Genomic DNA, 230686 nt, shown 5'->3' with positions numbered 1-230686 from the left:
ACGACTTCTTCCGCAACGAGCCGTTCACGCCGGAAGACTTCGCCGCGATCGAAAAGCGGATGCGCGAAATCATCGCGCGCGACAAGCCCTTCACCAAGGAGGTGTGGGATCGCGAGAAGACCAAGCAGGTGTTCCGCGACAAGGGCGAGGCCTTCAAGGTCGAGCTGGTCGACGCCATTCCCGGCGACGAGCCGATCAAGATCTATTTCCAGGGCGACTGGTTCGATCTCTGCCGCGGCCCGCATATGAGTTCGACCGGCAAGGTCGGCAACGCCTTCAAGCTGATGAAGGTGGCGGGCGCCTATTGGCGTGGCGACTCGAACAACCCGATGCTGACGCGCATCTACGGCACGGCGTTTGCCAAGCAGGAAGAGCTCGACGCTTACCTCAAGCAGATCGAGGAAGCCGAGAAGCGCGACCACCGCAGGCTCGGCCGCGAGCTCGACCTGTTCCACTTCCAGGAGGAAGGCCCCGGCGTGGTGTTCTGGCACCCGAAGGGCTGGACAATTTTCCAGGCGCTGATCGCCTATATGCGCCGCCGCCTGACCGGCGATTACAGCGAGGTCAACGCGCCGCAGATCCTCGACAAGGCGCTGTGGGAAACCTCGGGCCATTGGGACTGGTACCGCGAGAACATGTTCGCGGCGCAGTCCGCCGGCGACGAGGCCGAGGACAAGCGCTGGTTCGCGCTGAAGCCGATGAACTGTCCGGGCCACGTGCAGATCTTCAAGCATGGCTTGAAGAGCTACCGCGACCTGCCCTTGCGCCTTGCCGAATTCGGCGTGGTGCACCGCTACGAGCCGTCGGGCGCCATGCACGGCCTGATGCGCGTGCGCGGCTTTACGCAAGACGACGCGCACGTCTTCTGCACCGAAGCCCAGCTTGCCGACGAGTGTCTCAAGATCAACGAGCTGATCCTGTCGACCTACGCCGATTTCGGCTTCGAGGGCGAGCTCACGATAAAACTCTCGACCAAGCCGGACAAGCGCGTCGGCACCGACGAGATGTGGGACCATGCCGAGCGTGTGATGGCCACTGTGCTGGCGGAAATTCAGGCCAGCGGCAGCAATCGCATCAAGACCGCCATCAACCCCGGCGAAGGCGCGTTCTACGGGCCGAAGTTTGAATACGTGCTGCGCGACGCCATCGGCCGCGACTGGCAATGCGGCACCACGCAGGTCGACTTCAACCTGCCGGAACGTTTTGGTGCGTTCTATATCGATGCCGACGGCTCGAAGAAGGCGCCTGTGATGGTGCACCGCGCGATCTGCGGCTCGATGGAACGCTTCATCGGCATCCTGATCGAGCATTTCGCCGGCAACTTCCCCCTCTGGCTTGCACCGATCCAGGCCGTGGTGACGACCATCACCTCCGAGGGAGACGAATACGCCAAGGTGGTCGCGGCCGCAGCGCGACGCGCCGGCCTGCGCGTCGAAATCGACCTGCGCAACGAGAAGATCAACTACAAGGTCCGCGAGCACTCGCTGGCGAAGATCCCGGCCCTTCTCGTCGTCGGCAAGAAGGAAGCCGAGACCCATTCGGTCTCGATCCGCCGGCTCGGCAGCGAGGGCCAGAAGGTGATGCCGACCGACGAGGCGCTGGCCGCGCTGGTGGAGGAAGCGACACCGCCGGATGTGAAGCGGATGCGGTCGGCGGTCTGATCATAATCGGTCTAAATCCGCTTCCGCTGGAGCGGCTGTGCCACTATCTCTGGCACAGCCACTTCCTACGAAAGCGCCCTATTGTGCCCGATGCCATTGAGCTCCTGAAGATCCGCCGCTCGGTCAAGCCTCGCGAGATGAGCGGGCCCGGCCCCACGGCTGCCGAACTCGAGACCATCCTGACCATCGGCGCGCGGGTGCCGGACCACGGCAAGCTGACGCCGTGGCGCTTCATCGTGTTCGAAGGCGACGCCCGGGCGCGGGCCGGCGATGTCATTGCTCGGGTGTTTGCTAAAAAGAACCCGTCAGCCCCGGCCGCCGACATCGAGATCGAAAAGCGCCGGCTGATGGACGCACCGCTGGTGATCGCCGTGGTGAGCTTTACCCGGCCGCATCCGAAGGTGCCGGCCTGGGAGCAGGAATTGTCTGCGGGCGCCAGCGCGATGAATATCCTCACCGCCGCCACCGCACTCGGCTATGGCGCCAACTGGCTCACCGGCTGGTTCGCTTTCGACCGCGATGTGCTCGACGGACTTGGATTGAAGGCGGACGAAAAACTCGCCGGCTTCATCCATATCGGCACGCCGGCAAAGCCTGTCGAAGACCGTCCGCGGCCGGCGCTGTCGGATATCGTGACGCGGTTCTAGATTCAGCAAGAGGATGCATGCCCCGGACTACGCCGGGCATGAATGGTGTGCGCGGCATGAAATTAGGTTGGGCCGTGACGACGGACCATCTCATGCCCCCGGACGCAGGCGGCCTGAGTGCTTATATCCGGGGCCCATTCTACTTTGCATGGGGTTGTTTTCGGGATTTTGTGTCTAGGCCTGCGGTGTACCGCCGAAGGGTATCTGCACTGCGTCCGGCACACGAGATCGCTAGTGCCTCGCGCTAACGTGGCTACCTCGCCACGACCTCGACCTCGGCGTCGACGCCGTTGACGACGTTGAAGGGACGCTCGAACACCTTGCCTTCGTTCTTGGCAATCGCCCGGTATTCGCCTTCGGACAACACGACGCGCGGAAATGCGCCGATCGATTCCTTGATGACGTCGCCGCCCGGCGTGATCACAGACCACGCGGTGTTGGCGAGTGCCTCGCCGCCCCGGTCGCTGACGAGTTTTAGCGTGATCACCGCCGCGCGGTGGCTGACCGTCACGTCCGTCAGCTTGCCGGCCTGGACGCGGATGTCGGAGCGCACGACGGAGTTGGCGTCGCCATAGTTGGAAATGATGTAGTAGGTCCCCTCCGGCAGCAGCGCGACATCGCCTGCGGCCACGTTAGGCACCAGCGACTGGCGTTCGGCGCCGGCGCCACCTTCGAACTGGCTGCCCTTGTAGAGCGCAAACGAAATCTGGTTCGGTGGAATCTTGCTAGAGCCGACGCGGCCTTCGATGCGCAGTCCGCCGGCCGGAAGCACGAAGGCCACGCGATCGGTCTCGGCTTTCAGGCTCACCGCCCGCACCGCGCTGACCAGGCCGAGGGCGACGTGGACGACGTAACTGCCGGGCGGCAGCACAATGTTCGGGGTCGCACCGCGCTCCTCGCGGATCAGCTTGAACGTGCCGGTGTCGTCGGGCTTGTCGGCGAACACCCGCCATACCAGCCCGCCGTTGATAACCGGCAGATCCTTGCCGTAGCGCGCCGTCAGCGACAGCACCCCCTGATTTGGAGCTGCGGCCCCCGGTGAAGGCGCTGCCGGCGAGATCGTTGCGATCGACGGGGGCACAATGGTGGGCTGGTTCAGCGGCGCCGGAAGCGGCGGGATCGTTCCCGTCCCCGACGGTGGGGCCAGATTCATGGCGGGCGCGGTCTGGACATCCGGAACCGCGGCCGGCGGCACCGGTGGCGGGCGGTCCGAGAACATCTGGGCCGAGGCCGGGGCCGGAAGCAGTGCAACCAGCGCCAAGGCAATCGTCAAGGTAATCGTCAAGGCACGCATCAAGGCAAGCGCCAGCGCCGGAAAAGGCCATCCGCCCCGCCCGTTTCCAACGATACCGTGACCGCCCGAAATCATGGCCATGCTTTTCACTGAAAACGCGGCAAATTCAAGCCTCCGTCGCGCAAGTTCGGCCGGCGGCGCTGGCGGAACCGGCTCCGGCACCCAATGTTAATGCTGCGGTCGCGGTCCAGTCACATTCCCCGCCTAGGCCCGCTCTTGCAGGACATAAACCACGCAGGCGGATCGGGATGGACTGTTCTGGCGCGGCCGCGCCGCGGCGAATATCGTTGAAGCCGCAGGAGAGTTTACGTGTTGGATAGCTGGATGGGCCGCGGCCAAAAGGGCTCCGATGCCCAAGAAAAGGCCCAAGACAAGGTGGGGCTCGGCAGTATCCGCCGGCCGGTAATCGGGCTCGCGCTGGGCGGCGGCGCCGCTCGCGGCTTTGCTCATATCGGCATCGTCCGGACGCTGGTGGCCCACGGAATCATTCCCAACGTCGTGGTGGGTACGTCGATCGGCGCAGTGGTCGGCGGCGCCTATGCCGCCGGACATCTCGACACGCTGGAAGAATGGGCGCGCAGCCTGCAGCCGCGGACTGTCTTCTCCTATCTCGATATCCGCCTGAATGGCTCGGGCCTGATCGGCGGCGCCAAGCTTGCGGCCGAACTGCAGAACGCGCTGGGCCAGAGCCTGATCGAGAATCTGCCGGTGAAATTTGCCACCGTGGCGACCGAAGTGCGCACCGGCCACGAGATCTGGCTGACCCACGGCCCGATGGTGGATGCGATGCGCGCCTCCTATGCGCTGCCGGGAATATTCTCGCCGGTATTGGTCGGCGACCGCTGGCTGGTCGACGGTGCCCTGGTCAATCCGGTGCCGGTGTCGGCGGCACGCGCGCTCGGCGCGGAGATCGTCATTGCCGCCAATCTTTCCAGCGACGTCTTCACACACTCCACGACGATCTATTCCCACGGCCCGACGGCCGGCGTTTCGGTATCGGTGATGCCGGAAGCGCTGCCCGAACCCGAGCCGCGCAAACGCGGTATCGGAAAATTCTTCTCCGCCGAGCGCACCATGAAGCGTGAGTTCTTCGGCGGCGGCGGGCGGCCGGGCATCTCCTCGGTCATGGTCGATGCCTTCAACATTATGCAGGACCGCATCACCCGCGCACGGCTGGCCGGCGATCCGCCCGACCTCCTGATCTCGCCCCGCGTCGGCAAGATCGGCTGGTTCGATTTTCACCGCGCCGACGACCTGATCGCGCACGGCGTGCGCGCCGCCGAGCGCGCGATCGAATCGATCCAGGAAGCGATCCACATTCTGGCGCCGCCACAGGCAGGCGACGCCGCGCCGGCGGTGGAAAAGGCCGAGAAGGAATGACGTGGCGTTTTCAAGCGAAGTGGTTACCGGTTCGCGCTAAGAAAACGCGTCAAAACAGGCTCAGGCCGTTTTGATATAGTCGCGTAGCGCTTCCTGCTCGGTCTCGAATTCATGGACCCGGCGCTTGACGATGTCGCCGATCGAAATCAGGCCCACCACCTTGCCGTCCTCGATCACGGGCAAATGGCGGAACTTGCCGAGCGTCATCATTTCCATGATGCCGGCAACGGTGTCGGACTCGCGGCAGCTCACGACCTTGCGCGTCATGACGGCACTGACCGGTTCCTCGAGCACCCTGGCGCCGCGCTCGCCCAGCACCCGGACGATATCGCGCTCCGAAAGGATGCCCTCAAGGTGCCCCTGGTTCATCACCAGCACGGCGCCAATCTTGCGTTCGCCAAGCACCTTGATCGCGGCCGAAAGCTTGACGTCCGGCTCGACGCTCAGGATCTGATGGCCCTTGGTATCGAGAATTGAACGTACCGTCATTGGCGCCTCCCTGAATCCGTTCGCGCCCCTGGGGGCCCGACTTGTTCGCGAGTCTTCAATCAACAGTTCCGCGCCGGTTTCATTTCGGGGCGCGGTTTACAAGCGCGGCTGTCGTGCACGGCAGCGGCATAGGCTTGCGTTACAACTTTATGTGGATGATGAATGAAATCGTCCTTCGCCGCAAGCGACGATCAGACGCGGCCGGGCTCGTCCGGCGATGAGGCCTCGGCGGCATGATGCATCGCACGCGGCACCGGGTCGAACAGCGAAAACAACATCAGGCCGGCGAGAAATCCGCCGATATGCGCCTGCCAGGCGACACTGGCGCCCTCAGAGCCGATCGAAATCGACCCGAGGCCGAAGATGATGTTGACGCCGAACCACACCGCCAGAAATCCGAGCACGCGCGGGTTGCGCAACGCCCGGGCAAGCGACAGCGCTGGAACCTTCGCCGCGGCATCCGCATCCCCCCGGTGGAACGAAAGAAAACTTCCCCGCACGAAGGCGAAGCGGATGGCGGCGGCCATCGCGCCGGATACCGAGGCCGAGGCGCCGATCATCGGCGCGATCGCGTGCTCATGGGTGACGAGATGCGCCAGTGCGCCCGCCGCGGCCGTCACCGCCATGAAAACGAAGAACCTGGCAGGACCGAACCGGCGGGCCAGCGCGCTGCCGAACGGCAACAGCCAAAGCACGTTGAAGCCGATATGGCTGAGATTGGCATGCAGCAGGGAATAAGTGACGAAGGTCCAGACCTTGGCGCCGGCCCCGCCGGGGAAAGTGATGTTGAGCAGCGTGGAATCGTAGCGCTTCGGAATGAAGCCGAACACGTCGATGGTCCAGTTCTCCAGTTCCACCGGCAGCAGCACGCGCAAATGAATCGCTGCGATCAGCGCGACATAGGCCGTCAGCGCGCCCGGCAGCGTCAGGATCGGCTCGTGCGGGGCGTCCGGCGGCTCGAGCTGGGATGAGTAAGACTGGGAATCCAAAGGCCAGGACCTTGCAAGGCGGCTTCGAGGGGTATTGGTCCAGATAGGCGGCTTTGCCCGCCCTGTGCAAGTGCACAATCGACAATTCGGGGCCAGGGCGAATTCTGCAGGTACATGGACCCCGGCGCTGCGCCGGCGTCCGGGACATGATGTCGCCGCCAAAAGAACGAAAAGAAAAAGGGAGGATGCTGAGAACATCCTCCCTTGTCTTGCTGATCTTCTCGCGCCCCTGGAGCCGGGATTACATCCCCACCCCTCCCCGCGCGATGACCAAACTGTTTGACGCTGCCTGTGTACCAACTGCGCCGAGAACCCAGAGATAAGCCGGCGCCGTCTGATGCGTTCCACACTACGCACGCCGCCCCGCCTTCGCCAACCTCATAGTTAATTTAACGTTAACAACGCAAAGCCGTGACTCGCGCGGCCAAATCGCCTTCCCGGCATGGACGCTGCAAAGCCTGTCCTGCACAACACAGAAGGGAAGGCGTGTTGCGCAAAAGCGGGACAGAAGTGTCTCGCTTAAGGCAACCCGGGGCGAGGATTAGTTATGAAACACCCATCGAGCCGCGAATTCTTCGCCTATTGGGATGCGAAGCGCGGCGATGCGCGGGCGCCGGACCGCAGCGAGATCGAACCCGGCGCGGTGCGCGAACTGCTCGGCGACATCTTCGTGCTGAACTACGACAACGATGCCGGCTACCCGTTTCGCGTCGCCGGAACCCGGGTCTGCGCCCTGCTCGGCCGCGATCTGAAGGACACCAGCTTCTCCGCGCTGTTTACCCCGGACAGCCGCCGCGAGATCGAGGACATCGTCAGCTACGTCGCGGAAGAAATGCTGGCGGCGATTGCCGGCATCACCGCGACTTCGGACGATGGCACGACGGCGCATCTGGAGTTGCTGCTGCTGCCGTTCAACAACCGTGCGCATGCGCCGATCAGCCTGACCGGAGTGCTGGCGCCGTTCGAAGGCGACCTCGGCACGATCAGGGATTTCAAGGTGACGTCGTGGCGCTATCTGCACCGGCCGCAAAAGCTCGTTCCGCGCGCCTTGCGCAAGCTCGCCATCGCGCGCGGCTTCATGGTGTATGAAGGCCTGCGGTAATCACGAACCGACGGGTTCAACGAACGCCGCAGCACAACGCATGGTCGCGCGACCATGCTCGAAAACGACCCACAAAAAGCCTCCAAAAAATGCAACGCGAAGCATTGCCTAAATGCGAGGCGTCAGGCAGGGTCGAATTGCGACGTGGAGCCGGGCCACATCAGCCGAATACGCACCGAGAGGAATCTCGGAGGCGGTGAATTGGCGTAACCTCGGAGATATTAGAATGCCCTTCAAGAAACTGTTGCTTGCCGCTGCACTTGTCACTGCCGCGGTGGCGACGCAGGCCCATGCCGACGCGCTCGACTCCATCATGAAGTCGAAGGTGATCAAGATCGCGGTGCCGCAGGATTTTGCGCCGTTCGGCTCAGCCGGCCTCGATCTCAAGCCGCAGGGCTACGACATCGATATGGCCAATCTGATCGGCAAGGAACTCGGGGTGAAGACCGAGATCATCCCCGTGACCAGCGCCAACCGCATTCCCTATTTGCAGACCAACAAGGCCGACCTCGTGATCTCAAGCCTCGGCAAGAACGAGGAGCGCGAAAAGGTCATCGACTTCTCGATCGCCTATGCGCCGTTCTTCTCCGGCGTGTTCGGCACCAAGGCGATTACGGTTGCGAGCGCAGCCGATCTCAAGGGCAAGACCATCGGCGCCACGCGCGGTGCGATCGAAGAACAGGCGTTGACCGCCTCGGCGCCACCGGACGCGACCGTCAAGCGTTTCGAGGACAACAACGCCACCATCGCCGCCTTTGTGTCCGGCCAGGTCGACCTGATCGCTACCGGCAACACGGTGGCGGCCGCGATCGCCGAAAAGGTTCCGGCGCGCGCGCCGGCGCTGAAATTCGTGATCAAGGACAGCCCCTGCTATGTTGGACTCAACAAGAACGAGCCCGCGCTGCTCGCCAAGGTCAACGAGATCATCACCAAGGCAAAGGCTTCGGGTGATATCGCAAAACTGTCGGAGAAGTGGCTGAAAGCCCCCTTGCCGCCCGGCTTCTAAACGCCAACGCCGGGGCACCCGCGTGTCTTACAAACTGCAATTCGCCGAACTGCTGCCCTATTGGAGCGTGCTGCTGCAGGGGCTGATCTTCACGATCGTGCTGACGGTCGTGTCGACGGTGGCCGGCATCGCGGTCGGCACCGCCGGCGCCTCGGCGCGCACCTTCGGACCCGTTTGGCTCGGCCGCGTCGTTGCGGTCTACGTCGAACTGATCCGCAACACGCCGTTCATCGTGCAGCTGTTCTTCATCTTCTTCGGCCTGCCGGCGATGGGGCTCAAGCTCAGCGAGACTACGGCCGCCTTCCTCGCCATGGTGATCAATCTCGGCGCCTACTCGACCGAGATCATCCGCGCCGGCATCGAGGCCGTGCCCAAAGGCCATATCGAAGCCGGCCTCAGCCTCGCCATGACCAAATGGGAGGTGCTGCGCCGTATCGTGCTCAACCAGGCATTCCGCAAGATCTATCCGGCGCTGTCGTCGCAGATCATCATCGTGATGCTGGGTTCGGCGGTGGTATCGCAGATCTCCGCGGAGGACCTCACCTATGCCGCGAACTTCGTGGCGTCGAGGAACTTCCGAAACTTCGAAGTCTATTTGCTGGCGGCGCTGGCCTATCTCGTGCTGGCGATGCTGACGCGTTCGCTGCTGCGGGCGCTCGGCCGCGTCATCTTCAAGGCGAGGTGAACCATGCTGCAGTTCAGCTTCTGGGACATCCTCTCCAACCTGCTGATCGCCACGCAATGGACGATCGTGCTGTCGCTGATCGCGTTTGTCTGCGGCGGCATCGTAGGCCTGGTCCTGTTGTTCATGCGCACCTCAGGGATCGCGCCGCTGGAATGGTTCACCAAGACCTACATCGAGTTCTTCCAGGGCACGCCGCTCCTGATGCAGCTCTTTCTGTTTTTCTTCGGCATCGCGCTGTTCGGCGTCGAGGTGTCGCCATGGACAGCGGCGACGCTGGCGCTGACGTTCTGGACCAGCGCGTTCCTGACCGAGATCTGGCGCGGCTGCGTCGAGTCGATACCGAAGGGCCAGTGGGAGGCGTCCTCCAGCCTCGCGCTGAGCTACATCGAGCAGATGCGCTACGTGATCCTGCCGCAGGCCTCGCGCATCGCGGTCGCGCCGACCGTTGGCTTCTCCGTGCAGGTCATCAAGGGCACCGCGCTCGCTTCCATTATCGGCTTCGTCGAGCTGACCAAGGCCGGCACCATGCTCAACAACGCCACCTTCCGGCCGTTCCTGGTCTACTCGCTGGTCGCGCTGATCTATTTCTGCCTGTGTTTCCCGCTGTCCTGGTGGGCAAAAAAAATCGAAGGCCGCCTCAATGTCGCTCGTTAGCATTCGTGACGTCAGGAAGAGCTTTGGTGCGAACGAGGTGCTGAAAGGCGTCTCTCTCGACATCGCGAAGGGCGACGTGGTCGCCATCATCGGCCGCTCCGGCTCCGGCAAGAGCACCCTGCTGCGCTGTATCAACGGGCTGGAGACCTATCAATCCGGCAGCATCACTGCCGATGGGATCGAGGTCGCCGGCGCCAACACCAATCTGCGCGAACTGCGCCGCCATGTCGGCATGGTGTTCCAGCAGTTCAACCTGTTTCCGCATCTGACGGCGGCCGAGAACGTCATGCTGGCGCCCACCGTCGTCAACAAGGTGTCGAAGGCGGAAGCGCGCGCCACCGCCGCCGAAGTGCTGGCGAAGGTAGGGCTGTCGGAAAAGATGGATGCTTATCCGAGCGAGCTCTCCGGCGGCCAGCAGCAGCGCGTCGCCATTGCCCGTTCGCTGGCGATGCGGCCGAAGGTATTGCTATGCGACGAAATCACCTCGGCGCTCGACCCGGAACTGGTGAATGAAGTGCTGCGCGTGGTCGAGCAGTTGGCCCGCGAGGGCATGACGCTCATTCTGGTAACGCACGAAATGCGCTTCGCGCGCGACGTCGGCACCAAGCTCGTCTTCATGCACCACGGCAAAGTGCATGAGGAAGGTGTTCCGAAGGAGGTGTTCGCCGCGCCGCGAACGCCGGAATTGCAGCAGTTCGTGGGTCAGGTCGGCTGACCCAGGTCTTGAACCCATAAATCTACCGAGCGGACGGCTTGTCAGGTCCACTATGCGACGATCCTGGACGAAATTCCGCATCCATCGCCCCGAAACGACGCTATGTGCCAAAGGACTAAACCGCTCGCCCGGTAGGGCACTGCGGCGGGCGGCACAGCCAAGACGATAGCGCAACGGGGCGTCCTGTCTTGAGATCGAGGGGTTTCGACAACCTCACTCAAGACCCGCGTTACGGATCGATGAGCACTCCCGGGTTGAGCATGCCTTGTGGATCGAGTTCTCTTTTTGCCGCCCGAAGCGCGGCCGCGAAAATATCCGGGCGTTGGCGATCGTACCAAGGCCGATGATCACGGCCAACAGCGTGATGATGCGTGATCGTGCCGCCCGCCTCAATCAGCGCGTCGCTGGCCGAATTCTTGATCGCCTGCCATTGCTCCAGAAGCGCACCGTGGCGACCGAGTGCGTGGAAAGAAAAATAGGGCGCGGGCCCGTCCGGATAAACATGGGTGAAGCGGCATGTGACCTCGCCTTTCAGGCCGGTCGCTTCGACGATCGCACGCTCCGTCGCCGCCTTCACTTTGTCGTGGAAACTTTCGAACCGATCCCAGGTGATAGCGGTCTCAAACGTGTCGTTGATGAGACCGGCGGGTGTCAAAAACTCGCGCGCATATGGCATGCGAATAAAAGCGTTCCGCCAGATTCCTGCTGCGCCTTCGAGATGTGCATCGCTGCCTTTTGCGGCTTCCGGCGTCCCGCCATGGTCGGCGCAGCATTCGAGCGCTCGTGCCATCCAGGCATCCGGCGAATGGTCGCCGGATTCAAAGCCGAGCACCATGATCGCGACACTGCCGTCGGCCGCACCGGTGTTGAACGCCTCTTGCGCGTCAACGATGCGACAGTTCGATGGATAGAGGCCGGCCTGTGCGATGGCACGCAATGCGCGTGCCGCACCGAAGAACGAATGAAAACGAATCGATGTGCCGGCGCGGAATTTCGGACGTGGCTGCAATCGCATCCAGGCGCGCGAAATCACGCCGAGCGTGCCTTCCGAGCCTATGAACATGCGGTCGGGGCTCGGTCCAGCACCCGATCCCGGCAATCGACGCGTTTCGAGTATGCCGCGCGGCGTCACGACGCGCAGGCTTTCGACGAAATCATCTATATGCGTGTAGAGACTGGCGAAATGGCCACCCGATCGCGTCGCGATCCAGCCGCCAAGGGTTGAATATTCGAAACTCTGCGGAAAATGCCGCAACGTCACGCCGTGCGGTTTAAGCTGGTTCTCCAGCGATGGACCAAAGGCACCGCCTTCGATCAGTGCGGCGCGCGATATCTGATCTACCTCGACAACCTTGCCGAGATTGCGCAGGTCAAGTGTGACGGCCGCCTTGTAGCGAAGCCCATCTATTCGCGGCTCGACGCCACCGCAGACGCTCGACCCGCCCCCGAACGGCGTTAGCGAGGCGCTGACACCACCGGCCCAGTCCATCACAGCGGAAATTTCTGCTTCGTTTCGCGGATATGCGACCACATCGGGCGCGCTATCGTAGTCGCCGAGCATGGCTCGCACGTAGTCTGGATAGGATTTTCCGTAGGTATGCGCGACCCGGTCGTAGCGTTCGCTCGTACAGAAAGCGGCAAGTGAACTCGGCAATGCAACGCGCGGCGCGCGCAGTGCCAGGTCCTCGACACGCGGCACGGCTTTTGTCTCAAACGCATCGTGCGCGAATTTCGCGTGGTAACGGCCGAGCACGAAAGCCTGCTCCTCGGCAGTCATGCCTTCGTCTTCGCGGCCCCAGCCGTAATGTTTTAGCCTTGCACCGCTCATGGCATCCTCCCTGCTTTTTTCAGTTTGTGATTTCCGAGATCGCCGCGATATCCAGCGCGCCGCTGCAGTTCTGAGTGTTACCTCAACGCGCGCTGAAGGTGAGGCCGGCGCGCTCCTTCAGACGCTTGCGCAACGCCGGACCCATCAGGGCGCCCGGCGTCCAGATGCCGCCATCGCCCTGCACGTCGCGCACAAGGCAGAGAGCGCTCTCGGCGATCATCTTGCTGGCCGAGCCGTAGCCCGGATCGCGGTCGCCCGTGACTACCGCCTCGACCCGTCCGCCATCCGGCAGCTCGCCCAGGAAGAGGATGTCGTAGAAGCCCTTCTCGCGCTCTTCCCTGGAAGGGCCTGCGCCGCGCTTGAGACCGCCGGTCCCGAGCAAGGAAACCATCGTGGCGAACGTCTCCGTCGCCACACCAGCGATTTCCCCAAATCCCGGCGCGACCATCATCTCGTCGTAAACGAAGTCCGTGCCGTAGGGATGACCCAACAGGAAATTCGTGCGGTGCACATTCTTGGTGTTGATAGGCGCCATTGGGAACGGGACAAGCAACACGTTCAGGCTCGGGTCGTATTCGGGAATAAGGCCCGACGGCTGAGACGGCCCGGTGAACCCCGGCGTCAACGCGAAGGGATCGGTCAGCAGCCGGATCAGGGCCGGATCGCGCGCGGCGGCGGCCAATGTCGCCTGAGCGCTCGCCGCGGTGCCGCCAGACATGCCGCCTTTCACCTTGCGCAGGCGGGCCTTGACCCGTCGCGCCGGGCGTCCGAATTTCTCGCGCGCCTTCTCCTGCAACGTAAGCACGCCGAGATCGAACGGGATGGAATCGAAGCCGCAGGAGAAGACGATGCGCGCGCCGGTCAGTTTCGCCTCTTCGTGATGGGTGTCGATCATGCGCCGCATCCAGGCCGGTTCGCCGCACAGATCGACATAGGCCGTGCCCGTGGCCGCGCAGGCCGCCACAAGCTCGGGGCCGTGGAACTGATAAGGCCCGACCGCCGTGATGATCACGGCCGCACGCTCGCACATCGAACGCAGGCTGGCCGGTTCGGCGGCATCCGCGATAACCAAAGGCAAATCGTCTGGTGCGCCGATGTCGGCACGCACCTTCTGGAGCTTGTCGGTCGAGCGCCCCGCGATCGCCCAGGACGGAGCATCGTCGCCGCGATAGGACGTCGCCAGATACTCGGCGATGAGACGACCAGTGTAACCCGTTGCGCCATAGACGATGAGGTCGAAGTCCCGCTTCACGACTTGGTCCTCCTCGATATCCGGGAGAGCTAGCTTCAGATCCGTGTGCAATCGAATCGCAGGGCACGAGGACGCTCAGCACGAGCCATTTGAGGGGCCGCCGCTTCACTGAACCGTCCCATCGCATTTGACGGAGGATACCACAGTTCCTGCCTTGGGCGCGGACTCATTACGCACGCAGCACGGCGGCCCAAGTTTGGTTGAACCAGCGCGGAAAACTCAGGACAGCGTCACGTTATCGAGGAACGGCTTCCAGGAGAGCGCCTCACTGTTGGCCCTGTCAAATTGTCCCTCCTCTAAAAGCTTGCCGACACAGCTGAAGTACTCACAAAGGAATGATGCATCCGGCAATCGGTACACGTGCCCATCCGGGACCCACAGATGAAATTTCCTGGCGGAGGCAAATGCAGACATCATTGCAGGTTTGAGATCGCGCACATTGTCCGGCCATCCTGACGACGCGCTCCGAATTTTGATGCTATCTGAAAGACTGCGAAATTTAGAGCCAAGGCTCCGGAGCTCGGAAGCTTTCTTTTCATCCGTCTTCCGGTTCAACCATTCCAATGAGACGCCAAGTACGACCCCGGTCAAAAAGACCAACGCAAATTTAAACCAGCGCTGTTGGCCCAGTGCGAGAAGGTTATCAAAAGCGGGCGTAGCCACAGCGTTACGAAAAACCGTCGTAGCTACATCGTTAGGATCGGAGAAGACGTTTTCCTCCAACCATTTTTTTAGGATAGGCGCGATCAGTGGGATCAGCAGAAGACCCCAAATTCCAAACAGAAACTGTTTAAGCCATTTGGACATGGAGCCTTATTGTCTATCACACTGAACAGCCATCCAGCCGAATCAAAGGTTGCACCCGATCACACCGCCTAGCGCGACAGCAAATTGGTCTTGGCCACGTCGATCACCTCGTCGCCGCGGCCGCTTATCACGGCGCGAAGCACCCAGAGGCTGAAACCCTTGATCTGCTCTGCTGTGATCGTCGGCGGCATCGACAATTCCTGCGTCGCGGTGACGACATCGAGGACGGCCGGACCGTCATAGGCCAGCACGTCGCGGATCGCGTTTGAGAGTTCGCCGGGATCCTCCACCCGCACCGCGTGAATTCCCATGGCGCGGGCCATCGCCGCGAAATCGGGATTCTTGAGATCGACGCCGGTCTCGATGAAGCCGGAGGCCTTCATCTCCATCGCCACGAAACCCAGCACGCCATTGTTGAAGATCACGACCTTCACCGGCAGCTTCATCTGCGTCAGCGTGATCAGGTCGCCCATCAACATGGCAAACCCGCCATCGCCCGACATCGAGATCACCTGCCGCCCCTTCTGCGAAGCCTGGGCGCCGATGGCGTGCGCCATGGCGTTGGCCATCGAGCCGTGAATCCAGGAACCGATGAGGCGCCGGCGGCCGTTCATGGCGAGATAGCGCGCCGCCCAGATTGTCGGCGTGCCGACATCGGCTGTGAACACCGCATCCCCTGACGCCTGTTCGCTCAACAGGCGCGCCAGATACTGCGGATGGATCGGCTTCTGGCCGGGCGTACCCTGCGCGAGTTCGTCGAGCCCGGCGCGTGCCTTCTTGTAGTGGGCCAGGCTGTCGTCGAGATGCTTGCGATCGGTCTTCGCCTTCAGTTTCGGCAAGAGCGTACCGATCGTGGTGCCGACGTCGCCGACAAGGCCGAGGTCGAGTTTGCAGCGGCGGCCGAGATTCTCGGGGCGGATATCGACTTGCGCGATCTTCGCGTCCGTCGGCAGGAACTGCTTGTAGGGGAAATCGGTGCCGAGCATCAGCAGCACGTCGCACGCATGCATCGCCGCATAGCCGGACGAGAAGCCGATGAAGCCGGTCATGCCGACGTCGTAGGGATTATCGTATTCGACATGCTCTTTGCCACCGAGCGCATGCACGATCGGGCTCTTGAGCGTCTCGGCAAGCCGCATGAGAGCGTCGTGCGCGCCGGCACAACCGCGGCCACAGAACAGCGTGACGCGCTTGGCGCCGTTGAGGAGTTTGGCGAGCGCCTCCAGTTCGGGGGCGGCCGGCTGGACCATGGGCAGAGCCGGCAGCAACCCGGCATTCGGCGAGATGCCGCGCTTCGGCGCCGATCGCAACGCGACGTCGCCGGGAATGACGATGACGGCAACGCCGCGTTTCCCCACGGCCGCACGGATGGCGTTTTCCAGGACGTAAGGCAATTGCGCCGGATCGGAAACCAGTTCGCAATAATGGCTGCATTCCCGGAACAGGTCCTGCGGGTGCGTCTCCTGAAAATAGCCACCGCCGATTTCGGCGGACGGAATCTGCGCGGCGATGGCGAGTACCGGCGTGCGGCTGCGGTGCGCATCGAACAGGCCGTTGATGAGATGCAGATTGCCCGGCCCGCACGAGCCGGCGCAGACCGCAAGCTCACCCGTGATCTGCGCTTCGCCCGCGGCGGCAAAGGCTGCGACCTCTTCATGCCGGACGTGAATCCAGTCGATCGCCTTTCGCTTGCGCAACGCGTCGGTGAGGCCGTTCAGGCTGTCGCCGACTACGCCGAAGATACGCTTGACGCCTGCCTGGGCCAGGGTCTCTGCGATGAGGTCGGCAACATTCTCGCTTCCCATGATGGTCTGGTCCTTTCTCAGCGTCCGGTGAACACCGCCGCACGTTTCTCGAGGAACGCGTTGCGCCCTTCCACCGCATCGGCACTCAGGCGGATCTGCGCCTGCGTTTCGATCTCGCGGCGGAACTGGTCGGCATAGCTGGCGTGTTCGCTCTCGTCGATCAGGCGGCGCGTCGCGACGAGAGCGCGCGTCGGCCCGCTTGCCAGTTTACGCGCCAGCGAAAGCGCGCCGTCACGAAGCGCGGCATCGTCGAAGACTTCGCGGACCAGTCCCCACTCCCTGGCCTGATCGGCCGAGAGCGGCTCGTTGGTCATCATCAGTTCGAGCGCGCGCTGCCGGCCGACGAGACGCGGCAACAGCCAGGTCGAACCGAGATCGGGGACCAGCGCGATGCGGCTGAACACCTGAATGAAGCGCGCCGAACGCGCGGCAACGATCATGTCGCCCGCCATCGCAAGGCTGAACCCGCCGCCCGCCGCCACGCCGTTGACCGCCACCACGACCGGCACGCGGCATTCGCGCAACGCCTTGAACGCCGGCCAGTAATACTTCATCACGCCAGCGGCGATGTCCTCGCCGAGGATTTGCGCCGCCTTGAGGTTCTGGCCCGAGCAAAAACCGCGGCCGGCGCCGGTCAGCACCAGCGCCCTCACCTGCGGATCGTCGGTCATCTCGGCAATGGCTGCCGCGAGATCGCCCAACAGATCGGGCGTCATCGCGTTGAGGGTCTCAGGCTCGTCCAGTGTCAGCACGCCGACGCTGTCGTCGCGTTCCCGCTTAACTCCCGGCATTCGGTTCCTCCGTCCGCTGGCATTTTCGGCCGGGCCCGGCCGGACGCGAGAGTAACCCTAATGCCACCGCGCGCAACAATCGCCTTGTGACGTCGCACATCCGTTCATTCGGCCGAACGCGGCCCGCCGCGAGTGACCGGCTTCCGCATTACCATCCCCACGATTTGACACACAGGCCAGGTAAGCTCAGCCTGCGACGGCAACTTCGACGGGAGCGAATCGAGTCGCATGAAGCTGATGCCCGGCTCGGAGCGCATTTTCGCGGATGACGAAACCGACCCGCTCGACGGGAAGGTGCGCTGGTGCCCATCGAAATCGCTGTGGATCGGCGCGATGACCGCCTTCGCCGTCGTCCTTGGGCCGATGTTTCTGACCTGGAGTGCCCTCCTCCTCTTCGTCACCACCAGCGGCGTGACCCTTTGCTTCGGACACTCTGTCGGCATGCATCGGCGCTTGATCCATTCGAGCTTCGACTGCCCGCTATGGCTCGAACATCTCTGCGTCTATCTCGGCACGCTGGTGGGAATGGCCGGTCCGTACGGGATGGTGCGATTGCACGATTTTCGAGATTGGGCGCAGCGCCAGCCGCAGTGCCACGATTATTCCTGCCACCGCGCCGGCTTTTGGCGCGATGCATGGTGGCAACTGCATTGCAATCTTGTGTTAAAGCACCCGCCGGAATTCCGGCTCGAACCGAGGCTGGCGAACGACCGCTTTTACGCCTTCGTCGAACGAACGTGGATGTGGCAACAATTGCCCTGGGCGATCTTGTTCTTCATCATCGGCGGCTGGAGCTGGCTGGTCTGGGGCATTTTCGTTCGGATCAGCCTCTGCGTGACCGGCCACTGGCTGATCGGCCATTTCTCCCACCGAAGGGGCGGCCAGACCTGGGTGATCGATGGCGTCGCCGCACAGGGATACAATGTCGGACTTGCGGGGCTGATCAGCATGGGCGAGAGCTGGCACAACAACCACCACGCTTTCCCGCAATCCGCAAAGCTGGGGCTGTTGCCGGGACAGATCGATCTCGGCTGGTGGCTGATCAAGAGCTTCGAGGCTGTTGGCCTCGCAACCAACGTCAAGACGCCGGCCGACCTGCCACGGCGGCCGGGGTTGCGCCGCCTGGGAAGTCCCGGGAGCGCCGAGGCGGTCGGCGGCGCCTCGCGCGCAACGCCGTGAGGCCGGAGAACGTCGGACCCGCCGCAGCCAACCCCGATCCGCGTGAATGCCAACACTTGATGCAACCGCCGCTAACACATCGTTAACCCTGTCGGCCTTAGGGTCTTTCTGACGCCGAAGGACCGGCTGTCGGGTAGCGAAATGTCGTTTGCGCAAAAGAAAACAACCACCGTACCGTCCGCCGAGGAGCGACGGCGCTTTCAGCGCGTCAAAGTCCACCTGCTTGGCCGCTACATGCTGCCGGACCGCCGCGAATTTCCTTGCCAGATTATTAACATGTCGCCGGGCGGACTGGCCCTGCTGGCGCCCGGCATCGGCAATGTCGGCGACCGCGTGATCGCCTATCTCGACCATATCGGCCGGGTCGAGGGCAAAATCACCCGCATCATCGACAACGGCTTTGCCATGACGGTCGGCGCCACCGCGCGCAAGCGCGACAAGCTCGCCGCCCAGCTCACCTGGCTTGCCAACCGCGATATCCTCAATCTGCCGGAAGACCGCCGCCACGACCGTATCATTCCGCGCAACCCGATCGCGCTGCTCACGCTCGAGGACGGCAGCAAGATGACCTGCCGCATCATCGACCTCTCGCTGTCGGGCGCCGCCATCGCCGCGGAGAACCGCCCGCCGCTGAAATCGCTGGTCATGCTGGGCAAGGTGCAGTCCCGTGTGGTGCGAAATCTCGAGGAAGGCTTCGCGCTCGAGTTCGTCCACGAGCAAGTCGGCGAGGCGCTCGAAGAAGCGGTTACCGCGCGGTAAAGCGCGGGCCGACAAAAATCCCTGATTTTTCAGTCTCAAAGGCGGTATCTGCGTTACCGGATGCCGCCTTTTCCTGTCCGGGCACCGGCCAAAGTCGGTTAACGGAGGGCGCTTTTGAGGGCGCATCTGCTGCTATCGCAGCGTACAGCCCTTAATGCATCCAATTTGAATCAATTGCAGTTGTTTCAAATTTTACTCGAATTCGATTCAAGTATAGATCGAATTAGCCGCAGCTTTTACTTGTATTCACGTCAAATGTACTTGCCTGACTTAGCAGCGGCGCAAATCCTTTGTGCAAAACATGGTCCCAACAAGAAACGGGGGCCACAATGTTGTTCAGGGGACAGGGGAAGGGACTGGCGGTCATCGCCGTCCTGTTGGGGTTAAACGCTTCAATGGGCGTCTCGGCGAAAGCCGGCGAAGCTCTCTATGCCAGCCTGGGCGAGACCGCGCGTTCGCCGATCGGCTGGGTCGAATTCTGCGCCGAGAATCCCGGCGATTGCCGTGGCGGCGCATCACAGCCGCGCGACATCGTGATGTCGCAGACGGCGTGGCGGGATTTGCTGCGGGTCAACAAGTGGGTCAACGAGACCGTCAAGCCGATCACCGACATGGATCATTGGGGTGTGATCGAGAAATGGTCGTTGCCGACGGACGGTTACGGTGACTGCGAGGACTATGTGCTTCTGAAGCGCAAGATGCTGATCGACGCCGGATGGCCGCGCGAAGCGCTGCTGATCACAGTGGTGCGCGACAAGAAGGGCGAAGGCCACGCGGTGCTAACCGTGAAGACCGACAAGGGCGAGTTCGTTCTCGACAACCAGAACGAAACCGTCCTGGCCTGGACCGACACCGGCTACCGCTTCGTCAAGCGTCAGTCGCAGAGCGATCCCAATGTGTGGGTCTCGCTCGGTGACAGCCGCCCGGCGGTCGCTACCGCCTCGTCACGCGATCGATAACGACAGAAGGATTTTACGAACCCGCGACCCGGTCACATCCCCACCCCTCCCCGTCCCAGACCGGTTCGCGCGCGGCCAGCCTTCCCCCAAAGGCTGGCCGCACCTTTTTTGGGACAAGGATAGCTCGAAGCCTACGCCGCCAGCCCAACGCGCGACGTCGATTTTTGCCGCATGGGCTTGCCGCCGGGCGGTCCCGACGGTTTGTGGTCGAGCATCGAAAGCGCTTCGAGAACCTCGTCGATCGTCACGATGCGTCTCGCGCCCGCCAACTCGCGCAACGCGGGATTCGAAGTCACCGCCGCCGCGTCCGAGGCCCAGGACGCCAGGATCGCGCGCTTTTCGCTCAGTGAAAGTGTCGCGTCGGCAACCACATCGCGCGGGTGATCGAACACGGTCGCCGGATGCAGCACCGCATTAAGATCAAACACATTGTCTGCTTGGTCGATCATCGGTTTATCCTCCCAAAGGTAGAAAACGCTTCCGCCCGCAATGTTCGGGCGGGAGCCTTTTGGTTCCTTCGCGAGCCGCGACGGGCTTAAGCCGCCTTCGCCTCGATCTGCTGAACGTTGCCTGGCGCCGTGCCGTTGATCGCGATGCGGCGCGGCTTCATCGCCTCCGGGACTTCCCGGAACAGTTCGATGCGCAGCAGGCCGTCCTCGAACGAGGCGCTCTTCACCTGCACATGGTCGGCAAGGCTGAACTGGCGCTTGAAGGGGCGCGCGGAAATACCCTGATAGAGATATTCGCGCTGTCCCTGCTCGGCCTTGCGGCCTTCGATCGTCACCGTGTTCTGCTCGGCGGTAACGGCAATCTCGTCGGCCGAGAAGCCGGCGACCGCGAGCGAAATCTGATAGCGGTCTTCGCCCAGCCGCTCGATATTGTAGGGTGGGTAGTTATCCTCGCCAGCGCGTTGCGCGGTTTCGACGAGATCGAAAAGGCGGTCGAAGCCGATAGTCGAACGCCAGAGGGGTGAGAAGTCGTATGTGCGCATAGCCAAATCCTCCATAGAGCAAGTTGGATACGAGCGGCACCGGACACGACCGGTGCCCGTCTCAAGACCGGGCCCATCAGGCGCCCGGACCGCCGAACGGCGGCAGCAAAAAAAATTAGAAAACCGCCATTTGGTTTCAAGGGCCCCATAAAAATTTTTTGGCTTCCTCCCGGTTCGTCTCCGTTACGATTTTTGCGCTGCACGAACGATGTGCCATGATGGACGGCCTCACTGGGAGAACACACCGTGGCGCACAGCGAAATCGACGCCATCCGTGCATTGCTGGGTTCGAAGCCGCGGCCGGTCGGCTGGTCGGAGCGGCGGCAACGCATCAATGAGGTCGGGTCGACCTGGCCGGTGGCGTCCGATGTGACATGCGAGGCCGTCGATTGCGACGGCGTCGCCGGCGAGTGGTCGATCGTTCCGGGCAGCGAGCCTTCGCGCGTGCTGCTGTATTTCCACGGTGGCGGATACTGCTCCGGTTCGATTGTCAGTCACCGCCGCCTGGTCACGGAAGCCGGGCGCGCGGCAGGCACACGTACGCTTGCGATCGACTATCGGCTGGCCCCCGAACATCCCTACCCCGCCGCCCATGAGGACGCGCTCACCGCGTGGCACTTTCTGCGCCGGCAAGGCATTGCGGCCAAGAGTATCGCCGTCGGCGGCGACAGCGCCGGCGGCAACCTGACGCTCGGGCTGATCAGCCGTTTGCGCGCGGCGGGGGAGCCGCTGCCCGCCTGCACCTGGCTGGTCTCGCCCTGGACCGACCTCACGATGTCAGGCAGCACGCTCGCGACCAAGGACGCCGTCGATCCGCTGATTCACAAGGCCTATCTCGACGAACTCGCGGATGCTTACGCACCGCCCTCCATCGGTCGGAGGGATCCTCTGATCTCGCCGCTGTTCGCCGACCTCAAGGCCTTTCCGCCGATCCTGATTCAGGTCGGATCGGCCGAGACCTTGCTGGCGGACGCGGCGCGGCTTGCCGAGGCCGCCGGCGCAGCCGATGTCGATGTGACGCTGCAAATCTGGCCGCACATGATCCATGCATGGCCGGTCTGGAATGCTGGCCTCCAGGACGGTCGGCGCGCGCTGGCGTACGCCGGTCAGTTCATCCAGGCGCATCTCCGTTAGCCCAAGGGCCATTCCTGCCGCCCCAGACCCTGATCTTGCGGGGTTTTGCCCGGAATCCCGCGGCCTCACGGCAAATCCCGGGTTTTAGCGCCGTCTAGCCTGTGCTATTTTGGAACTTTAGAATCACGTCCGGATTTGGAGTCGCATGATCGAACTCGCGCCCCGGAGTGCCAGCCCCATCGCGCGTTTCGGTGGACAGCCGATTGCGATCGCCGCTGCGGCCCTCGTCATTGTTGTGGTTGGCGCAACCTCTATCACCCTCTGGCGTGCCTATACCGGCAGCGCCCCCGAGACCGAACGCGTGGCTGCGACCCGGCAGTTGCAGGCGCGCGCCGCACAGGCGTCCGAACAACTGGTCGAGAAGACCAAGGGTCTGGAAGCGACGCAGCAGGAATCGATCGATCAGTTGCAGGTGGTGCAGGATCAGTTGCTGACCGTGCGCCGCCTGCTCGCCGCGCAGCAGACCGACACCAGGAAGCTTTCCGAGCAGGTCGGAACGCTCACCGAAGCAATCGATGGCCTGCGGCAATCTTTTGCCAGCGCGCAAGCCGCCGAACCCGCCGCGGCTCCGGCGCCACGCACGCGGTCAGCCAAGGCAAAGCCCCGCTCAAACCGGAGCGCGAACCGCAGCCGCGCCAAGGCGCGCGGCTGACCCTATAGCCGCCTCACAACAACCGTCATTGCAGCTACCTTGGGAGGCGGTCCGATTCGGGCCACTGCACCAGGCCGCGGACGACGGGATATTTTCCACCGCTACGGCACGCCTTGTCGCAACTTTTTTCCGCCTTTGTGAACTGGTTCACATATCCACGTGAGAATCCCGGGCATCCTGAAATTCACCGGATGGCGTGAGCCGATTTCAATATCCGGGGCTGGCAAGGTCGTTGACGGTATACTGCGTCGACGGCCTTGTTTTTTTGTGCCCGATTTTTGGGCCGTTGCGCCGTGCGCCTCCTACTAACCGGCTGGTTGAGCTAGACCAGCGCAGCGCCTCTTCGGCGGCACGCAGAGCCTGGACACAAAATCGCGAAAACAACCCCATGCAAAGTAGAAGGGGCCGGCTCGCCGCACTCGTGCTGCTTGCGTCCGGGCAGGAGAAAGAAAAATGGTCCGTTGTCACGGCCCAACCGAATCTCATCCCGCTTTAGCCCGAAATCTGTGAGCTGAAACAGGGGCGCTCAATAGCTTGCTGACGCCTGCAGCGACACGCGCCAGGTGCCGACCGGGGTGTGCAGCCCGTCGGTCATTGCCCTCGCCGCCAGCAGTTTGGAATTGAAGTTCGACCCGGCCGCAAAGTCTAGTCCGCCCCCGACCGACGACAGCGTGGAGCCGCGCCGGAAATACAGGTCCCGCCCCCACCCGACGTCGGCCAACAGGAACGGCGCCAGCGTGCCCGGCATCCAGGCGGGCATGCTGGGCATCGCGACGTAGAGCGAGTTGCGCAAGATCAGGGCCTGGTCGACCGCACCGTCTTCGGTCACATAACCGCGCACGGCGTGGATCCCGCCGAGCCCGATGCGTTCGGTGTCCGGAAGCGGCTTGGAGGATGCCAGCGCGGATACTTCCGATTTCAGCGACAGGCCCTTCGGCAGCGGCGTGACGCGGCCAAACTCGAGGGTGACGAGATTGGTCTGCACGTCGGTGACACGTCCGTTGGTGAAGGCGCTCCAGGCACCCGAATTGTTGCCGGACAGGATGCCGCCGGGATTGGACTTGAAACGGACGTCGAGCGTGTTGGCGCCCAGATTGTCCGACCAGCGCCCGTTCCACCCGACCACCAACTGGGCAACATCGGCGCTGCCCTCCGCGACAGGCGTACCATCGAAGATGGTCGTGCGTAGCTGGTGCTTGAGTTCGACGCCACCGAGGAGATCGCCGGCCGCAGGCGGCAGCAGACCGGACAGCGCGGTCCGAACGATTGCCAATGCCTGGCCGGTTTGAGTCTTGATCCGGAACAGATCGTTGGGCCGCTCATTGGTCAGCACATGATCGCCCACGACTTCAAGACTCGTGCGTAATCCGAGCGGCGTGAGCAGCCGCCCCGCCTGACTGACATATTTGGCGTCGTCGGGCCGGCTGAACAGTCCGTCGTCCATCCAGAAATTGCTGCTGCCGGTGAGTTGATAGGACGCGAAGATATCGGCGGACGGCGCCCCGCTGGCGCCGACATAATAGCGATTGCGGTCGGTCAGGAGCGTGCCGCTGTTGGCATAGCCGGCGTACACCTGCCACGGCTTGCGGTCCGTCACCTGGATGTTGACGTCGGTCAGGCCGAGATCCTTGCCAGGGCCGAACACCGCTTCGACTTGCCGAAACGGATTGCGGTTGGCCCAATCGAGATCGGTCTCGAGTTTGCGGGCATCGATTTCCTGTCCGGAGACCAGGCGGATGCGGCTTTGCGGATAGCTCTCGGCCGCGGCTCCCGTCACCTTGACGCCGGCAACCTTGAAGACGATCACGCGCAACTGGAGCACGCCGGACGATACTTCCTGCGGCGGCAGCGTAACCGATACGAACGGTCGCCCGGCCTCGCGGTAAGCCGCGGCCACCGCCGCCTGCACTTCGGCAATCAGCTTGCGGCTGAGCGGCCGATCGACGAATGGCGTGAGTTGCTCGCGAAGCGCGGCGCCGTCGATTCCGCTGACCTGACTTACATCGACACCCTTCACACCGCTGACCGGTGTCGCGCCGGCGTTTGCTCCAATCAGAACGATGGCTTGAACATTTACGCCAAGCGGCGTTGCGTCATCGCTCTTGAGCAGATCGTTGGTATCGATCTTGATCGCCGACGCGCGACGCGGCGGCTCCGGCGGCAGATTGCGCTCCACCACTTGCGCCTGCGCAATGCCATCAGGCGCGATCGCAACCGTGCAGGTCATGATCAGCGCGCAACAGGTGCCGATTCCGCTTCCATGATGCGCGGATGTTCGCACCCGTTGCGTCATGCGCGATCCGAAATGTCCTGAAAGCGACGCCATCATGACAACCGGAGCCTGCCGGGGCTTCGGGATATCGACGCGTGAGTCTGCATGTGCTGCACGTTTCCGACGTTCTGTCGCACACGGCGAACAATGAATAAATCAACCAATATGGTTTATGGATTAAGAACGGTTTAAGGTTGAGTTCCACCTGTGACAAAATTACAGCGCGAATGGTTGAAACCTATCCGCTTACACCAACTTATGCGTGTATCGACAGATTCGAAATGTGTGTGGCCGCTTGCGCTGGCCTCACGCACGCACTCAACATCAATTGTCGACAAAGGCTGGCAGCCGATTGCGATCGATCATCGTATCGACGAATCTGGCGCGTTCGCCAATCCGCCGATTGTGCGGATGAGGAAGCTCAAGGCATTGCCTGGATTTGCAGATGATTGCGGGAGTCGATTGCTCGATGCTCACGGGCTCGCGCATCTGCTCGGGCGGTTGCGGCGCGGGCAAAGCCATCCGCGACTTCACGTAAGCTCCAAGTTCTGCGGTCGGTACGCGAGGGGCCGCCACAGGCGTAACCGTGAGGTACACTCCAACGAAGGCGAAGGCGTAGTTCGATGAGGCCGCCAGCGTTCCCTGCGTGATGCCGTAGACGCCGGCAGCGCTGGAAGTCGTCGCCGATGTCGCGAGCGCTCCTGATAGCATGTCGCCATTGACGAGGCCCGAGCCACCGACCTGATAGGTCAGCGCAGGATTGGCTTCGCCATAGGCGCGGCTCTTCGCATCGGCAGTCACCGTGATCGCGCGCGGCGTGATCGTCAGGCTGGCACCGGTAAAAGACGATATCGTATAGTTCGGCGAGCCGAGCGTGCCCTGCGTGATGCCGTAGATGCCGACATTGCTGGTTGTCGTCGCTGACGTCGCCAGCGCGCCCGACAGCGTGTCAGCATTGAAGAGGCCTGAGCCGCCGACCTGATAGGTGAACGCCGGATTGGTGTCGCCATAGACACGGCTCTGGGCGTCGGCCGTCACGGTGATCGAACGCGGCGTGACGGCCAATGTGCCGGGTGCATCGATGAAGCGATAGGCTTGGCCGGAGGCACTAACGGCACCGGCGGCCGTGGCGGTGATCGCGTAGCTGCCGACATTCGATACCGTCGTTGCCGCCGTAGATACCGAGACGCCGGTGATGATCCCGGCCGTATCGCCGGCATGCAGGCCGTAGATCGAATAGGTGAACGCGGGGTTGGCGTCGCCATAGACACGCGATGCATTGTCCGGCGCGACCCGCAGCACGTAATTGACGCCGTAGAGCTGCGGATAGTAGCCGGCGCTCGGCGCGGACCAGACATTGGCGAAATCCCAACCCGCATAGGTCGACGCATAGTTTGCGGGATCCTGCATCTGGCTGGTGGTGAGGCCCGTGATGCCGGTGCTGGCGCCGCTGCCGACGGCATTCGCCCTGCCGGACGTATCGGTGTCCCAGTAGGACGACGTAACGGCCCCCGTGCCGGTGGCCGATCCGATCAGGCCGCCGGCCATTGCGGTGCCGGAAGGCGAGATGGCGCTGACCGCACCCGTCGCATAGGTCTGTGTGACCGTGCCCGTGCTGCTGTGGCTGCCGATCAGTCCGCCCGCCATTGCTGTCCCGGCCGCGGCGGTGGCGGTGGCCGCACCGACCGCGTAGGACTGCATCACGGCGGCTCCGCCGACGTTCCTGCCGATCAATCCACCCGCTGTTGACGTGCCGGAAACCGAGACCACGCTGACCGCGGCGCCGGTTGCGTAGGACTGCGTGACTGTGCCCGTGCTGGAGTTGATGCCGATCAACCCGCCGGCCGCTACCGTTGTAGCCGCGAGAGCGGACGTGGCGTTGACGGCCCCTGTCGCATAGGACTGAGTGACGGCTCCGGAGTTGCTGCCGATCAGTCCCCCGGCTGTCGATGCGGTGGCGGCTGCCGTGGCTGTGACCGCTCCAGTCGCGTAGGACTTGCTGACCGAAGCTCCCACGGTGTTGATGCCGACCAGTCCGCCCGCGAAAGCTGTCGCGGTCACTGCTCCGGTTGCATAGGACTCAACAATGGTTGCCGGCGGCGTGCCGCTGTTGAAGCCGACCAGGCCGCCGACTCCCTGGCTGCCACCACTGACTGCCCCAGTGGCATAGCTCCTGAGGATGCTGCCATTGTTGTTACCGGCGAGGCCGCCGGCGCGCGTGCCCGCGGTACCCGCCGTCACGTTGCCGATCGCGTAGCTATCCTGGATGGTGCCGTCCACGTTGTTCCATCCGATGAGGCCGCCCATGGACGAACTGGTGGTGGTTGTGCCGGCGACCGCGACGGCCGCCCAGCTACTGGCGACGCTACCTGAGGATTCGCCTGCCAGCCCTCCGCCATAACCACCGGCCGTGACCGTGCCGGTCGCGGAGGCATTGCTGATGGTCCCCCTCGACATGCCGGCCAGGATGCCGACGCGCGCCGCCCCAGCGACAGTTGCGGCTTGCAAGCTGACATTGCTCAGCGCAGCTCCGGCTCCGGCATATCCGAAAAGTCCGACATAGTTAGTCGACGGCAGATCGATCGCCAGGTTCGAGATCACACGGCCTTGGCCGTCAAAGCCCCCCGCGAACTGGTTGGAATAATCGCCGATCGGCGAGAACCCGCTCGCCGACCACATGCCGGGATACTTGCCGCCCACGGCAAGGCCGCTCGAAAAATCAATGTTGGATGCGAGCGTGTAGCTCACATCAAGATTCATCGCCATCAACTGAAGCTGATGTGCGTTCGCGATATTGGTCGAATATTCCCACTGGCCGAATGGGCGGGTCCGGCCATCGACCAAGAACCAGCCGGTAGAGGTATTGCCGGGGACAAAATCGAAATCGCTATAGGCGATCTGCTTGAAGGCGTAGTTGGCCGCGGCGGATTGCGCGGGGTCGCTGGTCACGGCCGTCGCGCCGGCCGAACCGCCGGAGCCGACGCCGGACGCCCGGCCCGTCGTGTAGCTATCCCAGTAGGATTGCGTGATCGAGTTGCCGTTGAAGCCGACCAAGCCGCCGATAGCGCTCGGACTGCCGCCCGTGCCGGTAACGGCACCCGTCGCATAGACCTGGGAAATCGCGCCAGCGCTGACGTTGCCGCCGCCGAGACTGGCGATATTGTTCAGCCCGACGGCGCCCCCGACGTAGAGCGGTCCGCTCACGGTGCTGCTCGAATATCCATTCGACACGGTCTGAAAATTGTAGCCGACAAGACCGCCGGCGCCGGCATTGGTGGCGGTGACCGATCCGCTCGAATAGACATTCGTGACCGCCCCGTAGTTCGAGCCGACGATCGCGCCGACAGCAGTCCCGCCGGTTACGGTCGCACCGATGACGCCGATGTTGCTCACCGCGGCGCCGGTGCCGAGGTAGCTGATCAGCCCGACATTTTGGCTACCCGGCCGATTGATGAAGAGGCCGGAGATCGTGTGGCCCTGGCCGTTCAAGTTTCCGGTGAAGCTGATCCCGGCTCCGATCGGCTCGAACCCGGTGCCGCTGTTCCAGCCGGACGTGATTGCAGCATCGATGTCGCGGCCGAGCGCATAGGTGCCGGCCAGGCTGTTCTTCATGTTCTGCAGGTCATAGACGGTGTTGACCAGCATGTTGGTCTTGAGCGTGGCGCCGCCGGTGACGTTGCCGCTGAAGTTCGTCTGCGTCGGCGCCGTGTACTTGGTGGCATTGACGGTCGAACTGCTGCCGGTCGGGTTGTAGAAGATCGAGACGGTCCCCGCCGTCGATATCTGCCCGCCGCCGAACGTCACGGTGCCTGTCCCCGTGCCGGAATTGTCGGCGCTCAGCACGACACCACCGCCGCCGGTGCTGGCGATGTTGGCGTTGATCGCGATGTTGCGATAGGCGCTGAGTGTCAGCGTTGCATCGCTCGACCAGTTGATGCCGCTTGCCACCGTGATGTCGCCGTTGCCGCCGCTGCCGGACGCGCTCGTCAGCTGGGTGACATCGCTGCCCGCGTCGAGCGCGGTCGCGATGGTGCCGGCGAGCGTCGCGTCGATCGTCAGATCCACGGGATCGAGCAGCCATGCACCGCCCCTGCCGGCATTGACGCTGCCACCGGTGAAGTTGAACACATGCCCCGAGGTCTCGATGAAGCCGCCGCGCAGACCCCGGGTGCTGATGGCGCCGGCAAACGACGTCGTGCCATCCGACCACACCACCACATTGCCGCCGGTGCCCGACGTGCCGTCGGCCGTGATCGTCGCACCCGCCTCAACCGTCGTGCTCTGTGCATTGGCGATGGTCTGCGGCAGAAACTTGAGCGCGGCGTCCGATCCACCGGCCCGGTCGCCGCCAATCAGCACGGTGCCGCCCGATGTCCCGCTGGCATCGAGCGCAGCGCCCGACGTCAGGGTGATGTCCGTGCCCGTCACCACGACGGTGCCGCCGGCGCCGCCGTCGCCCTTCGCCTTGATCGTGCCGCCGACCACGACCTTGTTGCCGCTGACGACGACGTCGCCGCCGCTGAACGAGCCCCGCGCCGCGTTAGCTTGCAGGCGCCGCGCCACAACTTTCTGCGTCACATTGACCGAACCGCCCTCGGCCGTGAGAAAAATTCGTCCGCCCTTGCTGGCGACGCCTGTTGCCGTGATGGCCCGCCCGGTGTTGCCGGCGAGCGCATAAATGTTGCCGCCATTGGCGCGCAATTCTACTTCGGCGGCGCGGATCGCGCCGCTGTTACGGATCTCGCCGTCCTGCGCCGGACGCCGCACCAGCACCTTGCCGTTGCCGAGCGAGCCGTCGCTCAACACCACCTCGCTGCCGGACGCCATCGCGGCGGTGCCGTTGCGCGCGCTCAGCGAGCCGTCGTTACGAACCTGTCGCGCGATCAGGACGACGTCGCCCTTCGACGCGCCGATCTTGCCGAGATTCACCACCGAGGCGTTGCTGTTGCCGCTGAAGGTCAGCGATCCTCCGGCGCGGAACTCCGCATCCTTCACATCGAGCGTCGAGGCCACGAAGCTGCCGCCGGTATTGATCACGCCGCTCGGTCCGACGACGATGCCCGACGGATTGACGAGGTAGACCGAGCCGGTCGCCGACAGGACGCCGTTGATCGACGACGGCACATTGCCGGTCACGCGGTTGAGCGTCGCGCCGCTGCCGTTATCGAACTGGACCTGGTGGCCCTGCCCGATCGAAAAGCTCGACCAGTTGACGATGCCGGTGCGGCTCGACTGGGTGACCGTGAGACTGCTCGGCGAAGTCGAACCGATCGCAACGTTCCCGCTCGCCACCGTTCCGCCGGTCGGCAGCGATTGCGCCATCGCCGGCTGCGCGCAACACAAGCCCCACAACAGCGCGATCAAGCTGACGGAAGCTCGAAACTCTCGTGTGCACGATTTGAGGGCCGACGAGAGATCTGACGTGGATGAGACGATCAATCAAGCCACCATCCGCGACAGGTCGCGGCACTACAAGTTTCCCGCCTCCACAAATTCTTTGCCAGACATGCGAAGGTTCCATGTACGCGCGGCAAAGTTCCATGCGACCATCTAAGGATGCATCAACTAATAGTCGCAATTTTTCGGAAAATTGCGAATGATGGCTGGTGACGGCAGACGCCAAAGCATCGCGCGCAGTACGCGATAGCGCACGACGCTGTCGAGATCGCCTATCCGACGTGATCGCTCTTGCGGTATGGCTTGGGTATCCGATGCGGCCTGGACGTCCTCTGCTCGATTTCCCAGAACATCCAGACGAAGGCCGCACCCAGACAAATCACGATAATCAGAAATAGCAACGTCAATGCCGGGGCTGTGAGCATGTTCAACATCCCTGATCAGATGCAAACGGCGCATCAGCAAACGGAATAAAAACCACGGCCTCGGTGATGAAAACACCGAGGTCGCGCTATTCATGCCGCTGTGATCTCGCCCTCGAAGTGCTCGACGCTTTCGGCGTCGGATCCTCGCAGATCCCGGGTTAAGTCTAGAACGAGTTCTCGGAGTTGACTTGGCCTATTTTGCTCCTTGTCGTGCGACCGGACGTCCCAGGTCAGCCGCATACCTGAACGGGCCGAATGCGCCAGCCATATGGAGTAAGCACACTCCGGCGAACGATGTAGCAGCCGCTATCGCCGTAATAATAGGAATCGTCATAGCCGTAATAGCCGTAATCATAGTCGTTGTAATAGCCGTAGGGTCCGTAGAGCCCGTAGCCCAGGCCAAGGCCAAGGCCGACCGCTACCACCGGAAATCTGCGATGCCGGAATCCGGGATGGAAGCCGCCGCGGAAGCGGTTGACGGCGAAGGTGCCGCCGCGAAATCCGGCTGCTGGCAAAGCGGCCGAACGGAAACCGCCGCCGATCGCGGCAGCACGGAAGCCAGGTCCTCCGATCGCGGCAGTGCGGAAGCCAGGTCCGCCCACTCCAATCCCGCCACCGCGTAAGCCCGCACCACCTATTCCGATCCCGCCACTGCGGAAGCCGCCGCCACCGATTCCGACCGCGCCGCCGCGGAAACCGCCGCCACCCATTCCCATCCCGCCGCCGCGGAAGCCGCCGCCACCCATTCCCATCCCGCCGCCGCGGAAACCGCCACCGCCACCGCCGCCAAAACGGGCCGAAGCTGTATCCGGGGCCAGCATGGCGACTGAGGCGGTCACGAAAAAGGCGACCATCATTTTGCGTAACATGACACATCCTCCGTGATCTTGAGTTCGAAGGCTCGACGCTCTCGGCGTCGGATCCTCACAGATCCCGCACCAACCTTAGGACGGGTTCTCCGAGACGGCTGGGCAATTTTGCTCACATCTGCGCGACCTGCGCTCCGGGAGATCAGCAGCCGCGACAAATGCTCTTCACCTTGCGATCGATCATCTTGTTCTCTTCGGAGATTGCGGTGTCGACGTCCTTTTCCGATCTTCCCGACCCCGTGGTTACGCCGCTGCCAGTGTTGACGCCGCCGCCAGACGACTGCGCAGTGCCGGCGGTGTTGGTCCCAGGCGCAGGTGGAGACGCGCGCCTGGACGCGTTCGCCGCGCCGCTTGGATCTTCGCCGGCATTGTTAAGTCCTCCGGGAGCGGCAGGCCCGGGAGGAACGCCGCTGATGCCTTGCGAACCGGCGCCGGCAGAGCCTGCGCTCGGCGAGCCGGCGGCGCTACCGCTGCTGCTGCCGGCAGACGACCCGCCCGCGGATCCGCCTGCGCTCTGGGCAAACGAAGCGACCGGGGATATCAGGATTGTGATTGCCGCAACTGCGGCGGCTGCAGATACCAGCTTCATGGGAAATCTCCTTTTCGGAGCAACGACGGCGGCCCGGCCGTTGTTCCTGCCGGAACGATTCCGCCGCCCGATCATTCACTCACATCCGCTCGATGCCCGGAGTGGTCACGCTTGCGCAAATTGATCGCCTTCGACGACGACACGCTCGACAAGCTCACCCAGCTTGCACGCGATCGAATGGGGACGTTTCAGGAACTGGCCGACGAAGCCTTTGCCGACCTGCTCAAGAAGCACGGCATTCCCATTGATCTGAAGGATGCGCTGCGAAAGAGTGCGAGGCTTTCCAAGGACGCGACGCCGAAGACGACAAGATCGAAAACCGGAAAGGCGCCATCATGAATTCCGACCCGGATCCTTTCGAGCAGGGCCAGCGCGCCGCACGCCAGAACATGCCGGCGGAAGCCAATCCGTATCAGGATGGCAGCGACGAGCATGCGCTCTGGGCCGCCGGCCATGAAAAAGTCGCCGGCGCCCGCGCGGCAAGGGAAGGCGAAGGCACCTGAGCCCGAAAGCAGGCCGGCGTCGTCAGCCGATTTTCTTCAATCCGTTTTTGAAGCGCGGACCGTTGAGCGCGTAGAATTTCGCAGCACTTCCCATCGCCGTCACCTGCTCCGGCGTCAACGTGCGGACCACGCGCGCGGGCGAGCCGATGATCAGGGAATATTCGGGATATTCCTTGCCTTCGGTGATGACCGATCCCGCGCCGACAATGCTGCCGCGACGGATGCGAGCGCCGTTCATCACGATCGAGCCCATCCCGACCAGCGCGTCGTCCTCGAGCGTGCAGCCGTGCAGGATGACATTGTGGCCGACGGTGCAGTTCTTGCCGATCGTCAGCGGAAAGCCGCGGTCGGTGTGGCAGGTGGAATTGTCCTGCACGTTGGAGCCTTCGCCGATCTCGATCCACTCATTGTCGCCGCGCAGCACCGCGCCGAACCACACGCTGGCCGAATTCAGAAGGCGCACCTTGCCGATCACGACGGCGGTATCTGCGATGAAATAGTTTCCGTCTCCAGGGAGTTCAGGTCCCTGTCCGTCGAGTTCGTAGATCGCCATAGCAAAAAGGTCTCCGTCAGAGCGTTTTCGAGCGAAGTGGCTCCCGGTTCGCGGGAAGAAAACGCGTCAAAACAAAAGGCTAGAGCTCCGTTCTGATTCAATCAGAACGGAAATGGCTCTAGCGGAGACCTTGGCACAGCCGCTGGCGCGGGATCAAGCGAGCAGGCCTGAAGCCTCAGGCCAGCACGCCGGTGGCACGCAGCGTCATCAGGAAAAACGTGCCGGACATCAAGCTCCAGAAGCCTGAAAGCACGGTCGCCATCATCACGAATTCGAAGCGGCGGCGCTCGATCTTCGCGCCGCGCAACGTGTTGCGCATGATGATGAAGGGTGCGGCGAAAACCAGAAACGGCACGGCCGCAAACGTCTTCGGCGCCACGCCTTCGCCAAGCAGCCCGAACCCCGCCGGCCGCGCCGCCATCGCCTGATAACCGCTGGTGAGCGCGCCCGCGAGCGCGAAGCCGATGAAAAGGGAGAACAGGGAATTCAACGCATCGGGCGACATGGTGGCAACTTCCCCTACTCGAAAACCGCGCCCTGCTTTCGCAAAATTGGGCGGCGGCCGCCACAGCATCCTTAAGGAAAGGTTAACAACGGACCGCAGGGACCTCGTTTGCGCATGGCTGTCGGGGGCCGGACTCCCGCGAAATCATGAGGAAATCACTCGCCCCGTGGCATATTCGCGGGATGATTCGCCTGGCTCTTCCTCGACCGATGCTTCGTTCATGACCTTGCTTTCGACGGCCCAGCACATTGCCCGCGACACCCGCAGGGACCCGCGCTCGCACATGATCCTGATCATGGTCGCGGTAACCATTGCTGCGAGCGCCGTTGCGCTGGTCGCCTATTTGCTGTGGCCGACCTGGGTGGCGCGCCCTGCCAGCGCCCCCGGTCGGTTGCCGGTCAGCGTCGGCGCCACGCTCTTCAACGTGCCGACAGCGGCGATCCGCCGGAAGATCCAGCGCCACTCCGGGCCGCAGGAGCGGGTCGATCTCAATTTCGTCTTCCCGTCGCTGGAACCGCCGGATGCGCCGAAGCACGTCAGCGCCGATACGATCGAAGAAAAGGTACAGCCGATCGACAGGATCTTCCTGTCGATATCGGCCCACCACGATACGCTGGCGCCGGACGCGCGGGTCCGCACGATCTATCCGCGCTATCTCGAGCAGGCTTCCACGCTGGTGGAAGATGGATTGACGATGCGCACTTTTCGCGACGGCTCGCCTTACGCCAATGAGGACCTGTTCTCCGCCGCTACGCCGAGCCTCAATGCGCGCTGCTCGCGCGACGGCCAGACGCCCGGCATGTGCCTGAGCGAGCGCCGCGTCGACGGCGCCGATCTGACGTTCCGCTTTCCGCGCAGCTGGCTGCCGCAATGGCGCGACGTTGCAAATGCGATGGAGCGGCTGACGGCGCAGATGCAGGGACCGAAGAGCTAGGCCACCCCGTAGAGTGGGCAAAGGCGCGAAAGCGCCGTGCCCACCATCGCAATTCACGATTACGAAAGTAAGCTGGTGGGCACGCTTCCGCCTTCGCTCTTCGAGCTACGGCGGACAAGTCACTTTGCCCGCCCTACGACATCGCGGCACGCGCCTCACCCGACGTCGGCCAGATCTTCCTCGAGGATCGCCATCTGAAACTGGAACGAGCGATCATCGTCCTCGTCATCGACGAACAGCACGCCGATGAACTCCTCGCCGATATAGACTTCGGCAGAGTCGTCCTTTTTCGGCCGCGGCACTACGCGGATCTTGGGATTGCCGAATACGCGCTTGAGATAGGCGTCGAGCTTCCTGACTTCCTGAACGTCCACGGCGGTCTCCAATCGGATTCTTTGAATTTCCGGGAGGTTTTTAGGACGAGACGGCGCAGACTACCAGCCGTAACTTCACAAATACGGCTGCGAGAAAGTGTGGAAAATCAAAGCCCGATCGCGCCGAGCATCTGATCCATGGTGCGCGAAGGCTCTGCACAGCCGGCCTCGCCGACGATCTTGGCGGGGACACCGGCCACCGTGACGTTGTGTGGCACCGGCTTGACCACCACCGAGCCCGCGGCGATGCGCGCGCAATGACCGATCTCGATATTTCCGAGAATCTTCGCGCCCGCCCCGATCAGCACGCCGCGCCTGATCTTCGGATGACGGTCCTCGTTCTCCTTGCCGGTACCGCCGAGCGTGACGCCGTGCAGGATCGAAACGTCGTCGTCGATCACGGCGGTCTCGCCGCAGACGAAGCCGGTCGCGTGATCGAGGAAAATACCGCGGCCGATTCTGGCGGCGGGGTTGATGTCGGTCTGAAACACCGCCGACGAGCGGCTCTGCAGATAGTAGGCGAAATCCTTGCGGCCCTTTTGATAGAGCCAGTGCGCCAGCCTGTGTGTCTGCAGCGCGTGAAAACCCTTGAAGTAGAGCAACGGATCGATGAAGCGCGAGGTTGCGGGATCGCGGTCGTAGACTGCGACCAGGTCGGCGCGGAACGCGTTGCCGATATCGGGTTCGTCGCGCAGCGCCTCGTCAAAGGTCTGGCGGATCAAGTCGCCCGACAGCGCCGAATGATCGAGCCGCTCGGCGAGGCGATGCACCACCGAATCTTCCAAGCGCTCGTGATGCAGCACGGTCGAATAGATGAAGGACGCCAGTTCGGGCTCGCGGCGGACGATGTCCTCCGCCTCGCCCCGGACGCGATCCCAGATCGGATCGAGCGCGGCGAGCTTCGATGCTTGCGGATTGACCTGATGCACTGCCATGATTGCTCTCGCAAATTCACTGGTTTGGTTGCTATTATAGCACGGCGGGCGGACTTCTGTCCCCGGCAGGCTTCGGCAAATAAACCCCCGCCGGATGCCCCCTGGGGTCAGTTCAAGGTGGTCAGCGATTTCCGGAAATCAAGCCGGCCGGCGTCCGACTATTGGTGAATTTCGGCGGACCCGTCATTCGGCAGATGCTGCCCTGATGGGGGAAAGCCACACCAGCACCCAGATATTGCGGGCGCGGACCGCTGCGGATTCGCGGTCGACCTGGATCGCGGCCATCGCCATCCCGTTGATGTTGCTGGCCCCCGCCCTGTGGAATGGCTATCCCCTGCTCCAGTGGGATACCGGCGGCTACCTGGCGCGGTGGTATGAAGGCTATCTGGTGCCCAGCCGCTCCACGACGTTCGGCCTCTATCTCCATTTCGGCGAGGATTCGAGCTTCTGGATCAACCTCGGGTTCAACGCACTGGCGACGTTGTGGATCCTGCAGTTGACGCTGCGCGTGCTCGGCCAGTCCCAGCCGTTGCGGCTCCTGGCCATGAGCCTCGTGCTGGTCCTGACCACCTCGCTGCCGTGGCTCGCCAGCACGCTGCTGACCGACATTTTCGCCGGCCTGTCCGTGCTGGCACTCTTCATCCTGGTCGCGCATGGCGAGCGGACATCGATCCCGGAAAAATGCCTGCTGTTCGGTCTCACCGCTTTCGCCGCCGCGACGCACAGTGCAACGCTCGCGGTGCTACTGGGCCTGTGCTGCATGGGGTGGATCGCGCGTCCCTTTCTGCGCGGGCGGATTTCCGTTGCCGGACTGACACAAGGTAGCCTCACCATCGTCGCCGGCGCTGCGCTGCTGCTGTCGACCAATTTCGCATTGTCCGGAAAACTGGCATGGACGCCCGGCGGTTATGGCGTCGCCTTCGGGCGGATGCTGCAGGACGGCATCGTCGCGCAGTATTTGCGCGATCAGTGTCCAAAGCAGAGCTTCAAGCTCTGCCCCTATCGCAATCAGCTTCCCGCCACCGCCGACCAGTTCCTGTGGGGCAACAGCATGTTCAACACGCTCGGCCGCTTTCAGGGATTGAGCGATGAGATGGGCTTTATCGTGCTGCATTCGCTGGCCGAATATCCGACCTGGCAAGCCAAGGCGGCGCTGACGGGGACTGCGCAGCAACTGGTTCAGGTCGCCACCGGTGAAGGCATCGGTGTCTGGCTCGGCCATACCTACGGCATCGTCGAGCGCTTTCTTCCCGCGCAGGTGAAGCCGATGCGCGCGGCGCAGCAGCAGCGCTGGCATTTCGATTTCACCGCAATCAACCGGATTCACGTTCCCGTCGCGCTGGCCTCGATGCTGCTGGCCGCGATCCTGTTCGGCCACGGCGTGCTGCGCCGGCCGCTCGACGATCTCACTTTACTCGCCGGTACGGTTTCGTTCGCCGTGCTCGGCAACGCGTTCATCTGTGCGGTGATATCAGGCCCGCACGATCGTTACGGCGCGCGCATGGCGTGGCTTGCGACTACGGTGTTGCTGATCGCGGCGATCCGGCATTTCACCGGTGAAGCGCGCAAGCGCTCATTGCCGCCGCGACAGGAAGTCGGTGACGCCGACCTTGTAGACCTTGTCGCCGACGGCGCGCATGTGATCGCGGTTCGGAATGTCGAGCACCTCGGCGCCCGGAATGATTTTCCCGAGCGCCGCGGCTGAGCCCGCGATCTCGTCTTTGGTGCCGACCGCGATCAGGACCGGGACGCCGATCCCGGCGGCCTCCTCCGATGTCATCAGCTGCCGCGAACCGCGCAGGCAGGCAGCAAGCGCGCGGCGGTCGGAGCGGGTCTGGTCGGCGAAAGCGCGAAACGTCCGACCGACCGGGTCGGCGACGTCCTCCAGCGACGGCGCCTCCAGCGCGATGGCCACGTTCTCGCCGGGGCCGCCGCCCTCGATCAGCCCGATCCCGATGCCGCCGAGGATCGCCGAGCGCAGCCGCTGCGGCTGCTCGCGGGCCAGGATCGCCGTCATTCGCGATCCCAGCGAATAGCCCATGATGTCGGCGCGTTCGATTCCCAGATGATCCAGCAGCGCGATGACGTCGCTTGCCATGATCGCAATTTCGTAATCAGCGGAATCGTACAGCTTTTCGGAATCGCCGTGGCCGCGATTGTCGAGCGCGATCACGCGGCGGCCGTCTTTCCTCAGATCGGAAACCCAGGTCGGATAGACCCAGTTGACGTTCTTGCTGGAGGCGAAGCCGTGCACGAGAACGATCGGATCGCCCTCGCCTTCGTCGAGATAGGCAATTTCGACAGCGCCGTTGTGAAAACTCGGCATCATCAGTTCCATGTTTTGGGGATCGGAATGGGCGAACTTGCAATGACTGCAAGTCTAGCCTTCGAAGTCTAGCCTTGCGCGACAGCGCCCGCCAGAGCAGGGCCGGACGGCAAGCCTGCCGCCGCCTGCCGTCTCAATCGCCGCGCCTTCTTGCGACGCAGCCACGCTTCGGTGGCCCGCTCGGTGGTCGCCTTGATCGACGACAGAAAACCGAACAGCGCCAACAGCGCACCGAACAGCCACATCGTCAGATTGAAGGCGCCGGTCGCCAGCAGCAGCGCGCCGCGGCCGAGCACTTTCAGAATCGCGCGAGTCTGGCCGCCCTTGGATTCGGCAAGCCGTGCGGCGCGCGCGACGTCCTTTGGCCCTTGCGCGATGCGCAACGTATCAAGCGCCCCGCGCGTGCCGGCCTTTTCGCCGACGCGTCCGACGTCTTTCGCCAGCCGCACCAGCGCGCCGGCCTTCTCGGCACGGAACGCCGCCTTGATCGCGGTAATGGTTTCTCCCGGCCGCAGCACCGAGCCCTTCGCGACCGCCTGCTGCAGGACGGGCGCATCGACGACCTCGCGCACCGAACGCCCGGCCCATTGCGTCAGCCCCTCGCCCAGCCGTCCGACCTTGCGGGCTCCCTTGACCATGCTGAGGCCGGCGCGCACCGGGCCGACGCCGCCGACAGACACATAGGTCGCGGCGGTCACCGCGAGCCCTACCGTCGCCAGGCCCAGCACCAGCCGGTCCACGTCCTCGCCCGTCGCCAGATGCTTGCCCTCGCGCACGACGTCCCTGATATCGCCGTACACGAAGAGATCGCCGGCGACCGTACCCGACAGGCTCGCGACGTCGTCGGTCCTACCGGTCACCAGACCGGTGGCAAAGCGCTTGGCAAAATGCGAAGCCGAACCCGCGTCGGTAACGGCATCGCTGACGCGCTTCGACAGTTTGTCGCTGACGAGAATGCCCTTGTCGCGGGCGAGTTCGACAAAGCTGTTGGCGAGATCGGAATCACCCTCCGCGAGGGCCGCCTCGATATGGTCGGCGACCAACGACTGATTGCTCCGCAGGGCCGAATTGATGTGGATATCGGACAGCACCGCAGGGTCGTCCTGCGCCGCCAGAATGGCTGTGGCCTCTCGGGCGTGCGGCCACAGCGCCGCGCACACCGCCACGCTGAGCGCCATGCACCCTAACGCCCCTGCCAGCGTCGAACCGACCCGCAACCGCCTCATCCCAAAAAGCCCAATGTTTTCGTCTTTCTCAAGATGGTATGCCGTTTTTAAGACACAACTGCCCCGACGAAAGAAGGGCTTTTCTCCCACGACAAGATTGTGTCGAATTTGCATGAGCAGATGTGCGGCGGGACCTCCCGAATCGGCTCCAAGAATCGGCTCTAGGAATCATCGGCACCCGCCATTATGGATGGTGCGCGGCATTTCGAAATTGCCGCGTCGCGTTGATTGCGTGCGCCCGTCGTTGCTATCCAAGGTGAACCTGATGTCCGACCATGTCGTTCCGCATTTCCATAACGACGCCGGAGTCTCGGTGATCGAGATCGGCTCGCAGGAATTCATGTGCGTGGGCGCCAACCCGCCGTTCGACCATCCGCACGTGTTCCTCGACCTCGGCAACGATAACGAGATCATCTGTCCCTATTGCTCGACGCTGTACCGCTTTGCCGCCGACCTCGCCGCGGGTGAGGCCCGCCCGCCGGAATGCGTCCTGAAGGACAAGGTCGCCTGACCTTTCGGTGGCTGCCGCGCGCACCATCATCGTTGCTGGTGCCGGGATCGGGGGACTGACGGCAGCGCTTTCGCTCGCCGCGAAAGGCTTCCGCGTCATCATTCTGGAGAAGGCCGAACGGCTGGAGGAAGCCGGTGCTGGGCTGCAGCTTTCGCCCAACGCCAGCCGCATCCTGGTCGACCTCGGCCTGCGGTCGCGGCTTGCGCCGCGTGCCGTGACGCCCGAGGCCATCAACATCATGAGTGCGCGGGCGGGTGGCGAGATCGCCCGCCTGCCGCTCGGCGAAGCCGCCAGCCTTCGCGCCGGCGCGCCCTATTGGGTGATGCACCGCGCCGATCTGCAGGGCGCCCTTCAGGCGGAGGTCAACGACCATCCGGACATCGATCTGCGGCTCGGCTGCCAGTTCGAGGACGTGACCTCGCACGCCAAGGGGCTGACCGTGGTCCAGCGCCGCGGCAATGCACGCCAACAGGAGCTGGCCGTGGCGCTGATCGGAGCCGACGGCATCTGGTCGGCGGTACGGAACCACTTGTTCCCGGCGGTGCAACCGCAGTTTTCCGGCCTGATCGCCTGGCGCGGAACCCTCGATGCGACGACGCTGCCGCGCGAATATACCGCGCCGCGGGTGCAGCTCTGGATGGGGCCGGACGCGCATCTGGTTGCCTACCCGATCTCGGCGGCGCGCCAGATCAACGTGGTGGCGATCGTGCCGGGAACCTGGAACAGGCCGGGCTGGAGCGCACCCGGCGATGCCAACGAACTCAAGAGCGCGTTCGCCTCGCAGCGCTGGCCCGCGACCGCGCGGATGCTGATCGGCGCCGTCGACGGGTGGCGGCGATGGGCGCTGTTCACCCTGCCCGACATTGGCGAATGGACGGACGGTGCGATCGCACTGCTTGGCGACGCCGCGCATGCAATGCTGCCGTTTGCCGCGCAGGGCGCGGGAATGGCGATCGAGGACGCCGCCGTGCTCGCCAAATCCTTAAGCGAAAGCCCGGGCGGCAATATCGCGGGCATCCCGGCAACCCTGAAGCATTATGCCCGGCTGCGGCGCGGCCGCGTGCTGCGCGTGCAGCGCGCCGCGCGGCAACAGGGGCGCATCTATCATCTCACCGGACCACTGGCGCTGGCGCGCGACGTCGCCATCAAGGCGATGGGCCCGCAGCGCATGCTGGCGCGGCAGGACTGGATCTATGACTGGCGAGTGTGAATCCGCGGGCTCTACGGCCCCCGGATTACGCTTCGCTCCATCCGAGCAACGACACCTTAATTCGCGCTACGGCTAGCCTTCGAACGGCTGCCCTTGGCAGCGGGAGCCGTGATCGATGGCGGGACCGGCGCAGGTCTGGCTTCCGGTTTCGATTCCTGGCACCTGTTCTTCTGCCAGGCTTCATCAGCCAGCTTCGACTGTCCGCGCAGCGCAATATAGTCATTGCGATAGGCCATCTCCGCCACCACGGAGCCGGCGACGCCGGTTTCGGCCTTCGTCATCAGCCCCTGCACCTCCGCGGTGCGGGCGGCAAGGCTCTTGCGCTCGGGCTCGAGCTGCTTGCAATCGTAGAGATCGTACTTGGCGGGGTCGGCGAAGGCCGGGGAAATGGTGTCACTCATCCCGGCGCAGCCGGACAGGCCGGCTCCGAGCGCAACCAGCGCCAGCGTGGCAAGGCTGTGCGAGAATAACCGGCGATGGGACAGCGAGTTGGGCATCGGACCTTCGTTAAGTGGATTATGTTGAGATTGCCTAAAGCTCGCCGCAGGTAAACACCCCAAGTGTCCGCATTGAGGCTTTGCTTTGGCGGCGCGCTCACTTAAAGGTGGGGGGCGTTTTGGCCAGAGACTATCCCAATTCCACTTCTCCGGAAAACGCGCTAAGTATCTGATCTTCTGAGACTAAGCGGACGTGGCGGAATTGGTAGACGCAAGGGACTTAAAATCCCTCGATGGCAACGTCGTGTGGGTTCGAGTCCCACCGCCCGCACCAGCCTTCGCTCGCGAAGCGAGTGAAGGCTGCCGCGCCGAAGCCGACAGGCGAAGGCGGGCTTTGCCTCCGCGAGCTACGGCTTGGCAAGCCACGCCCTGACGGGCTACGCGTGGCGCAGCCACGCGACGACCGTAAGGGCGGAGCGTGTCCGGCATAGCCTGAGTGAAGCGAAGGCGACGACGGACTGGTGACGTACGGGGGCATATGCCACAAATCGCTCTTTTCGAAATGCGCCGGCTGGAAATGCTGAGCAACACCATCTTTGGCGTTGCCATGACGCTGCTCGCCTATGATTTGCCGAAGGCCTCCAGCTTCAAGCAGGCGCCTGACTGGCACGACCTGATGCGTGTTTATGCGCAACCGATCATCGCACTGATGATCAGCTTTATCGTCGCCGGCATGTTCTGGTTCAGCCATCACCGCCGGCTCGCGGTTGCGCCGGAAGGCGGCCGAGGCGTGGTGTTTCTCAATCTGTTTTTTCTGCTCGCGATCATCATCCTGCCGGTGACCAACGGACTCTATGGCGCCTATCGGCTCGATGGCGTGCTGGCTGTCCTCTACGGGTTTCACCTCACCATCATCGCCGTGCTGAACGCGGTGCTATGGGTTCTTGCGCTCAGGGGCCGCAGCGATCCGCATTTAATGGCGACAGCGCTGTTTCCGGTGTTCGTGTTCGTCCTCGGGACGGCCATGGCGTTGGTAGCCCCGCGAATTGCGCAGTTCGTCTGGTGCCTGGCTTTCCTGGCACCGCTGGCGGGCTGGATCGCCGGACGTCGAGCTGGCTAAGCGATGTGGTCTCATCGCGTCGGGGGCCGACGCGAAACCTTCGCCTCGCTCACCGTCAGCAACCGGCCCGCCTCCTCGGCAATCATCCGCTCCATCTTTTCCTGAAATTCCTTGCGCGGCAGGCCGGGCGCGATCGGCGGCAGAAACGACAGTGTGATGATGCCTGAGTGCATCGTCAGCTTCTTCTTGTCCCAAAACAGGCCGGAATTGCACGCCGCCGGCACGACTGACACGTCGAGGTTCGTGTACAGGGCGGAAATGCCGGCCGACTGGAACTTCATAGGCTCGTCGATCGCCTGACGCGTGCCTTGCGGAAACAACAGCACCTTGCGCCCCTCGCCAACCGCGCGCCTTGCTTCATCGACCATCTGGCGCAGCGCCTGGCGGCCTGCCGAGCGATCGACCAGGATCATCGGATAGCGCTCCAGAAACCAACCAACGAGCGGGAGCTTCCTCAACTCCTTCTTGGCGACGATGCTGGCGTCCGGAAAGATCACGCAGAGCGCGGCTGTTTCCCACAGCGATTGATGATTGCAGGCGATGATGCAGGGTCCATCAGGAACGTGCTCCCGCCCCTCGACGCGATAATCCAGCCCCACCACGTACTTCATCAGGAACAGGATGCCGTTCGCCCACACCTGGGAGACCGCGCGCACTGTCGCGCTGCTCGCATTGAACAGCGCCATGAACGGCACCGATAGCGAAACGACGACCGTCAGGATCACTACGGCGGCATCGAATAGAATCGACCTCAGATAATGCAAACGTCCGTCCCTCGGGCCTCTATGCGGCTTCCAATACAGCACTTTTCCCGGGTTGCACAATTCCGGCCACCCCACTGAAATATGTCTCACCACGGATCGGCCCGATTGCCCGTCCAGGATCGCCTCATGCCGGCATCAGAACAAATCGCCATCGCGCCGCATCTCGTCTTCGATGCCGTCACCGCCGGCACATCAGGGGCGCCGCTGGTGCTGCTGCTGCACGGCTTTGCGGAATCGATGCATTGCTGGCGCGCCCAGGTCACGGCGCTCGGCGACATGGGCTATCGCGCCATTGCGCCGAGCCAGCGCGGCTATTCACCGGGCGCCCGGCCGGATCCGCGCGAGTTTTCGCACTATTTGATCGACCGCCTGATGGACGACGCGATGGCGATCGTGGCGGCCGCGGGCTATGGCGAGGCCCGCTTCCATCTCGTGGGCCACGACTGGGGCGGCAGCATCGCCTGGGGCATTGCCGACCGCCACCACGCGCGGCTGGCCTCGCTCACCATTCTCTCGCGGCCGCATCCGAACGCATTCAATCGCGCGCTGATGGCTGACAGCGAGCAGGCCCAGCGCTCAAGGCACCACAAGGCGTTTCTGGAACCGGATGCCGCCGATGTCGTGCTGGCCGACGACGCCAAATGGCTGCGCGATCGTCTGACCGCCAATGGCGTCCCTGCCGACGCGATCGAGATGCATCTCGCCGTGCTCGGCAACAAGGATGCGATGGAAGCGGCGCTCGCGTGGTATCGCGCTCGCGGCGCGATCCGCGGGCCACTCGGCCCGATCCGCGTTCCGACGCTTTATATCTGGGGCGACGCCGACGACACCGTCGGCCGCAACGCCGCCAAAGGCACGGTCGATTTCATCGCCGCCCCCTATCGTTTCGAGGTGCTTCCGGGCGTCGGGCATTTTGCGGCGGATCAGGCGCCGGAACGTGTATGCGAATTAATGCTGGAACATCTCGCCGCGCATCCGGCGTAAGCGGAACGCAACACCCGCAAAAATGTTGTCATGCACAAAAAAGGAGTATGACGACATGGCCAGCGAACAACCCTCAGACAAGCCTGCCGCAACCGGGCGCAAATCGCCCCCGGATCGGCGGCCCTCCCAGCCACAGCAACCGCCAATCCCCCCGCCGCTGGCGAATGATGGCCCGGAACTGGTGCGGGATAGCCACTGCTAGCTTCACCGTCATTGCCTGCGACAAACGCGAAGCGTTTGCGCAAGGGAGCGTTAGCGACGACTGCGTCCGCCGAAGCTCAAAGAGCGAAGGCGGACAAGTCGCTTCACAAAACGGGTCGATGACGCCATCAGGCGCTAGCGGCGAATTCCTGATTCCGGCCCGGAGCGGCGTCGAACAGCGCCTTGGTGTATTCGTGCTGGGGCGCGGCAAAAACGTCTGCCGTGGCGCCCTGCTCGACAATCACCCCGCGCTGCATGACCGCGATCCGGTCACAGACCTGGGCGGCCACGCGTAGATCATGCGTGATGAACAGCACCGCCAGATCGAACTTGCGGCGCACTTCATCCAGAAGCTTCAGCACCTGATCCTGCACGGAGACGTCGAGCGCCGATACCGGCTCGTCGCCGATCAGCAATTCAGGCTCCATCGCCAAAGCCCGCGCGATGCAGATCCGCTGGCGCTGGCCGCCGGAGAACTGATGCGGGAAGCGATCGATCGCGGCCGGCGGCAGATGCACCACCGCCATCAGGTCTCGTGCCCGCTGCAGCGCCTCCTTGCGGCTGAGGCCAAAATTCATCGGCCCCTCAATGATCGCCTCGCCGACCGTGCGGCGCGGATTGAGCGATCGATACGGGTCTTGGAAGATGAACTGAATGCGCCGGCGCATCGGACGGAATTTTGCTTCCCGCATCGCTGCGATATTGACGCCGTCGATCTTGATGCCGCCGGCTGACGTATCGACCAGCCGCGCGACGCAGCGCGCCACCGTCGATTTGCCGGAGCCGGACTCACCGACAATGCCCAGCGTTTCGCCGCGCCGGATCGTCAGCGAGACGTCCTTGACCGCGGCGACCACGCGCGCCTTCGGCTGGAACAGCGAGCGCTTGCCATAGGTCTTGAAAAGATTTTCGGTCTCCAGAACCACCGGTCCGGTCACCGGCGATCGCTTTGGCGGCGTCATGCTCGGCACCGCGCCCAATAGCATCTTGGTATAATCCTCGCGCGGATTCCGCAGCAGCTCCTCGCAGGGGCCCTGCTCCACGATCCGGCCCATCTGCATCACCACGACACGGTCGGCGATCTCGGAGACGACGCCGAAATCATGAGTGATGAACAGCACGCCGGTTTTCTTGCGGCCCTGCATTTCCCGCACGAGCTTGAGGATCTGCGCCTGCGTGGTGACGTCGAGCGCGGTGGTCGGCTCGTCGGCAATCAGCAGCGCGGGGTCGAGCACCAGCGCCGCCGCGATCATGATCCGCTGGCGCTGACCGCCGGAGAGCTGATGCGGATAGGCGTCGATCATCTGTTCGGGATCGGGCAGATGCACCGCGCGCATGATCTCGAGCACACGCGCGCGCTGCTCTTTCTGGTCGAGGCTGGTGTGGATCTCCAGCACTTCGCGGATCTGGTCGCCAACCCGCTCGACCGGATTGAGCGCGGTCATCGGCTCCTGAAATACCATGGCCATGCGGGTGCCGCGGATCGCGCGCAGCTCGGCGTCGGACTTGGTGAGCAGTTGATCGCCCTGCAGCCGGACCGAGCCGCTCTCGACCTGCATCGCGCCTTTCGGCAGCAGGCCCATCACGGCCTGCGCCGTCACTGATTTGCCCGAGCCGGATTCGCCGACCACGCAGACGATCTCGTCAGCACCGACAGTCAGGTTGATGCCCTGCACGGCATGCGTCCTGTCGCCTCCGTTGATGGCGACGGAAAGATTCGAGACTTCGAGGACAGCGTTGCTCACATCACACCCGCTTCGCCATTTTGGGATCGAGCGTATCGCGCAAGCCGTCGCCGAGAACGTTGACGGCAAGGATCGTGAACGCAAGGCACACGCCGGGATAGATGATGTTGTGCGGATACAGGCTGAAGACCTGCCGGCCCTCGGCCATGATGTTGCCCCAGGTCGGCACCTCCGGCGGCACGCCGATGCCGAGGAACGACAGGATGGCCTCGATGAGAATGGCCGAGGCGCAGATGAAGGTGCCCTGCACGATCATGGGCGCGATCGTGTTGGGCAGCACATGCCGCCACAACAATTTCGGCGTCGAAGTGCCGAGCGTCACCGCCGCCTCGACATAGGGCTCCTCGCGCACGCTGAGCACGATCGAGCGCACCAGCCGGACCACGCCGGGAATCTGCGGAACGGTGATCGCGATAATCACCGTCCACACACTGGAGCGGAACAGCGACACCATGGCGATCGCCAGCAGGATCGCCGGGATCGCCATCAGGCCGTCCATGATCCGCATGATGACGGCGTCGAGAATGCGGAAGAAGCCGGCGAGCAGACCGATGAACAGGCCACAGGCGACGCTGATCAGCGCCACCGTAATGCCGACGAAGAGCGAGACGCGCGCGCCATAGACCACGCGGCTGTAGACGTCACGTCCCAGGCTGTCCGTGCCGAACTTGGCGATCATCTTGATGCGTTCGCCGGTATCCGTCCGCATCGTGATTTCCGCGCCGGGAACCTTGTTTCGTGCGATCGGGCTGATCGCCGTCGGATCGATGGTTCCGATCCAGGGCGCCAATAGTCCCATCAGCAAAACGATCGCAATGACGGCGGCGCCGAAAACCACGCTCGGGTTACGCAGTAGTTTACGATACGCAGCCGGCTTGCCTGGGCTCGCCGGCAGTACGGGTTCGAGGATCGTCGCGTCGGCCATCAGTAGCGGATCCTGGGATCGAGAACGGTATAGATCATATCAACCGCCAGGTTGATCATGACGTAGACGAATGAAAACAGCAGAATGACGGCCTGGATCGTCGGGTAGTCGCGCGCCAGCACCGCGTCCACCGTCAGCCTGCCAAGGCCGGGGATCGTGAACACGCTTTCGGTAACGACGACGCCGCCGATCAGGAGTGCCACGCCGAGGCCGATCACCGTGACGATCGGTACTGCCGCGTTGCGTAGCGCATGGCGGAACAGCACCTTTCGCTCGATCTGTCCCTTGGCTCTCGCGGTGCGGATGTAATCTTCCGACAGCACTTCCAGCACGCTGGTGCGCGTCATACGCGCGATCAGCGCGATATAAATCACCGACAAGGTCACCGACGGCAGGATCAACCGTTGCACCCAGCCGCCAACCCCCTCCGAGATTCGCTGATAGCCCTGCACCGGCAGCCAGTTCAAATAGACCGCGAACAGATAGATCAGGAGATAGCCGACCACGAACACGGGCACGGAAAATCCGAGCACCGAAAAGCCCATCACCATGCGATCAATCCACGAACCGTGCCGGTGCGCCGCCAGCACGCCGAGCGGAACGGCGACAACCACCGCGATCAGGATCGTGAACAAGGCGAGCGACAGGGTTGGCTCGATGCGTTCGCCGATCAGCGCGGCTACGGTCTTCTTGAAGAAGAAGCTCTCGCCGAAATCGCCGGTCAGCACCCTGGCGGACCAGATGAAGAATTGCTCGATCATCGGCCGGTCGAGGCCGAGCTGGCTGCGGATCTGCGCCACCTGTTCGGTGGTGGCATTGTCGCCGGCGATGACTGCCGCCGGGTCGGACGGGGTCAGCCGCAGCATCAGGAAGATGAAGACCGCGACCACCAGTATCACGGGGACCGTGCCGAGCAATCGCCGGAAGAAGTAGCCATACATAGGTCGATCCCCGAGACGAAACGGGCGGCTGGAAGCCGCCCGCTTCCTTCACATCACTTCGTGACTTCGATGTTCCAATGCACCGGGACCGGCGCCATCAAGAGCCCCTTGACGTTCTTGCGAACAGCAATCGGTGTAATGTACTCGCCGACCGGGATCATGGCCGTGATCTCGATGTTGCGCTTCTGGACCGCTTCCGCGATCTCCTTCTGCTTCGCCAGATCGGTTGAGCGCGCAAATTCGTCGCGCAGCTTCTCCATCTCCGGGTCGCAGGGCCATCCGAACGATGCCTTGTCGCACCCTGAATTCACATAGGCGGCGGAAACCGGGTTCATCACGTCGGCCGTGATCCAGGCCGTCAGGAAGGCATTCCAGCCACCGGCGCTCGGCGGATCCTTCTTGGCGCGGCGCGCAACCAGGGTCTGCCAGTCCATGGACTGCATGTCGACCTTGAAGCCGGCTTTTTCCATCAGTGATTTCGCCACCGGCGCGAGGTTGGTCAGAACCTTCAGGTCGGTGGAGTGCATCAGCAACACGGGCGTGCCGTCATAGCCCGCTTCCTTCAGGAGTTCCTGCGCTTTCTTGGCGTTCGAGGTAAGAATGGCGTCCGTTCCCTTGGTCGTCCCGAACGCGGTGTCGCAGACAAACAGCGCCTTGCACGACTTGATGTAGTTCTCGTCACCGATGGTCGCCATCAGGAAGTCTTCCTGATTGAAGGCGTACCACAAGGCCTGACGGACCTTCGGATTGTCGAACGGCTTGTGCAGGTGGTTCGGACGGAAGACGTACTGCGCCTTGATCTGCGGCACCTCGACGATTGCGATGTTGGTATCTTTCTTCAAGCCGCCCAGGAGATCGTGGCTGGGCTGCTCGATATAGTCGATCTCGCCCTTTTGCAGCGCGTTCACGGCTTGCTGCGCGTCGGAAATGGCGCGCCACTCGACGCGATCCACCTTGACAACCTTGCCGCCGGCAAGACCGGAGGCCGGCTCGGCGCGCGGCTTGTACTTGTCGAACTTGACGTAGACGGTCTTGTCGCCGGGTTTCCACTCATCCTTGACGAAGACGAAGGGTCCCGATCCCGTAAAATCCTCGATCTGTTTGTTGGGGTCCGTTTCGGCGACACGCTTGGGCATCATGAACGGCACGTTCGACGAGGGCTTCGAGAGGCCCAGCAGCACGAGACCTGTCGATTCCTTGAGCTTGATGGTGAAAGTCTTGGCATCGACAGCGGTCATCGAGTCGACGAACGTCATCATCTTCTGGCCGAGGGAGTCCTTCGCGGCCCAGCGTTTGATCGAGGCAATGCAATCTTCCGACGTTACCGGTTGCCCGTCATGCCATAGCAGTCCCTCGCGCAGCGTGAAGGTGTAGCCCTTGCCGTCCGCCGCGGCTTCGTACTTCTCCACCATCTGCGGCTTGATCTCGCCCTTTTCATCCTGCGCGAGCAGCGTGTCGTAGATCATGTAACCGTGGTTGCGGACGATATAGGCCGTGGTCCAGATTGGATCCAGGATCTTCAGATCCGAGTGCATGACGGCGCGCAACGTGGTCTGGGCAAGCGCGGGTGCTGCCACAGTCACCAGGCTGCCGACACAAGTCGCAGCAAGAATTGCTTTTCTGAACGCGTTCATTCCTTCACCTCCGTTGTCGTCTCGACGCCCGAACGCCTAATGTTCGGGCCCCTGCCCGGTTTCTAAGCGGACTATAGGGTCGATATTCAGCTTCACAACACCCTTTTGACCCGACGACACTGGTGACGCCGGCGCTCAGGCAGAAATCAGGACAGCCCTCCGGACAGGTCCATTCGCGGCCGGCTTACGCCCGTCGCCGAAATGGATTGCAGTCCCGGTTCAGCTCCGCCAACACGCCTTCTCAAAAACCTACAATCAAGAATGATGCCAGAATTACCGTTGCCCCTGCCTCGCACCGGGAAGGTCCGAAGGTGCCATGTTTTCCCTTTACAAATTCGCCGCCGATCCCTCTCGTAAAGGGCCCACACCGAAACCAAACATTCCGGCCTAACCGGGAGGACCCATCATGAATCCTGCCAACCTTCCCTTCGATTCCGAGACCATGCTGCAGGGTTTGCGGGCCTGGGTGGAATGCGAAAGCCCCACCTGGGATTCGCGTGCGGTCGATCGCATGCTCGATCTTGCGGCGCGCGAAATGGCCATCATGGGTGCGACCATCGAACGCATCGCCGGACGGCAGGGTTTTGCCGGCTGCGTCCGCGCGCGCTTCCCTCACCCGAAGCAGGGCGAGCCCGGCATTCTGATCGCGGGTCATCTCGATACCGTCCATCCCGTCGGCACGCTGGAAAAGCTGGCGTGGCGGCGCGAAGGCAACAAATGCTACGGCCCGGGCATCTTCGACATGAAGGGCGGCAACTACCTCACCCTCGAAGCCATCCGGCAACTGGCCCGCGCCGCGTTCACGACGCCGCTGCCGATCACCGTGCTGTTCACGCCGGACGAAGAGGTCGGCACGCCGTCGACCCGCGACATCATCGAGGCCGAAGCCGCCCGCAACAAATATGTGCTGGTGCCGGAGCCCGGCCGCACGAACAACGGCGTGGTGACCGGGCGATATGCCATTGCCCGCTTCAATCTCGAAGCGGTCGGCAAGCCGAGCCATGCCGGCGCCACGCTCTCTGCCGGCCGTTCCGCGATCCGCGAAATGGCACGCCAGATTATCACTATCGACGGCATGACGACCGAAGATTGCACCTTCTCGGTCGGCATCGTGCATGGCGGCCAATGGGTCAATTGCGTCGCCACCACCTGCACCGGCGAGGCGCTCAGCATGGCCAAGCGACAGGCCGACCTCGATCGCGGCGTCGAACGGATGCTCGCGCTTTCCGGGAGCAGCAATGATGTCACGTTCAAGGTCACCCGCGGTGTGACCCGGCCGGTGTGGGAACCGGATGCCGGCACGATGGCGCTCTACGAGCAGGCCCGCAACGTGGCCCGGCAAATGGGCGTCGAACTCCCGCATGGCAGCGCCGGTGGCGGCTCCGACGGTAATTTTACGGGCGCGATGGGCATCCCCACCCTCGACGGCTTGGGTGTTCGCGGCGCCGACGCTCACACGCTTAACGAACATATCGAGGTCGACAGCCTCGCCGAGCGTGGCCGTTTGATGGCCGGATTGCTGGCGACGCTGACGTGATCTAACGCACCGCAAGACGCAGCATGGATTGCTTCCGCCTTCGCTCATCGAGCTACGGCGGACGAGTCGCTTCCTTGCGCAAACGCTTCGCGTTTGTCGCAGGCAATGACGGTGGGGCGGCATGCAAAACGGAATTGCTTCGCAGCTTGCGCTTGCCACGATGTCACGCTTAACGTCCTCCCAACGAAAAGCATTGACCGAGAGACTTAATGACCCGCATCGCCGTTGGCGCCTTTCTGCACGAGACCAACACCTTCGCGCCAACCAAGGCGACCTATGAGGATTTCGTCCATGGCGGGGGCTGGCCGGCGATGGCGCACGGCGCCGACGTGCTCAAGGTCATGCGCAACATCAATGTCGGCCTTGCCGGCTTCGTCGAGGCGGCCGAAGCCAATGGCTGGGAGCTGGTCCCGACGATCTCGGCGGCTGCGGTCCCATCGGCGCATGTCACCAACGATGCCTTCGAACGCATCATGAAGGAGATGGTCGACGGCATCGCTGCGGCAGGATCCATCGATGCCGTCTATCTCGATCTGCACGGCGCCATGGTAACCGAACATTACGACGACGGCGAAGGCGAAACGCTTGCCCGCGTGCGCAAGGTGATCGGCAAGGACCTGCCGCTGGTCGTGAGCCTCGACCTCCATGCCAACGTCTCGCCCGAGATGATGGAGCATGCCGATGCACTCATTGCCTACCGCACCTATCCCCACATCGACATGGCCGACACCGGCCGCGCCTGTGCAAGACACCTGGCGCTGATGCTGAAGACGAAAGCACGTTTTGCAAAAGCGTTCCGGCAATTGCCGTTCCTGATCCCGATCTCCTGGCAATGCACCAACGACCAGCCGACCAAGGGCATCTATCAGAATCTTGCGGCCCTGGAGAGTGACGCAGTGCCGACCCTGTCGTTCGCGCCGGGTTTCCCGGCGGCGGACTTCAGGGATTGCGGGCCGAGCGTGTTTGCCTACGGCCGGACGCAGGCCGATGCGGATGCCGCAGCCGACAAACTGGTGGCGCTGGTCGAGAGCCACGAGGACGATTTCGACGGCCGCATCTATTCGCCCGACGACGGCGTGCGCCTCGCGATGGAACTGGCGAAATCGGCAAGCAAGCCGATCGTCATCGCCGACACCCAGGACAATCCCGGCGCCGGCGGCGATTCCGACACCACGGGCATGCTGCGCGCGCTGGTGCGCAACAAGGCCTCCGGTGCCACCGGCGTGATCAACGATCCGGAGTCGGCTAGCGCTGCGCATGCGGCCGGCGTCGGCGCCACGGTTACGCTTTCGCTTGGCGGCAAGTCGGGCATATCAGGCGACGCGCCATACAGGGAAACTTTCGTCGTCGAAAAACTGTCCGACGGCAAATTCGTGGCGGCCGGCCCCTATTATCGCGGACGCGACATGGATATGGGGCCGTCGGCCTGCCTGCGCATCGGCGACGTCCGCGTGGTCGTCGGCTCCCACAAGGCGCAACTCGCGGACCAGTCGATGTACCGCTATGTCGGCATCGAGCCGACCGAACAGAAAATCCTGGTCAACAAGAGCTCGGTGCATTTCCGCGCCGATTTCGAACCGATCGCTGAAAAGCTTTTAATCTGCGCCGCGCCCGGCGCGATGCCGGCCGATACGGCGACATTACCCTGGACGCGGCTGCGTCCGGGCATCCGCATCAAGCCGAACGGCCCCGCCTTCACCCCATCCGTTCAATCTCGCTCAACATCTCCAGTCACGGGATAACAGACATGCCCACCATCGACCGCATCGACGGCTATGCCGAAGAACTCACCGCCATCAGACGCGATCTGCACGCCCATCCCGAGGTCGGCTTCGAGGAAGTGCGCACGTCCGGCATCGTCGCGGAGAAGCTGAAGGGATGGGGCATCGAGGTGCATCGCGGCCTCGGCGGCACCGGCGTGATCGGCGTGCTCAAGGGCAATGGCAATGGCGGCAAGCGCATCGGCTTGCGCGCCGACATGGACGCACTGCCGATGGAAGAGAACACCAACCTGAAATGGCGCTCGACGATTCCCGGCCGCTTCCACGGCTGCGGCCATGACGGCCACACCACGATGCTGCTCGGCACCGCGCGCTATCTGGCCGAGACCAAGAATTTCGACGGCACCGTGCATTTCATCTTCCAGCCCGCCGAGGAAGGCCTTGGCGGCGCCCGCGCCATGATCAAGGACGGCCTGTTCCAGAAATTTCCCTGCGACGAGGTCTACGGCCTGCACAACGCGCCGGACCTGAACCACGGCGAGATCGCGATCCTGCCGGGACCGGCGATGGCCGGCGCCGATTTCTTCGACATCACCATCCAGGGCTACGGAGCGCATGGCGCGATGCCGGAACGCTCCAAGGACGCGGTGGTGATCGCGACCACGCTGGCTCAGGCGCTGCAGACCATCGTCAGCCGCAACGTCGATCCCTTGAAGGCGGCGGTGCTGTCGATCACCCAGATTCACGCGGGCTCCGCCTACAATGTAATCCCCGGCGACGCCAAACTGTGCGGCACGGTGCGCGCGTTCGACGACGGCGTGCGCGCGCTGATCCGTGAGCGCATGCGCGCGATCAGCGCCGGCATTGCCGCGACCTTCCAGTGCGAAATATCCGTCGATATCCGCGATGGTTTCAGCGTCCTCGTCAACGAGGAAGAACAGTCCAGGGTGGTCGAGGCCGTGGCGAAGACCGTGGTCGATCCGGCCAATGTGTTGACGCGCGCGACGCCCAAGATGGGCAGCGAGGATTTCGCCGACATGATGCAGGTGGTGCCCGGCGCCTATTTCTGGATCGGCCATGACGGCTCGGTGCCGGTGCACAATCCCGGCTACGTGCTCGACGACAAGATCCTGCCGATCGGCGCCAGCATGTTCGCCCGCATCATCGAAACCCGTTTGCCGGTAGGTTCGCATGCATAAACCAGCCGCCGAAGAAGAGATCACCTCGCTGCATGACCTTTCCGCCGTCGACCTGACCGCCGGCTATCGCGCCAAGCAGTTCTCGCCATCGGAAGTGCTGGAGGAAGTGATTGAGCATGTCGCGGCGTGGGAGCCGCATATCAGGGCGCTCTATTTGTTCGATCCCGACGGCGCGCGCGCTGCCGCGAAGGCTTCGACCGATCGCTGGCAGAGGGGTGAACCGACCGGCACGCTCGACGGCATTCCGGTCACCATCAAGGACAATATAGCCACCAAAGGCCAGCCGATCCCGCTCGGCGCTGCCAGCGTCAAGCTAATACCGGCGGAGAAAGATGCGCCGCCCGCCGCGCGGTTGCGTGAATCCGGCGCGATCATCTTCTCCAAGACCACGATGCCTGATTACGGCATGCTGTCGTCGGGCCTCTCCAGTTTCCATCCGCTCACCCGCAATCCCTGGGACCTGGCCAAGAATCCCGGCGGCTCCTCCTCCGGCGCCGGCGCGGCAGGCGCTGCCGGCTACGGCCCGCTGCATCTCGGTACCGACATCGGCGGCTCGGTGCGGCTGCCGGCCTGCTGGTGCGGCCTCGTCGCACTGAAGCCGAGTTTTGGGCGCGTTCCGGTCGATCCGCCCTATGTCGGACGTGTCGCCGGGCCGATGACCCGTACCGTCGACGACGCAGCGCTGATGATGTGCGTGTTGGCGAAACCGGATCGCCGCGACGGCATGAGCCTGCCGGCGGACAGCAGCATTCACTGGAAGACACTCGATAAATCACCGCGCAAGCTGCGCATCGGCCTGATGCTCGATGCCGGTACCGGCCAGCCGCTGGAAAGCGAAGTGCGAAGCGTTGCCGTCAACGCCGCCAAGGCGCTCGAATCCGCAGGCGCTGTCGTGACCGAGATCGACGGCATCCTGACGCGCGAGATGCTCGATGGGCTCGACAATTTCTTTCGGGCGCGGATGTGGGACGATCTCTCAAAACTTTCGCCCGAGGAACGCGGCAAGGCGCTGCCTTACATCCACACGTGGGCGGAAGCCGGCGCAAGACTTTCCGGCGTCGATGTCATCAGGGGATTCAATGCGACGATGGCAATCCGCGCCGCTGCCGCAAAGCTGTTCCACGACCTCGACTATGTGATTTCGCCGGTGTCGCCGGTGGTGAACTTCCCGGCCGAGTTCGCCGCGCCGATCAACGATCCGGACAAGCCGTTCGAGCACATTGCCTATACCGTGCCTTGGAATATGTCTGAAAATCCCGCGATCTCGATCAACGGCGGTTACGACGCCAAGGGTTTCCCGATCGGCGTGCAGATCGTCGGCCGCCGCTTCGACGATCTCGGCGTGCTCGGCATGGCCAAGGCGTTCGAAGGCCTGCGCGGCCCGCAGCGGCCGTGGCCGTCGCCGCCGAAGAAGTGATTCTCGTCGTCATTCCGGGGCGTCGCGCAGCGACGAACTATGGTGCGCAATTGCGCACCTGAGAATCTCCTGCGACAAACCGATCGAGATTCCGGGTTCGCGCCAAGAGTGGCGCGCCCCGGAATGACGAGATAAAAATAATCAACAAAAGATCGCAGGAAGGAAAGCACCCCCATGGCGTATGAGACCATCAAGTACGAGGTCGACGATCAGATTCTCACCATCACGCTGAACCGGCCCGACAAGCTCAACGCCTTCAACGGCACGATGCAGCAGGAACTGATCGACGCGTTCGACGCGGCCGACAAGGACGACAATGTCCGCGCCATCATCGTTACCGGCGCGGGGCGCGGCTTCTGCGCCGGCGCCGACCTCTCGTCCGGCGCCAACACTTTTGACCGCGACGCGCGGCGCGGGCCGGTGAAGCGGCTGGCCAGCGGCGCGGTCGACTACAGCGATCCCATGGTGCGCGACGGCGGCGGCCAGGTGACGCTGCGCATCTTCAAATGCCTGAAGCCGGTGATCGCCGCGGTGAACGGCCCCGCCGTCGGCATCGGCGTCACCATGCAGCTCGCGATGGACATCCGCATCGCCTCGGAAGCCGCCCGCTTCGGCTTCGTGTTTTCCCAGCGCGGCATCGTGCCCGAGGCCGCTTCGAGCTGGTTCCTGCCGCGCATCGTCGGTATCTCGCAGGCGCTGGAATGGTGTTATTCGGGCCGTGTCTTCCCGGCGCAGGAGGCGCTGGCCGGCCGCCTCGTCAGCAAGGTGGTGCCGCCGGACGATCTGCTGCCGACCGCGCGTGCATTGGCAAAAGAATTTGCCGCCAAGACCGCGCCGGTGTCGGTGGCGCTGATCCGGCAGATGATGTGGCGCATGATGGGCGCCGACGATCCGATGGAAGCCCACAAGGTCGACAGCCGCGGCATCTACGCGCGCGGGCGTTCGGACGACGTCAAGGAAGGCGTGGTGTCGTTCCTGGAAAAGCGCCCGGCCGAATTCAAGAACAAGGTTTCGAGCGACATGCCCGACTATTTCCCGTGGTGGCAGGAGCGCGAGTATAAGTGAGCGACCGGCCCGCATCGGCCAACGCGACGCAAGACGGCGTCGTCCTGCTGCACGGCATCAGCAGGACGGCGCGATCATTCAGCAAGATGCAGGCGGCGCTGGAAGGCTGTGGCTTCGCCACCCTCAACCAGGATTACGCGAGCCGCCGCAAGGCGCTCGAAGCGCTGGCGGAGGACATCCATCCCTCCATCCAGCGCTTTGCCGATGGCATCGATGGCTCCCTCCATTTTGTCGGCCATTCCATGGGCGGATTATTGGCGCGGGTCTACATTGCCAGATATCGGCCAAAGCGCCTGGGCCGCGTCGTCATGCTCGGCACGCCGAATAGCGGCAGCGAAATCGCCGACCGCTTGAAGAATATTGGAGCCTACCGCGCCTTCTTCGGACCGGCGGGACAGCAGCTCGGCACGCAGCGCGGTGCCGCGATCGAAGCGCTGTTTCCGCCGGTCGATTATTGCGTCGGCATCATCGCCGGAGACCGGTCGATCTATCCGATCACATCGGCATTCCTGCCGAAGCCGCATGATGGGCGGGTGTCGGTGGAGAACACCAGGCTCGACAGGATGGTGGATCACGTCGTCGTTCACACATCGCATCCATGGCTGGTGCGGAATAGCGTCGCGATCGAGCAGACGATTGCGTTCTTGAGGGAGGGGCGTTTCAAACCCTCCGCTGTCATCACCCGCGAAAGCGGGTGATCCAGTATTCCAGAGGCATCTGTGCTTGAACCGAAAAGCCGCGGCGTACTGGATGCCCCGCCTTCGCGGGGCATGACGGGAGACTATCCCATCGTCAACGCCACGCGGCCGATCGCCTTTCGATCGATGAGAAGCCGCATCGCCTTGGCGTAATCCTCAAGCGGCAACCGGTGCGAGATATTCGGACGCACCTTTCCCGCTTCGGCCCATTCCGTCAGCGCCTTGATCCTGACCTCGCCGAGCGCGGGATTTCTCCGCACCGCTTCGCCGGCGCGGACGCCGAGCACGCTGGCGCCCTTGATCATCAGCAGATTGGTCTTCGCAAGCCCGATGCCGCCGGTGAATCCGATGACCAGCAGCCGTGCACCCCAGTTGATGCAGCGCATCGAGTTCTCGAACACCTCGCCGCCGACGGGATCGAAAACCACGTCCGCGCCCTGCCCGTCGGTGATGCGCTTCACGGCATCGCGGAACGGCTCCTGGTCGTAGCGCATGAGATGATCGGCGCCCCTCGCTTTCGCAATCGCAAGTTTTTCGTCGCTCGAAGCGGTCGCGATCACGGTGGCGCCTAGCATCTTACCGATTTCGACGGCGGCGAGCCCGACACCGCCGCCCGCGCCATGCACCAGCAACACCTCGCCCGGCTGAAGCCGGCCGCGGTCGATCAGCGCGTGATAGGCCGTGCCGTGGCCGGCCAGGAACGTCGCGCCCTCGGCATAATCGAAGTTCGACGGCAGGCGCACGAGCTGCGACGGCGTGGCGACGGCTTCATCGGAGTAGGCGCCGTGCCGCATCTTGACGATCACGCGATCACCCACGGCGACGCCTTCGGCCGCGTTGATCTCGACCACATCGCCGGCCGCTTCCATGCCCGGCGTAAACGGCAGCGGCGGCTTGAGCTGATACTGGCCGGCCGCCATCAGAACGTCCGGGAAATTCAACCCGGCGGCGCGGATAGCGACACGCACTTGCCCTGGCGCCAGCGGCACAGCGTCAAACGTTTCCAGGCGCAGGCTCTCGGGCGGACCAAGCTCGCGGCAGACGACGGCTTTCGGCATCAGGCGGCCCGCGCTTTCAGGCGCTGCAGCGCTTCGCGGATCAGCGGCATGCGGTCGTTGCCGAAATACATATCCGTCTTGTCGACAAAGATCGTCGGCGAACCAAAACCGCCGCGCGCCATCACCTCGTCGGTATTGGCCTTGAGCTGATCCTTGACCGCCTGCTGGCCGATGCCCTCGAAAAATTTGACGTGATCGACGCCGGCCTTCTTGCAGACTTCCGTCAGCACCGAGTCCTGTGAGATGTCCTTGTCGCCACCCCAATAGGTCTCGAACACCGCGGTGGCAAACGGTACCATGCGCTCGCCAGATTCTTGGCCCAGCCAGATGCAGCCGCGCATCGCCTTGACGCTGTTTACGGGAAACACCGTCGGCGGCATCTTGATCGCAAGCCCCGCGGAGCGCGCCCAGTCGGCGAGATCCTTCTTCATGTAGCGCGCCTTCAACGGCACCGGCGTCTCGCGCTGGGCATAGACGCTTGGGTTGACGGTGTTGAAGATGCCGCCGACCAGGATCGGCCGCCAACTGATCTCGACGCCGAGCTCATTCGCCAGCGGCTGGATGTTGTGGAAGGCGAGATAGGTCCAGGGACTGGAACAGTCGAAGAAGAATTCGAGCATGGGGTTTCCTTTGTTGTTTGTGATCCGTGTTGTTTCCACCGTCATTGCGAGCGAAGCGAAGCAATCCATAGCGCCGCCCGGGGAAAGAATGGATTGCTTCGTCGCTTCGCTCCTCGCAATGACGGCGTGGCGGGCGGCCTACCTTTTGCCCGCCATCTCCTTCGCGCGCGCACCGAACATATTCCGCCGCGCCTCCTCGTCGAACGGCTCTTTCACGAACTTGCCGATCGCCAGCCCCGTCTGCACCTTAGGCCGCGCGCGGACTTCCGCGTACCAGCGCTTGACGTTCGGGTAATCGTCGAGCGTAAAGCCCTGCGCCTTGTGGGTCATGGTCCAGGGAAAGCAGGCGATGTCGGCGATCGAGTAGTCGCCGGCAACATAGGCGCCGGTCTTGCCGAGCTGCCGGTCGAGCACACCATAAAGTCGCGCCGCCTCGTCGCGATAGCGCTCGATCGCGTAGGGAAACTTCTCCGCCGCATAGAGCGCGAAGTGGCCGTGCTGGCCGAGCATGGGCCCCAGCCCACTCATCTGCCACATCAGCCATTGCATCACCTGGGACCGCGCCCGCATCTCCGTGGGCAGAAAACGTCCGGTCTTGTCGGCGAGATAGATCAGGATCGCGCCGGTCTCGAACACCGAAAACGGCCCCTGCCCATCTGCGGGCTCATGGTCCACGATGGCCGGAATGCGGTTATTCGGGCTGATCGCCAGAAATTCCGGCCTGAACTGCTCGCCGGCGCGGATGTTGACCGGAATGACCTGGTAGGGAAGCCCGAGTTCCTCCAGCATGATCGAGACTTTCCAGCCATTCGGCGTTGGCGCGTAATGCAGGTCGATCATGGCTCCCCTGGCTGTCGATGCGGAAATATTCCCCGCGATGGCGACTTTTGTTGTTCTGTACCTCGATCTTAAGACATGGCAGACAGGCGCTCAATCAGAACTGACGGGAGGCCCCCATGCTGTTTCCAACCACAATCGCAGGCTCTTTGCCGAAGCCGGAATGGCTGGCCGAGCCCAATACACTATGGGCCCCCTGGCGCTCGAAAGGCGACGAGCTCGCCCGCGCCAAGCGCGACGCCACCATGCTGGCGGTGAAGCTGCAGGAGGATGCCGGCGTCGATATCGTCACCGAGGGCGAGCAGGCGCGCCAGCATTTCGTCCACGGCTTCCTGGAGAAGGTCGAGGGCATCGATTTCGCTCACAAGGTCGAAATGGGCATCCGCAAAGACCGCTACAAGGCGATGGTGCCGCAGGTGGTCGCGCCGCTGACGCTGAGGGGGCGCGTCCATGCCGACGAAGCCCGCGTCGCCCGCACCCACACCACCCGCAAACTGAAATTCACCCTGCCCGGCCCGATGACCATAGCCGACACTGTCGCTGACAAATATTACGGCGACAAGGTCAAGATGGCGTTCGCCTTCGCCGAACTGCTCAACAACGAGGCCAAGGCGTTGCAGGCCGATGGGGTCGACGTGATCCAGTTCGACGAGCCCGCCTTCAACGTGTTCATGGATGAGGTCTCCGACTGGGGCATCAAGGCGCTCGAGCGCGCCGCCGAAGGCCTGACCTGCACCACCGCCGTCCACATCTGCTACGGCTACGGCATCAAGGCCAATACCGACTGGAAGGAAACGCTGGGCAGCGAGTGGCGCCAGTACGAGGATATTTTCCCGGCGATCGAAAAAAGCCCGATCCAGCAGGTCGCGATCGAGTGTCGCAATTCGAAGGTGCCGCTGGATTTGCTGGCGCTGCTCCCCGGCAAGGTGGTCCAGGCCGGCGTGATCGACGTCGCCAGCGACACGGTGGAGACCGCCGAGGATGTCGTGAAGGTGATCGAGCAGGTCGCGAAATTCGTGCCGCTCAGCAACATCGTCGCGACAACGAATTGCGGCATGGCGCCGATGCGCCGGGATATCGCGGAAGCAAAGCTGGCGGCGCTGGGTGCTGGCGCGAAGCTGGCGCGGGAGCGATTGGGATAGCTCCGTCATGCCAACGGGTCGCGCGAATGCGCGCCCGATGACAGGCTCCGCGAAGCAATCCATCTCGCCAGGAAGAAAGTATGGATTGCTTCGTCGCTTCGCTCCCTTGCGCAAACGCTTCGCGTTTGTCGCAGGCAATGACGGCGTGAGAGTCTACTCCGTAGCGCTCGGATGCAGCACCGGGCGATATCCCGCCCTCAGCGCGCGCAGCGTTGGAGGCGGCGTCAGCAGCATCGCGTCATCGATCCTGCCATCAGCCTTGCGATAACCACCCATCGACCACTGCAGCGTCTTGCCCTGCAGTATCAGAAAACTCTCCGCCCCCGCCTGCACCATCGCGCCATCAGGCAACTGCGCCACCGGCATCGGCAACGGATGCAGCCGCTTCTTCCCGCGCTCCAGCCGTTCGCGATGCAACACGCTATCCATCTCCCGCGCGCGAATGTCCGCAACGCCATTGCCCGCTTCCCACGCCGCCCGAAACCGGTTGGCGTCGTCGCGGCGACAGAAGAAACAGGGACGATGGCCGGCCGCGAACGCGGTCGCCTCATCGAGGAAGAACAGCTCGGTCCAGCTCCGCCCGCCCATCACCTTGCGCCGCCAGCCCCGGAATTCACAGACGCAGGTGATCCACGTCGGGCTCGACCAGCGCTTTTTCAGCAAGGTTTTTGTCGCGGGATCGTGGATGATGCCGCGATTGCCGGTGAACATCCCGCGATGCGGGGTGGCGATGATGTCGCCCGTGGGTGTGACGCGGTTTTGGAGGGGCATACGCTTAACCTGCTCCCTCGCCCCGCTCTTGCGGGGAGAGGGTCGGGGTGAGGGGCTGCCGCCACGAACACCGACCGCGCGGAGAGTCCCCCTCACCCAGATTGCTTCGCAATCCGACCTCTCCCCGCAAGCGGGGCGAGGCAAGAAAGATCACCCCGCCGTCACGGACGGATCGGCGGCTGGAACGACAGCGCAGTATCCCAGGGAAAGTGGATCCAGGTGTCCTGCGACACTTCGGTAATGAACGTATCGACCAGCGGCTTGCCCTGCGGCTTGGCATAGACGGCCGCGAAATGCGCGTCCGGCATCATCGAACGCACCAGCCGCCCGGTCTTGCCGGTGTCGACGAGGTCGTCGACGATCAACAGCCCCTTGCCGCTGCCGCCACCGAGTTTTGCCACCTCAGTCGAAACGCCCTTGAGCACGTTCAGGTCACCCTGCCGGGTGTGGTCGTAGCTAGCAATGCAGACGGTATCGATGATGCGAATGCCGAGTTCGCGCGCCACGATGGCCGCCGGCACCAGCCCACCGCGGGTAATCGCGATGATGGCATGAAACGGCCCGACCTCGTTGAGCCGCCAGGTCAACGCCCGGCAATCCCGGTGAAACTGGTCCCAAGAGACCGGAAAGGCTTTCTCCGGCGGCGCTGTCATGAGCCCGCTCCAGAACGATCTGTCACTTTGTTCTCCGTATTGCGAAACTTCAAAATTGGAGCACCCGCCGCCGCTACCGGGCGGCGATGTTCAGGTTCGCCAGCATCTCCTTCACCGCGGCCATCGCGGCGCTGAGCTTTTCGGGATCGCGGGAGCGGACGACGAGGTTGGTGTTCGGCTTCTTGTCCTCATCCTGGAACGGATAGCTGCCGATGATGGTGTCGGGATGGGCGTTGGCGATCTCGCGCAGCGGCCCGCCGATGTCGCCTTCCCGGGCATTGGCGCGGACCGAGTCCGAGAGCATCCGCACGCCCGATTTCAGCTTGGGCGCGACGATGTCCATCATCGCCTGCATGATCGAGGGGATGCCGGCCATCACGATGACATTGCCGAGCTTGAAGCCGGGCGCCAGGATGGTCGCGCTCTGGATCAGTTCGGCGCCGTCGGGAACGCGCGCCATGCGCAGCCGCGCCTCGTTCAAATCCTGCTCGCTCCAGCGCTCGCGGAACCGCGCCACCACCTCCGGGTGATGGTCGATGCCGACACCAAATGCCTTGGCGACGCTGTCGGCGGTAATGTCGTCATGGGTCGGCCCGATGCCGCCGGTGGTAAAGACGTAGGTATATCGATTCCGCAGTGCATTAAGGGCATCGACGATGTCCGCCTCCTCGTCGGCGACGACGCGGACCTCCTTGAGGTCGATCCCGATATTGGTCAGGTATTCGGCGATGAAGCCGATGTTCTTGTCCTTGGTCCGGCCGGACAGGATCTCGTCGCCAATGACCAGAATACCCGCCGTGACGATCTCGCTCATGACCTCTCCCCACCTGTCCCCGTACTTTTGCGCAAGCAACGCCTTGAAGTCACTGGGGTTTGCTGCCGAAATAAGCACCCGGCAGCCTTTTTTTAGGGCAGCGCGGCTGGGCCACCCATACCAAATGCCGCAAGCCAATGCATATCGCGCTGGCCCGAGCCTTGCTACCATCCCTTCAGGTCATGCACTGTGTCGAATGACTTGGGGGATAGTCAGGATTTATGGCAGTAGCGTTCGATGAAATGAATGGCCCCGGCGGCGACCTCCGCCCGGCCTATCGGGAGCTCTCCCGCTGGCTGAAGGAGACGCCTCCCGACGCCCTCGAATATCGCCGCCAGGAGGCGGAACTGCTGTTCCGCCGGATCGGCATCACCTTCGCCGTCTATGGCGACGCCGAAGCCCAGGAGCGGCTGATCCCCTTCGACGTGATCCCGCGGATCATATCGTCCAAGGAATGGACGCTGCTGGAAAAGGGCCTGAAGCAGCGGGTCCGCGCGCTCAACATGTTCCTGCGCGACATCTATCATGGCCGCGACATCCTGCGCGCCAACATCATTCCCGATGACCTGATCTTCCAGAACCCGGTGTTCCGACCCGAGATGAACGGCCAGAGCGTGCCGCACGACGTCTACGTGCACATCGCCGGAATCGACATCGTCCGGGTCGACGCCGACAATTTCATCGTGCTGGAAGACAACGCGCGGACGCCCTCGGGCGTGTCCTACATGCTGGAAAACCGCGAAATTATGATGCGGCTGTTTCCGGACCTGTTCGCCCGCCATCGCGTCGCACCGGTGGAACGATATCCCGACGAACTGCTGTCGGCGCTGCGCTCGGTGGCGCCGCTCTCGGCCTCGGCGGAGCCGACGGTCGCGCTGATGACGCCCGGCGTCTACAATTCCGCCTATTACGAACACTCCTTCCTCGCAGACAAATTGGGGATCGAGCTGGTCGAGGGCCGCGACCTCGTCGTCAAGAACGACGAGGTGTTCATGCGCACCACCGAGGGGCTCAAACGCGTCGACGTAATCTACCGCCGCGTCGATGACGATTTCCTCGACCCCCTCACCTTCCGCCCGGATTCGGCGCTCGGCGTACCCGGCTTGATGTCGGCCTATGCGGCCGGCAACATCACGCTGGCCAACGCGGTCGGCACCGGCATCGCCGACGACAAGGCGATCTATTCCTACATGCCCGAGGTCGTAAAATTCTATCTCGGCGAAGAGCCGATCCTGAAGAATGTGCAGACCTGGCGCTGCCGCGAGCCGAAGGATCTGGCGTACGTGCTCGACAATCTCGGTGACCTCGTAGTGAAGGAAGTCCACGGCTCCGGCGGCTACGGCATGCTGATCGGCCCCGCCGCGACAAAGGCGACGATCGAGGCGTTCCGTGACAAGCTCAAGCGCGAGCCCGAAGGCTTTATCGCCCAGCCGACGCTGGCGCTGTCGACCTGCCCAACCTGCACGGCGTCGGGCCTCGCGCCGCGCCATGTCGATCTCAGGCCGTTCGTGCTGACGGGGAGCCAGCACGTCACCATCGTGCCGGGCGGCCTGACGCGGGTGGCGCTGAAGGAGGGCTCGCTGGTGGTCAATTCGAGCCAGGGCGGCGGCACCAAGGACACCTGGATACTGGACGAATAGAGAGCGAAATTTTCGTATGCTGTCGCGCACTGCCGAAAACCTGTACTGGCTGGCCCGCTACGTCGAGCGGGCCGAATATATCGCGCGCACCATCGATGCGACCTTGCGCGTCACAGCCCTGCCCGCCGCCTATATCGGCAAAACCAATGAGTGGGAATCGGCGCTCCTGACCGCCGGCGTCAGCGCGAGTTTCTACGAGACCTATCAGGAAGCCACCGAGCAGAACGTCGTCGAATATCTGGCGTTCTCGCCGGCCAATCCCTCCTCGATCAAGAACTGCATCGAGGCGGCGCGGCTAAATTCGCGCTCGGTGCGAACCGCGCTGACATCGGAGATGTGGGACACCATCAACTCGGCCTGGATCGAATTGCAGGAGGTCTGGGGCAAGGGCACGTCGAGCCGTGAGGAGCTGGCACGGTTCCTCCGTTTCGTGCAAGAGACTTCATTGCGGTTCGATGGTTCGGCCTACCGGACCATGCTGCGCAACGACGCCTACTGGTTCTCGCGCCTCGGCCTGCATCTGGAGCGCGCCGACAACACCGCGCGCATTCTCGATGTGAAATATCACGTGCTGCTGCCGGAGGAGGAACATGTCGGCGGTCCTCTGGATTACTACCAGTGGACCTCGATCCTGCGCTCGGTGTCGGCGCTCACCGCCTATCACTGGGTCTACCGCGAGACGCTGAAACCCTGGCTGATCGCCGACCTCCTGATCCTCAACGACACGCTGCCGCGCTCGCTGGCAAGCTGCTACAGCAATCTGGTGCGCAACCTCGACCAGATCGGCGTCGCCTATGGCCGCCAGGGCGCCTCCCAGCGCCACGCCCGCGGCGTCCGCAACCGACTTGAACATAGCCATATGGACGATATCTTCCAGCACGGCGTCCATGAGTTCATCCAGGAATTCATTTCGGATAATGCGCGGCTCGGTGAAATCATCACCAGGCAGTATTTGATTTAGAGATTTTGGATGCGCGCAGCAAAACACCGTCATGGCCGGGCTTGTCCCGGCCATCCACGTCTTGCTATGCCAACTGAAGGACGTGGATGCCCGGCGCAAGGCCGGGCATGACGATCCGAACCTGGTTCCGCCATGCGCCTGCGAATTGCCCATTCCACCAGCTATCGCTACGAGCCACCCGCTTCGGGCGTGATCCAGATCTTGCGCATGACGCCCGGCAGCCATGACGGACAGTATGTCGCCGAGTGGCAGATCGACGTTTCCACCGATTCCCGGCTCGACATGCATCAGGACGCGTTCGGCAACGTCACGCATGTCTTGACGCACGGGCCGATCGCCGACCTCACCATCCGCGTCGAAGGCCTGATCGAAACCCACGACACCGGCGGCGTGCTGCGCGGCACCGATGAGCGCTTTCCTCCTGGCCTGTTCCTGCGCCAGACCGCGCTCACCGAAGTCAATCCGGCGATGGCGACTTTCGCCCGCGAGATGCGCTCGGAGTCCGACGGCGACGTGCTCGGCTTCCTGCATGCGCTGATGGTGCAGATCAACGAGCACATGACGTTCGACGAGGACCCCACCAATTCAGGCACCTCGGCGGCGGAAGCTTTCGCGCTCAAGCGCGGCGTCTGCCAGGACTACGCCCACATCTTTATCGCCTGCGCGCGCTCCGGCGGCGTTCCGGCGCGCTTCGTCTCCGGTCACTTCCTGCGCTCCGACGGCACGGTGCACCAGCAGGCCGGCCACGCCTGGGCGGAAGCCTACGTGCCTGACCTCGGCTGGGTCGGCTTCGATGCCGCCAACGGCCTCTGCACCACCGACGCCCATGCCCGTGTCGCCATCGGGCTGGACTACCTCGGCGCCGCACCGGTGCGCGGCACCCGCTATGGCGGCGGCGCGGAGACGCTGACGGTGGCGGTCAAGGTCGAACAGGCCGGGCGGCCGGGCCAGTGGCAGAGCCAGTCGTAACTGCAGCTCGTTATGCAGATTCGGCGGCGGCGACCTTTTCAGCTGCTGCCTGCTCGTTTTTAGTTTCGAGCGCGCCGATCAACTCAACAAGCCAAGCCCTGAAATCGGCCGCCCAGATTCCATTGTGACCATCGATGACCGCCTTCGTCGTCCGGGCCACCACGAATGGATTTTGCGCCTGCACAACTCGCCGAACGCTGCCATTCGCGAGCCGCGTCAGACGTAGACCGGCGGCACAAAACTCCTCCGTCATCGCCAGATTGTTGGTTGACACGTTTCCTTTCTTTGTCGGAGACAAATCGTGGGTAAAAAACGGCTGGTAATTCCCGAGAGTTGTTAGCTCGCGCTCCGACCTAGAAAGTCCGAGCCATTGACCAATCGGAAATGCCATTTTGGTTGCCCAATCATTGTCAGTCGATACCGTAATTAACAACGGGGGTTGCGTTCTCTTAAAATGCTCGTCGTAGCGCGTGATGTCATCAATTGCGGTATACCTGGATGCTTCGAATGCGGGGTTAAGAAGTATGACTGCGTCTGCTGATCCTTCCACAATCCTATATTCGCCGGTGGGAAAGCCCGGATGCGCACGCTCGCACTCATAAACCAGTGATTGAGCTGTCGCCGAGAATAGAACACGCGATCCAAAGCTATGACCGATGGCGATAAACTGGTCGAGCCGATTTGGTTCGCCCTTCGTCACGGCCCCGATAGCACCGACGATCTTGGTCACGATCGAACTCTGCGCGATACGGTCGGCATTGTTCTTCTTCACCCAGAATGAGATATTCTCAAGAAAACCCGGCAATCTAGCCGTAGCGTTCCATCCGACATAAACGCCAACAACGTATTTCTGGTTCTCGTGCCGCTTTCGTAGATCATTGATCAAACGCGTGAAATTCTGGAGATCAGTGTCCTTCGGATCAGCATCGTGCTTCCATCCATGAACATACAAAATGGTGATTCTCGGCAGCTTCCGTGCGCTGGGCTTAACCGCAACACCGAACGCCTCACTTGGCCGCTCTCTATCCCAATTGAGTTCATAAAGAACATCGGTGAGTTCGCACCGATCGACGAACTCTCCCGAATTCGTAAGCCGAATGATCTTGATGGCATCGTCCGGCCGAGGCTTGTTCCGCGGATCATTTTTTGGATCGGTAATGTGTTTTATGCACTTGTTCTGATTTTCTCCCGGCGGAAGATCATTTCGATTCAACCAGAGCGGCCCAAGCAAGATGCTTATCAAAACTACCAAGCCCACGAGGAGCACTATCGCAAGACCGAAAGACATCCGCGCCTCGCATAAGTTCGATGATCGGAAACGCAGGACCTGCCAGCCGCCAAGGCCAGATCCAAACCCGGAGAAAACGACAGCCTATCCGACCTTTCACGGGAGGCAAGCGTAGACGGACAGCCGCTCGATCATGTGCTGAAGAAGCTCAACGCCATTTTTATCTTTTCAACCAGCAATTGAAGCTATAGTATTGAAGTTTGTCTAAATGTCATCGATTTTAAATTCGCGCAGGGTACGCGGCACGGGGTAGAGCTTGGAATTGGAATCCTGCTCGTCGTCCGAGCACCAAATATTCTTTCAGCAGATTTGATGTACAAGCCAGTATTGGAGGTCCGCGATGTTTGATTTGAGCGTCTTACTCAGGATAGTTCGACTGAATCTATTGCTTCTGTTCGCGGCGATTAGCGTTGCAGCCGCGGGACCAAGAGTATCCATAAAGGGCGACGAAGATCTTGGCTTTGTCTACGCTGGGCAACACGGCTACGCAAAGCAACAGCCGCTCCTTTATGCGGCAAGCGGCGCGCAGCGAGTCTTCAGTTACGCTATAGTATCCCATGTTGGAGGCGTCATTCTGCAAGGGATTGCTGAGCCGGAGACTGCGGTCGCCAAATTGGCCGTTTCATACGATCGTGCGGCCGGCGATGGACAGAGGTTCAAAGTCATACTCGGCACCGAGACGGGCGACATTCGAGCGCCCGACTGGCAGATAATTCCACTCATCAAATTCGTCGACTCCAAGCAGACTGCTGCCGTTTCTTTGTTAGGAGAGCCCAAGAACGAAGCAGAAAAGCGCGAGGTAAACGATTCAATGTTCGTTGAAATCCATCCCGCTTTCCGCGACACGGTACTTGGAAACAATTTCGTATTTACTGACGCGATGTTAGTGGGCAGCAATCCAAACCAGCTGAGAGCGGTTACCGAGCGTTTTTCGGAACCAATAAGCGGATACTCCGACCTGGCTCCCTTCGAGGAGGCGAGGAGCGCCGCGGCCGCGAGACGCTTGCAACTAGCACTTCAGAATGGAGGATGGAATTCATATATATTTACCGATGTGGATGTACGATTCACTTTTGGCATACGCGATAAGAAACTGGAGATAAGTGGGGAGCCTTACTATGCATTCGTCCAAGCTGACGAGCTGAAGGAGACGAGCAAAGTAAACGCAGAACTTACAAACACTTTTCGAAACGACCCGGTATTTCAAGACTTGAACCCAAAGATATATGCGTTGAACCGAAGCACATTTCGGATCACAGCTTTCCTGCGAAGTGTGAGGGCAAGCAATGCAGAAGGATGGAAAGCTCTTGTGAAGGAGGTTTCCGGAAAAACTCCCGAGCCGACGATGGAAACTCCGCGCGCTTGGATTCCCGATTAAATGTCAGGCGAAAGCTTTTTCCACTCTTTTCCGCGATCGAGAGTCCTTAGAAGCCAAGACACTTGCCTCAAGATCCTGCGATCGTCGCTCCAATGCGGGCTCCTGCTGGTCCCTGAAATTGTAGCATATCCAGCTGAGTTGCGTGAGGAAGACGACGATCGCGACAAACTCGTAAATGTACAGCGAAGGCTGAGCTTGACGATGCTGCCAACGCATCAACTGGCAAATCACTCAAGCCATTTCGGCCCCGTTTCTCTCGAATTCTCGGCGCTGTCAGCACGAAAACTCGGCGCAGTGCCTCTAATATATCTGCCGCAAGCCGCCTCAGACCAGTCGCAGGCGACACTTGATAAGGTGGGATACTTCTTTGTGTACCGAATCGCCGAGCTTCAACAACTTTGTGAACGCGTTTTCGGCCTGCAGCAGTCCATCACACAACATGCAGGCTCCGATCTGATAACTTTCAAAGAGGCCGAGAGCGGGCAATCATTGAGAATCAACAACAGGCAACTTCAAGCATTACTCAAGATCATTATTGGACAAAATGACCTAAGAGAATTCGTCGGGGTTCTAACGGCACTTTCGTCGCTATTTTACCCCACAGACGCGTTCCGTCACTCCGTGGATTTGACAGAAGATCCGCTGTATTACTATTTTCAGCGCGAATGGCGTCTACTCTCAGGCCTTACGGTTGACGGCGACAGAATTGATGGGCCCCTCACATCCGATGAAAGAAAGATGGTCCTTGATAGCAATCCTGATTTCTTTGGTAAGAACATTACGTTGCGCCATAGACAACTCCAGAGGATCGACGCCTGTACGATTATTAGAACTGTTGAAGGCCGACCGGTAAGAGAACTTGTCTCGTCCGTTTCCGTTCCCACGGAATGGGAAGATAAAACAAGGAATCTCCTAAATGAGTTCGACATGGGTTCGCTCTTGCGAACAATTGACAATGGATAAAGGCCCGCATCGACACGCCTCGCTCCCCAATTTCAGTTTGTTGCGGCTTACCTGAAGTAGATTTGATAGGTACACTTTCCTTCCGACGCTTAGCTGTTTGCCACAACTACTTATCCAGCCACACCTCCTCGAACCGCAGATTATTGTACTGGCTGTTGTCGTGCGGCCGGAAATTCTTCACGTAAGGCTGCCAGCAATTGCCGGCCGAACTGTGCAGGATGATCGGCCGCGCGGCGTCCTCGACCAGCAGCCGCTCGACATCCCAGACCATCTTTCTGCGCTTTTCGCGGTCGAGCTCGCTCGATTGCGCAGCCAGCAGCCGGTCGACCTCGGCATTGCAATACTGGGTGTAGTTGCGCTCCGACTTGCAGGAATAGTTTTCGACGATGTTGCCGTCGGGATCGTCGACGCTGACGCCGGTCAAGTTCAATCCGATCGTGTAATCCTTCTTCGCCAGCCGCGCGTACCACCGCGGCGTATCGAGAATGTCGAGTTCGCTCGTGATGTAGATCTTCTTGAGCTGGTCGGTCAGGATCACGGCGGGATCGCGATAGGTCGGCAGGTTCCGGGTCTGGATCTTGATCTGCAGCGGTTTCGCATCGCTGTAGCCGAGCTTCCGCATGATCGCCTGCGCCTCGGCGATGTTCTTCTCGGTCTCCGGGCCATACCCCGTCAGCGATGAAACCATTTCCGGCGGCATGCCCCACTCGCCTTCGGGCTTCGCCAGCATCGCCCCGCCCATCCGGGCCAACCCCTCCATCAGGATGGTGTTGAAGGGCTTGCGGTCCAGCGCCAGCGACATCGCTTTCCTTATATCCGGATTGTCGAACGGCGGGTTGACGCGATTGACCATCAGATTGATCTGCACTCCCGTCGCCGTCATCTCACAGATCGCATGCGGAGCGCGCGCCTTCATGTCCGTCATCAGGGGAACGCTGACGTCGGAGGGAAAGGTGATGTCGTATTCGCCGGTAGCGAACGCCAGCATGCGCGTGGCGCGGCTGTCGATCATCCGGAACGTGATCTCGTCAAGATACGGACGATCCTTCTTCCAGTAATCGGGATTGCGCACTAGGCGAACCGACTCGCCGCGCTTGAATTCGACGAATTTGAACGGCCCCGTGCCGACAGGCTTGGTGCGCATCACCTGCTGCGGCACATGGCAGGGATAGACCGGCGAAAACGCGCTCGCGAGCAACACCGGCAGGCTCGGCTGCGGCTCGCTCAGTTCAAAGGTCGCCTCGTAATCGCCGTTGACGCTGACGTCCTGCAGCTTCGTGTACCAGACTTTTCGCGGATTGCGCTTGAAGTCCTGGGTCTCGGTCTTGCCGATCAGCATCCGCCAGGTGCACTGCACGTCCTTGGCCGTGAGCGGCTGGCCGTCGTGCCATTTCACCCCCTGCCGAAGCTTGAAGGTCAACTTTGTATTGGTGGAATCCCACGACCAGCTTTCGGCGAGATCGGGAATGACGGTATCGATGCTTTCGTGGACTTTTGCGGGATCGAACACGACGAGATTGTTGAAGATCGCGGCAAACGGCGTCACCGAGGCAATCGTCGCTTCCTCGTGCAGCGACGTCGAAGGCGGATTGTCGTTGTGATAGAGGCGGAGCGTGCCGCCTTTTTTCTGCGCGGCAGCGGGGAACGTGGCGACCATTGCAACGCAAAGGAGCGCGATGGACGCGGCTGGTTTGAATGACGACCGCATGGCGCGCATGGTGGCCTCCCAATCTTTTTGTTCTTGTCGAGCAGCCAGACTGCCGGAGGCCGCCAGCTTAATCAATACTCGCAGTATCGGTAGTTCGAAGCCTCGCAGGCCAGCGCCATCTGCCGGGCCTGCGACATTTCGGCGGGCGTCATTTTCCTGGAGACGTCACGGAGACCAGCCTTCGCCTTGGCATCTCCGCGCTTGGCGGCGACACTGAACCACATGAAGGCGCGGGTCGAGCTGGACGTCACGCCCTCGCCCCTGCGGTACATCGTTCCAATTTGGGTTTGCGCCTTCGGATTGCCCGCTTCCGCCAGCGGACGGAACAGGCGGATCGCCGGCACATAGTCGCCGCGGTTATAGGCCACCATGCCGTCTTCCCAGGGGCCTGCCACCGCAGTGGCGCTGCCCAGGAACAACGCGGCCACGATCGTGCCGATCAGAGCGGACTTCTGCATGCCCTTCCCCCACCCTAACTGCGGTTTTACCCGCCCGGCGCATGCCGCGCCACGGGAATTGGGGTTGGATGCCCCATCGAAATTGGCTACTAGAGCCTCGTCGGTTCTGATTGCATCAGAACCGGGCTCTAGTGTCTTGTTTGACGCGTTTTCTTCATGCGAACCGGTGCCCACTTCGCTCGAAAACGCTATGGTTTGGGCCGAAAAATCAGTCGCGTTCGAGGACTTGGAATGACCTATTGTTGCGGAATTCTGGTGCGGGACGGTCTCGTGATGATCGCGGATACCCGCACCAATGCCGGCCTCGACAACGTCTCGACCTTTCGCAAACTGCATATTTTCTCCAAACCCGGCGAGCGCATCATGGCGATCGCCAGCGCCGGCAATCTGGCGATCAGCCAGTCGGTGCTGTCGACATTGACCGAGGGCATCGAGGACCCCGACACCGGTGAGGTCGAGACGCTGATGAACGCGCCGACCATGTTCCAGGCGGCGCAGCGCATCGGGCGGGCGATCCGCCTGGTCCATGCCACCGAAGGCCCGGCGCTGCGATCCGAAGACGTCAGCTTCGACGTCTCCTTCCTGTTCGGCGGACAGATCAAGGGCTCGCGGATGCGGCTGTTCATGGTCTACACCGCCGGCAATTTCATCGAATGCACCACCGATACGCCCTATTTGCAGATCGGCGAGCACAAATACGGCAAGCCGGTGCTGGACCGCGCGATGCACTATGACGTCGAACTGTATGAGGCGCTGAAGACCGGCCTGATCTCGATGGATTCGACCATGCGGTCCAATCTCGGCGTCGGCCTGCCGATCGACGTGCTGGTGGTGCGCACGGATGCCTGCGTGGCCGATCTCAACCACCGCATCGAGGCGGGCGAGCCCTATTTCCACGATCTGCGCTCGCGCTGGTCGGCGGCCCTGCGCGCGGCGCACCAGAATATTCCGAGACCACCCTACAAATCCGAAACAGAAAAAAACTGAAGGCGAGGAAACAATGGCCGACGCAACAAACAAGATCGCAATCGTCACCGGTGCCGGCACTGGCGTCGGGCGCGCCGCATCGCTGGCGCTGATGAATGCCGGCTTCACCGTGGTGCTCGCCGGACGCCGCATGGAGATGCTGGAAGAAACCAAAAAGCTCGGCGACAATGTCGGCAAGAGCCTGTGCGTGTCGGCCGACATGACCAACCCCGGCTCGATCGCAGCGCTGTTCGCCAAGGTGATGGACACCTATGGCCGGCTCGACGTTCTCTTCAACAATGCCGGCATGGGCGCGCCGCCCGTGAACTTCGAAGACCTCACGCTCGAACAGTGGCAGGCCGTGGTGAACACCAACCTCACCGGGCCGTTTCTGTGCACGCAGCACGCCTTCCGGATCATGAAGGACCAGAACCCGCGCGGTGGTCGCATCATCAACAACGGCTCGATCTCGGCGCACGCGCCGCGGCCGTTCTCTGCCGCCTATACCTCAACCAAGCACGCGATTACCGGCCTGACCAAGGCTTCCAATCTCGACGGCCGCATGTACGATATCGCGGTCGGCCAGGTCGACATCGGCAACGCGGCGACGCCGATGACGGATCGCATGGTCGCCGGCCCCGGCGTGATGCAGCCCGATGGCACGATGAAACACGAGCCGCGCATGGACGCGAAGGCCGTCGGCGATGCGGTCGCCTACATGGCCGGCCTCCCGCTCGACGCCAACGTGCTGTTCATGACGGTGATGGCGACCAAGATGCCGTTCGTCGGACGGGGGTAGTTAGCGCCTCACGTAGTCCGGATGGAGCGAAGCAATCCGGGATGGCCGATTTCCTTGCCGACACCTCCCCGGATTGCGCTTCGCTCCATCCTGGCTACGCCGGCTTGCTTCGCTCGCAATGCCGGCCCCCTACTCCAGCCGCTCCACCTTCCGCAGTGAGGGGAACAGCTTCATCCACAGCAGCGCGATCGCGATCGTGCCGACGCCGCCGAGTACGGCGGCCGGCACCGTGCCGAACAACGCCGCCGTGACGCCGCTCTCGAACTGGCCGAGCTGGTTGGAGGCATTGATGAACAGGAAATTGACCGCGCCGACCCGGCCGCGCATCTCGTCGGGCGTCGAAAGCTGCACCAGCGAAAAACGTATCACCACGCTGATCGTATCGGCCGCGCCCAGCATCGCCAGCGCCAGCACCGACAGCCACATCCACTGCGAGAGGGCGAATATCACCGTCGCCGCGCCAAACACGATCACGGCCTGAAACATCCGCAATCCGATATGTCGGTTGATAACGTAGCGCGCCAGCACGATCGTCATCAGCAGCGCCCCGACCGCGGGCGCGGCGCGCAGGATGCCCAGCCCGAGCGGGCCGGCCTGCAGGATGTCACGCGCATAGATCGGCAGCAGCGCCGTGACGCCGCCGAGCAGCACGGCGAACAGGTCGAGCGAGATGGTGCCGAGAATGGCCGGGTTGTTGCGGATGAAGCGGACGCCGGCAAAGATGTCACCCGCAACCGCATCCTCCGCTTTCGAAGGCTCCTGCTTCGCGATGTGGATGAAGCCGGTCAGGACCGCGCCCACCAGCCAGAATACGACAATGACGAAATACGGCAGGCTCGGCGCGAACACATAGGCCAAACCGCCGAGCGCAGGTCCCGTGATGGTCGCGACCTGGGCGGCGCCGGAGGAGATCGCGGTCGCGCGCTGCAGCGAGCCCTTTGGCGTTATCAGCGGTAGCAGCGCGGCCGTGGCGGGGCTTTCGAAGGCGCCGGCGATGCCGATCACGAAGGTGGCGATGAATATCTGCGTCACGGTGAGCCAGCCGGCAAAGGTGCTGACGGCCAGAAACAGCGCCGTCGCCGCTTCCGCGAGCTGGCAAAGCTGCACCACGCGCTTGCGCTCAAACCGGTCGGCGGCGTGGCCGGCCACGAACACCAGCAGCGCCGTGGGCAGGAATTGCACCAGCCCGACCATGCCGAGATCGAAGGCGCTGCCGGTGATGTCGTAGATCTGCCAGCCGATCGCGACCGCCGCGATCTGGCTGGAAAAGCGCGACAGGCTGCGCGACAGCAGGAAGAACAGGAACGGGGCGTGCCTGAGCAGATCGCGGGCGCCTACCGGCATCGTCGAGGACATGGGCAAGAGCGGTGGCCGAGCGCGGTGCCGATGTCAACGGGCGGGCCCGCAACACGGCATTGCGCGGCCGCGCAGCGCTGGCATAATCGTTGCCCGGGGTTGGCGGGGGATTCATGCTGCAACTGCAATCGGCGTTTGGCGTGCTGGCGTTGCTGGCGATCGCATGGGCGCTTGGCGAGAACCGCCGCGCGGTTTCGTTACGGCAAATCGTGGTTGGCCTTGCCGTCACCATCGTCACGGCGCTGGTGCTGCTCAAGCTGCCGCCGGTGGCAAAGGCGTTCGGCGCCATCAACGACGCCGTCAACACAATCGCGGCGGCGACGCGCGCCGGCACGTCCTTCGTGTTCGGCTATCTCGGTGGCGGCGCACTTCCGTTCGAGCTCAAGGCGCCGGGCGCGGATTTCATTTTGGCATTTCAGGCGCTGCCGATTGTGCTGGTCATGAGCGTTCTGACGACACTCTTGTTCTACTGGCGCATCCTGCCGCCGATCGTGCGCGGCATGGCGTGGCTCCTGGAGCGCACGCTCGGCGTCGGCGGCGCGGTGGGACTGTCGGCCGCAGCCAATATCTTCCTCGGCATGGTTGAGGCGCCGCTGTTCATCCGCCCCTATCTGGCGCAGCTCACGCGCAGCGAATTGTTCCTGGTCATGACCGGCGGCATGGCCGGCATCGCCGGCACCGTGCTGGTGCTCTACGCCACCTTCCTCGCACCACTGATCCCGGATGCGGCGGCGCATTTTGTCATTGCCTCCGTATTGGGCGCGCCAGCGGCGATCCTGGTCAGCCTGATCATGGTGCCGGAGACTTCGGACAAGCGCACCGGCGGATCTTTGGAAGATCCCGATATGCACGCGTCCTCGACCATGGACGCCATCGCCAAGGGTACCGCGGCCGGGCTCGAATTGCTGCTCAACATCATCGCGATGCTCTTGGTGCTGGTTGCGCTGGTCTATCTCGTCAACGCGATCCTCGGGCTGTTGCCCGAGATCGGCAGCGCCAAAATTTCGCTGCAGCGCCTGCTCGGCTACCTGATGGCGCCGGTGTGCTGGCTGATGGGCCTGCCCTGGCCGCAGGCGATCACGGCCGGCAGCCTGATGGGCACCAAGACCGTGCTCAACGAATTGATCGCCTATGTCGACCTGTCAAAACTCGGCACGGATGCGCTCGATCCGCGCTCGCGCCTGATCATGCTCTATGCGATGTGCGGTTTTGCTAACTTCGCCAGCCTCGGCATCATGATCGGCGGCCTCGGCACCATGGCGCCTGAACGGCGCGAGGAGATCAATGCGCTGGGATTGAAGTCGATTGTGTCAGGCACGCTGACGACGTGTTTGATGGGGGCGGTGGTGGGGGTGATGACGTAACGCTCTCTCCGTCGTTCCGGGGCGACGCGTCAGCGTCGAACTCCGATGTGCAATTGCACATCGGAGAACCTCGAGATTCTCAGGTGCGCAATTGCGCACCATAGTTCGCTTCGCGCCCGGAATGACGGCAAGAATTACGACGCCAATTCCACCGTCTTGAACTCCGCCGGCAAAATCACTTCCAGCAGTTCAACGTCGTCGGAATAATCCATGATCAGATGCTTGATGCGCGGCGGCTGGGTCCAGGCGCTGCCTTCCTTCATCAGCGTCTCGCCCTGGCCTTCCATGTAGGTCTTCACCCAGCCCTTGAGCACGTAGACCATCTGGAATTCGACGTCGTGGTAGTGCAGCTTTGAAACTTCCGCCGGATTGCACGGACCGATCAGCCGGATCACATGCGCCTGCGCCAGGCCATGGGTCGCGTCGGCAATGCCGAGGTCGCGGTAATGCGCGTAAGCGCGCAGGCCGTCGGCCTTGAAATCCTCCTCGCGGTGATGGCTAATGGCGATGCGCTGCTTCGGCCGCGCCTTGGACTTGACCGCTTTGGGCTTCGCGGCGGACACGCCCCTCGCCTTCTTGATGGTCTTGCGGGCTGAGGATTTGGCTGCCGTCTTGTGACCCGACCATTTCTTCTTTACGGCGGGCTGGGCCGCGGCGCGCGACGCGACTTTCTTCTTGGCCATGGGTGCCTCCCTTTTTGTTTGTGGCGGGAGGCTAACACAAAATTTTTTTGTAGGATGGGCAAAGCGCAAGCGTGCCCACCATCGCGAGCGGAGTGTTAGATGGTGGGCACGGCGCAAGCGCCTTTGCCCACCCTACGGCATCTCATCAATGCAGCCTGAACACGCCGTCGACCGCGCGCAGCTCGGCCGGCTTGATCAGCCTGGAATGCGCGACCGTCACCGAAAACAGCGGGCCATCAAGCTTTTCCTGCCAGAAGGCGAGGAAATCCTTCAGCGCTGGGAATTTCGGAAACAGATCGTAATTCTGCCAGACATAGGTCTGCAGCAATGCGGGATGATCCGGCATCCGATACAGGATTTGCGCCGTCGTCAGCCCGTAACCCAGCACCTGCTTCCGAAAATCGTCGGAAGCAACTCCAACCCGCGAGACCATGCCAAACCTCCATTGCTGGAAGCGCATTTCACGTGGTGGCCACACACCGAGCCACCCCGGCGGAGATGCGCTCACATGAGAGAAATGTGACGCACGCGACCCTCCCATCACAAGCCTAAATGTTTAATGAATTGTTGAAAATTCACGCGTTAGCAGCAGCTTACCGCACATGCTAATACAGGGTCCCGGGTCCGGCCGACCCGGTTAATCATGATTAATGAAATTGGCAGGTGTCATATTTGAGTGCCAATTTTTCTGCTAGAAGCCCTTGTCCCCCGAACAAGTCTGGCCTAAATCAGCCGCAGCCGAGTTGGCACTCGCTGGCTCGGACTGCCAAAATTCCAGAATCTGATAACATCTTCAGAAACTTAGGAGGACTGCATGAAATTCCGTCCGCTTCACGACCGCGTCGTGGTCAAGCGCATCGACGCCGAAGAGAAGACCGCTGGCGGCATTATCATTCCGGACAGTGCCAAGGAAAAGCCCTCGCAGGGCGAAATCGTCGCCGTGGGCCCGGGTGGCCGCGACGAAGCCGGCAAGCTGATCCCGATCGACCTCAAGGTCGGCGACCGCGTGTTGTTCGGCAAATGGTCGGGCACCGAGGTCAAGATCGACGGTGAAGATCTCCTGATCATGAAGGAGTCCGACGTCATGGGCGTGCTCGACGTCCCCGCCACCAAGAAGAAGGCTGCCTAAGCGCTTCGCCTGCAACGCTCACCCTGAGGAGCGCCCGCAAGGCGCCTCCCCGACAGGGTGAGAAACAAAGATCAACTCAGGGAAACCAAATATGTCAGCTAAAGAAGTCAAATTCGGCGTCGATGCCCGCGACCGCATGCTGCGCGGCGTGGACATTCTCGCCAACGCCGTCAAGGTGACGCTCGGCCCCAAGGGCCGCAACGTCGTGCTCGACAAGTCGTTCGGCGCTCCCCGCATCACCAAGGACGGCGTCACCGTCGCCAAGGAGATCGAGCTCGACGACAAGTTCGAGAACATGGGCGCGCAGATGGTGCGCGAAGTCGCCTCCAAGTCGGCCGACGCGGCCGGCGACGGCACCACCACCGCGACCGTTCTGGCGGCTGCGATCGTCCGTGAAGGCGCCAAGTCGGTTGCCGCCGGCATGAACCCGATGGACCTGAAGCGCGGTATCGATCTCGCGGTGGAAGCCGTGGTCGCCGACCTCGTCAAGAACTCCAAGAAGGTCACCTCGAACGAGGAAATCGCCCAGGTCGGCACCATCTCCGCCAACGGCGACGCCGAAATCGGCAAGTTCCTTGCCGACGCCATGAAGAAGGTCGGCAACGAAGGCGTCATCACGGTTGAGGAAGCCAAGTCGCTCGAGACCGAACTCGACGTCGTCGAGGGCATGCAGTTCGACCGCGGCTACATCTCGCCCTACTTCGTCACCAACGCCGACAAGATGCGCGTTGAAATGGACGATGCCTACATCCTGATCAACGAGAAGAAGCTCTCCTCGCTGAACGAGCTGCTGCCGCTGCTCGAAGCCGTGGTGCAGACCGGCAAGCCGCTGGTCATCGTCGCGGAAGACGTCGAAGGCGAGGCCTTGGCCACGCTTGTCGTGAACCGTCTGCGTGGTGGCCTCAAGGTCGCGGCCGTCAAGGCTCCGGGCTTCGGCGATCGCCGCAAGGCCATGCTGCAGGACATCGCCGTTCTGACCGGTGGTCAGGCGATCTCGGAAGATCTCGGCATCAAGCTCGAGAACGTCACCCTGCAGATGCTCGGCCGCGCCAAGAAGGTGATGATCGACAAGGAAAACACCACCATCGTCAACGGTGCCGGCAAGAAGGCCGACATCGAAGCGCGCGTCCAGCAGATCAAGGCGCAGATCGAGGAAACCACCTCGGACTACGACCGCGAGAAGCTGCAGGAGCGTCTGGCCAAGCTCGCGGGCGGCGTCGCGGTGATCCGCGTCGGCGGCGCGACCGAAGTCGAGGTGAAGGAGCGCAAGGATCGCGTGGATGACGCGATGCATGCGACCCGTGCGGCGGTTGAAGAAGGCATCGTGCCGGGCGGCGGCGTCGCCCTGCTCCGCGCCTCCGAGCAGCTCAAGCGCATCAGGACCGCCAACGACGACCAGAAGACCGGTGTCGAGATCGTGCGCAAGGCGCTCTCCGCGCCCGCCCGCCAGATCGCGATCAACGCCGGTGAAGACGGTTCCGTCATCGTCGGCAAGATCCTCGAGAAGGAGCAGTACAATTACGGCTTCGACTCGCAGACCGGCGAGTACGGCAACCTGGTCTCCAAGGGCATCATCGACCCGACCAAGGTGGTTCGTGCGGCGATCCAGAACGCGGCCTCCGTCGCGGCTCTCCTGATCACCACCGAAGCCATGATCGCCGAACTGCCGAAGAAGAACCAGGGCGCCGGCGCCGGCATGCCTCCGGGCGGCGGCATGGGCGGCATGGACTTCTAAGTCCAGCCACTCAGGCGACCCAGGAAATGCAAAACCCCGGCAGCGATGCCGGGGTTTTTGTTTGGACGGACGACGGAAATGCCCGCCGCGACGAACGCCGGCGTTCCCCTTGCAACGCTACGCTGAAGAAAAAGCTTCCTGCTCCCTGAGATATCCCTCTTATGCACAGGGCTCCGTGGATATACGATCGTATGCGTTGACAATCTCAAAAAAAATTTTTGCGAGAGTCGCAATTCGAACCGACGCTCCGCTTCTCTTGACGCAAAGTCGTATCGGGTCGGGGCTAAATCAAAGCTCATCCAAAATCTGATCGAACACGGAGCGTGAGCTCTCGTGACGCAAGCGAGCGTTGCGGAGAATGCTTTCGCTTGAGAGGAGTAATGCTGCGTGAGTGAAAGCGAAATGAAAGTAACAGCCAACGGAACCAATGTCTTCGGGATGCCGCTACCGGACTTCTCGAAATTCGCCTTGCCCGGCATCGGCGGCAACGAGCAGGCCCTCGCCCGCACCCGGGAAGGCTTCGAGAAGATCAAGGCCGCGTCGGAGGAGATGACGGAAGCGCTGCGCGAGACCTATTCGGGCAACGCCAGAAGCGCGACCGACTATGGGCTGAAGGTGCTTGAAATCTCAAACGCCAATGCCGCCTCGGCGCTCGATTTCTTGATCCATCTCTGTGGCAGCAAGTCAGCGACCGAGGTCTTCACCTTGTCGGCGGCGCAAACGCGCAAGGCGTTCGACACCGCTTCCGACCAGAACAGGGAATTGTGGGCGCTTGCCCAGAAGCTTGCGACCGAAACGGGTGAGCCGATCAGGAAGCACTTCACCAAGGTTATCCACCAAGCAGGCTAAAAAAGCCCGCTCAGTTCACGTCTAGGAATTTGTTCTGAGGAGGGATCCGGCCGGTTGGAACAAGCCAAGCAGCGAGCATGCAGCCCCCACTGGCCGACGCTCGCGCTGAACAAGGTGCGCGATGCCCCCCAAGTAACCCGCACCGACAACAGGCGCATTCCAACCGGCCGGTGCTTTCTTTCGAAATACACACACAAACCAATCGCAAGGGAGGGCGACATGGGTATGGTCATGGTCAAATGTCCGCAAACCGGACTGGCGATTCCCACCGGCATCAAGACTGATCGCGAAAGCTTTGGGCGCAGCGCGGTGTTTTTCTCGCGCACGCGTTGCGTGATCTGCCACACCGATCACGCGTGGTTTGCACGCGAAGCCTGGGTCGACGAGCCGAGCATCCGGGTGCGGCGTCGCAGGGCGGCCTCCCCGGCCTAATCGTCGACACAGATTGAACGACGATCGCGATGGAGGACACCATGGCGCGGATGCAAATCTCATCTGAAACTTCAACCTGGCTGCTGCAGGCCAAGGCCTTTCTCGACGAAGCGCGACGGCGGAAGCCGGGCCCTGAACGCAACGAGCTGCGCGAGACGGCAAAGGTACTGCGCGAGCTTGCGAAACTCGAGGCGGCGTCCGAGCAAGCCCTCGAACGTGATTGGCGGCAGAGAACCTGACCGAGCGCAGGATCCGCTCGTTGATGGGCTTTTCCCGGAACGCCGCAGCAGCACGTCGCGACGTGGAAAGTTCAAGCGGTCGCGCGAAACGCGCTTACCTGACACCGCCCGATTTGATTTCGGGGGTGCGCCCGGCTTCGAGCAGACCTCTCGCGCGGGATTGGTCCGAATTCGCTAAGAGAATCTCCTCAACTTCGAGGCGCATGACCCGATGGCATTCGCACGCGGCCGCCGCGAGCCGCGCCCGGTCGATCTCGATCAGACCTCGTCGATCGGACCTGATCGCTCCGCGCGCGCGCAGATTACGCATCAGGAGCGTCACCGTCGTGCGTCGCACACCGAGCATTTGCGACAGCGCGTGCTGGGTGAGCGGGAGCGCATCATGGTCGACGCGGTCGCGCAACTGAAGCAGCCAGCGGGCCATGCGGGCTTCGACCGGGTGCAGCGCGTTGCAGGCCAAGCCGAGCTGGAACTGCATCAACATCGCCTTGACGTGATTCTGAACCATGCGTCGGATCGCGGGACTGCGGTTAAAGAGGCCAAGGAATCGCGATGCAGGGATTCGAGACGCGGTGCCGGCCGCGCGAACGACGGCTGTCGTGGCCGAAGGTGATGGCCCGAGCACCGAAAGAATGCCGACGGCTCCCTCACGCCCGATTGCCGCGGTGGCAACCGTGTGTCCGTCCGCCATGTCGATCATCAAGGTGATCGCGCCGCTGTGGGGAAAGACGACGTAATCGATGTCGTCACCCGCCCGCGAAAGGACCGCGTCCTGATCGAGCGCGATCATTTCAAGTTCAGGTTCCAGCAAATCGAAGTCCGGTGCAGGCAATGCTGCAAGAAGGCGATTGCCCATTCCGCCGCGAGGCTTCACTGCGGAGAACCCGCTGTGACGTGTCTGCGGCGTTCTCCATTGGGAGTGTCGCGAAACGGCCGATTCAACATTGATTAAATTTGCTCTCTCTAAGCGTACTCACACAAACACGCTCTCACCCTAACAACAAACTCCAAACGCTCGGCCGCGAGGCGGACCTTCTGCTCGCAGGGCCTTAGGAAGTTAGATGCAAATGGGCCGACGAACGCAACCGCAAAATACGCATGGGTAACACCGTAAGCTTACGGGACCGTGCGGTTCCAATTCCGGCGCATGGCATGCCGACAGGCGTTTGCGGCCTTTGCTTCTCAATGGCGGCCGTAGCCACGACGAGAGCCGCGTCGCGCGTTGCGGTAATACAGCCACTAGTGTCACGCTATTGCACTACCGTCTCGATCCGCTCGTAACGAATAGCAGGCGGCGTGCCATTGCCGCCGGCATCGAGCGAAAAGAAAATCATGCCCACGCGACCGACGACATTCTCCAGTGGAATGTATCCTACCGCCGATCGGCGGGCATGAAAATGAAGGGCCGCCCGTGGGCGACCCTTCCTGTCACGCATTCTCCGCGGGCTTGAAGCGGACCAGCTTTGTGAGCAGCGCGTCGAAGCCCTGCCCGTCACCCGCATGAAGGTCGATCCGGCCGACCTTCTCCACCAGCCGCTCCAGCGACTCCAGCTCCTTGAGCCGGAGCAGCAGAGGGTTCTCCTCCATCAGCTTGGCGGTGTTCAGGAGCGAGCGCGTCGCCGCGGTCTCTTCCTGCCGGCGGATCAGGTTCGCCTTTGCGACCCGCTCCGCCTCCACCACCTTGTTGACGAGCTCGCGGATCTCGCCAGGAAGGATCACGTCCTTCACGCCGAGTTCGGAGACCTCGACACCGCTATCGGCGATGCGCTCGCGCACGTAGTCGCGCAGCTCCGCATCCAGCGCAGCCTTCGCCGAGAGCACCTCGTCGAGCGTGCGGCCGGCAACCGCCTCACGGATCGCGAACTGCACCAGCCGGTACAGCCACGCATCCACGTCGGGCACAGCCGCGACCACGCGCTCGGGGTCGACGATCCGGCGGAATGCTGTCAGGGTCACCCGCAGTGCGATGCGATCCCTGGTCAGCATTTCCTGCGCGGTGATCTCGACCGCCTGGGGACGCAGATCGAGGCGCTTCACCTCGATCTTGCGGCCGGCGATCCAGAAGGCGTGCCGACCGGGCGCGAGCCGCTCCACCAGCCGGCCCTCGACGTAGAGCAGACCGGCCTCGTGGTTCTCGACCACCGCTTCCGTCACGATGGTAGGACGGTTGCGCTCGATCATCGCCAGGTGACGCGCGGTCACGCGGGGATCGCTGGCCACATCGATGCGCTCGACATCGACCGAGGTTGCGACCTTCCAGTAGACGCGCGCCTGCCAGGCCGTCATCAGGTGCACGGGACGACCGTCAAGGCTGACGATGGCGATCTCGTTCGCCTTGGTCTCGACAGCCTCGAACAGCTCGGCGGCCAGATCAGGCCGCGCGGCCTTCAGCACCGCGTAACGCTCCGCGGGGAATTCCGCGCGAACGACGCTGAAGATCTCCGCCGTCAACTGACGCCGCAGATCGAACAGCCGGTGACGACCGGGTTCGAGCACGCCCTCGAGCCTGCCGTTACGCGTCAGCAACGCGCGCTCGCCATCCTTCACCGTCAGCGTCTTCATCAGCAAATGCCAGGTCATGGCACGCCTCCATGGTTTGCCGTCCGGCCCTCGCGGGGTCGGAAAGCGGGTTTCGTTTTGCAAAGGACGTGAGGACGCGGACGACGCTTCCTGAAAGCTCGGCGGGCCGGGTTTGAGCTTGCGCAGATAGCGGGCGCACGCGCTCAATCGCTCGACGTGCGTCGAGCGGTCAAACGTTGCCACCCGGCATCAACGCAAGCGGTATCCACCGCGGCGCAAAGCCGGTCTCACAGTGTCTAGGTTCGGACGAAAAACCTTGCGGCAATACGGCCGGACTGCGACTGAAGCGCGCGTCCGGTCCCCTTCAATGGGAATCAGCGTATTAGGCTGAACCGGAGCGGAGCGGGATTCGAACCCGCGACCCGATGATTATGATTCATCTGCTCTACCCAACTGAGCTATCCTTTGTGGTGCCATAGACCGGAATCGAACCGGCGACCTTCGGGTCACCCCGACGCTCTACCGCTGAGCTACTATCGCGTCTTCACCTGGCGGAACACGAAACCGGAAACCGGCCCGCGCCAGTCGGGATCACAACGAGCCCGAACCCATGGCCAAAGCGAAGGAGCGGGTCAATAAACGAAACATCTTTCAGTTGCAAGAGCGTTTTCAAAAATTCCGCACCCGTTGTGACTTCTCCGTCACAATGCGATCAGTCGATGCCGCGGCCATAGTAAGCCGTCGCCGCGCGAAGATCGCGATCAATGCACAAGCATGCCTATGCGTTCGGTCCGCACGATCGAAGGGGCTCCGCCGGCACGGGGCGCCCGTGAAAAATAGATGAGACCTGCGCGGCCGACGATATTCTCCAGCGGTATATAGCCGACCGCCGAAAGCACCCGGCTGTCGGTAGAATTGTCGCGGTTATCGCCCAGCACGAAGATGTGGCCATCCGGGACCTTGTAAACATTCGTGTTGTCGTAGAAGCCGTTGTCGACGCAATCGAGCGTCTCATAGCTCACGCCGTTCATCAGTGTTTCGCGCCAGCGCTTGGTTCGGTTGCCATCACCTATCCCGCACGGCTCGTCGACGGCGATATCGGACAACCTCTGCCGCACGACTGGTACGCCGTTGATGAAGAGCAGTCCTTGCCGCATTTGAATAGTGTCGCCGGGCAATCCCACGACGCGCTTGATGTAATCGACCGAGTCGTCTTTTGGAATCCGAAACACAACGACGTCGCCGCGTTCCGGCACCGAGCCGAATATGCGTCCTGGAAACAGACGCGGTGAAAACGGCAGGGAATAGCGGCTGTAGCCGTAGGCATATTTCGAGACGAACAAATTATCGCCTACCAGCAACGTCGGCATCATCGAGCTAGCCGGAATATAGAACGGATGGAACAGGAACGTGCGGAGGACGATCGGCGAGAATAGCGGGATCGCCAAAATAACGGCTACGACAATAAGAGCGATCTTGCCCCATCGCAGTGGGGATCGGCCTGTGTCCCGAACCAATGTCATATTTGCCCAGCCCTGATCGCTCGCGACCAAAATAGCCGAGATGACGTCAAGTGCAACCATACATTGCTTCCAGGCCGCCGCCGTCGAAACAGTTTCGTCGCCCGGATGAGCGACATCCGGGACGCTCTAACACTGCCACCGTCATTGCGAGCGAAGCGAAGCAATCCATTGCCACCTCGTGCGCGGAAAGATGGATTGCTTCGCTTCGCTCGCAATGACGTGGGTGAGCCGCGGCGTGCGGGATCGTCCGGCCAGGCCGGACAAAAACCTCGGCGAGCTGCTTGAAATTCGAATCTGGTTTGAGGCGGCGGCGCCGCCTACTGGATCTTCGCCAGCACCGCGAGGCGGCGGATGCCCTTGTTCTTGTAGGCGTCGAGGAACGCGTAGTAGTCCTTGAACGAGACGCAGCCGTTGGACTGGCCGCTCGGCCCGAGCATGTAGGTGTGCGCGAGCAACCCGTCGCGGCCGTGGATTTTTTCCTCGCCGCCGATCGGCGTCAGCCGCAGCGCCGGCACGCCGTGAAACAGCGCCTCGCGCGGCTTCAGTTCGTAAATGTGCGGCGGCGTCACGCCCTGCATCCGCACATGCGAATAGCGCACGTCATCCATCTTGGAGCCGAGCCCCGAATGCGCTTCAAGCCTGGTGCCGTCGGGCAGATACACTGTCTTGGCGGCGATATCGTAGACCGCGGTCTGGCGGTCATAGGGCGGCGCGCCGCCCATCATCGGATTCTGGCTTCGTGTATCGATGATACTGCCGGTCACGCTGGCGTCGGCGGATGCATAGGCCAGGAACCCTCCAACTGCCGGCTGCTTGCCCCACAGCTTTTCGACCATGGTCTGTTTGTCGTTGGAAGCAATCGACATCACGGCCGCCTTGGCGCGCTGCGCCATGTCGCGAACGGTGGAGCCGGATGCCTTCGCGGTCTTATCCTCCGCAGCCTTGGCTTCGGAAGTCTTGGCTTCGGTCTCTTTCGGCGCCGTGGCCGGAACGTTCAAGGCGAGCTTGGTAGCCGGCGTGGAAACTTTCGGCTTCGGCGTCTCCGCAGGCTTCGACGCCTGAACGGCCTTCGGCGCTTCGGCCGGCGGCGAAGCTTCCGCCAGCCTGGTCGTTTCGACGGGTTGGGGATCGACAGCTCTGGATGGCTGGCCTTGCGCAGCCGCTGCGGCGAACCGTTCGGTGAACATCAGCGAAGACGCGACGTTCTCCGGCGCGGGGATCACCAGCGATTGTTGCGGCAGCGACGCGAATATTTCGTTGAAAGCCGGTCGCACCGGAGGGGCAGCGACCACGGTCGGGTTCTTGACGGCGGGCGCCTCGAAGGCGGCGCTGTTCACGGATGGATAGACGCTGGCGCCGAACACGTTGGTGTAAACGGTCCAGGCGCAGCCCAGCACCAGGCCCGCGACCGCGACACTGCCGAGGAAATATTGGGGAATGCCTTTACGGGAAGGTTTCCTGCGGTTGTGCACCGCAGGGCCGAACGCACGCATACGCTTACTCATTCACACAACGCCCAGAACAACAATTCCACCAAGTCCCCCATTTGATGCCGCGTCCGGATAGGTCCCCGACAGCATCTCGCAGAGGCACAGAGCGTCATTAAGGCGACTTTTAGTTAAATCCGGATTAAACCCGGGCGGATCTAAGGCATGGCTCAACTGCATGGAACTATTAGAGAAATTATCCCCGTAGCGATGCAGGGATTCCGCCACAATCAGGGACATCCGGCGTTTCTGCCCACCGGATGTCCCATATCGGGCCAAGTTAAGGCATTAGTCCTTGAACGGGTCGAACTCGTTCTCGCCCGCCATGGCGACTGCGAACGGGCGCAGCGTGTGCTGCACCTTGATCGAGCGAGCGTGTTCGGCCAGCACCTCCGGCAGCCGGCGATAGGCCATCGGGCTTTCATCGAGGTCAGCGCCTACCAGCGTTACGCCACGTGATTGCAGCCAGGCGTCCATCTCGGCCCGCGTGAACCGCCGCTTGGCCTCCTTGCGGCCAAACAGTCGGCCCGCGCCGTGCACCGTCGAGTAGAGCGAAGCCTTCGCCTCCTCGCTGTCGACGCCCTCGACGATGACCGCATCGTCGCCCATCGATCCGCCGATGAAGCCACGCTGGCCGGGAAATGCCGGGGTTGCACCCTTGCGAACCACCCACAAATCCTTGCCGCCATGGTTCTCCCGCCACGCATAATTGTGGTGGTTGTGAACCATGTCGGTGACCTCGCCGCCGATGATCCTGCGCACGCGCTCGATCACCCATTCGCGGCCGGCATAGGAGTAGCGCCCGGCGAGTTGCATCGCCGCGATGTAGCGCCGCCCGATCTCGCTGTCCTCGTCGATCACAGCGGGCGGCACGTTCATGCCGTCCTCGCCGCCCGCGGCCTTGAGGTAGCGGGTCGCGCTGGTGTGGCCGAGGCCGCGGCTGCCGAAGTGCACGCCGATCCAGACAAAGCCCGCCTCGTCGCGCAACAGGTCGACATAGTGGTTACCCGATCCGACGGTGCCGAGTTGGGTGACCGCCTTCTGCCGGTAGGCGCCCATGTCGGACTCACGCCACGCATCGGCGTCGTCGAACAGTTCATGTTCGACACGCTCGTCATTGGTGCGTCCGACGCCGAACGAAATCACGTTGTGCACGTCCTTGATGATCGTGCCGACGTTGCCTTCGATCTGGCTGAACGGCGTGTCGAGGCGCACGGCCATGTTGCCGCAGCCGATGTCGAAGCCGACACCGGAGATGCTGATCTGCTTCTCATAGGCGATCACGCCGCCGACCGGCTGCGCATAGCCGAGATGGCCGTCAGCGCAGATCACACCGGCTACGGCGTTGCCGACCGACATGCAATTGCGCATCTGCGCGATGGTTGCCTCGTCATGCTTGCCGAAGACCTTGAGCGGGCTGTTCTGGTATTGCGCCGCCTGCGGCTTGAGCGCGATATCGGCGGCCACGGCCTCGGCGTCGCGCGCAAGCTTCTCCTTGCGCGCGGCGTCACGAAACAGGCACCACGTCGGCATCGGGCGCTGGCCGGGCCGGTCGATCTTCGCATCGGGGTCGAGCCCGGCCTCAACGGCCAAGGCCCGGGCGCGCTCCTGGTAGGGATCGGATCGCATTTGATCCTCCTTCACTGCAATATACCTCGTTCCGAAGGCCCTTCGGGACTCCGGTAGAATCCCATGTCAGTCGCGACACGGGCCGGTTCGGTTTGCAGGCAGGGAGTCAGGGGGTGCATTTAGCCGCGAGGGGCATCGTGCGGATCATTTCTCTCTGCCTGGACGGCAGAGGGATGACCCGCTGCCGCTACGCTGCTAGTTCGCTTGGCGAAATCGGTGCATTCGCTGGATACACACCAACCGCACACGCCAAAGCGCGACCACGCCGGACGACCGGCTGGCCTGCATAACGTGAAGCATTGGTATCTATACGAAGCATCGTCTTTCCAAGAGATCGGCGAGAAGCGCGCGATCAGATACAGCAATTCCAGGATTTGTAAATAGGGCCGGCAACGTCCACTTGTGCCGGCGCTAGTAACTCAGGCGCGGATACCAATCCTTGCCGCGCCCTTCGGGCGTGGTGTCGAGGATGGTCCACAGCGGATCGATGTCGGGCGCGCCGCGCGGGTCCTGTCCGGGGTCGGCCGTCGACGGTCCCATTTCGCCGGACCAGAAATGGCGGATGCTGCCGTCGCGGCGTGTGAACACGTTGTAGCCGGGTGCGTCCGCATCGGCTGCGCTGACATAGTCGCGCGTGTAATCGCCCGATGCATCCGAGTAGATCCGGTGCCGCGTCCAGCCGCGCGCCTTCTTGGCCTCGATCAGCCGCGCGATCGGCGAGCGCGCCACGAATACAAATGCCACGCGCTGCTCGACATCGGGCAGCTTTGCTTCCCAGGTGCTCATGAAGGACGTGCACATCGGACACGGCAGCTCGCGCTGCGGTCCGAACATATAGCTGTAGATCACGAGCGTCTGCTTGTTGCCGAACAGATCCGACAAGGTTGCCTTGCCGCCCTCGCCTTCGAATTCATAGTTCTTCGTCACTGCGCCGCCCGGCGGCAGCGCGCGGCGCAATTCGGCGACGCGCTCGATGTGACGGCGCAGCTCGATCTCCTCCGCCAGCAATTGCGCGCGGGCGCGGCGATACTCGACGCTCTCGTTGGGAAAGTGCACGCCGTTGCTGCGTGCGAGTTCTGTTGCGGGTTTCAGGGCGGAACCGGACATGGCAAAATCTCCGTTTGGTTGACCTGTTACAAGACGTTTCGGGCCCCTCCGGTCCGACACGTCAGCGAAAAAGGTGCACCCTCGAAATCTCCCTTTTGGCGCTCACGCGACAAGCTGCATACAGGCCTTGCGTTCCCGCGGGGGGCGTGGGGTGGCCGCAACCGGAACGGGTCCATTCAACTCCTTCTAATTTCTGCCATTTCAGCACTGTAAACCGCCGTTTACGACGCCTTTTGGGGTCGCGTTGCACGATCGCAGTTTTTGCCGAACCTTATGGCTCGCCGGCAGACACATTATCTGCGCACCTCTTTCGCTTTGCACGCGGAGGCGCCATCATGATACGGTACCGTATCAATCCAATTTTCTCCCGTGCCCGGAAGGGGAAGCTGCCATGAGAATGCTGGCACGCGCCGGATGGATCGCTTTTTCAAGCTTGCTGCTGCTCGCCGGTGACGCGGCAGCCCAGCCGGCGAAATTCGGCTGCAATGCCCAACAGACGGCGCAAGCGACGCAGACACTCCAGTGCCCGACGGCGATCACGATCGTGGCCGAAAGCGGCGCGAAGTTCGAGCTCAGGGATCGCAATCGCGACGGCCATGTCGATTCCGTCGAACTCAGCAACAGGGCCCTGCTGCTCGAAGTGCCGAAGAAGCCGGGCCGCGCCAGGTTCGACGTGGTGACGCCGCAGGCGATTGCGGCGGTGCGCGGCACCAAATGGGCCGTGGACGCCGAAGGTGCAAAGACATCGGTCTTCGTCGTCGACGGCCGCATCAGCGTGGCGCGCCCCGCCGGCCGCGGCAGCGTCGTACTCGGCGCCGGTGACGGCGTCGATGTCGAGCCGTCGGGCGACCTGATCGTCAAGCGCTGGCCGCCTGCGCGCGTTACGGCCCTGATGGCAAGATTGGGACAATAGAAGACACGCAAATGAGCCGTCGACGTCCTCATATTCTGATTGCGTTGCTCTGCACGGGATTGTGGGCAGGCGCGATATGGCTCGGCCATAGCAGCGGCCATCTGCGGTTTCTTGACCGGCTCGAGTCGGCATTGACCGATGTGCGAACGCTTGCGCGCGGCGTAAAGGCGCCGCCGGACCTCGTCACGATCGTCGCGATCGACGACACCATCGTCAAACTCGGCGGCACCTATCCGCTACCGCGCGCAGAGATAGCCAGGATCGTCAAGGCGATCGCGCGGCTGGAGCCGAAGGTCATCGCGATCGATCTTCTCCTGGTCGACAAGGGCCCCGCCGATGGCGATGCGGCGCTCGCAAAATCGCTCGCGGCGAGTCCGAGCGTGCTGGCGGCGGCGGCGGTATTTTCGAACATCCTTCAACCTTCCGCGGAGGACGACGGGCCGCTGGCCCGCTTGCCGAAGGCCGACCGCTTCCTGCTGCCGCTCCCGGCATTGGCCGACCACGCGGAAGTCGGCATCGCCAATGTGACGACGGGCCAGACCGGCACGCCGCTGTCGGTGCCGATGCTGTTCCGGACACATGACAGAATCGAATTGTCGTTTCCGCTGCGTGTCGCGTCGATCGCGATCGGCCAGAAGCTGACGATCGAGCCCGACCGCCTGCTGTTCGGCGACCGGCCGATCGCGACCGCTTCCGATTATGCGCTACCGATATCCTACTACGGCCCGCGTCGCACCATCCGCACCGTCAGCGCCGCAAATCTGATCGAAGGTCAGGTCGACAAGGAGGCCATTCAAGGCCGGATCGTCGTCCTCGGCGCGACCGCAACCGGCGCCGGCGACTTCTTTCCGACGCCGTTCGATTCACTGATGCCGGGGGTGGAAATCATTTCCACCGCGATCACGCATCTGGTCGCGGGCGACGGCGTCGTGCGCGACCGGCCGGTTCGCATCGTCGAGGCCGTCACGACGATCCTGCTCCCGATACTGCTGGTCGGTTTGCTGGCGTGGCGGCGAAACGCAGTTGGTCTGCTCACGGTCAGCGCGGTGATGCTGGCATGGGCGACTGCCAATTCGGTTGCTTTCGCGCACGGCATATGGCTCGACGCCGCGACGACAATGGCCGCGGCAGTGCCGCCGGTCGTGCTGTTCGGTACGTTACAACTATGGTCGGACCGGCGCAGCGCAGAGCATCTCGCCGTCCAAAACAAGCTGCTCGAACAATTCCAGACGCCGGGCCTGCAGGAATGGCTGACGCGCGATCCCGACTTCCTGCTGGCGCCGGTCAGACAGAATGCCGCCGTCGTGTTCGTCGATCTGTCCGGATTTACCTCGCTCAGCGAAACGCTCGATCCGGATGCCACGCGGGGGCTGTTGAAGGAGTTTCACGCCCTGGTCGACAAGGAAGTGACGCGGTACGGCGGCATGATCACGAGCTTCCTCGGCGATGGCGCCATGATCCTGTTCGGCCTGCCGGAGGCGGCTCCGGATGACGCGACGCGCGCGGCGCAATGTTCGATCGCGCTGTGCGTCAAGACCGAACGCTGGATCGGGGCCTTGCCGTCGCCGATCGGGTTGCGCATCGGCTTCAAGATCGGCGCGCATTTCGGACCGATTGTCGCCTCCAGGCTCGGCGGCCGCAACCATCAGCACATCACCGCAACCGGCGACACTGTGAACGTGGCGAGCCGCCTGATGGAAGTGGCGGCCCGCCACGATGTCAGGCTGGCGCTGAGCGATACGCTGCGGGTCGCGGCGGAGCGCACCGGCGCGCGGCTGAAAACCGGCAGCCTCGCCGGCCCCGTCGAGACGCAGATTCGCGGCCGATCAGGCTCGCTCACGGTCTGGCTGTGGCGGAGCGAACAACCCACGGTGGATCAACGCACGCACCCCGACGCCGCGGAGTGACCGGCCGCACCCTATTGCAGTTCCGGCGGCGGCGTGCGGTCGAATACCTCGCCCTTCGGCCCTTCCAGCAGATGCAGCGCATAGGTCTCGATCACGAGCGGTCCGCGCCTGCGCTCGACCTCGCCGACCTTCTCGACGCGGGCGAACATGTCCTTCAAGGGAGCTTCGCCGGGCCAGACCTCGCGGACGTAGAGCAACGGCCCGGCTAGCTGCGCCGCATCGGGCTCGGGCATGTTGACCCAGCGGATACGCTGGTTCCGCTGCGCAACGCAGGTCCCCTTCGGCAGATGGAAGGCAAGCCAGCCGGTGGTGCCGTAATCCGAGGCCAGTACGCATGTGGCTCCCGTTCGCGCCCTCGCCGCTTCGATCGCGCCGGCCGTTTCGCGCCAGCCGATACCGACGCTGCGCACAGTGGCATCGCGGCGATAGCCCGACAGCACGCCGGTGTCGGCCTGCACGACCAATAGCACGAACATCAGGACACCGCCCGGCGCCGCCCAGCGCCGGCAGAAATCGACCAGCCGTTGCCGGCGCGGCTCCCAATCGACCAGATGCGCGGCGACGGCGGCGGCGATTACGAATGCCGGGTAGACCGGCGCAAACCAGTTAGCCTCGACGCGGGCATGCAGCGAATGCCAGACGAAATAGGCGACGATGACCCAGAACATCGTATTGACGAGCGTGCGCGCCGGCAGCGTTCCAGCGCGGCGCCGGTAGATCGCGTACAGCCCCATCGCGCCGAGCATCCACACCAGAGGCGTCGCGAACGCGATCTGCGTCGGGATCAGTTCGGCGATGAAGACCGGGCGGAAATCCTCGATCCTCGCCCGCCCCATCTGCTTGACGAAGGACACCCAGTGGTGCCCGGCGTTCCAGAGAATGACCGGCGCAAACAGAACCAGCGCGACGAGCCCGCCGAGATAAAGCCAGGGCGAGATCAGCCAGTGCCGCAGTTTGGGAACGGCGACCAGCCAGAGCAGGATCGCCGGCCCGAAGAACAGCGCAGTGTATTTCGACAGCAGCGCGCAACCGGCGGCAGCACCCACCGCCAGCCACCACACGCCGCGGCCGGTATGCAGCACCTTGGCGAGGGCAAACAGCAGGAGACTGGAAGCCACCAGGAGCGGCGCGTCCGGCGTGACGATCATGGTGCCGACCGCGGCCATCAGCGTGATGTTCAGAAGGATCGCCGACGACGCGGCCACGCGCCGGCTGCCGAACAGCATGGCCGCGGCCTGATAGATCGCCCAGCTCATCGGCAGCGCCAGCAGGATCGAGACCAGCCGCACGCCGAACTCGGTATCGCCTGCGATCATCGTGCCGAGCCGGATCACCACCGCGACCATCGGCGGATGATCGTAATAGCCGCCGGCGAGATGCGTCGACCACATCCAGTAATAGGCTTCGTCGAAGGTGATCGGCGTGACCGCCGCGGCAATCAGGCGCAAGCCAACCAGCGCCAGGATTGCCAGACCGGTGTTGAGGGCAACCCGCGCTTCGCTCGGATTCATCTTGGAGCCCTTTTGGTTCTGATTAAATCAGAACCAGGCTCCATTTTATCGTTTTGACGCGTTTTCTTCACACGAACCGGCATCCACCCCCGGATCAAGTCCGGGGGCATGCTTCGCTCGAAAACGCTATCGGTCATCGCTTGCGCCAGACGAACAGTCCCGACATCGCGTAGTTCCAGACCACGCCCATCAGCGCGCCGGCGGCGCCTGCCAGCCACCAGATCGGTTCCTGGTCGAAGACCGCGAACGCGACGCCGACATTGGCGAGCAGTCCGACGCCGCAGACGAGATAAAACAGCAGCAGGCCGCGCAGGATCGCAAATCCCTTCAGCCGCTGGTCGCGATAGGTGAGAAAATTGTTGAGGATGAAGTTGCTGGTCATCGCAATCAGCGCGCCGGTGGCCTGCGCCTCCGCAAACGGCATCTGGAAGATTTCATGCGCGATGAACAGCGCCGTGAGGTGCACGACAAGGCCGGTGCCCCCGACCATCGCGAACAGCAGGAAGCGCAGCGAGACCACGTCGTTGGTCAGTTTGGCCAGCACCAAGCCGAGGAAGTCCAGCGCCACCATGGAATCGAGCTTGCTCTCGCCGTGCTGGCGCGAACCGAAAGTGTAGGGAATTTCGATGGCGCGCAGCTTGCCCTGCGCGGTGGCGATGACATCGAGCAGGATCTTGAAGCCCTGGATGGAGAGCTGCGGCGCCAGTTGCTCGAAGCGGTCGCGGCGGATCATGAAGAAGCCGCTCATGGGATCGGCGACCTCGACCTTCAGCACGCGCCTGGCGACCTCGGTTGCAAGCTGGCTGGCCCCTGCCCGCTGCTTGTTGAAACTGTCGGCGCTACCGCCCTCGATATAGCGGCTGCCGACCACGAGTTCCGCCTCGCCGCTCCGCAGCAGCGCGACCATCTTCGGCAGTTGCGTTTCGTCATGCTGCAGATCGGCGTCGATGACAGCCGCATAGGGGCCGCTCGAGGCCAAAATACCCTCGATGCATGCACCCGACAGTCCGCGGCGCCCGATCCGGCGGACACAGCGGACGCGGGAGTCCTTCCGCGCCAGCCCCCGCACCACTTCCCAGGTCCCGTCAGGGGAATTGTCATCGACAAAGATCACTTCCCAGGAAATGCCTGATAGCGTGGCCTCCAGCCGCCGGTACAGCACGGTGACGTTGTCGCGCTCGTTGAAGGTCGGCACAACGACCGAAAGCTCAGGCAAACCGGCCTGCGACGGGGTTTCGGGGCCCGGTTTGATGGCGTCATTCATGATCGCCAGCGTATATCCGCCGCCGCCCGACATGCCAAGGCGAGCTTGGGGAACGAGGTGACTGGACGGTGAAAACGGGGTTGAAATCGACCCGGTGTCTGCCCGGCGCGGGCAAATCGACAGCCGCCACCGGATCGGGTCCGGGGCCAGCTTCGCTTGAAAATGCTCTGAAAATGCCAACGACCACGAACAGAGGGCGCGCGTACATCCGGCGCAGCCAAACTATTCATGGTCGTTCCAGCGCCGGAGCTTTTGAAGCGTCAACGTCGCCGTTAAAGGCTAGATAGGAACGCCCAGGGCATTCCGCTAGGTGCGACTCCTACCCTAATTCGGCACTTCCCGAATCACCGGCCCGCGCGGGGCTGGCGCCGCAGGAACCGGCTGAAGCCCTGGCGCGGGTTGCTGGATGCTCGCCGGCTTGGCGGGCTTTCCGAACTGGCCGATCGGCCCGTAGGCGATTGCAACCACCATCACGATCGATGCGACGATGGCTCCCAAAAGACCGGCGAATGACTGCGAATTCATGCTCAACGATCTCCTACGCCTGATGGGGAACTGATATCACGGAAAAAGCTTGTGGAGGAATAGTCCCGGCCTCAGCCATCGACAAATCGGGCGGCCTGCGCCGCCCTCCAAAATCTCACCACGCGAGCGCCGCGTAACGGACAAGCAAGAACCGCGATTCCATCGCAAACAAGGCAGAGTCTCGACCTTTGGGTTGACAGGGATTAGGGGAAGAAGATGTCGAATACAGATCAGGGCAAACCGGCCGGGAAATCCGGACGGCGCAACCGGAAGGGCGAGCGGGGCAAAAAAGCCGCTCCCCAGGAAAGCCCGGCCGTGAGCCCGGCGCCGGTTGAATTGCAAAGCCCGGATCAGGATCAGCCACCGCGACCGGAACCGGTTCACGCGGAGAGCCCGAAGGTGGATCAGCCGGCCGTTGAGGAGCCCGTCGTTGCTGTCACCGCGTCGCCCGAGGTGCAGCCGACCGCGGCGCCCTCGCCGACCGAGCCCGCACCAGTCGAGGCGGCGCCCGCCGAGGCTGCGTCGATCCAGCCCGCACCGGTCGAGTCCGCGGCGGAGCCTGCGCCGGTGAGCCTGCAGACCATCGCGAATGCGTATCGCGATTACACGCGGAAATCGATCGAGGAGTTCGGATCGTTTGTCGAGCAGCTCAGCGGCGTTCGTTCGCTCGACAAGGCGATGACGGTTCAGAGCGAATTCGTGAAGCGGGCTTATGAAACCTCGGTCGCCGAATCCCAGAAGATCTGCGAACTCCACAACCGCCTTGCCAAGCAAACCCTCGACCCATTCAAGGGGTTGACGGGCAAGACGCCGGCGACGCACGGCAAGCCCTGAGGTTCATTCGGGACCGGTTCGACGCAAATTGATGGAATCAAGAGGCTCCGATTTTCCGGAGCCTTTTTTGTCGAGCTTTGACCCGGCGCCTAGCAAACTGGCCAATCAGTGCCGACTTGGGTAACATGCACTAGCTGCCTCCCCCATTTTTCCGACGAGCCCTCCCGTGAGCAAGCCTTCGAAATCGACCGCGAAAAACAGCGGCAACATCTATATCGGCATCGGCGGCTGGACCTTCGAACCGTGGCGCGGGGTGTTCTATCCCGAGAAGCTGACGCAGGCGAAGGAGCTGTCCTACGCCGCCTCGAAACTGACCTCGATCGAAATCAACGGTACATATTACGGCTCGCAGAAGCCGGAGAGTTTTCGTAAATGGGCGCGCGAGGTGCCGGACGGATTCGTGTTCTCGTTGAAGGGACCGCGCTTCGCGACCAACCGTCGTGTGCTGGCGGAAGCCGGCGATTCCGTAAAACGCTTCTACGATTCCGGCGTGCTGGAACTCGGCGACCGGCTCGGTCCCGTGCTGTGGCAGTTCGCACCGACCAAGAAATTCGACGAGGCCGATTTCGGCAAGTTCCTCGAACTGCTGCCGCGCAAACTCGAAGGGCGCGCGCTACGCCACGTCGTCGAGGTGCGGCATGACAGTTTCTGCGTGCCCGACTTCATCGCGTTGCTGCGCAAGTTCGAGACGCCTGTCGTATTCGCCGAGCACGGCAAATATCCGGCGATTGCCGACGTCGTCAGCGACTTCGTCTATGCGCGGCTGCAGAAGGGCAATGACGAGCTCAAGACCTGCTATCCGCCGAAGCAGCTCGACGCCTGGGCCAAGCGCTTTCAGGCCTGGGCCGGCGGCGGCGAGCCCGACGATCTGCCGCGCGTCGACAAGGCCAAGCCCGCCAAGACGCCGCGCGACGTGTTCGCTTACGTCATCCACGAGGGCAAGGTGCGCGCGCCGGCGGGCGCGATGGAATTAATCGAGCGCGTGAAGTAACTCCTAATCCAGCTTGATGCCGGCCTCGCGGATCAGCTTTGTCCAGTTGTCGTATTCGGAGGCGACGAAGGCGTCGAGCTTGTCATCCGGCAGATCCCACACCTCTCCGCCGCTCTTCTCGAAACGTTCCTTGAGTTCGGGCAGTGACGCGCGGATTTCCTTCCGCAGTTTTGCGATCGCATCCGGCGGCGTCTTTGCGGGTGCGAATATCCCGAGCCAGGAATCGACATCGAAGCCGGGCACGCCGGCTTCCGACATCGTCGGCACGTCGGGCGCCAGCGGGCTGCGCTTCGATGACAATACCGCAATGCCCTTCGCCTGCCCCGACTGAACATAAGGCAGACCGGCAGCGTTCGAATCGAAGAACAGGTCGATGCGGCCCGCGAGCAGGTCGGTGAAGGCCGGCGGCGAGCCCTTGTAGGGTATCTCCTGAAATTTTACGCCGGCCGCTTTCATGAACGCAGCCGCCACCAGATGCTGGCCGGTGCCGACGCCGGCGGTCGCCACCGAAATCGAGCCCGGGTTGGCCTTTGCGGCGGCGACGATGTCCGCCAGCTTGCCATGCGGCAAATCCTTGCGGCCGACCATCACGTAACCGAACTTGTAGATCAGCGCGACCGGTACGAAATCCTTGCGCGGATCGTAAGCGAGCTTCGAATACAGCGCCGAATTGAACGCCATGTTGGAGAGCCCGCCGACCACCAGCGTGTAGCCGTCCGGCTCGCTCTGGCTTGCCGCCTGCGTGCCGACGACGGTTCCGGCGCCCGCCTTGTTCTCGACGACGAAGGCCTGCCCCATCCGCTTCGACAGCGCATCCGCAAGCTGCCGCCCGACCAAATCGTAACTGCCGCCGGGACCGATCGGGACGATGATTTTCACCGGACGGTCGGGATAGCCGGTCTGGGCGTGCGCTGCGGCAACGCCGCAAACGAGAAGCGCGAGTGTCCACAATGAGCGGCTAATTCGGTTCATCTTGTTTCCCCCAGCGAGAATGGCCATCGACCGGCTCTTTCTCGGGACTATGCGACACGCCACCTCCGGCCACAACGCGGATGTAGCAATCGATCGACCATTACCGTAGCCTTGCGCCAGCGACATAATGTCTGGATCGACATGGCCCGCAAGATCAAACGCCTCCTCTTCACGATCGGTTACGAGCAGACGCCTTCGAAGGCGGTGCTCGACGAATTGGAGGGCGCCGGCGTGAAGCTTTTGGTTGACGTGCGTGCGGTCGCGTCCTCGCGGCGGCCCGGCTTTTCGAAGAATCAACTCGCCGCAGGTCTCGACGAGCGCGGCATTTCCTATCTGCATCTCAAGGGCCTCGGAACGCCGAAGAGCGGCCGCGAGGCGGCGCGTAGCGGAAAGTTCGGCCTGCTGCACAAGATCTATTCGGCGCATCTGAAGACGGCCCAGGCGAAGGAGGAGCTCGATGAGCTGTCGGCGCTGGTGAAGCAATCGGGTCCGGTGTGCATTCTCTGTTATGAGCGCGACCACACCCATTGTCACCGGCAATGGATCGCGGAGATCATCGAGGAGCGCGACGGCGTGAAGGTGGAGAATCTGGTCGCGCCACAGGTGTAAAACGCGGCCGGTAGCCCGGATGGAGCGCAGCGCAATCCGGGAACGGTGCCGCAGGCGGATCGACCTGCCCCGGATTACGCGGAGCCTGTCATCGGGCGCGCATTCGCGCGACCCGTTGGCTCCATCCGGGCTACAAGATACCCTCAAGCCGGAACGTTCCCTCCATGATCTTCACGCTTCCGCCGCCGACGTGAATGGAAGCAACCGCGCCATCTTTCTTGCGGACGCGCGTCAGCAGCAGGCTGGGCCGGCCCATGTCGACGCCCTGCCCGATCTTCAATCGCAATTCGCCGTCCTTGACGTCATCGAGATCGGCAAGCAGCGCCGCGCAGGCCGCTGTCGCGCTGCCGGTCGCGGGATCTTCGGACAGTCCGCTGGCGGCGGGGTGAAACATCCGCGCCTGCAGCTCGCATGGCTTTTCGCCGGCCGGTACGTCGCGCGTATAAAAGTAGACGGCGTCGCTGCCGTCGCACGGGAAGGTTTTTGCGAACGCCGCAGCATCGGGCCTCGCCCGTCGCAGCGCCTCGCGGGAGGCGACCTCGACGGCCAGGAACGCCAGCCCGACCGAGATGATCTGCGGCGGATGCCGGTCGGTCCTGACGTCGCCAACCGACAGCGAGAGGCAGGCAGCGGCCTGTTCGACGGGAAGATGCGACATCCGCTTCAACGGCTGCGGCGCCGTGAATTCGGTGCTGACGACCCTGCCCTGCTCGGTCACGATCTCGACCGGCACGAGGCCTGCGCCCTCCTCGAACAGCAGCCGCGCCGGCGGCTTCGCCGCCAGCGTCGCCAGCACGAAGGCGGTGCCGACATTCGGATGGCCCGCAAACGGCAGCTCCCGGTTCACCGTGAAGATGCGCACCTGTGCGTCGTGGGCGGGATCGGCCGGCGGCAGCACAAACGTCGTCTCCGAATAATTGAACTCGGTGGCGATCGCCTGCATCTGTTCGGTCGACATCCCGCCGGCATCGAGCACGACAGCAAGCGGATTGCCGCCGAAGGCGCGGTCGGTGAAAACGTCCACAGTGATGTAACGCCGCTGCATTTCGATACTCCCTTATCCCAACCGCCACACGGCCATCGGCTGCTCATAGCCTCTGACCTCGACCTCGCCGAGCGAGACGGCGTCGCCGCAGGCTTCGCCGAGCGCATCGCGAACCGCTTCCGAGATCAGGAACTGCGAATTGAAATCCTTGTTGAGCGCTTCGAGCCGTGAGGCAAAATTCACGGTGTCGCCGATCACGGTGTATTCCTTGCGCCGCGGCGAGCCGATATTGCCGGCGACGACTTCGCCGATGTGGATGCCGATGCCGATGCGCAGCGGCCAGCTCGTCTCCTCATTGATCCTTGAATTGGCTTCCAGCATCTCGCGCGCCGCGGCAACGGCCCTGTGCGCGGGGTCCGGCGCATGGAGGGGTGCGCCGAACAACGCCAGAAATCCGTCGCCCAGGAATTTGTTCACGATGCCGCCGTGGCGGTCGAGAATTTCGACCAGCACGGCGAAGGCACCATCGAGCCGGTCGACCACTTCCTGCGGCGTGCGCGTGCGCGCGCCGGCGGTGAAGCTGCGGAAATCGACGAACATGACAGCGACGCGGCGGATGTCGCTGTTGGTTTTGGTGCCCTCGGCCATCAGGCGTTCGACCACCTGCGGCGAGACGTGCTGGCCGAACAAATTGGTGATGCGGTCGCGCGCGGTCGCCGCCTTGATGCTCGACTCGAACTGCCGCCGCAATTGATGTCCGACCGCGCCAGCGAGCACGCCGCAGATCAGAATGATCAGGCTGCGCGCGGCGTGATAATAAAGGGGTTCGGCCTGGTCGCCGACCGCGGGATGATAGAACATCGCCATGCAAAACAATTGAACGGCGGCGACCGCGCCGGTGAAGGTCGAGAGCCAGAAATCCAGCCGAAGCGTAGAGAGGATGATGAAGATGAAGTAGATCATCGGCGTCACGAAGCCGAGCGCGGCCACCGACCCCATGCTGTTGATGTGCAGCGCCAGCGCGACCGTCGGCATCGAGGTCTCGATCAGCGCGCCGATATAGCGCCGGATCACCGGCAGGTCGCGGCCCTGCTGCATGTGGCGGGTGATCTGGCCATGCACCCACAATTCGAACAGGATGAACGGCACGATGATCGAATAGAGATATTCCGGCCTCAGGTTGCCATGCCAGACGCGGCTCACCGCCTCGGACGCGAAGAAGTAGACGGTCCCGAGGATGACGGCGAGCAGCGCGGTGGTTGCGATCAGCGCCTTGATCCGCAACAGCTCGGTCGTCATCACTTCCTGCATCAGCGCGCGCTGGAAGTCGGCCGACACGCCGGTGTCTTGGTCGTTTTTCTTTTTGCCCCGGAATCCCAGCATTATTGCCCCTTGTCATTCCGGGGCACGCGAAAGCGTGAACCCGGAATCTCGAGATACTCAGATGTGCAATAGCACATCATAGTTCGCCTCTTCGAGGCGCCCCGGAATGACTGCGAAGTATATGCCTCAATCGAGCGTGCGACGGAAGCGTGTTACGGCGATCGTCATCGCGATCAGCATCAGTGCAATGAGTGCAATCGTATCGTATTGCAGGTTGGAAGGCGCGGCGCCCTTCAGCATGATGGCGCGGACGATGCGGATGTAGTGGGTCAGCGGCAGAGCCTCGCCGAGATACTGCGCCCAGACCGGCATGCCTGCGAACGGAAACATGAACCCGGACAACAGAATGCTGGGCAGGAAGAACATCATCGACATCTGCATCGCCTGCAACTGGTTCTGCACGATGGTGGAGAAGGTGTAGCCGATCGACAAATTGGTTGTGATGAACAGCGTCGTCAGCGCCGCGAGTAGTGTAACACTGCCGAGGATCGGCACCCCGAACAGCAGGACGCCGATGCTGACGATCAGTGTTGCCTGGATGAAGCCAACGATCACGTAGGGAATGATCTTGCCGAACATCACCTCCACCGGCTTGATCGGCATCGACAGCAGGCTTTCCATGGTGCCGCGTTCGATTTCGCGCGTCACCGACAGCGCCGTGAAGATCAGCATGGTCATGGTCAGGATGGTGCCGACGAGGCCCGGCACGATGTTGAGCCGCGACTCGGCCGCCGGGTTGTAGCGGGCATGCGCCCTGATCTCGAACGGCATCGCGGGCGGATCGCCGATGTGGAGGTCGTGCGCGAGCGCGGTCTGCACGACGACGCCGAGCGTTCCGAGCGCCGTGCCGGATGCGACCGGATCGGTCGCATCCGCCGCAACCAGCAGCGCCGGCTTGTCGCCGCGCCGCACCGCACGCTCGAAGCCGCGCGGGATCTCCACGCCGAACAGCACCTTGCCGGACTGCAGCAGATCGTCGAATTCGGCGACGCTGTGCACTTCGCGGGTGAAGCGGAAGTAGCTGGTATTCTCCATCGCCTTCAGCACCGAACGCGCCAGATCGCTGTCCTCCTGGATCAATACCGCCGTCGGCAGATGGCGCGGCGTGGTGTTGATGGCATAGCCGAACAGCAATAGCTGCATCACCGGGATCATCACGATCATCGCGAACGAGACGCGGTCGCGGCGGAGCTGGATGAACTCCTTGACCAGCATCGCATAGCTGCGGCGCCAGAAGCCGAAGGCCGGCTCCCTCGCCTCGTTCACGGGATGAACAGCTTCGGTCGCACTCATTGGAAATTGTCCTTTGAGCGGGTCATGAGATCGATGAACACGTCTTCCAGCGACGGCTCGCTATCCTGCCACTGCCATCCCCTCGTATTGCGATAGGGAGCAATGGTCGCCTCGAGCGCCGACTTGTCGCGCCCCGAGACGTGCAGGCTGGTGCCGAACGGCGCCACCATGTCGATACCGGGCTTGCCTGCGAGTTCGGCCGCAAGCCCGTTGAGGTCGTCGCCGGAGACCGTCCAGGTCGACAACGCCGATTTCGCGATCACCTCGTCCACCGTGCCGTGCGCCAGCAAATGGCCATAGGCGATATAGGCGATCTCGTGACAGCGCTCGGCCTCGTCCATGTAATGGGTCGAGACCAAAACCGTCAGCCCGTCGGCGGCGAGCGCGTGGATCTCGTTCCAGAAATCGCGCCGCGCCTTGGGGTCGACGCCGGCGGTCGGCTCGTCCAGCAGCAGCAATCGCGGATTGGGCAGCGTGCAGGCGCCGAGCGCCAGCCGTTGCTTCCAGCCGCCGGAAAGCTCGCCGGCGAGTTGCTCCTCACGGCCGTTCAGTCCGATCCGCCGGATCATGTCGCGTGCGGCCCCCCGCGCGTCGCGCATGCCGTAGAGCCGCGCGACGAATTCGAGGTTCTCGCGCACCGAGAGATCCTGATACAGGCTGAAGCGCTGCGTCATATAGCCGACCTGGCGCTTGATCTTGTCGGCGTCGCGGCGGATGTCGTAGCCGAGGCAGGTGCCCTCGCCCGCATCCGGCGTCAGCAGGCCGCACAGCATGCGGATGGTGGTGGTCTTGCCGGACCCGTTGGGCCCAAGGAAGCCATAGATCGAGCCGCGCTTCACCTGCATCGAAAGGTCATGCACGACCTCGCGGCCGCCGAATGATTTTGACAGGCCCTCGACGTTGATGGCGATGTCGGGGCCTGATGCGGGAGCCGGACTCATCGCTTGTCCGCCATTGGCGTTCGAGGGTTGAGAAACACGCTGATCGGCTGGCCGACGCGCAGGACGTCAGGCCGGCTCGGCCGCGCCTGGATCAGGTAGACCAGCTTGTTGCGCTCATCGAGGCTGTAGATGACCGGCGGGGTGTACTCGGCGGTCGTCGCGATGAAATAGATCTTTGCCGTGAGGTCGGCCGCGCAATTGTCGCAGGTCACCTTCACTTCGTCGCCGATCGACAGCTTTGGCAATTCCGCTTCCGGCACGAAGAAGCGCAGCTTCATGTTGCCGGGCGGCATGATCGACAAGACCGGCCGCCGCTCGGGCACCATTTCGCCTTCGCGGAAATAGATCTGCTGGATGGTGCCGCCGACCGGCGCAAAGCCGCTGCGCCGCGCCAGCCGGGTCTGCGAGGTGTTGACGCGGGCTTCCGCCACCCGCAACGCCGAGGTCGCCGAATCCAGATTGGCCTGCGTGCCGGAGCCGGTCTTGCTCAGCGACGCCGCGCGATCGAAGGTCTGCTGCGCATTGGCGAGCGTGGCCTTGTTCTGATTGAGGTCGGCCTGCTGCAGGTCGTCGTCGACCGTATATAGCAGCATTCCGGGCTTCACCTCGTCGCCCTCGCGCACGTTGAGCCTGGTCACGCGGCCGCTTTCATCCGGGCTGACGAAGATCATGTCGGCCTCGACCCAGCCCTGGAAGCCCGGGTCTTTGCGCTCCGTGCAGCCCGCAAGCACGGCGGCGAGGGCCAGCGCAGCCAGAATTGCCGTCATTCGCGACGAAGTCATGTCGTCCTCCGTTCGCCAAAAATCAGATCGAGATGCACCCGAAACATTTCGAGGGCGTCCAGTGGCGCATGTCTGCTGAAAAGGCTCTGCCAGATCACGGCGATCAGCGCGGGCGCCACCATGATTTGCGGAAACCGCGCCAGGTTTTTCTGTTTGATCTCGCCGCGCGCGATGCCGAGTTCGATCAGCGCGCGCATGCCGCCGAGGCCTCGCGACACCACTTCGCGGTAATAGAAGTCGGCCACTTCAGGAAATCGCGGGCCTTCGGCCACGATCAAGCGCACGAGGTCGCCGCGGCGCGTGGTCGCCACCTCCTCGATGAAGGTTTTGGCAAAGCCCTCCACCATGTCGCGTACCGACGCCCCGGGCTGCGGTGGCGTGCTCCAGAGGCGGTTGATCATCGGCACGATGGCGGTGCGGATCAGCTCCTCGAACATCGATTCCTTGTCCTTGAAGTGCAGATAGATCGTGCCCTTGGCGACACCGGCCCGCTTGGCGACGTCGTCCAGCCGCGTCGCGGCAAACCCGCGCGCGATGAATTCGTCCATCGCCGCCTCGATAATGGCCCCGCGCCGCTCGGCCGCGCGTTCGGCGCGGTTGGAGGTGGGCTTGGGCGACGCCGGAACGGCCGATGCCGCCTTCCCGGCCCGGCGATTGGCGGGTTTCGGGGCTGCTTTCAGGCCGGTTTTCCTGGAGGTCTTATTGCTCGTTTCCGCCATGGTCACAATATGACTGACTAGTCAGTCATTGTCAATTCGAGATGAAAAAGCAGGTTTCACATGGGCGTGACCGACGCCGGTGAAACTTGGTCGCGCTGCCGGTTCGGAGGATCTTGCGCCTCGCCAAAGGCGCGCCATACCCCACACATGCGGGGGTCCCGGCACACCGCGGCCCATCCACGTCATTGCGAGCGCAGCGAAGCAATCCACGCCTCCGCACGCTGCTCTATGGATTGCTTCGCTGCGCTCGCAATGACGTTGATACAGCCACGTAGCCCGGATGGAGCGGAGCGCAATCCGGGATTCCTTGACCGCGTCGTTCGAGGCCTCGCCCCAAAGCGTGGTCCGCGCCAGGATGACGTGATTGACTGAGTTATGAAGCGTTAGCCTGCCGAAATAGCGGTGTGTTGAAGTCGAGCGAGGCGCAGATGGATATTCGAGCCAAGCTAATAGAGATATGTGATGCGTTTAACGCGCACGATCTGGATCGGATCATGAGTTTCTTTGCTGATGATTGCGTTCTGGAGATGCCAAGGGGGAATAAGCCGTATGGCTCCCGTTTTGAGGGCAAGCAGAATGTGCGGCAAGGGCTGGCTGCGCGTTTTGAAGGACTGCCCGACGTCCATTACGGGAACGCCGAGCATTTCGTGGATTCGGAATCTCAAACCGGCATTTCGAAATGGTGCCTCACCGGCACCGGTCGGGATGGCAAGAAGCTGGAAGTCCAAGGTTGCGACTTCTACACCTTCCGCGACGGCAAAGTGCTTCGAAAAGACTCATATTGGAAACTCGTCGAGTGAAGCCGGGATGGCCGGTTGATTCAACGTCCCGGCAAATGTCGGCTGGCGCGATCGTCGGCAGACCATGCCGGAAGCAGCCAACGACGTACGTCTGGCGCTGGCGTCAATTTGTCGCTCGACACGGCGCATAAACCCTGCGAAAATTTCCGGCGATACAACCGTCTATCGGTGCATCACCCGATATCTGACATGTGAATGTAGGGAACCAGCGAGGGGACCTGCCATGGCTAGTATCGAAGAAGCTCCGCGCAAGCTCGTCTTGAAAGCAGGCTCAACGACGCTTACGCTCGACAAGGATTCCGGCAAGGCCACGCTGCAGCAAAAAATACTGCTGTGGAACAGAAAGCCTGTCGAATTCCCGCTCTCCAATATCGACGACATCGCGGTGAAGTCGAACGTCGACGGCCTTTCAGGCGCGGCCATCCATCACAGCGTCTTGCACGAGCGTACCGGCGAAATCATCGTCCTGACGACCGAGGAAGCCGAGGACGCCGCTGAAACGGTCAAAAAGCTGCGTGGATTTATTGGAATGTAGGGTTCATCGCCGGCTGCTCCGAATTTATCGGTCCACGCGCCGGCTGTGAAACTTCAGCAGGTAGCCGGATGAGCCAACGGGTCGCGCATTCGTGCGACCCGTCGGCTCATCCGGCCTACACTTGCTGGACATTTGAAAGGCCGCCGAGCCAGCAGGAAAATGCTTGAAAGTTTTCATGCATTCAGAAACTCGGCGGACCAACGCGAATACGCTCAAACTTCTCAAGGTTGATTTTTTTCGAGCCGTTCAGCGGAAATTCATAGTGAAAGCCGAGGCGGTCGGAGCCGGTCACATGGAGATTAAGTTCCTTTGGGCAGTCTTTTGGCGAATCGATACTTAGCGCGAACGGAATGGGAAACGTCGTCTTGGCATTTAGGAAGCTAAACGACTGAAAGCTCTTCTCCACGGTGTAGCCGTTCTCTTGCACGATTTCACCGAGCCAAAAGGATAGCCATTTCTGGGGAACGACGGGAAAGCGTTGCTTTGGATCGTCATACGCCACGAGTTCTCCGTGCAGCGTCGTCTTGCAAGCCCCAAGCGCGGCCGTCGATATCAACGTCACGACACATGCCGCCACCAGAGCGAATATGGCGGCCACCGAAACGCGCGGCATGTTGTTCACGGTGGCCCCCGGCGATCGAACATCGATGACGCGCGCTTCAGCCCTTGCGCATTTTGCTGAGCAGGAAGTTGTCGTAGTAGTTTTCCGCGATCTGCGTGTAGAACAGCACTTCCTTCATATACGCGTCGTGGCTCTCCTTGGTCTTCTTGAACAGCGCGCTCTTCTCGGCAATTTCGTTCAGATGGTCCTGGGTTGCCTTGTAGCAGGCCTCCAAGACCGGCTGCGGGAACGCGCGCAGCTCCGCCCCGCCGGCGACAAGCCGCTTCAGGGCGGCAGGGTTTACGCTGTCGTATTTTTCGATCATCCACGCGCCCGCGGCCGAACCGGCCTGGTTGAGGACCGCCTGGTATTGCTTGGGAAGCGCATTCCACTTCTCTTCGTTGACGATCATGTGCAACATGGCGCCGCCTTCCCACCAGCCGGGGAAGTAGTAGTACTTCGCCACCTTGTAGAAGCCGAGCTTCTCGTCGTCATAGGGACCGACGAACTCCGCGGCATCGATCGATCCCTTCTCGAGCGCCGAATAGACCTCACCGCCCGCGATCTGCTGCGGCACGATCCCCAATTTGGCGAGCACATGCCCGCCCATGCCCGCGATGCGGAACTTAAGGCCCTGGAGATCCTCGGGTGTCTTGATCTCCTTGCGAAACCAGCCGCCCATCTGCGTGCCGGAGTTGCCGCACAGGATCGCATGCGTCTTGAAGGGTTTCAGCGCCTCGTTGCAGAGTTCGGCGCCGCCGCCGAACGACCACCAGGAATGCTGATGGCGATGGTTCATGCCGAACGGCGCGCCGGTCGCATAGGTGAGCGCCGGCTCCTTGCCGATGTAGAAATAGAGCGGCGTTTGCGCCATCTCGACGGTCGCCGAGCTCACGGCATCGAGCGCCTGCAGGCCGGGCACGATCTCGCCTGCCGCAAACGTCTGGATCTGAAACTTGTTGTCGGTGGCGTCAGCCACGTATTTCGCAAAGGTCTGCGCCGTGCCGAAGATGGTATCGAGCGATTTTGGAAAGCTCGAGGTCAGACGCCACTTGATCTCGGGCGCACCTTGCGCGATCGCAGGCGCCGCAACCAGCGCCGTCGCGCCGGCCAGGGCGCTGCCTTTGAGGAACGTACGGCGTTTCATGATGTGCTCACTCCCTTGAATTGCGAATCCATTGGCGCGGGGGCAAGGCGCCTTCCGGGACCATTCGACCCCCATCATAACGAACTTCGAGACGTGCGTGGAAGCGCGAAACCGAGCAAATTTGGTGTGCTGTCGCCTTACACCAAAACCTCGCCGCACCGCCGCAACTGCCGGTGGCACGTCGTCCCAGGCACCTTGTCGGACTTGAAACCGCCCCGATGGCATCAGCATTATTTGTCCCAGGGCGCCGTCTCCAGAGCGCCCTCTCTTGGGAGGACTGCAGATGAAAGCATTCACATTGGGTGCGACGATCGCGCTTGCGTTTTCCACCGCCGCTTACGCGCAGGCACCAAGCTGGACCGTTCCGGCAGAAAGCCAGCGCTGTCCGTCGAAATGGGGCGCGGCCGACGAGCGCGGCTCGGGTAATCATCAGAAGCCCGCGGCCGTGATGAACGCCGCGAAGCTGATCAAGACCGGCGAGGTGATCGAACTCGCGCACGTGCTCGGCCCCAGCATGGCGTTCTTCGGAACGCGGCGCTTCGACATGCACACCAAGCGCACCTTCATGAACCAGTTCTCCAACATGCGCGGCTCGAACGAGGAGATCATCATCACCGAGCTCGGCCAGGTCGGCACCCAGTTCGACGGCTTTGCGCACCAGACCCATCTCAACAGCTGGTACAATTGCCAGAAGGTCGACGAGAACTCAGATCGCACCGGCTTCAAGAAGTTCGGTATCCATAATGTGGGCACGCTGTTCACGCGCGGCGTCCTGATCGACGTTGCGGGCTTCAAGGGCGTCGAGATGCTGGGCGACAATTACGAAATCACGGTGGAAGATCTCGAGGGCGCCCTGAAGAAGCAGAACCTGACGCTGCAGCCCGGCGACGCCGTCATCATCCACACCGGCTGGGGCAAGCTCTACGGCAAGGACAATCCTCGCTACGTGAAATCCTGCCCGGGCATCGGCGTGCCGGCCGCGCTCTGGCTTGCCGCAAAGGACCCGATGCTGCTCGGCGCCGACAACTGGCCGGTCGAGGTCGCGCCCAACCCCGACAAGCAATTGTCGCTTCCGGTGCACCAGGTCGCGCTCGTGGTGAACGGCATCCATCTGCTGGAGAACCTCAAGCTCGACGAGCTCGCGCAAAAGGGCGTCGGCGAGTTCGCCTTCGTGATGCAGCCGCTCAAGATTCAGGGCGGCTCGGGCTCGACGGTGTCGCCGATCGCGGTGCGGTAGCGGCGGTTCTTCGATTTCGGCAAGGCTTGGCGCTGTCTGATATCGCAGACCACGATCACGCCCGGGCGCAGCGTGACTTCCGCTCTGGAAACGAGCGGACGTCGCGTGACCGTTGCGCGTGTCCATTCCAGAGCCGAAGTGGACTTCACATCATGTGGCCCTCGCCCATCATAACTAAGTCGTCGGAACTCGGATGAGGGCATGGAGTTGGCTCACAGTCGGATCAAACGCCACAGCGGAGGCGGTGAACCCAGATTGCCCCGCTGACATTCCAACGGAGCTTCGCCATGCCAAACACCGAAATGAAGGATCACGTTTACAAGATCCTGGACCTCGTCGGATCCTCCGAGAAAAGCATCGAAGATGCCATTCAGAACGCCATAACCCGCGCATCAAAGACCGTTCGCTCCATGAAATGGTTCGAAGTGGTGCAAACGAGAGGCCACATCGAAGATGGATCCGTGCGCCATTACCAGGTAACCTTGCGGGTTGGATTTACCCTGGAGGGGTAATTCCTGGCAACTCAGCAGGACGAACAGAGTGAGGACGAGCAGAGTGCGTCAAGAAGCCGACGCACGTTTCGGTACGGACCTGCGTGCCCGCGCATCAAATAGCTGACATTGGGCGCTGAAAAATAGATGTCTGCTATAGCGTCGTCAGCGACCTGTCGGGGCCCGCGGCGCCGACCCGGTCTCTCAACTGATCGAACTCGCCGGGCTGATAGGTGGCCCCATCGGGCGTTACGATTTCGACGTTCCAGCAGCCGTCCGATATCAGTTCCGCGGCTTTCTTCAACGCAGCCGGAACCGACCCCCGGTTGAGGGTCACGTTTCCCGCCGTATCCTGCGCAGTAATCAAAAACCTCATATCACCGCCTCCCGGCGCAAGCCGCCGGCTATTCTGGCCGGGCGCGCGGCTGCGTCAAGAGCATAGCCAGATATCCGGGCATTCACTTCGCAAATGGGTTCACCCAGCCTCCCCGGCCCGCCGGCGCGCGCGGCGGATAGGCCGTCTCGAGATAGGTCAGCACCCTTTCGCGGTCCTTGTCGTCGAGCGGCGGCATGTTGTGGCGGCGGATCATCAGGTTGATCGAATCCTCCCACTGCGCGCGCGTCATGCCCTGCTGCGCCACCAGCCTAAAACCGTGGCAGGCGGTGCAGGCGTAGAAGGTCTCGTCGCGACCGGCGCCCGCGGCGAACTCCTCCGGGCTTTCGTCGCGCGGCGTGAAGCCCGTTTGCGCCATGGCCGGCGCTATCAAGAGCATGCCGGCCAAAGCGAGCCACGCAAAACGCCGCATCATCCGACCAGCACGGCGATGCGGTGCATGGCGTTGCCGCCATAGCCTTGCGGATTCCAGAAGCCGGCCTGATGCGGCTGCATCGCGCCCCTGGAATCGGTGGCGCGGGCCCAGACCTCGAAATAGCCGTCGCTCGGCAGCTTGATGGTCGCGGTCCAGCGCTGCCAGTCATATTTGTTCTTCGGCTTTTCCAGCGTGGTGCGCTGCCAGCTCGCGCCGAAATCGGTCGAGACATCCACCTGCTTGACAGTGAGATCGCCGGCCCAGGAGGCGCCGCGCAGTTTCAGCTCCTTGGTGCCGGCGGCGAACTTGGCGCCGTTCGCGGGATTGGTGATGATGGAGCGCACCGGCATCGACTCCAGAATGCGGAAATTCGCCGGATCGGCCTTGCCGCCGGGCACCATCGGCTTGATCGCGAGCCGATAGGAAAACTCCGTCATGCCGGGGCCGTCATGCTCGCGGTCGCGGATGGTGATGCGCGTCAGCCATTTTTGCGAGGCCGAACCCGCCCAGCCCGGCACAACCAAACGCACCGGCCCGCCATGAATGTTCGGCAGCGGCTTGCCATTCATGGCCCATACGATCAACGTGTTCGGGTCCATCGCCTTCTCCAGCCGCACGCCGCGCGAGATGGTCGGCTTGCCGGCATCGCCCGACAGATGCAGGTCGGCCGCATAATGCGCGGTGTATTTCGCTGATGGCTTGAGGCCGGCCTTCTTGAGCAGGTCGGCGAGCGGCACGCCGGTCCATTCCGCGCACCCTGCCCCGCCGTTGGTCCACTGGTTGCCGCGCGCCGGCGGCGAGAACGCCGCCCGGCCATTGCCGCCGCACTCCAGCACCATGCGGCGCGTCACCGCCTTGTACTTCGATTTCAACTCGCCGAGCGTGACCTCGATCTTGTTGTTGACCTCGCCGTCGATGGTGATCTTCCAGGCGTCGGGATCCTTGGTCTCCTCGGGGATCTGCCCGTTGTTGCGGATATAGAATTTTTCGATCGGCGTGGTGTCGTCGTCGAGCAGGCTTTCCGGCGTCTCGGCAACCAGCGGCTTTTCGCCAAGCACGACGAGGCCTTCGTTCTTGCCGGGGAATTTCAGATATTGCGGGCCCTTGGCCGCGGCCGGCGCGGCGACCTGCGCGTGGGCCTCCGGAATGCCTATGCCGTTGCGCGACAGCGGCAGACCGCCGCCGATTGCCGCGCCCAGTACCACAAGACCTGAACTGCCCAAAAATCTGCGCCGGCTGGTATCGAACCCATTGCCATCAGCCGCACTGCCGCTCGTTTCCCGCGCCATGACGTCTTCTCCCTTGTTGCCCGCCCCCGGGCTTTCTTGGCCGAACTCCCCTCCGGGAATCCAACTAGGGGGAGTATTTGCGTTTTGCAGCCGTGCCGCAAGATGGCGAGTTCGTAGCCCGCGCCTTCGCAGGTCAGTCAACGGGATGCCGAAGGTTCGTTCTCATCACATGGTTTTCGTAAGCCTGATCGCCGATCACAAAATCCGTGGAGCCGATCCTGGTAAAACCATGCCGGAGATAGAAGTCGATGGCCCGGTGGTTTTTGGCTTCGACCTTCAGCCAGACGTTTTCGCCGCCCATGTTCCTGCAGTGGTCCAGGGCATGACGCAACAGCGCGCCGCCCTTTCCGCCCGCCTGGTGCCTCGGTTGAACATACAGGGTGGTGATTTCCATCGGCGAACAATCGGCCAGCGGCGGCGCGGCCGTCGAACAAACCGTCACAAAGCCGTCAATTCCCGTCCGGTTCTCCGATACCCAGATCGCCAGATCGGGATCGACGATCGAGTTGCGAAACTTCTGCGCCGTGAATTCCGAAAGCACATAGTCTGCGAATAACGGACTGACGCCATCCCGGAGATACGTATTCACCCAGACTTCGATGCCCACCGCAGCCAGACTGGACGCGTCTCGTTCCTCGGCCTTCCTGATCATGCCTGCTCACATCGTTGCACGAGGCCTTCAAAGCGGACGTCGGCCGGCCGTTTTGAATTTATCGGCCCCACGCGCTAGCTGTGAAACTTCGACGATCTTGTCAATCACCTTGCGCTCGGCGAGCACCGGCGAGCCTGACCAGATTGAGCTCGGCTCGGATCACGGCCTTGACCACCTCGCGGTTGGCGGCGTCATGCGTGGTCTTGAACATGTCCTCGGTATAGACCGCTGGCGTGAGGTTGCGGGCCAGCGCGCGGGACAGCGCCGGGCGGTCGGCGCCGTAGATCGGGATCGGCTGGCCGATCAGCGACAATCGCATTGTCAGAGAGCGAGCCCGCCGGGATGAACCGGCGGGTTTCTGCTGTGTTCGCAGTTACTCTATTTTATGTCTATGCCGCACTCTTTGAAGGCGTTGCAGCTCCCGTCACGCCGATCTGGTTCAGCAACGTGAGCATATCGAAATAGTGCGTCGCACTCCTGACCTTTCCGCCTTCGACCCGGAAGACCTCGCAAGCTGGCACTTCGATCGGCCTGTTCGATGCCGGGATGGCACCGGTCGGCGTTTGCAGCGGCCCGGTGTGAACGCCCTTCCATACGAGTTCCAAGATGGCAGTATCGTTGCTGGCAAACTCACGTATGAATGTACCCTTGGAGTCCGGGAAGGCCTGGGCCCAGCCTTGGAGGGCTTCGATGATCTGACCCGAGCCCTCCAGGCGACGGCTCGTTGCCTTTTCGTCATACACGGCGTCGGCAGCCAACAAGTCTCTCATCTCATTCCAGTTCTTGTTGTTGTATGCGGCAACTGTGGCCTTTGCGATTTCAATGACGTTCGCCATGGCTGATCCTCCAACTGGCGCCAATGACACGCGGCGCCGAAAGCAAAGCATGTTCGCTCTTGGCGCGGCGGTCAGGCGCAGAGCACCGCTCCCAGCCGCTCACTTTGTCTATGCGCGGCGAAAAAGGTTCAAGCCCTCGCATTCGATGCGCCAAAGGAGAGACGGTAGCCGTACATCGCTGGCAGGTGCATGACTATGCGCTCCCCGAGCGCGAACGCATCGTTCGGAACGCCGCCATAGGCCACCGGAGCGCGAAACACCGCCATCACGCAATTGCCGATGCGCTTGTCGCGTCCCGCCGTACTCGGCGCCGCAATATTGCTGTGCGCATTCATTTTTCGATCGCGGGTGCATCCTTCGGCGTTCGTGATGACAGGAGAAAGTCGTGGCCGAAGCGGCGCACTTCATCAGAAGCCACGCCCGGCTCAGGCCAGGCGCACTCCTATTCTCAGCGTGTATCGACCCTGTAAGCAACAACAGTGCCATCCATCATCATCGGGATGATGACGATGCCATCCGGCCCGATCCCGAGATCGGCGCTCCCCTTCGCGAGCGGAAGGAGGCGCGTCGCTGTGCCATTGCTCGCGATGCGGAGCAGCCCGCCGGTCATCCAATCGGTGACAAGATAGCCGCCCTTACCATCGGGTTCGACGCCGTCGAGATTACCGACTGGTGTCGAGCTACCTAGATCGGACACTTTCTTCGTCGCGAGATCGACCGCCTTCATGCGGCCGGGCACCTTCGTTGAGAAGTCCGGGGCCATCTTGCCCCACGACGCGACCACAAGCCGGCCGTCCTCGACGAGGAGCCCGTTCGGATTTTCGAGCGCGTCATCCTGCAACAGGAGAGACAGCTTGCCGCCGTCGAGCACCCAAATGCTGTTTGACACCATATCGGAAGCGTAAATCCGTCCACTCTTGTCAGCCGCGAGATCGTTCAAGAACTTCGATCCGGGTGCCTCGAACCGGTTCAGGACTTCGCCCTTGGCGAGGTCGATTTCCGCAATGCGGTCCACATCTGCGACGTACAGCTTGCCATTGGCAAGCGCGAGCCCGGTCGGACTGTCGAGTCCCTTGGCCCACTCGATTGTTACGACCTTTCCATCCGGCCCGAGCTTTGAAACGAAGCCGTTGCCATCCTTTTTCATCGGATCGCCGTTGACGTTCGAAACATAGACGGCCCCCGCAGCTGGGTCGAATACCGCCGATTCGGGGTTCTTGAAGCCACTCGCCTCCCACAGCTTCTGAGGTTCCGCGGCGCCGGCGCTGAAGGTAAGAACAGCTAACATTAATGCGGAGAGCTGAGGTGTCCTCATGGTAGCCTCCTCGTGCTGCCCCGACGAACGAACAAGCCTGTTACCGCAGATGTTCCTCGGTTCTTCTTTGAAATTGCGCAGCCGGGTTAATCGGGTAGATGCAGCTGACTTGGTAGGTGGATCGCAGTGCCTGCCTTGAGGTCGCTCGCTATTCTATTACCTCTTTCAACGAGACCAGCCCTGGCGCAATGCCAAGCCAATAACTCAGGCGTTGCTCGAAAACGCCTAGCTGTGAAACTTCAGCCCGTCGACGATCTTGTCGATCACCTTGCGCTCGGCGCGCATCGCGAGGCCAACCAGGTTGAGCTCGGCGCGGATCACGGCCCTGACCACCTCGCGGTTGGCGGCGTCGTGCGTGGTCTTGAACATGTCCTCGGTATAGACCGCGGGCGTGACGTTTCGCGCCAGCGCCCGTTCGAGCGCGCGGGTGAGTGCGACGCGGTCAGCGCCGTAGATCAGGATCGGCTGGCCGATCAGCGACAGATATTTCGTGCCCGACGCGTCGCCATAGGGCTCGCCGATACATTCGGGAAAGGCTGCGGCAATGCCGCCGGCCAGGAACGAAGCGACGTTGAGTTTTTGCCACGGTTCGAGGTCGGTCCGGATGATGACCGCGATCTTGGTGTCGAATTGCATGATTGATTTGCGCCGATGACGGGATTGGGACTGTTCGCGCCAAGCGTAGCGCCAATATTTCCGAAGCGGAAGACTGCGTCAGGTGAGCAAGTTCACCCCTTGGCGTCGCAGGCCCAGGCGCGGATGACGCATTCCTTGCCGCCGAATTCGTAGCACTTCTTTGTCGCGGCGTTGAGCGAGCTCGAAATTTTGGATTTTACGGCATAGCCGTGGGGACCGCACGGATTGGTCATATCGACCGCGAGCGCGGCGCAGGCCCGATTCATGGTGAGCGCGGTGCAGTTGCCCTTGCACTGTTTCAGCGCCGCGGCACGCGCGGCGGCCTCGGCCGGATAGTCATAGGCCTGGCCGTAAGCGCCGCACTTGCCGACGGCGAACGCGCCCGCCGCCCATGCCCTCGTGATGAAGCCCGAGACGCCCAGTATCAGCGTCAGCGCAAGAATAAAGAGCGCGCGGCGCTGTGCCGCCACGGTCGAAACGATCAAATGCCCCTCCCCCGAGGTAACGGGGAAGAATCTAGCCGCGGGGAGTTTTAAATTTGGTGAACGGAAGCTTCGTAGCTTTGTAGGGTGGGCAAAGCGCAGCGTGCCCACCATAGATCAGCGAACGGGAGAGATGGTGGGCACGGCGCAAGTGCGCCTTTGCCCACCCTACAATCCTCGCGCGGCTTCCAGCGCCTGCGGCGTGTCGATATCGAGAAACGCGCTCTGACCATCGACCGGGACTTCGGCGACGGCCTCAGTGTGCTTGGCGATCAGATGGCGGGCGCCGACATCGCCGTCCAGCGTCATCAATTCTTTAAAGAAACGCCGCGACCACAGCACGGGATTGCCGCGGCGGCCGTCGCTGACGGGGACGGCGATCAGATGGCCGCGGTCCGGCGCGAAGGTTTCGATCAACTGGTCGATCAGTTTTGCGGAGATCAGCGGCATGTCGCCGAGACAGACGACGGCGCCGTCGGCGTTTTCTGTCACTGCCGCGATGCCGGCCTTGACGGAAGAAGCGAGCCCGCCGGCGAAATCCGGATTGCGGACGAACTTTACATTCAGCCCGGCCAGCGCCTGTTCGACGAGATCGGCCTGATGGCCGGTGACGACGATCACCTCGGTCGCCTTCGACGCCAGCGCCTGCTCGGCCACGATCCGCACCAGCTTCTTGCCGTCGATTTCGGCGAGCAGCTTGTTGGGACCGCCCATCCGGGTCGAGCGCCCGGCGGCGAGCACGATTGCCGTGACGTTGCGGTTGGCTTCGGTGTCGGCAACGGTGCGCGGCTGCGGCCGCGTGACGATTTCCATCAACAGGCCGCCGACGCCCATGCCGGTCAACTCGGCGCGCGTGACTTTCAAGCCGGCGAGAAGCCGCATCAGCACCCAGTCAAAGCCGTTTTCGACCGGCGAGCGCGCGCAGCCCGGCGCGCCCAATACCGGCACGCCGCCGGCGCTGCCGATCAGCAGCAGATTGCCGGGATCTACCGGCATGCCGAAATGCTCGATCGCGCCGCCGATCTCGGTGATCGCGGCCGGGATCACGTCGCGGCGGTCGGCGATCGCGGAGGCGCCGAACACGATCACCAGCTCAGCGCCGAGGCCGAGCAATTCCTTGATCGATGCCGCGAGATCAGCCTCATCGTGCGGCACGCGGCGCTCGGCAATGATGCTGGCACCGGCGGGCGCCAGCCGCTCCGCCGTCACCCGCAGGGTCTTGTCGATCACCTTTGGCGAAAGCCCCGGCAACAGGGTCGAAACCACGCCGACCTTCTTGATGACATAAGGCGCAATCCGCAGTGTGCCCTTGCCAGCGACATTAACGGCCGCATCACGCAGCTTCGCTTCGACGCCGAACGGAATGAGTTTGACGGTCGCGATCATCTCGCCTTCGACCACCGGCTTGAAAGCCGCGAGCGTTGCAAAGGTGATGGCTTCGTCGACACCGTTGATGCGGTCGACCGCGGCGCGATCGACCACCAGCACGCCGGCCTGTGCGGCGAACAGATTGGAGCGGCCGGTAAAGGCGCGCTCGACATTGACGCCCTCGCCGGCAACGGCCTGCGCAATGCTGGCAGCGGCTTCGTCTTCGGAGACGTCACCCGCCTCCAGCCGCACCACGACGATTTCCTTGACCCCGGCCTTGTTGAGCGCCTCGACCTCGGCGGAACCGATCGTGGTGCCTTTCTTCAGCACCAGCGACCCCTGCCGCAGCGTATGCACGGTGACGCCGCCAATCGCGTCTTCCGGACTGGCGGGACCGAACTTCATGCCGCCTGTACCTTCGCGGTTTCTTTCGGCAACCGCAGCTCGGCGGTGATCTCGGCCATGATCGCGACCGCGATCTCCGACGGCGACACCGCGCCGATGGAAAGGCCGATCGGCGCATGGATGCGCGCGATATCGGCGTCCGCCGCGCCCTGCGCTTTCAAGCGTTCGGCGCGCTTGGCATGGGTCTTTCGCGAGCCGAGCGCGCCGATATAGAAGCAGCCGCGTTCAAAGGCATGCAGCAGCGCCGGATCGTCGATCTTGGGATCGTGCGTCAGCGCGACGAACGCCGTGTAATGATCGATATTGAGCGGCGGCAGCGCCACGTCGGGCCACTCCGCGATCAGCGGCACGTCGGGAAAACGCTCGGGGCTCGCAAAGGCCGTGCGCGGATCGACCACCGTCACGTCGTAATCGAGCGAGCGCGCCAGCGGCGCCAAGGCCTGGCTGATATGAACCGCGCCGACGATGACGAGCCGCGCGGTCGGCGCGTAGACGTTGAGAAACAGTTTTTTGCCGCCGCTCTCGATCATGCCGCTCTTGCCCATGCGGAGCTGCTTGGCAAGTTCGGCGCCCAGCGGATCGACAGCGATGTCCTCGGCCTTCACCAGCCGCTGCTCGCCATTGGCGGTATCGGTGATCACGATGACGGGCCGGCGCGCGGCGCGCTCAGTATTTACCTGTGTGAGAGTTTCCAGTTTCACGACTGGCCCACCTTCTCTACGAAGACGCGGATGGTGCCGCCGCAGGACAGGCCGACATTCCAGGCGGTTTCGTCGGCGACGCCGAATTCCAGCATTTTTGGCTTGCCGCTGGCGATCACGTCCAGCGCCTCGGTGACGACCGCGCCCTCGACGCAGCCGCCGGAGACGGAGCCCAAGAACGTGCCGTCATCGTTGATGACGAGGCTGGAGCCGGCCGGCCGGGGCGCCGAGCCCCAGGTCTCGACCACGGTCGCCAGCGCCACGCCGTGGCCGGCCTTCTGCCAGTTCTCGGCGGCCTGCAGAATGTCCTCGTCGCGATTGAGCATTTTGAAGCCCTTTCAAGCTGCGGAGCGGATGCGGCTCATGTGGTGCGGCGGAGGCGGCGCCGAAAGCGCCGCGATCAGCCCTTCCATCGAACTCAAATTATGTACCGGGCGGAATTCGTCAACGTGCGGCAGCATCATTTTGATACCCTGGGCCTTGGCCTCGAAGGCGCTGTAGCGCAGCAGCGGGTTGAGCCAGATCAGGCGGCGGCAAGACCTATGCAACCGGTCCATCTCGAAGGCGAGCTTGGCGTCGGCCTCGCGCTCCAGCCCGTCTGATATCAAGAGCACGATGGCGCCCTGCCCGAGCACGCGGCGGCCCCACAATTTGTTGAAGCTGTGCAGTGAGGTGGCGATGCGGGTACCGCCGGCCCAGTCCTCCACCGAGGACGAGCAGCTCGCCAGCGCTTCGTCCGGATCGCGCGCCCGCAGCGCCCGCGTCACATTGGTCAGCCTTGTGCCGAACAGGAACACGGAGACGCGCTTGCGGGCGTCGGTGATGGCATGGAGGAAGTGCAGGAACAGTCGGGTATATTCGCTCATCGAGCCCGAGATATCCAAGAGCGCCACGATCGGCGCCGGCTTCTCGATCAGGCCGAGCTTTCTGATGTCGATGATCTCGCCGCCGGTGCGCAGACTGCTGCGCAGGGTTCGCCGCATGTCGAGCTTGAGGCCCTTGGCGTCCGGCTGGTAGCGGCGGGTGCGCAACTCGGCCTGCGGCAGCTTCATATTGGCGATGGCGCGGGTGACCTCGGCGATCTCGGCCGCGCTCATCTGCGCAAAATCTTTCTTCTGCAGGATCTCCTTGTCGGAGACCGACAGCCGCAGTTCCTGTTCCTGCACCTCGTGCGCCTCGTCGCGCATCGACGGCTGCGCCAGCGCCTCCTGCACGCGGCGCGAGGCCGGCGGCGGCTTCTTTTTGGCGTGATCGGGCAATGGCACCGAATCCAGCATGTGCTTCCAGTCTTCGGCGGCGCGGAAGAACAGGTCGAAGGCCTGGGCAAAGATCAGCATATGCTCGTGGCGCTTGACGAAGATCGCTTCCAGCGTGGCATAGACGTCGGCGCGGTGGCCGATCTCGATTGCCTGCAGCGCGTTGAGCGCGTCGATGACGGCGCCGGGGCCGACGGGAATCCCTGCCGCGCGCAGCGCGCGGGCGAAGCCGACGACATTGTCGGCCATGTGGCCGGTCGGCGGATTGAGATGGTCGATGTTGGTCATGGTCAACCCGGTTTCCACTCTCTCGTCATTCCGGGGCGATGCGTCAGCATCGAACCCGGAATCTCGAGATTCTCAGGTGCGCAATTGCGCACCGTAGTTCGATGCTGCGCATCGCCCCGGAATGACGACCTAATCGCTCGTCGCTTCCTTCAAAACCTTTTGCAGCGTGTCGCCCTGCATGCGCGCGATGTCGTCCTGGTATTTCAACAGCGCGCCCAGCGTGTCGCCGACCATTTGCGGCGTCAGCGAGCGGGCGTCGAGCTCGGTCAGCGCGGTGGCCCAGTCGATGGTCTCGGCCACGCCCGGCGACTTGTAGAAATCCTGGTCGCGCAGCGCCTGCACGAAGCGCACGACCTGCTGCGACAGCTTTGCGGAAATATCAGGCACGCGCGACTTGACGATCGCAAGCTCGCGCTCGGCCTCGGGGTAATCCACCCAGTGATAGAGGCAGCGCCGCTTCAGCGCGTCGTGGATCTCGCGGGTGCGGTTCGAGGTGATGATGACGATCGGCGGCTGCGGCGCCTTGATGGTGCCGAATTCGGGGATCGTGACCTGGAAGTCGCTGAGGATCTCCAGAAGATACGCCTCGAACGCCTCGTCGGCACGGTCGAGTTCGTCGATCAACAGCACCGGCGCGCCGGCCACATCAGGCTCCAGCGCCTGCAGCAGCGGGCGCTTGATCAGAAAGCGCTCGGCGAAAATGTCCGACGACAATTGTTCGCGGTCGGTATCGCCGGCGGCTTCCGCCAGCCGGATCGCGATCATCTGCGCCGCGCTGCTCCACTCGTAGACGGCGGAGGCGACGTCGAGCCCCTCGTAGCATTGCAGGCGGATCAGTTTTCGCCCGAGCGCGGCGGACAAAACCTTTGCGATTTCGGTCTTGCCGACGCCGGCCTCGCCTTCGAGAAACAGCGGCCGGCCCATGCGCAGCGACAGGTAGGCCACCGTCGCCAGCGACCGCTCGGCCAGATAGCCGCGCGAGGTCAACAACTCGAGCATGCCATCGACGGATTTGGGCAGCGCCGATGCACTCATGGGCAAACCTGTTCTGGGAAAGCCAATCTTGATACGCTAATAATCGGCAAACTTACTTCGCCGTTGCGGCTTCGACGGCGCGGCGCGTCAAGACGCCTATCAGGTGCGCGCGGTATTCGGCGCTGCCGTGCAGATCGCTGTTCAGCCCTTCCGACGACACCGAAATGCCGTCGAGCACCTTGTGCGAGAAACGCTTCTTCAGCGCCTCCTCAAACTGGGTAGCGCGGAACACGCCGTCCGAGCCGGCGCCGGTGACGGCAACGCGCACATCCGACGGCCGCTTGGCGACGAACACGCCGACCAGCGCGTAACGCGAAGCTTGGTTACGGAATTTGATGTAGGCCGCCTTCTTCGCCAGCGGGAACATCACCTTGGTGATGATCTCGTCGCTCTCCAGCGCGGTCGTGAACAGGCCCTGGAAGAACTCTTCCGCCTTGAGGCGGCGCTTGTTCGTGACGATGGTGGCGCCGAGCGCTAGCACCGCTGCGGGATAGTCCGCGGTCGGGTCGTTGTTGGCGAGCGAGCCGCCGATCGTGCCTTTATGGCGCACCGCGGGATCGCCTATCCCGCCGGCGAGTTCGGCGAGCGCCGGAATGGCTTCGCCGACGATCGACGACGTTGCGACTTCGGCATGGCTGGCGGTCGCGCCGATCACCAGCGAACGGCCCTTCATCTCGATGGCGTCGAGCCCTTCGATATGGGAGAGGTCGACCAGGTGCGGCGGGCTGGCAAGGCGCTGCTTCATGACCGGCACCAGCGTATGGCCGCCGGCGATCACCTTGGCGTCTTCGTTCTTCACCAGCAGATTGGCGGCCTGCCGCACGGTCGCCGGACGATGATATTTGAATTCGTACATTGAGAACTTCCTGATCGCGGTCGCGATGAAATCAATTAAGCGAGATCGGCCTCAAGCAAGATCAGACTTGGCCATCGCCTTGGCGCCGGCGGCGATCGAGGCAACGATGTTCTGGTAGCCGGTGCAGCGGCACAGATTGCCTTCGAGCTCCTCGCGAATGACGTGGTCGGAGAGGTCATGGCCCTTGCGATGCACCAGATCGACCGCCGTCATGATCATGCCGGGGGTGCAGAAGCCGCATTGCAGGCCATGATGCTCGCGAAAAGCTTCCTGCATCGGATGCAGCGGCGCGCCGTCGGCGGCCAGGCCCTCGATGGTGCGGACCTCGTGGCCGTCGGCCATGACAGCGAGCGTGGTGCAGGACTTCACCGCCTTGCCATCGAGATGCACGACGCAGGCGCCGCATTGCGAGGTATCGCAGCCGACATGGGTGCCCGTCAGCCGCAGATTTTCCCGCAGCAACTGGACCAGGAGGGTACGGGGATCGATATTGGCGTTTACGGGGTTACCGTTCACGATCAGGGAAATCTTGGCCATCACCACTCTCTTGAGCTGCACCGCCGGATATGCCGGCAAAGCAGGCGTTTATAGTCATTCCAAGGCCCATAATATGGGCCATCCCGGTAATGAGCAACCTCAGGAGCCCCTCGCCTGGGGCATGGCCTGAGTGACTTGACGGCCTGTTAGACCGGGTTCGGCCCGCGCAGAATCAGCCTTGGTCAGCCTTGATCAGCCTTGCACGGCCTTGGCGAAATTGGCGAAGAACTCGTCGGCCAGTTTCTTGGCCGCGCCGTTGATCAGGCGCTGGCCGAGCTGGGCGAGCTTGCCGCCGATTTGGGCCTCGACGGTATAGCTCAGCAGGGTACCGCCATCCTTTTCAGCGAGCGCCACGGTGGCGCCCCCCTTGGCAAAGCCGGCAACGCCGCCCTCGCCTTCGCCCGAGATCTTGTAGCCATTGGGCGGATCGAGATCGCTCAAATTGACCTTGCCCTTGAAGCGGGCGGAGACCGGTCCGACCTTCATTTTGGCGGTGGCGCGGAAGCCGTTGTCCTCGGTCTTTTCCAGCTCCTCGCAGCCGGGGATGCAGACCTTCAGCACTTCCGGATCGTTCAGCTTGGCCCACACGGCCTCGCGCGACGCCGCAAGCTGGACTTCGCCGTTCATCGTCATGGCCATGGGGGTGCCTCCTGGATCGCGCCTGATATCCCCAAGTAAAGCACGCCCGGGCCAAAAGGAAGGGCGATAAGCGATGCATATTCGCAAGTGCAGCAGAGCCAAACCGATAAGGGCATTGGCAGCGACAGGCCGGGATGGTTAGGTCGCGAGCAGATGAGCACCGCACTCTCCCCATTGCTTGCCCCGATGCTGTCGAGCGCCGCCATGCGCGCGATCTGCGACGATGCGGCGGCCCTGCAAAACATGCTGGATTTCGAGGCTGCGCTGGCGCGCACCGAGGCCGCGCTGGGGGTCATTCCGGCAAGTGCTGCGGGACCGATCACGAATGCGTGCAGGGCCGAATCATTCGACCTCGCCGCGCTGGCCGACGCCGCCACCCGCTCCGGTAACCTCGCCATCCCGCTGGTCAAGGCGCTGACGGCCAATGTCGCCAAGGTGGATGCCGAGGCGGCGCGTTATGTCCATTGGGGCGCGACCAGCCAGGACGTCATCGATACCGGCGCCATGCTCGGCCTTCGCGCCGGCATCGACGCGCTGCTCGCCGACATCAGCAGCGCGATCGCGGGCTTTGCCGGATTGGCGCGTCAACACCGCCACACCCCGGTAGTCGCCCGCACCTGGCTCCAGCATGCGCTGCCGATGCCGTTCGGGCTCAAGCTCGCCGAATATGCCGCGGCGCTGCACCGCTCGAAGCTGCGGCTGCAGCGCTTGCGCAGCGAGACGCTGGCGTTGCAATTCGGCGGCGCGGCCGGCACGCTCGCGGCGCTGGGCGACAACGGACTAAAGGTCGCAGAAGGACTGGCAGCGGAGCTCAAGCTGCCGCTGCCGGACGCGCCCTGGCACACCCACCGCGACCGCATCGCGGAAGCAGCCTCGGTGTTCGCCATTATCGCCGGCACTTGCGGCAAGATCGCGCGCGATGTTTCGCTGATGATGCAGACCGATGTCGGCGAAGCGTTCGAACCATCGGGCGAAGGCCGCGGCGGCTCCTCCACCATGCCGCACAAGCGCAATCCCGTCGCGGCAGCCAGTGCGCTTGCCGCAGCCACCATGGCGCCCGGTCTCGCGGCGACGATTTTTGCGGCGCAGGTGCAGGACCACGAGCGTAGCGCCGGCCCCTGGCACGCCGAATGGCCGACGCTGCCGACGCTGATGCTGGTCACCTCGGGCGGGCTGGCGGCCATTGTGGATATCGCCGAGGGGCTGGAAGTCGACGCCGCGCGCATGCGCAGCAATCTCGACACGACGGACGGACTGATCATGGCCGAAGCGGTGACGATGGCGCTGGCCGAAAAGGTCGGCAAAAGCGACGCACATCACCTGGTCGAAGCGGCCAGCAAGAAAGCGGCCAAGGACAAGAAACATCTGCGCGATGTCCTGACGGCGGACGCCAAGGTCACCGCGCAGCTCGACGCTGATAAAATCACTGCGCTGTTCGAGCCGATGGCCTATCAGGGCGCCTCGCAGGCCCTGATCGACCGCCTGCTCGCTTCGCTGGACGACAAGTGACCGGAGAATCCCTATGCCGATGATCGATGCCGACGGGTGCCTGCTCAACGTATCCGTCGAAGGCCGCGACGGCGGACCGACGCTGATGCTGTCGAATTCGCTGGGCTCGACCATGCAGATGTGGGAGCCGCAGATGAAGGCGCTGACGCAGGTGTTCCGCGTCATCCGCTACGACCAGCGCGGCCACGGCAAGTCAAACGTGCCGCCCGGGCCCTATTCATTGGAGCGTTTCGGCCGCGACGTGCTGGCGATCCTCGACGACCTCAACATCGCAAAAGCCCATTGGTGCGGCCTGTCGATGGGCGGCATGGTCGGGCAATGGCTGGGCGCCAACGCGTCAGACAGGTTCGGCAAGATCGTGCTGGCCAACACCACCTGCCACTACCCGGACCCGACGCGCTGGAACGAGCGCATCAAGGCCGTAAAGGAAGACGGCATCGCCGCGGTCGCCGACGCCGTGATGGCGGGCTGGCTGACGGCGGATTTTCGCGAGCGCGAGCCGCAGATCGCAGCCAACATGAAGGCGATGATGCTGGCCACGCCGGTCGAGGGCTACATCGCCTGCTGCGAGGCGCTGTCGACGCTCGACCAGCGCGAGCTGCTGCCCAGGATCAAGAGCCCGACGCTGGTGATCGCCGGCCGCCACGACATGTCGACGACGATCGCGGACGCCGAATTCATGCGCAGCCGGATTCCGGGCGCGAGCATGACCATCCTCGATGCGGCGCATATTTCCAACGTCGAGCAGCCGCACGCCTTCACCGACGCGGTGATCGGTTTTCTGACGCAACGCTGACAACCACAACCAGGGACGTCATTGCGAGGAGCGAAGCGACGAAGCAATCCATGTCTCAGCAAGCCGTGAAATGGATTGCTTCGCTTCGATCGCAATGACGGGGAGAACGTACAATGGACGACAACCAACGCCGCGACGACGGCATGGCCCAGCGCCGAAAAGTGCTCGGCAATGAATGGGTCGACAAGTCGATCAAAAACCGCAACGCGTTCAATACCGACTTCCAGGACCTGATCACCCGCTACGCCTGGGGCGATATCTGGACCCGGCCGCATTTCGACCACCGCACCCGCCGCGTGCTCGTGATCGGCACCATGGTCGCACTGGGACAGTGGGATGAATTCCGCCTGCATGTGCGCGCAGCCCTTGCCGAAGGCGGCTTCACGCCCGACGACATCAAGGAAATCCTGCTGCAGCAGGCGATCTATTGCGGCGTGCCGGCGGCCAACCACGCGGTCAAGGAAGCGAACGCGATCATTGCGGAATTAGATTTGCTGAAGGGCTAGGGCTTGCGCTTCATGGCTGCACCGGCAGCGATGTAACGAGCGACCTGATCCGGTCGGCATCCGATCGCGTGACCGGATTGTAGACGATCATGCCAAGGTCCGGCCGGCCGTCGACGGCGAACGCCGAATATTCCAGCGTGATCTGCCCGAGGATCGGATGGCGGAGGCGCTTGATGCCTTCGCCGTAAACGTTGACGTTGTTGTCGCGCCACAAGGCTTCGAATTCAGGGCTGAGCCGGCAGAGTTCGTCGACGAGTTGGCCGACTTCGGAAACAGCGCCTGCGCGCGCTGCGTCCGCCCTGAACGCGCCGACCACGAAACGCGCCACGCTTTCCCAATCATATTGCGCGGCCCGCACCCGCGGATCGCCGAAGATGAGGCGAAGGATGTTGCGCTGGCCCGGAGGAAGCTTGCCGTAGTCAGTCAGGACCGCAGCAGCCGCGCGATTCCATGCAACGACATCCCAGGTGGCCGTCTTGATCAGGGCAGGACTGGCATCGAGTGCATCAAGCAGGCGCTGCAGGCGAGGCGTTACGCCTTCGGTGGCCGTGTAGCGAACCTCGGGCGGACGCCCGAGTCCGAGCAGGAAGAGATGTTCGCGCTCGATGTCGGTCAGCATCAGCGCGCGGGCGATCCGGTTCAACACATCAGCCGAAGGAGCCCCGCTGCGACCTTGCTCCAGCCACGTGTACCAGGTCGGGCTGATGTGGGCGCGCTGGGCGACCTCCTCCCGGCGCAGCCCCGGCGTCCGTCTGCGTCCCACCGCGAAACCGAGGGCGGCCGGATCAAGCCGGGTGCGGCGATCCCTGAGATAGCTTCCGAGCAGATTGTTGGTTTCGACGCTCACGCTGATCCTGTTGGTCATTATACCACGATAACATCACTACTTTAACATGACAGGCGCTTGGCCAATATCCGCCTCCAGACATCATTGGAGACTTTCACTTGCGCATCTTCGTTACCGGCGCGACCGGCTTTGTCGGCTCCGCCGTCGTCCACGAACTCATCACATCGGGCCATCAGGTACTTGGTCTCACCCGCTCCGATGCCGGAGCGAGCGCACTCGCGGGCCTGGGCGCGGAAGCCCATCGCGGCTCGCTCGAAGATCTGGAGAGCCTTCGCGACGGCGCGCGCAGGGCGGACGCTGTCATCCACACCGCCTTCAACCACGACTTCTCGAGATTTCTGGAGAATTGCGCGGAAGACCGGCGTGCGATCGAAGCGATGGGCGCCGAGCTTGAAGGGTCCAAGCGGCCGATGCTGGTGACGTCAGCATTTGGCTCGCTGGCGCCGGGCCGGATCGCGACCGAGGCCGACAGGCCCGCTCCCGATTTCCCGCGCGCCTCCGAGGCCGCGGCCGCTGCCGTTGCGGCACGGGGTGTGCGCGCGTCCGCGGTCCGGCTGGCGGCATCGACCCATGGCGATGGCGATCACGGTTTCGTCCCGCGCCTGATCGATATCGCACGCGAGAAAGGCGTCGCGGCCTATGTCGGTGATGGAGCGAACCGCTGGCCCGGTGTGCACCGGCTCGATGCGGCCCGCCTCTACCGGCTTGCGCTCGAACAGGTCGTCGAGGGCGGCCCCTATCACGCGGTCGCCGACGAAGGCGTGCCGTTCAAAAAGATCGCCGAAGTGATCGGCCGCAGGCTCGGCGTGCCCGTCATTTCCAAAACGCATGACGAGGCACCTGCGCATTTCGGCTGGATCGCGAGATTCGCCGCGATGGACATGCCGGCCTCGAGCGCGCGCACCAGAGCGGCGGTGGGATGGAAGCCGGAGCAGCCGGGGCTCATCGCCGATCTCGATCAGGACAACTATTTCGCCTGAGCACGCCCAAGTGTCTTGAGCGCCGAACCACGAGCGTGTATCGGCGCGAGCAAAATGCCGGCCCGGCAGCATTGCAGCGCCGAGCCGGTGAAGTCCTGCCCAGGTGATATCTTGAACTCCGAACATTCGACGAAACCCGTGGCGGCTTCCGGCTCGTTCGCGGCCTTGAAGTCCGCGCCCTATCGCGCCCAGTTCATGGCCTATGTGCTGGCCATGATGGCCGACAATATCGAGCACGTGATCAGCTATTGGGTGGTCTTTCAGAAATTCCATTCCCCCGCGCTGGCCGGCTTCGCGGTGCTGTCGCACTGGCTTCCGTTCCTGCTGTTTTCGGTCGCCGTAGGCTCGCTGGCGGACCGGTTCGATCCGCGCCGTATCATCCAGTGCGGGATGCTGCTCTTCATCGTGGCCTCGGCAGGATGGGGATTTTTCTTCATCACCGACACGCTTGAGATGTGGCACGCGATGCTGCTGCTCGTCATCCATGGCTGCGCCGGCGTGCTGTGGCAGACGCCGAACCAGTTGCTGCTCTACGACATCGTGGGTCCGGCCAATCTGCCGAGCGCGGTGCGGCTGAACGCGACGGCGCGCTATCTCGGCATCCTGGTCGGTCCGGCCGTGGGCGGCGTCATCATGCTGGCGCTCGGCCCATCCGACGGCATCATTTTCAACACGCTGTTCTATCTGCCGATGCTGCTCTGGCTGTTCTGGGCGCCCACGAAGGCCAAGGACGCCGCACCCCGACGCATCCCCGTCCGCGGCCTTGCCGACATCATGCAGACCATCCGCGACATCGGCACGCAGCGGGTCCTGACCTCGATGACGCTGCTCGCCGGGCTGACTTCCTTCATGATCGGCAACGCCTACCATGCCCAGATGCCGGGCTTTGCCGGCGATCTCGGGCATGGCGACCCCGGCGTATCCTACAGCGTGCTGCTGGCCGCCGACGCCGCCGGCGCGCTGCTTGCGGGCGTCGCCCTCGAAGCGTGGGGACGGCTGAAGCCTGATCCCCGGACAGCCATCGTGCTCGCCATTCTGTGGAGCCTGTCCCTGCTCGCCTTCGCGTCCGTCGGGATTTACACGCTTGCGATCGCATTGCTGTTCGCCGCCGGTTTCTTCGAGCTGTCGTTCAACACGATGGCGCAGGCGCTGGTGCAGATAAATGCCCCCGCCGACATCCGCGGCCGCGTTGTCGGCCTGTTCAATATGGCCGGCCTCGGCATGCGGGCGTTCAGCGGCATCACCGTGGGCCTCGCCGGTGCCGCGATCGGCATTCACTGGTCGCTCGGCGTGTCGGCTGCCGTGCTGTTGGCGTCTCTGTTCGTCCTGTATCGCCGCGCTGCAAAGAGCGGCTCGTCGTCGAACTAGCTTCGCTGAAGGGATAGCTCGGTGGGCGCAGCGCCGGCCTGCTGCGGCGGCGCGGGCCGCTCGATCAGCATGATAATGACGGTGCCGAGCATCATCATGAGCTCGGCCGCATGCAGCCGAAGCGCTGAAGTCTCGCCGGCCTGCGAGGCCATCAGCACGCCGGCAAAACTCATCACGCTACCGATCAACAGTGCGATGCCGAGCGCTTCCTCGCAGCCGCCGCTCCGGCGGGCCGACGCGCGGGTGATGAAAACCAGAAAGGCCGCAAGGAACGCCACCACGGTCATCTGGCCGAGCGCCAGCAGCCAGGCGACGCGAACGGTGGCCAATCCACTGAGCTGCAGGTGGTCGCTGACGAACAGCGCCAGCGAAATGTTCGGCCGCTCATAGAGACCGTGGATCGGCGAAACGACGATCTTGAAGGCTGCGATGGTCCAGGCCGGAATGAAATAGGCCGCCAGCAGCGCGCCGTTGAATGTGCTGATCCGCCTGTTTCCGATCATGCCGCTTCCCCCCAGCCCCCAACGGGGCGACGGCGACCTAACGCCCGCAAAATCCGGGCGGCAATTTAAACCGTTTGTTCACCTTAATTTCCCGGACCATCCATTTGCCCCCGGCTTGACCCGAGGGTTCATCACACGAGTTCGGCCATGACGGTGGCGGGCCGAGCGCCACAAAAGAAAAGCCCCGCCTTTCGGCAGGGCCTTCTTCACTCACTCACCCGTCCGGCTAGCTGTCCTGATCAGGCATCTGCTTCCCCTGACGGTTGGGATTCGGCTTCTCACGGCCCGGATCTTGCTGCTGCTGGCCCGGCTTCTGGCCGCCACCCTGCTGCTGCTGACCGGGCTTCTGACCCGGGTTCTGGTTCTGCTGGCCCGGGTTGTTCTGATTGGTCATTGGGGGATCTCCGTTGTTGACCATAGCCGGGATGAACGGAAAGGCATGACATTCGTTGCAAGGGAATGCCGGTTCCGCTGCGATCATTGCGCGGCAAAGGCGTGGCAGCACTGTGAAGCGGGAACCCGTGCTGAAAAACTAGCTCTGTACAAGCCAAATAAGCCGCAGCCGGCGCTGTTGCCGCCCCCGGTTCCCACCTGTTAGAAAACGACACGACGCGTCGCATCGGGCTGCCGGAGCTCTCGCCGCGTCGCGGCTCTAACTACGGCAGCGCATGGATTATTTCGCCCAGCAACTGATCAACGGCCTCGTGCTCGGCTCGATCTACGGCCTGATCGCCATCGGCTACACCATGGTCTACGGCATTGTCGGCATGATCAATTTCGCCCATGGCGATATTTTCATGATCGGCGGCTTCATCGCCCTGATCACCTTCCTGATCCTGGTCTCGTTCGGCCTGACCGCCGTCCCCCTGATCCTGCTGGTGGTACTGCTGGTATCGATGGCGATCACGGCGCTCTATGGCTGGACGGTGGAACGCATCGCCTACCGGCCGCTGCGGCACTCGTTCCGCCTGGCGCCGATGCTTTCCGCGATCGGTATGTCATTCGTGCTGACCAATTATTCCCAGGTGGCGCAGGGCGCGCGCGTCAAACCGGTGCCGCCGATCATCACGGGCGGCTATACCCTGCACGAGGGCGCCGAAGGCTTCGTGGTGCAGCTTTCCAACGTCCAGATCATCGTCGTCATCACCACCGTGGTGCTGCTGGCGCTGTTCACCTGGCTGGTATCGCGCACCCGGCTCGGGCGCGACATGCGCGCCTGCGAGCAGGACCAGACCATGGCTTCGCTGCTCGGCGTCGACGTCGACCGCACCATCTCCATGACCTTCGTGATCGGGGCTGCGCTCGCCGCCGTCGCCGGCATGATGTACCTGCTCTATTATGGGCTGGTCGATTTCTTCATGGGCTTCGTCGCCGGCATCAAGGCGTTCACCGCCGCGGTGCTCGGCGGCATCGGCTCGCTGCCCGGCGCGATGCTGGGCGGGCTACTCATCGGCCTGATCGAAACATTGTGGTCGGCCTACTTCTCGGTCGAGTACAAGGACGTCGCCGCGTTCTCGATCCTGATCGTGGTCCTGATCTTCCTTCCGACCGGCCTGCTCGGCCGGCCTGAAGTCGAAAAAGTCTGATGGGCGGCAGCGTGAGCGCACCCCCCGCCGCCCAAACCTCGCGCGCTCCGGGCGCCGCCTTCATCCTCAAGAAAGCGCTGATCAGCGCGCTGGTGGCGCTGGTGCTGTTTTCGCTGATGATCGGCGTGCGCACCGAGGCCGGACCGCAGGGACAATTGATCTACTGGACGCGGTTCGGCGACCTCGCCGTCATGGTCGCGGCCGTGTTCGGCGGTAGCATCCTCGTCGAGTTGCTGCGGCAATGGTGGGGACCGGTCGGCACCGTCAGAATCGTGCCACCTTCCGTGCAAAGCACCCTCGCCGTCGCGCGCCGCGCCATCGCACCGGTGCTGCTGGTGTTCACGTTTCTGGTGCCGGTCCTGTTCTACGACGAGCGCTACATTCTCGACCTCGGCATCCTCGTGCTCACTTACGTGATGCTTGGATGGGGGCTGAACGTGGTGGTCGGCCTCGCCGGCCTGCTCGACCTCGGCTATGTCGCGTTCTACGCGGTCGGCGCCTATTCCTACGCGCTGCTGGCGACCAATTTCGGATTGTCGTTCTGGGTATGCCTGCCGCTCGCCGGCATTCTGGCCGCGTTCTGGGGCGTGCTGCTCGGCTTTCCCGTGCTGCGGCTGCGCGGCGACTATCTCGCCATTGTCACGTTAGCCTTCGGCGAGATCATCCGCCTCGTCATCATCAACTGGCAGACCCTGACCGGCGGGCCGAACGGCGTCACCGGCATTCCCCGGCCAACCCTGTTCGGCATTCCGCTCACACCGGCCGATGACGGGCTTGCGGCCAGGCTCGGCATCGAATTCTCGCCGACGCACCGCATCGTGTTCCTGTTCTATTTGATCCTGGCGCTGGCGCTGCTCACCAACTGGGTCACGATCCGGCTGCGGCGGCTGCCGATCGGCCGCGCCTGGGAAGCGTTGCGCGAGGACGAAGTCGCCTGCCGCGCGCTCGGCATCAACACCACCACGACCAAGCTGACGGCGTTTGCGACGGGCGCAATGTTCGGCGGTTTAGCCGGCGCATTCTTCGCGACGCGGCAGGGCTTCATCAGCCCGGAATCCTTCACCTTCCATGAATCGGCGCTGGTGCTGGCGATCGTGGTGCTGGGCGGCATGGGTTCGCAACTCGGCGTCGCGCTCGCAGCACTTGCCATGATCGGCGGCTTCGAGCTTTTTCGAGGGCTCGACCAGTACCGCATGCTGGTGTTCGGCATGGCGATGGTGCTGTTGATGATCTGGCGGCCGCGCGGCCTAATCGGCCATCGCGCGCCGACCGTGTTCCTCGAGCGCAATCAGGCAATCTCGTCCGACCTCGTCAAGGAGGGACACGGATGAGCGGCGACCAGATCCTGTCCGTCGATAGCCTGTCGATGCGCTTCGGCGGCATCGTCGCCGTCAACGAACTCTCCTTCAATGCCGAGCGGCGCAAGATCACCGCGCTGATCGGGCCGAACGGCGCCGGCAAGACCACCGTCTTCAACTGCATCACCGGCTTCTACAAGCCAACGTCAGGCGCGATGCGGCTCGCGCATGATAATGGCCACGCCATCCAGCTCGAACAGCTGAACGATTTCCGGATTTCCAAGCTGGCCAAGGTCGCACGCACCTTCCAGAACATCCGGCTGTTTCCCGGCATGACGGTGCTGGAGAACCTGATGGTGGCGCAGCACAATGCGCTGATGCGCGCCTCCGGGCTGACGTTTCTCGGGCTGATCGGCGCGCCGTCCTGGCGCAAGGCCGAGGAGGCCGCGATCGATCTGGCGCGGACCTGGCTCGACCGCATCGGGCTCCTGGACCGCGCCGACGACGCCGCCGGCAATTTGCCCTATGGCGACCAGCGGCGTCTCGAGATCGCGCGCGCGATGTGCACCCAGCCCGCGCTGCTCTGCCTCGACGAGCCGGCAGCCGGCCTCAACGCGCGCGAAAGCGCCGCTTTAAGCGAACTGCTGCTCTCGATCCGCGCGAATCAAGGCACCTCGATCCTGCTGATCGAGCACGACATGAGCGTGGTGATGGAAATCTCCGACCACATCGTCGTGATGGATCACGGGCTGAAGATCGCCGAAGGCACGCCGCGCGAGATCCGCGACGATCCCAAGGTGATCGCGGCCTATCTCGGCACGGATGAAGAGGAAGCCATCGCCGTGATGGAGAGCGGAACGTGACCGCCCCATCGAAGACTCCCCTGCTCGCGATCCGCGCCCTACGCGCGGCCTATGGCAAGATCGAGGCGCTGAAGGGCGTTGATCTCGATATCAACGCCGGCGAGATCGTCGCCCTGATCGGCGCCAACGGCGCCGGCAAGTCGACCCTGATGATGACGATTTTCGGCCGGCCCCGCGCCCGTGCGGGGAGGATCGAATTCGACGGCCAGGACATCACCGGCGTGCCGACGCACGAGATCGCGCGGCTGCGCATCGCCCAATCCCCGGAGGGCCGCCGCATCTTCCCGCGCATGAGCGTGGCGGAAAACCTCCAGATGGGCGCCGATGCGACCGATAGCAGCGAGGCCGACCGGGCAAGCGGCCTGGAACGCGTCTTCGCGCTGTTCCCGCGGCTGAAGGAACGCATGACCCAGCGCGGCGGCACGCTGTCCGGCGGCGAGCAGCAGATGCTGGCGATCGGCCGGGCCCTGATGAGCCGGCCGCGCCTGTTGATGCTGGACGAGCCGTCGCTGGGGCTGGCCCCACTGATCGCGCGGCAGATTTTCGATGCGATCCGGACCCTGAACCGGCAGGACGGCCTGACCGTCCTGATCGTCGAACAGAACGCCAACCACGCGCTGAAACTGGCGCATCGGGGCTATGTCATGGTCAACGGCCTGATCACCCTGTCCGGAACCGGCAGCGAATTGCTGCAGCGCCCGGAAATCCGCGCTGCCTATCTGGAAGGCGGCCGGCGGGAGTAGTCACATTTCCACCTGCCTCCCACCTACCCAGGCGCTGCGGCAAGATGCTGCGAACCGACCGCGGATTTGCCCGAAAATTGCCGATGACTTCGCCGTAAAATCAGCCGACAATGGGCGTGATTTTCGTACCCGGCCCGCCGGGTGCTTCCTGAAATCGACTGACCTGCGAGGATATCTCATGAAATCACTGAAACTTATCGGCCTGGCTTTGGGCGCATCGTTGGCGCTGTCGACAACGGCGCTGGCGCAGGACATCTCCATCGCAGTGGTGGGCCCGATGACGGGCGGCGAATCCGCATTCGGCCGGCAGATGAAGAACGGCGCCGAACAATTCGTGGCCGATTTCAACGCCGCCGGCGGCGTGCTCGGCAAGAAGCTGGCGCTGCAGATCGGCGACGATGCCTGCGATCCCAAGCAGGCGCGCTCGGTGGCGGAAAAGTTCGCCAGCGCCAAGATCCCGTTCGTTGCCGGTCACTTCTGCTCCTCGTCGTCGATCCCGGCGTCGGAAGCCTACGCCGACGGCAACGTGCTGCAGATTACCCCGGCCTCGACCAACCCGCTGTTTACCGAGCGCAAGCTCTGGAACGTGGCGCGCGTCTGCGGCCGCGACGACCAGCAGGGCCTGGTTGCCGCCGACTACATCGTCAAGAACTACAAGGGCAAGAACGTCGCCGTCCTCAACGACAAGACCACCTACGGCAAAGGCCTTGCCGACGAAACCAAGAAGGCGCTCAACAAGGCCGGCTTCACCGAGAAGATGTTCGAATCCTACAACAAGGGCGACAAGGATTTTAACTCGATCGTGTCACGGCTGAAGCGCGACAATATCGATCTGGTGTTTGTCGGCGGCTACCATCAGGAAGCCGGCCTGATCCTGCGCCAGATGCGCGACCAGGGCCTCAAGACGGTGTTGATGGCGGGCGACGCCATGAACGACAAGGAATTCGCCTCGATCACCGGGCCGGCCGCCGAAGGCACGCTGTTCACCTTCGGTCCCGACCCGCGCAACAAGGCGACCGCCAAGGCCATCGTCGAGAAGTTCAAGGCCAAGAACATCGATCCCGAAGGCTACACCCTCTACACCTATGCCGCGATGCAGGTCTGGACGCAGGCCGTGGCGAAGGCGAAGACCACCGATCCGAAGAAGGTCATGGAGACCATCAAGGCCAGCGATTGGGACACTGTGCTTGGCAAGTTGGGGTTCGATGCCAAGGGCGACATCAAGGTCATCGACTACGTCGTTTACAAGTGGGACGCCAAGGGCAACTACACCGAGATCAATCCGAAGGGGTCATAGGCCCCTCGTCGATCAGAACCTCAAACGCCCCGGCTTGCCGGGGCGTTTTCATTTTGGGTTCCAGATAATTTTCCGATCGCGGGAACAATTGGGTTCCCGCCGCATTGAGCAAACTGGGCTGAGTTCCATGTCATTGATTTCTCGACCTTAACCGTTATTCCAACTTGATCTGCCGGTGGGGCAGCGGTTCTATCTGTGAAATCGCATTTCAGCCTAAGTGATTTGCGCGCGAACTGGTCGAGGAAACACCATGAGTGACCTTTCCCCTGGGGCATCACCCTCCGTTCGCCGGGTCGCCAAAGCCCAACCAGCCACCACCAACGGCACGTCCGATCCGATGCAGGATCTGCTGCACGCCTTGCAGGCAATGCGCGCGGGTGATTTCTCGGTACGGATGACCGGCGATCACCTCGGCATCGAGGGCAAGATCGCCGACACCTTCAACGAAATCGTCGCCGCCAACCAGCGAATGGCGCAGCAACTGGAGCACGTCGGCCAGGTCGTCGGCCGCGAAGGCAAGACGCGGCAGCGCGTCAAGTTCGACCTGTCGAGCGGATCGTGGGCGGACATGGAGGGATCCGTCAACACGCTGATCGACGACCTGCTGTGGCCGACCCGCGAAGTCACGCGCGCGGTCGCCGCCGTTGCCCAGGGCAATCTACTACAGACCGTGCAGCTCGACGTCGACGGCCGCCCACTTGGCGGCGAATTCTTGCAGTCGGCCAACATCGTCAACACGATGATCAAGCAGCTTTCCGTGTTTACCTCGGAAGTGACGCGCGTGGCGCGCGAGGTCGGCACCGAGGGCAAGCTCGGCGGCCAGGCCCAGGTCCCGGAAGTGACGGGCGTCTGGAAAGACCTGACCGAGAGCGTCAACTCGATGGCCAACAATTTGACCGGCCAGGTCCGCAACATCGCCGAGGTCACCATCGCGGTGGCCAATGGCGACTTGTCGAAGAAGATCACGGTGGACGTCCGCGGCGAGATCCTGCAGCTCAAGGAAGCCATCAATACGATGGTGGATCAACTTCGATCCTTCGCTTCCGAAGTGACCCGCGTGGCGCGCGAAGTCGGCACCGATGGTAAGCTCGGCGGCCAGGCGATCGTCCCCGGCGTCGCCGGCACCTGGAAGGATCTGACCGACTCCGTCAATGCGATGTGCGGCAACCTCACCGCGCAGGTCCGCAACATCGCCAACGTCACCACGGCGGTGGCCCGCGGCGACCTCTCGCGCAAGATCACGGTCGACGTCCGCGGCGAAATCCTGGAGCTGAAGGACACCATCAACACGATGGTCGACCAGCTCAACTCGTTCGCCTCCGAAGTGACGCGCGTGGCGCGCGAGGTCGGCACCGAAGGCAAGCTCGGCGGTCAGGCCCAGGTCCCCGGCGTCGCCGGCACCTGGAAGGACCTCACCGACAACGTCAACTTCATGGCCTCCAACCTGACGGCGCAGGTCCGCAACATCGCCGACGTCGCGACCGCCATCGCCGGCGGCGACCTTTCCAAGAAGATCACCGTGAACGTGTCGGGCGAAATCCTTCAGTTGAAGGAAACGCTCAACACGATGGTCGACCAGCTCAACGCCTTCGCGGGCGAAGTGACGCGCGTGGCGCGCGAAGTCGGCACCGAGGGACGGCTCGGCGGTCAGGCCAACGTGCTCGGTGTCGCCGGCACCTGGAAGGACCTCACCGAGAGCGTCAACTCGATGGCTTCCAACCTGACGGCGCAGGTCCGCAACATCGCCGAAGTGACGACCGCGGTCGCCAATGGCGACCTGTCGAAGAAGATCACCGTCGACGTGCGCGGTGAAATCCTCGAACTGAAGGACACCATCAACACGATGGTGGACCAACTCAACGCCTTTGCCGGCGAAGTGACCCGCGTCGCGCGCGAAGTCGGCACCGAAGGCAAGCTCGGCGGCCAGGCCAACGTGCGCGGCGTCGCCGGCACCTGGAAGGACCTCACCGACAACGTCAATTCGATGGCCGGCAACCTCACCGCTCAGGTCCGCAACATCGCCGAAGTCGCGACCGCGGTGGCGAAGGGCGACCTGTCGAAGAAGATCACTGTCAACGTCTCGGGCGAAATTCTTCAGTTGAAGGAAACGCTCAATACGATGGTGGACCAGCTCAACGCCTTTGCGAGCGAAGTGACCCGCGTCGCGCGCGAAGTCGGCACCGACGGCAAGCTCGGCGGCCAGGCCCAGGTGACCGGCGTCGCCGGCACCTGGAAGGATCTCACCGACAGCGTGAACTCGATGGCCGGCAATTTGACGGCGCAGGTCCGCAACATCGCCGAGGTCGCGACCGCGATCGCCGGCGGCGACCTGTCGCGCAAGATCACCGTGGACGTGCGCGGCGAGATCCTGCAGCTCAAGGAAACGCTGAACACGATGGTCGACCAGCTCAATCGCTTCGCCGGCGAAGTGACGCGCGTGGCGCGCGAGGTCGGCACCGAGGGACGATTGGGTGGTCAAGCCAACGTGCCCGGCGTCGCCGGCACCTGGAAGGACCTGACGGATAACGTCAACTCGATGGCCGGCAACCTCACCGGCCAGGTCCGCAACATCGCCGAGGTGACCACGGCGGTGGCGAAGGGCGACCTGTCGAAGAAGATCACCGTCGACGTCAAGGGCGAAATTCTGGAACTGAAGAACACCGTCAACACGATGGTCGACCAGCTCAACGCCTTCGCCTCCGAAGTCACCCGCGTGGCGCGCGAGGTCGGCACCGAAGGCAAACTCGGCGGCCAGGCCCAGGTGCCTCAAGTGGCCGGCACCTGGAAAGACCTCACCGACAACGTCAACTTCATGGCTTCGAACCTGACCGCGCAGGTCCGCAACATTGCCGAAGTCGCCACCGCCATCGCCGGCGGCGACCTGTCGAAGAAGATCACGGTCGACGTCCGCGGCGAAATCCTGCTGCTGAAGGATACCCTGAACACGATGGTCGAGCAGCTCCGCTCCTTTGCCGCCGAAGTGACGCGCGTGGCGCGCGAGGTCGGCACCGAGGGGCGGCTCGGCGGCCAGGCTGTGGTGCCCGGCGTCGCCGGCACCTGGAAGGACTTGACCGACAACGTCAACCTGCTCGCAGCCAACCTCACCACGCAGGTCCGCAACATCGCCGAAGTCACCACCGCCGTGGCCCGCGGCGACCTGTCGCGCAAGATCACCGTGGACGTGAAGGGCGAAATCCTCGAGTTGAAAAACACCATCAACACGATGGTCGATCAGCTCAACGCCTTTGCCGGCGAAGTGACGCGCGTGGCGCGCGAAGTCGGCACCGAGGGCAAGCTCGGCGGTCAGGCGCAGGTCCCCGGCGTCGCCGGCACCTGGAAGGACCTCACCGACACCGTGAACTTCATGGCCGCCAATCTGACCGAACAGGTGCGCGGCATCGTCAAGGTCGTGACGGCGGTCGCCGACGGCGACCTGAAGCAGAACCTGACGGTGAAATCGAAGGGCGAAGTCGCAGCCCTTGCCGACACCATTAACAACATGACCGAGACGCTGGCTACCTTCGCCGATCAGGTCACCAGCGTGGCGCGCGAAGTCGGCGTCGAGGGACGCCTCGGCGGCCAGGCCAACGTGCCCGGCGCCGCCGGCACCTGGAAGGACCTCACCGGCAACGTCAACCTGCTCGCCGCCAACCTGACCTCACAGGTGCGCGCGATCGCCGAGGTGGCGACCGCCGTGACCAAGGGCGACCTGACCCGCTCCATCCAGGTCGACGCCCGCGGCGAAATGGCCGAACTCAAAGACAACATCAATACGATGATCGGCAACCTGCGTCTGACGACGCAGGTGAATACCGAACAGGACTGGCTGAAGACCAACCTCGCCAGCTTCACCAACATGCTGCAGGGGCAGCGCGACCTCACGACCGTCGGCCGGCTGCTGCTGACCGAACTGGCGCCGCTGGTCAACGCGCATATGGGCGCGATCTATCAGACCGAGAATCCCGATAGCCCACAATTGCGCCTGCTCTCCGCCTATGCGGGCGATAGCGCCAATCCCCACCCGCTGGTCGTTCAATTCGGCGAAGGGCTGATCGGCCAGTGCGCGATGGACAAGCGCCAGCGGCTGGTGTCGGACATCCCGACCGATACGGCGCCGATCAATTCGGCGCTGCTGCGCGTCATTCCGAGGAATCTCGTCGTGCTTCCGGTATTGTTCGAAAACCAGGTCAAGGCGGTGATCGAACTGTCTTCGATCAGTTCGTTCACGACCTCGCAGATGACCTTCCTCGAACAGCTCACCGACTCTATCGGCATCGTGCTCAACTCGATCGAGGCCACGATGCAGACCGAGGGCCTGCTGAAACAGTCCCAACAACTCGCCGGCGAATTGCAGACGCAGCAGAAGGAACTGCAGCAGACCAACGAACAGCTCGAACAGAAGGCCCAGCAGCTTGCCGAGCGCAACGTCGAGGTGGAAAGAAAGAACCAGGAAATCGAACAGGCCCGCCGCGCGCTCGAAGAAAAGGCGACCGAGCTTTCGCTGACCTCGAAGTACAAGTCCGAATTCCTCGCCAACATGTCGCATGAGCTGCGCACGCCGCTCAACAGCATCCTGATCCTCGGCCAGCAGCTCACCGAAAATCCGGACGGCAATTTGTCGGCAAAACAGGTCGAATTCGCCCGCACCATCCACGGCGCCGGCACCGACCTGCTCAACCTGATCAGCGACATTCTCGATCTGTCGAAGATCGAATCCGGCACCGTGACGGTCGATGCCGAGGAGATCCTGACGTCGAGCCTTCTGGAGACCGTCGGCCGCCCGTTCCGCCACGAAGCCGAGAACCGCCAACTTTCGTTCAGCGTCGAGGTCGACGAGAATCTCGCCCGCAGCATGGTCACCGATTCGAAACGTCTGCAGCAGGTTTTGAAAAACCTGCTGTCGAACGCGTTCAAGTTCACCGCGGAGGGCGGCGTCAAGATGACCGTATCGGCCGCCGTCGGCGGCTGGAGCGCCGAGCACCCGATCCTCAATCACGCACCCGCCGTCGTCGCCTTCGAGGTGACCGACACCGGCATCGGCATTCCCCTGGAGAAACAGAAACTGATCTTCGAGGCGTTCCAGCAGGCGGATGCCGGCACCAGCCGCAAATACGGCGGCACCGGCCTTGGCCTTGCCATCAGCCGCGAACTCGCGAGCCTGCTCGGCGGCGAAATTCATCTGCGCAGCGCCCCAGGCAAAGGCAGCACTTTCGTGCTCTATCTGCCGCTGACATATTCCGGCCCCACGGTCGCGCCCCGGGCCCCTGCCTCGTCGCCGTTCGCTGGTGCGCCGGCGCTGCAGGTCGCAGCACAGGAGCGGGTCATCGAACAGTTGCCGGATGACCGGCTCAACCTCGAACCAGGAGATACCATCCTGCTGATCGTCGAAGACGATCTGCATTATGCGCGGGTGCTGATCGATCTGGCGCGCGACAAGGGCTTCAAGGTGCTGGTCGCCAGCCGCGGTGCGGAAGCGCTCGAACTCGCCAAGCAGTTCCAGCCGACCGCGGTTTCGCTCGACGTGTTCCTGCCGGACATGCTGGGCTGGACCGTGCTGAGCCAGCTCAAGCACAATCCGCTGACGCGCCACATTCCGGTGCAGATCATCACGCTCGACGAAGACCGCCAGCATGCCCTGGCGCGCGGCGCGTTCTCCTTCGTCAACAAGCCGACAACGACGGAGGGCGTCAGCGCGGCGCTGTCGCAGATCAAGGAATACGCAAAACCTCGCCGCAAGCGCCTTCTGATCGTGGAAGACAACGCCGCCGAACAAATGAGCATCACCGAACTGCTCGGCCACGACGACATCGAGATTCTCACCGCCGATACCGGCGCCGATGCGCTCTCGACAATGCGGAACCAGCCTTGCGACTGCGTCGTGCTGGATTTGCGGCTGCCCGACATGAGCGGCTTCGAAGTGCTCGACCGGCTTCGCAACGACGACGCGCTATCGAGCGTGCCCGTCGTGGTATTCACGGGGCGGGAACTTTCAGCCGAGGAGGATGCGGAACTTCACACCATGGCGAGGAGCATCGTGGTGAAAGGCGTGGAGTCGCCGGAACGCCTGCTCGACGAAACGTCGCTGTTTTTACACCGTGTGATCACGGAATTGCCAGCCGAGAAGCAGAGAATGCTCGAAAAGCTCAATAGCTCCGATGAGGATCTCGTTGGCAAAACCGCACTTCTGGTGGACGATGACGCCCGGAACATCTTTGCGCTGTCGAGCGTATTAGAACGGCGCGGCATGAAGGTGCTGACAGCTACGACCGGCAATGAAGCCGTTGCGCTGGTCGAGTCCAATCCGAATATCGCAATCGTGCTGATGGATATCATGATGCCGCAGATGGACGGATATCAGACCATCGGCGTCATCAGGCAAAACCCGTCCCTTGGCCGCCTTCCGATCATCGCGCTGACCGCCAAGGCGATGAAGGGCGACCGCGAGAAATGTCTCGAAGCCGGCGCTTCGGACTATCTCGCAAAACCCGTCAATACCGAGCAGTTGCTGCTCGCCATTCGAATGTGGCTACACCGCTGACCGGCGTATGCAGATGATAGACCAAGACAAGGTAAACATTCTTCTGGTTGACGATCAGCCGGCGAAGCTGCTCGCCTATGAAGTCATCCTGACGGAACTCGGCGAGAATCTGGTCAAGGCTTCGTCCGGGCGTGAAGCGCTTGAGTTCCTGCTCAAGAACGACGTCGCGATCATCCTGGTCGACGTCTGCATGCCCGAACTGGACGGGTTCGAACTGGCCGCGATGATCCGCGAACACCCCCGCTTCCAGAAGACGGCGATGATATTCATCTCCGCCATCCAAGTCAGCGACATCGACCGGCTGCGCGGCTACGAAATGGGTGCGGTCGACTATGTTCCGGTGCCCGTCGTGCCGGAGGTGTTGCGCGCCAAGATCAAGGTGTTCGCGGAGCTCTATCGCAAGACGCGCCAGCTCGAGCGCCTCAACGTCGAGCTCGAAGATCGCGTTCGCGCCCGCACCGCCGAACTGGAGGAATCGCACGCGAGGCTTTTGGAAAGCGAGCAGCGCCGCAGTCTCGCGATAGCCGCCGGGAAGATGGGATCCTGGGACTGGGACTGGGTCAATGGCGACTGGATGTGGGATGAAGGCCAGTATCAGATCCTTGGCATCGATCCCCACAAGTTCGAGCTGACGCCGGCCAATATCCAGGCGCTGTTTCACCCCGACGACGTTCATGAACTGCACGAGGCGTGGGCGAGCTTCGCCCGAGGCGCGAAATCATACGAAGCGGAATTCCGCATCATCCGGCCGAATGGCGAGATGCGCTGGTGCGCGGGCACGGCGGCGGCAAGCACCGACAAGGGCGGCCGTGTCATCCGCGTCAGCGGCGTCACCGTCGACATCACCGAGCGCAAACAGGCCGAGGAGCGGCAGAACCTGCTGGCGCGGGAGGTCGATCACCGTGCCAAGAACGCGCTGGCGCTGGCGCAATCCATCGTCCGGCTGACGCGCGGCGAGAACGTGAAGACCTATATCCGTTCGGTCGAAGGGCGGATCAACGCGCTGGCGCGGGTGCACACCGTGCTCTCGTTGTCGAGCTGGCAAGGCGCCGAAATAAGAAAACTGATCGACGAGGAGCTGGCGCCCTATTCCACCGGCGAACAGATCGACTTGTCCGGTCCGGAGGTCCAGCTCGAGCCGGCGACGGCCCAGACCGTCGCGCTGGCGCTGCACGAACTCGTCACCAATTCGGCGAAGTACGGCGCCCTGTCGGCGCTGTTGGGCCGACTGTCGGTGAGCTGGGAAGACCAGGCGGGCCTTCTCAAGATCATTTGGGTGGAGACCGGCGGGCCGCCGGTCGAGAAGCCGGTATCGCGAGGGTTCGGAACCAGAAGCGTGATTGCCAGCATCGAGTCGCAGCTCGGTGGTCATGCCGAATTCGACTGGCGCCGGGAGGGCCTCGTTTGTTGCCTCTCGGTCCCCTTGCCGCATCGGCAGTTTACCGCCGAGCCGGTTTCGCTGCTCGAGGCTACCGCCGACGGCAATGGCCTGCGACGCGCGGGGCGGTAACCCTACGCTTGACGGATCAGCAATGGAAAGAACTATCGCGCCGCTGCGGCGGCACCGGCCGACGGCCGGCGCGATCCCTGCGCCGCTTCGATCGCGCGCATCAAATCCGGCGGACGAAACGGCTTCTGCAGGCAGACCACATCGGAGAGCTCAGGCGTCTCCGACAGAAAGTCCAGCGCGGTCATTCCTGAAATCGCAATGACGGGCAGACCGGGCACGCGGGCGCGCAGCATCGCGATCAGTTCGGAGCCGTTGGTGCCCTGCAGAAAGATATCGACGATCGCAAGATCGAAGCTTGCTTCCTCGAACAGCTTCAATGCGGATGCGGCGCTCTCTGCCTCGACGATTTCGAACTGATGGATGCGCAGCACGATGGAAATGATCGTACGGACGCCGGCCTGATCGTCAACAACAAGCACGCGGGGCATCGAAGCCTCCCGGATCGGTCGTGCGAACAGCTTACGATGAAAATTCGTGTATTTTCGGCGGTTCCGCGGGCATTATTCAGCCGGTCGGTAAAGAGGCGGTTACCCGCCTAGAGGGGGATGACTTTTCTTCGAATCGTCATCCCACTCTATCTCTTTGATTTACGCATGATCTTTTCGGAAAACCGGTACCCACTTTTCCGGATCATGCTCTAGCGAGTTCCTCTCCAGGCATTGCCAGGTAATATATAACTTGAGTTGATTCCCGCCGGGGCGACACTAGCGTAGACTTGGTGCAGCGATACCGGTGGCGTCAATCCCGGTGGCGTCCGACTTTCGGCTGGATGTCCGGCCGCGCTGAATACATTACTTTCCAGCGTTTGAGACTATTGCCAATTTGAAGCTATTGCCATGGCGCGTTCGTTGCCAGTTTGCCGGAGACGACAATGGGTGACGAGCGCAACATCTTTCTTTCGACCATGCCGACGACGCGCCGCGATCGTATGGCCGCGCTCGGCGTGGTCGGCGTCTCAGCGGTGCTGTTCGCCTGCGCCGTGCCATTTGCCGGCGTGCCGCTCACCCCGATCCCGGCATTCGTTGCGAGCTACCAGTCCGCGCTCGCCATCAACGACCTGATCACCGCCATCCTGCTGTTTTCGCAGTTTTCGATTTCCCGTTCGCGGGCGATGCTGTTGCTCGCCAGCGGATATTTGTTCACGGCGCTGGCAGCCATCGTCCACGCGCTGACCTTTCCCGGACTGTTCGCGCCCGGCGGCCTGCTCGGCGCGGGAACGCAGACCACCGTCTGGCTCTACATGATCTGGCACGGCGGTTTTCCGCTGCTCGTCCTCGGCTATGCCTTGCTGAAGGCAAGGGACAACGAGCGGAAGATCCAGGGTTCGACCGGCGCGGCCGTCGTTGCGAGCATCGTTGCGGTCGGTGCCGCGATGGCCGCATTCACCTGGCTCGTCACCGCCCAGCACGACCGTCTGCCGATCCTGCTGAGCGGCGGCCATTACACGCCCATCATGCTCGGAGTGGTCTCGACCGTATGGTGCCTCAGCCTGGCTGCATTGATCGTGCTGTGGCTTCGCAGGCCGCACTTCGTCCTCGACGTCTGGCTGATGGTGGTGATGTGCGCCTGGCTGTTCGACATCGCCCTGTCGGCGATCCTGAACGTGGCGCGATTCGACGTCGGCTTCTATCTCGGCCGCATCTATGGCCTTTCTGCCGCGAGCTTCGTGCTCGCCGTCCTGCTCGTCGAAAATGTCGGCCTGCAGGCCAAGCTCGCCCGCCTGCTCGGATCATTGCGCCTGCAAGCCGCCTCTGAAAGAGACCTTCGCACCGAGCGCGACAGCCTCTTTAGCGCTGTCGTGGAATCGTCCAACGACGCCATCATCACCAAACTGCTGGACGGCACCATCACGAGTTGGAACGGAGCCGCTGAACGCCTGTTCGGCTACACGGCCGCGGAGGCGATCGGCAGGCACATCAATCTCATTGTTCCGCCGGACCGGCGCGACGAGATACGCAATATTATTGAACGGATCGGCCGAGGCGAGCCGATTGCACATTACGAAACGTCGCGGATGCGCAAGGATGGCAGCACCGTCGACGTTTCGCTGAGCATTTCTCCCATCCGCACCGCGTCCGGCAAGATTGTCGGCGTTTCCAAAGCTGCGCACGACATCACCGAGAGCAAGCGGACACAGCAGGCGCTCAGCCAGGAAATCGAGGAGCGGCGGCGCATCTTCGAGTCATCGAACGACCTTATCTTCGTGACCGATTCCGCGGGGAATTTCATCCAGGTCAGCCCGAGCGTCACTGCCATCCTTGGCTATCATCCCTCCGACATGGTCGGACGCAGCGCGATCGAATTCATCCATCCCGACGATCTCGAACACACCCGCAGGGAGATGCGGGCGGGACGACGGGGGCAAAGCAAGCGCAATTTCGAGACGCGTTATGTCAACAAGGAGGGCAAGGCGGTCGCGCTGAACTGGACCGGAAACTGGTCGGAGCCGGTCCGCCGCCACTTCTTCATCGGCCGCGACCTGACGGAAAAGCAGGCCGCGGAAGCCCAGTTGCGGCATGCGCAGAAGATGGATGCGGTCGGCCAGCTCACGGGTGGCGTCGCGCACGACTTCAACAACATCCTGACCGTGATCACGGGCACCATCGGCATCCTGGAAGAAGCCGTCGCCGATCAGCCCCAGCTCGCCGCCATCGCCAAGCTGATCGACGAAGCCGCCGAACGCGGGGCCAACCTGACCAAGCACCTGTTGGCCTTTGCCCGCAAGCAGCCGCTGCAGCCGGTTGAAGTCGACGTCAATGCGCTGGTGCTGGAGTCGGCGAAGCTGCTGCACCCGACGCTTGGCGAAAACATCGAAATCACGCCGCTATTGGCCGAAGATGCATGGACCGCGCTGGCCGATCCAAACCTGCTGACGACGGCCGTTCTCAACCTGGCAATAAATGCGCGCGATGCCATGCCCAACGGCGGCAAGCTCGCGCTCGAGACCAGCAACGTCTTCCTCGACGACAACTACGCGAGCATGCACGACGAGGTCACGACCGGCAATTACGTGATGATCGCGGTCAGCGACACCGGCTCCGGAATCTCGCCCGCGCTGCTCGAACGGGTATTCGAACCGTTTTTCACGACCAAGGAGGTCGGCCGGGGCACCGGCCTTGGCCTCAGCATGGTGTTCGGCTTCGTCAAGCAGTCGGGCGGTCACGTCAAGATCTACAGCGAGGAAGGCCACGGCACCTCCGTCAAGATCTACCTGCCGCGGGCGACGGGATTGCAGCAGACCACGGCGGAAGCGCTGGTCTCGGCGCATGTCGAGGGCGGCAACGAAACGGTCCTCGTCGTCGAGGACGATACGCTGGTGCGGCGCTACGTGATGACTCAGATCGAGAGCCTGGGCTACACCACGCTCGAGGCGTCCAACGCTTCCGACGCCCTGCGCTTCATCGACGAGGTCCCCGCCATCGACCTGCTTTTCACCGACGTGATCATGCCCGGCATCATGAACGGCCGCCAGCTCGTCGACGAAGCGCTGAAGCGGCGGCCGGGCCTCAAGACCCTGTTCACATCGGGATATACCGAGAACGCCATCGTCCATCATGGCCGCCTGGATTCCGGCGTGCTGCTGCTGGCAAAGCCCTATCGCAAATCCGAACTCGCCAGGATGATCCGGCTGGCGCTTGCCAGCTAGGCAAACTGCAACAACGAAACCGAACTGCGCCCACTCACTTCCGTCCGGTAATCATTCCAATGTCACCGGCCAGCGACGACACCTGGAGATCCAGAAATCCGGTTTCGGCCATCCAGCCCTCACAGTCTGCAGCACTGTAATCAAAGCCGCCGGCCGTGAGGACCAGCATGTTCAGGCTGGCCAGCAGGCCCGCCGTACTGAATCGCCGGCCGTCGTCGATAAAACGCTCGTAGACGACAAGGACGCCGCCGCCTGGAAGCGCGTCGAACGCTTTTTTGAGCAGCAGCATCTTGGTGGCGAGATCCCAATTATGGAGCACGCGGCCCATCACCAGAACGTCGGCTGTGGGCAATGGATCGTTGAAGAAATCTCCGGAATGGAAGCGCAAGCGGCCCGTCACGCCATGTTGCTCGGCGTAGGCTTCGAACAGCGGCTTCAGCGCGGGAAGATCGAAACCGCCGCCGGTGAGGTGTGGATGAGCCGACGCAATCTGGACCGGCAAGCATCCCTGCGCGGTGCCGATATCGATCAGCGTGCGAAACTCCTGCCACGGGAAACGCGCTGCGATCGCCTGCGCGGCGCGCAGTGATCCACCGGTCATGCCCCGGGCAACGTTCTCCAGAATGGCGGAGTCGGCGTAATAGGCCCGGTGATCCTCCGTGCCCCGCGCTCCACTTTGTGGCTTGCCGGTGCGCAACGCGTCCGTGAGCATGCTCCAGGGGCCAAACTGCCGCGCGTTCGCCAATTCAAGCTCGCCGCCGATATAGGAAAGCTTGTTGCGGTTGAGATACTGGTTCGCGTCCGGCGCGTTACTGTAGCGGCCGGATTCATCCCGTTCGAGCAGACCAAGCGCGACCAGGGCATCGAAGAAGTCCCTCGCCCCTCGCGCGTGGACGCCCGATTTTTCGGCGAGTGGAACCAGCTCAAGCGGTTGCTGGGCCAGCAAGGTAAAGACGCCAAGTTCGACGGCGCTCAGCAGCGTCTTGGAATCCCTGAAGGCGAGGCCCAATTTCACCAAACGATCCGGGGCGGCGGTGGTCGCTTCCATGGTACACATCCTTTCTCTATCGGGTCGTACCTGCGACGATTTCTCGGACTTTCTTCTTCTGCTCCGCAATGGACGACGAAAACTCCGCAGGTGTGCCGACCCGAACCTCGACCCCGACATTGCGCAACCGTGAGATGACGGCGGCATCCGCGCCTACCGTCCTGACGTCCTCTGCAATCTGATCGCGCAGGGGCGTCGGCATATCCCGCCATCCGTAAAATCCGACCACGCCTTCAAACGTCAACTCCGGAAAACCGGACTCCCCGGCGGTCGGCACCTCCGGAGCCAACGGGGAGCGCTGCCGGTTCGAAACCATCACAAGCCTGGCTTTACCTGCGGCGACCGCTGGCAGCAGGAATGACGGCGCGGTAACAACGACGTGGATGCGTCCTTCAGCGAAGTCCTGGAGCGCGGGTGCAAAGTCCCGGTACGGCACCTGTGTGAGCATGAGGCCGGTCGATTTTTGGAAAGCTGAAAAGATGTACTGAGGCAGCCCCGCCGTCGCTGCCCAGTTGAACTTGCCCGGATTGTCTCGCGCCATCGCGACAAATGAGCCCAAGGAGTCCACGCCCAGCGAATTCGAAACCGCGATGCAGAAAAAATTTTCGGCGGCCGCGGCGATCGGAACAAGGTCGCGATCGGGATCGTATGGCAGCTTGTCGTAGATCAGCGGATTGATCGAAATTGGACCAGCGAATGAAAACAGAAGTTCGTGATCGTCGCGCGAATTGACGAAGCTCGCCACACCAGCGAGCCCGTCCACTCCTGGGCGGTTCTCAACGACAACAGCGTGTCGCCATCGCTGGGACAGGCGTTCGGCGAACAGGCGCGCAGCAAGATCGGTGGCGCCACCTGCCGGCAGCGGAAGGATGATTTTGACGGTCCGCTGTGGCCAGGTCTGCGAGAGCGCCTCCACCGGGGGCCACGTTGCCACGATGGCAATCAGAGCATATGCAAAACGCTGAATTGCAAGCATGCCGTTATCCCCCGTGCCTAAATGGACTTGCGTGAAGTTCGTTTGCGTCGTCCGGCACCGGGCCGCGCATGGACACGGTTTCCTTCCACTAGACGCACCAGCATATCAATGAAGAGCTTTTTTTCCGATGCGTTCAGCGGCGCCAGAACGCGCTGGTTGGCGGCAAAGACTTCCGGCTGGCATTGCCGCCACAGGCGTTCTCCCTTTCGGGTCAGATAGACTTGACGCGCGCGGCGATCGTCCCCGTTGACCGTTCGCCTGAGAAGCCCTCTCGCTTCGAGTTTTTCGGCGATCAGACCGACATTGTTGCGATCAACCCCCATTGCCTCGGCGAGCGTTTGCTGGCTGATGCCGGGCGCATCATTGACGAACACCAGCAAGGCATATTCAAGCTGGACCAGTCCGGCTTCGGCCAAGGCTTCAGTGATGATCGACACGCAGATTTGTTGAAGGCTTCGGGTGAGTGGCGCCACAACCCGGCGAAGCGGCACGCCGTCACGGCCGATGTGAAGTAGCGAACCGCCCGCTTGAAGATCGCTATCGGAAGCTGTGTCGGACATCAGCCTATATAGTCATAATTTTGATCATCATATATTTGAGTAATTCCATTGTCAACGTAGCCGGACGCCGAACTGAACGATTAGAATGGTGCTGGACAGTCGCGACGTTTTTCGCGACTGGTGTGTTCGCAATGAAACAACACGCGCCCGACGGACTGCCCACTTGAAAAATCTCCTCACCGATATTTCCGGCGTTCGCGTCGGCCACGCCCACGACGCGGCCATCGCCTCCGGCGTCACCGCGATCATTTTCGATACTCCCGCGGTCGCCTCGATCGACGTGCGCGGCGGCGGCCCGGGCACCCGTGATGACGCGATGCTCAAGCCCGAAAGTACGGTCGAGGCGATCGACGCCATCGCGCTTTCCGGCGGCTCGGCGCTCGGGCTGGATGCCGCGGGCGGCATACAGGCCTGGCTCGCCGAACAGGGTCGCGGTTTAAGAATCCGCGAGGCGGTTATTCCGATCGTTCCGGGCGCGATCTGCTTCGATCTGCTCAACGGCGGCAACAAGGCATGGGGACGCTTCCCGCCCTATCGCGATCTCGGCTACGCCGCGGCGTGTGCCGCAGGCGGCGATTTCGCGCTGGGCAGCGTCGGCGCCGGCCTCGGCGCGACGACTGCCAATTTCAAGGGCGGCCTCGGCTCGGCTTCCGCGCAGACCGAAAGCGGCGTCACCGTCGCGGCGCTCGCCGTCGTCAACGCCGTCGGCAGCGTCACTGTCGGCGACGGACCCTGGTTCTGGGCGGCGCCGTTCGAAACAGCCAATGAATTTGGCGGGCGCGGACTGCCGCCTTCGTTCACGCCTGATATGCTGAGCGCACGGCTCAAGGGCGGCCCGGCCGCGGCTTCGGAAAACACCACGCTGGTGGTCGTGGTCACGGACGCCATACTGACAAAAGCGCAGGCCAAACGGCTCGCGATGATCGCGCACACCGGCATGGCGCGCGCCATCTATCCCGTCCATGCCACGACGGATGGCGACGTGGTGTATGCCGCAGCGACCGGCAAGACGCCGATCGATCCGCGGTTCGGCCTCACCGAACTCGGCATGGTGGCCGCCAACACGGTTGCGCGCGCGATCGCGCGCGGCGTCCATAGTGCGACCGCGCTACCCTTTCTGGGTGCGCTACCGGCGTGGGGCGATCGCTTCGGTTAGAGCATGGTCCGGAAAAGTGGGTACCGGTTTTCCGAAAAGACCATGCTCAAGGCTAAGAACTACCGCAGTCCGAAGGGATCTCGCCGGGTCTCGTGTTCAGACGCTCACCGAGAGCGATGAAGTGGCGGCCGATGCAATCTGCTGGGCCTGCCGCTGGATCATCTGCTCGATGAAATTGTAGGACGATGCCGCTGAAGTGGATGAGCTTTTGCCCGCGGCAGACGTCATCGTCACCTTGGATCCGTCCGCATAGGTCAGCGACGTCGTCACTGAACCATCGCTGTTGGTGACGGATGTAGTGGAAGCGCCCTGCAGCGCCTGCGAGAGCGGATCGGAATTCGATCCGTCGTCATTGCCGGCAGCGTTGCTCGCCTGGTCGTCGTGATGCTTCTTGCCGCCCTTCAGCGCCGACGCCAGTTCCTTGAGGCTAACCGAACCGTCGCCATCCGTATCGAACTTGCCGAAAGCATTGCCGGCCTGGGCGGCCTTGTTGCCGTCGGCGCCGAGCGCCTCGAACTCTGATTTGCTGATCTTGCCGTCACCGTCGCTGTCGACCTTGGCGAACCATTCCTTCAGCGAATTTGAGCGCATCGACAGCGACGATACATTCGAGCTGGACTGGCTCTGTGCGTCGAGCAGCGCACTCATGGTCTGCGGCGATATCTGCGAACCGCCGGATCCGGATCCGGTGCCCGCGCCGACCGAAGCCGACGAACCCGAGGACATCAGATCGAACGGGCTCTTGGCGTCCTGGCTGCGGCCGGTGGATTGCGCGGACGACGACTTCGACGACGTCAGCGCCTTGAGGGCATCGATCGCCGACGACGCGGCGCCCAAAGCAAAGAACATGGCAAAACTCCAACAACGCCGCATTGGTCGCGGCCGATAGCTCGTGCATGTTCCTCAGCAAGCGCCGTGCCATGACGAAAAACCCAATAAAACCGGGCTTTCCCGCATCCGTTCCGATCCGGCAAACCCGGCAATAGCTGCCCGCTCCGGCAGATTTTTCCCGCCCACAGGTCGCCTTGGCGGTCGCATTGCCCCCGGCCGCCCTGCATGTTACGCGGAGCCATCCTGCCCCTCGAGTTTTGGGAAAGCGCACATGTCTCAGCAATTTGCGTCGCGTCCCCTTGTCATCGCGCCGTCGATCCTGGCGGCGGATTTCGCCAAGCTGGGCGAGGAAGTCCGCGCTGTCGATGCGGCCGGCGCCGACTGGATCCATCTCGACGTGATGGACGGGCATTTCGTGCCCAACATTTCCTACGGTCCTGATGTGATCAAGGCGATGCGCCCGCACACCAAGAAGATCTTTGACGCCCATCTGATGATCTCGCCCTGCGACCCTTATCTGGAGGCGTTTGCAAAAGCCGGCTGCGATCACATCACCGTCCATGCCGAGGCAGGCCCGCATCTGCATCGCTCGCTGCAGGCGATCCGCGCGCTCGGCAAGAAGGCCGGCGTCTCGCTCAATCCCGGCACGCCGGCGAGCGCCATCGAATACGTCATCGACCTGATCGATCTGGTGCTGGTGATGTCGGTCAATCCCGGATTCGGCGGCCAGGCCTTCATCAAGTCGGCGCTCGGCAAAGTCAGCGACATCAGGGCGATGACCGCGGGACGCCCGATCGACATCGAGGTCGATGGCGGCGTAGGCCCAGATGTCGCCGGACAGTTGGCCGCTGCCGGCGCCAATGCGCTGGTCGCAGGCTCGGCGGTATTCAAGGGCGGCACATTGGAGGCCTACAAGACCAACATTTCCGCGATCCGTCACGCGGCGGCGCTGGCGCGCGGCGAAGCGGTCTGACGCGGATTGCCTCTCTCGCGCGACCAACCAGGCATGAATGAACCCCGATCCACGATATTTTCCGGAGGCTTACGCCGGCTATTGACCGAAGCACTTCAACCCGGCGCGCGCGTCGTCGCAGCGAGTAGCGAGCAGGAAAGCCACACCGGGCGTGCAGCGGGCCACGGAACCCGAAAGTCCACGCTCCGGCCACAAAGCTTCACGCATCTCGCCATAAAGGCAGACCAGCATCCCGCCTTTCACGGATGGGACGAAAATATGATCAAGGCCTACACGACCGCCGCAATTCTCCTGCTACTTGCACCCTCCGCCGCGCTCGCGCAACGCGCGGGCGACGCTGCACTGGGCGCGGTAGCCGGCGCCGTCGTGCTGGGCCCGGTCGGGGCCGTCGCCGGCGCCTTCGTCGGCTATACGGCCGGGCCGTCGATATCGCGGTCGTGGGGACTGGAAGGCTCGCGCTCGTCGCGGCACCGCAGGCAGTCTTCAAGGGACAACGTGCGCGGCGCCAGGGCGGAAGCCGTAGGCGCCGCACCCAATTCCGCCGGTCAGACCGAACGGGCCGGCCGCGCCACCAGTTATCCCGTGCCGAATCCGCCGCGCGCCGCCAAAACAACGCTGCCGCCCGTCCAGAGCCTCGACTGAGCGTCTGATCCGACGCTAGAGCCTTTTCCGTTCCGATAGAATCGGAACGGGGCTCTAGATTTTCGTTTTGACGCGTTTTCTTAACGCGAACCGGTTTCCACTTCGCTGGAAAACGCTCTAACTAACGCTGATTACCTTGCTGCGCCGGCACAGACGCCGACGGTGGCGGCCGCACCACCGTCACGGTGCAGGCAGCCTCGGCCGCGACCTTGGCTGACACGCTGCCGAGCAGCGCGCGCAGCATCGAATTCTGCCGCGCGCCGATCACGATGTGATCAACGTGATTGACCCTGGTGAATTCCAGGATCGCGGCGGCGGGATCGACCGCCTCCAGTACATGCACCGTGAGCCGGCTTTCATCCAGCTCCAGCGGCTGCGCCCAGTGCCGGAGCGCGACCAGGCGGTCGATATGCTTGTTGTTGCCCTGTTCGTCGAGCGTCCGGTCGATGGTGATGCGCCCGAGCCTGAGCACGTTCAGGCAGGCGAGCCGCGCCGACGGCAATGTCGCCAGGAGTTGTGCGGCGGTGCGGCGCAGGCATTCGTTGAGCGGTCCCGACCCCTCCTCGGTATCGAGCGCAACGACCACGATCGGTCCAGAAGCGAGCTGAGCTGCGACATCGGATTTCGGCCGCGGCAGCGTCAGGCCGCGATTGAAGCGGCGGCGCCACACCGTAGAGAGCGGATCGCGCTTAATCCGCTCCGACCGCGCCGTCAGCTTGACCTGTTCGGGATGGGCCAGTTCGAACGCCAGTTGCGAAGCCGTCGGATGCCGCCACACCGGCTCGATCTCGAGGCACCGGAGCACGATTTCCTGCAGCCATGGCGGATAGTCCGGCTTAAGCTTGCGCGGCGGATAGGGATCGCGCCACAGCCTTCGCCGCATGCCGCGCAGCGTTTCGCTCTCGCCGAACGGCCGCTCGCCGGTGGTGAAGAAATATAGCAGCACACCCAGCGAAAACAGGTCGCTGCGTGGGTCGTCGCGGACGCCGAGCAAACGTTCCGGCGCCATATAGGGTGCGGTGCCGTAGGGCAGACGGAATTCTTCCTGCAACAGGTCCGGCAACTGGTTGTGATGCGACAGGCCGAAATCGATCAGCACACATTCGCCGGAGGGGCGGAACATGATGCTGCTCGGCTTGATGTCGTGGTGAATGACGTTCTGCCGGTGCAGATCGGCCAGCGCGGTCGCGATCTTTCCCCCGATCGCCCTCGCCTCTTCGTAAGGAATCGGCAATTGGTCGATCCGGCCATAGAGCGTCTTGCCGGGGATGCGCTCCATGACGACATAGGGCTGCCGGTCGAAATCGCCGGTGCCGAAACAGCCCGGCACGTGCGGGCCCGCCAGCCGCGGCACGATCATCTGCTCCATCTCGAAGCTGACGATGGCTGCCGGGTCCTCGCCCTCGGCAACCCGCGGGACCTTCATCAACAGCGGCACGCTGATGCCGGGATGCGTCACCGTCCACAGCGTCGCCATGCCGCCCTGGTGGACGCGCTCGCCGATGGTGAAGCCGTCAAGTTGCGCGCCCTGCTCGATCAAAGGCTTCACCATTCCCTCATTTCCCCACGAGCAGGCGATCGGCCAGCCAGTGCGGCAAGCCGTTGGCGCGGATCCGGTCCGCCGCCGCCTCGACGTCGTAAGGTACGCGACAATAGGTGATCTCGCGCGACGTCGTATCGAGCATCGCGAACGAAGCCGCCGGGTCGCCGTCCCGCGGCTGCCCGACCGAGCCGAGTACGGCGAGCCAGCGCCGGCCGCCGAGCAATTGCACCGGCACATCAGATGTGGGGATGAAGCTCGTCATCTTCGCCGCCGATGACATCGAATAGAGCGCCGGCCGGTGAATGTGGCCGCAGAAGGTGACATGGGCATCGGTGGCCGCGATGCTGCGCGCGGCGTCCGGCGTATCGCGCACATAGCGCCATTGCGACGGGTGTGAGGCTTCGGAATGCACATAGAGGCGATCGTCTTCGCGCCGGGTCAGCGGCAACGCGGCGAGAAAACGCCGCTGCGCCACGCTGAGCCTGCCGCGCGTCCACTCGATCGCGGCTTGCGCCGCGGCGTTCATGGTCTCCGATGGGGCGCTGATGGCGTGATCGTGGTTGCCGATCACGGCGATGGCGCCGTCTTCGACCAGACCCATCACGGTATCAACCGCCCATTCCGGATCGGCGCCATAGCCGACGACATCGCCGAGGCAGACGATGCGTTCCGCGCCGCGGGCACGCGCGAATTCGAGGCACGCGCTGAACGCCTGCCGGTTGGCATGGATATCCGCAAAGATGGCAAGCCGCACGCTTTCCCTCCGCATCCATCATCGCGCCCGTGCTTGCGCGTGTCTTGAGGGATACCAAACAACAGGCCGCTTGTGAGGTGCAATCAGGCTGGGGGGCGCCGGAAGGCCATTAGGCTGATCAGATCCAGCCGGCGGCGCGATACAAATGAGTGGGTAATCCCCTCGCTATCCTGAGCTGAGGGCTGGCACCCGCGGCAATAACCGGCAAGCAGAATACCAATCTCTCCCACTTCAATATGTAGCGCGTAAGGAGCTTGCTTCAAGACCCCGGTCATCCCGTAGAAACGCCCACCGAAGCCAGTTGCTACGGAGGGACGAAATGGGTGCGGCAAAGACCAGGCATGCGGTGGTAATCGTCGGCGGAGGTCCGACAGGACTGATGTTGGCAGGCGAGTTGGCGTTGGCGGGCATCGACGTCGCTATTGTCGAGCGGCGCGCCAATCAGGAACTCGCCGGCTCTCGCGCCGGCGGTCTGCACGCACGCGCCATCGAGGCGCTCGACCAGCGCGGGATCGCCGATCGGTTCCTGTCGCAGGGACAGACCCATCAGATCGTGCATTTCCACATGATCACGTTGGACATCAGCGACTTTCCCACCCGGCACAACTACCTTCTCGGGCTGTGGCAGAACCACATCGAGCGCATCCTGGCCGAGTGGGTCGCCGAACTGAAGGTGCCGATCTATCGCAGACGTGAGGTGACCGATATCGCGCAGGACGACACCGGCGTCGACGTCGCGCTCTCCGACGGCCAGTCGCTCCGGGCGGAATATCTCGTCGGGTGCGACGGCGGCCGCAGCGTGATTCGCAAGGCAGCCGGCATCGCGTTTCCCGGGTGGGATCCGACGACGAGCTGGCTGATCGCCGAAGTCGAGACGACCGAAGAGCCGAAATGGGGGTTTCACCAGGACGCCTTCGGCACCCATGGCATCGGCAGGACGGAGAATGGAGGGGCGCGGGTCGTATTGACCGAGCGGGACGTCGGATCCACCAGCGAACCCACGATGCGCGATGTCAGCGAGGCGCTGATCGCCGTCTACGGGACCGACTACGGCATCCACAGTCCGACCTGGATCTCCCGCTTCACCGATATGACGCGGCAAGCCGCGGCGTATCGCGAGAGGCGCGTCCTGCTGGCCGGCGACGCCGCGCATGTGCATCCCCCGATGGGTGGACAGGGCCTCAACACCGGTGTGCAGGATGCGGTGAACCTGGGATGGAAGCTGGCCCAGGTGGTCAAGCTGATATCACCGGAAAGCCTTCTCGATAGCTATCACGCCGAGCGCTTTCCCGTAGCCGCCCGCGTCTTGCGCAACACGATGGCGCAGGTCGCGCTTCGTCGTAGGGACGAGCGCAGCAAAGCCCTGGGCGACACCGTTTCCGAACTCCTCGGCATGGACGAGCCTCGCAGGCGGCTCGCCGCGGAGATATCCGGTCTGGACATTCACTACGACCTCGGCGAGGGACACAAGCTGCTCGGACGCCGCATGCCCGATCTCGACCTGGTCACCGCCAACGGTCCGCTGCGGGTTTTCGCCCTGCTCCACGATGCCCGGCCGGTGCTGCTCAACCTCGGTGCACCCGGCGGCCTCGACATCACGCCATGGGCGGATCGGGTTCAGTTCGTTGCGGCTGAGTACGATGGTCCGTGGGAGCTTCCGGTGCTTGGCGCGGTCGCGGCTCCCGATGCCGTGTTAATTCGGCCCGACGGATATGTGGCCTGGGTGGGCGACCTGACCCAGCCGGGGCTTGCTGACGCGCTAACCACCTGGTTCGGACCGCCTGCCGCGGCGTAGCCGCACTTTGAGTTGCATTTAGCTTCCGAACCGCGCGGTTTAGTGCAACACATGTTTTGCGATACGAGAGCTATCCTTTGCGCCGCCCATCGCTCTCGCCAAGCTGGAAAGGGACGCCCGGATGAAGCGCCTGCATCGCCTTCTCGCTGTATTGTCGATCCTCCATCTCGTGACTGTCGGCCTTGCTACCGCCGCCCGCGCCTACGCCGTCGCGCCGGCGGGCGGCCCGGATGCACTCGGTTTCTCGTCATCGCGGTTGGCGCGGATCGCGGCCTGGCAACAGTCGCAGGTCGATGCCGGCGCCTTCTCGGGCGCGGTTGCAGCGATCGCGCGCAATGGCAAGGTCGCGTATCTGCGAGCTGTAGGCTTTCGCGACCGGGCCAAGACGATCCCGCTACAGCCCGATGCGATCTTCTGGATCGCCTCGATGACCAAGCCGGTCACCAGCGTTGCCGCCATGATGCTGGTCGAGGAAGGCAAGCTCGACCTCGCCGCCCCGGTCCACCAGTATCTTCCCGAACTCAAGGACATGATGGTCGGCGTCGAGACGAAAGACCCGGTGACCGGACAGAGCAAGCTCGCGCTTGAGCCGCAGAAGCGCCCGATGACCGTCGAGGATCTGCTGCGCCACACATCCGGCCTCGTCTACCCCGAAGGCAATACTGCTGTGCATAAGCTCTACCGCGACAGCGGGCAGTACTGGCCCAGCCTCTCACGCGACAGGACGTTGGAGGACCTCGTTTCCGGCTTGGTGCGGATCCCGCTCGCCTATCAGCCAGGCGAGGTCTTTGAATATGGTCTCAGCGTCGAAGTGCTGGGACGAGTCGTCGAGGTCGCCTCCGGCCAGCCGCTCGATCAGTTTCTCGACAGCCGCCTGTTCAAACCGCTCGGCATGGTCGACACTGCCTTCTGGGTGCCGCCGGAGAAGCGCGCCCGCCTGATCGACCCGCCGGTCGGTGTGCCGATTCGTCCTGATCGTGACATCACCAAGCCGACCACGATGTTCTCGGGCAGCGGCGGACTGGTGTCGACGGCCGCGGATTATCTGCGGTTCTCCCAAATGCTGCTCAACGGCGGAGAACTCGACGGGGTCCGCATTCTCGTACCCGCAACCGTCCGCCGGATGACCACGAGCGCGCTGCCGCCCGACATCCGCTTCGCCAGCGGCATCGCCGTGGGACCACGGGGCGGCTCCACCTTCGGGCTCGGCTTCGCGATCCGCACCAATGCGACATGGAGTTGGGTGCCCGGATCGGTCGGCAGCTACACCTGGAACGGGCGCTGGGGCAGCTACTTTTGGGTCGACCCGGCGGAGAAGCTGATCGCCATACAGCTCATCCAGGCTGGGACCGAGAATTACGACCAGTTCTGGGCTCCGTTTCGCAATCTCACCTATGGAGCCTTCCGCGTTCCTGACCCGGGCGTCCCGGACGCCGGCGCGGCCCCGGTGAGGATCGACTCGGACACGCTCGCGGCTTATGCGGGAACCTATCGGCTCGGATCGCCCAGCTCACGCGACATGCAGGTGCCCCGCGAGTTCGGCGGCCTCGGTGTCGACGTCGCCACAGAGAATGGCCAGCTCAAGGTAGTGTCTCCGATCCGGGGCATGCCCGCCGCCAAGGCCGGCATCATGGCAGGCGACATCATCACACATCTCGACGACGCCGCGATCCAAGGCCTTTCCCTTAACCAGGCGATCGAGAAGATGCGCGGGCCGGTCAACACCAACGTCCGCCTGAGGATCATACGGAAGGGACAGGACGGGCCAATCGAGCTGCCGCTCGTCCGCGCCCGGATCCGACTGCAAGGAGCTGTCGATCTTCAAGTCGTCAACAAGGATGGCCACCTCCTGATCGAGGCAAGCGGAGACCTGCCGGTCCTCGATTTTGAGAAAGGCGCAGCGATCACGGTCGTCCCCACGTCGAGCAACGAGTTCTTCGTGGATGGCGGCGACCACACCCGCCTTGCCTTCCTGCGCGACGGGGCCGGCCCGATGCGCCTGGTGCTCAATCCGGGACCCTGGCAGATCACGGCTCAGCGGATCAACTGACGGGACACGAAAAAGGAGACGCGAAGGACAGCTCGCGGCGCCCGGAGAACGAGGATTTGACCCTACAGCTCGGATACAGAACGATCGTCAGCGCTTGCGCGGCGTTTCCAAACCCTTGAGCAGCAACGCGAGCAATGCGTCGATCCGCGCCGGGGCACTCGGCTCGTTCCATTCCTCGGCGTGCGCGGGATGGTGGAAGCGGCTGGTGGCATCGAAAATCGCGCGCGCCGTCACCTTGACGTCGGCGACCTCGAACGCGCCCTGCTTCACGCCGTCGGACAGGATCAGGGCGATCTGGTCGACCAGGCAGTCCTTGTGGCAGTTCACCGACTTGCAGGCCTCACGGGCCAGCGCCAGGTAGGTCGCAAACATCTCGGGATCGTCGCCAAGCCGCTTGTGCTTGATCGAAAACATCGTGCGCAGCCACTTCTCCAGCCGGGCGGGCGCCGGGCCGGAAGCCTCTGCGATCTTCAACAGCGGCGCGCTGAGACGGTCGAGCCAGCGCTTGGCCACCGCCTCGCGCAGCGAGGCCTTGCTGGGGAAATGGCGATAGACGCTGCCGTGGCTGACATCGAGCGCACGGGCAACATCCACTACGGTTGCCTTGGCGAGCCCGTAGCGGCGCAAAACGTCCTCGGTTACCTCCAGAATCCGTTCGGGGGTCAGAACCACGACTTCGTTCATGCGCGCACCTGCGAAACGATGGGACGGGTGGTCATCTAATCCCCTTAGGCAATCACCTTGGCGGGTTAATGTTTCGTCGCCGGTTCCAGCCGCTCGGCCTGGGCGGCCAGATGACGGGCAACGCTCTGGTTGAGCCAGCGCTGGATTTGGGCAGTCAGTTGAATGAGATGGGTCGTCATAACGTAGTCCTTTACAAGTACCCGGGCTCAAACCATCGAGCCGGGTGACGCCTGATTTTGGCGTCGGCAATGGATATAGCATATCTCGCTGACAGATTTCAATATCTGTCAGTCAATAATCCGTGATTGTCGGGGCCATCGCCGGATGCCTATGGCTCGTCCTTCGGCGGCATCCGCGGCGGAAGCAGCGGTGTAAACGACACCTCGTCGCCATCGCGGGGCGTCGCAAGCAATCCCCCTCCCGTCGAGGGATCGCCGCCCGACGTGTCCAGGATCATGCCGGGCGTGATGTACTCACGGGCGGCTTGGAGCAGCCCGCCGCCGCCATCGCCAAAATCGGCGGCGCGACCGCCTTGGGCACGCCCGGCGGCGATCTCGCCCGCCGCCTTGTCGGTCTTTTCCGCAAGCCTGTCGCTATAGGGAATGCGGTACGCCCTGGGGACGCCGCTCGGCCGATTGCCCTCGTCGAGCGTCTCGACCCACAGATAGATCGAGCCCGGATCGCCTTCCAGCGAGTGCGGCTCAACGATCCGGGCCTGCAGCAATTTGAAGGCGACAGGAAGCCTGTCTACGCTGGCCCAGCCCAGCAGTCCGCGCACCCCGACAAAGCTCGCAATGTAGAACGCGCTCGTCACCACCACGGCGACCGCCTTGGCCGACCAGGGCACGCGCGCATAGACGAGGACAATCAGCAATAGCGCGCCGATCAGCGCGTAGCTGAGAGAGAGCGTGAGGATGACGGATTGAAGGCTATTCACGGCGCGGCATCCTCACGCCGGTTTTCGGATCGAGATCCGCGCCGTTGGAGCGAACGTTGCGGAACGTCTCCATCAGCGACTTCTGCCGCTGCTGGACGTCGACCACCTTGCCTGCGGCGTCGAGCCAGAAGCGCACCGCCGTCTTCTCATCGCCGGTATGGTCGAGCGTCAGCTTGTTGTCGAAGATCACCTGCGCGGTTGGATTGAGTTTCTGGACCTTCACGCTCACCGAAACAGGCTGCCCGGTGATGGCCTGAAAGTGCGAGACGTTGACGGTGTATTCGCCGGGGACGATGCCGCGCACCGTGACGATCTCCTCCCGGATCGGCGACAGGATCTTCTTGCCGGCGACGACGATGAAATCGTTGGCGCCGCCGCGATCATCGCGGTCGAGGGTCAGGAAGCCGGCTTCGCGACGGCGATACCAGGCGATGTTGCCGGCGGGGTCCTGCACGAACAGATCGAAGTCATCAGGATGATTGTCCGGCCAGTCCATCGTGATGAGAAATTCGGCCTTGGAATCGATCTTGCCGTCCTTCGCGTCGGGCGAGATCGCAAGCAAAGCCAGGAAGAACAGGAACGCGATCACCTGCAGCGCCTTGAACAGCATCACGCCGAGCGGGTCGAACGGCTCCTCGCGCGGATAGAGACCGAAGTCATCCATCATGGCGGCGTTCCAAGGCGGCTTTCCAATACCGGGGTGACGTGGGTCTCGGTCAGCATGACGGCATCGGAAAACACCCGCTGGGTCGCGGCATCGAGCATGTAATATTGGATGCGGACCAGGATGGAGCCGATCAGGCCTGCCAGCGTCGTGTACATGGCCACCGCCATGCCGTCGCTCATCAGGCCCATTGATGTTTTCATCGCGGCCTTGTCGGCCGCATCGAGGGTGGCGATCGGCGCCAGCATGATGATGAAGCCGACGATCGTGCCGAGCAGCCCGAGCTTCATCAGCGTGTCGGAAACGAATGCGCCAAACCCGTTGGAGCCGCGCAACCGGTCGGCGAGCGAGCGCAGCAGCAGCGTCTGGTCGATGCGGCCGGCGGCTTGCGCCCTGGCCTTCGTCACCAGGCTGCGGATGTGATCGCTGACCAACCCGCCCGGCAGGCCGCGCGCATCGGCGCCGAGCGCCTTCGCGCCATCAGGCATCGACAGCACGGCGCGACAGCCTCTTGCGACCTCGCCTTCCCGCGCGATCGCGCGCGTTCGCCAGAAGCAATGGCCGCAGGTGATGAGGTAGAGAACGGCGATCAGGCTCGAAATATAGGTGCGGTCGGAGGCGACCATGAGATGGATCAACCCGTACCGCCACAGCAGGAAGACGGCAAAGACCGAAAGCCCGGTAAAGATCATCCAGAGCAGCAGGACGCCGCGTTCCGGCGTGGCCGTGCCTGATAATGCGGTCTCGGCACCAATGGCACTCATGCTGCGTTAGCTCCCTGGAGGGCTGCTGCGCCGAAGCCCACCCGCCAAAAGGCCCCCTCGCCCCTCGTTAGATCAGAGGCGGCCGGCGCGGTCCAAAGACATATGCCCGCGGGTCGCCGGGAAAATTTCCCAATCTCTGCGTCGCCACCGGCTTGCAATTGGAACGAAATAGCGGTGCTGTTACCGTCATCGACAAGCCGTGGAGTGATCGCATGCGCCTCGTGCTTCAACTCGTCGCCCGCCTGCTCGTCGTCGTCGCCTTGTGTCTGGGGGCTGCGACCATCTGGGCCACCATCGACGCCTATCGCAGCGTCGATCGAGCCACGGCCGCATCCGCAGAACGGGTCTCGCAGGCGCTGGAAGCGCTCTACTGGCGCGAGCTGCTGTTGCGCAGCAACCGAACGCGCGAACATCTCATGCCGGTGTCCGATTGGCGCACCATCGAGACGATGAAGCTGATTTCGCCCGGAATTTGCGTCCGGTTCGAGCCGGTGGGCGCGTTCGAGAATCCGCTCTGCGGCCAGAGCAAGGGGATCGGCCAGCCGCCGCCACTCTGGTTCGCCGCGGCCGTGCAGAAATTGTTTGGCACCCACGCGGCGGTGGCCCGGTCAATCAGCACGCGCAACGTCACCGCAGGCACCGTCTCGGCCATCCCCGATCCGGACGCCGCGATATCGCTGGCCTGGCAACACATCGTGGACAACATCCATGTCGCGCTGCTGATGGCCCTGGCTATCGCCTTCTTCGCATCGCTCGCCATCGCGCATACGCTGGCGCCGGCGCAGCAGATTGTCGCGGCATTGCAACGCATGGCGCACGGACAATACCGGACATCGCTGCCGCGTTTCCGGTCGATGGAACTCGCCATGATCGGGCAAGCCGTCGGCGATCTCGGCGAGCGCCTCGCGCAGGCCACGGAGGAACGCGCCGTCCTGACCCGGCGCCTGCTTGAAATCCGCAACGACGAGCGGCGGGCGCTTGCCCGCGAATTGCACGATGAGTTCGGCCAGAACCTTTCTGCCATTCTCGCCTTCGCCAGCATCATCGAAGCGACCGGCGCGCGGGAACAGGCCAAGAGCAATGTCGCGAGCGATGTCAGGAGCGATGTCGCGCAGGATGCGCGGATGATCTCGCAAGCGACCCACCGCATTATGGCCTGCCTGCGGGATACCCTGAATCGTTTGCGCCATCCACCCGCCGAGGAACTCGGACTGGAAGCCTGCCTCGTCAGCCTAGTCGACAGCTGGCGGTCACAGAATGCGACGCAGCCGATGATCCAGCTCGACCTGCAGGGCGACCTCGCCGACGTGCGCGGCACCGTTGCCGCGACCGCCTACCGCGTCGCCCAGGAATGCCTGACTAACTCGTTGCGCCACAGCGCCGCGCGCGAAATCGTGCTCCGGATCGAGCGGCGGACAGGGACGGAAAATGCGCTGCTGATCCGCGTCGAGGACGACGGCGGCGGGGATGCGGCCAAGGTGGCACAGTCCACAGGCTTCGGCCTGACCGGAATCCGTGAGAGAGTGACAGCGCTTGGCGGCTCGCTTTCGATCGCGCGCGCGCGGCGTGGCGTAAGCGTGGCCGCCACGATACCGCTCGCCGCTTGACGCCAGAGCATGATCGATCCTGATTCAACCAGACAGGCCAAGGGCATTTCGATCCTGCTGGTCGACGACCATCCTGTCGTCCGGCAGGGCTACCGGCGCGTTTTGGAGCACCAAAGCGACTTCCGCGTGGTCGCCGAGGCCGACAACGCCGTCAACGCTTACCGCGCGTTCAAGACCCATGCCCCCGACATCGTGGTCATGGACATATCGATGCCCGGGGCCAGCGGCCTCGAGGCCATCCGGAACATCCGGTTGAGGCACTCCGGCTCACGCATCCTGGTCTTCAGCATGCATAGCGAAGCCGCGCTGGTGAAGGCCGCTTTCAGCGCCGGGGCCAGCGGCTATGTGACCAAGAGCAGCGAACCGGCCGCGCTCATCAAGGCGATCCGTGCCGTGGCGCGCGGCGAACACGCGATGAGCGACGACATCGCGCACGTGCTGGCGATGGAAAGCCTCTCCCCGTCAAGATCGGCGCTCGACCAGTTGGGGGAAAGGGAGATCGAGATCCTCAGGCAATTGGCTGGCGGCGCGACGGCGGAGCAGATCGCCTCCAACCTCAATCTCAGCATCAAGACCGTTCAAAACTATCACTATCTGATCAAGACCAAGACGGGCATGCGAACCGACGCGCAACTCGTCCGCCTGGCCGTCGAGTGCGGGCTGGCCAGCCTTTAGCAGCGGCCTGCCGGCGGGTCGGAGCCGACAGTTTTCCCCGGGCCAGGCCTACACGGGTGGTTTCCCGGCACCCGATCTGCTAAAGCGCGGCGTAAAAACAATTCGGCCGGGATCCGCCTTGCGACCCCGCCCACTGCCTGGAGTCCTTGATGATCCCCCGCTATACCCGCCCGGAAATGGCCTCCATCTGGGAGCCCCAGACCCGCTTCAAGATCTGGTTCGAGATCGAGGCGCATGCGGCTGATGCGCTGGCGGAACTCGGCACAATCCCCAAGGAAGCAGCCAAGACGATCTGGGCTAAGGCCAAAGATGCCACCTTCGACGTGGCGCGGATCGACGAGATCGAGCGCGAGACCAAGCACGACGTCATCGCCTTCCTGACCCATCTGGCCGAAATCGTCGGCCCCGAGGCCCGCTTCGTCCACCAGGGCATGACCTCTTCCGACGTGCTCGACACCTGCCTCAACGTGCAGCTCACCCGCGCCGCGGACCTGTTGATATCGGATATCGACAAGGTTCTGGCGGCGCTGAAAAAGCGCGCCTTCGAGCACAAGATGACGCCGACCATCGGACGCTCCCACGGCATCCACGCCGAGCCGGTGACGTTCGGGCTCAAGCTCGCCTATGCCTACGCGGAATTTTCCCGCGCCCGCGAGCGCCTGGTAGCCGCCCGCAAGGAGGTCGCCACCTGCGCAATTTCAGGCGCCGTCGGCACTTTTGCGCAGATCGATCCGCGCGTCGAAGAACATGTTGCGAAAGCGATGGGGCTGGTGCCCGAGCCGATCTCGACCCAGGTGATCCCGCGCGACCGCCACGCGATGTATTTTGCGACGCTCGGCGTGATCGCCTCCTCGGTCGAGCGGCTCTCGATCGAAATCCGCCATCTGCAGCGCACCGAGGTGCTGGAAGCCGAGGAGTTCTTCTCCGAGGGCCAGAAGGGTTCGTCGGCGATGCCGCACAAGCGCAACCCGGTGCTGTCGGAAAACCTCACCGGGCTCTCCCGCATGGTGCGCGCCTATGCGATGCCGGCGATGGAAAACGTCGCCCTCTGGCACGAGCGCGATATCTCGCACTCCTCGGCCGAACGCATGATCGGGCCGGACGCCACCGTGACGCTCGATTTTGCACTGATGCGCCTCGCCGGCCTGATCGAAAAGCTTTTGATCTATCCCGCCAACATGCAGAAGAACCTCGACCGTCTCGGCGGGCTCGTGCATTCGCAGCGGCTCCTGATCGCGCTGACGCAAAAGGGCGCCAGCCGCGAGAACGCCTACAAATACGTCCAGCGCAACGCCATGCCGGTCTGGCGCGGCGAAGGCGACTTCCAGACGCTGCTCAAGAAAGATCCTGACGTGAAGAAGCATCTGAGCGATGCCGAGATCGAAGAGCAGTTCGACCTCGGCTATCACTTCAAGCACGTCGACACGATTTTCAAGCGCGTGTTCGGCGAGAGCTGACAACGCACGCCGTCCGAACGCTTGACGGTCATCTCTCGGTCTGCAGCAAACCGACCACGAGATATCGGAAAGCCTCGACAGCCTTTGCAAAGACGGCGCGCGGATCGTCGGCTGCGGCAATCCAGAGCGAGGCGTTGAGCGCCGCTCCATTGATGAGCCGCGCGGCAGCTTCCGCATCCATCGGCCTCACCGTTCCTTCGTCGATAAGCGCCTGGATCGTCTGCGTCGTCGAGCGAAGACACGCAGTCTGGTTGGGCCATAGCGATGGATCGCCGAGCACGGCCGGCCCGTCTAGCAGCATGATGCGCTGGATCTCCGGCTCCAGCGCCATCTCGATATAGGCGACGCCCTCGGCGAGAAAGCCGAGCCACCGGGTCTCCGCCTGATCTTGTACAGCGCGCATTCGCGCCACCATTTCCGCGTCGATCTGCTCGATCACGGCCTGCAGCAGACCCTTCTTGTCGCCGAAATTGTGATAGAGCGCGCCGCGCGTCAGGCCGGCCTCGGCGGTTAAATCGTCCATCGACGCCGCCGCATAGCCTTTGGTCGCGAAAGCCTTACGGGCGGCCTGGGTGAGCTTGGCCCGGGTTTCCTCCACCATCTGTGCGCGTCGCTTGGCGGCCACCCTATCTCCGCAAGTTACATACGCTCCGTATGCTAGTTGACATACGCCGCGTATGTAACCTATAGAAACATACGGAGCGTATGTCAATTTATCGCTCGAGTAGGATGCAAACAGCCGGACCCGTGGAGGTCTGGCTTGCCTTTGAACAGGAGTGACGTCATGGCCAAACGCGATGCAATCTTCCCTGCCGGCCGGCAGGCGCTCTACGAGATCAACCGTTATTCGGCAGCGATCCGCTCGGGCGACCTTCTGTTCGTCTCGGGCCAGGTCGGCAGCCGCGATGACGGGTCGCCCGAGCCGGTATTCGAAAAGCAGGTCCAGCTTGCCTTCGACAATCTCTCGGCCGTGCTGAAGTCTGCCGGTTGCACGTTTGACGATGTCGTTGACGTGACCACGTTCCATACCAATCCGGCCGCGCAGTGGGAGGCGGTCAACGCAATTCGCCTGAAGGAGATCGGTGAGCCGCCTTATCCGAATTGGACTGCGGTGGGCGTGAACTGGCTGGCTGGCTTCGATTTTGAAATCAAGGTCATCGCGCGCCTTCCTCAGTCCATCTGATGGATCGGCGGCGGGCGTTGCAAGGGACAGCGGATGAAGTGGCCGTCCGTCGTCTCTGGACACCCATCTCTCATCGACCGCAGGGTACCGCCCCCGCCCCAGCAGTCTTCCGGCCTTGCCAAACCGATTTAGATCATTCCAAATTGTCCCAATCGCCGTCGACTCCGTGACCCCGCCGGCACCCCTTAAAGCAACCCAACGGTAACCGCAGATCGGCTAAGGTCGCAGCGTGTCAGCCCCGCCCACCATCCTCGTCTTCGACTCCGGCCTTGGCGGCCTCACGGTCCTGCGCGAGATCGTCCGCGCCCGGCCCGATGCGCACTACGTCTATGTCGCCGACGATGCGTTCTTTCCCTACGGCCATCACGGCGAGGAAGAGATCATCGCCCGCGTGGTGCCGCTGATCGGCGAGTTGATCGCACGCCACGCCCCCGCTTTGGTCGTGATTGCCTGCAACACCGCTTCCACGCTTGTGATGTCGCACCTGCGCAGCGCCTACAGCGCGCCGTTCGTCGGCACCGTGCCCGCGATCAAGCCGGCCTGCGCCAACTCAAAGACCAAACGCGTGTCGGTGCTCGGCACCAAGGGCACCGTCAAGCGCGAATACACCCGGCGCCTGATCGATGATTTCGCGCAAGGCTGCGAAGTGACGCTGGTGGGATCGGCGGAACTCGCCTCGCTCGCCGAATCCGCCCTCAGCGGCAACGACGTCCGCGACGAGGATATCGCAGCCGAGCTTGCCCCCTGCTTTGTCGGAAATGGCGATGATCGTACCGACACCGTCGTGCTGGCCTGCACCCACTATCCGCTGCTGCTCGACCGCCTGACAAGGCTCGCGCCGTGGCCGGTCGACTGGATCGATCCGGCACCCGCCATCGCCCGGCGCGTGTCCGACCTGCTCGTATCTCCAAGCCGGAAAAGCGATCAGGCCGGGGCCGAGATGATCTTCACCTCCCAGCGGCCACACAGCCTGAGCCAGGCACTGATGCCGTTTTTCGGCGGCCGCGTCCTGGCATAAAGGCGCCTGTGGGCGTGTATTCAAAAAGAAGAGTCGAGAAGGCACCGCTGAAGCAGAGAAAGCACCGGCGACGGTCTCGATTATTGTCGCGGCATATCAAAAGTTCCTCCACACGAAACTGTAAGACCCTCTGGTAGGCGACACCGGGCCACCTTTCCGGATGAGCCCCGCCGGACCGTGCCACCCAGGCAATCTATGCCGGATGCCATATTCAGGCTGGCTGCGACTCTTGGCAGAATTTCGCGCATGCTACTCGAGCAGACGATCACCCTTGGGCAAATGCGGCAGTCCGGCACTCGCCGACTGCATGTGTTCTGCGGCGATTACAAGTGCTCGCATTCGGTTGAGATAGACGCTGACTGTTGGCCCGCGAGCCTGCGGCTGTCCGATCTGGAGGCCCTATTCGTCTGCTTGGTTTGCGGCCATCGCGGCGCCGACGTGCGGCCGGATGAGCAGGGAGCAGAACGTCGGCTCGCCAGCGCCGACCGGTGAGAACATCTGCCGAAACCTGGGGTCTTCGTAGAGCTACGCGGACAATTTAGGAACGAACTCTCACGCCGGCGTACTACGGCCGCCTCCGCTCCTTCTTCCCAGACACCCCAGCCCAGAGGCAGGTCTGCCAGCCCCGGTGTTTGAGCACCACCAGGAGGCCGCGGCTTGGGTGGCCAGCGTGAGCGGGCTTCGATAAGCTGCAGCCTACGAACGGTCGCCGTCGGGTCTAGGCTTTGTCCCTCGGCCGGCCACAGCTCTCAGTTTCGTAGCAGGGTGCAGGCCCCCCAGCGATGATAGCCACTTGCTTATGTGAGCACGGACCAACTTGATGAACTTGGTCGGAAACCCGCCCTACTGCTATCGATGTCGACTGACAGTTGTCCGGGGCGGCGCCGTGAAGAAGAGGCCGAAACGTGGGCGGCCTTAATCCTCCTCCAATCGGCGAAGCTGAGCCAGTAACTCTGCCTCTAATTCACGAAGGTGAGTTGCCGTTGGTTCACTAACGTACTCTTTGGCAAGCTGTCTACAGCGCGCCAACTTTTCATGGATTGCCAATTCTTCTCGCTCGCCATCCATAAACGTAAGATACGGCAAAGGGAGAAATGTTCAACACCAGCACTATGGCCAAGTTGGTTGGTTCAACTGCGACATGCACAATCAGCGTCTAGTCTAATCAAGCTAGAACTGGGGCTTGCGGTGGGATACAAAAAAGGTTCATTCTGAACGCACCATATTTAATTGGATTGCGGCGGGTAGCCCGGGCTGCCGGCGCCAGACAATTTAGACTTGGCGTTGGGGTAGCAAGAGGATTAAGGCGCCGCGCTGGGCAGGCGAGGTCAAGCCTATGTTAGATGTGTCCCTGGACCAAGAAACATTCACGCGCTGCATCCGGCTGGTGATCGCAGATCGACAACCAATCGTTCTGCAGGGATTGAGGTCGATATTCGCAGCTCAGGACGACTTCGAGATTGTTGCGTCGTGTAGCCGCGGAACAAGCTGCCTCGATGCGATTCGGAATTTGGCACCCGACGTTGCGCTCGTTGCTGACACGTTGCCTGACCTGACGGTATCCGAGATCCTCGCCATTGCGAAAGCCGAGAATCTTCCCACTCGGCTGGTGTTCTTTGCCGAATCCGAAGGAGACGACGATCTCACCGCGGCAATCGCGGCCGGCGCTTGCAGTGCAATTTCGAGCTACGCAAACCCCGACACCATTCTGCGTTCCCTGAGGCTGATGACGGAGCGCACCAGTGCGCGACCGACACCGTCCCCAGAGCTCGCGCCAAACGGGAAGGAAGTAGACGGCGCCAAAATCGAAAAAAAGCTGAGGGTGCTCACGCATCGCGAGCGCGAAATCATACGACTGGTGGCCGAAGGTTTGTCGAACAAGGAGATTGCGCGCCAGCTGAACCTTTCCCCAGGCACAGTCAAAGTACACCTCTACAACATATTTCATAAGCTTGAAATCAGTAATAGGACCGTGCTCGCCACGATCGCGCTGTTGCAACGATCCACCGGCTTCGGGACGCTCTCGCTCGCCTTGGCGTTCGCAATTTTGAGCGACATCAAGGCGTCAGACGCGAACAACACCTTCCTGGATGACGACAGCACTGCCGACAAGGATCTTGAGCACTCCGTATTTGAGCTCTGGAAGAAAGCGATCCTCCGGCACGTCATCGTTGCGGATCCCGGCGAGACGGTCGTGCTCACCCAGAGAGACTCCCCAATTAAGGTGAACCAAATCGCGCACTCGGCGGCGAGAATGGAAGAGCTGCACGCGGCTGAGCAGGCCGCCCTCTCCAACTTCGGGAGAGGCTACGGCCCGATTGGATCCGGCACGCCCTATCTTTTCATTTCGCCGCTGCTGCAAGCGATTAACCCGACCGGCAGCTCCACGACGCAGCAGCAGTTCCCGCCGCTGGCGTTTGCCTCGAACCCGATAACGAGCCGTGGAGGCTATGGCGCCTTCAGCATGACGGCCGCCGGCGTGGGGATCTACACACTCGAAAACTCCCATGCCGCAGCGCAGGTGCTCGACCCCGGCGAAACGCTGATCGACACATCCACGGTCGCCACCATGGATGGCACCACACAAGTGGCGACGATCACCATTCATGGCGCCGGCCATGTAGACCCCAACGATGTCGACAACCTGGCTTCGGGGCCAGTTGTCCACGACTCCAGTCTGCCGCTCGCGTTTGGAGACGACAGCGTCACAGGAGAAGGTAACGCGGGCCAAATAATCCATGGCGTCGCCGGTGACGACACCCTCAATGGCACCGGCTTAGTGGATGTTATCTACGGAGCCGCGGGGAACGATACGATTAGGGATATTGGTGGAGACGACACGATCTATGGAGGATCCGGCAGCGACACCGTCAACGGCAACAACGGTAACGATACCATCGTCGGCGGAGATGACGGTGACCAGCTGACGGGCAGCAAGGATGATGACATCTTTGTCTATTTTTCGGCGATCGATTCCAACGCTACCCAGTTCGACACCATCATCGATTTCACATCGGGGGAGGACAAGATCAACCTGGGGGCTTTCGGCGCGCTGGCGTTCCTGCACTTGACGTCAGCAAGCAAGTCCGTGCCGCCGCATACCCTCGCCTGGATCTACAATCCCGCGAGCAATGAAACGATTGTCTATGTGAATCCGACGGATCGCAGCCTTGATATCGGCGATCCGGGCCTGCTCGAAATCCATTTGCAGGGAGTTGTGTCCGTTGCCGAGTCGGATTTCGTCTACGAGCAGGAAGCGGCGGCTGTCGCGGCGGCTTTGGAAGGAATCGACCCTGCGCTGCTGGCGGCGGCTGCGAGCGATGGGACCGTTGTCACGGCGGATACCGCCATTGAAGCGGATGCGAGCGAGAGCGCGGTCGAAACGGATGGTATCTGGACCATGCCTGCTGACGACGGTTTGAGGTTCCATTTCGGGCGAGACCGGGTCGGTTCCAACGTTTCGAGTAGGCTCATCAATTTCGGCGACGATCCAACTTATGCAACTGAGCAGAACGACGACAATGGTGCGGTTACTGTGCCGGTGCCCGTATCATTAGTCGAGCTTGCTCATAGCCAAGCGACGGTCCTGACCGAGGACAATCTCACTTTCAAGAAGGAGCCGGTCCACGCGAACACCGGGGCTAAGGAAACCGGGAATGGCAAGGCACCCGCAACCGCCGGGTTTGAAATTCTCGAGTTTGGGATACAAAGCGCCGCCCCGGTCGCAGTCGCTGACCCGGTCGAACCTAGCGTCGCACCGGGCAATAGTGGCGGCCATGGCAACCCGCGGCACCCTTCACACTCGGCCTCTGCACAGGCATTGGCGGCCGGCGAATTAACCGAACCGGGCGTCACATCGGGCAACGGCGTCGGCCACAACAACGCGCACTCTTCACACCCGGCATCCGCAAGCATTATGGAAGCGGCCGACCCGGTCGAACCTGGCGTCGCACCGGGTGATGGTGGCGGCCATGGCAACCCGCCGCACCCTTCACACTCGGCCTCTGCAAAGGCATCGGCGGCCGGCGAATTAACCGAACCGGGCGTCACATCGGGCAACGGCGTCGGCCACAACAACGCGCACTCTTCACACCCGGCATCCGCAAGCGCTGTGGAAGCGGCCGAGCCGGTCGAACCTGACGTCGCACCGGGTAATAGTGGTGGCGGCCATGGCAACCCGCCGCACCCGTCACACTCGGCCTCTGCAAAGGCATCGGCGGCCGGCGAACTAACCGAGCCGGGCGTCACATCGGGCCACGGCGTCGGCCACAACAACGCGCACTCTTCACACTCGGCCTCCGCAAGCACTATGGAAGCGGCCGAGCCAATCGAACCTGGCACCGCACCGGGTAATAGTGGCGGCCATGGCAACCCGCCGCACCCGTCACACTCGGCCTCTGCAAAGGCATCGGCGGCCGGCGAATTAACCGAATCGGGCGTCACATCGGGCAACGGCGTCGGCCACAACAACGCGCACTCTTCACACTCGGCCTCCGCAAGCACTATGGAAGCGGCTGAGCCGGTCGAACCTGGCGTCGCACCGGGCAATAGTGGCGGCCATGGTAACTCGTCGCACCCGTCACACTCGGCCTCTGCAAAGGCATCAACGGCCACCCCCCAGCCGGCCGAACCCGCGTTCGGGACCAGCGGCGCTAGCCACGAATCGACATTCCACTTCAAAAATCAGGCTCCCCCTTCCACCCCCACCGCGGCCGTTGAGCTAGAAGAGCTTAACGGTACGCCCGTTCTTCGCGGCGCCGAGCTGGCGGCAATCCTTGAGATGGGCGCAGCCGCTATGGAGGAACACGCGACCAGTCACGACAATAACGGTCAGCACCATTCCATAGCACATTCGCCCCACGAACTGCTCACGTGAAAAATGTTGGCAGCGGAGTCCCCTACGATCGCAGCGAGCTGCCCTAGGGGGCTTGGCTCCCACGGAGGCTGACGGCCCCGCCTAATCCTGCTTGTTCTAAGATTCGCCTGGTCCAGCGGCCCGCACAACATCTATGGCTTCTTACCACGTCTCCGAACTCCGTCGTCGGACCGACCCATCCCAAAGCGATGCCAGTCGTACTGGTGACCGACATGAGGAGCGAAATGTTTGGATGCGTGCCCGTGGAATGAGGCCGAGGCGCTGCAGCGGCCGCTGCCCGACGATGCGCTCAAAATCGTGATGCGCGGACGAAGGCGCGGCTCGGCTGCAGCAGAACCGTGCCGACGCCTGTAGGCAGGATGCAATTTCCTAGGTAGTTCCGAGGCCGGCCTTGGCGCATTGCTCGTCCTGGTCGCCGGTGACGCCGCTCACTCCCACTCCGCCAGTGACTTTGCCGTCGATCATGATCGGCAATCCGCCCGGCGAGGCGAAGACACCGGGAAGTGTGGCCGTGGCCGGCCCGCCTTTGTTGATCGCCTCCATGAAAACGCGCGTCGGGCGCCGATAGGTCGCCGCGGACTTCGCCTTGCCGATGGCGATGTCCATGCTGCCCGTCTGCGTGTTGTCCATGCGTTCGAAATACACCAGGAATCCGTGATTATCGACCACGGCGACCGCCACATTCCATCCGTTCTTCTGGCATTCGGCGACGACGCCGGCTGCGATCTTCTTCGCGCCCGCGGCATTGACTGCGGTGCCGTAATCGGGGCGCTTGTCCTGGGCAGATGCGCCGACGGTAAGGGCGGCAAGTGCGGCAGCGACCAGTATTATCCTCATCTTCGTCTCCTCCCCTAGGTTTATTGTGCAGGGATTATACCGGGACGAAACGCCGATGTGCGGTCAATGATGTCGCAAACCCCCTCTGTTTAGGGCCAGCCAAGCGCTGATGTGGGTGCACGCCTAGCCCAATTGCCGGCCTGCCATCCGTCCGATCTCCGCGAAGACCGCTTCGAACTGCTTTGATGCGGTTTTTCGGCAGGCGCGTCCCGGTGTAAAGCCGCCGAGCGCGCTTGCGCCCAGGGACAAAAGCAACCCGGGCCGCGATACCCAATGTCCGAGCTCGGCTGCTCGAAGGGCCGAGGTCGGCATAAAGCCGACCCGGCATTGCAAGCTTTCTACCGCTCAGCGGTGACAAGCTGATAGGCGCCGCGCTCGAACGCGTCGTAGGTGGCCAGCGCCTTGGCGTCGGCGAATGGCAGGTACTGCATCATGATCACGCCGGCGATGCCGCGCGCCGGATCGATCCAGAAGAACGTGTTGTTGATGCCGCCCCAGCTCAGGCTGCCGGGGGAGCGCTTGCCTTGTACCTGATCGGCCGTGATGAGGAAGCCCAGCCCCCACTTGTCGCGGCCGTCAGCGATGAAGGTGAAATCGGCGCTCCGCGGCAGCGCGCTTTTGAGTGCGGGGACCGAGACCACGCCGATGTGGTTCTGGCCCATCAGCGCCACCGTCTCGGCCTTGAGCACACGCGTCCCGTCAAGCGCACCGCCGTTGAGCAGCATCCGCACGAAGCGCCCGTAGTCATCAGCGGTCGATGCGAGGCCGCCGCCACCGATCGGCGCCGCGATGGTGAGCCCGAGCTGCGGCTTTTGCAATTCTATAGCGCCGTCCATGCGCTGGCCGGCGCGCTGCTGTTGAGCAACGAGGCGTGCCCCCTTTGCCTCCGGCACGTTGTAGGACGTGTCATCCATCTTGAGCGGGGCAAAGATGTGCTGGCGGAAATAATCCTCGAGCTTTTGGCCGGACACCGCCTCGACCAGTCTGCCGACGACATCGGTGCTGGTGCTGTAGTGCCAGCGCTCGCCCGGATCGAACAGCAGCGGTCCGCCGAACGGATAGGTTTCGCCGGCGCGCGGCTTGAAATCGCGCCAGATCGTGCTGGTGAACGGATATGCCAATCCGGACGTGTGCGTCAGGAAGTGTCTGACGGTCGGCGGCCTTGACGCCGGACGGAGCTGGTAGGTTCCGCTGGCGGCGTCGAACGATTCAAAGACTTTCAGTCCCGCAAGCTCCGGCAGGTATTTTTCGGCCGGGTCATCGAGACCGAGGCGGCCCTGCTCCACGAGCTGCATCAATGCGACGGAAGTGACCGGCTTGGTCATCGAGGCGATGCGAAACAGCGCGTCTGATGTGAGCGGCCGCCCGGTCGCGACATCGGCTACGCCAAATGCGCTCCGATACAGCACCCGCTCGCGATCGGTGATCAGCGCGACCACGCCCGGGACGTCCTTGCTCTCGACCGCGCCGCGCAGGCGTGTGTCGAGAGCCGCACTCGATGGTGAATTCTGTGCGTTTGCGTCCCCGGCCAACATAGCAACGGCAGCGCTCAACGTGACGACCATTCCGGCAGCCTTTCGATTCATGGAAGCCTCCCTGTTGCGCGAGAAGCCCCGGGCATCGCCAGCGCTCCTCTCCCGAGGCTAATTTTTTGTTTGATGACGGCGCGGTGGACACAGCGCCGCCTCTGCCTCTCGCGTGGTGACACTAGCACTCGGCATGCGTCGAGTCCCGAATTCCCTCGATCATGGGTTGCGCAGGCGAGAGCAACGGCGGACTGCTCGCGTACCCGTGGGCACTAGCCCAATTGCCCGCCTGCCATCCGTCCGATTTCCGCAAAGATCGCTTCGAATTGCGGCGGCGTGGGCGAGCCTCCCTGCGTATAGGCGCAAATCAGCACCGGCCCGCCCACCTTTGGCCAGGCGATCGCGATATCGCCGGAGGCGTCCTTGCCGTTGTTGCCGGTCTTGTCGCCGATCTTCCAGTCCTTCGGCAGACCACCGCGCAGGCGGTTGTTGCCGGTCTTGCAGCCCACGAGCCACTCCGTGAGATGTTCGCGTGAGCCCTGCGACAGCGCCTCCCCCAGCACGAAGCGGCGCAGATTTCCGGCCATGGCGGCGGGCGTGGTGGTGTCGTTGGGATCGCCGGGCGGCGAGCGGTTCAACTCCGGCTCGTTATGGTCGAGGCGCGAAACCGTATCTCCAGTCGCGCGCCAGAACGCGGTCAGCGCGGCCGGGCCGCCGGACCGCGCCAGCAACAGATTGGCGCAGGTATTGTCGCTGAGTTCGACGATGGCCTTGCACATGTCCGAGACCGACATGGCGCCCGCAGCAAGGTTCGCTTTGGCGACCGGCGCATAGTCGAGAAGGTCCGCCGCGGCATACCCGACCATGTCTTCAAGGCGCTCCTCACCGCGGTCGACCCGTGCCAGCACGAAGGCGGCCAGCGAGGCCTTGAACGTGCTGCACATGACGAAGCGCTCCTCGGCGCGCCAGACGATCTTCGCGCCGCTTGCGAGATTTTCGGCGTAAAGGCCGATCCGTCCAGCGGTTTCGCGCTCATACGCTGCAAGCACCGGCGGCGCCTCCTCCGCGAGCGCCGGCGAGAGCACGAAGCCAGATGCCGCGGCCAGGAATGTACGTCGATTGATCGTCATGAAAGCATCCTTTGCACCAAATCCTCGCGTTGCGTTGCTTGCCGCTTGCGCCGGAATCATGGCGAGCCAAATGCGATGCGTTAAAAACAATGTGGCTCGATAGGCCACGGATTTATCCTTATGATACCAGCCACCCATTTTTGAATCGGCCGTTTGATTTAAGGAGTTTCCGCCTTGACCTCCGCAAAACCTGCGCCGCTCAACCGCCTGCGCCAGCTATGGCGGGAGGGACGCCCGACCTTCGGCGCGATCGCGACCATTCCCTCGATCCAGACGGTGCAGATCATGGCGCGCTCCGGGATCGACTGGATCATCGTCGATCTCGAGCATGGGCCGATCGATCTCGGTTCGGCACATGCGATGGTCACGGCCACCTCAGGCACGCCCTGCGTGCCGATGGTACGGATCGCCGCCAACGAGCCCTGGCTTGCGAAAGCGCCGATGGACCTCGGCGCGCTCGGCATCAATTTTCCGATGATCTGCAGCCGCGCGGATGCCGAAAAGGCCGTGCGCAGCGTGCGCTACCCGCCAAAGGGCGACCGGCTGTGGGGCCCGTTCCACGCGCCGTTCCGCTGGGGTGTATCGATGGCGGATTATATGGCGACCGCTGATGACGACATGATCTGCATGATCACCATCGAGCATGTCGAGGCGGTCGAGCGCATCGACGAGATCATGGCGACACCAGGCATCGACCTCGCGGTGATCGGGCCCGGCGACCTCGCCACGTCGATCGACAAGCGCGGCCTGCCCGACGATCCCGAGGTGCTGGCGCTGATGGCGCGCGCCGAGGCCGGCATCCTGAGGAGCGGCGTGCCGATCGGCGGCGTCGCCCGCACGGCCGAGCAGGCCAACCGGATGATCGAACGCGGCTATGTCGCGCTGGCGCTGGGCTTCGACTGGTCGCTGTTCCAGCGCGGCATCGCGGCGAGCTTTGACGGGATCAAGCGATAGGTGCCGAGACGGCGGCAAACCCTTCAAAGTCCTTGGGGTTTACATCGCCCTCGGAGGCCCGGCCGCCGGCCATCCGGGCGAATCCGGATACGAACCTTCTGGCGTCAAAACGCCTTGTTCGTGCTAGATGAGGTGCTGGCAGGCAGCCTGGGCGGCCTGCCGGTTTTCTGATTGATCTATTGCGGAAACCCTGAGCGGAGCGATGCGCGGAACGGTTCGAAAAATCACACTACCGCGCCGCCTGGTCGCCGACCTCATGCACGCGTCGATCCGTGTGCCTTTTGTTTCGCTCACACGTCCGCTTCATATCCGCACCTTGCAGGAAGCGCGTGCGCAGGCCGCCCAACGGCCAGGCTGGGCCGCGATCTTCGTCAAGGCCTTCGCGCTGGTGGCGAAGGAAGAGCCGGTGCTGCGCACGCTCTACGTCAAATGGCCGATGCCTGCCTTTTACGAACTGCCGCGCAGCGTCGCGATGGTGGCGATCGCCCGGATCGAGGACGGCCAGGATTGCGTGCTGCCGCAAAAGGTCACCGCGCCGGATGAAATGCCGCTTGCCGAGGTCGATGCCCTGATCCGGCACGCCAAGGAGGCGCCGATCGATGAGGTGCCGGCGTTCCGGAAGATTTTGCGAACCACCCGGCTGCCGCTGCCGCTGCGGCGGCTGTTTTGGGCGATCGGGCTCAATTTCGGCCGCCAGCGGGCCAATTATTTCGGCAGTTTTGGCGTGACCTCGGTGGCCGCCTATGGCGCCGGCCAGCTCCACGCCATCAGCCCCGGACCGTTTGTCCTGAGCTATGGGGTGGAAAAGCCCGATCAGACCATCGATGTCGTGCTGCGCTGGGATCACCGGGTTACCGACGCCGCTCCGATGGCCAAGGCGCTGAACCGGCTGGAACAGGTGCTGAACGGTGAAATTGCCGCCGAATTGCGCTCCAATCGGCAGCAAAGCGACCCCAAACCGGTCCGGGCGGTCGCGACCTGACCGCCTCCTGGCGGTCATTCCGGGGCGATGCGCAGCATCGAACTATGGGGCGCCCTCGCGCCCCTGAGAATCTCGAGATTCCCCGATGCGCAAGTGCGCATCTGTGGTTCGCCTCTGCAAGGCGCCCCGGAATGACATCCATTTCGTTGACAGAACGGCGGTTTCTCCTTAAGAACCCGCTTGCTCGCGGGCCGGTTTCGGCCCGCGATGCGTTTCGCGACCCGTGGTCTTCCCCGAGCTTTCGAGGCGGACCTGTCGGCCCCGGCCCTGCCGGTGCACAGGAGGGCGCGTTTCCTCAATACTCAAACCTAATGCAGAGGACGCGATGACAAAGCGCAGTGAGGCGAAATACAAGATCGATCGGCGTATGGGCCAGAATATCTGGGGCCGCCCGAAGAGCCCCGTGAATCGCCGTGAATACGGCCCCGGCCAGCACGGCCAGCGCCGCAAGGGCAAGCTGTCCGACTTCGGCGTGCAGCTCCGCGCCAAGCAGAAGCTCAAGGGCTACTACGCCAACATTTCCGAGCGCCAGTTCCACGGCATCTACGTCGAGGCCGGCCGGATGAAGGGCGACACCGGTGAAAACCTGATCGGCCTGCTCGAGCGCCGTCTCGACACGGTGGTCTATCGCGCCAAGTTCGTCGCGACGATGTTCGCCGCCCGCCAGTTCATCAACCACGGCCACATCAAGGTGAACGGCCGCCGTGTCAATATTTCGAGCTACAAACTCAAGCCCGGCGACCTCGTCGAGATCAAGGAATCCTCCAAGCAGCTCACTCCCGTTCTGGAAGCAAGCCAGCTCGGCGAGCGCGACGTGCCGGATTTCATCGAAGCCGATCACGGCAAGATGACCGCGAAGTTCACCCGCATCCCCGCCCTGTCGGACGTGCCGTTCGCAGTGCAGATGGAGCCGCATCTGATCGTCGAATTCTATTCGCGCTGATCGATTTTCGGTTCCCGAGACATCAAAGGCCCCGGTTTTGCCGGGGCCTTTTTTCTGTCCGCAGTTTGCAATGCGCATGGTTCAAACACCGGCTTGCAAGTAGGATTCAGCCCAAGGTTCAGCCAAGGGGGAGCCATGGATTGAACCGGCGCCGGGGGACAACATGCGTTTGAGCGACTGCTACAACTTCCATGATTTCCGCAAGCTGGCGCAACGACGGTTGCCCGGCCCAATCTTCAACTACATCGACGGCGCCGCCGATGACGAGGCAACGCTTCGCCAGAATACCGCAAGCTTCGAGCGTTGCGATCTGGTGCCCAACGTCCTGCGCGGCGTGGAAACCATCGACATGTCGGTGACCGTCATGGGCCAGAAACTGGCCATGCCGTTTTACTGTTCCCCGACCGCGCTGCAGCGCCTGTTCCACCATACCGGCGAACGCGCGGTGGCCGCCGCGGCCGCGAAATACGGCACCATGTTCGGCGTATCCTCGCTCGGCACCGTAAGCCTCGAGGAATTGCGCAGGGCGTACGATACGCCGCAAGTCTATCAGTTCTATTTTCACCGGGATCGCGGGCTCAACCGCGCCATGATGCAGCGGGCGAAGGAAGCCGGCGTCAACGTCATGATGCTGACCGTGGACAGCATCACCGGCGGCAACCGCGAACGCGATCTGCGTACAGGCTTCTCAATTCCGTTCAGGCTGACGCTTGCCGGTATGGCCCAGTTTGCGGTCAAACCGATGTGGGGCATCAGCTACCTCGCCCATGAGAGTTTCAAACTGCCCCAGCTGGACCAGCACGTTGACATGAGCGGCGGCGCCATGTCGATCGGCCGCTATTTCACCGAAATGCTCGACCCTTCGATGAATTGGGACGACGTGGCTGAAATGGTGCAGCTATGGAACGGGCAATTCTGCCTGAAGGGCATCATGTCGGTGGCCGACGCGAAACGCGCCGTTGAGATCGGCTGCACCGGAATCGTGCTGTCCAACCACGGCGGTCGGCAGCTCGACGGTTCGCGCGCGGCGTTCGATCAATTGGCTGAAATCGTGGATGCCGTGGGCGACCAGATCGACGTGATCATGGACGGCGGGATCCAGCGCGGAACCCACGTCCTGAAAGCGCTGTCGCTAGGAGCCAAGGCTGTTGGCGTTGGACGCTTCTATCTTTATCCTCTCGCCGCGGCCGGCCAGGCCGGCGTTGAACGCGCCCTCGGCCTGATGCGGGCCGAGATCGAGCGAGGAATGAAGCTGATGGGGTGCAGATCGATCGACCAGCTCTCACGCGAAAATCTGCGCTTCAGATAATTCCTCCTCCCCTCTCACGTTGCAAATGTCGAGAATCCTCCATGCACTACACCCCTGCCCCTCGCGATCCCAAGGCCGATCCCATCCGCATCAACCTGCTGTCGGACACGCAGACGCGCCCCACACAAGCGATGCGCGAGGCGATGGCGCGGGCTGAGGTCGGTGACGAGCAGATCGGCGACGACCCGACGGTGAACCTGTTGTGCGAGCGCGTCGCCAGCCTGCTCGGCAAGGAAGCCGCCGTGTTCATGCCATCGGGCACCATGTGCAACGTCGCGGCGACGCTGGCCCATTGCCGGCCGGGCGATGAAATTCTCGCCCATGCCAGCGCACATATCATTGCCCGCGAAGGCGGCGCGCATGCAGCCCTTGGCGGATTCCAGATCACGCCGCTGCCTGGCGACGACGGGCAATTTGCCCCCGGAACGTTCCGCGCCGCGCTGCATCCGCGCTCGCGCTACCAGCCGCCGCAGACGGTCGTCAGCGTCGAGCAGACCGCCAATATCGGTGGCGGGACGATCTGGAAGAAGGCGGCGCTCGATGAAGTGGTGGAGATCGCCAAGGCCAATGGGCTGATCACCCATATGGACGGCGCGCGGCTGTTGAACGCCTGCGTCGCGACAAAAATATCGGCGCGCGATATGGCCGCGGGCTGGGATTCGGCCTGGATCGATTTCTCAAAAGGCTTGGGCGCACCGATCGGCGGCGTCATCGCGGGTTCGCGCGCCTTCATCGACGACGTCTGGCGCTGGAAGCAGCGCCTCGGCGGATCGATGCGGCAGGCCGGCATCTGCGCCGCGGCTTGCGTCTATGCGCTCGACCATCACGTCGACCGCCTCGCGGACGATCACGCCAATGCGCGTTCATTGGCGCGGGGGCTGTCGCAGATCAACGGCATCGAGGTGCAAGAGCCCGAGACCAATCTGGTGTTCTTCAGGCCTGACGGCGCGGGCGTCAGCGGCGATAAAATGGTCGAGGCCTTGCGCAAGCGCGGCGTGCTGCTCGCGATGATGGATGGCCGCATTCGCGCTTGCACGCATCTCGACGTCAGCGCTGCGATGATCGAGGAAACGGTCGCACTGGTGCGCGAGATCGTCCGCGGGGCGTGAGCGAACTCAGGCAACAGCAGCAGTGCGCGCCCGCCAAAGCGCGCTGCCGAGCAGGACATACACCGCCGCGGTCCACATCGCCTGCCAGTTCTCGAACCCTTCGTTGAAGACGACATAGATCGCCGCCATGGCGAACAGCCCGGCAAACACGGCTTCCGAGAGCGGCCGCTCGCCGGATTTCGAACCATTGAGGAATGCCAAGGTCCAGAACGGCACCACGGCCATGGTCAGGGCGGCGAACGGGAAATCGCGCCAGCGCGCGTCGAATATCAGGCTGAGCGCGGTTTGCGTGGCAATGAGCGTCGTCACGATCAGCGTGATGCCGAGCATATTGGCCATGAAGAATGGGGTCAGGTCTTTGGGCGGCCCCAACACTTCAAGAAACGACGGAAGCCCGCGCCCCGAGATCAGCGCGTAGGTGGACAGCAGCGGCGCAGTCACCGCCGCCGCCAGCAGGAAACCCTGAACCAGCCAACCGCCGGCCCCGTAACTTTCGTGCAGCATCTTGTCCACGCTCACGCCCAGCAGGATTCCGCCAGTGGTGGCGGACACCGCGACCGCAAGCCACGATGCCAATGGCATCGGCGACGGCCGGCGCTTTAGCGTGACCAAGGCTACGGCGAATACGCCGATGCAAAGAAACAGCCCGCATGCCATCTGCAGCTTCCAGAGCGGGTAATTGCTGATGGCCACCCCTGCCGGATATTTCAGCTTGCGTTCGATCCCGTCGAACAGCCCCCAATAGCCACCCACCGTTCCTTCCCAGCGTCGCTTCCACGGCTCGTCATAGGCCTCGAAAAAATTGACGCGAAAATTGTCCTGTCGCGCCCGCTCGAGAATCTGGGAAATGAAACGCGCCTGATTGACGCGGGAAGCCAGCGCGCCGTCGCGCATCCGCCCATGGCTCGGCCAACCGGTTTCCCCGATCAGGATCTCCTTGCCGGGAAACGCTGCCACGACCTGCTTGCGAATGTCATCGACATGCGCGGCCGCCTCTTCGGCGCGCGGCGGAACGTCCTCCCAATAAGGCAGGAAATGGGCGGTGACGAAATCGACATCCTCGCCCACTTCGCGGTAGCGCAGCCAGAATTCCCAGACATCGGCATAGGTCACCGGCACGTCCACGCGCGGCTTGACCGAACGGATCGTTTGGCGAAGGTCGTCAACCGTCATGTCGCCGCGCAGCAGCACTTCGCTGCCGACGATGATCGCCGCGACCACGCCGGGATGATCCTTCAACAGCGAGACCGCGGTGTTGATCAGGAGCGCGTTCTTGGCGCGATCGCGTCCGATCCAGACGCCGAGCAGAACCTTCAATCCGACCCTGGACGCAAGCTCGGGCACCTTGTCGAGCCCGTTATCGATGGAATAGGTGCGGATGCATTTGGAGACCTTGGCCAGTTCGCGTAAGTCCTCCGCGATCTGCGCCGGACTGACGATCAGCGTCGGATCATGCGGCGTCTGATCGCCCCTGAACGGCGCGTAGGAAACGCACTCCAGCTTCGCGGCATCATCGATCGGCGCGCGCGTCAGCGCCACCGGCGTGGCGAGCCACCACCACACCGCGGCGACCATGCCCAGCGATACAATGAAAAGCGCCAGCGGCGTGCGCAAGCCGATCGTCCTGCTCCCCAAATCGGTGAATATATCAGCCTGTTTAGCGGTGCGCGGCGGCCCTGTCGACCCGCGGATTCAGCCGCTTGCACAATTGCACCGGGACACCGAAGCAGTGATATTAGACCTGCTCCGAACACGAAGCATCAAGAGTGAGCCTTGTTTTGCTCAAGATTGATTGATCCCGGCGAGTGAAGCGATGCCATTCAAGAGATTTTCCCGGCGGCAATTTGGCAGAATTGCGGGCTGGTCGGCACTTGGCATGTCGATGCTGCCAGCCGGGTCCGGACGAGCCCAATCGGATGCGGATAGTGGAACACGAAATCGAACAACCTCTTCCGGTTTTCCGAGCGGTTTCCTGTGGGGCACGGCGACCTCGGCCTATCAGATCGAGGGAGCCGTGAACGAAGACGGCCGCGGTCCGTCGATCTGGGACCGTTTCTCCCACACGAGCGGCACCATCTCCGATCACAGCAACGGCGACACCGCGACCGACCATTATCGTCTGTACAAGGAAGACATCCAGTTGATGAGGGCGCTCGGCGCAAAGGCCTATCGATTCTCGATCGCATGGCCTCGCGTCTTCCCGGACGGAGCCGGCGCGACAAATCCAAAAGGCCTCGATTTCTACAACCGCCTTGTCGACGAGTTGCTGGCGAACGGCATCGAGCCGTTTGCGACGCTGTATCATTGGGACCTGCCGCAGGCGCTGCAGGATCGCTTCGGCGGCTGGACCTCGCGCGACACCTCAAAGGCCTTTGCGGATTACGCAGGCCATGTCGCGGGGCGCCTAAGCGATCGCGTGAAGCACTTCTTCACCATCAACGAATGCTCCAGGCTCGTCCATCTCGGCCATGAGTTTGGCGCTGATGCGCCGGGGCTCAAACTATCCCCATCGGACGTGAAGCAGGTCAGGCACAACGTCGCGCTGGGGCACGGTCTCGCGGTTCAGGCGATCCGGGCCAATGGACAGGCCGGAATCAAGGTCGGTCCGGCGGAGAATGCCGTGAGCTGCATCCCGGCCATCGAAACGCCTGCGAACATCCGCGCAGCCGAGATCGCGACGCGCGAGCTCAATGCCGGCTATTTGACCGTGATGCTCGAGGGAAAATACACTGATGCTTATCTCGCGCAGGCCGGCAAAGATGCTCCAAAATACACCGCCGAAGATCTGCGCATCATCTCCTCCCCGATCGATTTTGTCGGGCTGAATGTTTACATGCCTGATCATTACGTCGTTGCTGCCGACAACGAACGCGGCTTCACTCTAGCGCCATTTCCCAAATCGTTCCCGCACATGAAGGCGACCTGGCTCAGGCCCGGCCCCGAAACAATGTACTGGGTACCACGCCATGTGGCCAAGCTGTGGAACGTGAAATCGATCTACATCACCGAGAACGGCACGTCGGGGAGCGACCAGCCGGCCGCGGACGGCACCATCTATGACGTCGATCGCATCATGTACTTACGCAACTATCTGACGCAGTTGCAGCGCGCGACATCAGAGGGCGTGCCCGTGCTTGGATATTTTCTGTGGAGCCTGATGGACAATTTCGAATGGTCGGACGGGTATGAACAGCGCTTCGGCCTCTATCACGTCGACTTCGATACCAAGCGCCGGACGCCCAAGCTGAGCGCGTCGTTCTATCGCGAGACGATCGCGCGCAACGCGGTCGCGTAGTCAGGCGATCGTCAATCCTCTATCAATCCTTGCGCAGGCCCTTGCCCAGCGCCTCAAACATCATCGTCTTCAGCGCCAGTTGGATCCGCCCACCTTGCGTCGGGGCCTGCACCATACAGACAACGAGCATGTCGTCCTCGGGGTCGACAAAATAGAAACTGCCGCCCGCACCGTCCCAGCGGTATTCGCCGAGCGGCCATGTCGTATTCGGCGGCGGAGAGGTGCGCACGGCAAAGCCGAGACCAAAGCCAGAGCTCGGGCCGGGGAAATAGAAGGGATCGTGAATGATCCTGGTCTCTGGCCCGATCTGATCCGACGTCATCAGTGCGACTGTCTCGGGCTTGAGGTACCGCTTGCCGTCCAGTTCGCCTCCGTTCAGCAGCATTTGCAGGAAGCGGGCATAGTCCCCGGCCGTCGAGACCAACCCCGCTCCGCCGGATTCCCAGCGCCGCGGCAATGCTGGGTCCCTGATTCCGGCCACCCGAAAACGATCGACGGGAAATGCCTGGGCAATGCGCGACCACTTCGATTCATCTGCGACATAATATGCGGTCTCGGACATGCCGAGAGGATCGAACAATCTTTGCTTTTCGAATTGAAACAGCGTCTGCCCCGAGGCCACCTCGACAACGCGGCCTAGCACGTCGGTTGAATGGCTGTAATTCCAACGCACCGCGGGCTGATCGGCGAGCGGCAGTGTCGCGATCCGGTCGGCGAATTCGGCGTTATCGAAATCGCCGGCGTACAGTTGGGGATTGGCGTAGAGTTTCTGTACCGCGGTTTCGCCGAAGAAGCCGTACGTGATGCCCGACGTGTGCCGCAGCAGATCCTTGATCGTGATCGGGCGCTTCAACGGCTCGAGCTTGAGCGGGTACTGTCCTGCTTCATCGGAAAGATCGACGCCGACTTTTGCATCCGCAAAGGCGCGAATGTATTTCGACACGGGATCGTCGAGGGCCAGCTTGCCGTCGTCGACCAGCATCATCGCGGCAACCGAGGTGACGGCTTTCGACATCGAATAGATCTGGAAAATCGTGTCCGGCGTCATCGGCTGGCCGGTCGCCGGGTCCCGCACGCCGAAACTTTGCAAATAGACCGGCTTGCCGTGCTGCTGGATCAGCAGGACTGCGCCGGGAATCTTGTCGGTCGCGACCTCGTTGCGGATGTAGTCGCCGATCCGGTCAAGGGCCGCGCGTGAAAAAGTTGGCGCGTTCGCCACTTTCGGCTCGGCTCGCGCCTCGTGCGGTCGGCCAGCGACCAACAAAACCACGAGCCCGGCCGCGACGAGGCAGCGCCCTGCGGCGCCGTCAGTTCTCCAGCGCTTCATAGACCAACTGCTTCAGCGTCCGCTGGACGCGCTGGCGCTCCGTCGGCGTCTGCTCCAGCACCACGAAAAACATGTCCTGCTTGCGGTCGACCACCATATAGCAGCCGGCGGCGCCGTCCCATTTCAGTTCGCCCAGCGATCCCGGCGGCGGCGGCTTGGCGTTGCCGGGATCGGTGCGCACGGCAAGCCCAAGCCCCATCCCGAAGCCGTCACCGGGGAAATAATAATGATCCCGCGCAACGCCGGAGTCCTTGCCGGCGTGGTCCGATGTCATCAGTTCGAACGTCTTCGGGCTGAGATAGGTCTTGCCCTCGAACGTACCGCCATTGGCCAGCATCTGCGCAAACTTCGAAAAATCCGACATGGTCGAAACCATGCCGCCGCTGGCGGATTCCCACTTCTGGCGAACCTCGGTCCTGTAGAGGCGGCCGACCCGGAAATCGCTGTCGTTCGGCAATGGTTGGGCAAGCCGCTGCAGCCGCTCCGGTTCGGTAACGAAGAAGCCGGTGTCGGTCATGCCGAGCGGATCGAGCAGCTTTTCCTTTTCGATCTCGAGCAATGATTTGCCGGACACGATCTCCATGATCCGCGCCAGTATGTCGGTGGAATGGCCGTATTGCCAGAGCGCGCCCGGCTGGTTGTGCAGCGGCAGCTTGGCGATCCGCTCGGCGAATTCGGCAAGGTCGAATTCGCCCGCGTAGAGATTGGCCTCCTTGTAGGCCTTGCGCACCAGACTGTCGCCATAGAAGCCATAGGTGATGCCGGAGGTATGACGCATCAGGTCGAGAATGGTGATAGGCCGGGTCAGCGGCGCCAGTTCGAGCGTCCTGGTACCGTCCTCGGCCTTTTTCTCCTCACCGACCTTCATGTTGGCGAACGAGGGAATGTACTTCGAGACGGGATCGTCGAGCTTGATCTTGCCGTCCTGGATCAACTGCATCGCCACAACGGAGGTGATCGCCTTGGTCAGCGACGACAGACGGAAGATGGTCTTGTCGGTGATCGGCGCCTTCGACACCACGTCCTGAACGCCGAAGGTTTCGTGATAGACCGGCTTGCCGTGCTGCTGGATCAGGACGTTGGCGCCGGCGATCTTGCCGGTCGACACCTCATTCTTGAAGAACTCGGTGATCTTCCCAAGCTTGTCCTTGTTGAAATGCGCGCCGGCGGGAATATCGAAAGTGCCTTCAGCGCGGGCGGACGACAGCGTGGCAAGCATCAGCGCGCCGAAGCCCAGCGCGCGCAGCATTCCTGATGAATTCATTGGACCCTACCCCTCTCCTTGGAATTCACCGGAGAGTGTAGCGGCGGCTTGTCAGTCGGCACAAGGGCTGCCGAAGGTATCCAATGCCGCCTGATGCAACTGGGCGCTGGCATCGGAGAAGCAGCAGAAGACCACTTGCATGACTGTGGGTGCAGCCGCGAGCGTATCGACGACGGTCTGGACTGCGATGCCGGCCGCGCGATCGGCGGGGAAGCGATAGATGCCCGTTGAGATCGCGGGAAAGGCGACTGAAACAAGGCCGTGCTTCTCGCACAATTCAATCGAGCGACGATAGCAAGAGGCAAGCAGATCGTCCTCGCCAAGCGTGCCGCCATTCCACACCGGCCCAACCGTGTGGATCACGTGCTTGGCCGGCAGGCGATAGCCCTTGGTGATCTTGGCGGCGCCGGTCTTGCAGCCGTGGAGCTTACGGCATTCAGCCACCAGCTCCGGCCCCGCCGCCCGATGGATCGCACCATCGACGCCGCCCCCGCCAAGGAGCGACGAATTGGCCGCGTTGACGATGGCGTCAACGCGCAAGCTGGTGATGTCGGCAACGATGACTTCGAGCCGCGCCCGGCCGATCTGGCGCGCGCGACCGCTCAGGCCGAGGCCGCCGCGCTGACGGTGACGCCCTTGTCGGCGAACAGCTGCTGCAATTCACCGGCCTGGAACATCTCACGAATGATGTCGCAGCCGCCGATGAACTCGCCCTTGACGTAGAGCTGCGGGATCGTCGGCCAGTTCGAATATTCCTTGATGCCGTTGCGAAGTTCGGCGGATTCCAGGACGTTCAGGCCCTTGTAGCCGACGCCGACGTGGTCGAGGATCTGCACCACCTGGCCGGAGAAACCGCACTGCGGAAACTGCGGCGTGCCCTTCATGAACAGCACAACGTCGTTCGACTTCACTTCATTGGCGATGAATTGTTCGATGCTCATATTCGCTTCCTTTTGCGGCTCAGCCCCCTGCGGCTTCGCCTGACGGGCCGGCTCGTCCATGTAACCCGGTTACTTGCCCTATATGTAGCCCAAACCGTTGGGCATCCATAGTAAAATGGCGAGTAGGTGGCATGCGCGGGTCCGGCTCGGGGCCCCCGGCGGCCGCGGCCCAATAGTCTGACGGCATCAATATCATAGCGGGGGAAGGCTTTTTTCCCGGAGGGGAACCCCTATCTAGGACGGACCGCCCGTCGGGAACCAGTTTGCCGGACTAAAGTTCTCTCCCTTAACCGGAGACACCTGTGACGAAATCAGTATCTGCAGCGTCCCTTGCCAGCCCCACCCCGTCACTTTTCTCCGATTCAGGCACCCTCGCCCAGAATTTGGTGGAAGCCTATCTGGCCGTCCGCGGCGAGACCGAGCGCCGCGCTGGCCCCCTGAGCCCCGAGGACCAGCTGATCCAGTCGATGCCGGACGCCAGCCCGGCCAAATGGCACCGCGCCCATACCACCTGGTTCTTCGAGCAGTTCCTGCTCGGCGAACACTGCGAGGGTTACCGGCCCTTCCACCCCGACTACGCGTTTCTATTCAATTCCTACTATGTCAGCGCAGGTCCCCGGCACGCCCGTCACCAGCGCGGCCACCTCACCCGCCCGAGCGCGGACGAGGTCACCGCCTATCGCCGGCATGTCGATGCCGCCGTGGTCAAGTTCTTCCAGACCGCCGGCGAGGAGCGCCTCACAAAACTGGTCCCGCTGGTCGAGGTCGGCCTCAACCACGAGCAGCAGCATCAGGAATTGATGCTGACCGATATCCTGCACGCCTTTGCGCAGAACCCGCTTCCGCCGGCCTACGATCCGTCATGGCGCTTCCCGGCGCCGCATCGTTCGGCGGAGGAATGGGTCACCCTCAACGAGGGCATCCACACCGTCGGCCACAGCGACGACAGCTTCCATTTCGACAATGAAAAACCCGCGCACCGGGCGCTGGTCGGCCCGGTCAGGCTCGCCCGCAACCTCGTCACCAATGCCGAATGGCTGGCCTTCATGAAGGACGGCGGCTACGGCACGGCCACGCTGTGGCTGATGGACGGCTTTGCCGCCGCGACCAACGAGGGCTGGCAGGCGCCGGGCCACTGGCGCCAGGTCGACGGCGACTGGCGGATCATGACGCTCGGCGGGCTGCAGCCGATCGACCCTTCAGGCCCGGTCAGCCATGTCAGCTATTACGAGGCGGACGCGTTCGCGCGCTGGGCCGGCCGCCATCTGCCGACCGAAATGGAATGGGAGGTCGCCGCCCGCGCCGGCCAGCTCAACGACGCCTTCGGCATCGTCTGGCAGTGGACCCGCAGCTCCTACTCACCTTATCCCGGCTACCGCGCCATCGAGGGTGCGCTGGGCGAATATAACGGCAAGTTCATGGTCAATCAGCTGGTGCTGCGCGGCTCCTCGCTTGCAACCCCGGCCGGCCACAGCCGTATCACCTATCGCAACTTCTTTTATCCCTACCACCGCTGGCAATTCACGGGGTTACGCCTCGCCGATTACGCCTGACCCGCTCAACAGGATCATAGCGCGCCGGAAAGCGCGTTCGGGAGAGTATCATGAATTTGCACGCCGCCACTTTGGCCCAAAGCTACCCGTTCGATGAGCAGACCTCCGCCTTTGCCGGCGACGTGATCGGCGACCTGTCGCAATTTCCCAAGCGCCTGTCGCCGAAATATTTCTACGACGCCGCAGGTTCGGAACTGTTCGAGCAGATCACGGTCCTGCCGGAATATTATCCGACCCGCACCGAGCTCGGCATTCTGCGCAGCCGCGGCGACGAGATCGCTTCCATCGTTCCCAGGGGTGCCGCGCTGGTGGAATTCGGCGCCGGCGCCACCACCAAGGTCCGCCTGCTGCTGGAGCGCTGCGATTTCGGCGGCTATGTCCCCGTCGACATTTCCGGCGACTTCCTGACCGCGCAGGCCGGCGGCTTGCGCAAGGATTTTCCCGAGCTCGGCGTTTATCCGGTTGCCGCCGATTTCACCGCGCCGTTCGCCCTGCCCGCCGAGATCGAAGGCATGCCCAAGGTCGGCTTCTTTCCGGGATCGACGCTCGGCAATTTCGAGCCGCACGAAGCGCGCGCCTTCCTGCGCAGTGCGCGCGAGATTCTGGGCGAAGGCGCGCAGATGATCATCGGCGTCGATCTCGAAAAGAACGAACGCGTGCTCTACGATGCCTATAACGATGCAGCCGGCGTCACCGCGCGCTTCAATCTCAACGTTCTGGTCCGCATCAACCGCGAGCTCGGCGGCAATTTCGACGTTTCCGCCTTCATGCACCGCTCGGTCTATAACCGCGAGCGGCATCGCATCGAGATGCACCTGATCGCCAAGAAGGCGCAGACCGTGCGCATCCTCGGACGGAATTTTTCATTCCGCCCGGGTGAGAGCATCCACACCGAGTCGAGCTACAAATACAGCCTCGACCGCTTCACCGCACTGGCGCGCGACTCCGGCTGGTCGGTACGGGAATCCTGGACCGACCACGACCGGATGTTTTCGGTTCACGCGCTGGCGGCGTCAGCCTGAGGAGTGGTCCCGAGCTTTGCAGTTCAGGTCTCTGCAGTTCAAGTCTCTGCAGTTCAAGTCTTGCAGTCAGATCTCCTGCGCTCCGGTCGCATCCTGCGTGTTGGAGCGATCCGGGGCGCGGCGGATATCCAGTCATCGAATAGTCGATCTGCACCCAGCAACCACGCGTGAATGATCCGCCACTTGTCCTGCCCACGAGACTGGAAATCCAATAGCGCCGATCCGGCGTCCTGCAGTTCGTGGAAGAACTTCAACGAGTCTTTTCCGGTGGGTCCGTCCTGCTCGATCGCCTGCGTCACGATCCAGCGATCCCACTCCTGAATGATGCGTACTCTTGCTTCACTTTGTTTCATAGGCGCGCATTCCCACCACGGCAACCCCGTGGGCACTGAGTGAATCGCGCTGGTCTAGGTCTGATGGAAAGGTGCTACGCCGCCGCGCGTCCCCGCACCTTTGCCGCGCCCACTATAGACAAACTTCTTAACAAATCTTCATCTTTATCGGCCCGCCCGCAAAACGCTCCATCCGCGCTCTCGTTTGCCCTTCGAAACGTCCAACTTTTGACGCGGACTCAGTCGAATTTCTGCGTCAGGCTCGGCTAGGGGTGTGTTCGTGCCAGGGGATGTCAGTTATGGGCAACGCATATCCAGCGTCCGGCAATCGGAAGGAAGATTCCAGCTCGTCCTCCGTTCGCGAGGACCAGGCTTGGGATCAAGAGACGGACGCCGAACGGGTGTCCCTCATCGAGGAAAATGCCAGGCTGCGGGCGCTCGTGGTGCAATTGTCAAATCTCGTTCTTCGAAACGTCGTCGATCAGCACAGCACGTCGCCATTTCTGCCGGTCAGGCGATCGCTGCCTGATTAGAGCGCTTTCAAGTTAGAGCGTTTCCAGGCGAACCACGCCCTCGGACTTGATCCGGGGGTGGATTCGGTTTGCGTAAAGAAAACGCATCAAACGAAAGACGAGAGCCCGGTTCTGATTCAATCAGAACCGATGAGGCTCTAACGGTACTATTCTCTCGGACCCGATTGCAGCGAGACCGATTCCCACACCGCGACCACCATCATGATCGCGGTGGTCAGGATCGACAGCATCAGCGGCGACAGCTCGCTTGCGAACCAGGCGAGCACGCAGAGTGCGATGATACCGACCCCGTGCGAGAGCTGAAGGAAGCCGCGAAAGCTGTGCTTGAACAGGATGGTCCCGAACAGAAACAGCAGCGGACCGCCGATTGCGCTTATCACCGTCTTGAGATCGGAATGCCCGCCCGGGTGCTTCAGCACCAGTTCGTCCGCCACCGCCGTGACGATGATGCCGGCAACGATCGGCATGTGCAGATAGGTATAGGCCAGCCGCGCCAGCCTTCCCGGCTCGCTCGATTTTGAAAGCTGCTCGGAGCCGGCCTCGGCGCCGATGTGGAAATAGATCCACCACATCGCGAGGCTACCCACGAAGGCTGCGACGAACGCCAGAACGTTTTCGGTCGTCCAGGTGAGTTCGGCAAAGGTTGCGCCGATGACGACGATGGATTCTCCGAGCGCGATGATGATGAAGAGCGCGCAGCGCTCGGCCATGTGGCCGCCTTCGATCATCCAGTCCGCGACGGAGGACGCGCCATATCGGGGAATCCAGAACCGCACCGCCGGCGAAATATATTCGATGACGAGCGCGATCGCCCAGAGCGCCAGCCGCGACTGACCCTCCATCATCCCGCCGGCGATCCAGAAGACCGCCGACATCGAAAGCCAGGCGGCGATCCGGATGGCGTTCATGCGTGTCCGCGGGCGCGACGGCGGCGTCGAGACCCACAGAAAGATCGTCTTGCCGACCTGCATCGCCGCATAGGCGATGGCGAACCACAATCCCCGCGCTTCAAACGCGGCCGGAATCGAGGTCGACAGCACCAAGCCGCCCAGCATCATCGCAAACAGCAGGAGCCGGACCGGCGTCTTTTCGGGATTGAGCCAGTTGGTGATCCAGGAGGTGAAAACCCACACCCACCAGACCGCGAGGAACAGCACCGTGACCTGCAGCGCACCCAGCAGCGTAAAATGGGCGAGCAGCGTGTGCGAGATCTGGGTAACCGCAAAAACGAAAACGAGGTCGAAGAACAGCTCCGCATAAGTGACGCGGCTGTGCTGGTGCGGCACGATCGCGCGAAACATCGCGCCGTGCGGATTATCCGTCATCGGTGCCCCCGCGTGGCCCGTCGGGGCCTAGGCCTCCGGCACTCCAGGTCCGCTAGGTACTCCGGTCTGCAGCGCCAGCGCATGCAGCAAGCCGCCCATCTGCCCCTTGAGCGACTGGTAGACGATCTGGTGCTGCTGCACGCGCGACTTGCCGCGGAAGGATTCCGAAATCACGGTCGCGGCGTAGTGGTCGCCGTCGCCTGCGAGATCGCGGATCGTCACCTCGGCATCGGGGATAGCTGCCTTGATCATCGATTCGATATCGTGGGCATCCATCGGCATCCAGCATGTCTCCGTCAGGTGTTTCGAATCACGGCCGGCTCGCGCGACCGTGACGGCCGAACCTAGCGCGTAGGCTCTTCTAGGTCACGCCTGGCGGCACTATATTCCGCCTTCGACCGTTTGACACCTGAGATCCGGTCGCGCCCGATCATTATGGGCTGACCGAAAAAGAGGCTGAAAATCATGAAATTGCCCGGTCCCGACCATCCGATCACGATAACGGCAAACCCCAAGCGCGTCCGCGTCTCGGTGGGCGGCGTGGTCATCGCCGACACCACCCATGCGCTGACCCTGAAGGAAGCCAGCTATCCGGCGGTGCAATATGTGCCGCGCGAGGATGCCAATATGTCGCTGCTGGCCCGCACCGAGCGGACCACCCACTGCCCCTACAAGGGGGATGCGAACTATTTCAGCATCAACGCCAACGGCAAGAGCATCGAAAATTCGATCTGGACCTATGAGACGCCCTTCCCGGCCATGGCCGAGATATCAGGCCATCTGGCGTTCTATCCGGACAAGGTGACGATCGAGGAAATGGCGTAGGCCGTCTCCCGTCTGTCATCGCCGGGGCATAAGTGTCTGCGCTGCGCAGAATAGGTAGACTTGTCTGTACTACTGGCCATTCCGTGGCAAACGGCAGCGAACATTGGGCCTTGCTGAATCGGGTTCCCGGCTGCAACATTCGGCACAAACAGCCCGGCCGGGAGGCGCGCATGACATCGATTTCCGCCGTGGGGCACGCCGAATTGGGTGCAGTGCCCAAGGCCAGGACGCGAAACCTTTCGCTTGATCGCGCCCGCACCTTCCTGACGCTGGTGGTGCTCCTCCACCATGCCGTCATCCCCTATACCTATTTCGGCCACACCGATCCGAAGTCGTTCTTCGGGTTCGACATGATCGTGCTCGCCACCGACAGTTTCTTCATGGCGATGTTCTTTTTCCTTTCGGGACTGTTCGCCTGGTCCGGCATCGCCCGGAAGGGAGCGCTGAACTACTTGGCGGACCGCCTGCTTCGGCTTGGCCTGCCGTTCGTGATCTGCGCGTTCACGGTCATTCCGCTCGCCTATTACGCGATCTCCCTGCGGCACCATCCCGAAATCGGCTTTTCGGAATATTGGTGGAACATGGTGACGAAGGGTCCGTGGCCGAGCGGGCCGATCTGGTTTCTCTGGGTTTTGTTCGCCTTCGACGTGGTTGCCTGCCTGCTGCACCGGCTGTCGCCCAACATGCTCGATCCGATCAACCGCCTCTCGCTGCACGGCCGTCGCCGACCCGCAGTGTTCTTTGCGGTCATGCTTGCTGTCACCGCCGCGTTCTACGTCCCCGGGCTGGTTCACTACGGACCAAGCAGCTGGTTCGAGTTCGGGCCGTTCTCGGTGCAGCACGGGCGCGTGATGCTCTACGCGACCTACTTCTTTTTCGGTGCCGGCATAGGCGTTGCGCAAATGGATCGCGGGCTGCTCGCTGCAGACGGCCGGATGGCCAAGGTCAGCTGGGACTGGATGGTGCTGGCGATCGTTCCGTATTGCCTCTTGTGGGTGCTGATCTTCATCAAGCGCGAAATACTGGGCAACCCGTCGCCGTTGCCGGACTGGTATGAAGCGCTCTATGCCATCTGCTTCACCGTCTTCAGCGTGGCCATCATGTTTCTGATCCTGGCCTTTTTCCAGAGGTTCAGGCAATCAGGCACAGCCAAGCTACTCGATCCGATGCAGGCCGACGCCTACGGCATGTTCCTGGTGCACTACCCGATCGCGCTGTGGCTGCAATACTGGCTGTTCGACTACGACCTGCCGGCGATCGTCAAGGCGACGATCGGATTCGTGCTGACGGTCGCAGGAAGCTGGGCGCTGACGCGAGCGTTGCGGCAGATCCCCGGCGCGACGAAGGTGCTGTAGTCCTGTAGCCCGCATGAGCGCAGCGACATGCGGGACGACGCGGACACTGGCCCCGCATGTCGCTGCGCTCATGCGGGCTACGAAGTTGCGGCGTCGCTACGACGCCTTGCCGCCCATATAGGCCGGCAGCCAGTGCTCGAACGCTGACTTGAGCGCGTTCACCGCCAGCGGCGCCTCACCCGCAACCGCAATCGCATCGCCGCCCGTGGTGCCGATCCGCGCACACGGCACGCCCGCGCCTTTCATCTTGGCCAGCACCAGGCCGGCATCCGCCGCTGATACCGTCACGATGTAGCGCGCCTGATCCTCGCCGAACCAGTAGGCGTGCGGCACGATCGAGGCCGGCGCGGCCAATAGCTGCGCGCCGGTGCCGCTGGCAATCGCCATCTCGGCGAGCGCAATCAATAAGCCGCCGTCGGAGATGTCATGCACCGCAGTTGCGGTGCCGGCGTGGATCATGCCGCGCACCACGTCGCCATTGCGCTTTTCGGCCGCGAGATCGACCGGCGGCGGCGCGCCCTCTTCGCGGCCGCAGATATCGCGCAGGTACACCGACTGCCCGAGCCAGCCTTGGGTGTCGCCGATCAGCAGGATCGCTTCACCGGAAGCCTTGAACGCCAGCGTGGCGGATTTCGTGAAATCGTCGAGCAAACCGACGCCGCCGATTGAGGGCGTCGGCAGAATGCCGCGGCCGTTGGTCTCGTTGTAGAGCGAGACGTTGCCCGACACGACCGGGAAGTCGAGCGCGCTGCAGGCTTCCGAAATACCCTTCAGGCAGCCGACGAACTGGCCCATGATTTCAGGGCGTTCCGGATTGCCGAAATTCAGATTGTCGGTAATCGCCAGCGGACGGCCGCCGACCGCTGTGATGTTGCGCCAGGCTTCGGCGACAGCCTGCTTGCCGCCTTCGAACGGATCGGCCTCGCAATAGCGCGGCGTCACGTCGACGGTGAGTGCAAGGCCCTTCGGCCCATCCTGTACGCGCACCACAGCGGCATCGCCGCCCGGCCGCTGCACGGTATTGCCGAGAATGACGTGATCGTATTGCTCCCACACCCAGCGCTTCGAGCACAGCTCGGGCGTTGCGATCAGCTTTTCCAGCGCGGCCGAAATGCCGAGCGGCGGGTTTACCTCGCGCGCCTGCACCACCGGCAGCGCCGCGGACGGCACATGCGGGCGGTCATAGATCGGCGCCTCGTCGCCCAATTCCTTGATCGGCAAATCGGCCATGACGTCGCCGCCATGCTTGACCACGAAGCGCTTGCTCGGCGTAGTGTAGCCGACCACGGCGAAATCCAGCCCCCACTTCTTGAAGATCGCCTCGGCCTCTTGCTCCTTCTCGGGCTTCAGCACCATGAGCATGCGCTCCTGGCTTTCCGAGAGCATCATCTCATAGGCGCTCATGCCGGTTTCGCGCGTCGGCACCGCGTTGAGATCGAGTTCGACGCCTAGATCGCCCTTGGCGCCCATCTCGACCGCCGAGCAGGTCAGCCCGGCCGCGCCCATGTCCTGGATCGCGATCACGCAACCTTTTTCCATGATTTCGAGGCAGGCTTCCAGCAAGAGCTTTTCCGCAAAGGGATCGCCGACCTGCACCGTCGGCCGCTTCTCGGCCGAATCGTCATCGAACTCGGCCGATGCCATCGAGGCGCCGTGAATGCCGTCGCGCCCGGTCTTGGAGCCGAGATAGACGATCGGCATGTTCACGCCTGACGCCGCCGCATAGAAAATCTTGTCGGTGTCGGCCAGACCAACCGCCATTGCATTGACCAGGATGTTGCCGTCATAGCGGGTGTGGAAGCGCACCTGGCCACCGACCGTCGGCACGCCGAACGAATTGCCATAGCCGCCGACGCCGGCGACCACGCCCGACACCAGATGCCGCGTCTTGGGGTGTTCCGGCGCGCCAAACGAGAGCGCATTGAGGCAGGCAATCGGCCGCGCGCCCATCGTGAAGACGTCACGCAAAATGCCGCCGACGCCCGTGGTCGCGCCCTGATAGGGCTCGATATAGCTCGGGTGGTTGTGGCTCTCCATCTTGAAGACCACCGCCTGCCCGTCGCCGATGTCGATGACGCCGGCGTTCTCGCCCGGGCCCTGGATCACCCAGGGCGCCTTGGTCGGCAGCCCCCGCAGATGGATGCGCGAGGACTTGTACGAGCAATGCTCGTTCCACATCGCCGAGAAAATCCCCAGTTCAGTGAAACTCGGCACCCGCCCGATCAGCTTGAGGATGCGCTCATACTCGTCGGGTTTCAGGCCATGGCTGGCGACGAGTTCGGGGGTGATCTGGGGCTCGTTCATGGGTGCCTTAATAGGAAGATCGAGGGGGTGCGAAAAGGCCTTTTATGGCGCATTTCCGCCCTGTCCAGAGCTTTACGGGGGGAGCTTTGCAGGATCGGCGTTTGCACATCGTTCCCGGATCGGATTTAAGGGCGGAAACACCTGATTGAAGGGCCATTTTTAGTGAACGAACTCCCCAAAAATGCATTTCACCAGCGCCCCGACCTGCATGTCGAAACCGAGGGCGAATTCGCGGGCTGGCGGACCTGGACCCGCGACAGTTTTGAGACCCATAACGGCCCGTTCTGGCACCGGATGGACGAAAACGGCCGCGTGCAATGCGCGTTCCGGGTCGAGAAGAAGCACCTCAACGGCATGCGCAACGTCCATGGCGGCTGCTTCATGTCGTTCGCCGATTACTGCCTGTTTGCGATCGCCTCTTCCGTGCTGGAGGGACCCGGTGTCACGGTGTCGTTCGCCTGCGAGTTTCTCGACGCCGCGCGCGAGGGCGAGCTGGTCGAATGCGAGGGCGAAATCACCCGCGCCGGCGGCTCGCTGATCTTCCTGCGCGGCGTATTGAAATCCGGCGAACGGTCGCTGTTTACCTTCTCAGGCACCATCAAGCGGGTGAAATGGAAGAAGCCCTCGGGCACCAGCGCCGTTGCTACCTGACGCGCCAAAGGCCCGTCGCGGCTGGCGCAACTATGCGTTGCTGCTCGCGCTGGCGTGCTGCTGGAGTTCGACCTATCCGCTGACCAAGATCGGCCTCGGCTCGATTCCACCGATCACCTTCATTTCCGCCCGCTCGCTGATCGCGGCCGCCTTCCTGCTCGTGGTCCTGCGCGTCCGCGGGATACCGATGCCGACGGAAGCGAAGGCCTGGAAGCTGTTCGCCCAGCAGCAGACCATCAATTCGACGTTTCCGTTCCTGCTGATCACCTGGGCGCAGCAATATGTGCCGGCGTCAAATACGGTGGTGCTGGCCTCGACGACGCCGATCTTCGCCTTTCTCATCACTTGGGCCATTACGCGGCACGAGCCGGCCACGCTGCTGAAGCTTGCCGGCGCCATTCTGGGACTTGTCGGAACGGCCGTGATCATCGGCCTCGACGCGCTCGAGACGCTTGATACCAATATATTTGCCGAGATCGTCATCCTGATCGCCACCATCTCGTTCGCCTGCGCCACGATCTTCGGTCTGCGGCTGACCGACTACGACCCGATGGTGGTGGCCGCGGGCTCGCTGCTGTTCGGCGGGCTAATATTGCTGCCAGCATCACTGGTAATCGATCATCCCTGGACCTTGCGGCCGACGGCTGAGGCGCTGGTTGCAACAGTCGCGATGAGCATATTCTCCAGCGCCTTCGGCCTGATGCTATTTTACATGTGCCTGACGCGGCTCGGCACGCTCACCACCAACGCACAAGGTTACCTGCGCATCCCGATCGGCGTCGGCCTGTCGGTGATCCTGCTCGGCGAAGCCGTGCCCGCCAATCTCGCGCTCGGCCTCGTCCTTGTAACAGCCGGTGTCGCCGCCATGACGATCCCGAAAGACGCCTACCGGCGGTGGCGGCGTCGCGGCGGCTGAGCGCCACGCAGCTATTGCACGCTCACCAGCGTCAGATCGACGAACCACGACTGCGGCGAAACAAACCCCTTGACCTTCGGGCTCATCGCGCGGGGATTGAGATCGTGGACGATGTAGAGCCACGGCGGATTGTCGACGAGCCGCTCATGCGCCTTGCGGTAGGCGGTCGAGATCGCCTTCGAATCGGTCGATTCCGAGATCGTCTTCAGCGCGTCTTCGAATTCGTCGTCTTTCCACTGCTCGAAATTGAAACCGTTCGGCGAGAAATTGGCAGCCAGAAAATAGCGCGCCATGACGCCGGCATCCGACGACGGCGAACTGATATTGAGCGCCATCGCGCCGCGCAGATTCGGGCTGTCAGGCGTGGCGCGCGCCGCCGTCAGCAGCACCTGCCATTCGATCACGTCGAATTCCACGTTGACGCCGCAGGCCTCTTTCAGATTCTGCTGCAAGTACTCGTTCATCGGCAACGGCAGCATCTGCCCCGAGCCGGAATTCGAGATCAGCGCCTTGAACGAGAGCGGCTTCGCCGGCGTGTAGCCTGCTTCCGCGAGCAGAGCCTTGCCCTTGGCGGGCTCGAACTTGTAGCGATTGACCGGCGCGCCGAAATCGGGATCGCTGGCCTTGAGCCACCCGACCGACGGCTCCGCGGTGCCGTTGAGCAGCGAGACCAGCCCTTCCCGATCGATGCAATAGTTCAGCGCCTGGCGAACTCTGACATCCCTGAACGGGCTGTTGGCCGCGCCGATGTTGTAGAACCACGGCCAGACATGCGGATAGGAGCCGGTGGTAATGGTGAAGCCCGCGGATTTCAGGGAGGCGATGCCGTCAGGCGGCGGCACTTCAATCCAGTCGACCTGGCCGGAGCGCAACGCGGCCAATCGCGAATTCGCCTCGGGGATCGGCATCAGCACGACATTGTCGACTTTTGCCATCCTGCCCGGGTCCCAATATTTGTCCCAGCGCGCCAGATCAGCTTCCTGCCGCGGCACCACTTTGGTGATCCGAAACGGCCCGGTGCCAGCCGCCGGCAAGGTCGCGACCTTCGCCCATTCCTTTCCCGCCTTCTCGAACGATGTCGGCGAGGTGAACAGAAGATAGACCGCCATATGGGGAAAATAGGAAGCCGGCTTCGTGGTGGTGATGGCGACGGTTGCGTCGTCGATCTTCTTGTAGCTGCCCATCACGGGAACACGCGCCCGCGACATCGCTGAACTCGGCGGCTCAAATTGCGGGCTCTCGCTGTTGAAATAACGGTCAAGATTCCAGATCACGGCGTCGGCATTGAAATCGGTGCCGTCGTGGAATTTGACGCCCTGGCGCAGATGAAAAATCCAGGTCTTGTTGTCGCTGGGGTCCTGTTCCCATTTCTCCGCGAGCCCGGGACGCAAGGTCGCCAGCCGGTCGGTCTTGGTCAAATCCCAAAGCACCAATCCTTCGAAGATCGGATAGCCGAGGAAGCGCATTCCCTCGAAACCGTTGTTCGGCAGCCCGGTTGCAGTGGGGATATCGGACGCTGTCATGGCGATGCGCAGCGTGGATTCAGCCATCGCCGAATGGGACGACAGGAGCGCGGTCAGCAGCGCAACCGTGCAGGAAGCATTAACCGTGCGGGAAGCCTTGCGAATGGGCATGATCTATCTCCGTCCGACGATCGGAAAATCCGCGTTTGGGATCAGGAGATACGAGCAAGTTTCAGGCCAGCCACTTGCCGCAATTGAACAAAGATTCCGCAGTTGAACAAAGGCAGTTGAACAAAGAATGTCTTCGGCCGCTGCTACTCAGCCCAACAATTGCTTTTCAGCAATCGAAAGCCATTCGGCCTGCGCCTCGCGCAGATATTTGGGCGCGCGTTTCATCTGCAGCAGCAGTTCGTTGAATACGACTCTGGCTTCAGCGTTGCGACCCGCCATGCGCAGCAGCATGCCGTAACGGACCCGCGCCTCCGCGCCGGGGAAGTAGGCCACGAGCGCGTGGTACTCTTCGAGCGCCTCGTCAATCCGCCCGACCTCTGCCAACGCACGCGCATAGAGCAAATGCCCCTCCGCCGATTCAAAGTCCGGCCAGCGCTTTTGCAGATCGTCCAACGTGGCGAGTGCCTCGGCCGGACGGTTACGACCGAATTCGGCCTGCGCCCTGCCCAGCGCATAGGCCGGCTCGCCACCGAGCGGCAGCATCAGGATGTGATCGTAGTGACGCACCGCTTCGTCGAATCTCGCCAGCCTAAGGCACTCCGCTGCCAGCGCGGCGCGATTGGCAACAGTGTCTGTGTTGGCGAGCCGATCGGATAGCTCGCGATAGAGCTTTTCCGGGTCGAGTTTGCCGGCGATGCGCTTGCGTGCCTGCTGGGCACCGGGACTTCCAAACCATTCTGGCACCAGTTCGACAACGATGTAGGCGAGCGCGCCGACCAGCGGGATCATCAGGATGATGAAGGCCCAGGGCTGCAGGCGGCCCGTCTTCGATGCGTGATAGATCAGCGTGATATCGAGCAGCAAGACGACGAGAGCAACGGGCATGGCGCATTCCAGGCAAACCGGACGGACGGTCCTTAGTGGCCTTGATAGCGCGGCAAGTTCAATCAGACAATCTTCAGTTGTGATTGAATGCGAAATATCGGCTGGCGATTCCACAGAAGCAACACTGCGCTTCCACATTTGTGGCCAGTGGAAATCTTCATGGGAACAGCAACGAACTGTGATCGGCAGGCGGGAACGCTCCGTTGGCGGACCTCGTTGGCGCGTTACGCAAGCCAAGAAAAGGAGCAATCATGAAACTCGCAGCATTGGGATTGGCGACAGCGCTGGCATTCACGGGTACTTACGCGCTGGCACAGTCCACCGGCGGCTCCACAGGAAGTTCGGCCACGGGTGGTGCGGCAACGGGCGGCACGACGACGGGATCTTCCACCAGTGGAACGACATCAGGCGGAACGACGACCGGCAATGCGACCGGCAGCCCCGCTGACACCGGCATGACCAACAATGCCGGCAGTGCCGCGGCCGCACGGAACAGCGGAGTGAACCCGTCGGGGAACACCCACATCAACCCCTCGCCCAGCGGTTCGACACTGGCTCCGGCGGGGCCCGGCTCGCCTGCCGGCCGATAGCAAAAAAGCCCCGCTGCGCGGGGCTTTTTCATTCGCGTGGCACCTTCATCACGTGGCTGCCGATGCTACTTCTTCTCTTCCAGCAGCTTCCTGTATTTCGCGACGTCGCGCGTCACCAACCGCCCGAGCACTTCGCTCGCGAGCTCGTTGGCGTCGGGCGCGACGGTGGAGAGATCGTGAAAGCGCTTCTTCACCGCCTCGCTTTCGACGGCGGTCTTGGCTGCGGCGTTCAGCTTCGCGATGATCGCAGGCGGCGTGCCCTTCGGCGCAAACAGGCCGTTCCAGCCCTGCGCCTCGAATTCGGGCAGGCCTGCTTCCGACGACATCGGCAGATCGGGCAAGGTTGAAAGCCGCACCGTCGAACCCACGACGAGGCCCTTCACCAATTTGTCGTCGATCGCCTGCGACACCGAGGCAGCTGAGTCGCAGACGCCGTCGATCTGGCCGCCGATCGCGTCCGTCAGCGCAGGCGCCGCGCCGCGATAGCCGACCAGTGTGACCTCGATGCCGGCCGCATGTTCAAAGCTCTTGCAGATCAGGAAATTCGAGGAGCCGACGCCGGCATGGCCGAGATTGACCTTGCCGGGATTCTTCTTCGCATAGGCGATGAAATCCTGCAGGTTCTTCGCCGGAAAATCCTTGCGCAGCGCGACGATGCCGAAGGTTTTCGCAACCACCGCAATCGGCACAAAGGATTCCGGCGTGAACGGCAGTTTAGGATAGATCGTATAGGTCGCGGCACTCGTGCCGGCGTTGCCGATCGCAATGGTGTAGCCATCAGGCTCAGCGCGCGCGGCACGCGTGAGCGCGGTCGAGCCGCCGGCGCCCGCGACATTCTCGATCACGATCGGCTGCCCGAGCGACTTGGTCATCTCCTCGGCGACCACGCGCGCGATCACGTCGGACGTGCCGCCGGCCGCGAACGGCACGATCATGGTAACGGGACGCTTGGGATAGTCCTGCGCGTGGGCGGCTGCGGTGAGCGAGAAGGCCGCCGCGGCGACGGCCAGGCGCATCATGAAGGATTTCACGCCGCTTTTTCCAGATGAGCGACGAGGCCCGCGAACAGGCCGCGCCCGTCGGTGCAGCCCATGATGTCTTCGACGTGGTTTTCCGGATGCGGCATCATGCCGAGCACATTGCCGCGCTCGTTGACGATGCCGGCGATCGACTGCGCGGCGCCGTTGATGTTGGATTCCTCGTCGACCACACCATCGGCGGAGCAATAGCGATAGAGCACCCGCCCCTCGCCCTCGAGCCGTTTCACGGTCTCCTCGTCGGCTTCATAGTTGCCCTCGCCGTGCGCGACCGGCACGCGAATGACCTGGCCGGCATTGTAACCGCGCGTGAACGGCGTATCCGAGCGTTCGACCCGCAGATGCACGTCCTTGCAGATGAATTTCAGCCGTGAATTGCGCATCAGGACGCCGGGCAGCAGGCCCGCTTCACACAGTATCTGGAAACCGTTGCAGACACCGAGCACGAGACCGCCGTCGGCGGCAAATTTGCGCACGGCTTCCATCACCGGCGCGCGGGCGGCAATCGCGCCGCAGCGCAGGTAATCGCCATAGGAAAACCCGCCGGGCACGACGACGAGATCGGTCCCCTTCGGCAGCTCGGTCTCGGCGTGCCACACCATCGCCGCCTCCTGGCCGGAGGCGAGCTTCAGCGCCCGCGCCATGTCGCGCTCGCGGTTGATTCCGGGAAAGACGAGGACGGCTGATTTCATGGGAGGCGCGCCTAGAGAAGTTCGACTCTGTAATTCTCGATCACCGTATTTGCCAGCAGCTTGTCGGCGGCATCCTTCAATGCCGCCTCGGCCTTGGCCTTGTCGGCGCCCGACAGTTCGATGTCGAACACCTTGCCTTGGCGGACGCTGGCAACGCCATCGACGCCGAGCGATTTCAGCGCGCCTTCGATGGCCTTGCCCTGCGGATCGAGAATGCCTGACTTCAACGTAACGGTAACGCGTGCCTTCACGATCTCAACCTCAGCTCTTCACCAGCACCGGACCAGTACCGGCCGGACGCTCGTTCTCCATCAGGATGCCGAGACGCTTTGCCACTTCGGTATAGGCTTCCAGCAGCCCACCGAGATCCCTGCGGAAGCGGTCTTTGTCGAGCTTCTCGTTCGACTTGATATCCCACAGCCGGCATGAGTCGGGCGAGATTTCGTCGGCGACGATGATCCGCATCATTTCGTTTTCGAACAGGCGTCCGCATTCCATCTTGAAATCGACCAGACGGATGCCGATGCCGAGGAACAGCCCGGTCAGGAAGTCGTTGACGCGGATGGCGAGCGCCATGATGTCGTCGATTTCCTGCGGCGTCGCCCAGCCGAACGCGGTGATATGCTCTTCCGACACCATGGGGTCGTTGAGTTGGTCGTTCTTGTAATAGAACTCGATGATCGAGCGCGGTAGCTGGGTGCCCTCCTCGATGCCGAGGCGCTGCGACAGCGAACCGGCGGCGACGTTCCGCACCACCACTTCCAGCGGCACGATCTCGACCTCGCGAATCAGCTGCTCGCGCATATTGAGGCGGCGGATGAAATGGGTCGGCACCCCGATGTCGTTGAGGTGCTGAAACAGGTACTCCGAAATCCGGTTGTTGAGGACGCCCTTGCCCTCGATCACCTGGTGTTTCTTGGCATTAAACGCGGTCGCATCATCCTTGAAGTGCTGGATCAGGGTTCCCGGCTCCGGGCCTTCATACAGGACCTTGGCCTTGCCTTCATAAATACGGCGTCGACGGCTCATTGGGATGTACCGTGTTTTGTTGAAATCCATGAAATTGGTGTGCTCCGGATGACAAGGGTTTACGACCACGACGGAGCTGCCGTGAAGGCCAGATCCCGAACAGAACGACCGGAAACAGAACAAGAACCTCGCCTGATGGCAACCTATCCGATTGGCCCATCCAGCACAATCGACCCGGCCCAATTGGGGCCAACTTATCCCGATTGCCTGCGGCCTAACGGCCCGTTGTTTTACCGATTCGCTCCCTCTATCTAGGTAGGCGATCGGGCCGCGACAACGCGGCCCTGCTTACCATTTCCGGGGATTGGAACCGAAGAATGAGCACTTTCGACAAGCGCGAGGAAGGTTTTGAGAAGAAATTCGCCCTCGACGAGGAGCAGAAGTTCAAGGCCGAGGTGCGCCGTAACAAGCTGCTCGGTCTTTGGGCAGCGGAGAAGCTCGGCATGTCCGGTGACGACGCCAATGCCTACGCCAAGGAAGTGGTTTCGGCCGATTTCGAGGAAGCCGGCGACCAGGACGTCCAGAACAAGGTCGTCAAGGATTTGACCGCCAAGGGCGTCGCCATCACCGCTGCCGAGGTGCGCGTCAAGATGGACGAGCTGATGGCGGCGGCCGCCGCCCAGGTGAAGGCGGGGACGTAAAGTACATTCCATCCCCGTCATTGCGAGGAGCGAAGCGACGAAGCAATCCATTCCTCCACTTGCGGCAGCATGGATTGCTTCGCTCCGCTCGCAATGACGGCGGAGAATGCCGTGACGTATCTCTAAGACCGCATCCCGCGATATTCCCCACGAACGATCTCCAGCAACCGCCGCGCCGCCGCGCTCAAGAAGCCGCCGCGGCGTGTTACGGTGACGATGTCGTGGCACGCCTTGAGATCGCGCACGCCGATCACAGCGATGGTCCCGTGTCGCAGTTCCTCGGCAGCGTTGCTCTCCGACAGCAGCGCCACGCCGAGGCCTGCTTCGACCAGGCGCTTCTGCGCGGTCAGGCTGTCGACCGGCGTCCAGTCGACTTCACCCAGCCCGTGGGTCTGAAATAGCGCAAAGACGTGTGCGGCCGTGATCTCGCGCCGTCCCGGCACGACAGGGAATGCGATCCAGCGTTCGCCGCGCAGCTCTGCAAGTTTTGCGACACGGCGCCCTGCACGCGGATGATCCAGAGCACACACCACCTGCAGTCGTTCGGACAACAGCAATTCGCAGTCGAGATCACGCGAACGGTCGCGGTCATAGCGCAGCCCGATGGTCGCCTCGCCGCGCCGGATCATGTCGCTGACCTCAGCGCTGGTTGCGGTGCGTAAACTCAATTCGACCCCAGGGTGCTCGGCCGCGAAGCGCTTTAAGATCGCCGACAGCCGCCCGCCGGCAAGCGTGCCGACCACCGCAAGCGCGACAGGCCCCGAATCCGGCCGCGCCAGCGCGCGAACCGCATTCTCCGCGTCCTGGGCCGCGGCGACCGCGCGCTCGGCGTAAGGCACCATTACCCGCCCGGCATCGCTCAGCATCGTGCGCCCCGCGATCCGCTCGAACAGCGGCACGCCGAGCTCCTGCTCCAGCAATGCAATGCGCCGCGAGATCGCCGGCTGCGAACGGTGCAGCGCCTTCGCCGCGCTCGAAATACCGCCGCGGCGGTGAACGGTCAGGAACGTGAGAAGCGCATCGCTGTCCATGCTTCCTCTATGCAAAAAGCTGATGATGCATAGAGAAATAACAAATTTGGCTGATGGGCGATAGCCCGCTAGTTTCGCTGCCAGCCTGAACCGGCCAACCAAGCGGAGATTGCCGATGCGAACCCAGATGGAAAAAGCCGAAGCGTTTCGCGCGCTGCATGCGCGCCCGGGCGCCTTCATCATTCCCAATCCCTGGGACGCCGGCACGGCAAAACTGCTCGCCGCGATGGGGTTCGAGGCGCTCGCGACCACGAGCCTCGGCGTTGCCAATACGCTCGGCAGCACCACCGTCAGCCTCGATGCCATCATCGAGAACTGCCGGGTGATCGCTGATGCCACCGGCCTGCCCGTCAACGCCGATTTGGAGAATTGCGGCGCGGACGATCCGAAGACCGCGGCGAAAGCGATCGCGCGCGCGGCGGAGGCAGGCTGCGTCGGCGGCTCGATCGAAGATTTTACCGGCGATCCGCAGAAGCCGATCTACGATTTTTCGCTTGCGGTCGAGCGGGTGCAGGCGGCCGTCGAAGCAGCACGCGCACTGCCTTTCCCGTTCACGCTGACGGCGCGTGCGGAGAATTTCCTGCACGGCCGCAAGGATGTCGACGACACCATCAGGCGGCTGCAGGCATTCGAGGCGGCCGGAGCGGACGTCCTGTATTCGCCAGGCCTGTATGACATCGGCACGATCCGCACCGTGGTGTCATCGGTCGGCAAGCCGTTCAACCATGTGATGGGCTTTGCCGACCCCACGCTGACGGTCGATCAGCTCTCAGCCGCAGGCGTCAAGCGCATCAGCGTCGGCGGCGCGATGGAGCGCTACGCGCTTGCAGCGTTCTTAAAATGCGCCCGCGAGATGAAGGAGCGCGGCGCGTTCACCTATGTGCGCGAGATGGCGCCGATCGGGGAAATCAGGGCTGCGTTCGGGTGACGCGTCTCTAGCAACGTCATTGCGAGCGCAGCGAAGCAATCCATCTCTCCACACGCGGAGGCATGGATTGCTTCGTCGCTACGCTCCTCGCAATGACGGTGGAGAGAGACGTCACTCTTCCTTAAACCCGTACTCCGGCACGTTGCCGCTGGCGCCGTAATATTTGTACGGCAGGAATTTTCCGGACATGGTGATCTTGACGCGGTCGCCCTTGGGGTTGGCGACACGGTCGATCGCCATGTCGAAATCGATCGCCGACATGATGCCGTCGCCGAATTCTTCCTCGATCAGCGCCTTCCACGCCGGACCGTTGACCATCACCATTTCATAGAAACGATAGATCAAGGGATCGGTCGGCGGCATCGGCGTGCCGGTGCCGCGCATCGGAACTTCGTTGAGCATGGCGATTTCGGATTTGGAAAGCCCGAACAGCTCGCCGGCATTGGCGGCCTGCGGCTTTGTCAGTTTCATCTGGCCGAGAATGGCGCCTGTTATCAGCACCTCCGAATAGCCGCCGATCTTTTCGCAGATATGTTTCCAGCTCCAGCCCTTCTCGCGCTTGATGTCGAGCAGCTTTTCGGTGAGGTCTTCGCGTTTCATATTTGTCTCTCCTTTGAAATCTAGCGCGCGATCGTTTGCGCTGAACTGGTCTCGACCAGGTTCGGCGCTGACACGATGGTAGGTTCGCCCAACCCCGGCCGCACCACCGGCACGTTGCGCGGATCGTGATTGGTCACATCAGCCGCAAATGTCTTGCTGCGGCTGACCAGGAAATCGACGATGTGGTTGCGCAGCGCGTAGTAGTAGGGATGGCGGTGCAGATCGATGCGGCCGCGATCCTTCGGCAGCGGATTTTCCACGATCTCGGCTAGCACGGCGCCGGGGCCGTTGGTCATCAGGAAAATCTTGTCGGCGAGATAGATCGCTTCATCGACGTCATGGGTGATCATGAAGGCGGTCTGTCCGGTTTCGAGACAGATGCGGCGCACCTCGTCCTGCAGCGTGCCGCGCGTCAGCGCATCGAGTGCCGAGAACGGCTCGTCCATCAGCATGATCTTGGGCGTGATCGAGAGCGCGCGCGCAATGCCGACGCGCTGCTTCATGCCGCCGGAGAGTTCCGACGGACGCTTGTGCTCGGAGCCGGTAAGCCCGACCAGATCGATGAACTTCTGCGCATGCGCCTTCACCTTGGCGCGATCCCATTTGCGCCATTTCGAGGTCACGGCATAGGTGACGTTGCCGAGCACGGTGCGCCACGGCAGCAGCGCGTGGCTCTGGAAGATCACGGCACGGTCGAGGCTCGTGCCTTCAATGGCCTGTCCGTCGACGATGACGGCGCCCTCGCTCGGCTCGTCGAGCCCAGCGAGAATATTCAGCACGGTGGTCTTGCCGCAGCCGGAATGGCCGATCACACAGCCGAATTCGCCCCGCCCCATCGACAGCCACAGATCGTCGAACACCGTGGTCGCGGCCCCATCCGCGCCGGGATAACGCCGCGCGATGCCTTCAATGGAAATGAATTTGTCGGTCATCACAGCTATTCCGGGAACGTGACCATGCGCGTGAAGCGCGCCAGAATCTGGTCGAGCAGCATGCCGACGATCCCGATCAGGAGGATCGCGATGATGACGTTGGTGATCGAGAGGTTGTTCCACTCGTTCCAGACGAAGTAGCCAATGCCGGTGCCGCCGACCAGCATCTCGGCCGCGACGATGACGAGCCAGGCGATGCCGATCGAAATCCGCATGCCGGTGAGAATCGTCGGTGCGGCCGCCGGCAGGATCACCGTGAAGGCGCGCCTGATGGTGCCGACCTCCAGCGTGCGGGCGACGTTGATCCATTCCTTGCGCACCGCGGCGACGCCGAACGAGGTGTTGAGCAGCATCGGCCACACCGAGCAGATGAAAATGACAAAAATCGCCGAGATCGAGGAATCCTTGATGGTGTAGAGCGCAAGCGGCATCCAGGCGAGCGGCGAGATCGGCTTCAGCACCTGGATGAACGGATCGAGTGCCTTGCTGATCAAGGGCGACATGCCGATCAGGAAGCCGAGCGGAATGGCAACGAGCACCGCGAGCAGATAGCCGAGACCGACGCGGCCGATGGAATAGCCGAGCTGGATGCCGAGGCCCTTGTCGTTCGGCCCCTTGTCGTAAAACGGCTGCTTGAGATGCTCCCACAATTTCGCGCCGACATCGAGCGGACCCGGCATCGCCGACTTGCCCTGAGTCGCCGTCAGCCCCATCAGCTTGGCGTATTCCGGCGTCATGGTGGTGGTCGCAGCCGTCGAGCGCGTGGCGAGATGCCAGATGCCGAGGAATGCGGCGAACAGCACGATCGAGACCACGGCCGCGCGGAAACGAAGTGAGAAGGTCATCTCCCTCTCCCCGCGCGCGGGAAGAGGGTCGGGGTGAGGGGCTCTCTCCGCGAGGCGAATGCTAGTTGATGGACCTGTACCCCCTCACCCGCCGCGCAAAAGCGCGGCGACCTCTCCCCGCAAGCGGGGCGAGGTAAGAAAGAGGCAAGGCCAGGATCCCTCACGACGCCTTCCTGATCTTGAAGCTGGCGAGATAATCATCCGGCTTCGCCGGATCGAACGTCTTGCCCATCACCGCGAACGATTTGTACGACGTTGTCGGCGGTGTCAGTCCCATCTCCTTCATGACCTTGCCGGTGTCGGTCGCGAGATAAACCTGTTCCGCCACCGCCTTGTAATCGACATCGCCCTTGATCTGGCCCCAGCGCTTCATCTGGGTCAGCATCCACACCGCAAAGGACTGCCAGGGGAACGGATCGAAGTCGACACGCTTGGCGTCGGTTTTGACGCCGCCCAATCCGTCCGCATAGGTGCCGGTCAGCACCTGCTCCAGCACGGTGACCGGTGCGTTGATATAGTTCGCGGGAGCGATCGCTTCCGCGATCTGCTTGCGGTTCTCGGCTTTCGACGCATAGGCGGTCGCGTCCACGATCGCCCGCGTCAGCGCTGCAAAGCTGTTCGGCGAGCTGGTGATGAATTCCTTGCTGGCGGCAAAGCTGCAGCAGGGATGGCCGTCCCAGATCTCCTTGGACAGGATGTGCATGAAGCCGACGCCGTCATAGATCGCACGCTGGCAGATGTTGTCCGGCGCGAGGAAGCCGTCGATGTTGTCGGCGCGGAGGTTGGCGACCATTTCCGGCGGCGGCACCGAGCGCAATTGCACGTCGGTATCGGGATCGAGGCCGTGTTCGGCCAGATAATAGCGCAGCAGATAATTGTGCATCGAATAGTCGAACGGAATGGCGAACTTCATGCCCTTCCAGTCCTTCGGATCGCGCTTGTCCTTGTGCTTCATGGCGAGCGTGATGCCCTGCCCGTTGATGTTCTCGATCGCCGGCACCGTGAACGGGATCGCATTGGCGCCCAGCCCCAGCGAGATCGCGATCGGCATCGGCGCCAGCATGTGGGCTGCGTCGTATTCCTTGTTGATGGTCTTGTCGCGGATCACCGCCCAGCCGGCGGTCTTCACCACTTCGACGTTGAGGCCGTGCTTGGAATAGAAGCCGAGCGGGGCCGCCATGATGATCGGCGTTGCGCAGGTGATCGGAATGAAGCCGACCTTGAGGTCCTTCTTCTCGGGCGCCCCGCCTTGCGCGAAAACCTCGGTCGCGGTCTGAAGCGGAAAGAATTGCGAGATCGCGGCCAGCGCGGTCGAGGCGCCGACCGATTTCAGGAACGCGCGCCGTGCGGCATCCCTGGGAAACATCGCCCGCATCACGGCGGAGGCTACGACGCCCTCGTAGCGCTTGTCCTCGCTCGGTGCGGGCTCGCAGCGCAGCGCCGAGGCCGCATGTTCATGTTCGGCTTCGCTGACATGCTGGCCGCAAGAACAGCCACCGGCACGAAGACGGCGATCGGGATCGAATGGATTGTCGAAGGTAGACATGAGACCTCCTGCACGGGCGTTGCCCCCTAATTAAGCAAGGCACATGCCAGCCCTCTTCTTCGGCAATTGCGTTGATGTCGCAGGGATTTGCGGCTTCATTGGCGATTACGAAAATTCGTGATAAACGAAATATCGTAGCTGGATTACGAATTTTCGGAGTCGATCAAATGGATCTGGCCTTGGGTTCCACGGCCGTGCCACAGGACGCCAGCCTTCACACCGCCGCGTTCGAGTTCGCAGTCGAGCCGGCGCTGCTGCTCGATCCCCATGCCGACCTGATCCTCGACGCCAATCCGGCCGCCTGCGCCCTGCTCGGCTACGACCGCGCGCTGCTGCGGCAGACCAAAGTCAGCACGCTGCATGCAGGCCAACTCCCCTCGTTGATCGTGTTCACCCAGGCCGTCCTCGACAAGGGCGCGTACTGGACCAACGCACTGACGCCGCGTCACGCGACGGGGCAAACGCTCAGGCTCGAATATGCCGGCTCGCTTGTGCCGGGTGACGGCCGCGCGCTGGTGCTGCTCACCATGAGCGATCTCGACGCGCGCCGCCGCCGCTATGTCGATGCGGCGGCCGAGGACCACATGCGCGGCGGGATCGCGACCTGGCAACGGGTCGAGCGCGTGTTCCAGGACATCGAGCGCGAAAACCAGTTGATCCTGCGCGCCGCCGGCGAAGGCATTTACGGCGTCAACGCCGAGGGCAAGACCACCTTCGTCAATCCGGCGGCCGAGCGCATGCTGGGCTGGGCGGCGGAAGAACTGGTCGGCAAGGAAATCCACCCGATCGTTCATCACACCCATCATGACGGGCGGCACTATCCCGATCACGACTGCCCGATCTACGCGGCGTTTCGGGACGGCGCCGTGCATCAGGTCGAGGGCGAGGTGTTCTGGCGCAAGGACGGCACGCCGGTCTGGGTCGAATACACCTCGACGCCGATCCGCGACCGCGGCGTCGTCGTTGGCGCGGTCATCGTGTTCCGCGATGTCAGCCAGCGCCGCGAGGCCGACGAAAAGCTGCATGCGGCACTCGCCGAAGTCGATCGCCTGCGCGAGCGGTTGGAGCTGGAAAACGCTTACCTGCAGGAAGAAATCCGCATCGAGACCAATCCGCGCGGCATCATCGGCCAGAGCGAGGCGATCCAGAAGACGCTGCGCCAGGTCAAGCTGGTGGCGCCGACCTCGGCGGCCGTGATGATCACGGGCGAATCCGGCACCGGCAAGGAACTGATCGCGCGCGCGATCCATGAGGCAAGCAGCCGCCGCGACCGGCCGCTGATCCGGGTCAATTGCGCGGCGATCCCGCGCGAACTGTTCGAGAGCGAGTTCTTCGGCCACGTCCGCGGCGCCTTCACCGGCGCGATGCGCGATCGCATCGGGCGGTTTGAGCTCGCCGACGGCGGCACGCTGTTTCTCGACGAGGTCGGTGAAATTCCGCTGGAGCTTCAAGGCAAGCTGTTGCGCGTGCTGCAGGAGGGCAATTTCGAACGCGTCGGCGAAGAGCGCACCCGCGCGGTCGACGTCCGCCTGATCGCCGCCACCAACCGCGACCTCAAGCAGGAGGTGCAGCGCGGCCGGTTTCGCGAGGATCTTTATTTCCGCCTCAACGTGTTTCCGGTGGAGTCAGTGCCGCTGCGCGAGCGGCGCGAGGACATCCCGCTCTTGGCGCAGCACTTCCTCAACAGCGAGAGCAAGGCGCTGAAATCCGATCTGCGATTGTCGGAGGGAGATGCGCGCAGGCTCTCGCGCTACGACTGGCCGGGCAATGTCCGCGAACTGCAGAACGTCATCGAGCGCGCGGCGATCCTGGCGCAGAACGGCCGGCTGCGCATCGACCTGCCTGATTCATCCGGCGCTCAACCCGCCCCCGGCTCGGCGCGCGTGAAGGCCGATGCCCACCCCGTTGTTATGACGGCATCCGAAATGCGCGCGCACGAGCGCGCCAATATTCTCGCCGCGCTTGCGGCCTGCTCCGGCAAGGTGTTCGGGCCCGGGGGTGCTGCGGAAATGCTCGACATCAAGCCGACCACGCTGGCCTCGCGCATCAAGGCGCTGGGGATTGCAAATGCGCGCGGCTTGACCGGCTAATTAGGGCGTGTGCTCGTCAACGTCGGCTTCCCAAGGCAAAGCGGAAGCCACCAGGCTTGACCGTGATCGGCGGCTTGTGAACCCATAGTGGACGTTGCATCTAGACTTTGGTCGGCGGCTCCAGTTGAGCAAGTTCCTCTTTCAAAGGGGTCCAGCCGTGAGCCATCACAACGGTGCTCAAGATTCCACGAAGAGAAAAACTTACCTCAAAAATCTCGCCAGTTTCGGCCTCAAGCTCGAACGTGACTTTGGGGTCCTCCTCCGTCGAAGCGTCGCCTCTCATGCTTCGGCCCATCACTATCGTCGCCAGCCGTGTTCGCTTCGTCATTAGAATCCGCGCTCCCTTCCAATATTTCACCAACTCGGCAGCTTACCTGAGGCGCAGCTGTGGCACTGATCCATTCAATCGCGTTAGCGGCGCACAAGAACGCAGCTTGCTTCAATCCAAATAGAGTGCATGTAGCTCTCTTCGCCGACGATCTCGCCTACGTGCAGCTCCAAAAATCCGTTGTCGATCCCCGCAATAGGGAAGACGCGACCCACGCAAGCTTCAAATAGTGCCTGTGTGCCCATTCCAGACGGAAGCGATCCCGGTACCGCAACGATTTCTATATTAAGCCAAGCAGGTGACGTGTCCTGCTGGCAAGGCGACATGCATCAATGCTGGCTCGATAATCGCCTTCCGAGAACAAAGCGAACCCGACTTGATGACGAGTCCGCGCCCTAGTAGCGGCGGCCGCCCACCGAGAACGACGAAGCGCCGGGCAGCGAATTGATCTCGCTGTCGATCCGCCCCGTCTGCTGGACGACGCCGACCCCGAGCGACAGGCTGAGATTGGACGTCGGCTGGAATTCGACGCCGGCATACGCGCTGCTGACGGGCAGCGTGCCCGACTTGGAGTCGAACGGCGCGAACGCGTTGCCACCGATGCCGGTATTGTATTTCAGCGTGTCGAACCCGGCATAGAAGGTGACGGGCAAGCCGCTATTCTTCAGGCTGTAGCCGAACTGCACGCCTTCGCTATAGAGCGAGCCGAAGCTGCCGAACGCACTCTGGCTGAGGCTGCCGAAGCCCATGCCGCTGCGCTGGCTGCCGACAAAAAAGCCGTTCGAAAAATTGTAGCGCGCATAGGACGAGCCGTTTCCGACATCGCGGAAGTCGAAGCTCGGAAAGGTGCCGTACGCGTCAGGGCTCTCACCCGCAGCACCGCTGAATCCCATCGGCCAGCCCGGAATCCAGTAGTTTACCGGCGAGGCCTGCGCGTGGGCCGCTGGCGCGCCCAGGCACAGCATCGCTGCGACCATTGCAAGACCAAATCTGCGTGAGAACATCGACATCCGCGCGACCACCTGACTGCGTCGCGATTATACGCAGCGGAGATCAGGAACGCCAGAGTGGCGCGATGGCGCGGTTCCATTGGTTCGCGCCATCACTTCAGGAATCGCCGGCCGCCTTGTTGCCGTCCAATTCCATGGAATAAGACTGCAACACCGGACGCGCCGTTAGGCCGCCTTGGTGGTGAGCTTGGCCTCCGTCGGCAGCCCCTCCTCGATCGGCAGCGCGGGGTCGCGCGACCATTCGTTCCAGGAGCCGAAATACATCCGGACATCCTTCACGCCGGCGTTCTTCAGTGCGAGGAACGTGTTCGAGGCGCGTGCGCCCTTGAAGCAGTAGAGATAGACCGGCGTATTCTCTGTGATGCCGACGGTGGCGCATTCCGCCAAAATTTCGTTCTTCGACTTGAAGCGCGGCCCTTCCGCGGTCGGCTTCATCATCCGGTACCATTCGAGCCAGACCGCGCCGGGGATGCGTCCCTTGCGCGGGCAGAAATCCTTCCCGTACGGCGACGAGCTTTCGCCGATCCACTCGTCGATATCGCGCACGTCGAGCAGCGCGATGCCGGGCTTGCCGACGGCGGCGAGCATGGTCTTGGCGTCGATCAGGATATCGCCGGCCTCCGGCACGACCGTGAACGATGCCTTCACCGGCGACGGCACGTCCGTGGTGACCGGCAGCCCCGCCGCCGCCCAGGCGTCGTAACCGCCGTGCAGCACCTTGATCTTGGGATAGCCGAGCATGGTCAGCAGGTAATAGCCGCGGCAGGACTGGCCGAAGCCGGAATTCATCGACTGTTCGTAGATGACCGCGGTTTCTTTGCCCGAAAGCCCGGCAGCGCCGAACGCGTCGGCGAATTTCGTCTTCAGCTCCTGCATGCCTTCCGGCGTCGAGGTCGCCAGATAGGTGAAGATTTCATGGACATTGACGGCGCCGGGGAGATGCCCCGCGCCGTAGGCTTCGGGATTGCGGGTGTCGATGATGACACACGGCTCTTTCTTGAGGAATTCCGCGAGTTCGCCGGCAGTAATCAGAACGTCCGTCATGGCAGGCCTCTCCTGTTGTGTGGTTGCTGGTTGGGTCGGTCGGAAATCCCTTTAGTGCTCGTCGCCGGCCAGCATCTTGCGAAGCTGCTTGGTGGCGGGGGTGACGACGGCAACAAAATAGGCCTCGCGAAGCCGGCGCTGGGCGCGGTGGCTCTTCAGGTAGCCGCGCGCGCCGCAATGGAGCATCGCGGCATGCGCGGCCGCGACGCTTGCGTCACCGGCGCGCAGCCGCAGCGCCACCACGCGCCGCCAATAGCTGTCGTCGGAATTGTAGGGATCGCGCGCCAGCGCCATGGTCTCCTTCTCGAACTCGGCATGGAGTTCGCGGAACTGCAGCGGCTGCTGCGGCAGATAGCGATTGACGTGACCGAGCGGCGCCTCGACCTCGTCCATGATCTGGATGCAGTCCTTGATGAGACCGAGCGCCATGCCGGCCTGCAGCAGGATAAAGCCGGCGCGGATTTTTTTGACAAAGGGTCCTGCCGGCTCGGCCAGAATCAACTCGTCCGGCACGAAGACATCACGGAACTGCACGCCATAGGTGCCGGTGCCGTCCATCGCGAGGAACGGCTTGCACGGCTGCAACGTGATCGCGGGATTGGAGCAATCGGCAAGGAACATCACGATGCCCGGCCCGCCGTTTGCGGTGCCGCCGGGCCCGTCCTCGCGCTCGAAGATCGTGCCGAAGAAATGCTCGGCGCCCAAATTTGACACCCAGGGCAGCGCGCCGCGCACGACGTAACCGCCCTCGACCTTGCGTCCTCTGAGTTTCAACTTCTCGATGCCGAAAAAACTCTTCATCGGGTTGGACAGCCCGGTGCCGCCGAGAATTTCGCCGCTGGCGAACTTATCGGCGAATTTGGCGACGAGTTTTGGATTGCCCGAATTCGAGGCGTACCAGACCAGCGTGTTCTGGCACCACGCCATGAAGGCGGTGGCGCCGCAGACTTCGCCGAGCGCTGCGATCGATTGAATGGCGCAGCGCAGATCGGCCGCGCCATTCACCGGTTGGTGGCTGCCCCAGGCGCCGGCTTCGCCAAGCCGCCGGAGCAACGCATCGGGGTAGAGCGTGCCTTCGTCGATCGCCAGCGCCTGGGGTGCGAGTTCTTTGCGCGCAATCACTGCTACCTGATCGGCGATCGACGCCGATGGCAGAGTTGCGTCAATCGCGAGCCGGGATACCGCCAGTGAACCCATCAAACCCTCCACACCCCATTGGCCTGCCGTGGCCGCCTACGCGCTGACTTCGAGATTGACCGGGCGGGTAAAGGTGTTGGCGACCGGCGACCACTGCTTGACGTGGGCCACCAGCGCGTCGATCTCGGCCTTCGGAATGCCCTCGCATTCCATGTCGACCTTGACCCGCACGTCGGTGAAGCCGACCGGCTTCTCGCTGACATCGCCGGTGCCCCACACCGCCGTGATGTTGAGATCGCCCTCGAGCTCGAGTTCGAGCTTGTTGACGATCCAGCCGCGGTGAACGGCGTTGGCGTGCAGGCCCACCGCAAGGCACGACCCGAGCGCGGCCAATGACGCCTCCGACGGGTTGGGCGCGGTGTCGTCGCCGAGCAGGCCCGGCGGCTCGTCGACGATGTAAGGCGCGAGGTTGCGGATGTAGTTGGCATGGCGGAACTTGCCTTCCGCCACCGTCTTGCACTTCAAGGTCTTGATGACCTTCGGATTGGCCTTGCCGTTGGCGATGAGCTGCTCGAGCCCATTTTTGTCGATCGGCGCCAGGCAGCCTGTAAGCACCGTTTTTTGAGCGACCGCGGTCATCATTTCTCTCCCTAGGGTAGGATACCGAACGTTCTGTTTCCTGCATTAAGCGTGCCAGAGCAGGCCAAAACCAAAAGGCGAAGCTCTCCCGCCGCTTAGCGATCGCTGCCCGGAAATTGGTCAGCGCCGCGCTGCACAGGCGCGAAGCAATTGCCGCGTGCCTGCGATTAATTTCGGCGCAAAGATGCGACTTGATGATTGCGCGGCGCTCCGATTAACTGCGGCGCATGGGCAAATCGGTTTCAAAGAGGAAAGCTGTCGCGGCACGCGCCGCAGGCGATGAGGAATCCGCGCGCGGGCGCCTGCTTAGCGCGGCGACGCATCTGTTCTGCAAGAACGGCATCAACGCCACCGGGATCGATGCCATCATCGACGAGGCCGGCACCGCCAAGACCACGCTCTACAAATTGTTCGGATCGAAGACCAACCTAGTCAACGCCGTGCTGGAGAGCGAAGGCAAGGCGTGGCGCGAATGGTTCATCGGCGCGATGGAGGATGGCGGCGGCGACGCGCAGGCGAAGCTGACGCGGATCTTTCCTGCGCTGAAGCGCTGGTTCGCCGAGGAACGTTTCTACGGCTGCCCTTTCATCAACGCGGTCGCCGAACACGACAAGGACGCCAAGCAGTTCCGCAACATCGCGCTACGGCACAAGAAGGTGGTGCTGGCGCATATCGAAAAGCTCGCCGCTGAAATGGGCGCCGCCGAGCCGCAAATGCTTGCCCATCAACTCGCATTGTTGATCGACGGCGCCATCGTCGCCGCCATGGTCTCGCGCGATCCCGGCGTCGCCGACACGGCCGGCCTTGCTGCAGGCAATCTGTTCGGGCCGTCGAAGGTGAAGAAGCCGAAGCGGGCCGGTAGTCCTGCGGAACTCGTCGCCGTCTGAGGCAAGCTACAGCGACGCGGCAGCCGTGACGATCAGGCCTCGCGCAAGCACCGCTCCGCCCACTACGATCAGGCCGACGCCTACGGCGCGGCTGAGCCATGGGCTACGCGCCTGCAGCTTCTCCAACCCGACATAGATCGCGACCGCCGCGACCCAGGCCAGGTTCATGACGCCGACCACGAAGAGCAGCGCCATCAGGAACCAGCAGCAGCCGACGCAATAGCCGCCGTGGCGGAAGCCCATGCGCAGCGCCCCGATGGCGCCCGGTTGCCAGTGTCGGCTCAGGAAGAACACCGGGCTCTGGCAGTAGCGCAGACAGGCGCGCTTGATCGGGGTGAACTGGTAGAGCCCGGCCGCAAGCAGGATGATCCCGGCGAGCAAATTGCTGGTGCTCGCCATCATGCCGGACAGCAATCCAGACTGTTCAAGTGCCCACTGCACCGAGACAGCGACGAGACTAAAGCCTGCCCATATCACGAGATAGCCGGCGAGAAACAGCCAGCTTGAAATCACGGGACTGTCCGCGGTCGCCTGCCGGCGCTTGATGGCTGCGAACAGCAGGATGGTGGGCGCGGCGCTGGGCACCATCATCGCGATCATCATCACCCACCACATCGCGAACATGAGCCATGCCTGGGCCGGCGACCACGGCTCAGGGTCCATCGGCATGTCGGCCATGCTCATGTCGATGCCGGCGCCGGCAAGCAGATAGCCCCAGGAGAACGCAACGACGACGGCTATTCCGATGGCCACGATCAGGCGATCGTGCCGCAGGGTCTGTTCGAGCGCCGAGGTCGCCATCATAAACCCCACCCCCGACTGGGCGTGTAGAGATTAGGGCGCAGCGCTAGGCCGCAACGCCCTGCGGCGTCTGAACGACATTGGCGAGCGAACTATGCGTGCCCTTGGTGTCGAACTTGATGGCGCCGCTCGAGCGGATGTTGGCCGAAGCAACCTCGGCCGCCCTGTGCTCGAAGCCCTCGGGCATCACGACCTGAATGCGGTGAGGCTCTCCTGTCACCGGATTCTTGATCGGCTCGACCTCGGTCTCCAGCACGCCCGTCGCCACCATACGCGCTACGCGCCCGTCCTTGTCGAATTCGAATTCGATCGGTACGAACAACGGTTCATGCATCTTGGTCACGATCAGGCTGAGAATCTGGAATAGCGTGCCTTCGGCAGAGTTCTGACCCGACATGATATTGAAAAGTGCTTCGCGTTGTTCCGGTGTGGCGCGCTCGTCGATGATCGGTTGCAGCTGGCCATTGCCCTCATGCAGCGCACCGGGAAAATGAACGGTTGCCGCGAAAACCAGGCCGTCGAGTTTGGTCTTCTCGAAATGTCCCTTGGTGATCCGCATGCCGACCGTGCCCTTGCAATAACCCTGGGTCGGCAGGGCATTGAAATCGCACGGGCAGCCAAATGCGCAATTGCAGTTCTTGATCCATTCGCCTTCGAGACGCCAGTCAGATGTAGCCATCGCACACCTCCGTTTGCGTATTCGATTGAACTGCAGGGGTAAGCTTATCCCGTTTGCGCGCCCGGGGACAGGGAGCGTCGGCCGGCTTGCCCGATAGGCCCGCCTAGCTGCGCTCGCGCAGCTTCGCCTCGAGCCGAGCGAGTTCCGCGACCAGATCGCGCTCGACTTCGGCGACCTTCATCTCGATCACACGGTAGTCGCGTGCTTCCAGCCACGTCTTGCGGCCGGCGCGGTCGGCGACGATGGCCTCCGACTCGTTCGGATTGACCAGCTCGATCGCGAGCCGGTGCACGAAGGAGACGAAATCCGGAATGTGGCGCCCCACCGGAGTCTGGCGCTTGAACTGGCCGGCGAAGCGCCGGTCGCGGGTCAGCGCCTGCCACAGGACCCGCTCGGCGTCGGTCGGGTTCCGCCGCAGCAGCCGGGCCAGCCCGCGCACGGTAGAACTGTCGCCCGGCACCGCCGGCCCCTGCCCGTGCTCGGCCAGCAAAGCGCGCAGCCGCGTCGCCTGTTCGCCGTCGAGCACGCCGCCCTTGGCCGGCCCCTTGCGGCCTTCCGCGATCGCCATCACCACGCCGTGCAAAGTGTGCATGTCCTGCTTGGTCGGGTTCATGCGGGTAAAGATGTTGCGCAGGTTCACCAGCATGGTCTCGCGCTTCTCGCGCGGGCGGAGGAATTCGACCTTGTCGAGTTCCCGGACCAGATTGTCGAAGAAGGCTTGCATCTGGTGCTGCGAGGCCGGCTCGGAGCGTTCGGGCATCGCGAACGGCAAGGCGCCGCCCGTCGACAGCTTGAACCACTCATAGCCGATCAGCAGCACCGCCTGCGCCAGATTGAGCGAGGCAAAACCCGGATTGACCGGAAAGGTGATGATCCGGTTGGCGAGCGCCACTTCCTCGTTCTGCAGGCCGTAGCGCTCGCGGCCGAACATGATGCCAGCCCCGCCGCCGCTGCCGACATGCGCCACGATCTCGGCCGCCGCTTCCCCGGGTGCGACCACCGGCTTGGCCTGGTCGTGGGCCCGGGCGGTGGTGGCGAACAGCAGTGTCAGGTCGGCGACCGCCTGCTCGACGGTGTCGAACAACTGGGCCTGTTCCAGAATCTGGTCGGCGCCGGCCGCCGCCCGCTGCGCGGCGATGTTCGGCCAACCGTCGCGCGGATTGACGATTCTTAGACGGGAAAGCGCGAAATTGCCCATCGCGCGCGCGGCCATGCCGATATTCTCGCCGAGCTGCGGCTCGACGAGGATCACAACAGGTCCGGCTAAGTCCCAACCAGACTTGGTTTTATCGGTGCCCGAACCGGACATTCGTTACTTCACTTTCTGATTCAACTTCTGAAGTTGATTCAACCTCTGAAGAGTTTGAACGGCCGCGCGTTTTTGGATGGCGGAATTCGAGAAGCCTGCTGCGCGGCTTAGTAACCTCTCCGAACGCTCGATCAAAGCCTCAAGGAAGCTTGATTCCCGCCCCGCCGCTTGCGCGCGTTAGACTTTCGGATAGGCTAACAATCACAAACAAAGCGAAGCTGCAAACAGCCCGAAATCCGGTTCAACGGTGAGGGGGAATCAAGGGGAGGCGTCCATGCGCGGCAGGTGGTCGTTGGCGATACTGGGCGTGGTTCTGATCCTGGCGGGCGGCCTGCTCGCCCATTTCACGCAGACCGCTGGCGGCATCCGGATCCAGGACATCCGCTTCAAGGGCGCCAAGGGCAACACCATGAGCGCCCTGCTCTACATCCCAGCGAACGCCACGCCGCAGATTCCGGCCCCCGGCATCCTCGCGGTCCACGGCTACATCAATTCGCGCGAAACCCAGGACGGCTTCGCCATCGAGTTCGCCCGCCGCGGCTATGTGGTCCTCGCGCTCGATCAGACCGGCCATGGCTATAGCGACCCGCCCGCTTTCGCCAACGGGTTCGGCGGGCCCGATGGCCTCGCCTATCTGCGCAGCCTCGAAATCGTCGACAAGAACAATATCGGGCTCGAGGGGCACTCGATGGGCGGCTGGACCGTGCTGGCGGCGGCCACCGCCGCGCCCAATGATTACAAGTCGATGGTGCTGGAGGGCTCGTCGACCGGCAAGCCGTTCGCCGCCGAAGGGACTCCAAGCTGGCCGCGAAACGTGGCGCTGGTGTTCGCCCAATATGAAGAGTTCTCGACCCTGATGTGGGGCGTCGACAAGGCCCGCGACGTCACCCAGAGCCCGAAGCTGTGGGCGCTGTTCGGCACGCAAGGGCCTGTGGAACCCGGCAAGGTCTATGGCGACATCGCGCAAGGCACGGCGCGGGTGCTCTACACCCCAGCCATCACCCACCCGGCCGAGCACATCTCCCACGAGGCCATCGGCCACAGCCTCGACTGGTTCGCAAAGACCCTGCAGGGCGGCACGTCCCGCCCGGTTGACGACCAGATATGGCTCGCTAAGGAGATCGGCACGCTGATCGCGCTGCTCGGTTTTGTGGCGCTTTTGATCGGCGCCTTCGATGCGCTGCTGGAAGCGCCGATGTATTCCCGGCTGCGGCTGCCGGAGATTGCCGACGGCACCATGCCCGAGCACACCGCAGCGAGCGGCCGGCGCTGGACTGCGGCCTTCATCCTGTCCGCCTTCATCCCCGCGCTGACTTATTATCCGGCGTTTGCACTGGGCGGCACGTTCCTAACACCCTCCGCCTTCCTGCCGCAGGGCATCACCAACCAGATCCTGGTCTGGGCCGTCATCAACGGCCTGATCACGTTGGCCCTGATGCGGTTCGCGCCCAAGCGCGCCAGCCGGAGCGGCATCGTCCTGCAGTCGGTTGTGATCGCGATCGCGTCAGTTGCGATCGGCTATGCGGCGCTGTTGCTTGCCGACCTCGCCTTCAAGATCGACTTCCGGTTCTGGATCGTCGCGCTGAAGCTGATGAGCGCGAAGCAGTTTTTGATCTTCCTGATCTATCTCGTGCCGTTCACGGCGTTTTTCGTGATCGCGCTGCATGTCCTGCACCGCAATTTCTCGACCATGGCCGCGCCCCGCGGGGCGCTTTATTTAACCAATATCCTGGCGCTGACGCTGGGCTTCATCGTGCTCGTGGGCGGGCAATACGCCATTCTCTGGCTCACCGGAAAACTGTTCAACCCGCTGCCCGACCCCGGCTTCGTGCCGCTCTCGACCATCGTCGCCATCCAGTTCGTGCCGCTGCTGGCGATCTGTGCCGTGATCGCGACCTTCACCTGGCGGCGGACCGGCTCCAGCCTGCCCGGCGCCCTGATCTGCGGCCTGTTCGTGACCTGGTACGTGGTCGCGGGGACGGCGACCCAGGCAGCAATATAATCTAAAGGATGGGCAGAAAGTGCATAACGGCTTGGCTTTCGCCGGCCGGTTTGCAGTGCTATAGGCCGCCTATAATCACTCCACCCCGCCCAAATGCGCGGTTTTCCGAGAAAAGGCCCCCTCCATCATGGCAAAAATCAAGGTGACCAACCCCGTCGTCGAACTCGATGGCGACGAGATGACCCGGATCATCTGGCAGTACATCAAGGACAAGCTGATCACCCCCTTCCTCGATGTCGAGCTTTTGTATTTTGACCTCGGAATGGAGTACCGCGACCAGACCAACGACCAGGTCACGATCGACGCCGCCAACGCCATCAAGAAGGTCGGCGTCGGCGTCAAATGCGCCACCATCACCCCCGACGAGGCCCGGGTGAAGGAATTCGGCCTGAAGGAAATGTGGAAGTCGCCGAACGGCACCATCCGCAACATCCTCGGCGGCGTGATCTTCCGCGAGCCGATCATCTGCAAGAACGTGCCGCGCCTGGTCCCCGGCTGGACCAAGCCGATCATCATCGGCCGCCATGCCTATGGCGACCAGTACCGCGCCACCGACTTCAAGTTCCCTGGCGCAGGCACCCTGTCGATGAAGTTCGTCGGCGCAGACGGCACCGTGATCGAGAGGGAAGTGTTCAAGTCCCCCGACGCCGGCGTCGCGATGGGCATGTACAACCTCGATGATTCCATCATCGACTTCGCCCGCGCCTCGCTGAACTACGGCCTCTTGCGCGGCTACCCGGTCTACCTCTCGACCAAGAACACGATTCTCAAGGTCTATGACGGCCGCTTCAAGGACATCTTCCAGGACATCTACGACCGCGAATTCAAGAAGGAATTCGAGGCCAAGCGGCTCACTTACGAACACCGCCTGATCGACGACATGGTCGCTTCCGCGCTGAAATGGTCCGGCGGCTACGTCTGGGCCTGCAAGAACTACGACGGCGACGTGCAGTCGGATACGGTGGCGCAAGGCTACGGCTCGCTCGGCCTGATGACCTCGGTGCTGCTGACGCCCGACGGCAAGACGGTGGAAGCCGAAGCCGCCCACGGCACGGTGACCCGGCACTACCGCGAGCACCAGAAGGGCAAGGAGACCTCGACCAATTCGATCGCGTCGATCTTCGCCTGGACCCGCGGCCTGTCACACCGCGCCAAGCTCGACAACAACCCGCAGCTCGCAAAATTCGCCGAGACGCTGGAAAAGGTCTGCGTCGCGACCGTTGAGGAAGGCTACATGACCAAGGACCTCGCGCTTTTGGTCGGCGCCGACCAGCGCTGGCTGTCCACGACCGGCTTCCTCGACAAGGTCTCGGATAACCTTGCCAAGGCGATGGCGGCGTAAGCCGCCTTATCGCAAGTCCCTCCACATCATCGCGAGGGGCAGAGCGACGAACAATCCATGCCTCAGCTTGGGGTACGATGGATTGCTCGGAGCCTGTCGTCGGTCGCGCATTCGCGCGGCCGTTGGCTCGCAGTGATAAAAAAACCAACGACGGAGCAATACCGTGTCGTTCCCTAAGAACGCCGTACTCACTGCCATCTTTCTCACCGGGTCGCTCGTCAGCGCATCCGCCCAGAAATCGCTTCCCGAGGCCATCGCAGCACCGGGTGAAACCGTGATGCTCACGCTGCATGCCGAAGGCGCGCAGGTCTACGAGTGCAAGACCGGCGCCGACGGCGCACTCGCCTGGGTGTTTCGCGAGCCGATCGCGACGCTTTTCCTGGACGGAAAGACGGTCGGCCGGCACTATGCCGGACCGAACTGGGAGTACAGCGACGGCAGCGCGGTGGTCGGCCAGGTCGTCGGCACCGCCCCAGGGCAGGTCGCGATGGACATTCCCTGGCTGAAGCTCGGAGTGGCTTCCCGGCGCGGCAGCGGTGTTCTCAGTCCGGTGACGACAGTGCAACGGATCAACACGTCGGGTGGAAAGCTCAATGGCGCCTGCTACAAGGCAGGCGCCTATGAAAGCGTCCCCTACTCGGCCGATTACGTGTTCCTGCGCAAGGGCTGATACGACGCTGCCGTCGAGGAAGGCTACATGACCAAGGAGCTCGGCGCTCCTGGTCGGCGCCGACCAGCGCTGGCTTCCTCGGCAAGGTTTCGGACAACCTCGCCAAGCCGATGGCATAATTGGCTGATAATGGTGTTGGTCCTTCGGGGCCCACACCATGGATTCATGATGCCGATTGTCCGGAATACCGCACTCGCTCTGCTTCTGTCGTCGGCGTCAGTTTTGAGCGCCTCCGCCCAGACGCCGCTTCCCGACGCCATCGCCGCGCCCGGCGAAGCGATCGTGCTCACCCTTCACGCTGAAGGCGCGCAGGTCTACGAGTGCAAGGCTGCCAGCGACGGCAAACTGGCCTGGGCATTCCGCGAGCCGACCGCAACCCTGCTGCTCGACGGCAAGACCGTCGGCCGGCACTATGCAGGGCCGAACTGGGAACACATCGACTCTAGCGCCGTCGTCGGCAAGGCGGTCGGCAACGCGCCCGGTGCTACGCCGAACGATATTCCCTGGCTGAAACTGACCGTGACCTTCGGGCGCGGCACCGGCATCCTCTCCGGCGTCACGACGGTGCAGCGGATCAACACGGCGGGCGGCAAACTCGAGGGCGAGTGCGAAAAGCCCGGCAGCTATCGCAACGCGCCCTACTCCGCGGACTACGTGTTCCTGCGCAAGGGCTGACGTCGCGCCCCATCCGGAGTTGCCGATGCTGTTCATGGTGATCGAGCGCTTCAAGAACCAGGACCCAATCCCGGTCTACCGGCGCGTCCGCGATCCCGGGATCAAATTCCCGGATGGACTGAGATATGTCGGGAGCTGGATCGAGCCGAATTTCGACCGCTGCTTCCAGCTCATGGAATGCGACGATTTGCGGCTGCTGCAGGAATGGGTGCTGGCCAACAACCGCGATCTCGGCATGACGTTCGAGATTGTCCCGGTGGTGCCGAGCAAGGAGACGCGGGAAGTCGTTGCGCCGTTCCTCGACGAGCAGTAGCCGAGACCAGCGCGGATCGCGCTCATCGAGCGCGACCCGACTGATCCCCTACGCGCTCGCCATCGCCTGTTCGATCGTCGTTGGCGCTTGCTTTCCATTGCGACTCGCGACCGAGTACATTTTCTGAGTTGGACACTCGGAAAATGCTTCACCATCCCGGCAGGCTTGTCCTGATATGAACGAGGCCGCCAACCAAGGCGGCCCTGGGGATGACCGGTGCGCGGAGCGGTGCCGGGCGATACCGGCCCGCTCTGCAACACCAGGAATTAGCGACCTTTAGAAGCGGCCTCTACAAGTCTCGCGATACCTGCGGCAGTTTCCTTCGCCTCGTTCGCCCAACTCGTCCTTGTTGAGGCAGGCTTGTCTCAATTCGCCGCACACATCCCTCCGAACTGGCCTTTGGCAAGTCTCACGGTATCTGCGGCAATTTCCTTCGCCCCGCTCCCCCAGCGCGTCCTTGTTTTCGCAGGCACGCCGCAATTGCTCGCATTGTCCCCCTCGACCGTCGTACACTCGGACGCCTCCCGGTCCAACTTCAATGGATTGGGAAAAGGCCGAGATCGGAATTACAAAAAGAGCAGCTGCCGCTGCGGCGCCGAACGCATAGTTGCGCATTGCTTTCAACATTTCCTGGTCCTCCAGTTGCTATGTGCCCGTGAATAGAGAGGCCGCTTCGGCGGCCTCTCTCTTGTCGATGGGAACGGACGGAGCTGGCGTTATTGCTTCTCGCCATCGCCAACCTTAGTGCGCGCAGACCTTGATGGTCTTCATCCCGGTTTCAGCTGCGGTGCGCGTCTTGAACACCTTGCCGTCGCCAACAACCACAGTGGTGGTCGTGGTCGGCTTCTTGTCCACGATGGTGCATTTCTTCGTGGAGGTGTCTTGCACTACATAAAATTCCGTCTGAGCGTAGGCAGCGCCGGTCATGATTGCTGCGGCTGCCGCCGAAACAAGAAACTTCTTCATGATGTCTCCTCCATTGGATAACTGAGCGGCGTAGAGTCGGTTCCAGGGCTGGGAACTCCGTCTACGGGTACTAGCTTTCAGTTCCTGGATGGAGACTCTAAAAGGGTTGACGTGAACGCCGGTCGAACGAGCAGTTCAGAGACTGTTTATTTCGAGCTTACTTTCGCCTATGAGCGCGACTTCCGCTTCGGGTCAGAACGATTTTCGATTGCTAGCGCCAGTTCGAAACTAGGCCGGCGCGAGATCGATCTGCTCAAGCCGATTTCTTTCCGCATCATAAACTCTGACCTGAAGGTTGGGAAAACGCCTCTTCAAGTCTTTCGCTGCTTGATTGGCAGAGTCCTGGGTTTTGAACTCTCGCTTCGCTTGGCCGTCCACGACAAGTGCATAACCACTTGTCGGAAGGTCGGTCGGCGCCCTGCTGGTCGTCGCCCGCGCAGCCACAGGCGCGCCCTGCGTGCGTTCTTGGCGCATGAGAAAACTCCTTTTGGGGGATTGCTTCTATAACGCCCCACCGGCCCAACGGTTCCTGGAGCAGCGACGGATTTCTCTCAGAATGAAGTGCCCCCCTCAATCAATATTCGATCGCCGCCGCTGCACGCCGGGAAATTTGTGATGGGTGCGACAAAAAGGCTTTTGCAACACCATCAACCATGAGCGGACGTAGCCGCTTCGTTCGATCTCCTCACCGGCGAGCAGGAACGGCCTGGCAAGCGTCGCTCCGCAGGTTGTGACCGTCTATCCACGCTCATCAGCAACGGCACCTCGCGCTGCCGCTAACCCATCGCCACCTTGTCGCCCGCGGCCCCGTGCTGGCGTTGGTCGAACCACATCGTGCCGAGCGCGAACGCCAGCCACCCGAAATTGTAGGCAAGGCCTGCCATCAGAACGATCCAGCCGGGGATCGGCCCGACAGCGGCGCGATCGGCAAATTCCGACAAGGTCGACGCAGGCGTCGGATGGATCGCTATCTTGCCGTAATAGGCAATCACCTGGACGGCGAGAATCCAGACGTAGTTGCGACGCAGCCGCCGCCCCGCCGCGCGGACAAACGAAATGTGGTGGCGGGGCGCCGTGTAGTCGCGCCCGAGAATCATCTGCCAGCTATCGTCGCGGGCTTCACCGGTGAATATTGGCGCGTAGAAATTCATTTCCATCCATCGAGCTCGGGCGCGCCAGACATTGAAGTAACGATAACGTCGTGCCTCCATGCCGAGAAACACGGCAATGAGCAGGCCTACGAGCAGGAGTGGCAGGGGGGAAGCCTCCGGGCTCGAAAAGGTCGTCGACAGAGCGATGCCCATCGTGACGATCGCCCAGTTGGTCGTGTTGTCGAGCCGCGTTCTCCAGATCGTCGAACGGTAGACTTC

219 protein-coding genes, 2 tRNA genes and 3 pseudogenes (2 of these 224 only partly in view) are annotated in these 230686 nt (G+C 62.8%); 97 read left to right on the top strand and 127 right to left on the bottom strand.

Translation table 11 applies throughout. The annotated features are described in order from the left end of the window. Both thrS and V1286_RS10185 read left to right on the top strand, forming a co-directional pair. Positions 1-1661 carry the 3' portion of a threonine--tRNA ligase gene (thrS, locus tag V1286_RS10190; protein ID WP_334479323.1) on the top strand. The gene continues 385 nt to the left of window position 1, outside the view, so only the last 1661 of its 2046 coding nucleotides appear in the window; its start codon lies off the left edge, out of view; the stop codon is at positions 1659-1661. Positions 1662-1744: 83 nt separating this feature from the next. Further along, a complete protein-coding gene (locus V1286_RS10185) occupies positions 1745-2308 on the top strand; it encodes a nitroreductase family protein (protein ID WP_334479322.1) in 564 nt (187 codons plus the stop codon). 253 nt (positions 2309-2561) lie between these two features. Here V1286_RS10185 and V1286_RS10180 read toward each other — a convergent pair whose 3' ends face one another. After that, on the bottom strand, positions 2562-3677 hold the full coding sequence (locus V1286_RS10180; protein ID WP_417021245.1) for a hypothetical protein: 1116 nt from the start codon (positions 3675-3677) through the stop codon (positions 2562-2564). 234 nt (positions 3678-3911) lie between these two features. Between V1286_RS10180 and V1286_RS10175 the strand changes: the two genes are divergently transcribed. Beyond that, positions 3912-4982 (top strand): patatin-like phospholipase family protein, encoded by a 1071-nt coding sequence (locus V1286_RS10175; RefSeq protein ID WP_334479321.1) that lies wholly within the window; start codon positions 3912-3914, stop codon positions 4980-4982. Positions 4983-5042: 60 nt separating this feature from the next. On the opposite strand, the gene V1286_RS10170 is transcribed toward V1286_RS10175, so the two are convergent. After that, positions 5043-5471 (bottom strand): CBS domain-containing protein, encoded by a 429-nt coding sequence (locus V1286_RS10170; RefSeq protein WP_334479320.1) that lies wholly within the window; start codon positions 5469-5471, stop codon positions 5043-5045. A gap of 191 nt (positions 5472-5662) precedes the next feature. Next, positions 5663-6460, bottom strand: a complete 798-nt coding sequence (locus V1286_RS10165; RefSeq protein WP_334479319.1) for a rhomboid family intramembrane serine protease — start codon at positions 6458-6460, stop codon at positions 5663-5665. Positions 6461-7007: 547 nt separating this feature from the next. Here V1286_RS10165 and V1286_RS10160 point away from each other — a divergent pair. The 5 genes from V1286_RS10160 (at position 7008) to V1286_RS10140 (ending at position 10622) form a co-directional block, all read left to right on the top strand. Beyond that, a complete protein-coding gene (locus tag V1286_RS10160; protein WP_334479318.1) occupies positions 7008-7562 on the top strand; it encodes a PAS domain-containing protein in 555 nt (184 codons plus the stop codon). Between the two features lie 226 nt (positions 7563-7788). Continuing rightward, on the top strand, positions 7789-8568 hold the full coding sequence (locus V1286_RS10155; protein ID WP_108516774.1) for a transporter substrate-binding domain-containing protein: 780 nt from the start codon (positions 7789-7791) through the stop codon (positions 8566-8568). A 22-nt stretch (positions 8569-8590) separates the two neighbouring features. Then, the gene (locus tag V1286_RS10150; protein WP_334479317.1) at positions 8591-9253 is read left to right on the top strand and encodes an amino acid ABC transporter permease; all 663 of its coding nucleotides are present in this window, start codon (positions 8591-8593) and stop codon (positions 9251-9253) included. Positions 9254-9256: 3 nt separating this feature from the next. Continuing rightward, positions 9257-9907 (top strand): amino acid ABC transporter permease, encoded by a 651-nt coding sequence (locus V1286_RS10145; RefSeq protein WP_108516769.1) that lies wholly within the window; start codon positions 9257-9259, stop codon positions 9905-9907. Then, complete coding sequence (locus V1286_RS10140; protein WP_214488743.1) at positions 9894-10622, top strand: amino acid ABC transporter ATP-binding protein; 729 nt, start codon at positions 9894-9896, stop codon at positions 10620-10622. The genes V1286_RS10145 and V1286_RS10140 overlap by 14 nt, the downstream gene beginning before the upstream one ends. A gap of 229 nt (positions 10623-10851) precedes the next feature. On the opposite strand, the gene V1286_RS10135 is transcribed toward V1286_RS10140, so the two are convergent. The 5 genes from V1286_RS10135 to V1286_RS10115 all read right to left on the bottom strand — a co-directional run bounded on the left by V1286_RS10135 (position 10852) and on the right by V1286_RS10115 (position 17105). Further along, a complete protein-coding gene (locus tag V1286_RS10135; RefSeq protein WP_334479314.1) occupies positions 10852-12450 on the bottom strand; it encodes an FAD-binding oxidoreductase in 1599 nt (532 codons plus the stop codon). Between the two features lie 82 nt (positions 12451-12532). Further along, positions 12533-13702: a saccharopine dehydrogenase family protein gene (locus V1286_RS10130; RefSeq protein ID WP_334479312.1), complete on the bottom strand. Its 1170-nt coding sequence runs from the start codon at positions 13700-13702 to the stop codon at positions 12533-12535. A 219-nt stretch (positions 13703-13921) separates the two neighbouring features. Further along, complete coding sequence (locus V1286_RS10125) at positions 13922-14509, bottom strand: hypothetical protein (protein WP_334479310.1); 588 nt, start codon at positions 14507-14509, stop codon at positions 13922-13924. A gap of 68 nt (positions 14510-14577) precedes the next feature. Next, positions 14578-16314 carry a ubiquinone-dependent pyruvate dehydrogenase gene (gene poxB / locus V1286_RS10120; RefSeq protein ID WP_334479308.1) on the bottom strand — a complete coding sequence of 579 codons (1737 nt, stop codon included), beginning with the start codon at positions 16312-16314 and terminating at the stop codon, positions 14578-14580. A 17-nt stretch (positions 16315-16331) separates the two neighbouring features. Next, complete coding sequence (locus V1286_RS10115) at positions 16332-17105, bottom strand: enoyl-CoA hydratase-related protein (RefSeq protein WP_334479307.1); 774 nt, start codon at positions 17103-17105, stop codon at positions 16332-16334. A 228-nt stretch (positions 17106-17333) separates the two neighbouring features. Between V1286_RS10115 and V1286_RS10110 the strand changes: the two genes are divergently transcribed. The 3 genes from V1286_RS10110 to V1286_RS10100 all read left to right on the top strand — a co-directional run bounded on the left by V1286_RS10110 (position 17334) and on the right by V1286_RS10100 (position 20002). Beyond that, positions 17334-18284: an acyl-CoA desaturase gene (locus tag V1286_RS10110; protein WP_334479306.1), complete on the top strand. Its 951-nt coding sequence runs from the start codon at positions 17334-17336 to the stop codon at positions 18282-18284. A gap of 141 nt (positions 18285-18425) precedes the next feature. Next, a complete protein-coding gene (locus tag V1286_RS10105) occupies positions 18426-19043 on the top strand; it encodes a PilZ domain-containing protein (RefSeq protein WP_108516750.1) in 618 nt (205 codons plus the stop codon). Positions 19044-19372: 329 nt separating this feature from the next. Continuing rightward, the gene (locus tag V1286_RS10100; protein ID WP_334479304.1) at positions 19373-20002 is read left to right on the top strand and encodes a transglutaminase-like cysteine peptidase; all 630 of its coding nucleotides are present in this window, start codon (positions 19373-19375) and stop codon (positions 20000-20002) included. Between the two features lie 131 nt (positions 20003-20133). On the opposite strand, the gene V1286_RS10095 is transcribed toward V1286_RS10100, so the two are convergent. Then, positions 20134-20451, bottom strand: a complete 318-nt coding sequence (locus V1286_RS10095) for a hypothetical protein (RefSeq protein ID WP_334479302.1) — start codon at positions 20449-20451, stop codon at positions 20134-20136. Between the two features lie 86 nt (positions 20452-20537). Then, on the bottom strand, positions 20538-20993 hold the full coding sequence (locus V1286_RS10090) for an Hsp20 family protein (RefSeq protein WP_334479300.1): 456 nt from the start codon (positions 20991-20993) through the stop codon (positions 20538-20540). Positions 20994-21239: 246 nt separating this feature from the next. Here V1286_RS10090 and V1286_RS10085 point away from each other — a divergent pair, with 246 nt between their 5' ends. Both V1286_RS10085 and V1286_RS10080 read left to right on the top strand, forming a co-directional pair. Next, entirely contained in the window at positions 21240-22127 is an 888-nt protein-coding gene (locus V1286_RS10085; RefSeq protein ID WP_334479298.1) for an alpha/beta hydrolase, read from the top strand. 145 nt (positions 22128-22272) lie between these two features. Next, a complete protein-coding gene (locus V1286_RS10080; RefSeq protein WP_334479297.1) occupies positions 22273-22779 on the top strand; it encodes a hypothetical protein in 507 nt (168 codons plus the stop codon). A gap of 526 nt (positions 22780-23305) precedes the next feature. On the opposite strand, the gene V1286_RS10075 is transcribed toward V1286_RS10080, so the two are convergent. From V1286_RS10075 to V1286_RS10055, 5 genes are all read right to left on the bottom strand, one after another. After that, positions 23306-25006, bottom strand: a complete 1701-nt coding sequence (locus tag V1286_RS10075; RefSeq protein WP_334479296.1) for a ShlB/FhaC/HecB family hemolysin secretion/activation protein — start codon at positions 25004-25006, stop codon at positions 23306-23308. Between the two features lie 369 nt (positions 25007-25375). Beyond that, complete coding sequence (locus tag V1286_RS10070) at positions 25376-30415, bottom strand: MBG domain-containing protein (RefSeq protein WP_334479294.1); 5040 nt, start codon at positions 30413-30415, stop codon at positions 25376-25378. Between the two features lie 201 nt (positions 30416-30616). Further along, positions 30617-30967: a hypothetical protein gene (locus tag V1286_RS10065; protein WP_334479292.1), complete on the bottom strand. Its 351-nt coding sequence runs from the start codon at positions 30965-30967 to the stop codon at positions 30617-30619. Between the two features lie 136 nt (positions 30968-31103). Beyond that, positions 31104-31742 carry a hypothetical protein gene (locus V1286_RS10060; protein WP_334479291.1) on the bottom strand — a complete coding sequence of 213 codons (639 nt, stop codon included), beginning with the start codon at positions 31740-31742 and terminating at the stop codon, positions 31104-31106. A 142-nt stretch (positions 31743-31884) separates the two neighbouring features. Further along, complete coding sequence (locus tag V1286_RS10055; protein WP_334479290.1) at positions 31885-32331, bottom strand: hypothetical protein; 447 nt, start codon at positions 32329-32331, stop codon at positions 31885-31887. A gap of 111 nt (positions 32332-32442) precedes the next feature. On the opposite strand from V1286_RS10055, the gene V1286_RS10050 reads away from it, so the two are divergent. Then, positions 32443-32670: a hypothetical protein gene (locus V1286_RS10050; RefSeq protein WP_108516731.1), complete on the top strand. Its 228-nt coding sequence runs from the start codon at positions 32443-32445 to the stop codon at positions 32668-32670. Beyond that, on the top strand, positions 32667-32834 hold the full coding sequence (locus tag V1286_RS10045) for a hypothetical protein (RefSeq protein WP_334479288.1): 168 nt from the start codon (positions 32667-32669) through the stop codon (positions 32832-32834). Before V1286_RS10050 ends, V1286_RS10045 begins: the two co-directional genes overlap by 4 nt. Positions 32835-32856: 22 nt before the next feature. Here V1286_RS10045 and V1286_RS10040 read toward each other — a convergent pair whose 3' ends face one another. Together V1286_RS10040 and V1286_RS10035 are read right to left on the bottom strand one after the other, a co-directional pair. Further along, positions 32857-33387, bottom strand: coding sequence for a gamma carbonic anhydrase family protein (locus tag V1286_RS10040; RefSeq protein ID WP_108516728.1), 531 nt, complete (start codon positions 33385-33387; stop codon positions 32857-32859). Between the two features lie 175 nt (positions 33388-33562). Further along, positions 33563-33892, bottom strand: coding sequence for a DUF6949 family protein (locus tag V1286_RS10035; RefSeq protein WP_334479287.1), 330 nt, complete (start codon positions 33890-33892; stop codon positions 33563-33565). 220 nt (positions 33893-34112) lie between these two features. Here V1286_RS10035 and V1286_RS10030 point away from each other — a divergent pair, with 220 nt between their 5' ends. Continuing rightward, positions 34113-34826 carry a hypothetical protein gene (locus V1286_RS10030; protein WP_334479284.1) on the top strand — a complete coding sequence of 238 codons (714 nt, stop codon included), beginning with the start codon at positions 34113-34115 and terminating at the stop codon, positions 34824-34826. Between the two features lie 155 nt (positions 34827-34981). On the opposite strand, the gene V1286_RS10025 is transcribed toward V1286_RS10030, so the two are convergent. Both V1286_RS10025 and cysE read right to left on the bottom strand, forming a co-directional pair. After that, complete coding sequence (locus tag V1286_RS10025; RefSeq protein ID WP_025590201.1) at positions 34982-35200, bottom strand: DUF3126 family protein; 219 nt, start codon at positions 35198-35200, stop codon at positions 34982-34984. A 107-nt stretch (positions 35201-35307) separates the two neighbouring features. Next, positions 35308-36135 carry a serine O-acetyltransferase gene (cysE, locus tag V1286_RS10020; protein ID WP_334479283.1) on the bottom strand — a complete coding sequence of 276 codons (828 nt, stop codon included), beginning with the start codon at positions 36133-36135 and terminating at the stop codon, positions 35308-35310. Between the two features lie 205 nt (positions 36136-36340). Here cysE and V1286_RS10015 point away from each other — a divergent pair. Beyond that, positions 36341-37696 (top strand): annotated as a pseudogene (locus tag V1286_RS10015) (hypothetical protein); the annotation flags it as partial. A 12-nt stretch (positions 37697-37708) separates the two neighbouring features. On the opposite strand, the gene V1286_RS10010 reads toward V1286_RS10015, so the two are convergent. Beyond that, a complete protein-coding gene (locus tag V1286_RS10010; RefSeq protein ID WP_334489606.1) occupies positions 37709-38461 on the bottom strand; it encodes an alpha/beta fold hydrolase in 753 nt (250 codons plus the stop codon). A 68-nt stretch (positions 38462-38529) separates the two neighbouring features. Continuing rightward, complete coding sequence (locus V1286_RS10005; RefSeq protein ID WP_334479282.1) at positions 38530-39687, bottom strand: hypothetical protein; 1158 nt, start codon at positions 39685-39687, stop codon at positions 38530-38532. 265 nt (positions 39688-39952) lie between these two features. On the opposite strand from V1286_RS10005, the gene V1286_RS10000 reads away from it, so the two are divergent. After that, complete coding sequence (locus V1286_RS10000) at positions 39953-40198, top strand: zinc-finger domain-containing protein (RefSeq protein WP_025590194.1); 246 nt, start codon at positions 39953-39955, stop codon at positions 40196-40198. Between the two features lie 7 nt (positions 40199-40205). Beyond that, complete coding sequence (locus V1286_RS09995) at positions 40206-41408, top strand: FAD-dependent monooxygenase (RefSeq protein WP_108516717.1); 1203 nt, start codon at positions 40206-40208, stop codon at positions 41406-41408. 56 nt (positions 41409-41464) lie between these two features. On the opposite strand, the gene V1286_RS09990 is transcribed toward V1286_RS09995, so the two are convergent. Beyond that, a complete protein-coding gene (locus V1286_RS09990) occupies positions 41465-41905 on the bottom strand; it encodes a twin-arginine translocation pathway signal (RefSeq protein ID WP_334479281.1) in 441 nt (146 codons plus the stop codon). Between the two features lie 187 nt (positions 41906-42092). On the opposite strand from V1286_RS09990, the gene V1286_RS09985 reads away from it, so the two are divergent. Together V1286_RS09985 and V1286_RS09980 are read left to right on the top strand one after the other, a co-directional pair. Further along, positions 42093-42179 (top strand) — tRNA-Leu (locus V1286_RS09985). A gap of 204 nt (positions 42180-42383) precedes the next feature. Next, entirely contained in the window at positions 42384-42965 is a 582-nt protein-coding gene (locus V1286_RS09980; RefSeq protein WP_334479280.1) for a TMEM175 family protein, read from the top strand. A gap of 11 nt (positions 42966-42976) precedes the next feature. Here V1286_RS09980 and V1286_RS09975 read toward each other — a convergent pair whose 3' ends face one another. Then, positions 42977-43729, bottom strand: a complete 753-nt coding sequence (locus tag V1286_RS09975) for a lysophospholipid acyltransferase family protein (RefSeq protein WP_334479279.1) — start codon at positions 43727-43729, stop codon at positions 42977-42979. Positions 43730-43855: 126 nt separating this feature from the next. Here V1286_RS09975 and V1286_RS09970 point away from each other — a divergent pair, with 126 nt between their 5' ends. Further along, positions 43856-44713, top strand: coding sequence for an alpha/beta fold hydrolase (locus tag V1286_RS09970; RefSeq protein WP_334479278.1), 858 nt, complete (start codon positions 43856-43858; stop codon positions 44711-44713). A 329-nt stretch (positions 44714-45042) separates the two neighbouring features. Here the strand turns inward: V1286_RS09970 and V1286_RS09965 are convergent, their stop codons facing one another. Genes V1286_RS09965 through V1286_RS09950 form a run of 4 tightly spaced genes read right to left on the bottom strand, consistent with a single transcriptional unit; the run spans position 45043 to position 50159 of the window. Next, entirely contained in the window at positions 45043-46659 is a 1617-nt protein-coding gene (locus tag V1286_RS09965) for an ABC transporter ATP-binding protein (RefSeq protein WP_334479277.1), read from the bottom strand. 1 nt (position 46660) lies between these two features. Next, positions 46661-47584 carry an ABC transporter permease gene (locus V1286_RS09960; RefSeq protein WP_334479275.1) on the bottom strand — a complete coding sequence of 308 codons (924 nt, stop codon included), beginning with the start codon at positions 47582-47584 and terminating at the stop codon, positions 46661-46663. Further along, a complete protein-coding gene (locus tag V1286_RS09955; protein WP_334479273.1) occupies positions 47584-48525 on the bottom strand; it encodes an ABC transporter permease in 942 nt (313 codons plus the stop codon). The genes V1286_RS09960 and V1286_RS09955 overlap by 1 nt, the downstream gene beginning before the upstream one ends. A gap of 53 nt (positions 48526-48578) precedes the next feature. Then, complete coding sequence (locus V1286_RS09950) at positions 48579-50159, bottom strand: ABC transporter substrate-binding protein (RefSeq protein WP_334479271.1); 1581 nt, start codon at positions 50157-50159, stop codon at positions 48579-48581. 406 nt (positions 50160-50565) lie between these two features. On the opposite strand from V1286_RS09950, the gene V1286_RS09945 reads away from it, so the two are divergent. The 6 genes from V1286_RS09945 (at position 50566) to V1286_RS09920 (ending at position 57796) form a co-directional block, all read left to right on the top strand. Further along, complete coding sequence (locus tag V1286_RS09945) at positions 50566-51696, top strand: M20/M25/M40 family metallo-hydrolase (RefSeq protein ID WP_334479270.1); 1131 nt, start codon at positions 50566-50568, stop codon at positions 51694-51696. Positions 51697-51905: 209 nt separating this feature from the next. Beyond that, on the top strand, positions 51906-53438 hold the full coding sequence (locus tag V1286_RS09940; RefSeq protein ID WP_334479268.1) for a M81 family metallopeptidase: 1533 nt from the start codon (positions 51906-51908) through the stop codon (positions 53436-53438). A gap of 5 nt (positions 53439-53443) precedes the next feature. After that, complete coding sequence (locus V1286_RS09935; RefSeq protein ID WP_334479266.1) at positions 53444-54616, top strand: M20 aminoacylase family protein; 1173 nt, start codon at positions 53444-53446, stop codon at positions 54614-54616. Continuing rightward, on the top strand, positions 54609-56033 hold the full coding sequence (locus V1286_RS09930) for an amidase (protein ID WP_334479265.1): 1425 nt from the start codon (positions 54609-54611) through the stop codon (positions 56031-56033). Before V1286_RS09935 ends, V1286_RS09930 begins: the two co-directional genes overlap by 8 nt. A 174-nt stretch (positions 56034-56207) precedes the next feature. Next, a complete protein-coding gene (locus V1286_RS09925; protein ID WP_334479263.1) occupies positions 56208-57098 on the top strand; it encodes a crotonase/enoyl-CoA hydratase family protein in 891 nt (296 codons plus the stop codon). Then, positions 57095-57796, top strand: a complete 702-nt coding sequence (locus V1286_RS09920) for an esterase/lipase family protein (RefSeq protein WP_334479262.1) — start codon at positions 57095-57097, stop codon at positions 57794-57796. Before V1286_RS09925 ends, V1286_RS09920 begins: the two co-directional genes overlap by 4 nt. An 83-nt stretch (positions 57797-57879) precedes the next feature. Here V1286_RS09920 and V1286_RS09915 read toward each other — a convergent pair whose 3' ends face one another. The 3 genes from V1286_RS09915 to V1286_RS09905 all read right to left on the bottom strand — a co-directional run bounded on the left by V1286_RS09915 (position 57880) and on the right by V1286_RS09905 (position 60314). Then, positions 57880-58854: an NADPH:quinone oxidoreductase family protein gene (locus tag V1286_RS09915; protein ID WP_334479260.1), complete on the bottom strand. Its 975-nt coding sequence runs from the start codon at positions 58852-58854 to the stop codon at positions 57880-57882. Beyond that, a complete protein-coding gene (locus V1286_RS09910; RefSeq protein ID WP_334479259.1) occupies positions 58854-59474 on the bottom strand; it encodes a 2-hydroxychromene-2-carboxylate isomerase in 621 nt (206 codons plus the stop codon). Before V1286_RS09910 ends, V1286_RS09915 begins: the two co-directional genes overlap by 1 nt. Positions 59475-59612: 138 nt before the next feature. Then, a complete protein-coding gene (locus V1286_RS09905; RefSeq protein ID WP_334479257.1) occupies positions 59613-60314 on the bottom strand; it encodes a glutathione S-transferase N-terminal domain-containing protein in 702 nt (233 codons plus the stop codon). Between the two features lie 116 nt (positions 60315-60430). On the opposite strand from V1286_RS09905, the gene V1286_RS09900 reads away from it, so the two are divergent. Further along, positions 60431-61453 (top strand): methionine synthase, encoded by a 1023-nt coding sequence (locus V1286_RS09900; RefSeq protein WP_334479256.1) that lies wholly within the window; start codon positions 60431-60433, stop codon positions 61451-61453. Between the two features lie 153 nt (positions 61454-61606). Here V1286_RS09900 and V1286_RS09895 read toward each other — a convergent pair whose 3' ends face one another. The 3 genes from V1286_RS09895 to V1286_RS09885 all read right to left on the bottom strand — a co-directional run bounded on the left by V1286_RS09895 (position 61607) and on the right by V1286_RS09885 (position 63691). Then, entirely contained in the window at positions 61607-62224 is a 618-nt protein-coding gene (locus V1286_RS09895; RefSeq protein ID WP_334479255.1) for a hypothetical protein, read from the bottom strand. Between the two features lie 161 nt (positions 62225-62385). Further along, entirely contained in the window at positions 62386-62877 is a 492-nt protein-coding gene (gene gpt / locus V1286_RS09890) for a xanthine phosphoribosyltransferase (RefSeq protein ID WP_334479254.1), read from the bottom strand. 73 nt (positions 62878-62950) lie between these two features. Continuing rightward, positions 62951-63691, bottom strand: coding sequence for a competence/damage-inducible protein A (locus tag V1286_RS09885; protein ID WP_334479253.1), 741 nt, complete (start codon positions 63689-63691; stop codon positions 62951-62953). A gap of 221 nt (positions 63692-63912) precedes the next feature. Here V1286_RS09885 and V1286_RS09880 point away from each other — a divergent pair, with 221 nt between their 5' ends. From V1286_RS09880 to V1286_RS09870, 3 genes are all read left to right on the top strand, one after another. Continuing rightward, a complete protein-coding gene (locus V1286_RS09880) occupies positions 63913-65331 on the top strand; it encodes a circularly permuted type 2 ATP-grasp protein (RefSeq protein WP_108516666.1) in 1419 nt (472 codons plus the stop codon). A 16-nt stretch (positions 65332-65347) separates the two neighbouring features. Next, positions 65348-66292, top strand: coding sequence for an alpha-E domain-containing protein (locus tag V1286_RS09875; protein ID WP_108516664.1), 945 nt, complete (start codon positions 65348-65350; stop codon positions 66290-66292). Positions 66293-66424: 132 nt separating this feature from the next. After that, positions 66425-67261 (top strand): transglutaminase family protein, encoded by an 837-nt coding sequence (locus tag V1286_RS09870; RefSeq protein WP_334479250.1) that lies wholly within the window; start codon positions 66425-66427, stop codon positions 67259-67261. A gap of 10 nt (positions 67262-67271) precedes the next feature. Here the strand turns inward: V1286_RS09870 and V1286_RS09865 are convergent, their stop codons facing one another. Next, positions 67272-68549, bottom strand: a complete 1278-nt coding sequence (locus V1286_RS09865; protein WP_334479248.1) for a hypothetical protein — start codon at positions 68547-68549, stop codon at positions 67272-67274. Positions 68550-68889: 340 nt separating this feature from the next. Between V1286_RS09865 and V1286_RS09860 the strand changes: the two genes are divergently transcribed. Together V1286_RS09860 and V1286_RS09855 are read left to right on the top strand one after the other, a co-directional pair. Beyond that, a complete protein-coding gene (locus V1286_RS09860) occupies positions 68890-69927 on the top strand; it encodes a hypothetical protein (RefSeq protein ID WP_334479247.1) in 1038 nt (345 codons plus the stop codon). 195 nt (positions 69928-70122) lie between these two features. Further along, on the top strand, positions 70123-70890 hold the full coding sequence (locus tag V1286_RS09855; RefSeq protein ID WP_334479246.1) for a hypothetical protein: 768 nt from the start codon (positions 70123-70125) through the stop codon (positions 70888-70890). A 106-nt stretch (positions 70891-70996) separates the two neighbouring features. Here V1286_RS09855 and V1286_RS09850 read toward each other — a convergent pair whose 3' ends face one another. Continuing rightward, positions 70997-72607, bottom strand: a complete 1611-nt coding sequence (locus tag V1286_RS09850; RefSeq protein ID WP_334479244.1) for an ABC transporter substrate-binding protein — start codon at positions 72605-72607, stop codon at positions 70997-70999. A gap of 62 nt (positions 72608-72669) precedes the next feature. Then, positions 72670-73056 carry a tetratricopeptide repeat protein gene (locus V1286_RS09845; protein ID WP_334479242.1) on the bottom strand — a complete coding sequence of 129 codons (387 nt, stop codon included), beginning with the start codon at positions 73054-73056 and terminating at the stop codon, positions 72670-72672. Positions 73057-73287: 231 nt separating this feature from the next. On the opposite strand from V1286_RS09845, the gene V1286_RS09840 reads away from it, so the two are divergent. Both V1286_RS09840 and V1286_RS09835 read left to right on the top strand, forming a co-directional pair. Then, positions 73288-74043, top strand: coding sequence for a proteasome-type protease (locus tag V1286_RS09840; RefSeq protein ID WP_334479240.1), 756 nt, complete (start codon positions 73288-73290; stop codon positions 74041-74043). Positions 74044-74056: 13 nt separating this feature from the next. Continuing rightward, on the top strand, positions 74057-74821 hold the full coding sequence (locus V1286_RS09835; RefSeq protein ID WP_334479238.1) for an SDR family oxidoreductase: 765 nt from the start codon (positions 74057-74059) through the stop codon (positions 74819-74821). A gap of 129 nt (positions 74822-74950) precedes the next feature. Here the strand turns inward: V1286_RS09835 and V1286_RS09830 are convergent, their stop codons facing one another. After that, positions 74951-76177, bottom strand: a complete 1227-nt coding sequence (locus V1286_RS09830) for an MFS transporter (RefSeq protein ID WP_334479237.1) — start codon at positions 76175-76177, stop codon at positions 74951-74953. Positions 76178-76290: 113 nt separating this feature from the next. Here V1286_RS09830 and V1286_RS09825 point away from each other — a divergent pair, with 113 nt between their 5' ends. Continuing rightward, positions 76291-77541, top strand: coding sequence for a NupC/NupG family nucleoside CNT transporter (locus tag V1286_RS09825; protein WP_334479236.1), 1251 nt, complete (start codon positions 76291-76293; stop codon positions 77539-77541). Between the two features lie 134 nt (positions 77542-77675). Here the strand turns inward: V1286_RS09825 and V1286_RS09820 are convergent, their stop codons facing one another. After that, positions 77676-78224, bottom strand: a complete 549-nt coding sequence (locus V1286_RS09820) for a cupin domain-containing protein (protein WP_108516650.1) — start codon at positions 78222-78224, stop codon at positions 77676-77678. 145 nt (positions 78225-78369) lie between these two features. After that, positions 78370-78657, bottom strand: coding sequence for an usg protein (locus V1286_RS09815; RefSeq protein ID WP_334479234.1), 288 nt, complete (start codon positions 78655-78657; stop codon positions 78370-78372). A 381-nt stretch (positions 78658-79038) separates the two neighbouring features. Between V1286_RS09815 and V1286_RS09810 the strand changes: the two genes are divergently transcribed. The 5 genes from V1286_RS09810 (at position 79039) to V1286_RS09790 (ending at position 82608) form a co-directional block, all read left to right on the top strand. Beyond that, positions 79039-79353 (top strand): co-chaperone GroES, encoded by a 315-nt coding sequence (locus tag V1286_RS09810; RefSeq protein ID WP_108516645.1) that lies wholly within the window; start codon positions 79039-79041, stop codon positions 79351-79353. 91 nt (positions 79354-79444) lie between these two features. Continuing rightward, positions 79445-81088 carry a chaperonin GroEL gene (groL, locus tag V1286_RS09805; protein ID WP_334479232.1) on the top strand — a complete coding sequence of 548 codons (1644 nt, stop codon included), beginning with the start codon at positions 79445-79447 and terminating at the stop codon, positions 81086-81088. A gap of 387 nt (positions 81089-81475) precedes the next feature. After that, a complete protein-coding gene (locus V1286_RS09800; RefSeq protein WP_334479231.1) occupies positions 81476-81937 on the top strand; it encodes a phasin family protein in 462 nt (153 codons plus the stop codon). A 219-nt stretch (positions 81938-82156) separates the two neighbouring features. Then, complete coding sequence (locus tag V1286_RS09795; protein ID WP_108516927.1) at positions 82157-82369, top strand: hypothetical protein; 213 nt, start codon at positions 82157-82159, stop codon at positions 82367-82369. A 41-nt stretch (positions 82370-82410) separates the two neighbouring features. Continuing rightward, complete coding sequence (locus V1286_RS09790) at positions 82411-82608, top strand: hypothetical protein (protein ID WP_334479229.1); 198 nt, start codon at positions 82411-82413, stop codon at positions 82606-82608. A 94-nt stretch (positions 82609-82702) separates the two neighbouring features. Here the strand turns inward: V1286_RS09790 and V1286_RS09785 are convergent, their stop codons facing one another. The 8 genes from V1286_RS09785 to V1286_RS09750 form a co-directional block, all read right to left on the bottom strand. Then, complete coding sequence (locus V1286_RS09785) at positions 82703-83464, bottom strand: Crp/Fnr family transcriptional regulator (protein ID WP_334479228.1); 762 nt, start codon at positions 83462-83464, stop codon at positions 82703-82705. Between the two features lie 572 nt (positions 83465-84036). Further along, complete coding sequence (locus V1286_RS09780; RefSeq protein ID WP_334479227.1) at positions 84037-85188, bottom strand: slipin family protein; 1152 nt, start codon at positions 85186-85188, stop codon at positions 84037-84039. A 408-nt stretch (positions 85189-85596) separates the two neighbouring features. Then, a tRNA-OTHER gene (locus V1286_RS09775) sits at positions 85597-85668 on the bottom strand. Between the two features lie 221 nt (positions 85669-85889). Further along, positions 85890-86651, bottom strand: coding sequence for a signal peptidase I (gene lepB / locus V1286_RS09770; protein ID WP_334489604.1), 762 nt, complete (start codon positions 86649-86651; stop codon positions 85890-85892). A 317-nt stretch (positions 86652-86968) separates the two neighbouring features. Beyond that, positions 86969-88156: a tlde1 domain-containing protein gene (locus V1286_RS09765; RefSeq protein ID WP_334479226.1), complete on the bottom strand. Its 1188-nt coding sequence runs from the start codon at positions 88154-88156 to the stop codon at positions 86969-86971. After that, positions 88157-88378, bottom strand: coding sequence for a hypothetical protein (locus tag V1286_RS09760; RefSeq protein WP_334479225.1), 222 nt, complete (start codon positions 88376-88378; stop codon positions 88157-88159). A gap of 48 nt (positions 88379-88426) precedes the next feature. After that, positions 88427-89767 (bottom strand): RtcB family protein, encoded by a 1341-nt coding sequence (locus V1286_RS09755; protein ID WP_334479223.1) that lies wholly within the window; start codon positions 89765-89767, stop codon positions 88427-88429. 411 nt (positions 89768-90178) lie between these two features. Next, entirely contained in the window at positions 90179-90874 is a 696-nt protein-coding gene (locus V1286_RS09750) for a DUF899 family protein (protein ID WP_334479221.1), read from the bottom strand. A 391-nt stretch (positions 90875-91265) separates the two neighbouring features. Here V1286_RS09750 and V1286_RS09745 point away from each other — a divergent pair, with 391 nt between their 5' ends. Both V1286_RS09745 and V1286_RS09740 read left to right on the top strand, forming a co-directional pair. Then, positions 91266-91787, top strand: a complete 522-nt coding sequence (locus V1286_RS09745; RefSeq protein ID WP_334479219.1) for a FecR domain-containing protein — start codon at positions 91266-91268, stop codon at positions 91785-91787. Between the two features lie 11 nt (positions 91788-91798). Further along, entirely contained in the window at positions 91799-93694 is a 1896-nt protein-coding gene (locus V1286_RS09740; protein WP_334479217.1) for a CHASE2 domain-containing protein, read from the top strand. A gap of 11 nt (positions 93695-93705) precedes the next feature. On the opposite strand, the gene V1286_RS09735 is transcribed toward V1286_RS09740, so the two are convergent. The 3 genes from V1286_RS09735 to V1286_RS09725 form a co-directional block, all read right to left on the bottom strand. After that, positions 93706-95205, bottom strand: a complete 1500-nt coding sequence (locus tag V1286_RS09735) for a glycosyltransferase family 39 protein (RefSeq protein ID WP_334479215.1) — start codon at positions 95203-95205, stop codon at positions 93706-93708. A 133-nt stretch (positions 95206-95338) separates the two neighbouring features. Continuing rightward, positions 95339-96469, bottom strand: a complete 1131-nt coding sequence (locus tag V1286_RS09730) for a glycosyltransferase family 2 protein (RefSeq protein WP_334479214.1) — start codon at positions 96467-96469, stop codon at positions 95339-95341. A 324-nt stretch (positions 96470-96793) separates the two neighbouring features. Then, entirely contained in the window at positions 96794-96994 is a 201-nt protein-coding gene (locus V1286_RS09725) for a hypothetical protein (RefSeq protein ID WP_334479213.1), read from the bottom strand. A gap of 216 nt (positions 96995-97210) precedes the next feature. On the opposite strand from V1286_RS09725, the gene V1286_RS09720 reads away from it, so the two are divergent. Both V1286_RS09720 and V1286_RS09715 read left to right on the top strand, forming a co-directional pair. Continuing rightward, on the top strand, positions 97211-97828 hold the full coding sequence (locus V1286_RS09720; RefSeq protein WP_334479212.1) for a phasin family protein: 618 nt from the start codon (positions 97211-97213) through the stop codon (positions 97826-97828). Positions 97829-97994: 166 nt separating this feature from the next. Continuing rightward, on the top strand, positions 97995-98819 hold the full coding sequence (locus V1286_RS09715; RefSeq protein ID WP_334479211.1) for a DUF72 domain-containing protein: 825 nt from the start codon (positions 97995-97997) through the stop codon (positions 98817-98819). 3 nt (positions 98820-98822) lie between these two features. On the opposite strand, the gene V1286_RS09710 is transcribed toward V1286_RS09715, so the two are convergent. Continuing rightward, entirely contained in the window at positions 98823-99791 is a 969-nt protein-coding gene (locus V1286_RS09710; RefSeq protein ID WP_334479210.1) for a Bug family tripartite tricarboxylate transporter substrate binding protein, read from the bottom strand. Between the two features lie 141 nt (positions 99792-99932). Between V1286_RS09710 and V1286_RS09705 the strand changes: the two genes are divergently transcribed. Next, on the top strand, positions 99933-100400 hold the full coding sequence (locus V1286_RS09705) for a DUF488 domain-containing protein (protein WP_334479209.1): 468 nt from the start codon (positions 99933-99935) through the stop codon (positions 100398-100400). Between the two features lie 130 nt (positions 100401-100530). On the opposite strand, the gene V1286_RS09700 is transcribed toward V1286_RS09705, so the two are convergent. From V1286_RS09700 to V1286_RS09675, 6 genes are all read right to left on the bottom strand, one after another. After that, positions 100531-101445, bottom strand: coding sequence for a PhzF family phenazine biosynthesis protein (locus V1286_RS09700; RefSeq protein ID WP_334479207.1), 915 nt, complete (start codon positions 101443-101445; stop codon positions 100531-100533). 12 nt (positions 101446-101457) lie between these two features. Then, a complete protein-coding gene (locus V1286_RS09695; RefSeq protein WP_334479205.1) occupies positions 101458-102768 on the bottom strand; it encodes an adenylate/guanylate cyclase domain-containing protein in 1311 nt (436 codons plus the stop codon). A 126-nt stretch (positions 102769-102894) separates the two neighbouring features. Further along, positions 102895-104061: an ABC transporter permease gene (locus tag V1286_RS09690; RefSeq protein WP_334479203.1), complete on the bottom strand. Its 1167-nt coding sequence runs from the start codon at positions 104059-104061 to the stop codon at positions 102895-102897. Next, positions 104058-105002 (bottom strand): ABC transporter ATP-binding protein, encoded by a 945-nt coding sequence (locus V1286_RS09685; RefSeq protein WP_334479201.1) that lies wholly within the window; start codon positions 105000-105002, stop codon positions 104058-104060. The genes V1286_RS09690 and V1286_RS09685 overlap by 4 nt, the downstream gene beginning before the upstream one ends. Then, positions 104999-105784 (bottom strand): HlyD family secretion protein, encoded by a 786-nt coding sequence (locus V1286_RS09680; RefSeq protein WP_334479199.1) that lies wholly within the window; start codon positions 105782-105784, stop codon positions 104999-105001. The genes V1286_RS09685 and V1286_RS09680 overlap by 4 nt, the downstream gene beginning before the upstream one ends. After that, positions 105781-106503, bottom strand: coding sequence for a TetR/AcrR family transcriptional regulator (locus V1286_RS09675; RefSeq protein ID WP_334479197.1), 723 nt, complete (start codon positions 106501-106503; stop codon positions 105781-105783). The genes V1286_RS09680 and V1286_RS09675 overlap by 4 nt, the downstream gene beginning before the upstream one ends. Positions 106504-106931: 428 nt before the next feature. Here V1286_RS09675 and V1286_RS09670 point away from each other — a divergent pair, with 428 nt between their 5' ends. After that, positions 106932-107303, top strand: a complete 372-nt coding sequence (locus V1286_RS09670; protein ID WP_334479195.1) for a nuclear transport factor 2 family protein — start codon at positions 106932-106934, stop codon at positions 107301-107303. A gap of 223 nt (positions 107304-107526) precedes the next feature. Continuing rightward, on the top strand, positions 107527-107838 hold the full coding sequence (locus tag V1286_RS09665) for a hypothetical protein (protein ID WP_334479193.1): 312 nt from the start codon (positions 107527-107529) through the stop codon (positions 107836-107838). 181 nt (positions 107839-108019) lie between these two features. Here the strand turns inward: V1286_RS09665 and V1286_RS09660 are convergent, their stop codons facing one another. Both V1286_RS09660 and V1286_RS09655 read right to left on the bottom strand, forming a co-directional pair. Then, on the bottom strand, positions 108020-108460 hold the full coding sequence (locus tag V1286_RS09660; protein ID WP_334479191.1) for a hypothetical protein: 441 nt from the start codon (positions 108458-108460) through the stop codon (positions 108020-108022). Positions 108461-108497: 37 nt separating this feature from the next. Then, positions 108498-109586, bottom strand: a complete 1089-nt coding sequence (locus tag V1286_RS09655) for a TRAP transporter substrate-binding protein (protein WP_334479189.1) — start codon at positions 109584-109586, stop codon at positions 108498-108500. Between the two features lie 283 nt (positions 109587-109869). Here V1286_RS09655 and V1286_RS09650 point away from each other — a divergent pair, with 283 nt between their 5' ends. Beyond that, positions 109870-110823: a cyclase family protein gene (locus V1286_RS09650; RefSeq protein WP_334479187.1), complete on the top strand. Its 954-nt coding sequence runs from the start codon at positions 109870-109872 to the stop codon at positions 110821-110823. Positions 110824-111110: 287 nt separating this feature from the next. Then, positions 111111-111335, top strand: coding sequence for a dodecin (locus V1286_RS09645; RefSeq protein WP_108516571.1), 225 nt, complete (start codon positions 111111-111113; stop codon positions 111333-111335). A 133-nt stretch (positions 111336-111468) separates the two neighbouring features. Here V1286_RS09645 and V1286_RS09640 read toward each other — a convergent pair whose 3' ends face one another. From V1286_RS09640 to V1286_RS09555, 18 genes and pseudogenes are all read right to left on the bottom strand, one after another. Then, a complete protein-coding gene (locus V1286_RS09640) occupies positions 111469-111690 on the bottom strand; it encodes a hypothetical protein (protein WP_334479184.1) in 222 nt (73 codons plus the stop codon). A gap of 82 nt (positions 111691-111772) precedes the next feature. Then, positions 111773-112123, bottom strand: coding sequence for a hypothetical protein (locus V1286_RS09635; RefSeq protein ID WP_334479182.1), 351 nt, complete (start codon positions 112121-112123; stop codon positions 111773-111775). After that, a complete protein-coding gene (locus V1286_RS09630) occupies positions 112120-113412 on the bottom strand; it encodes a sulfite oxidase (RefSeq protein ID WP_334479180.1) in 1293 nt (430 codons plus the stop codon). The genes V1286_RS09635 and V1286_RS09630 overlap by 4 nt, the downstream gene beginning before the upstream one ends. A gap of 133 nt (positions 113413-113545) precedes the next feature. Further along, positions 113546-114019 carry a GNAT family N-acetyltransferase gene (locus V1286_RS09625; protein ID WP_334479177.1) on the bottom strand — a complete coding sequence of 158 codons (474 nt, stop codon included), beginning with the start codon at positions 114017-114019 and terminating at the stop codon, positions 113546-113548. 72 nt (positions 114020-114091) lie between these two features. Next, a pseudogene (locus V1286_RS09620) lies at positions 114092-114374 on the bottom strand (DUF2000 family protein); the annotation flags it as partial. A gap of 79 nt (positions 114375-114453) precedes the next feature. Continuing rightward, positions 114454-114900: an ester cyclase gene (locus V1286_RS09615; protein ID WP_334479175.1), complete on the bottom strand. Its 447-nt coding sequence runs from the start codon at positions 114898-114900 to the stop codon at positions 114454-114456. A gap of 128 nt (positions 114901-115028) precedes the next feature. After that, complete coding sequence (locus tag V1286_RS09610; RefSeq protein WP_334479173.1) at positions 115029-115235, bottom strand: hypothetical protein; 207 nt, start codon at positions 115233-115235, stop codon at positions 115029-115031. Between the two features lie 113 nt (positions 115236-115348). Then, positions 115349-116215: an SMP-30/gluconolactonase/LRE family protein gene (locus V1286_RS09605; protein ID WP_334479171.1), complete on the bottom strand. Its 867-nt coding sequence runs from the start codon at positions 116213-116215 to the stop codon at positions 115349-115351. Positions 116216-116440: 225 nt separating this feature from the next. Continuing rightward, a complete protein-coding gene (locus V1286_RS09600) occupies positions 116441-116851 on the bottom strand; it encodes a DUF2000 family protein (RefSeq protein ID WP_334479170.1) in 411 nt (136 codons plus the stop codon). A gap of 92 nt (positions 116852-116943) precedes the next feature. Next, positions 116944-117333 carry a DUF4189 domain-containing protein gene (locus tag V1286_RS09595; protein ID WP_334489602.1) on the bottom strand — a complete coding sequence of 130 codons (390 nt, stop codon included), beginning with the start codon at positions 117331-117333 and terminating at the stop codon, positions 116944-116946. A 168-nt stretch (positions 117334-117501) separates the two neighbouring features. Next, on the bottom strand, positions 117502-119106 hold the full coding sequence (locus tag V1286_RS09590; RefSeq protein WP_334479168.1) for a molybdopterin-binding/glycosyltransferase family 2 protein: 1605 nt from the start codon (positions 119104-119106) through the stop codon (positions 117502-117504). Next, positions 119103-119807 carry an XdhC family protein gene (locus V1286_RS09585; RefSeq protein WP_334479166.1) on the bottom strand — a complete coding sequence of 235 codons (705 nt, stop codon included), beginning with the start codon at positions 119805-119807 and terminating at the stop codon, positions 119103-119105. Before V1286_RS09585 ends, V1286_RS09590 begins: the two co-directional genes overlap by 4 nt. Beyond that, positions 119804-120133 (bottom strand): XdhC family protein, encoded by a 330-nt coding sequence (locus tag V1286_RS09580; protein WP_025589337.1) that lies wholly within the window; start codon positions 120131-120133, stop codon positions 119804-119806. Before V1286_RS09580 ends, V1286_RS09585 begins: the two co-directional genes overlap by 4 nt. Before the next feature lie 12 nt (positions 120134-120145). Continuing rightward, positions 120146-121351, bottom strand: coding sequence for a vWA domain-containing protein (locus V1286_RS09575; RefSeq protein WP_334479165.1), 1206 nt, complete (start codon positions 121349-121351; stop codon positions 120146-120148). A 129-nt stretch (positions 121352-121480) separates the two neighbouring features. Beyond that, positions 121481-122386, bottom strand: coding sequence for an AAA family ATPase (locus V1286_RS09570; RefSeq protein ID WP_334479163.1), 906 nt, complete (start codon positions 122384-122386; stop codon positions 121481-121483). A 52-nt stretch (positions 122387-122438) separates the two neighbouring features. Next, positions 122439-123242: an FAD binding domain-containing protein gene (locus V1286_RS09565; RefSeq protein WP_334479162.1), complete on the bottom strand. Its 804-nt coding sequence runs from the start codon at positions 123240-123242 to the stop codon at positions 122439-122441. 51 nt (positions 123243-123293) lie between these two features. Further along, positions 123294-123779: a (2Fe-2S)-binding protein gene (locus tag V1286_RS09560; protein ID WP_108516919.1), complete on the bottom strand. Its 486-nt coding sequence runs from the start codon at positions 123777-123779 to the stop codon at positions 123294-123296. Between the two features lie 192 nt (positions 123780-123971). Then, complete coding sequence (locus V1286_RS09555) at positions 123972-124418, bottom strand: SRPBCC family protein (RefSeq protein WP_108516537.1); 447 nt, start codon at positions 124416-124418, stop codon at positions 123972-123974. A 153-nt stretch (positions 124419-124571) separates the two neighbouring features. Here V1286_RS09555 and V1286_RS09550 point away from each other — a divergent pair, with 153 nt between their 5' ends. The 3 genes from V1286_RS09550 (at position 124572) to V1286_RS09540 (ending at position 127229) form a co-directional block, all read left to right on the top strand. Beyond that, complete coding sequence (locus V1286_RS09550) at positions 124572-125927, top strand: 3-carboxy-cis,cis-muconate cycloisomerase (protein ID WP_334479159.1); 1356 nt, start codon at positions 124572-124574, stop codon at positions 125925-125927. 13 nt (positions 125928-125940) lie between these two features. Beyond that, entirely contained in the window at positions 125941-126723 is a 783-nt protein-coding gene (gene pcaD / locus V1286_RS09545) for a 3-oxoadipate enol-lactonase (protein WP_334479157.1), read from the top strand. Between the two features lie 113 nt (positions 126724-126836). Next, a complete protein-coding gene (locus V1286_RS09540; RefSeq protein ID WP_334479156.1) occupies positions 126837-127229 on the top strand; it encodes a carboxymuconolactone decarboxylase family protein in 393 nt (130 codons plus the stop codon). 10 nt (positions 127230-127239) lie between these two features. Here the strand turns inward: V1286_RS09540 and V1286_RS09535 are convergent, their stop codons facing one another. Then, positions 127240-128094, bottom strand: a complete 855-nt coding sequence (locus V1286_RS09535; protein WP_334479155.1) for a helix-turn-helix transcriptional regulator — start codon at positions 128092-128094, stop codon at positions 127240-127242. A gap of 80 nt (positions 128095-128174) precedes the next feature. Here V1286_RS09535 and V1286_RS09530 point away from each other — a divergent pair, with 80 nt between their 5' ends. Next, positions 128175-129056, top strand: a complete 882-nt coding sequence (locus V1286_RS09530) for an SDR family oxidoreductase (protein WP_334479153.1) — start codon at positions 128175-128177, stop codon at positions 129054-129056. A gap of 111 nt (positions 129057-129167) precedes the next feature. Beyond that, positions 129168-130424, top strand: a complete 1257-nt coding sequence (locus V1286_RS09525) for an MFS transporter (protein WP_334479151.1) — start codon at positions 129168-129170, stop codon at positions 130422-130424. On the opposite strand, the gene V1286_RS09520 is transcribed toward V1286_RS09525, so the two are convergent. Continuing rightward, complete coding sequence (locus tag V1286_RS09520) at positions 130421-130927, bottom strand: hypothetical protein (protein ID WP_334479150.1); 507 nt, start codon at positions 130925-130927, stop codon at positions 130421-130423. The two genes, V1286_RS09525 and V1286_RS09520, sit on opposite strands and share 4 nt — an antisense overlap. 226 nt (positions 130928-131153) lie before the next feature. Then, positions 131154-131321, bottom strand: coding sequence for a hypothetical protein (locus V1286_RS09515; protein WP_190241861.1), 168 nt, complete (start codon positions 131319-131321; stop codon positions 131154-131156). 274 nt (positions 131322-131595) lie between these two features. On the opposite strand from V1286_RS09515, the gene V1286_RS09510 reads away from it, so the two are divergent. From V1286_RS09510 to V1286_RS09480, 7 genes are all read left to right on the top strand, one after another. Further along, positions 131596-132513: an ABC transporter permease subunit gene (locus V1286_RS09510; RefSeq protein ID WP_334479148.1), complete on the top strand. Its 918-nt coding sequence runs from the start codon at positions 131596-131598 to the stop codon at positions 132511-132513. After that, complete coding sequence (gene livM, locus V1286_RS09505) at positions 132513-133844, top strand: high-affinity branched-chain amino acid ABC transporter permease LivM (protein ID WP_334479146.1); 1332 nt, start codon at positions 132513-132515, stop codon at positions 133842-133844. Before V1286_RS09510 ends, livM begins: the two co-directional genes overlap by 1 nt. Continuing rightward, entirely contained in the window at positions 133841-134674 is an 834-nt protein-coding gene (locus V1286_RS09500) for an ABC transporter ATP-binding protein (RefSeq protein WP_334479144.1), read from the top strand. The genes livM and V1286_RS09500 overlap by 4 nt, the downstream gene beginning before the upstream one ends. After that, entirely contained in the window at positions 134671-135417 is a 747-nt protein-coding gene (locus V1286_RS09495) for an ABC transporter ATP-binding protein (RefSeq protein ID WP_334479142.1), read from the top strand. The genes V1286_RS09500 and V1286_RS09495 overlap by 4 nt, the downstream gene beginning before the upstream one ends. Before the next feature lie 178 nt (positions 135418-135595). Next, positions 135596-136714 carry a branched-chain amino acid ABC transporter substrate-binding protein gene (locus tag V1286_RS09490; RefSeq protein ID WP_334479141.1) on the top strand — a complete coding sequence of 373 codons (1119 nt, stop codon included), beginning with the start codon at positions 135596-135598 and terminating at the stop codon, positions 136712-136714. Between the two features lie 250 nt (positions 136715-136964). After that, entirely contained in the window at positions 136965-143252 is a 6288-nt protein-coding gene (locus tag V1286_RS09485) for a HAMP domain-containing protein (protein ID WP_334479139.1), read from the top strand. Between the two features lie 16 nt (positions 143253-143268). After that, on the top strand, positions 143269-144762 hold the full coding sequence (locus V1286_RS09480; RefSeq protein ID WP_334489600.1) for an HWE histidine kinase domain-containing protein: 1494 nt from the start codon (positions 143269-143271) through the stop codon (positions 144760-144762). A gap of 32 nt (positions 144763-144794) precedes the next feature. On the opposite strand, the gene V1286_RS09475 is transcribed toward V1286_RS09480, so the two are convergent. Continuing rightward, positions 144795-145190 carry a response regulator gene (locus V1286_RS09475; protein WP_334479138.1) on the bottom strand — a complete coding sequence of 132 codons (396 nt, stop codon included), beginning with the start codon at positions 145188-145190 and terminating at the stop codon, positions 144795-144797. A gap of 443 nt (positions 145191-145633) precedes the next feature. Here V1286_RS09475 and V1286_RS09470 point away from each other — a divergent pair, with 443 nt between their 5' ends. Continuing rightward, on the top strand, positions 145634-148408 hold the full coding sequence (locus V1286_RS09470; protein WP_334479137.1) for a PAS domain S-box protein: 2775 nt from the start codon (positions 145634-145636) through the stop codon (positions 148406-148408). A gap of 34 nt (positions 148409-148442) precedes the next feature. Here V1286_RS09470 and V1286_RS09465 read toward each other — a convergent pair whose 3' ends face one another. Genes V1286_RS09465 through V1286_RS09455 form a run of 3 tightly spaced genes read right to left on the bottom strand, consistent with a single transcriptional unit; the run spans position 148443 to position 150992 of the window. Then, positions 148443-149456, bottom strand: a complete 1014-nt coding sequence (locus tag V1286_RS09465; RefSeq protein ID WP_334479136.1) for a methyltransferase — start codon at positions 149454-149456, stop codon at positions 148443-148445. Between the two features lie 16 nt (positions 149457-149472). Beyond that, a complete protein-coding gene (locus V1286_RS09460; RefSeq protein WP_334479135.1) occupies positions 149473-150432 on the bottom strand; it encodes a Bug family tripartite tricarboxylate transporter substrate binding protein in 960 nt (319 codons plus the stop codon). A gap of 17 nt (positions 150433-150449) precedes the next feature. Further along, a complete protein-coding gene (locus V1286_RS09455; RefSeq protein ID WP_334479133.1) occupies positions 150450-150992 on the bottom strand; it encodes a MarR family winged helix-turn-helix transcriptional regulator in 543 nt (180 codons plus the stop codon). 163 nt (positions 150993-151155) lie between these two features. Between V1286_RS09455 and V1286_RS09450 the strand changes: the two genes are divergently transcribed. Beyond that, positions 151156-152148 carry a P1 family peptidase gene (locus tag V1286_RS09450; RefSeq protein WP_334479131.1) on the top strand — a complete coding sequence of 331 codons (993 nt, stop codon included), beginning with the start codon at positions 151156-151158 and terminating at the stop codon, positions 152146-152148. A gap of 96 nt (positions 152149-152244) precedes the next feature. Here V1286_RS09450 and V1286_RS09445 read toward each other — a convergent pair whose 3' ends face one another. Next, entirely contained in the window at positions 152245-152997 is a 753-nt protein-coding gene (locus V1286_RS09445) for an EF-hand domain-containing protein (protein ID WP_334479129.1), read from the bottom strand. Positions 152998-153250: 253 nt separating this feature from the next. On the opposite strand from V1286_RS09445, the gene rpe reads away from it, so the two are divergent. Further along, a complete protein-coding gene (rpe, locus tag V1286_RS09440) occupies positions 153251-153952 on the top strand; it encodes a ribulose-phosphate 3-epimerase (RefSeq protein ID WP_334479127.1) in 702 nt (233 codons plus the stop codon). 81 nt (positions 153953-154033) lie between these two features. Next, positions 154034-154594 carry a hypothetical protein gene (locus tag V1286_RS09435; RefSeq protein WP_334479126.1) on the top strand — a complete coding sequence of 187 codons (561 nt, stop codon included), beginning with the start codon at positions 154034-154036 and terminating at the stop codon, positions 154592-154594. A gap of 121 nt (positions 154595-154715) precedes the next feature. Here V1286_RS09435 and V1286_RS09430 read toward each other — a convergent pair whose 3' ends face one another. Both V1286_RS09430 and V1286_RS09425 read right to left on the bottom strand, forming a co-directional pair. Next, positions 154716-156146 carry a serine/threonine protein kinase gene (locus tag V1286_RS09430; protein ID WP_334479124.1) on the bottom strand — a complete coding sequence of 477 codons (1431 nt, stop codon included), beginning with the start codon at positions 156144-156146 and terminating at the stop codon, positions 154716-154718. Positions 156147-156150: 4 nt separating this feature from the next. After that, positions 156151-156891, bottom strand: a complete 741-nt coding sequence (locus V1286_RS09425) for a metallophosphoesterase family protein (RefSeq protein WP_334479122.1) — start codon at positions 156889-156891, stop codon at positions 156151-156153. Positions 156892-157210: 319 nt separating this feature from the next. On the opposite strand from V1286_RS09425, the gene V1286_RS09420 reads away from it, so the two are divergent. Together V1286_RS09420 and V1286_RS09415 are read left to right on the top strand one after the other, a co-directional pair. Next, positions 157211-158686, top strand: a complete 1476-nt coding sequence (locus V1286_RS09420; protein WP_334479120.1) for an FAD-dependent monooxygenase — start codon at positions 157211-157213, stop codon at positions 158684-158686. A gap of 121 nt (positions 158687-158807) precedes the next feature. Next, a complete protein-coding gene (locus V1286_RS09415) occupies positions 158808-160736 on the top strand; it encodes a serine hydrolase (RefSeq protein ID WP_334479118.1) in 1929 nt (642 codons plus the stop codon). Positions 160737-160823: 87 nt separating this feature from the next. Here the strand turns inward: V1286_RS09415 and V1286_RS09410 are convergent, their stop codons facing one another. From V1286_RS09410 to V1286_RS09395, 4 genes are all read right to left on the bottom strand, one after another. After that, positions 160824-161420, bottom strand: a complete 597-nt coding sequence (locus V1286_RS09410; protein WP_334479116.1) for a TetR family transcriptional regulator — start codon at positions 161418-161420, stop codon at positions 160824-160826. A gap of 328 nt (positions 161421-161748) precedes the next feature. After that, entirely contained in the window at positions 161749-162357 is a 609-nt protein-coding gene (locus V1286_RS09405; RefSeq protein ID WP_334479114.1) for a hypothetical protein, read from the bottom strand. Next, positions 162350-163024, bottom strand: a complete 675-nt coding sequence (locus V1286_RS09400; protein ID WP_334479112.1) for a hypothetical protein — start codon at positions 163022-163024, stop codon at positions 162350-162352. Before V1286_RS09400 ends, V1286_RS09405 begins: the two co-directional genes overlap by 8 nt. Further along, positions 163021-163785 carry a MotA/TolQ/ExbB proton channel family protein gene (locus V1286_RS09395; protein ID WP_334479110.1) on the bottom strand — a complete coding sequence of 255 codons (765 nt, stop codon included), beginning with the start codon at positions 163783-163785 and terminating at the stop codon, positions 163021-163023. Before V1286_RS09395 ends, V1286_RS09400 begins: the two co-directional genes overlap by 4 nt. Positions 163786-163997: 212 nt before the next feature. On the opposite strand from V1286_RS09395, the gene V1286_RS09390 reads away from it, so the two are divergent. The 3 genes from V1286_RS09390 (at position 163998) to purB (ending at position 167524) form a co-directional block, all read left to right on the top strand. Beyond that, positions 163998-165392: a sensor histidine kinase gene (locus V1286_RS09390; RefSeq protein ID WP_334479108.1), complete on the top strand. Its 1395-nt coding sequence runs from the start codon at positions 163998-164000 to the stop codon at positions 165390-165392. Between the two features lie 9 nt (positions 165393-165401). After that, positions 165402-166067 (top strand): response regulator transcription factor, encoded by a 666-nt coding sequence (locus tag V1286_RS09385; protein ID WP_334479107.1) that lies wholly within the window; start codon positions 165402-165404, stop codon positions 166065-166067. A 149-nt stretch (positions 166068-166216) separates the two neighbouring features. After that, the gene (gene purB, locus V1286_RS09380; RefSeq protein ID WP_334479106.1) at positions 166217-167524 is read left to right on the top strand and encodes an adenylosuccinate lyase; all 1308 of its coding nucleotides are present in this window, start codon (positions 166217-166219) and stop codon (positions 167522-167524) included. Positions 167525-167552: 28 nt separating this feature from the next. Here the strand turns inward: purB and V1286_RS09375 are convergent, their stop codons facing one another. Next, the gene (locus V1286_RS09375; RefSeq protein WP_334479105.1) at positions 167553-168149 is read right to left on the bottom strand and encodes a TetR/AcrR family transcriptional regulator; all 597 of its coding nucleotides are present in this window, start codon (positions 168147-168149) and stop codon (positions 167553-167555) included. Positions 168150-168308: 159 nt separating this feature from the next. Between V1286_RS09375 and V1286_RS09370 the strand changes: the two genes are divergently transcribed. From V1286_RS09370 to V1286_RS38865, 4 genes and pseudogenes are all read left to right on the top strand, one after another. Beyond that, positions 168309-168707 carry a RidA family protein gene (locus V1286_RS09370; protein ID WP_334479104.1) on the top strand — a complete coding sequence of 133 codons (399 nt, stop codon included), beginning with the start codon at positions 168309-168311 and terminating at the stop codon, positions 168705-168707. A 229-nt stretch (positions 168708-168936) separates the two neighbouring features. Further along, positions 168937-169725: a glutamate racemase gene (murI, locus tag V1286_RS09365; RefSeq protein WP_334479102.1), complete on the top strand. Its 789-nt coding sequence runs from the start codon at positions 168937-168939 to the stop codon at positions 169723-169725. Between the two features lie 1336 nt (positions 169726-171061). After that, a complete protein-coding gene (locus V1286_RS09360; protein WP_334479100.1) occupies positions 171062-174601 on the top strand; it encodes a LuxR C-terminal-related transcriptional regulator in 3540 nt (1179 codons plus the stop codon). Positions 174602-174718: 117 nt separating this feature from the next. Continuing rightward, positions 174719-174955, top strand: a pseudogene (locus tag V1286_RS38865) (SOS response-associated peptidase); the annotation flags it as partial. A gap of 15 nt (positions 174956-174970) precedes the next feature. On the opposite strand, the gene V1286_RS09355 reads toward V1286_RS38865, so the two are convergent. The 3 genes from V1286_RS09355 to bla form a co-directional block, all read right to left on the bottom strand. Then, positions 174971-175438 carry a GlcG/HbpS family heme-binding protein gene (locus V1286_RS09355; protein WP_334479098.1) on the bottom strand — a complete coding sequence of 156 codons (468 nt, stop codon included), beginning with the start codon at positions 175436-175438 and terminating at the stop codon, positions 174971-174973. Between the two features lie 338 nt (positions 175439-175776). Then, positions 175777-177024 (bottom strand): serine hydrolase domain-containing protein, encoded by a 1248-nt coding sequence (locus V1286_RS09350; RefSeq protein ID WP_334479096.1) that lies wholly within the window; start codon positions 177022-177024, stop codon positions 175777-175779. A 212-nt stretch (positions 177025-177236) separates the two neighbouring features. Further along, the gene (gene bla, locus V1286_RS09345; RefSeq protein ID WP_334479094.1) at positions 177237-178094 is read right to left on the bottom strand and encodes a class A beta-lactamase; all 858 of its coding nucleotides are present in this window, start codon (positions 178092-178094) and stop codon (positions 177237-177239) included. A gap of 174 nt (positions 178095-178268) precedes the next feature. Here bla and V1286_RS09340 point away from each other — a divergent pair, with 174 nt between their 5' ends. The 5 genes from V1286_RS09340 to V1286_RS09320 all read left to right on the top strand — a co-directional run bounded on the left by V1286_RS09340 (position 178269) and on the right by V1286_RS09320 (position 183391). Continuing rightward, positions 178269-179048, top strand: coding sequence for an HpcH/HpaI aldolase family protein (locus tag V1286_RS09340; RefSeq protein WP_334479092.1), 780 nt, complete (start codon positions 178269-178271; stop codon positions 179046-179048). A 202-nt stretch (positions 179049-179250) separates the two neighbouring features. Then, positions 179251-180030, top strand: a complete 780-nt coding sequence (locus tag V1286_RS09335; protein ID WP_334479090.1) for an acyltransferase — start codon at positions 179251-179253, stop codon at positions 180028-180030. 325 nt (positions 180031-180355) lie between these two features. Next, entirely contained in the window at positions 180356-180973 is a 618-nt protein-coding gene (gene rpsD / locus V1286_RS09330; protein WP_108516453.1) for a 30S ribosomal protein S4, read from the top strand. 163 nt (positions 180974-181136) lie between these two features. After that, the gene (locus V1286_RS09325) at positions 181137-182282 is read left to right on the top strand and encodes an alpha-hydroxy acid oxidase (RefSeq protein ID WP_334479088.1); all 1146 of its coding nucleotides are present in this window, start codon (positions 181137-181139) and stop codon (positions 182280-182282) included. A gap of 41 nt (positions 182283-182323) precedes the next feature. Next, on the top strand, positions 182324-183391 hold the full coding sequence (locus V1286_RS09320) for a threonine aldolase family protein (RefSeq protein ID WP_334479086.1): 1068 nt from the start codon (positions 182324-182326) through the stop codon (positions 183389-183391). Between the two features lie 6 nt (positions 183392-183397). Here the strand turns inward: V1286_RS09320 and V1286_RS09315 are convergent, their stop codons facing one another. Continuing rightward, complete coding sequence (locus tag V1286_RS09315; protein WP_334489599.1) at positions 183398-184966, bottom strand: glycoside hydrolase family 17 protein; 1569 nt, start codon at positions 184964-184966, stop codon at positions 183398-183400. A 238-nt stretch (positions 184967-185204) separates the two neighbouring features. Here V1286_RS09315 and V1286_RS09310 point away from each other — a divergent pair, with 238 nt between their 5' ends. Further along, entirely contained in the window at positions 185205-186686 is a 1482-nt protein-coding gene (locus tag V1286_RS09310; protein ID WP_334479084.1) for a GH1 family beta-glucosidase, read from the top strand. A 22-nt stretch (positions 186687-186708) separates the two neighbouring features. Here the strand turns inward: V1286_RS09310 and V1286_RS09305 are convergent, their stop codons facing one another. Genes V1286_RS09305 through grxD form a run of 4 tightly spaced genes read right to left on the bottom strand, consistent with a single transcriptional unit; the run spans position 186709 to position 190218 of the window. Beyond that, complete coding sequence (locus V1286_RS09305; protein WP_334479082.1) at positions 186709-188013, bottom strand: serine hydrolase domain-containing protein; 1305 nt, start codon at positions 188011-188013, stop codon at positions 186709-186711. Then, positions 187994-189277 carry a serine hydrolase domain-containing protein gene (locus V1286_RS09300; RefSeq protein WP_334479080.1) on the bottom strand — a complete coding sequence of 428 codons (1284 nt, stop codon included), beginning with the start codon at positions 189275-189277 and terminating at the stop codon, positions 187994-187996. The genes V1286_RS09305 and V1286_RS09300 overlap by 20 nt, the downstream gene beginning before the upstream one ends. Positions 189278-189328: 51 nt before the next feature. Further along, a complete protein-coding gene (locus V1286_RS09295; protein ID WP_334489597.1) occupies positions 189329-189883 on the bottom strand; it encodes an O-acetyl-ADP-ribose deacetylase in 555 nt (184 codons plus the stop codon). Then, entirely contained in the window at positions 189880-190218 is a 339-nt protein-coding gene (gene grxD, locus V1286_RS09290) for a Grx4 family monothiol glutaredoxin (protein WP_108516906.1), read from the bottom strand. The genes V1286_RS09295 and grxD overlap by 4 nt, the downstream gene beginning before the upstream one ends. A gap of 302 nt (positions 190219-190520) precedes the next feature. Here grxD and egtB point away from each other — a divergent pair, with 302 nt between their 5' ends. Both egtB and egtD read left to right on the top strand, forming a co-directional pair. Continuing rightward, positions 190521-191771 carry an ergothioneine biosynthesis protein EgtB gene (egtB, locus tag V1286_RS09285; protein ID WP_334479078.1) on the top strand — a complete coding sequence of 417 codons (1251 nt, stop codon included), beginning with the start codon at positions 190521-190523 and terminating at the stop codon, positions 191769-191771. A gap of 50 nt (positions 191772-191821) precedes the next feature. Beyond that, positions 191822-192793 (top strand): L-histidine N(alpha)-methyltransferase, encoded by a 972-nt coding sequence (gene egtD, locus V1286_RS09280; RefSeq protein ID WP_334479076.1) that lies wholly within the window; start codon positions 191822-191824, stop codon positions 192791-192793. Between the two features lie 53 nt (positions 192794-192846). Here egtD and V1286_RS09275 read toward each other — a convergent pair whose 3' ends face one another. The 3 genes from V1286_RS09275 to V1286_RS09265 all read right to left on the bottom strand — a co-directional run bounded on the left by V1286_RS09275 (position 192847) and on the right by V1286_RS09265 (position 195265). Next, the gene (locus V1286_RS09275) at positions 192847-193146 is read right to left on the bottom strand and encodes a hypothetical protein (protein ID WP_108516428.1); all 300 of its coding nucleotides are present in this window, start codon (positions 193144-193146) and stop codon (positions 192847-192849) included. A gap of 658 nt (positions 193147-193804) precedes the next feature. Then, positions 193805-194983, bottom strand: a complete 1179-nt coding sequence (locus V1286_RS09270) for a low temperature requirement protein A (protein ID WP_334479073.1) — start codon at positions 194981-194983, stop codon at positions 193805-193807. Between the two features lie 27 nt (positions 194984-195010). Further along, positions 195011-195265, bottom strand: a complete 255-nt coding sequence (locus V1286_RS09265; protein ID WP_108516421.1) for a BolA family protein — start codon at positions 195263-195265, stop codon at positions 195011-195013. Between the two features lie 183 nt (positions 195266-195448). Between V1286_RS09265 and V1286_RS09260 the strand changes: the two genes are divergently transcribed. Continuing rightward, positions 195449-195808 carry a DUF427 domain-containing protein gene (locus V1286_RS09260; protein WP_334479070.1) on the top strand — a complete coding sequence of 120 codons (360 nt, stop codon included), beginning with the start codon at positions 195449-195451 and terminating at the stop codon, positions 195806-195808. A 170-nt stretch (positions 195809-195978) separates the two neighbouring features. Then, complete coding sequence (locus tag V1286_RS09255; RefSeq protein WP_334479068.1) at positions 195979-197163, top strand: acyltransferase family protein; 1185 nt, start codon at positions 195979-195981, stop codon at positions 197161-197163. A gap of 96 nt (positions 197164-197259) precedes the next feature. Here the strand turns inward: V1286_RS09255 and purL are convergent, their stop codons facing one another. Beyond that, positions 197260-199467 carry a phosphoribosylformylglycinamidine synthase subunit PurL gene (purL, locus tag V1286_RS09250; RefSeq protein ID WP_334479066.1) on the bottom strand — a complete coding sequence of 736 codons (2208 nt, stop codon included), beginning with the start codon at positions 199465-199467 and terminating at the stop codon, positions 197260-197262. 162 nt (positions 199468-199629) lie between these two features. Here purL and V1286_RS09245 point away from each other — a divergent pair, with 162 nt between their 5' ends. Together V1286_RS09245 and V1286_RS09240 are read left to right on the top strand one after the other, a co-directional pair. Further along, positions 199630-200118: a PaaI family thioesterase gene (locus tag V1286_RS09245; protein WP_334479064.1), complete on the top strand. Its 489-nt coding sequence runs from the start codon at positions 199630-199632 to the stop codon at positions 200116-200118. Next, positions 200108-201034 carry a DMT family transporter gene (locus tag V1286_RS09240; RefSeq protein ID WP_334479062.1) on the top strand — a complete coding sequence of 309 codons (927 nt, stop codon included), beginning with the start codon at positions 200108-200110 and terminating at the stop codon, positions 201032-201034. The genes V1286_RS09245 and V1286_RS09240 overlap by 11 nt, the downstream gene beginning before the upstream one ends. 11 nt (positions 201035-201045) lie before the next feature. Here the strand turns inward: V1286_RS09240 and V1286_RS09235 are convergent, their stop codons facing one another. The 7 genes from V1286_RS09235 to purC all read right to left on the bottom strand — a co-directional run bounded on the left by V1286_RS09235 (position 201046) and on the right by purC (position 206901). Beyond that, complete coding sequence (locus tag V1286_RS09235) at positions 201046-202668, bottom strand: ABC transporter substrate-binding protein (protein WP_334479060.1); 1623 nt, start codon at positions 202666-202668, stop codon at positions 201046-201048. 147 nt (positions 202669-202815) lie between these two features. After that, positions 202816-203553 carry a tetratricopeptide repeat protein gene (locus V1286_RS09230; RefSeq protein ID WP_334489595.1) on the bottom strand — a complete coding sequence of 246 codons (738 nt, stop codon included), beginning with the start codon at positions 203551-203553 and terminating at the stop codon, positions 202816-202818. Between the two features lie 301 nt (positions 203554-203854). Next, a complete protein-coding gene (locus V1286_RS09225) occupies positions 203855-204175 on the bottom strand; it encodes a hypothetical protein (RefSeq protein ID WP_334479058.1) in 321 nt (106 codons plus the stop codon). 33 nt (positions 204176-204208) lie between these two features. Then, positions 204209-205162: a tripartite tricarboxylate transporter substrate-binding protein gene (locus V1286_RS09220; protein ID WP_334489593.1), complete on the bottom strand. Its 954-nt coding sequence runs from the start codon at positions 205160-205162 to the stop codon at positions 204209-204211. 8 nt (positions 205163-205170) lie between these two features. Beyond that, positions 205171-205872 (bottom strand): phosphoribosylformylglycinamidine synthase subunit PurQ, encoded by a 702-nt coding sequence (gene purQ, locus V1286_RS09215; protein ID WP_334479056.1) that lies wholly within the window; start codon positions 205870-205872, stop codon positions 205171-205173. Positions 205873-205883: 11 nt separating this feature from the next. Next, positions 205884-206123, bottom strand: coding sequence for a phosphoribosylformylglycinamidine synthase subunit PurS (gene purS, locus V1286_RS09210; RefSeq protein WP_057838858.1), 240 nt, complete (start codon positions 206121-206123; stop codon positions 205884-205886). A gap of 10 nt (positions 206124-206133) precedes the next feature. Next, positions 206134-206901 (bottom strand): phosphoribosylaminoimidazolesuccinocarboxamide synthase, encoded by a 768-nt coding sequence (gene purC / locus V1286_RS09205; RefSeq protein ID WP_171708996.1) that lies wholly within the window; start codon positions 206899-206901, stop codon positions 206134-206136. 317 nt (positions 206902-207218) lie between these two features. Between purC and V1286_RS09200 the strand changes: the two genes are divergently transcribed. Continuing rightward, complete coding sequence (locus V1286_RS09200) at positions 207219-207542, top strand: DUF1476 domain-containing protein (protein ID WP_108516398.1); 324 nt, start codon at positions 207219-207221, stop codon at positions 207540-207542. Between the two features lie 122 nt (positions 207543-207664). Here the strand turns inward: V1286_RS09200 and V1286_RS09195 are convergent, their stop codons facing one another. Beyond that, positions 207665-208573: a LysR family transcriptional regulator gene (locus V1286_RS09195; protein ID WP_334479051.1), complete on the bottom strand. Its 909-nt coding sequence runs from the start codon at positions 208571-208573 to the stop codon at positions 207665-207667. Positions 208574-208688: 115 nt separating this feature from the next. Here V1286_RS09195 and V1286_RS09190 point away from each other — a divergent pair, with 115 nt between their 5' ends. Beyond that, complete coding sequence (locus tag V1286_RS09190; RefSeq protein WP_334479049.1) at positions 208689-209501, top strand: isocitrate lyase/PEP mutase family protein; 813 nt, start codon at positions 208689-208691, stop codon at positions 209499-209501. 111 nt (positions 209502-209612) lie between these two features. Here V1286_RS09190 and cynS read toward each other — a convergent pair whose 3' ends face one another. The 4 genes from cynS to V1286_RS09170 all read right to left on the bottom strand — a co-directional run bounded on the left by cynS (position 209613) and on the right by V1286_RS09170 (position 213424). Then, positions 209613-210101, bottom strand: a complete 489-nt coding sequence (gene cynS / locus V1286_RS09185) for a cyanase (RefSeq protein WP_334479047.1) — start codon at positions 210099-210101, stop codon at positions 209613-209615. A 20-nt stretch (positions 210102-210121) separates the two neighbouring features. Beyond that, positions 210122-211033, bottom strand: a complete 912-nt coding sequence (locus V1286_RS09180; RefSeq protein WP_334479045.1) for an ABC transporter ATP-binding protein — start codon at positions 211031-211033, stop codon at positions 210122-210124. A 5-nt stretch (positions 211034-211038) separates the two neighbouring features. Next, positions 211039-211878 carry a nitrate ABC transporter permease gene (gene ntrB / locus V1286_RS09175; RefSeq protein ID WP_108516387.1) on the bottom strand — a complete coding sequence of 280 codons (840 nt, stop codon included), beginning with the start codon at positions 211876-211878 and terminating at the stop codon, positions 211039-211041. Between the two features lie 160 nt (positions 211879-212038). Further along, the gene (locus V1286_RS09170; RefSeq protein ID WP_108516385.1) at positions 212039-213424 is read right to left on the bottom strand and encodes a CmpA/NrtA family ABC transporter substrate-binding protein; all 1386 of its coding nucleotides are present in this window, start codon (positions 213422-213424) and stop codon (positions 212039-212041) included. A 167-nt stretch (positions 213425-213591) separates the two neighbouring features. Between V1286_RS09170 and V1286_RS09165 the strand changes: the two genes are divergently transcribed. After that, positions 213592-215514: a sigma 54-interacting transcriptional regulator gene (locus tag V1286_RS09165; RefSeq protein WP_334479041.1), complete on the top strand. Its 1923-nt coding sequence runs from the start codon at positions 213592-213594 to the stop codon at positions 215512-215514. A gap of 100 nt (positions 215515-215614) precedes the next feature. Here V1286_RS09165 and V1286_RS09160 read toward each other — a convergent pair whose 3' ends face one another. From V1286_RS09160 to V1286_RS09140, 5 genes are all read right to left on the bottom strand, one after another. Next, positions 215615-215842: a hypothetical protein gene (locus V1286_RS09160; protein WP_334479039.1), complete on the bottom strand. Its 228-nt coding sequence runs from the start codon at positions 215840-215842 to the stop codon at positions 215615-215617. Positions 215843-216237: 395 nt separating this feature from the next. Then, positions 216238-216852, bottom strand: a complete 615-nt coding sequence (locus V1286_RS09155; RefSeq protein WP_334479037.1) for a hypothetical protein — start codon at positions 216850-216852, stop codon at positions 216238-216240. Positions 216853-217017: 165 nt separating this feature from the next. After that, the gene (locus tag V1286_RS09150; RefSeq protein WP_334479036.1) at positions 217018-217896 is read right to left on the bottom strand and encodes a sulfurtransferase; all 879 of its coding nucleotides are present in this window, start codon (positions 217894-217896) and stop codon (positions 217018-217020) included. A gap of 51 nt (positions 217897-217947) precedes the next feature. Further along, complete coding sequence (locus V1286_RS09145) at positions 217948-219093, bottom strand: acyl-CoA dehydrogenase family protein (RefSeq protein WP_334479035.1); 1146 nt, start codon at positions 219091-219093, stop codon at positions 217948-217950. 36 nt (positions 219094-219129) lie between these two features. Next, entirely contained in the window at positions 219130-219672 is a 543-nt protein-coding gene (locus V1286_RS09140; protein ID WP_108516901.1) for an OsmC family protein, read from the bottom strand. 227 nt (positions 219673-219899) lie between these two features. Between V1286_RS09140 and V1286_RS09135 the strand changes: the two genes are divergently transcribed. Beyond that, positions 219900-220559, top strand: coding sequence for a TetR/AcrR family transcriptional regulator (locus tag V1286_RS09135; protein ID WP_334479031.1), 660 nt, complete (start codon positions 219900-219902; stop codon positions 220557-220559). A gap of 6 nt (positions 220560-220565) precedes the next feature. Here V1286_RS09135 and V1286_RS09130 read toward each other — a convergent pair whose 3' ends face one another. The 3 genes from V1286_RS09130 to V1286_RS09120 form a co-directional block, all read right to left on the bottom strand. Further along, a complete protein-coding gene (locus V1286_RS09130; RefSeq protein WP_334479029.1) occupies positions 220566-221363 on the bottom strand; it encodes a DUF2182 domain-containing protein in 798 nt (265 codons plus the stop codon). Between the two features lie 43 nt (positions 221364-221406). Further along, on the bottom strand, positions 221407-222039 hold the full coding sequence (locus tag V1286_RS09125) for a DUF1326 domain-containing protein (protein WP_334479028.1): 633 nt from the start codon (positions 222037-222039) through the stop codon (positions 221407-221409). Between the two features lie 103 nt (positions 222040-222142). Beyond that, positions 222143-223348, bottom strand: coding sequence for a TrmJ/YjtD family RNA methyltransferase (locus V1286_RS09120; RefSeq protein ID WP_334479026.1), 1206 nt, complete (start codon positions 223346-223348; stop codon positions 222143-222145). 274 nt (positions 223349-223622) lie between these two features. Between V1286_RS09120 and V1286_RS09115 the strand changes: the two genes are divergently transcribed. The 5 genes from V1286_RS09115 (at position 223623) to V1286_RS09095 (ending at position 228350) form a co-directional block, all read left to right on the top strand. Further along, positions 223623-225350, top strand: a complete 1728-nt coding sequence (locus tag V1286_RS09115; RefSeq protein WP_334479025.1) for an alpha/beta hydrolase family protein — start codon at positions 223623-223625, stop codon at positions 225348-225350. A gap of 127 nt (positions 225351-225477) precedes the next feature. Continuing rightward, positions 225478-226692, top strand: a complete 1215-nt coding sequence (locus V1286_RS09110; RefSeq protein WP_334479024.1) for an NADP-dependent isocitrate dehydrogenase — start codon at positions 225478-225480, stop codon at positions 226690-226692. Positions 226693-226888: 196 nt separating this feature from the next. Continuing rightward, the gene (locus V1286_RS09105; RefSeq protein ID WP_334489591.1) at positions 226889-227362 is read left to right on the top strand and encodes a DUF3455 domain-containing protein; all 474 of its coding nucleotides are present in this window, start codon (positions 226889-226891) and stop codon (positions 227360-227362) included. 168 nt (positions 227363-227530) lie between these two features. After that, positions 227531-228037, top strand: a complete 507-nt coding sequence (locus tag V1286_RS09100) for a DUF3455 domain-containing protein (protein ID WP_334479022.1) — start codon at positions 227531-227533, stop codon at positions 228035-228037. Between the two features lie 25 nt (positions 228038-228062). Further along, positions 228063-228350, top strand: a complete 288-nt coding sequence (locus tag V1286_RS09095; protein WP_334479020.1) for a DUF3303 domain-containing protein — start codon at positions 228063-228065, stop codon at positions 228348-228350. Between the two features lie 741 nt (positions 228351-229091). Here V1286_RS09095 and V1286_RS09090 read toward each other — a convergent pair. From V1286_RS09090 to V1286_RS09080, 3 genes are all read right to left on the bottom strand, one after another. Continuing rightward, a complete protein-coding gene (locus V1286_RS09090; RefSeq protein WP_334479019.1) occupies positions 229092-229316 on the bottom strand; it encodes a hypothetical protein in 225 nt (74 codons plus the stop codon). A gap of 228 nt (positions 229317-229544) precedes the next feature. Next, positions 229545-229790, bottom strand: coding sequence for a hypothetical protein (locus V1286_RS09085; protein WP_334479018.1), 246 nt, complete (start codon positions 229788-229790; stop codon positions 229545-229547). A 302-nt stretch (positions 229791-230092) separates the two neighbouring features. Then, a protein-coding gene (locus tag V1286_RS09080; RefSeq protein WP_334479017.1) for a DUF2270 domain-containing protein crosses the window boundary here: on the bottom strand, positions 230093-230686 show its 3' portion. Its footprint extends 87 nt past the window's final position; 594 of the gene's 681 nt are visible here — the last part of the coding sequence; the start codon falls outside the window, past its right edge; the stop codon is at positions 230093-230095.

The organism is Bradyrhizobium algeriense (assembly GCF_036924595.1).
Lineage (GTDB): Bacteria > Pseudomonadota > Alphaproteobacteria > Rhizobiales > Xanthobacteraceae > Bradyrhizobium > Bradyrhizobium algeriense.
Note: the sequence above shows the minus strand (reverse complement) of the source record. Positions and strands in the feature narration are given on the sequence as shown.

Excerpts from the sequence above, each read along its gene's own strand:
- V1286_RS09520 (WP_334479150.1), bottom strand. The coding sequence starts at position 130,927 with ATGATCGGAAACAGGCGGATCAGCACATTCAACGGCGCGCTGCTGGCG.
- V1286_RS09765 (WP_334479226.1), bottom strand. The coding sequence starts at position 88,156 with ATGAGTAAGCGTATGCGTGCGTTCGGCCCTGCGGTGCACAACCGCAGG.
- V1286_RS09945 (WP_334479270.1), top strand. The coding sequence starts at position 50,566 with ATGAATCCTGCCAACCTTCCCTTCGATTCCGAGACCATGCTGCAGGGT.
- V1286_RS09970 (WP_334479278.1), top strand. The coding sequence starts at position 43,856 with ATGCCGGCATCAGAACAAATCGCCATCGCGCCGCATCTCGTCTTCGAT.
- V1286_RS09315 (WP_334489599.1), bottom strand. The coding sequence starts at position 184,966 with ATGGTCGCCGCGGTGTGGTGGTGGCTCGCCACGCCGGTGGCGCTGACG.
- V1286_RS09825 (WP_334479236.1), top strand. The coding sequence starts at position 76,291 with ATGCTGCAACTGCAATCGGCGTTTGGCGTGCTGGCGTTGCTGGCGATC.
- V1286_RS09270 (WP_334479073.1), bottom strand. The coding sequence starts at position 194,983 with ATGACGGATAATCCGCACGGCGCGATGTTTCGCGCGATCGTGCCGCAC.
- V1286_RS09930 (WP_334479265.1), top strand. The coding sequence starts at position 54,609 with ATGCATAAACCAGCCGCCGAAGAAGAGATCACCTCGCTGCATGACCTT.
- V1286_RS09135 (WP_334479031.1), top strand. The coding sequence starts at position 219,900 with ATGGGCAAATCGGTTTCAAAGAGGAAAGCTGTCGCGGCACGCGCCGCA.
- V1286_RS09490 (WP_334479141.1), top strand. The coding sequence starts at position 135,596 with ATGAAATCACTGAAACTTATCGGCCTGGCTTTGGGCGCATCGTTGGCG.
- V1286_RS10170 (WP_334479320.1), bottom strand. The coding sequence starts at position 5,471 with ATGACGGTACGTTCAATTCTCGATACCAAGGGCCATCAGATCCTGAGC.
- V1286_RS09600 (WP_334479170.1), bottom strand. The coding sequence starts at position 116,851 with ATGCAATTCGACACCAAGATCGCGGTCATCATCCGGACCGACCTCGAA.
- V1286_RS09335 (WP_334479090.1), top strand. The coding sequence starts at position 179,251 with ATGCGCGGAACGGTTCGAAAAATCACACTACCGCGCCGCCTGGTCGCC.
- V1286_RS09170 (WP_108516385.1), bottom strand. The coding sequence starts at position 213,424 with ATGTCTACCTTCGACAATCCATTCGATCCCGATCGCCGTCTTCGTGCC.
- V1286_RS09260 (WP_334479070.1), top strand. The coding sequence starts at position 195,449 with ATGAAATTGCCCGGTCCCGACCATCCGATCACGATAACGGCAAACCCC.
- purC (WP_171708996.1), bottom strand. The coding sequence starts at position 206,901 with ATGAGCCGTCGACGCCGTATTTATGAAGGCAAGGCCAAGGTCCTGTAT.
- V1286_RS09455 (WP_334479133.1), bottom strand. The coding sequence starts at position 150,992 with ATGTCCGACACAGCTTCCGATAGCGATCTTCAAGCGGGCGGTTCGCTA.
- V1286_RS09415 (WP_334479118.1), top strand. The coding sequence starts at position 158,808 with ATGAAGCGCCTGCATCGCCTTCTCGCTGTATTGTCGATCCTCCATCTC.
- V1286_RS09665 (WP_334479193.1), top strand. The coding sequence starts at position 107,527 with ATGGCTAGTATCGAAGAAGCTCCGCGCAAGCTCGTCTTGAAAGCAGGC.
- V1286_RS10065 (WP_334479292.1), bottom strand. The coding sequence starts at position 30,967 with ATGAATAGCGCGACCTCGGTGTTTTCATCACCGAGGCCGTGGTTTTTA.
- V1286_RS09470 (WP_334479137.1), top strand. The coding sequence starts at position 145,634 with ATGGGTGACGAGCGCAACATCTTTCTTTCGACCATGCCGACGACGCGC.
- purB (WP_334479106.1), top strand. The coding sequence starts at position 166,217 with ATGATCCCCCGCTATACCCGCCCGGAAATGGCCTCCATCTGGGAGCCC.
- V1286_RS09570 (WP_334479163.1), bottom strand. The coding sequence starts at position 122,386 with ATGAGTGCATCGGCGCTGCCCAAATCCGTCGATGGCATGCTCGAGTTG.
- V1286_RS09500 (WP_334479144.1), top strand. The coding sequence starts at position 133,841 with ATGAGCGGCGACCAGATCCTGTCCGTCGATAGCCTGTCGATGCGCTTC.
- V1286_RS09935 (WP_334479266.1), top strand. The coding sequence starts at position 53,444 with ATGCCCACCATCGACCGCATCGACGGCTATGCCGAAGAACTCACCGCC.
- V1286_RS09395 (WP_334479110.1), bottom strand. The coding sequence starts at position 163,785 with ATGAGTGCCATTGGTGCCGAGACCGCATTATCAGGCACGGCCACGCCG.
- V1286_RS09580 (WP_025589337.1), bottom strand. The coding sequence starts at position 120,133 with ATGCTCAATCGCGACGAGGACATTCTGCAGGCCGCCGAGAACTGGCAG.
- V1286_RS09795 (WP_108516927.1), top strand. The coding sequence starts at position 82,157 with ATGGGTATGGTCATGGTCAAATGTCCGCAAACCGGACTGGCGATTCCC.
- V1286_RS09760 (WP_334479225.1), bottom strand. The coding sequence starts at position 88,378 with ATGTCCCTGATTGTGGCGGAATCCCTGCATCGCTACGGGGATAATTTC.
- V1286_RS09590 (WP_334479168.1), bottom strand. The coding sequence starts at position 119,106 with ATGAAGTTCGGTCCCGCCAGTCCGGAAGACGCGATTGGCGGCGTCACC.
- V1286_RS09140 (WP_108516901.1), bottom strand. The coding sequence starts at position 219,672 with ATGACCGCGGTCGCTCAAAAAACGGTGCTTACAGGCTGCCTGGCGCCG.
- V1286_RS09650 (WP_334479187.1), top strand. The coding sequence starts at position 109,870 with ATGAAAGCATTCACATTGGGTGCGACGATCGCGCTTGCGTTTTCCACC.
- V1286_RS09725 (WP_334479213.1), bottom strand. The coding sequence starts at position 96,994 with ATGAATTCGCAGTCATTCGCCGGTCTTTTGGGAGCCATCGTCGCATCG.
- V1286_RS09300 (WP_334479080.1), bottom strand. The coding sequence starts at position 189,277 with ATGAATTCATCAGGAATGCTGCGCGCGCTGGGCTTCGGCGCGCTGATG.
- V1286_RS09940 (WP_334479268.1), top strand. The coding sequence starts at position 51,906 with ATGACCCGCATCGCCGTTGGCGCCTTTCTGCACGAGACCAACACCTTC.
- V1286_RS09980 (WP_334479280.1), top strand. The coding sequence starts at position 42,384 with ATGCCACAAATCGCTCTTTTCGAAATGCGCCGGCTGGAAATGCTGAGC.
- purQ (WP_334479056.1), bottom strand. The coding sequence starts at position 205,872 with ATGAAATCAGCCGTCCTCGTCTTTCCCGGAATCAACCGCGAGCGCGAC.
- V1286_RS09685 (WP_334479201.1), bottom strand. The coding sequence starts at position 105,002 with ATGAGTCCGGCTCCCGCATCAGGCCCCGACATCGCCATCAACGTCGAG.
- V1286_RS09090 (WP_334479019.1), bottom strand. The coding sequence starts at position 229,316 with ATGAAGAAGTTTCTTGTTTCGGCGGCAGCCGCAGCAATCATGACCGGC.
- V1286_RS09910 (WP_334479259.1), bottom strand. The coding sequence starts at position 59,474 with ATGCTCGAATTCTTCTTCGACTGTTCCAGTCCCTGGACCTATCTCGCC.
- V1286_RS09100 (WP_334479022.1), top strand. The coding sequence starts at position 227,531 with ATGCCGATTGTCCGGAATACCGCACTCGCTCTGCTTCTGTCGTCGGCG.
- V1286_RS09465 (WP_334479136.1), bottom strand. The coding sequence starts at position 149,456 with ATGGAAGCGACCACCGCCGCCCCGGATCGTTTGGTGAAATTGGGCCTC.
- purL (WP_334479066.1), bottom strand. The coding sequence starts at position 199,467 with ATGAACGAGCCCCAGATCACCCCCGAACTCGTCGCCAGCCATGGCCTG.
- V1286_RS10005 (WP_334479282.1), bottom strand. The coding sequence starts at position 39,687 with ATGAGGCGGTTGCGGGTCGGTTCGACGCTGGCAGGGGCGTTAGGGTGC.
- V1286_RS09830 (WP_334479237.1), bottom strand. The coding sequence starts at position 76,177 with ATGTCCTCGACGATGCCGGTAGGCGCCCGCGATCTGCTCAGGCACGCC.
- V1286_RS09515 (WP_190241861.1), bottom strand. The coding sequence starts at position 131,321 with ATGACCAATCAGAACAACCCGGGCCAGCAGAACCAGAACCCGGGTCAG.
- V1286_RS09845 (WP_334479242.1), bottom strand. The coding sequence starts at position 73,056 with ATGCAGAAGTCCGCTCTGATCGGCACGATCGTGGCCGCGTTGTTCCTG.
- V1286_RS09095 (WP_334479020.1), top strand. The coding sequence starts at position 228,063 with ATGCTGTTCATGGTGATCGAGCGCTTCAAGAACCAGGACCCAATCCCG.
- V1286_RS09165 (WP_334479041.1), top strand. The coding sequence starts at position 213,592 with ATGGATCTGGCCTTGGGTTCCACGGCCGTGCCACAGGACGCCAGCCTT.
- V1286_RS09430 (WP_334479124.1), bottom strand. The coding sequence starts at position 156,146 with ATGGTGAAGCCTTTGATCGAGCAGGGCGCGCAACTTGACGGCTTCACC.
- gpt (WP_334479254.1), bottom strand. The coding sequence starts at position 62,877 with ATGACAGCGCCGCCGGAGAAAGCCTTTCCGGTCTCTTGGGACCAGTTT.
- V1286_RS09905 (WP_334479257.1), bottom strand. The coding sequence starts at position 60,314 with ATGATCGACCTGCATTACGCGCCAACGCCGAATGGCTGGAAAGTCTCG.
- V1286_RS10135 (WP_334479314.1), bottom strand. The coding sequence starts at position 12,450 with ATGAGCGGTGCAAGGCTAAAACATTACGGCTGGGGCCGCGAAGACGAA.
- V1286_RS09180 (WP_334479045.1), bottom strand. The coding sequence starts at position 211,033 with ATGACCGACAAATTCATTTCCATTGAAGGCATCGCGCGGCGTTATCCC.
- V1286_RS09225 (WP_334479058.1), bottom strand. The coding sequence starts at position 204,175 with ATGAAAAAGCCCCGCGCAGCGGGGCTTTTTTGCTATCGGCCGGCAGGC.
- V1286_RS09810 (WP_108516645.1), top strand. The coding sequence starts at position 79,039 with ATGAAATTCCGTCCGCTTCACGACCGCGTCGTGGTCAAGCGCATCGAC.
- V1286_RS09710 (WP_334479210.1), bottom strand. The coding sequence starts at position 99,791 with ATGAACCGAATTAGCCGCTCATTGTGGACACTCGCGCTTCTCGTTTGC.
- V1286_RS10110 (WP_334479306.1), top strand. The coding sequence starts at position 17,334 with ATGAAGCTGATGCCCGGCTCGGAGCGCATTTTCGCGGATGACGAAACC.
- V1286_RS09915 (WP_334479260.1), bottom strand. The coding sequence starts at position 58,854 with ATGCCGAAAGCCGTCGTCTGCCGCGAGCTTGGTCCGCCCGAGAGCCTG.
- V1286_RS09675 (WP_334479197.1), bottom strand. The coding sequence starts at position 106,503 with ATGGCGGAAACGAGCAATAAGACCTCCAGGAAAACCGGCCTGAAAGCA.
- cynS (WP_334479047.1), bottom strand. The coding sequence starts at position 210,101 with ATGAAACGCGAAGACCTCACCGAAAAGCTGCTCGACATCAAGCGCGAG.
- V1286_RS10000 (WP_025590194.1), top strand. The coding sequence starts at position 39,953 with ATGTCCGACCATGTCGTTCCGCATTTCCATAACGACGCCGGAGTCTCG.
- V1286_RS10155 (WP_108516774.1), top strand. The coding sequence starts at position 7,789 with ATGCCCTTCAAGAAACTGTTGCTTGCCGCTGCACTTGTCACTGCCGCG.
- V1286_RS09610 (WP_334479173.1), bottom strand. The coding sequence starts at position 115,235 with ATGAATGCGCACAGCAATATTGCGGCGCCGAGTACGGCGGGACGCGAC.
- V1286_RS09420 (WP_334479120.1), top strand. The coding sequence starts at position 157,211 with ATGGGTGCGGCAAAGACCAGGCATGCGGTGGTAATCGTCGGCGGAGGT.
- V1286_RS09360 (WP_334479100.1), top strand. The coding sequence starts at position 171,062 with ATGTTAGATGTGTCCCTGGACCAAGAAACATTCACGCGCTGCATCCGG.
- livM (WP_334479146.1), top strand. The coding sequence starts at position 132,513 with ATGGGCGGCAGCGTGAGCGCACCCCCCGCCGCCCAAACCTCGCGCGCT.
- V1286_RS09370 (WP_334479104.1), top strand. The coding sequence starts at position 168,309 with ATGGCCAAACGCGATGCAATCTTCCCTGCCGGCCGGCAGGCGCTCTAC.
- V1286_RS09115 (WP_334479025.1), top strand. The coding sequence starts at position 223,623 with ATGCGCGGCAGGTGGTCGTTGGCGATACTGGGCGTGGTTCTGATCCTG.
- V1286_RS09850 (WP_334479244.1), bottom strand. The coding sequence starts at position 72,607 with ATGCGCGCCATGCGGTCGTCATTCAAACCAGCCGCGTCCATCGCGCTC.
- V1286_RS09605 (WP_334479171.1), bottom strand. The coding sequence starts at position 116,215 with ATGAGGACACCTCAGCTCTCCGCATTAATGTTAGCTGTTCTTACCTTC.
- V1286_RS09575 (WP_334479165.1), bottom strand. The coding sequence starts at position 121,351 with ATGACCAACATCGACCATCTCAATCCGCCGACCGGCCACATGGCCGAC.
- V1286_RS10010 (WP_334489606.1), bottom strand. The coding sequence starts at position 38,461 with ATGCCGAGTTTTCACAACGGCGCTGTCGAAATTGCCTATCTCGACGAA.
- poxB (WP_334479308.1), bottom strand. The coding sequence starts at position 16,314 with ATGGGAAGCGAGAATGTTGCCGACCTCATCGCAGAGACCCTGGCCCAG.
- V1286_RS09305 (WP_334479082.1), bottom strand. The coding sequence starts at position 188,013 with ATGAAGCGCTGGAGAACTGACGGCGCCGCAGGGCGCTGCCTCGTCGCG.
- V1286_RS10115 (WP_334479307.1), bottom strand. The coding sequence starts at position 17,105 with ATGCCGGGAGTTAAGCGGGAACGCGACGACAGCGTCGGCGTGCTGACA.
- V1286_RS09820 (WP_108516650.1), bottom strand. The coding sequence starts at position 78,224 with ATGGCCAAGAAGAAAGTCGCGTCGCGCGCCGCGGCCCAGCCCGCCGTA.
- rpsD (WP_108516453.1), top strand. The coding sequence starts at position 180,356 with ATGACAAAGCGCAGTGAGGCGAAATACAAGATCGATCGGCGTATGGGC.
- V1286_RS09635 (WP_334479182.1), bottom strand. The coding sequence starts at position 112,123 with ATGATGCGGCGTTTTGCGTGGCTCGCTTTGGCCGGCATGCTCTTGATA.
- V1286_RS09155 (WP_334479037.1), bottom strand. The coding sequence starts at position 216,852 with ATGTCGATGTTCTCACGCAGATTTGGTCTTGCAATGGTCGCAGCGATG.
- V1286_RS09460 (WP_334479135.1), bottom strand. The coding sequence starts at position 150,432 with ATGCTTGCAATTCAGCGTTTTGCATATGCTCTGATTGCCATCGTGGCA.
- V1286_RS09195 (WP_334479051.1), bottom strand. The coding sequence starts at position 208,573 with ATGGACAGCGATGCGCTTCTCACGTTCCTGACCGTTCACCGCCGCGGC.
- V1286_RS09400 (WP_334479112.1), bottom strand. The coding sequence starts at position 163,024 with ATGATGGATGACTTCGGTCTCTATCCGCGCGAGGAGCCGTTCGACCCG.
- V1286_RS09230 (WP_334489595.1), bottom strand. The coding sequence starts at position 203,553 with ATGCCCGTTGCTCTCGTCGTCTTGCTGCTCGATATCACGCTGATCTAT.
- V1286_RS09990 (WP_334479281.1), bottom strand. The coding sequence starts at position 41,905 with ATGCCCAACTCGCTGTCCCATCGCCGGTTATTCTCGCACAGCCTTGCC.
- V1286_RS09235 (WP_334479060.1), bottom strand. The coding sequence starts at position 202,668 with ATGCCCATTCGCAAGGCTTCCCGCACGGTTAATGCTTCCTGCACGGTT.
- ntrB (WP_108516387.1), bottom strand. The coding sequence starts at position 211,878 with ATGACCTTCTCACTTCGTTTCCGCGCGGCCGTGGTCTCGATCGTGCTG.
- V1286_RS09615 (WP_334479175.1), bottom strand. The coding sequence starts at position 114,900 with ATGGCGAACGTCATTGAAATCGCAAAGGCCACAGTTGCCGCATACAAC.
- V1286_RS09550 (WP_334479159.1), top strand. The coding sequence starts at position 124,572 with ATGAGCACCGCACTCTCCCCATTGCTTGCCCCGATGCTGTCGAGCGCC.
- V1286_RS10045 (WP_334479288.1), top strand. The coding sequence starts at position 32,667 with ATGAATTCCGACCCGGATCCTTTCGAGCAGGGCCAGCGCGCCGCACGC.
- V1286_RS09720 (WP_334479212.1), top strand. The coding sequence starts at position 97,211 with ATGTCGAATACAGATCAGGGCAAACCGGCCGGGAAATCCGGACGGCGC.
- V1286_RS10060 (WP_334479291.1), bottom strand. The coding sequence starts at position 31,742 with ATGTTACGCAAAATGATGGTCGCCTTTTTCGTGACCGCCTCAGTCGCC.
- V1286_RS09325 (WP_334479088.1), top strand. The coding sequence starts at position 181,137 with ATGCGTTTGAGCGACTGCTACAACTTCCATGATTTCCGCAAGCTGGCG.
- V1286_RS10030 (WP_334479284.1), top strand. The coding sequence starts at position 34,113 with ATGACCTTGCTTTCGACGGCCCAGCACATTGCCCGCGACACCCGCAGG.
- V1286_RS09740 (WP_334479217.1), top strand. The coding sequence starts at position 91,799 with ATGAGCCGTCGACGTCCTCATATTCTGATTGCGTTGCTCTGCACGGGA.
- V1286_RS09885 (WP_334479253.1), bottom strand. The coding sequence starts at position 63,691 with ATGAGCGAGATCGTCACGGCGGGTATTCTGGTCATTGGCGACGAGATC.
- V1286_RS09865 (WP_334479248.1), bottom strand. The coding sequence starts at position 68,549 with ATGTCTTTCGGTCTTGCGATAGTGCTCCTCGTGGGCTTGGTAGTTTTG.
- V1286_RS09835 (WP_334479238.1), top strand. The coding sequence starts at position 74,057 with ATGGCCGACGCAACAAACAAGATCGCAATCGTCACCGGTGCCGGCACT.
- V1286_RS09815 (WP_334479234.1), bottom strand. The coding sequence starts at position 78,657 with ATGGTCTCGCGGGTTGGAGTTGCTTCCGACGATTTTCGGAAGCAGGTG.
- V1286_RS09390 (WP_334479108.1), top strand. The coding sequence starts at position 163,998 with ATGCGCCTCGTGCTTCAACTCGTCGCCCGCCTGCTCGTCGTCGTCGCC.
- V1286_RS10040 (WP_108516728.1), bottom strand. The coding sequence starts at position 33,387 with ATGGCGATCTACGAACTCGACGGACAGGGACCTGAACTCCCTGGAGAC.
- V1286_RS10055 (WP_334479290.1), bottom strand. The coding sequence starts at position 32,331 with ATGAAGCTGGTATCTGCAGCCGCCGCAGTTGCGGCAATCACAATCCTG.
- V1286_RS09900 (WP_334479256.1), top strand. The coding sequence starts at position 60,431 with ATGCTGTTTCCAACCACAATCGCAGGCTCTTTGCCGAAGCCGGAATGG.
- V1286_RS09955 (WP_334479273.1), bottom strand. The coding sequence starts at position 48,525 with ATGTATGGCTACTTCTTCCGGCGATTGCTCGGCACGGTCCCCGTGATA.
- V1286_RS09670 (WP_334479195.1), top strand. The coding sequence starts at position 106,932 with ATGGATATTCGAGCCAAGCTAATAGAGATATGTGATGCGTTTAACGCG.
- V1286_RS09255 (WP_334479068.1), top strand. The coding sequence starts at position 195,979 with ATGACATCGATTTCCGCCGTGGGGCACGCCGAATTGGGTGCAGTGCCC.
- V1286_RS09120 (WP_334479026.1), bottom strand. The coding sequence starts at position 223,348 with ATGTCCGGTTCGGGCACCGATAAAACCAAGTCTGGTTGGGACTTAGCC.
- V1286_RS09750 (WP_334479221.1), bottom strand. The coding sequence starts at position 90,874 with ATGTCCGGTTCCGCCCTGAAACCCGCAACAGAACTCGCACGCAGCAAC.
- V1286_RS09085 (WP_334479018.1), bottom strand. The coding sequence starts at position 229,790 with ATGCGCCAAGAACGCACGCAGGGCGCGCCTGTGGCTGCGCGGGCGACG.
- V1286_RS09560 (WP_108516919.1), bottom strand. The coding sequence starts at position 123,779 with ATGGCCAAGATTTCCCTGATCGTGAACGGTAACCCCGTAAACGCCAAT.
- V1286_RS09730 (WP_334479214.1), bottom strand. The coding sequence starts at position 96,469 with ATGAATGACGCCATCAAACCGGGCCCCGAAACCCCGTCGCAGGCCGGT.
- V1286_RS09310 (WP_334479084.1), top strand. The coding sequence starts at position 185,205 with ATGCCATTCAAGAGATTTTCCCGGCGGCAATTTGGCAGAATTGCGGGC.
- V1286_RS09510 (WP_334479148.1), top strand. The coding sequence starts at position 131,596 with ATGGATTATTTCGCCCAGCAACTGATCAACGGCCTCGTGCTCGGCTCG.
- V1286_RS09410 (WP_334479116.1), bottom strand. The coding sequence starts at position 161,420 with ATGAACGAAGTCGTGGTTCTGACCCCCGAACGGATTCTGGAGGTAACC.
- grxD (WP_108516906.1), bottom strand. The coding sequence starts at position 190,218 with ATGAGCATCGAACAATTCATCGCCAATGAAGTGAAGTCGAACGACGTT.
- V1286_RS10180 (WP_417021245.1), bottom strand. The coding sequence starts at position 3,677 with ATGATTTCGGGCGGTCACGGTATCGTTGGAAACGGGCGGGGCGGATGG.
- V1286_RS10105 (WP_108516750.1), top strand. The coding sequence starts at position 18,426 with ATGTCGTTTGCGCAAAAGAAAACAACCACCGTACCGTCCGCCGAGGAG.
- V1286_RS09705 (WP_334479209.1), top strand. The coding sequence starts at position 99,933 with ATGGCCCGCAAGATCAAACGCCTCCTCTTCACGATCGGTTACGAGCAG.
- V1286_RS10100 (WP_334479304.1), top strand. The coding sequence starts at position 19,373 with ATGTTGTTCAGGGGACAGGGGAAGGGACTGGCGGTCATCGCCGTCCTG.
- V1286_RS10080 (WP_334479297.1), top strand. The coding sequence starts at position 22,273 with ATGATCGAACTCGCGCCCCGGAGTGCCAGCCCCATCGCGCGTTTCGGT.
- V1286_RS09655 (WP_334479189.1), bottom strand. The coding sequence starts at position 109,586 with ATGAAACGCCGTACGTTCCTCAAAGGCAGCGCCCTGGCCGGCGCGACG.
- V1286_RS09220 (WP_334489593.1), bottom strand. The coding sequence starts at position 205,162 with ATGATGCGCCTGGCCGTCGCCGCGGCGGCCTTCTCGCTCACCGCAGCC.
- groL (WP_334479232.1), top strand. The coding sequence starts at position 79,445 with ATGTCAGCTAAAGAAGTCAAATTCGGCGTCGATGCCCGCGACCGCATG.
- V1286_RS09735 (WP_334479215.1), bottom strand. The coding sequence starts at position 95,205 with ATGAATCCGAGCGAAGCGCGGGTTGCCCTCAACACCGGTCTGGCAATC.
- V1286_RS09840 (WP_334479240.1), top strand. The coding sequence starts at position 73,288 with ATGACCTATTGTTGCGGAATTCTGGTGCGGGACGGTCTCGTGATGATC.
- V1286_RS10035 (WP_334479287.1), bottom strand. The coding sequence starts at position 33,892 with ATGTCGCCCGATGCGTTGAATTCCCTGTTCTCCCTTTTCATCGGCTTC.
- V1286_RS10140 (WP_214488743.1), top strand. The coding sequence starts at position 9,894 with ATGTCGCTCGTTAGCATTCGTGACGTCAGGAAGAGCTTTGGTGCGAAC.
- V1286_RS09745 (WP_334479219.1), top strand. The coding sequence starts at position 91,266 with ATGAGAATGCTGGCACGCGCCGGATGGATCGCTTTTTCAAGCTTGCTG.
- lepB (WP_334489604.1), bottom strand. The coding sequence starts at position 86,651 with ATGACATTGGTTCGGGACACAGGCCGATCCCCACTGCGATGGGGCAAG.
- V1286_RS09190 (WP_334479049.1), top strand. The coding sequence starts at position 208,689 with ATGCGAACCCAGATGGAAAAAGCCGAAGCGTTTCGCGCGCTGCATGCG.
- V1286_RS09485 (WP_334479139.1), top strand. The coding sequence starts at position 136,965 with ATGAGTGACCTTTCCCCTGGGGCATCACCCTCCGTTCGCCGGGTCGCC.
- V1286_RS09680 (WP_334479199.1), bottom strand. The coding sequence starts at position 105,784 with ATGACTTCGTCGCGAATGACGGCAATTCTGGCTGCGCTGGCCCTCGCC.
- rpe (WP_334479127.1), top strand. The coding sequence starts at position 153,251 with ATGTCTCAGCAATTTGCGTCGCGTCCCCTTGTCATCGCGCCGTCGATC.
- V1286_RS09645 (WP_108516571.1), top strand. The coding sequence starts at position 111,111 with ATGCCAAACACCGAAATGAAGGATCACGTTTACAAGATCCTGGACCTC.
- V1286_RS09780 (WP_334479227.1), bottom strand. The coding sequence starts at position 85,188 with ATGACCTGGCATTTGCTGATGAAGACGCTGACGGTGAAGGATGGCGAG.
- V1286_RS09565 (WP_334479162.1), bottom strand. The coding sequence starts at position 123,242 with ATGTACGAATTCAAATATCATCGTCCGGCGACCGTGCGGCAGGCCGCC.
- V1286_RS09785 (WP_334479228.1), bottom strand. The coding sequence starts at position 83,464 with ATGGGCAATCGCCTTCTTGCAGCATTGCCTGCACCGGACTTCGATTTG.
- V1286_RS09445 (WP_334479129.1), bottom strand. The coding sequence starts at position 152,997 with ATGTTCTTTGCTTTGGGCGCCGCGTCGTCGGCGATCGATGCCCTCAAG.
- V1286_RS09475 (WP_334479138.1), bottom strand. The coding sequence starts at position 145,190 with ATGCCCCGCGTGCTTGTTGTTGACGATCAGGCCGGCGTCCGTACGATC.
- V1286_RS09535 (WP_334479155.1), bottom strand. The coding sequence starts at position 128,094 with ATGACCAACAGGATCAGCGTGAGCGTCGAAACCAACAATCTGCTCGGA.
- V1286_RS10160 (WP_334479318.1), top strand. The coding sequence starts at position 7,008 with ATGAAACACCCATCGAGCCGCGAATTCTTCGCCTATTGGGATGCGAAG.
- V1286_RS09320 (WP_334479086.1), top strand. The coding sequence starts at position 182,324 with ATGCACTACACCCCTGCCCCTCGCGATCCCAAGGCCGATCCCATCCGC.
- V1286_RS09630 (WP_334479180.1), bottom strand. The coding sequence starts at position 113,412 with ATGGCGCGGGAAACGAGCGGCAGTGCGGCTGATGGCAATGGGTTCGAT.
- V1286_RS09145 (WP_334479035.1), bottom strand. The coding sequence starts at position 219,093 with ATGGGTTCACTGGCGGTATCCCGGCTCGCGATTGACGCAACTCTGCCA.
- V1286_RS09200 (WP_108516398.1), top strand. The coding sequence starts at position 207,219 with ATGAGCACTTTCGACAAGCGCGAGGAAGGTTTTGAGAAGAAATTCGCC.
- V1286_RS10125 (WP_334479310.1), bottom strand. The coding sequence starts at position 14,509 with ATGTCCAAATGGCTTAAACAGTTTCTGTTTGGAATTTGGGGTCTTCTG.
- V1286_RS09150 (WP_334479036.1), bottom strand. The coding sequence starts at position 217,896 with ATGACGGACGTTCTGATTACTGCCGGCGAACTCGCGGAATTCCTCAAG.
- V1286_RS10090 (WP_334479300.1), bottom strand. The coding sequence starts at position 20,993 with ATGCGCACATACGACTTCTCACCCCTCTGGCGTTCGACTATCGGCTTC.
- cysE (WP_334479283.1), bottom strand. The coding sequence starts at position 36,135 with ATGGCAGTGCATCAGGTCAATCCGCAAGCATCGAAGCTCGCCGCGCTC.
- V1286_RS09110 (WP_334479024.1), top strand. The coding sequence starts at position 225,478 with ATGGCAAAAATCAAGGTGACCAACCCCGTCGTCGAACTCGATGGCGAC.
- V1286_RS10145 (WP_108516769.1), top strand. The coding sequence starts at position 9,257 with ATGCTGCAGTTCAGCTTCTGGGACATCCTCTCCAACCTGCTGATCGCC.
- V1286_RS09960 (WP_334479275.1), bottom strand. The coding sequence starts at position 47,584 with ATGGCCGACGCGACGATCCTCGAACCCGTACTGCCGGCGAGCCCAGGC.
- V1286_RS09700 (WP_334479207.1), bottom strand. The coding sequence starts at position 101,445 with ATGCAGCGGCGTTACATCACTGTGGACGTTTTCACCGACCGCGCCTTC.
- V1286_RS09540 (WP_334479156.1), top strand. The coding sequence starts at position 126,837 with ATGGACGACAACCAACGCCGCGACGACGGCATGGCCCAGCGCCGAAAA.
- V1286_RS10095 (WP_334479302.1), bottom strand. The coding sequence starts at position 20,451 with ATGATCGACCAAGCAGACAATGTGTTTGATCTTAATGCGGTGCTGCAT.
- V1286_RS09275 (WP_108516428.1), bottom strand. The coding sequence starts at position 193,146 with ATGAAACAAAGTGAAGCAAGAGTACGCATCATTCAGGAGTGGGATCGC.
- V1286_RS09895 (WP_334479255.1), bottom strand. The coding sequence starts at position 62,224 with ATGCCCCTCCAAAACCGCGTCACACCCACGGGCGACATCATCGCCACC.
- V1286_RS09880 (WP_108516666.1), top strand. The coding sequence starts at position 63,913 with ATGGCAGTAGCGTTCGATGAAATGAATGGCCCCGGCGGCGACCTCCGC.
- V1286_RS09870 (WP_334479250.1), top strand. The coding sequence starts at position 66,425 with ATGCGCCTGCGAATTGCCCATTCCACCAGCTATCGCTACGAGCCACCC.
- V1286_RS09265 (WP_108516421.1), bottom strand. The coding sequence starts at position 195,265 with ATGCCGATGGATGCCCACGATATCGAATCGATGATCAAGGCAGCTATC.
- V1286_RS09385 (WP_334479107.1), top strand. The coding sequence starts at position 165,402 with ATGATCGATCCTGATTCAACCAGACAGGCCAAGGGCATTTCGATCCTG.
- V1286_RS09875 (WP_108516664.1), top strand. The coding sequence starts at position 65,348 with ATGCTGTCGCGCACTGCCGAAAACCTGTACTGGCTGGCCCGCTACGTC.
- V1286_RS09925 (WP_334479263.1), top strand. The coding sequence starts at position 56,208 with ATGGCGTATGAGACCATCAAGTACGAGGTCGACGATCAGATTCTCACC.
- V1286_RS09355 (WP_334479098.1), bottom strand. The coding sequence starts at position 175,438 with ATGAGGATAATACTGGTCGCTGCCGCACTTGCCGCCCTTACCGTCGGC.
- V1286_RS09125 (WP_334479028.1), bottom strand. The coding sequence starts at position 222,039 with ATGGCTACATCTGACTGGCGTCTCGAAGGCGAATGGATCAAGAACTGC.
- pcaD (WP_334479157.1), top strand. The coding sequence starts at position 125,941 with ATGCCGATGATCGATGCCGACGGGTGCCTGCTCAACGTATCCGTCGAA.
- V1286_RS10075 (WP_334479296.1), bottom strand. The coding sequence starts at position 25,006 with ATGACCTGCACGGTTGCGATCGCGCCTGATGGCATTGCGCAGGCGCAA.
- bla (WP_334479094.1), bottom strand. The coding sequence starts at position 178,094 with ATGACGATCAATCGACGTACATTCCTGGCCGCGGCATCTGGCTTCGTG.
- V1286_RS09790 (WP_334479229.1), top strand. The coding sequence starts at position 82,411 with ATGGCGCGGATGCAAATCTCATCTGAAACTTCAACCTGGCTGCTGCAG.
- V1286_RS09950 (WP_334479271.1), bottom strand. The coding sequence starts at position 50,159 with ATGAACGCGTTCAGAAAAGCAATTCTTGCTGCGACTTGTGTCGGCAGC.
- V1286_RS09160 (WP_334479039.1), bottom strand. The coding sequence starts at position 215,842 with ATGACGAAGCGAACACGGCTGGCGACGATAGTGATGGGCCGAAGCATG.
- V1286_RS09755 (WP_334479223.1), bottom strand. The coding sequence starts at position 89,767 with ATGCGATCCGATCCCTACCAGGAGCGCGCCCGGGCCTTGGCCGTTGAG.
- V1286_RS09860 (WP_334479247.1), top strand. The coding sequence starts at position 68,890 with ATGTTTGATTTGAGCGTCTTACTCAGGATAGTTCGACTGAATCTATTG.
- V1286_RS09555 (WP_108516537.1), bottom strand. The coding sequence starts at position 124,418 with ATGGCCATGACGATGAACGGCGAAGTCCAGCTTGCGGCGTCGCGCGAG.
- V1286_RS09350 (WP_334479096.1), bottom strand. The coding sequence starts at position 177,024 with ATGAATCGAAAGGCTGCCGGAATGGTCGTCACGTTGAGCGCTGCCGTT.
- V1286_RS09695 (WP_334479205.1), bottom strand. The coding sequence starts at position 102,768 with ATGCTGGGATTCCGGGGCAAAAAGAAAAACGACCAAGACACCGGCGTG.
- V1286_RS09130 (WP_334479029.1), bottom strand. The coding sequence starts at position 221,363 with ATGATGGCGACCTCGGCGCTCGAACAGACCCTGCGGCACGATCGCCTG.
- egtD (WP_334479076.1), top strand. The coding sequence starts at position 191,822 with ATGAATTTGCACGCCGCCACTTTGGCCCAAAGCTACCCGTTCGATGAG.
- V1286_RS09640 (WP_334479184.1), bottom strand. The coding sequence starts at position 111,690 with ATGAGGTTTTTGATTACTGCGCAGGATACGGCGGGAAACGTGACCCTC.
- V1286_RS09690 (WP_334479203.1), bottom strand. The coding sequence starts at position 104,061 with ATGAGTGCGACCGAAGCTGTTCATCCCGTGAACGAGGCGAGGGAGCCG.